At 32.8% G+C, this 230,686-nt stretch carries 227 protein-coding genes, 5 pseudogenes and 1 riboswitch (2 of these 233 only partly in view); of the genes and pseudogenes, 89 read left to right on the forward strand and 143 right to left on the reverse strand.

Annotation, left to right across the window (positions count from 1 at the left end):
- The 3 genes from ACP7BT_RS07075 to ACP7BT_RS07085 form a co-directional block, all read right to left on the reverse strand.
- Nucleotides 1-955, reverse strand: the 5' end (the start) of a protein-coding gene (locus ACP7BT_RS07075) for an efflux RND transporter permease subunit (RefSeq protein ID WP_041079117.1). Its footprint begins 2,219 nt before the window's first position; the window shows 955 of its 3,174 coding nt (coding positions 1-955); its start codon is at nt 953-955; the stop codon falls past the left edge of the window.
- Between the two features lie 237 nt (nt 956-1,192).
- Nucleotides 1,193-2,440 carry a lipid II:glycine glycyltransferase FemX gene (locus ACP7BT_RS07080; protein WP_041079119.1) on the reverse strand — a complete coding sequence of 416 codons (1,248 nt, stop codon included), beginning with the start codon at nt 2,438-2,440 and terminating at the stop codon, nt 1,193-1,195.
- Nucleotides 2,441-2,808: 368 nt separating this feature from the next.
- Nucleotides 2,809-3,570 carry a VOC family protein gene (locus ACP7BT_RS07085; protein WP_002482599.1) on the reverse strand — a complete coding sequence of 254 codons (762 nt, stop codon included), beginning with the start codon at nt 3,568-3,570 and terminating at the stop codon, nt 2,809-2,811.
- 395 nt (nt 3,571-3,965) lie between these two features.
- Here ACP7BT_RS07085 and ACP7BT_RS07090 point away from each other — a divergent pair, with 395 nt between their 5' ends.
- Nucleotides 3,966-4,397, forward strand: coding sequence for a MarR family winged helix-turn-helix transcriptional regulator (locus ACP7BT_RS07090; RefSeq protein WP_037537915.1), 432 nt, complete (start codon nt 3,966-3,968; stop codon nt 4,395-4,397).
- A 4-nt stretch (nt 4,398-4,401) separates the two neighbouring features.
- Entirely contained in the window at nt 4,402-5,613 is a 1,212-nt protein-coding gene (locus ACP7BT_RS07095; protein ID WP_041079121.1) for an MFS transporter, read from the forward strand.
- Between the two features lie 223 nt (nt 5,614-5,836).
- Here the strand turns inward: ACP7BT_RS07095 and ACP7BT_RS07100 are convergent, their stop codons facing one another.
- From ACP7BT_RS07100 to glp, 7 genes are all read right to left on the reverse strand, one after another.
- A complete protein-coding gene (locus ACP7BT_RS07100) occupies nt 5,837-6,187 on the reverse strand; it encodes a transcriptional regulator, SarA/Rot family (RefSeq protein ID WP_002482596.1) in 351 nt (116 codons plus the stop codon).
- 401 nt (nt 6,188-6,588) lie between these two features.
- The gene (gene moaA, locus ACP7BT_RS07105) at nt 6,589-7,611 is read right to left on the reverse strand and encodes a GTP 3',8-cyclase MoaA (RefSeq protein WP_011302584.1); all 1,023 of its coding nucleotides are present in this window, start codon (nt 7,609-7,611) and stop codon (nt 6,589-6,591) included.
- Between the two features lie 14 nt (nt 7,612-7,625).
- The gene (mobA, locus tag ACP7BT_RS07110) at nt 7,626-8,234 is read right to left on the reverse strand and encodes a molybdenum cofactor guanylyltransferase MobA (RefSeq protein ID WP_041079126.1); all 609 of its coding nucleotides are present in this window, start codon (nt 8,232-8,234) and stop codon (nt 7,626-7,628) included.
- 6 nt (nt 8,235-8,240) lie between these two features.
- Nucleotides 8,241-8,474 (reverse strand): molybdopterin converting factor subunit 1, encoded by a 234-nt coding sequence (gene moaD / locus ACP7BT_RS07115; protein WP_002482593.1) that lies wholly within the window; start codon nt 8,472-8,474, stop codon nt 8,241-8,243.
- Between the two features lie 5 nt (nt 8,475-8,479).
- Nucleotides 8,480-8,926 (reverse strand): molybdenum cofactor biosynthesis protein MoaE, encoded by a 447-nt coding sequence (locus ACP7BT_RS07120; RefSeq protein ID WP_041079128.1) that lies wholly within the window; start codon nt 8,924-8,926, stop codon nt 8,480-8,482.
- Nucleotides 8,927-9,418, reverse strand: a complete 492-nt coding sequence (gene mobB, locus ACP7BT_RS07125; RefSeq protein WP_037537907.1) for a molybdopterin-guanine dinucleotide biosynthesis protein B — start codon at nt 9,416-9,418, stop codon at nt 8,927-8,929.
- The gene (gene glp, locus ACP7BT_RS07130) at nt 9,415-10,674 is read right to left on the reverse strand and encodes a molybdopterin molybdotransferase MoeA (RefSeq protein WP_002482590.1); all 1,260 of its coding nucleotides are present in this window, start codon (nt 10,672-10,674) and stop codon (nt 9,415-9,417) included. The genes mobB and glp overlap by 4 nt, the downstream gene beginning before the upstream one ends.
- 64 nt (nt 10,675-10,738) lie before the next feature.
- On the opposite strand from glp, the gene moaC reads away from it, so the two are divergent.
- Nucleotides 10,739-11,227, forward strand: a complete 489-nt coding sequence (gene moaC / locus ACP7BT_RS07135) for a cyclic pyranopterin monophosphate synthase MoaC (protein ID WP_037537903.1) — start codon at nt 10,739-10,741, stop codon at nt 11,225-11,227.
- 137 nt (nt 11,228-11,364) lie between these two features.
- Here moaC and ACP7BT_RS07140 read toward each other — a convergent pair whose 3' ends face one another.
- Both ACP7BT_RS07140 and ACP7BT_RS07145 read right to left on the reverse strand, forming a co-directional pair.
- Nucleotides 11,365-11,865: a MogA/MoaB family molybdenum cofactor biosynthesis protein gene (locus tag ACP7BT_RS07140; RefSeq protein WP_037537900.1), complete on the reverse strand. Its 501-nt coding sequence runs from the start codon at nt 11,863-11,865 to the stop codon at nt 11,365-11,367.
- 14 nt (nt 11,866-11,879) lie between these two features.
- Entirely contained in the window at nt 11,880-12,884 is a 1,005-nt protein-coding gene (locus ACP7BT_RS07145; protein WP_037537897.1) for a ThiF family adenylyltransferase, read from the reverse strand.
- Nucleotides 12,885-13,120: 236 nt separating this feature from the next.
- On the opposite strand from ACP7BT_RS07145, the gene cudC reads away from it, so the two are divergent.
- A complete protein-coding gene (gene cudC, locus ACP7BT_RS07150) occupies nt 13,121-13,687 on the forward strand; it encodes a choline uptake/conversion transcriptional regulator CudC (protein ID WP_002482586.1) in 567 nt (188 codons plus the stop codon).
- Nucleotides 13,688-13,774: 87 nt separating this feature from the next.
- Here cudC and ACP7BT_RS07155 read toward each other — a convergent pair whose 3' ends face one another.
- The 8 genes from ACP7BT_RS07155 to ACP7BT_RS07190 form a co-directional block, all read right to left on the reverse strand.
- A complete protein-coding gene (locus tag ACP7BT_RS07155) occupies nt 13,775-14,608 on the reverse strand; it encodes an MBL fold metallo-hydrolase (protein WP_037537892.1) in 834 nt (277 codons plus the stop codon).
- A gap of 165 nt (nt 14,609-14,773) precedes the next feature.
- On the reverse strand, nt 14,774-15,379 hold the full coding sequence (locus ACP7BT_RS07160; protein WP_002482584.1) for an ATP-binding cassette domain-containing protein: 606 nt from the start codon (nt 15,377-15,379) through the stop codon (nt 14,774-14,776).
- Nucleotides 15,380-16,051: a molybdate ABC transporter permease subunit gene (gene modB, locus ACP7BT_RS07165; RefSeq protein ID WP_041079132.1), complete on the reverse strand. Its 672-nt coding sequence runs from the start codon at nt 16,049-16,051 to the stop codon at nt 15,380-15,382.
- Nucleotides 16,052-16,063: 12 nt separating this feature from the next.
- Nucleotides 16,064-16,846, reverse strand: a complete 783-nt coding sequence (modA, locus tag ACP7BT_RS07170) for a molybdate ABC transporter substrate-binding protein (RefSeq protein ID WP_041079500.1) — start codon at nt 16,844-16,846, stop codon at nt 16,064-16,066.
- Between the two features lie 198 nt (nt 16,847-17,044).
- Complete coding sequence (gene galT, locus ACP7BT_RS07175) at nt 17,045-18,535, reverse strand: UDP-glucose--hexose-1-phosphate uridylyltransferase (protein ID WP_002482581.1); 1,491 nt, start codon at nt 18,533-18,535, stop codon at nt 17,045-17,047.
- Nucleotides 18,536-18,538: 3 nt separating this feature from the next.
- Entirely contained in the window at nt 18,539-19,540 is a 1,002-nt protein-coding gene (galE, locus tag ACP7BT_RS07180; RefSeq protein ID WP_011302570.1) for a UDP-glucose 4-epimerase GalE, read from the reverse strand.
- A 35-nt stretch (nt 19,541-19,575) separates the two neighbouring features.
- Nucleotides 19,576-20,736 (reverse strand): galactokinase, encoded by a 1,161-nt coding sequence (locus ACP7BT_RS07185; RefSeq protein ID WP_011302569.1) that lies wholly within the window; start codon nt 20,734-20,736, stop codon nt 19,576-19,578.
- A gap of 104 nt (nt 20,737-20,840) precedes the next feature.
- Complete coding sequence (locus ACP7BT_RS07190) at nt 20,841-21,845, reverse strand: LacI family DNA-binding transcriptional regulator (protein ID WP_002482578.1); 1,005 nt, start codon at nt 21,843-21,845, stop codon at nt 20,841-20,843.
- 206 nt (nt 21,846-22,051) lie between these two features.
- Here ACP7BT_RS07190 and fdhD point away from each other — a divergent pair, with 206 nt between their 5' ends.
- On the forward strand, nt 22,052-22,849 hold the full coding sequence (fdhD, locus tag ACP7BT_RS07195; protein WP_002482577.1) for a formate dehydrogenase accessory sulfurtransferase FdhD: 798 nt from the start codon (nt 22,052-22,054) through the stop codon (nt 22,847-22,849).
- Nucleotides 22,850-22,917: 68 nt separating this feature from the next.
- Here fdhD and ACP7BT_RS07200 read toward each other — a convergent pair whose 3' ends face one another.
- From ACP7BT_RS07200 to ACP7BT_RS07215, 4 genes and pseudogenes are all read right to left on the reverse strand, one after another.
- The gene (locus tag ACP7BT_RS07200) at nt 22,918-23,655 is read right to left on the reverse strand and encodes a GNAT family N-acetyltransferase (protein WP_002482576.1); all 738 of its coding nucleotides are present in this window, start codon (nt 23,653-23,655) and stop codon (nt 22,918-22,920) included.
- A gap of 36 nt (nt 23,656-23,691) precedes the next feature.
- Nucleotides 23,692-24,240 (reverse strand): biotin transporter BioY, encoded by a 549-nt coding sequence (locus ACP7BT_RS07205; protein WP_011302565.1) that lies wholly within the window; start codon nt 24,238-24,240, stop codon nt 23,692-23,694.
- A gap of 397 nt (nt 24,241-24,637) precedes the next feature.
- Nucleotides 24,638-25,552 (reverse strand): annotated as a pseudogene (locus ACP7BT_RS07210) (ABC transporter substrate-binding protein).
- Between the two features lie 183 nt (nt 25,553-25,735).
- Nucleotides 25,736-26,887: an acyl-CoA dehydrogenase family protein gene (locus ACP7BT_RS07215; RefSeq protein WP_037537889.1), complete on the reverse strand. Its 1,152-nt coding sequence runs from the start codon at nt 26,885-26,887 to the stop codon at nt 25,736-25,738.
- 151 nt (nt 26,888-27,038) lie between these two features.
- On the opposite strand from ACP7BT_RS07215, the gene ACP7BT_RS07220 reads away from it, so the two are divergent.
- The 4 genes from ACP7BT_RS07220 to ACP7BT_RS07235 are packed head-to-tail and all read left to right on the forward strand — an operon-like array spanning nt 27,039 to nt 30,034.
- Entirely contained in the window at nt 27,039-27,785 is a 747-nt protein-coding gene (locus ACP7BT_RS07220; RefSeq protein WP_041079136.1) for an amino acid ABC transporter ATP-binding protein, read from the forward strand.
- A gap of 26 nt (nt 27,786-27,811) precedes the next feature.
- Nucleotides 27,812-28,639 carry an amino acid ABC transporter substrate-binding protein gene (locus ACP7BT_RS07225; protein ID WP_370874424.1) on the forward strand — a complete coding sequence of 276 codons (828 nt, stop codon included), beginning with the start codon at nt 27,812-27,814 and terminating at the stop codon, nt 28,637-28,639.
- Nucleotides 28,639-29,322 carry an amino acid ABC transporter permease gene (locus ACP7BT_RS07230; RefSeq protein ID WP_037537886.1) on the forward strand — a complete coding sequence of 228 codons (684 nt, stop codon included), beginning with the start codon at nt 28,639-28,641 and terminating at the stop codon, nt 29,320-29,322. The genes ACP7BT_RS07225 and ACP7BT_RS07230 overlap by 1 nt, the downstream gene beginning before the upstream one ends.
- A 13-nt stretch (nt 29,323-29,335) precedes the next feature.
- A complete protein-coding gene (locus ACP7BT_RS07235; protein ID WP_002482569.1) occupies nt 29,336-30,034 on the forward strand; it encodes an amino acid ABC transporter permease in 699 nt (232 codons plus the stop codon).
- 351 nt (nt 30,035-30,385) lie between these two features.
- On the opposite strand, the pseudogene ACP7BT_RS07240 reads toward ACP7BT_RS07235, so the two are convergent.
- The 4 genes and pseudogenes from ACP7BT_RS07240 to ACP7BT_RS07255 all read right to left on the reverse strand — a co-directional run.
- Nucleotides 30,386-31,395 (reverse strand): annotated as a pseudogene (locus tag ACP7BT_RS07240) (PTS sugar transporter subunit IIC); the annotation flags it as partial.
- A gap of 186 nt (nt 31,396-31,581) precedes the next feature.
- A complete protein-coding gene (locus ACP7BT_RS07245; protein ID WP_002482566.1) occupies nt 31,582-31,929 on the reverse strand; it encodes a transcriptional regulator, SarA/Rot family in 348 nt (115 codons plus the stop codon).
- Between the two features lie 768 nt (nt 31,930-32,697).
- Nucleotides 32,698-33,057: a hypothetical protein gene (locus ACP7BT_RS07250; RefSeq protein WP_002482565.1), complete on the reverse strand. Its 360-nt coding sequence runs from the start codon at nt 33,055-33,057 to the stop codon at nt 32,698-32,700.
- Between the two features lie 14 nt (nt 33,058-33,071).
- Nucleotides 33,072-34,124, reverse strand: coding sequence for an LLM class flavin-dependent oxidoreductase (locus ACP7BT_RS07255; protein WP_002482564.1), 1,053 nt, complete (start codon nt 34,122-34,124; stop codon nt 33,072-33,074).
- A gap of 514 nt (nt 34,125-34,638) precedes the next feature.
- On the opposite strand from ACP7BT_RS07255, the gene ACP7BT_RS07260 reads away from it, so the two are divergent.
- Nucleotides 34,639-35,364, forward strand: coding sequence for a CHAP domain-containing protein (locus ACP7BT_RS07260; protein ID WP_002482563.1), 726 nt, complete (start codon nt 34,639-34,641; stop codon nt 35,362-35,364).
- An 816-nt stretch (nt 35,365-36,180) separates the two neighbouring features.
- On the opposite strand, the gene nhaC is transcribed toward ACP7BT_RS07260, so the two are convergent.
- A complete protein-coding gene (nhaC, locus tag ACP7BT_RS07265; RefSeq protein WP_041079138.1) occupies nt 36,181-37,578 on the reverse strand; it encodes a Na+/H+ antiporter NhaC in 1,398 nt (465 codons plus the stop codon).
- 28 nt (nt 37,579-37,606) lie between these two features.
- Entirely contained in the window at nt 37,607-38,677 is a 1,071-nt protein-coding gene (locus ACP7BT_RS07270; protein ID WP_037537878.1) for an NAD/NADP-dependent octopine/nopaline dehydrogenase family protein, read from the reverse strand.
- Between the two features lie 284 nt (nt 38,678-38,961).
- Here ACP7BT_RS07270 and ACP7BT_RS07275 point away from each other — a divergent pair, with 284 nt between their 5' ends.
- From ACP7BT_RS07275 to ACP7BT_RS07295, 5 genes are all read left to right on the forward strand, one after another.
- The gene (locus tag ACP7BT_RS07275) at nt 38,962-39,333 is read left to right on the forward strand and encodes a DUF4870 domain-containing protein (protein WP_002482560.1); all 372 of its coding nucleotides are present in this window, start codon (nt 38,962-38,964) and stop codon (nt 39,331-39,333) included.
- Between the two features lie 331 nt (nt 39,334-39,664).
- The gene (locus tag ACP7BT_RS07280; protein ID WP_002482559.1) at nt 39,665-40,132 is read left to right on the forward strand and encodes a CHAP domain-containing protein; all 468 of its coding nucleotides are present in this window, start codon (nt 39,665-39,667) and stop codon (nt 40,130-40,132) included.
- Nucleotides 40,133-40,356: 224 nt separating this feature from the next.
- Entirely contained in the window at nt 40,357-40,677 is a 321-nt protein-coding gene (locus ACP7BT_RS07285; protein ID WP_011302551.1) for a DMT family transporter, read from the forward strand.
- On the forward strand, nt 40,677-40,991 hold the full coding sequence (locus tag ACP7BT_RS07290; RefSeq protein ID WP_002482557.1) for a DMT family transporter: 315 nt from the start codon (nt 40,677-40,679) through the stop codon (nt 40,989-40,991). Before ACP7BT_RS07285 ends, ACP7BT_RS07290 begins: the two co-directional genes overlap by 1 nt.
- Before the next feature lie 260 nt (nt 40,992-41,251).
- Nucleotides 41,252-42,208 (forward strand): 2-hydroxyacid dehydrogenase family protein, encoded by a 957-nt coding sequence (locus ACP7BT_RS07295; protein ID WP_002482556.1) that lies wholly within the window; start codon nt 41,252-41,254, stop codon nt 42,206-42,208.
- Nucleotides 42,209-42,268: 60 nt separating this feature from the next.
- On the opposite strand, the gene ACP7BT_RS07300 is transcribed toward ACP7BT_RS07295, so the two are convergent.
- The 7 genes from ACP7BT_RS07300 to ACP7BT_RS07330 form a co-directional block, all read right to left on the reverse strand.
- Complete coding sequence (locus ACP7BT_RS07300; protein ID WP_037537876.1) at nt 42,269-43,393, reverse strand: FAD-dependent monooxygenase; 1,125 nt, start codon at nt 43,391-43,393, stop codon at nt 42,269-42,271.
- Between the two features lie 77 nt (nt 43,394-43,470).
- On the reverse strand, nt 43,471-44,247 hold the full coding sequence (locus ACP7BT_RS07305) for an N-acetylglucosaminidase (protein ID WP_037537874.1): 777 nt from the start codon (nt 44,245-44,247) through the stop codon (nt 43,471-43,473).
- Between the two features lie 26 nt (nt 44,248-44,273).
- Nucleotides 44,274-44,507: a hypothetical protein gene (locus ACP7BT_RS07310; RefSeq protein ID WP_011302547.1), complete on the reverse strand. Its 234-nt coding sequence runs from the start codon at nt 44,505-44,507 to the stop codon at nt 44,274-44,276.
- 239 nt (nt 44,508-44,746) lie between these two features.
- Nucleotides 44,747-45,214 (reverse strand): DUF1641 domain-containing protein, encoded by a 468-nt coding sequence (locus ACP7BT_RS07315; protein ID WP_002482553.1) that lies wholly within the window; start codon nt 45,212-45,214, stop codon nt 44,747-44,749.
- Nucleotides 45,214-48,168, reverse strand: a complete 2,955-nt coding sequence (gene fdhF, locus ACP7BT_RS07320; RefSeq protein ID WP_041079142.1) for a formate dehydrogenase subunit alpha — start codon at nt 48,166-48,168, stop codon at nt 45,214-45,216. Before fdhF ends, ACP7BT_RS07315 begins: the two co-directional genes overlap by 1 nt.
- Before the next feature lie 320 nt (nt 48,169-48,488).
- Complete coding sequence (locus ACP7BT_RS07325; RefSeq protein ID WP_037537872.1) at nt 48,489-49,442, reverse strand: LCP family protein; 954 nt, start codon at nt 49,440-49,442, stop codon at nt 48,489-48,491.
- A gap of 140 nt (nt 49,443-49,582) precedes the next feature.
- On the reverse strand, nt 49,583-50,374 hold the full coding sequence (locus ACP7BT_RS07330) for an inositol monophosphatase family protein (protein WP_002482550.1): 792 nt from the start codon (nt 50,372-50,374) through the stop codon (nt 49,583-49,585).
- Between the two features lie 451 nt (nt 50,375-50,825).
- On the opposite strand from ACP7BT_RS07330, the gene ACP7BT_RS07335 reads away from it, so the two are divergent.
- From ACP7BT_RS07335 to ACP7BT_RS07360, 6 genes are all read left to right on the forward strand, one after another.
- On the forward strand, nt 50,826-51,518 hold the full coding sequence (locus tag ACP7BT_RS07335; protein ID WP_002482549.1) for a helix-turn-helix transcriptional regulator: 693 nt from the start codon (nt 50,826-50,828) through the stop codon (nt 51,516-51,518).
- A gap of 216 nt (nt 51,519-51,734) precedes the next feature.
- Nucleotides 51,735-52,064, forward strand: a complete 330-nt coding sequence (locus tag ACP7BT_RS07340) for a hypothetical protein (RefSeq protein WP_011302542.1) — start codon at nt 51,735-51,737, stop codon at nt 52,062-52,064.
- A 97-nt stretch (nt 52,065-52,161) separates the two neighbouring features.
- Nucleotides 52,162-53,211 (forward strand): MupG family TIM beta-alpha barrel fold protein, encoded by a 1,050-nt coding sequence (locus ACP7BT_RS07345; protein WP_041079144.1) that lies wholly within the window; start codon nt 52,162-52,164, stop codon nt 53,209-53,211.
- A gap of 5 nt (nt 53,212-53,216) precedes the next feature.
- Complete coding sequence (murQ, locus tag ACP7BT_RS07350) at nt 53,217-54,104, forward strand: N-acetylmuramic acid 6-phosphate etherase (protein WP_037537869.1); 888 nt, start codon at nt 53,217-53,219, stop codon at nt 54,102-54,104.
- A gap of 72 nt (nt 54,105-54,176) precedes the next feature.
- A complete protein-coding gene (locus ACP7BT_RS07355; RefSeq protein WP_002482546.1) occupies nt 54,177-55,616 on the forward strand; it encodes a PTS transporter subunit EIIC in 1,440 nt (479 codons plus the stop codon).
- Nucleotide 55,617: 1 nt separating this feature from the next.
- Nucleotides 55,618-56,493 carry a MurR/RpiR family transcriptional regulator gene (locus ACP7BT_RS07360; protein ID WP_041079145.1) on the forward strand — a complete coding sequence of 292 codons (876 nt, stop codon included), beginning with the start codon at nt 55,618-55,620 and terminating at the stop codon, nt 56,491-56,493.
- A 95-nt stretch (nt 56,494-56,588) separates the two neighbouring features.
- Here ACP7BT_RS07360 and ACP7BT_RS07365 read toward each other — a convergent pair whose 3' ends face one another.
- Nucleotides 56,589-58,022, reverse strand: a complete 1,434-nt coding sequence (locus tag ACP7BT_RS07365; protein WP_041079146.1) for an alkaline phosphatase — start codon at nt 58,020-58,022, stop codon at nt 56,589-56,591.
- Between the two features lie 257 nt (nt 58,023-58,279).
- Nucleotides 58,280-59,668 carry an amino acid permease gene (locus ACP7BT_RS07370; protein WP_037537857.1) on the reverse strand — a complete coding sequence of 463 codons (1,389 nt, stop codon included), beginning with the start codon at nt 59,666-59,668 and terminating at the stop codon, nt 58,280-58,282.
- A 431-nt stretch (nt 59,669-60,099) separates the two neighbouring features.
- Here ACP7BT_RS07370 and ACP7BT_RS07375 point away from each other — a divergent pair, with 431 nt between their 5' ends.
- From ACP7BT_RS07375 to ACP7BT_RS07385, 3 genes are read left to right on the forward strand one after another with little or no spacing between them, the layout of a single operon-like run.
- On the forward strand, nt 60,100-60,945 hold the full coding sequence (locus tag ACP7BT_RS07375; RefSeq protein WP_002482542.1) for a formate/nitrite transporter family protein: 846 nt from the start codon (nt 60,100-60,102) through the stop codon (nt 60,943-60,945).
- A gap of 56 nt (nt 60,946-61,001) precedes the next feature.
- Nucleotides 61,002-61,361 (forward strand): hypothetical protein, encoded by a 360-nt coding sequence (locus tag ACP7BT_RS07380; protein ID WP_002482541.1) that lies wholly within the window; start codon nt 61,002-61,004, stop codon nt 61,359-61,361.
- Nucleotides 61,358-61,543 carry a hypothetical protein gene (locus ACP7BT_RS07385; protein ID WP_002482540.1) on the forward strand — a complete coding sequence of 62 codons (186 nt, stop codon included), beginning with the start codon at nt 61,358-61,360 and terminating at the stop codon, nt 61,541-61,543. The genes ACP7BT_RS07380 and ACP7BT_RS07385 overlap by 4 nt, the downstream gene beginning before the upstream one ends.
- Before the next feature lie 47 nt (nt 61,544-61,590).
- Here the strand turns inward: ACP7BT_RS07385 and ACP7BT_RS07390 are convergent, their stop codons facing one another.
- The 3 genes from ACP7BT_RS07390 to ACP7BT_RS07400 form a co-directional block, all read right to left on the reverse strand.
- Nucleotides 61,591-61,782: a hypothetical protein gene (locus ACP7BT_RS07390; protein WP_002482539.1), complete on the reverse strand. Its 192-nt coding sequence runs from the start codon at nt 61,780-61,782 to the stop codon at nt 61,591-61,593.
- 4 nt (nt 61,783-61,786) lie between these two features.
- Complete coding sequence (locus ACP7BT_RS07395; protein ID WP_002482538.1) at nt 61,787-62,431, reverse strand: HAD-IA family hydrolase; 645 nt, start codon at nt 62,429-62,431, stop codon at nt 61,787-61,789.
- Between the two features lie 186 nt (nt 62,432-62,617).
- Nucleotides 62,618-63,532, reverse strand: a complete 915-nt coding sequence (locus ACP7BT_RS07400) for a bile acid:sodium symporter family protein (RefSeq protein WP_037537856.1) — start codon at nt 63,530-63,532, stop codon at nt 62,618-62,620.
- A 258-nt stretch (nt 63,533-63,790) separates the two neighbouring features.
- Here ACP7BT_RS07400 and ACP7BT_RS07405 point away from each other — a divergent pair, with 258 nt between their 5' ends.
- Nucleotides 63,791-64,321: a hypothetical protein gene (locus ACP7BT_RS07405; protein ID WP_002482536.1), complete on the forward strand. Its 531-nt coding sequence runs from the start codon at nt 63,791-63,793 to the stop codon at nt 64,319-64,321.
- Between the two features lie 334 nt (nt 64,322-64,655).
- On the opposite strand, the gene ACP7BT_RS07410 is transcribed toward ACP7BT_RS07405, so the two are convergent.
- Complete coding sequence (locus ACP7BT_RS07410) at nt 64,656-66,242, reverse strand: alpha-glucoside-specific PTS transporter subunit IIBC (RefSeq protein ID WP_041079148.1); 1,587 nt, start codon at nt 66,240-66,242, stop codon at nt 64,656-64,658.
- A 215-nt stretch (nt 66,243-66,457) separates the two neighbouring features.
- Here ACP7BT_RS07410 and ACP7BT_RS07415 point away from each other — a divergent pair, with 215 nt between their 5' ends.
- Nucleotides 66,458-67,225: a MurR/RpiR family transcriptional regulator gene (locus ACP7BT_RS07415; RefSeq protein WP_002482534.1), complete on the forward strand. Its 768-nt coding sequence runs from the start codon at nt 66,458-66,460 to the stop codon at nt 67,223-67,225.
- 90 nt (nt 67,226-67,315) lie between these two features.
- Here the strand turns inward: ACP7BT_RS07415 and ACP7BT_RS07420 are convergent, their stop codons facing one another.
- The 8 genes from ACP7BT_RS07420 to hutU all read right to left on the reverse strand — a co-directional run bounded on the left by ACP7BT_RS07420 (nt 67,316) and on the right by hutU (nt 76,922).
- Complete coding sequence (locus tag ACP7BT_RS07420; protein WP_037537852.1) at nt 67,316-67,822, reverse strand: SRPBCC family protein; 507 nt, start codon at nt 67,820-67,822, stop codon at nt 67,316-67,318.
- 363 nt (nt 67,823-68,185) lie between these two features.
- Complete coding sequence (locus ACP7BT_RS07425) at nt 68,186-69,478, reverse strand: Na+/H+ antiporter NhaC family protein (protein WP_041079151.1); 1,293 nt, start codon at nt 69,476-69,478, stop codon at nt 68,186-68,188.
- Nucleotides 69,479-69,593: 115 nt separating this feature from the next.
- A riboswitch (SAM riboswitch) is annotated at nt 69,594-69,694 on the reverse strand.
- A gap of 130 nt (nt 69,695-69,824) precedes the next feature.
- Nucleotides 69,825-70,436: a flavin reductase family protein gene (locus ACP7BT_RS07430; RefSeq protein ID WP_041079152.1), complete on the reverse strand. Its 612-nt coding sequence runs from the start codon at nt 70,434-70,436 to the stop codon at nt 69,825-69,827.
- Nucleotides 70,437-70,639: 203 nt separating this feature from the next.
- Nucleotides 70,640-71,521, reverse strand: a complete 882-nt coding sequence (locus ACP7BT_RS07435; protein WP_002482530.1) for an SDR family oxidoreductase — start codon at nt 71,519-71,521, stop codon at nt 70,640-70,642.
- An 80-nt stretch (nt 71,522-71,601) separates the two neighbouring features.
- On the reverse strand, nt 71,602-72,726 hold the full coding sequence (locus tag ACP7BT_RS07440; RefSeq protein ID WP_002482529.1) for an amidohydrolase: 1,125 nt from the start codon (nt 72,724-72,726) through the stop codon (nt 71,602-71,604).
- Complete coding sequence (locus ACP7BT_RS07445) at nt 72,726-73,904, reverse strand: SulP family inorganic anion transporter (RefSeq protein WP_002482528.1); 1,179 nt, start codon at nt 73,902-73,904, stop codon at nt 72,726-72,728. Before ACP7BT_RS07445 ends, ACP7BT_RS07440 begins: the two co-directional genes overlap by 1 nt.
- Before the next feature lie 118 nt (nt 73,905-74,022).
- Nucleotides 74,023-75,261: an imidazolonepropionase gene (gene hutI, locus ACP7BT_RS07450; RefSeq protein ID WP_041079154.1), complete on the reverse strand. Its 1,239-nt coding sequence runs from the start codon at nt 75,259-75,261 to the stop codon at nt 74,023-74,025.
- A complete protein-coding gene (gene hutU, locus ACP7BT_RS07455; RefSeq protein ID WP_041079156.1) occupies nt 75,261-76,922 on the reverse strand; it encodes a urocanate hydratase in 1,662 nt (553 codons plus the stop codon). The genes hutI and hutU overlap by 1 nt, the downstream gene beginning before the upstream one ends.
- Nucleotides 76,923-77,148: 226 nt before the next feature.
- Between hutU and ACP7BT_RS07460 the strand changes: the two genes are divergently transcribed.
- Complete coding sequence (locus ACP7BT_RS07460) at nt 77,149-78,024, forward strand: LysR family transcriptional regulator (RefSeq protein ID WP_011302519.1); 876 nt, start codon at nt 77,149-77,151, stop codon at nt 78,022-78,024.
- Here the strand turns inward: ACP7BT_RS07460 and hutG are convergent.
- The gene (gene hutG / locus ACP7BT_RS07465; RefSeq protein ID WP_041079158.1) at nt 78,014-78,943 is read right to left on the reverse strand and encodes a formimidoylglutamase; all 930 of its coding nucleotides are present in this window, start codon (nt 78,941-78,943) and stop codon (nt 78,014-78,016) included. The two genes, ACP7BT_RS07460 and hutG, sit on opposite strands and share 11 nt — an antisense overlap.
- A 254-nt stretch (nt 78,944-79,197) precedes the next feature.
- Here hutG and ACP7BT_RS07470 point away from each other — a divergent pair, with 254 nt between their 5' ends.
- Nucleotides 79,198-80,421 (forward strand): CPBP family glutamic-type intramembrane protease, encoded by a 1,224-nt coding sequence (locus ACP7BT_RS07470; RefSeq protein ID WP_002482523.1) that lies wholly within the window; start codon nt 79,198-79,200, stop codon nt 80,419-80,421.
- Nucleotides 80,422-80,796: 375 nt separating this feature from the next.
- Here the strand turns inward: ACP7BT_RS07470 and ACP7BT_RS07475 are convergent, their stop codons facing one another.
- Nucleotides 80,797-81,498 (reverse strand): ribose 5-phosphate isomerase A, encoded by a 702-nt coding sequence (locus ACP7BT_RS07475; protein ID WP_002482522.1) that lies wholly within the window; start codon nt 81,496-81,498, stop codon nt 80,797-80,799.
- Nucleotides 81,499-81,657: 159 nt separating this feature from the next.
- On the opposite strand from ACP7BT_RS07475, the gene ACP7BT_RS07480 reads away from it, so the two are divergent.
- Nucleotides 81,658-82,314, forward strand: coding sequence for an MOSC domain-containing protein (locus tag ACP7BT_RS07480; protein ID WP_002482521.1), 657 nt, complete (start codon nt 81,658-81,660; stop codon nt 82,312-82,314).
- A gap of 129 nt (nt 82,315-82,443) precedes the next feature.
- Here the strand turns inward: ACP7BT_RS07480 and ACP7BT_RS07485 are convergent, their stop codons facing one another.
- The 3 genes from ACP7BT_RS07485 to ACP7BT_RS07495 all read right to left on the reverse strand — a co-directional run bounded on the left by ACP7BT_RS07485 (nt 82,444) and on the right by ACP7BT_RS07495 (nt 86,191).
- Nucleotides 82,444-83,460 (reverse strand): aldose epimerase family protein, encoded by a 1,017-nt coding sequence (locus ACP7BT_RS07485; protein ID WP_041079160.1) that lies wholly within the window; start codon nt 83,458-83,460, stop codon nt 82,444-82,446.
- A 600-nt stretch (nt 83,461-84,060) separates the two neighbouring features.
- The gene (locus tag ACP7BT_RS07490) at nt 84,061-85,299 is read right to left on the reverse strand and encodes an ABC transporter permease (RefSeq protein WP_041079161.1); all 1,239 of its coding nucleotides are present in this window, start codon (nt 85,297-85,299) and stop codon (nt 84,061-84,063) included.
- Nucleotides 85,292-86,191, reverse strand: coding sequence for an ABC transporter ATP-binding protein (locus tag ACP7BT_RS07495; RefSeq protein WP_426303756.1), 900 nt, complete (start codon nt 86,189-86,191; stop codon nt 85,292-85,294). Before ACP7BT_RS07495 ends, ACP7BT_RS07490 begins: the two co-directional genes overlap by 8 nt.
- A gap of 229 nt (nt 86,192-86,420) precedes the next feature.
- Here ACP7BT_RS07495 and ACP7BT_RS07500 point away from each other — a divergent pair, with 229 nt between their 5' ends.
- Nucleotides 86,421-88,037: a ribulokinase gene (locus ACP7BT_RS07500; protein ID WP_041079163.1), complete on the forward strand. Its 1,617-nt coding sequence runs from the start codon at nt 86,421-86,423 to the stop codon at nt 88,035-88,037.
- A 57-nt stretch (nt 88,038-88,094) separates the two neighbouring features.
- On the opposite strand, the gene ACP7BT_RS07505 is transcribed toward ACP7BT_RS07500, so the two are convergent.
- Nucleotides 88,095-88,697 carry a DUF805 domain-containing protein gene (locus tag ACP7BT_RS07505; RefSeq protein WP_235304894.1) on the reverse strand — a complete coding sequence of 201 codons (603 nt, stop codon included), beginning with the start codon at nt 88,695-88,697 and terminating at the stop codon, nt 88,095-88,097.
- Nucleotides 88,698-88,996: 299 nt separating this feature from the next.
- Here ACP7BT_RS07505 and ACP7BT_RS07510 point away from each other — a divergent pair, with 299 nt between their 5' ends.
- Entirely contained in the window at nt 88,997-89,608 is a 612-nt protein-coding gene (locus ACP7BT_RS07510) for a DNA-3-methyladenine glycosylase (RefSeq protein ID WP_002482515.1), read from the forward strand.
- A 115-nt stretch (nt 89,609-89,723) separates the two neighbouring features.
- On the opposite strand, the gene ACP7BT_RS07515 is transcribed toward ACP7BT_RS07510, so the two are convergent.
- From ACP7BT_RS07515 to ACP7BT_RS07540, 6 genes and pseudogenes are all read right to left on the reverse strand, one after another.
- Nucleotides 89,724-91,049: a Na+/H+ antiporter NhaC family protein gene (locus ACP7BT_RS07515; protein WP_037537845.1), complete on the reverse strand. Its 1,326-nt coding sequence runs from the start codon at nt 91,047-91,049 to the stop codon at nt 89,724-89,726.
- A 103-nt stretch (nt 91,050-91,152) separates the two neighbouring features.
- A complete protein-coding gene (locus tag ACP7BT_RS07520) occupies nt 91,153-91,611 on the reverse strand; it encodes a DUF4097 family beta strand repeat-containing protein (protein WP_241092742.1) in 459 nt (152 codons plus the stop codon).
- A gap of 65 nt (nt 91,612-91,676) precedes the next feature.
- Nucleotides 91,677-91,952, reverse strand: a complete 276-nt coding sequence (locus ACP7BT_RS07525; protein ID WP_228481071.1) for a hypothetical protein — start codon at nt 91,950-91,952, stop codon at nt 91,677-91,679.
- Nucleotides 91,949-92,278, reverse strand: a complete 330-nt coding sequence (locus tag ACP7BT_RS07530) for an HAAS domain-containing protein (protein ID WP_011302507.1) — start codon at nt 92,276-92,278, stop codon at nt 91,949-91,951. The genes ACP7BT_RS07525 and ACP7BT_RS07530 overlap by 4 nt, the downstream gene beginning before the upstream one ends.
- A 96-nt stretch (nt 92,279-92,374) precedes the next feature.
- The gene (locus ACP7BT_RS07535; RefSeq protein ID WP_002482511.1) at nt 92,375-92,509 is read right to left on the reverse strand and encodes an HAAS signaling domain-containing protein; all 135 of its coding nucleotides are present in this window, start codon (nt 92,507-92,509) and stop codon (nt 92,375-92,377) included.
- Nucleotides 92,502-92,824 (reverse strand): annotated as a pseudogene (locus ACP7BT_RS07540) (PadR family transcriptional regulator). The gene ACP7BT_RS07535 and the pseudogene ACP7BT_RS07540 overlap by 8 nt, the downstream one beginning before the upstream one ends.
- 279 nt (nt 92,825-93,103) lie before the next feature.
- On the opposite strand from ACP7BT_RS07540, the gene gltS reads away from it, so the two are divergent.
- Nucleotides 93,104-94,312, forward strand: a complete 1,209-nt coding sequence (gene gltS, locus ACP7BT_RS07545) for a sodium/glutamate symporter (RefSeq protein WP_041079166.1) — start codon at nt 93,104-93,106, stop codon at nt 94,310-94,312.
- A gap of 406 nt (nt 94,313-94,718) precedes the next feature.
- On the opposite strand, the gene fni is transcribed toward gltS, so the two are convergent.
- Complete coding sequence (gene fni, locus ACP7BT_RS07550) at nt 94,719-95,762, reverse strand: type 2 isopentenyl-diphosphate Delta-isomerase (RefSeq protein ID WP_041079167.1); 1,044 nt, start codon at nt 95,760-95,762, stop codon at nt 94,719-94,721.
- 66 nt (nt 95,763-95,828) lie between these two features.
- Complete coding sequence (corA, locus tag ACP7BT_RS07555; RefSeq protein WP_041079168.1) at nt 95,829-96,776, reverse strand: magnesium/cobalt transporter CorA; 948 nt, start codon at nt 96,774-96,776, stop codon at nt 95,829-95,831.
- Between the two features lie 137 nt (nt 96,777-96,913).
- Between corA and ACP7BT_RS07560 the strand changes: the two genes are divergently transcribed.
- Nucleotides 96,914-97,390 carry a thioesterase family protein gene (locus tag ACP7BT_RS07560; RefSeq protein ID WP_002482506.1) on the forward strand — a complete coding sequence of 159 codons (477 nt, stop codon included), beginning with the start codon at nt 96,914-96,916 and terminating at the stop codon, nt 97,388-97,390.
- An 8-nt stretch (nt 97,391-97,398) separates the two neighbouring features.
- Entirely contained in the window at nt 97,399-97,809 is a 411-nt protein-coding gene (locus ACP7BT_RS07565) for a hypothetical protein (RefSeq protein WP_041079172.1), read from the forward strand.
- Nucleotides 97,810-97,973: 164 nt separating this feature from the next.
- Here the strand turns inward: ACP7BT_RS07565 and ACP7BT_RS07570 are convergent, their stop codons facing one another.
- A complete protein-coding gene (locus ACP7BT_RS07570; RefSeq protein ID WP_041079174.1) occupies nt 97,974-98,876 on the reverse strand; it encodes an alpha/beta hydrolase fold domain-containing protein in 903 nt (300 codons plus the stop codon).
- A 250-nt stretch (nt 98,877-99,126) separates the two neighbouring features.
- On the opposite strand from ACP7BT_RS07570, the gene ACP7BT_RS07575 reads away from it, so the two are divergent.
- Nucleotides 99,127-99,762 carry a hypothetical protein gene (locus tag ACP7BT_RS07575; protein ID WP_002482503.1) on the forward strand — a complete coding sequence of 212 codons (636 nt, stop codon included), beginning with the start codon at nt 99,127-99,129 and terminating at the stop codon, nt 99,760-99,762.
- 96 nt (nt 99,763-99,858) lie between these two features.
- Here ACP7BT_RS07575 and ACP7BT_RS07580 read toward each other — a convergent pair whose 3' ends face one another.
- Both ACP7BT_RS07580 and ACP7BT_RS07585 read right to left on the reverse strand, forming a co-directional pair.
- Nucleotides 99,859-101,754: a DHA2 family efflux MFS transporter permease subunit gene (locus ACP7BT_RS07580; protein WP_041079176.1), complete on the reverse strand. Its 1,896-nt coding sequence runs from the start codon at nt 101,752-101,754 to the stop codon at nt 99,859-99,861.
- A gap of 12 nt (nt 101,755-101,766) precedes the next feature.
- Nucleotides 101,767-102,414: an HlyD family secretion protein gene (locus ACP7BT_RS07585; RefSeq protein WP_011302500.1), complete on the reverse strand. Its 648-nt coding sequence runs from the start codon at nt 102,412-102,414 to the stop codon at nt 101,767-101,769.
- 129 nt (nt 102,415-102,543) lie between these two features.
- Between ACP7BT_RS07585 and ACP7BT_RS07590 the strand changes: the two genes are divergently transcribed.
- Nucleotides 102,544-103,092: a TetR/AcrR family transcriptional regulator gene (locus ACP7BT_RS07590; RefSeq protein WP_041079178.1), complete on the forward strand. Its 549-nt coding sequence runs from the start codon at nt 102,544-102,546 to the stop codon at nt 103,090-103,092.
- A gap of 84 nt (nt 103,093-103,176) precedes the next feature.
- On the opposite strand, the gene ACP7BT_RS07595 is transcribed toward ACP7BT_RS07590, so the two are convergent.
- The 3 genes from ACP7BT_RS07595 to ACP7BT_RS07605 form a co-directional block, all read right to left on the reverse strand.
- Nucleotides 103,177-104,400 (reverse strand): multidrug effflux MFS transporter, encoded by a 1,224-nt coding sequence (locus ACP7BT_RS07595; RefSeq protein ID WP_041079179.1) that lies wholly within the window; start codon nt 104,398-104,400, stop codon nt 103,177-103,179.
- A gap of 210 nt (nt 104,401-104,610) precedes the next feature.
- A complete protein-coding gene (locus ACP7BT_RS07600) occupies nt 104,611-105,996 on the reverse strand; it encodes a TcaA NTF2-like domain-containing protein (RefSeq protein WP_011302497.1) in 1,386 nt (461 codons plus the stop codon).
- 277 nt (nt 105,997-106,273) lie between these two features.
- Nucleotides 106,274-106,738 (reverse strand): MarR family winged helix-turn-helix transcriptional regulator, encoded by a 465-nt coding sequence (locus tag ACP7BT_RS07605; protein WP_041079181.1) that lies wholly within the window; start codon nt 106,736-106,738, stop codon nt 106,274-106,276.
- 225 nt (nt 106,739-106,963) lie between these two features.
- On the opposite strand from ACP7BT_RS07605, the gene ACP7BT_RS07610 reads away from it, so the two are divergent.
- Nucleotides 106,964-107,935, forward strand: a complete 972-nt coding sequence (locus ACP7BT_RS07610) for a YdcF family protein (protein ID WP_041079183.1) — start codon at nt 106,964-106,966, stop codon at nt 107,933-107,935.
- Nucleotides 107,936-108,121: 186 nt separating this feature from the next.
- Here ACP7BT_RS07610 and ACP7BT_RS07615 read toward each other — a convergent pair whose 3' ends face one another.
- Nucleotides 108,122-108,790, reverse strand: a complete 669-nt coding sequence (locus tag ACP7BT_RS07615) for an ABC transporter ATP-binding protein (protein WP_041079184.1) — start codon at nt 108,788-108,790, stop codon at nt 108,122-108,124.
- Nucleotides 108,790-109,842: an ABC transporter permease gene (locus tag ACP7BT_RS07620; RefSeq protein ID WP_041079185.1), complete on the reverse strand. Its 1,053-nt coding sequence runs from the start codon at nt 109,840-109,842 to the stop codon at nt 108,790-108,792. The genes ACP7BT_RS07615 and ACP7BT_RS07620 overlap by 1 nt, the downstream gene beginning before the upstream one ends.
- A gap of 154 nt (nt 109,843-109,996) precedes the next feature.
- On the opposite strand from ACP7BT_RS07620, the gene ACP7BT_RS07625 reads away from it, so the two are divergent.
- Both ACP7BT_RS07625 and ACP7BT_RS07630 read left to right on the forward strand, forming a co-directional pair.
- Complete coding sequence (locus tag ACP7BT_RS07625; protein ID WP_041079187.1) at nt 109,997-110,671, forward strand: response regulator transcription factor; 675 nt, start codon at nt 109,997-109,999, stop codon at nt 110,669-110,671.
- On the forward strand, nt 110,664-112,046 hold the full coding sequence (locus tag ACP7BT_RS07630) for a HAMP domain-containing sensor histidine kinase (protein ID WP_041079189.1): 1,383 nt from the start codon (nt 110,664-110,666) through the stop codon (nt 112,044-112,046). Before ACP7BT_RS07625 ends, ACP7BT_RS07630 begins: the two co-directional genes overlap by 8 nt.
- Before the next feature lie 164 nt (nt 112,047-112,210).
- Here the strand turns inward: ACP7BT_RS07630 and mqo are convergent, their stop codons facing one another.
- Nucleotides 112,211-113,689, reverse strand: coding sequence for a malate dehydrogenase (quinone) (mqo, locus tag ACP7BT_RS07635; RefSeq protein ID WP_002482490.1), 1,479 nt, complete (start codon nt 113,687-113,689; stop codon nt 112,211-112,213).
- Nucleotides 113,690-114,081: 392 nt separating this feature from the next.
- Here mqo and ACP7BT_RS07640 point away from each other — a divergent pair, with 392 nt between their 5' ends.
- Entirely contained in the window at nt 114,082-115,230 is a 1,149-nt protein-coding gene (locus tag ACP7BT_RS07640; RefSeq protein WP_037537812.1) for a glycosyltransferase family 4 protein, read from the forward strand.
- A gap of 148 nt (nt 115,231-115,378) precedes the next feature.
- Here the strand turns inward: ACP7BT_RS07640 and ACP7BT_RS07645 are convergent, their stop codons facing one another.
- Entirely contained in the window at nt 115,379-116,980 is a 1,602-nt protein-coding gene (locus tag ACP7BT_RS07645; protein ID WP_011302489.1) for an L-lactate permease, read from the reverse strand.
- A 297-nt stretch (nt 116,981-117,277) separates the two neighbouring features.
- Between ACP7BT_RS07645 and ACP7BT_RS07650 the strand changes: the two genes are divergently transcribed.
- On the forward strand, nt 117,278-118,966 hold the full coding sequence (locus tag ACP7BT_RS07650) for a CDP-glycerol glycerophosphotransferase family protein (protein WP_041079193.1): 1,689 nt from the start codon (nt 117,278-117,280) through the stop codon (nt 118,964-118,966).
- A gap of 91 nt (nt 118,967-119,057) precedes the next feature.
- Here the strand turns inward: ACP7BT_RS07650 and ACP7BT_RS07655 are convergent, their stop codons facing one another.
- A complete protein-coding gene (locus ACP7BT_RS07655; RefSeq protein ID WP_041079194.1) occupies nt 119,058-119,882 on the reverse strand; it encodes a hypothetical protein in 825 nt (274 codons plus the stop codon).
- A 251-nt stretch (nt 119,883-120,133) separates the two neighbouring features.
- Nucleotides 120,134-120,652 (reverse strand): GNAT family N-acetyltransferase, encoded by a 519-nt coding sequence (locus tag ACP7BT_RS07660; protein ID WP_037537810.1) that lies wholly within the window; start codon nt 120,650-120,652, stop codon nt 120,134-120,136.
- A 272-nt stretch (nt 120,653-120,924) separates the two neighbouring features.
- On the opposite strand from ACP7BT_RS07660, the gene ACP7BT_RS07665 reads away from it, so the two are divergent.
- Both ACP7BT_RS07665 and ACP7BT_RS07670 read left to right on the forward strand, forming a co-directional pair.
- A complete protein-coding gene (locus ACP7BT_RS07665) occupies nt 120,925-121,914 on the forward strand; it encodes an acryloyl-CoA reductase (RefSeq protein ID WP_041079196.1) in 990 nt (329 codons plus the stop codon).
- Between the two features lie 217 nt (nt 121,915-122,131).
- Nucleotides 122,132-123,496 (forward strand): sugar porter family MFS transporter, encoded by a 1,365-nt coding sequence (locus ACP7BT_RS07670; protein ID WP_002482483.1) that lies wholly within the window; start codon nt 122,132-122,134, stop codon nt 123,494-123,496.
- 70 nt (nt 123,497-123,566) lie between these two features.
- On the opposite strand, the gene ACP7BT_RS07675 is transcribed toward ACP7BT_RS07670, so the two are convergent.
- Both ACP7BT_RS07675 and ACP7BT_RS07680 read right to left on the reverse strand, forming a co-directional pair.
- Nucleotides 123,567-123,968 (reverse strand): GNAT family N-acetyltransferase, encoded by a 402-nt coding sequence (locus ACP7BT_RS07675; protein WP_037537807.1) that lies wholly within the window; start codon nt 123,966-123,968, stop codon nt 123,567-123,569.
- Nucleotides 123,969-124,118: 150 nt separating this feature from the next.
- On the reverse strand, nt 124,119-125,150 hold the full coding sequence (locus tag ACP7BT_RS07680) for an NAD(P)/FAD-dependent oxidoreductase (protein WP_002482481.1): 1,032 nt from the start codon (nt 125,148-125,150) through the stop codon (nt 124,119-124,121).
- 147 nt (nt 125,151-125,297) lie between these two features.
- Here ACP7BT_RS07680 and ACP7BT_RS07685 point away from each other — a divergent pair, with 147 nt between their 5' ends.
- Entirely contained in the window at nt 125,298-125,717 is a 420-nt protein-coding gene (locus tag ACP7BT_RS07685; protein ID WP_228482852.1) for an ABC transporter substrate-binding protein, read from the forward strand.
- A complete protein-coding gene (locus ACP7BT_RS07690) occupies nt 125,636-126,184 on the forward strand; it encodes an ABC transporter substrate-binding protein (RefSeq protein WP_235304903.1) in 549 nt (182 codons plus the stop codon). Before ACP7BT_RS07685 ends, ACP7BT_RS07690 begins: the two co-directional genes overlap by 82 nt.
- Before the next feature lie 105 nt (nt 126,185-126,289).
- On the opposite strand, the gene ACP7BT_RS07695 is transcribed toward ACP7BT_RS07690, so the two are convergent.
- The 5 genes from ACP7BT_RS07695 to ACP7BT_RS07715 all read right to left on the reverse strand — a co-directional run bounded on the left by ACP7BT_RS07695 (nt 126,290) and on the right by ACP7BT_RS07715 (nt 130,159).
- The gene (locus ACP7BT_RS07695; protein WP_002482478.1) at nt 126,290-126,703 is read right to left on the reverse strand and encodes a DUF2871 domain-containing protein; all 414 of its coding nucleotides are present in this window, start codon (nt 126,701-126,703) and stop codon (nt 126,290-126,292) included.
- A gap of 209 nt (nt 126,704-126,912) precedes the next feature.
- Nucleotides 126,913-127,359, reverse strand: a complete 447-nt coding sequence (gene rpiB / locus ACP7BT_RS07700) for a ribose 5-phosphate isomerase B (protein ID WP_002482477.1) — start codon at nt 127,357-127,359, stop codon at nt 126,913-126,915.
- A gap of 30 nt (nt 127,360-127,389) precedes the next feature.
- Nucleotides 127,390-128,022 (reverse strand): dihydroxyacetone kinase subunit DhaL, encoded by a 633-nt coding sequence (dhaL, locus tag ACP7BT_RS07705; protein ID WP_041079200.1) that lies wholly within the window; start codon nt 128,020-128,022, stop codon nt 127,390-127,392.
- A gap of 12 nt (nt 128,023-128,034) precedes the next feature.
- Nucleotides 128,035-129,033, reverse strand: coding sequence for a dihydroxyacetone kinase subunit DhaK (locus tag ACP7BT_RS07710; RefSeq protein ID WP_041079201.1), 999 nt, complete (start codon nt 129,031-129,033; stop codon nt 128,035-128,037).
- A 43-nt stretch (nt 129,034-129,076) separates the two neighbouring features.
- A complete protein-coding gene (locus ACP7BT_RS07715) occupies nt 129,077-130,159 on the reverse strand; it encodes an MDR/zinc-dependent alcohol dehydrogenase-like family protein (protein WP_037537804.1) in 1,083 nt (360 codons plus the stop codon).
- 175 nt (nt 130,160-130,334) lie between these two features.
- On the opposite strand from ACP7BT_RS07715, the gene ACP7BT_RS07720 reads away from it, so the two are divergent.
- Nucleotides 130,335-131,099: a DeoR/GlpR family DNA-binding transcription regulator gene (locus tag ACP7BT_RS07720; RefSeq protein ID WP_041079204.1), complete on the forward strand. Its 765-nt coding sequence runs from the start codon at nt 130,335-130,337 to the stop codon at nt 131,097-131,099.
- Between the two features lie 178 nt (nt 131,100-131,277).
- On the opposite strand, the gene ACP7BT_RS07725 is transcribed toward ACP7BT_RS07720, so the two are convergent.
- From ACP7BT_RS07725 to ACP7BT_RS07750, 6 genes are all read right to left on the reverse strand, one after another.
- A complete protein-coding gene (locus ACP7BT_RS07725) occupies nt 131,278-132,762 on the reverse strand; it encodes a Na+/H+ antiporter NhaC family protein (RefSeq protein ID WP_041079205.1) in 1,485 nt (494 codons plus the stop codon).
- An 84-nt stretch (nt 132,763-132,846) separates the two neighbouring features.
- A complete protein-coding gene (locus ACP7BT_RS07730; RefSeq protein ID WP_002482471.1) occupies nt 132,847-134,175 on the reverse strand; it encodes an LLM class flavin-dependent oxidoreductase in 1,329 nt (442 codons plus the stop codon).
- Entirely contained in the window at nt 134,172-135,188 is a 1,017-nt protein-coding gene (locus tag ACP7BT_RS07735; protein WP_002482470.1) for an LLM class flavin-dependent oxidoreductase, read from the reverse strand. Before ACP7BT_RS07735 ends, ACP7BT_RS07730 begins: the two co-directional genes overlap by 4 nt.
- 249 nt (nt 135,189-135,437) lie before the next feature.
- A complete protein-coding gene (locus tag ACP7BT_RS07740; protein WP_002482469.1) occupies nt 135,438-136,217 on the reverse strand; it encodes an SDR family NAD(P)-dependent oxidoreductase in 780 nt (259 codons plus the stop codon).
- A gap of 161 nt (nt 136,218-136,378) precedes the next feature.
- A complete protein-coding gene (locus tag ACP7BT_RS07745; RefSeq protein ID WP_041079207.1) occupies nt 136,379-138,043 on the reverse strand; it encodes a Na/Pi cotransporter family protein in 1,665 nt (554 codons plus the stop codon).
- A 399-nt stretch (nt 138,044-138,442) separates the two neighbouring features.
- The gene (locus tag ACP7BT_RS07750; RefSeq protein WP_041079209.1) at nt 138,443-139,732 is read right to left on the reverse strand and encodes a YhgE/Pip domain-containing protein; all 1,290 of its coding nucleotides are present in this window, start codon (nt 139,730-139,732) and stop codon (nt 138,443-138,445) included.
- A 158-nt stretch (nt 139,733-139,890) separates the two neighbouring features.
- Between ACP7BT_RS07750 and ACP7BT_RS07755 the strand changes: the two genes are divergently transcribed.
- Complete coding sequence (locus ACP7BT_RS07755) at nt 139,891-140,496, forward strand: TetR/AcrR family transcriptional regulator C-terminal domain-containing protein (protein WP_041079210.1); 606 nt, start codon at nt 139,891-139,893, stop codon at nt 140,494-140,496.
- Between the two features lie 76 nt (nt 140,497-140,572).
- Complete coding sequence (locus ACP7BT_RS07760; RefSeq protein ID WP_041079211.1) at nt 140,573-141,511, forward strand: magnesium transporter CorA family protein; 939 nt, start codon at nt 140,573-140,575, stop codon at nt 141,509-141,511.
- A gap of 260 nt (nt 141,512-141,771) precedes the next feature.
- On the opposite strand, the gene ACP7BT_RS07765 is transcribed toward ACP7BT_RS07760, so the two are convergent.
- The 9 genes and pseudogenes from ACP7BT_RS07765 to ACP7BT_RS07805 all read right to left on the reverse strand — a co-directional run bounded on the left by ACP7BT_RS07765 (nt 141,772) and on the right by ACP7BT_RS07805 (nt 147,458).
- A complete protein-coding gene (locus tag ACP7BT_RS07765) occupies nt 141,772-142,332 on the reverse strand; it encodes a recombinase family protein (RefSeq protein WP_041079213.1) in 561 nt (186 codons plus the stop codon).
- 19 nt (nt 142,333-142,351) lie between these two features.
- Complete coding sequence (locus ACP7BT_RS07770; RefSeq protein ID WP_031588352.1) at nt 142,352-143,188, reverse strand: AAA family ATPase; 837 nt, start codon at nt 143,186-143,188, stop codon at nt 142,352-142,354.
- Nucleotides 143,181-144,395, reverse strand: a complete 1,215-nt coding sequence (locus ACP7BT_RS07775; RefSeq protein ID WP_426303757.1) for a Mu transposase C-terminal domain-containing protein — start codon at nt 144,393-144,395, stop codon at nt 143,181-143,183. Before ACP7BT_RS07775 ends, ACP7BT_RS07770 begins: the two co-directional genes overlap by 8 nt.
- Nucleotides 144,361-144,651, reverse strand: coding sequence for a helix-turn-helix domain-containing protein (locus ACP7BT_RS07780; protein WP_235304900.1), 291 nt, complete (start codon nt 144,649-144,651; stop codon nt 144,361-144,363). Before ACP7BT_RS07780 ends, ACP7BT_RS07775 begins: the two co-directional genes overlap by 35 nt.
- Before the next feature lie 39 nt (nt 144,652-144,690).
- Entirely contained in the window at nt 144,691-144,834 is a 144-nt protein-coding gene (locus ACP7BT_RS07785) for a hypothetical protein (protein WP_088401729.1), read from the reverse strand.
- A 24-nt stretch (nt 144,835-144,858) separates the two neighbouring features.
- Nucleotides 144,859-145,911 (reverse strand): annotated as a pseudogene (locus tag ACP7BT_RS07790) (methyltransferase domain-containing protein).
- A gap of 19 nt (nt 145,912-145,930) precedes the next feature.
- Nucleotides 145,931-146,815 carry a permease gene (locus tag ACP7BT_RS07795; protein ID WP_041079216.1) on the reverse strand — a complete coding sequence of 295 codons (885 nt, stop codon included), beginning with the start codon at nt 146,813-146,815 and terminating at the stop codon, nt 145,931-145,933.
- Nucleotides 146,816-146,904: 89 nt separating this feature from the next.
- Nucleotides 146,905-147,225, reverse strand: coding sequence for an ArsR/SmtB family transcription factor (locus ACP7BT_RS07800; RefSeq protein WP_031588348.1), 321 nt, complete (start codon nt 147,223-147,225; stop codon nt 146,905-146,907).
- 32 nt (nt 147,226-147,257) lie between these two features.
- A complete protein-coding gene (locus ACP7BT_RS07805) occupies nt 147,258-147,458 on the reverse strand; it encodes a hypothetical protein (RefSeq protein WP_031588347.1) in 201 nt (66 codons plus the stop codon).
- Between the two features lie 196 nt (nt 147,459-147,654).
- Between ACP7BT_RS07805 and ACP7BT_RS07810 the strand changes: the two genes are divergently transcribed.
- The 6 genes from ACP7BT_RS07810 (at nt 147,655) to chrA (ending at nt 152,563) form a co-directional block, all read left to right on the forward strand.
- The gene (locus tag ACP7BT_RS07810; RefSeq protein WP_031588332.1) at nt 147,655-148,254 is read left to right on the forward strand and encodes a recombinase family protein; all 600 of its coding nucleotides are present in this window, start codon (nt 147,655-147,657) and stop codon (nt 148,252-148,254) included.
- Nucleotides 148,255-148,314: 60 nt separating this feature from the next.
- Nucleotides 148,315-148,629 (forward strand): As(III)-sensing metalloregulatory transcriptional repressor ArsR, encoded by a 315-nt coding sequence (arsR, locus tag ACP7BT_RS07815; RefSeq protein ID WP_000120603.1) that lies wholly within the window; start codon nt 148,315-148,317, stop codon nt 148,627-148,629.
- On the forward strand, nt 148,626-149,918 hold the full coding sequence (gene arsB / locus ACP7BT_RS07820) for an arsenite efflux transporter membrane subunit ArsB (protein ID WP_162835587.1): 1,293 nt from the start codon (nt 148,626-148,628) through the stop codon (nt 149,916-149,918). Before arsR ends, arsB begins: the two co-directional genes overlap by 4 nt.
- Before the next feature lie 17 nt (nt 149,919-149,935).
- Nucleotides 149,936-150,331: an arsenate reductase (thioredoxin) gene (gene arsC, locus ACP7BT_RS07825; protein WP_003756625.1), complete on the forward strand. Its 396-nt coding sequence runs from the start codon at nt 149,936-149,938 to the stop codon at nt 150,329-150,331.
- Between the two features lie 755 nt (nt 150,332-151,086).
- Complete coding sequence (locus tag ACP7BT_RS07830) at nt 151,087-151,389, forward strand: PadR family transcriptional regulator (RefSeq protein WP_041079224.1); 303 nt, start codon at nt 151,087-151,089, stop codon at nt 151,387-151,389.
- Between the two features lie 10 nt (nt 151,390-151,399).
- Nucleotides 151,400-152,563 carry a chromate efflux transporter gene (gene chrA, locus ACP7BT_RS07835; protein ID WP_041079225.1) on the forward strand — a complete coding sequence of 388 codons (1,164 nt, stop codon included), beginning with the start codon at nt 151,400-151,402 and terminating at the stop codon, nt 152,561-152,563.
- Nucleotides 152,564-152,777: 214 nt separating this feature from the next.
- Here chrA and ACP7BT_RS07840 read toward each other — a convergent pair whose 3' ends face one another.
- Nucleotides 152,778-154,220, reverse strand: a complete 1,443-nt coding sequence (locus tag ACP7BT_RS07840) for a sucrose-specific PTS transporter subunit IIBC (RefSeq protein WP_041079226.1) — start codon at nt 154,218-154,220, stop codon at nt 152,778-152,780.
- 126 nt (nt 154,221-154,346) lie between these two features.
- The gene (locus ACP7BT_RS07845) at nt 154,347-154,922 is read right to left on the reverse strand and encodes a peptidoglycan recognition protein family protein (RefSeq protein WP_002482463.1); all 576 of its coding nucleotides are present in this window, start codon (nt 154,920-154,922) and stop codon (nt 154,347-154,349) included.
- Nucleotides 154,923-155,158: 236 nt separating this feature from the next.
- Here ACP7BT_RS07845 and rsp point away from each other — a divergent pair, with 236 nt between their 5' ends.
- Both rsp and ACP7BT_RS07855 read left to right on the forward strand, forming a co-directional pair.
- On the forward strand, nt 155,159-157,264 hold the full coding sequence (gene rsp, locus ACP7BT_RS07850; RefSeq protein WP_041079228.1) for an AraC family transcriptional regulator Rsp: 2,106 nt from the start codon (nt 155,159-155,161) through the stop codon (nt 157,262-157,264).
- Between the two features lie 157 nt (nt 157,265-157,421).
- Nucleotides 157,422-157,769, forward strand: coding sequence for a DUF4889 domain-containing protein (locus ACP7BT_RS07855; protein ID WP_011302465.1), 348 nt, complete (start codon nt 157,422-157,424; stop codon nt 157,767-157,769).
- A gap of 181 nt (nt 157,770-157,950) precedes the next feature.
- Here ACP7BT_RS07855 and ACP7BT_RS07860 read toward each other — a convergent pair whose 3' ends face one another.
- Nucleotides 157,951-159,225 (reverse strand): cation:dicarboxylate symporter family transporter, encoded by a 1,275-nt coding sequence (locus ACP7BT_RS07860; RefSeq protein ID WP_037537794.1) that lies wholly within the window; start codon nt 159,223-159,225, stop codon nt 157,951-157,953.
- A gap of 484 nt (nt 159,226-159,709) precedes the next feature.
- A complete protein-coding gene (locus ACP7BT_RS07865; RefSeq protein ID WP_011302462.1) occupies nt 159,710-160,066 on the reverse strand; it encodes a DUF3139 domain-containing protein in 357 nt (118 codons plus the stop codon).
- A gap of 378 nt (nt 160,067-160,444) precedes the next feature.
- Here ACP7BT_RS07865 and ACP7BT_RS07870 point away from each other — a divergent pair, with 378 nt between their 5' ends.
- The 3 genes from ACP7BT_RS07870 to ACP7BT_RS07880 all read left to right on the forward strand — a co-directional run bounded on the left by ACP7BT_RS07870 (nt 160,445) and on the right by ACP7BT_RS07880 (nt 161,972).
- Nucleotides 160,445-160,885 carry a MarR family winged helix-turn-helix transcriptional regulator gene (locus tag ACP7BT_RS07870; protein WP_037537787.1) on the forward strand — a complete coding sequence of 147 codons (441 nt, stop codon included), beginning with the start codon at nt 160,445-160,447 and terminating at the stop codon, nt 160,883-160,885.
- Between the two features lie 247 nt (nt 160,886-161,132).
- Nucleotides 161,133-161,501, forward strand: coding sequence for an Hsp20 family protein (locus ACP7BT_RS07875; protein ID WP_002482457.1), 369 nt, complete (start codon nt 161,133-161,135; stop codon nt 161,499-161,501).
- Between the two features lie 36 nt (nt 161,502-161,537).
- Nucleotides 161,538-161,972 carry an Hsp20/alpha crystallin family protein gene (locus ACP7BT_RS07880; RefSeq protein ID WP_041079231.1) on the forward strand — a complete coding sequence of 145 codons (435 nt, stop codon included), beginning with the start codon at nt 161,538-161,540 and terminating at the stop codon, nt 161,970-161,972.
- A 213-nt stretch (nt 161,973-162,185) separates the two neighbouring features.
- Here the strand turns inward: ACP7BT_RS07880 and ACP7BT_RS07885 are convergent, their stop codons facing one another.
- The 4 genes from ACP7BT_RS07885 to ACP7BT_RS07900 form a co-directional block, all read right to left on the reverse strand.
- The gene (locus ACP7BT_RS07885) at nt 162,186-163,265 is read right to left on the reverse strand and encodes an esterase/lipase family protein (RefSeq protein WP_002482455.1); all 1,080 of its coding nucleotides are present in this window, start codon (nt 163,263-163,265) and stop codon (nt 162,186-162,188) included.
- Between the two features lie 557 nt (nt 163,266-163,822).
- Nucleotides 163,823-164,497: a YSIRK-type signal peptide-containing protein gene (locus tag ACP7BT_RS07890; protein ID WP_052034684.1), complete on the reverse strand. Its 675-nt coding sequence runs from the start codon at nt 164,495-164,497 to the stop codon at nt 163,823-163,825.
- A gap of 365 nt (nt 164,498-164,862) precedes the next feature.
- Complete coding sequence (locus ACP7BT_RS07895; protein WP_002482453.1) at nt 164,863-165,402, reverse strand: GNAT family N-acetyltransferase; 540 nt, start codon at nt 165,400-165,402, stop codon at nt 164,863-164,865.
- A gap of 328 nt (nt 165,403-165,730) precedes the next feature.
- Nucleotides 165,731-166,555 carry a formate/nitrite transporter family protein gene (locus tag ACP7BT_RS07900; protein ID WP_002482452.1) on the reverse strand — a complete coding sequence of 275 codons (825 nt, stop codon included), beginning with the start codon at nt 166,553-166,555 and terminating at the stop codon, nt 165,731-165,733.
- Between the two features lie 194 nt (nt 166,556-166,749).
- Between ACP7BT_RS07900 and ACP7BT_RS07905 the strand changes: the two genes are divergently transcribed.
- Both ACP7BT_RS07905 and ACP7BT_RS07910 read left to right on the forward strand, forming a co-directional pair.
- Nucleotides 166,750-167,151, forward strand: a complete 402-nt coding sequence (locus ACP7BT_RS07905) for an Rrf2 family transcriptional regulator (protein ID WP_037537757.1) — start codon at nt 166,750-166,752, stop codon at nt 167,149-167,151.
- A 22-nt stretch (nt 167,152-167,173) separates the two neighbouring features.
- Nucleotides 167,174-167,374, forward strand: a pseudogene (locus tag ACP7BT_RS07910) (family 1 glycosylhydrolase); the annotation flags it as partial.
- Between the two features lie 306 nt (nt 167,375-167,680).
- Here the strand turns inward: ACP7BT_RS07910 and ACP7BT_RS07915 are convergent.
- From ACP7BT_RS07915 to ACP7BT_RS07925, 3 genes are all read right to left on the reverse strand, one after another.
- The gene (locus tag ACP7BT_RS07915) at nt 167,681-167,857 is read right to left on the reverse strand and encodes a hypothetical protein (RefSeq protein ID WP_037537755.1); all 177 of its coding nucleotides are present in this window, start codon (nt 167,855-167,857) and stop codon (nt 167,681-167,683) included.
- 86 nt (nt 167,858-167,943) lie between these two features.
- Nucleotides 167,944-168,417: an SRPBCC family protein gene (locus ACP7BT_RS07920; protein WP_002482449.1), complete on the reverse strand. Its 474-nt coding sequence runs from the start codon at nt 168,415-168,417 to the stop codon at nt 167,944-167,946.
- Nucleotides 168,418-169,011 (reverse strand): DNA-binding protein, encoded by a 594-nt coding sequence (locus ACP7BT_RS07925; RefSeq protein ID WP_002482448.1) that lies wholly within the window; start codon nt 169,009-169,011, stop codon nt 168,418-168,420. It abuts the gene before it with no gap.
- A gap of 142 nt (nt 169,012-169,153) precedes the next feature.
- Here ACP7BT_RS07925 and ACP7BT_RS07930 point away from each other — a divergent pair, with 142 nt between their 5' ends.
- The 3 genes from ACP7BT_RS07930 to ACP7BT_RS07940 are packed head-to-tail and all read left to right on the forward strand — an operon-like array spanning nt 169,154 to nt 170,255.
- Nucleotides 169,154-169,492: a PadR family transcriptional regulator gene (locus ACP7BT_RS07930; protein ID WP_041079233.1), complete on the forward strand. Its 339-nt coding sequence runs from the start codon at nt 169,154-169,156 to the stop codon at nt 169,490-169,492.
- Nucleotides 169,482-169,778: a hypothetical protein gene (locus ACP7BT_RS07935; protein WP_228160965.1), complete on the forward strand. Its 297-nt coding sequence runs from the start codon at nt 169,482-169,484 to the stop codon at nt 169,776-169,778. The genes ACP7BT_RS07930 and ACP7BT_RS07935 overlap by 11 nt, the downstream gene beginning before the upstream one ends.
- A gap of 15 nt (nt 169,779-169,793) precedes the next feature.
- Nucleotides 169,794-170,255 (forward strand): hypothetical protein, encoded by a 462-nt coding sequence (locus ACP7BT_RS07940; protein ID WP_228482850.1) that lies wholly within the window; start codon nt 169,794-169,796, stop codon nt 170,253-170,255.
- 317 nt (nt 170,256-170,572) lie between these two features.
- Here ACP7BT_RS07940 and ACP7BT_RS07945 read toward each other — a convergent pair whose 3' ends face one another.
- The 4 genes from ACP7BT_RS07945 to ACP7BT_RS07960 form a co-directional block, all read right to left on the reverse strand.
- On the reverse strand, nt 170,573-171,088 hold the full coding sequence (locus ACP7BT_RS07945) for a YceI family protein (protein WP_002482445.1): 516 nt from the start codon (nt 171,086-171,088) through the stop codon (nt 170,573-170,575).
- A gap of 178 nt (nt 171,089-171,266) precedes the next feature.
- Complete coding sequence (gene adcA, locus ACP7BT_RS07950) at nt 171,267-172,799, reverse strand: zinc ABC transporter substrate-binding lipoprotein AdcA (protein ID WP_426303758.1); 1,533 nt, start codon at nt 172,797-172,799, stop codon at nt 171,267-171,269.
- Between the two features lie 184 nt (nt 172,800-172,983).
- Complete coding sequence (locus tag ACP7BT_RS07955) at nt 172,984-173,589, reverse strand: DsbA family protein (RefSeq protein ID WP_002482443.1); 606 nt, start codon at nt 173,587-173,589, stop codon at nt 172,984-172,986.
- Between the two features lie 27 nt (nt 173,590-173,616).
- A complete protein-coding gene (locus tag ACP7BT_RS07960) occupies nt 173,617-173,985 on the reverse strand; it encodes a cystatin-like fold lipoprotein (RefSeq protein ID WP_037537751.1) in 369 nt (122 codons plus the stop codon).
- Nucleotides 173,986-174,262: 277 nt separating this feature from the next.
- Between ACP7BT_RS07960 and ACP7BT_RS07965 the strand changes: the two genes are divergently transcribed.
- On the forward strand, nt 174,263-175,495 hold the full coding sequence (locus ACP7BT_RS07965; protein ID WP_041079235.1) for an aminoacyltransferase: 1,233 nt from the start codon (nt 174,263-174,265) through the stop codon (nt 175,493-175,495).
- Between the two features lie 104 nt (nt 175,496-175,599).
- Here ACP7BT_RS07965 and ACP7BT_RS07970 read toward each other — a convergent pair whose 3' ends face one another.
- Together ACP7BT_RS07970 and ACP7BT_RS07975 are read right to left on the reverse strand one after the other, a co-directional pair.
- Nucleotides 175,600-175,932 (reverse strand): ASCH domain-containing protein, encoded by a 333-nt coding sequence (locus ACP7BT_RS07970; protein WP_080588838.1) that lies wholly within the window; start codon nt 175,930-175,932, stop codon nt 175,600-175,602.
- Between the two features lie 163 nt (nt 175,933-176,095).
- Nucleotides 176,096-177,559 (reverse strand): MDR family MFS transporter, encoded by a 1,464-nt coding sequence (locus ACP7BT_RS07975; protein WP_037537746.1) that lies wholly within the window; start codon nt 177,557-177,559, stop codon nt 176,096-176,098.
- A gap of 219 nt (nt 177,560-177,778) precedes the next feature.
- Here ACP7BT_RS07975 and ACP7BT_RS07980 point away from each other — a divergent pair, with 219 nt between their 5' ends.
- Nucleotides 177,779-177,883, forward strand: a complete 105-nt coding sequence (locus ACP7BT_RS07980; RefSeq protein WP_011302442.1) for a putative metal homeostasis protein — start codon at nt 177,779-177,781, stop codon at nt 177,881-177,883.
- Between the two features lie 255 nt (nt 177,884-178,138).
- Here the strand turns inward: ACP7BT_RS07980 and ACP7BT_RS07985 are convergent, their stop codons facing one another.
- Nucleotides 178,139-178,825, reverse strand: coding sequence for a 2,3-diphosphoglycerate-dependent phosphoglycerate mutase (locus tag ACP7BT_RS07985; protein ID WP_041079237.1), 687 nt, complete (start codon nt 178,823-178,825; stop codon nt 178,139-178,141).
- A gap of 377 nt (nt 178,826-179,202) precedes the next feature.
- Here ACP7BT_RS07985 and ACP7BT_RS07990 point away from each other — a divergent pair, with 377 nt between their 5' ends.
- Nucleotides 179,203-179,571: a hypothetical protein gene (locus tag ACP7BT_RS07990; protein ID WP_002482437.1), complete on the forward strand. Its 369-nt coding sequence runs from the start codon at nt 179,203-179,205 to the stop codon at nt 179,569-179,571.
- Between the two features lie 286 nt (nt 179,572-179,857).
- Here the strand turns inward: ACP7BT_RS07990 and ACP7BT_RS07995 are convergent, their stop codons facing one another.
- A complete protein-coding gene (locus ACP7BT_RS07995; RefSeq protein ID WP_041079238.1) occupies nt 179,858-180,727 on the reverse strand; it encodes a cation diffusion facilitator family transporter in 870 nt (289 codons plus the stop codon).
- A gap of 259 nt (nt 180,728-180,986) precedes the next feature.
- Complete coding sequence (locus ACP7BT_RS08000; RefSeq protein ID WP_037537739.1) at nt 180,987-181,370, reverse strand: GtrA family protein; 384 nt, start codon at nt 181,368-181,370, stop codon at nt 180,987-180,989.
- Nucleotides 181,371-181,643: 273 nt separating this feature from the next.
- On the opposite strand from ACP7BT_RS08000, the gene ACP7BT_RS08005 reads away from it, so the two are divergent.
- Complete coding sequence (locus tag ACP7BT_RS08005; RefSeq protein ID WP_002482435.1) at nt 181,644-182,849, forward strand: multidrug effflux MFS transporter; 1,206 nt, start codon at nt 181,644-181,646, stop codon at nt 182,847-182,849.
- A gap of 322 nt (nt 182,850-183,171) precedes the next feature.
- Here the strand turns inward: ACP7BT_RS08005 and ACP7BT_RS08010 are convergent, their stop codons facing one another.
- Nucleotides 183,172-183,534 (reverse strand): GyrI-like domain-containing protein, encoded by a 363-nt coding sequence (locus ACP7BT_RS08010; RefSeq protein WP_228160962.1) that lies wholly within the window; start codon nt 183,532-183,534, stop codon nt 183,172-183,174.
- A gap of 280 nt (nt 183,535-183,814) precedes the next feature.
- On the opposite strand from ACP7BT_RS08010, the gene ACP7BT_RS08015 reads away from it, so the two are divergent.
- Complete coding sequence (locus ACP7BT_RS08015; RefSeq protein ID WP_041079240.1) at nt 183,815-184,423, forward strand: C39 family peptidase; 609 nt, start codon at nt 183,815-183,817, stop codon at nt 184,421-184,423.
- A gap of 135 nt (nt 184,424-184,558) precedes the next feature.
- On the opposite strand, the gene ACP7BT_RS08020 is transcribed toward ACP7BT_RS08015, so the two are convergent.
- Nucleotides 184,559-185,368, reverse strand: a complete 810-nt coding sequence (locus ACP7BT_RS08020; protein WP_041079241.1) for a metallophosphoesterase — start codon at nt 185,366-185,368, stop codon at nt 184,559-184,561.
- Nucleotides 185,369-185,553: 185 nt separating this feature from the next.
- Between ACP7BT_RS08020 and ACP7BT_RS08025 the strand changes: the two genes are divergently transcribed.
- The 3 genes from ACP7BT_RS08025 to ACP7BT_RS08035 all read left to right on the forward strand — a co-directional run bounded on the left by ACP7BT_RS08025 (nt 185,554) and on the right by ACP7BT_RS08035 (nt 189,333).
- The gene (locus ACP7BT_RS08025) at nt 185,554-187,575 is read left to right on the forward strand and encodes a cation:proton antiporter (protein WP_041079242.1); all 2,022 of its coding nucleotides are present in this window, start codon (nt 185,554-185,556) and stop codon (nt 187,573-187,575) included.
- A gap of 310 nt (nt 187,576-187,885) precedes the next feature.
- A complete protein-coding gene (yidC, locus tag ACP7BT_RS08030) occupies nt 187,886-188,722 on the forward strand; it encodes a membrane protein insertase YidC (RefSeq protein ID WP_041079244.1) in 837 nt (278 codons plus the stop codon).
- A gap of 110 nt (nt 188,723-188,832) precedes the next feature.
- Nucleotides 188,833-189,333: a GNAT family N-acetyltransferase gene (locus ACP7BT_RS08035; RefSeq protein ID WP_011302430.1), complete on the forward strand. Its 501-nt coding sequence runs from the start codon at nt 188,833-188,835 to the stop codon at nt 189,331-189,333.
- Between the two features lie 101 nt (nt 189,334-189,434).
- Here the strand turns inward: ACP7BT_RS08035 and pcp are convergent, their stop codons facing one another.
- The 6 genes from pcp to ACP7BT_RS08065 all read right to left on the reverse strand — a co-directional run bounded on the left by pcp (nt 189,435) and on the right by ACP7BT_RS08065 (nt 195,681).
- Entirely contained in the window at nt 189,435-190,076 is a 642-nt protein-coding gene (gene pcp / locus ACP7BT_RS08040) for a pyroglutamyl-peptidase I (protein WP_041079245.1), read from the reverse strand.
- A 30-nt stretch (nt 190,077-190,106) separates the two neighbouring features.
- Nucleotides 190,107-191,033: a DUF979 domain-containing protein gene (locus ACP7BT_RS08045; protein ID WP_041079246.1), complete on the reverse strand. Its 927-nt coding sequence runs from the start codon at nt 191,031-191,033 to the stop codon at nt 190,107-190,109.
- Nucleotides 191,026-191,730 carry a DUF969 domain-containing protein gene (locus ACP7BT_RS08050; RefSeq protein ID WP_041079247.1) on the reverse strand — a complete coding sequence of 235 codons (705 nt, stop codon included), beginning with the start codon at nt 191,728-191,730 and terminating at the stop codon, nt 191,026-191,028. The genes ACP7BT_RS08045 and ACP7BT_RS08050 overlap by 8 nt, the downstream gene beginning before the upstream one ends.
- Nucleotides 191,731-191,896: 166 nt before the next feature.
- Complete coding sequence (locus ACP7BT_RS08055; protein WP_002482424.1) at nt 191,897-192,337, reverse strand: DUF805 domain-containing protein; 441 nt, start codon at nt 192,335-192,337, stop codon at nt 191,897-191,899.
- A 102-nt stretch (nt 192,338-192,439) separates the two neighbouring features.
- Nucleotides 192,440-194,038 (reverse strand): M20/M25/M40 family metallo-hydrolase, encoded by a 1,599-nt coding sequence (locus ACP7BT_RS08060; protein WP_041079249.1) that lies wholly within the window; start codon nt 194,036-194,038, stop codon nt 192,440-192,442.
- A gap of 251 nt (nt 194,039-194,289) precedes the next feature.
- Complete coding sequence (locus tag ACP7BT_RS08065) at nt 194,290-195,681, reverse strand: MFS transporter (RefSeq protein ID WP_041079250.1); 1,392 nt, start codon at nt 195,679-195,681, stop codon at nt 194,290-194,292.
- Nucleotides 195,682-196,103: 422 nt separating this feature from the next.
- Between ACP7BT_RS08065 and ACP7BT_RS08070 the strand changes: the two genes are divergently transcribed.
- The 9 genes from ACP7BT_RS08070 (at nt 196,104) to ACP7BT_RS08110 (ending at nt 204,524) form a co-directional block, all read left to right on the forward strand.
- Nucleotides 196,104-197,879, forward strand: coding sequence for a sensor histidine kinase (locus ACP7BT_RS08070; protein WP_041079251.1), 1,776 nt, complete (start codon nt 196,104-196,106; stop codon nt 197,877-197,879).
- Nucleotides 197,857-198,621, forward strand: coding sequence for a response regulator transcription factor LytR (locus tag ACP7BT_RS08075; protein ID WP_002482420.1), 765 nt, complete (start codon nt 197,857-197,859; stop codon nt 198,619-198,621). The genes ACP7BT_RS08070 and ACP7BT_RS08075 overlap by 23 nt, the downstream gene beginning before the upstream one ends.
- Before the next feature lie 120 nt (nt 198,622-198,741).
- Nucleotides 198,742-199,185 carry an antiholin-like murein hydrolase modulator LrgA gene (lrgA, locus tag ACP7BT_RS08080; protein ID WP_041079252.1) on the forward strand — a complete coding sequence of 148 codons (444 nt, stop codon included), beginning with the start codon at nt 198,742-198,744 and terminating at the stop codon, nt 199,183-199,185.
- Nucleotides 199,182-199,883: an antiholin-like protein LrgB gene (gene lrgB / locus ACP7BT_RS08085; RefSeq protein WP_041079254.1), complete on the forward strand. Its 702-nt coding sequence runs from the start codon at nt 199,182-199,184 to the stop codon at nt 199,881-199,883. The genes lrgA and lrgB overlap by 4 nt, the downstream gene beginning before the upstream one ends.
- 235 nt (nt 199,884-200,118) lie before the next feature.
- Complete coding sequence (locus tag ACP7BT_RS08090; protein ID WP_002482418.1) at nt 200,119-200,631, forward strand: DUF4242 domain-containing protein; 513 nt, start codon at nt 200,119-200,121, stop codon at nt 200,629-200,631.
- Between the two features lie 358 nt (nt 200,632-200,989).
- Entirely contained in the window at nt 200,990-201,730 is a 741-nt protein-coding gene (locus ACP7BT_RS08095) for an ABC transporter ATP-binding protein (RefSeq protein WP_002482417.1), read from the forward strand.
- 12 nt (nt 201,731-201,742) lie between these two features.
- Nucleotides 201,743-202,693: an ABC transporter substrate-binding protein gene (locus tag ACP7BT_RS08100; RefSeq protein ID WP_011302420.1), complete on the forward strand. Its 951-nt coding sequence runs from the start codon at nt 201,743-201,745 to the stop codon at nt 202,691-202,693.
- Between the two features lie 6 nt (nt 202,694-202,699).
- Nucleotides 202,700-203,461 carry an ABC transporter permease gene (locus ACP7BT_RS08105; RefSeq protein ID WP_002482415.1) on the forward strand — a complete coding sequence of 254 codons (762 nt, stop codon included), beginning with the start codon at nt 202,700-202,702 and terminating at the stop codon, nt 203,459-203,461.
- Between the two features lie 13 nt (nt 203,462-203,474).
- A complete protein-coding gene (locus ACP7BT_RS08110; RefSeq protein ID WP_002482414.1) occupies nt 203,475-204,524 on the forward strand; it encodes an acyl-CoA dehydrogenase family protein in 1,050 nt (349 codons plus the stop codon).
- Nucleotides 204,525-204,604: 80 nt separating this feature from the next.
- Here ACP7BT_RS08110 and ACP7BT_RS08115 read toward each other — a convergent pair whose 3' ends face one another.
- From ACP7BT_RS08115 to ACP7BT_RS08160, 10 genes are all read right to left on the reverse strand, one after another.
- The gene (locus ACP7BT_RS08115) at nt 204,605-205,369 is read right to left on the reverse strand and encodes an alpha/beta hydrolase (protein WP_037537721.1); all 765 of its coding nucleotides are present in this window, start codon (nt 205,367-205,369) and stop codon (nt 204,605-204,607) included.
- Nucleotides 205,370-205,387: 18 nt separating this feature from the next.
- On the reverse strand, nt 205,388-206,077 hold the full coding sequence (locus ACP7BT_RS08120; RefSeq protein WP_002482412.1) for an ABC transporter permease: 690 nt from the start codon (nt 206,075-206,077) through the stop codon (nt 205,388-205,390).
- 2 nt (nt 206,078-206,079) lie between these two features.
- On the reverse strand, nt 206,080-207,021 hold the full coding sequence (locus tag ACP7BT_RS08125; RefSeq protein ID WP_041079257.1) for an osmoprotectant ABC transporter substrate-binding protein: 942 nt from the start codon (nt 207,019-207,021) through the stop codon (nt 206,080-206,082).
- Nucleotides 207,022-207,036: 15 nt separating this feature from the next.
- Complete coding sequence (locus ACP7BT_RS08130; RefSeq protein ID WP_002482410.1) at nt 207,037-207,672, reverse strand: ABC transporter permease; 636 nt, start codon at nt 207,670-207,672, stop codon at nt 207,037-207,039.
- Entirely contained in the window at nt 207,672-208,856 is a 1,185-nt protein-coding gene (locus ACP7BT_RS08135; RefSeq protein WP_002482409.1) for a betaine/proline/choline family ABC transporter ATP-binding protein, read from the reverse strand. Before ACP7BT_RS08135 ends, ACP7BT_RS08130 begins: the two co-directional genes overlap by 1 nt.
- 296 nt (nt 208,857-209,152) lie before the next feature.
- On the reverse strand, nt 209,153-209,626 hold the full coding sequence (locus tag ACP7BT_RS08140) for a thioesterase family protein (protein WP_041079261.1): 474 nt from the start codon (nt 209,624-209,626) through the stop codon (nt 209,153-209,155).
- Between the two features lies 1 nt (nt 209,627).
- On the reverse strand, nt 209,628-210,593 hold the full coding sequence (locus tag ACP7BT_RS08145) for a 3-hydroxyacyl-CoA dehydrogenase NAD-binding domain-containing protein (RefSeq protein ID WP_002482407.1): 966 nt from the start codon (nt 210,591-210,593) through the stop codon (nt 209,628-209,630).
- Complete coding sequence (locus ACP7BT_RS08150) at nt 210,593-211,480, reverse strand: 3-keto-5-aminohexanoate cleavage protein (protein WP_041079263.1); 888 nt, start codon at nt 211,478-211,480, stop codon at nt 210,593-210,595. The genes ACP7BT_RS08145 and ACP7BT_RS08150 overlap by 1 nt, the downstream gene beginning before the upstream one ends.
- Nucleotides 211,481-211,662: 182 nt before the next feature.
- The gene (locus tag ACP7BT_RS08155) at nt 211,663-212,223 is read right to left on the reverse strand and encodes a TetR/AcrR family transcriptional regulator (protein WP_041079265.1); all 561 of its coding nucleotides are present in this window, start codon (nt 212,221-212,223) and stop codon (nt 211,663-211,665) included.
- A 236-nt stretch (nt 212,224-212,459) separates the two neighbouring features.
- Nucleotides 212,460-213,053: a YdeI/OmpD-associated family protein gene (locus ACP7BT_RS08160; protein ID WP_041079267.1), complete on the reverse strand. Its 594-nt coding sequence runs from the start codon at nt 213,051-213,053 to the stop codon at nt 212,460-212,462.
- Between the two features lie 188 nt (nt 213,054-213,241).
- Here ACP7BT_RS08160 and ACP7BT_RS08165 point away from each other — a divergent pair, with 188 nt between their 5' ends.
- A complete protein-coding gene (locus ACP7BT_RS08165) occupies nt 213,242-214,600 on the forward strand; it encodes an APC family permease (RefSeq protein ID WP_011302410.1) in 1,359 nt (452 codons plus the stop codon).
- 98 nt (nt 214,601-214,698) lie between these two features.
- Here the strand turns inward: ACP7BT_RS08165 and ACP7BT_RS08170 are convergent, their stop codons facing one another.
- From ACP7BT_RS08170 to ACP7BT_RS08185, 4 genes are all read right to left on the reverse strand, one after another.
- The gene (locus tag ACP7BT_RS08170) at nt 214,699-215,871 is read right to left on the reverse strand and encodes an MFS transporter (protein WP_002482402.1); all 1,173 of its coding nucleotides are present in this window, start codon (nt 215,869-215,871) and stop codon (nt 214,699-214,701) included.
- A gap of 260 nt (nt 215,872-216,131) precedes the next feature.
- Nucleotides 216,132-216,905 (reverse strand): ABC transporter permease, encoded by a 774-nt coding sequence (locus ACP7BT_RS08175; RefSeq protein ID WP_011302408.1) that lies wholly within the window; start codon nt 216,903-216,905, stop codon nt 216,132-216,134.
- Entirely contained in the window at nt 216,902-217,552 is a 651-nt protein-coding gene (locus tag ACP7BT_RS08180) for an ABC transporter ATP-binding protein (protein ID WP_002482400.1), read from the reverse strand. The genes ACP7BT_RS08175 and ACP7BT_RS08180 overlap by 4 nt, the downstream gene beginning before the upstream one ends.
- Nucleotides 217,553-217,640: 88 nt before the next feature.
- Nucleotides 217,641-218,423 (reverse strand): CPBP family intramembrane glutamic endopeptidase, encoded by a 783-nt coding sequence (locus ACP7BT_RS08185; protein ID WP_041079269.1) that lies wholly within the window; start codon nt 218,421-218,423, stop codon nt 217,641-217,643.
- A gap of 197 nt (nt 218,424-218,620) precedes the next feature.
- On the opposite strand from ACP7BT_RS08185, the gene ACP7BT_RS08190 reads away from it, so the two are divergent.
- A complete protein-coding gene (locus ACP7BT_RS08190) occupies nt 218,621-220,204 on the forward strand; it encodes an FMN-binding glutamate synthase family protein (RefSeq protein WP_041079270.1) in 1,584 nt (527 codons plus the stop codon).
- 150 nt (nt 220,205-220,354) lie between these two features.
- On the opposite strand, the gene ACP7BT_RS08195 is transcribed toward ACP7BT_RS08190, so the two are convergent.
- A complete protein-coding gene (locus ACP7BT_RS08195; protein WP_002482397.1) occupies nt 220,355-220,870 on the reverse strand; it encodes a thioredoxin domain-containing protein in 516 nt (171 codons plus the stop codon).
- A 201-nt stretch (nt 220,871-221,071) separates the two neighbouring features.
- Between ACP7BT_RS08195 and ACP7BT_RS08200 the strand changes: the two genes are divergently transcribed.
- Nucleotides 221,072-222,148, forward strand: coding sequence for a M42 family metallopeptidase (locus ACP7BT_RS08200; protein ID WP_041079272.1), 1,077 nt, complete (start codon nt 221,072-221,074; stop codon nt 222,146-222,148).
- A gap of 108 nt (nt 222,149-222,256) precedes the next feature.
- Here ACP7BT_RS08200 and ACP7BT_RS08205 read toward each other — a convergent pair whose 3' ends face one another.
- Nucleotides 222,257-223,075 (reverse strand): SDR family oxidoreductase, encoded by an 819-nt coding sequence (locus ACP7BT_RS08205; RefSeq protein WP_037537770.1) that lies wholly within the window; start codon nt 223,073-223,075, stop codon nt 222,257-222,259.
- 227 nt (nt 223,076-223,302) lie between these two features.
- Here ACP7BT_RS08205 and ACP7BT_RS08210 point away from each other — a divergent pair, with 227 nt between their 5' ends.
- The 5 genes from ACP7BT_RS08210 to ACP7BT_RS08230 all read left to right on the forward strand — a co-directional run.
- Nucleotides 223,303-224,841: an AbgT family transporter gene (locus ACP7BT_RS08210; RefSeq protein WP_041079274.1), complete on the forward strand. Its 1,539-nt coding sequence runs from the start codon at nt 223,303-223,305 to the stop codon at nt 224,839-224,841.
- Nucleotides 224,842-225,053: 212 nt separating this feature from the next.
- Complete coding sequence (gene ppx, locus ACP7BT_RS08215) at nt 225,054-226,580, forward strand: exopolyphosphatase (protein ID WP_002482393.1); 1,527 nt, start codon at nt 225,054-225,056, stop codon at nt 226,578-226,580.
- A gap of 67 nt (nt 226,581-226,647) precedes the next feature.
- Nucleotides 226,648-228,807, forward strand: coding sequence for an RNA degradosome polyphosphate kinase (locus tag ACP7BT_RS08220; protein ID WP_041079276.1), 2,160 nt, complete (start codon nt 226,648-226,650; stop codon nt 228,805-228,807).
- A 334-nt stretch (nt 228,808-229,141) separates the two neighbouring features.
- Nucleotides 229,142-230,443 (forward strand): D-serine ammonia-lyase, encoded by a 1,302-nt coding sequence (locus ACP7BT_RS08225; RefSeq protein ID WP_002482391.1) that lies wholly within the window; start codon nt 229,142-229,144, stop codon nt 230,441-230,443.
- A 168-nt stretch (nt 230,444-230,611) separates the two neighbouring features.
- On the forward strand, nt 230,612-230,686 hold the beginning of the coding sequence (locus tag ACP7BT_RS08230; protein WP_002482390.1) for an ATP phosphoribosyltransferase regulatory subunit. Its footprint extends 741 nt past the window's final position; the window shows 75 of its 816 coding nt (coding positions 1-75); the start codon lies at nt 230,612-230,614; its stop codon lies off the right edge, out of view.

Raw genomic sequence — 230,686 nt, forward strand, 5'->3', positions numbered from 1 at the left:
CTGCATCTTTACCGTTTGTTTTAGATATAGATGCCCGCTCATCGCCTGCAGATACTTGTGCAATTTCTTTTAATTTTACGGATGGTACTTCAGAATCACTTGATTGGCTACTCGATGCTGTAGTTGCAGATTGGGAAGCAGAAGCTTGTTGCTCAGCACCTTGACTTGACGCTCCGTCATCACCTTGAGATTGACTATCTCCTGCTGCTGCAGATAACGGAATGTCTAAATTTTCAAGTGCTTTAACGGATGTAAATTGACCATCAATAACGACAGATTTCTCAGTATCATTAAATTGAAATAGGCCTAGTGGTGTTTCACTTGTAGCACTTTTCAAATACTGTTGAACACGCTCTTTAGTTAACCCACTTGCTTCTAATTTATCTTGGTCAAATTTTATTGATACTTCTCGTGACGTCTGCCCATTAAGTTGCGCATTTTGGACCCCATCAATTGTTTGAAGTTTTGGTAATAACTGATTATTAATTTTTCGTGTTGTATCTTTTAAATCATTATCATTGGTAGTAAATGAATAAGCAACTATTGGAAAAGCATCTATAGAGCTTCTTGTTAACTCCGGCTCTTCAACATTCTCCCCAAATTTTATTTTATCTAACTCTTTTTTGAGGTCGTTCTCTGCTTTATCTAAATTAGTACCTTCATTATATTCAACCGTAACCATTGATGCATTCTGTATAGATTGAGCATTAACATTCTTAACACCTGCCATCGATCTAATTTGATCATCAATCTTATCACTTACATCTTCTTTTACTGTTTCTGGTGTAGCACCTGGCATGGAGGTTTGTACGGTAATCATTGGTGGCTCAACGTCAGGTAATAATTCTAATTTCATTTTGCTACTGGCATAAACACCGCCCAATATAACTAACAAAACCATTAAAAATATTGCAAATTTATTTCCTAATGAAAACTGCAATAATTTTTTTATCATGTGTTTTTCTCCTCTCACATATCCCTTTAACAGTTCTAATTTACCACAAGTATGGTCCTGAAAATATGTAGTTTATTAATTATAGACAATTTGTCCTGTGACATTTAGTTGAACTTTTAAATTTCAACATCACTATACGTATCATTATTCCATGGCAATCATAAAAAATGCGTGCTATAAAGTTGAATCAATGTATTCTAGCTCTATATAGCACGCGTCTATTTATTCTGAAATGCTTTATTTTTTTAATTTTCGAGACAGTTTAATTTTGGCTTTTGTAAGTTTTGGTTTAATATTCTCGATAATTTGATATAAAGGTGCATTTAACACATAGTCGAATTCACCAATTTTTTCACTTAAATATGTGCCCCAAACTTTTTTAAATGTCCATAAACCATAATGGTCTGAATCTTTATCAGGATTATTATCAGTTCCACCAAAGTCGTATGACGTTGCACCATGTTCTCTTGCATATTGCATCATAGCAAATTGCATATGGTGGTTTGGTAAGAAGTTACGATACTCATTTGATGAAGCCCCATATAAGTAGTAAGATTTTTTACCAGCAAACATTAATAAAGCACCTGATAAATAAATGCCTTCTGGATGCGTTGATTCTAAAGTAACCATTTCATCAATGAGTTCTTGAGTTTTGGTTATTTTATTATCAGCATCATTTATTTTATTAAGTGTCTTCTTATCCTGCTTTTTATCTGCAAGTTTTGCTTTTTCAACTTCTAGTTCATGCAATTCTTGTCTTAGATCTTCTAAAACAGGTTTAGGTTCTAACTTCACTAAAAACAACTCAGCATCCCCATCAGGGTGTAATGCATCATATATATTTTCAAAATAACTAATATCTCTAGTTAAAAAACCATCTCTTTCGCCTGTTATTTGCATTAAATTAGCAAATGTTTTCAAACCTTCTCTATTTGAACGTTCAACTGTAGTACCACGTTTTAAAGCTAATCTCACTTTTGAACGATTTCTACGTTCAAAACTTTGAATTAATGCTTCATCCGTTTTTTCTATTGGTGTAATCATAGTCATTCTTGGTTGAATATAATCTTTAGATAAGCCCTCTTTAAACCCTTTATGTTTAAACCCAAGCGCTCTTATATTAGACAAAGCGTCTGCACCTTTATCTACTTCAACATCTGGATCAATTTTAATAGCATATGCTTTTTCTTCTTTGGCAATTTGCATTGCAGCTTCAAGTAAAGTTTCTAATGCCAACTTGTTACTATAATCTGTTACAAATCCTCTTGAAATATAGCACAGTGTATAAGGTAGTTTAGGTACTTTTTTAAATAGTAGTTGTGCTACCCCTACAATTTCATCGTCTTCTCCAACTGCGATACGTCTTGAGTACCATCCAGTTAATGTTTTAGTTTCTGCCCACTGCGTTAATTGTAATAAGTCACCTTGTGGGTGTGCTTTAACAAATGCATCATGTGCTTGATCTGTAATATTCATTTTTTCCATAAAAACTGATGTCTCCTTTATCAATTCAATACTTTGGTATTATACAATGCTTTTAGCAAACTTTCACATAGAATTCACTCATTTGATATACTATAATAAATTTAGAAATGAGGTGTAACTATGCGTAGTATTATTATTGGATTGTTTTTAATTATTAATTTAGTTTTCGTTATTCAAGCTTTTATTGAACCACTGACAATTTCATATTTAAGTCTAAGAATTATTTTAGCAGCATTAACTTTTGTTATATCTATTTACTTACTGTTATTGCGTACTAATAAGTTTTCCACTTATTTAACTATTTTAACACTTATTATTTCATTGATACACATATTCATTATCGCTCATAGTGCTTATATTTACATTTATTAATCTGCCTCAAATATATAACTTAACCCTCTTATAATTAAAGTATATGGAGAAGTCGTTTTACTATCTTTAATTGTTATTGATTTATATCCTGAGTTAGGACCATCACTTATTTTAAATATCAAATCATCATGTTTTAATTTAAGTATTGTGACTTTCTCATCTTCACTAACTATGTCCATATCAAACCAATGTTGCCATTTTTTCACAGTATGTGCGCGTTCGGTACTATGCAAATTAATGGATTTAATCATAAATTCTTTTTGGCGAAGTGCTTCTAATTTTTCATTCCTTTTTTGCTCGTTCTCATCCCACTGTATAAAGAACGGTGGCTTCACTCTATAGTCTGGATCTGCAATATATAATAATTTCCAGGATGTTTTATCACCTTTAATGTTTTCTCTGTGCATTTCAATCGGACCGATAACATCTATACCTTTTTCTTCTAAATCTTCCTTAAGTTGATTGATGTCAGCCGTACTTAAAGCTAATGTCTTCATTCCTTGACTATATTGGTCTTGCACAATTTTAGATGGGAATGATACACGCCCTTCATCCGATTTCACTATTTTTTGCAAAACTTCCGGTTTATAAACATCCAACAATTCTACGTAAGCATTTTCTAAATAAGCTAATCTATTAAATGTACCAAAACGCTCATGTTGTCCACCTTGGTTCAAAGTTAATAAATGACCTGGAAATTTAAAGTTCTCTAACTGATGAATATAATGGATAATATGATCTAATTTCAAATATTGCATTAATTTCTCTCCCCTAAGCTTCCTTTAGCTTCATCATAACAAATTGCATACGACTTTACTTCTCATAACACATCCATACAACTTTCTTTCATATTAAACTCACCAAATGTCGGCGCTTATTGTCACTTTTCCTCAACTATTTATACATTGACTCAATTACAAATGTGAGAAATGACAAATTTTCTGAAATTCCCACCAGCTTGCCCTCATTTCAATCACTATTTCTTCATTTATTATCAATGCATGATTTTTTATGTTCGCTTAAGTCTTTTTAACATCAAACAGGTTATAACTTGATTTTAAAAATAAAATACTATTGCTTTATCCTACAAAAAGGTTTACAATATTGTTTGTTGTTAAATAGGTTAGCCTAGCTAACTATTAAGGAGGATCTTATGGACTCACAAAGTATATTCAATCATCTAACAGCTATTTATAGACCCTACACTAAATTTTTCCAACCGGTATTTGAGGAATTTGATGTTTATCCCGCACAATGGTTGGTATTAAAAGATATTGCTCAAAACGCACCAACGACACTCGTTCAAATTTCAAAGCGTCGAGCAATTGAAAAACCAACTACAAGAAAGATTTTAAAAGTACTTTCTGATAAATCATTACTTACGATTGAACTTGGAGAAGATAAAAGAGAAAAATTATTATCTTTTTCTGAAAAAGGACAGCAACTTTATGGTGCAATCAATACACGTATATGTGATGTACAGGATAAAATTATTGAAAATACTGGTTTATCAGATGATGAACTTAACTATGCAATACAAGTCATTCAAAAGATCCATGAACAAATTATCAATATGGAGGAATAGTCAAATGAATCAATCCACTTCTCTGAAATCACCGATTTGGACAAAAAGTTTTAACATTAACTTTTTTACTAATTTTTTAATTAATCTATGTATGTATCTACTGATTGTTATTATTGCTAGTTATACAAAATCAGAGTACCACGCCTCAGATAGTGTTGCTGGACTAGTTACAGGGCTATTTATTATCGGCTCATTAATAGGTAGATTTACGACTGGTAAATATGTTAATAAAATTGGTCCTAAACGTATATTACTCATTGGTTTAGGCTTTTTATTAGTTACACAATTATTTTATTTTATAGAAGGTTCTTTAGCTTTCTTAATGGTAACTAGACTCTTTAATGGTATTGCTACAGGTATTACTACAACTGCTACAGGAACAATTGCAGCTTATGTCACACCAAATGACAGAAAGAGTGAAGGCATTAGCTTATTCTCCTTAAGTTTGGTCATAGGTGCAGCAATCGGACCATTCTTCGGTTTATTACTAATCAATAGCTTCCCTATTAAATTATTATTCACAATCTGCTTACTCTGTGGCATTATCAGCTTTATTATTTCTTTCTTTGTTAAATTACAATTTGAAGTAGAAAGTAACACAGAGTCTAAAAAGCAAACGACTCAATCTAAAAAATTCAATATTAACAATTATATTGCAAAAGAGGCTGTACCCGTTGCAATTATCATGTTGATTTCCGGTTTAACCTATTCATCAATTCTTACATTTCTTCAATTTTTTGCCCAAGAAATTAATCTTGTAACAATATCAAGTTACTTCTTTATATTCTATGCAATTGCTTCACTTATTACACGCCCAGTTGCTGGTCGATTAATGGATCAAAAAAACGAAAATGTAGTAGCTTATCCAGCATTCATATTCTTAATCATTACTTTCCTTACTTTAAGTATTACAAACAATGGTTGGTTACTCATAATTGCTGGTTTATGCTTAGGTGCTGGTTACGGCAATATTTCATCTTGTATGCAAGCCATTGCGATTAAAGTCTCACCGCCGGCTAAATATGGTATTGCGACTTCTACTTACTTTATTGGTCTTGATTTAGGTTTAGGATTTGGACCTTATGTATTAGGGTTCTTTACATCAGCTGTGAGCTACGCACAACTTTATGCAATAATGGCAATCATCGTTTTAATCACAGCGATCATTTACTACTTTGTACACGGCAGAAAAGTTAAAAATTTAAGTTCATTTTAATTAAAAAATTAGAGTCTGAGACACCGCTTGATGTCTCAGACTCTTTTTAGTTCGACAGTAAATAACTATAAAGTATATTCCCCTACGATATTAAGTTAGTAGATTTTCTGGATCAGTTAAGGTAATCCACTCCTAGCCATTCCTTATCGAATATAAACCCACAGAACTTTTATGGATATTTGATTGTAATCCTATCTGATTGTTTTAATTTATGTATATCACACTATTGTGCTATTTGAATTTTTTCAATTTCATTGATAATATCATCTAATAATTTACTCTGTATATCATTATAATAATAAAAAACTTGTCTTTCATCCGTTTCTGAACGCACTTTAGAAATGAGCTCTTTTTTATAAATTTTTCTAATAATAACGTCAATTTTACTCGTATCCCAAAGCATTTCAAAATGCAAGGTATCTCTTAACTCTTTACCGCTCATTTTCTTTGCTTCATACACTTTATACAATATGACAAATTCTTCTATTGATAAGCGATGTACAGATTTTAACCAATGTTTTAATTGACTTAATGCTCTTTCAGAATTTATAAAATATGATACTTTACTTTCCATAAAAAATGGCCTCCTTATTGACTACTCTCGTTGTGTTCTATGGCTTTATTTAATGAATAAGCTTCAAAAGTATTATATAACACTTTCTTCATTTAATCTATTATTTTTATTGAAACAGATAAATATTATCTTCAATTGAATATAATTTATATAATCTCAAATGAACATCTTAAAAAATTTGTATTACTCAATATCTTTAGACATATATTAACAAATTTTATCTATTTTATATTTTGCGAAATTAAATATCATTAAAGGTTAAGCATCCTATCATTTTGACCTTGAAATTTATTAAAAGGCAATTAAAATTAGGCATCTTTCCATTTTCAATTCAGTCATCTACTGCCTAAATGAAAAAAATCTGAGACATCTATTTTGTCCCAGACTCATTTCATTTTTTATTATCCACCTATATAATTCATGTTTATTTTTTTACGTTTTCTATTTGCAACTGTTTGTTCAGTTCGTTCATCAGAATAGCGGTCATCTCTGATATTCCATAATGCTTTAAATTGTTCGAATAATTCATTATCAGTTGCGCCATTGCGCATAAATGACTTAACATTAAATCCATCTACAGTACTAAATAAACATCCATAAAACTTACCATCTGATGAAAGACGTGCACGTGTACAAGTAGAACAGAATGACTGAGAAACACTTGTTATCAAACCAAATTGTGCTTTATTATCTTTATGCTGATAATATTTTGCAACTTCACCATAATATTTCGGTGCCACTGGCTCAATATCAAAATTCTGCTCTATCATTTCAAGCATTTCGTCTTTTGACACAACTTTACTAAAGTCCCAACCATTATCATTACCAACGTCCATAAATTCAATAAATCGAATTTGTACATCTTTATCTTTAAAGTATTGCACCATAGGTACGATCTGGTCATCATTTACACCTTTTTGTACCACTACATTTACTTTCACTTGAAATCCTATAGCAACTGCATAATCAATTTGTTGTAAAATCGTAGAAGCCTTAATATTTCTATTGTTTATGGCTTGGAACACAGCATCGTCTATTGCATCTAGGCTGACATTGATACGTCTCAAGCCAGCATCGTATAATTTTTGACCGTGTTTTTTTAATAATAAACCATTTGTCGTTAAACCAATATCTTCTACACCTTCTAATTGATTTAACTGGTATATCAATTTATCTAAATCACGTCTTAGTAATGGTTCCCCACCTGTAATTCTTATTTTTTTCACGCCTAATTGCGTGTATACCTGTGCAATACGTACCATTTCATCAAAGGTAAGCAACTCATCTTTAGGTAAGAATACAAAGTCATCACCAAATATTTCTTTCGGCATGCAATAATCACAACGGAAATTGCAACGATCTGTAACTGACAGTCTTAAATCACGAATCGGACGTCCAAGTTTATCAGTTATTTGCTCTACCATAACATTAGGTCCCCTTATCTATTTAATATATCTTGTTGTAAAGAGTCCAAATCTTGTTGATAATTAATATTTTTGTACCAATAATCTGGTGATTCAATTAAATTTACATCTAACCAATCACTTTTCACTTTATTATAAACACTTTTCAAACTATAATCGTTTGAATTTAATGCATCATCAATATATGGCAATGTGTGCGGACTATAAAAAGCAATAGTCGGTATGGGTCTGCCCTTTTCCTTAAACCCAGCGATATCTAATTGGTCTTCTATAAGGTGTTCTACCATGAATTGATATAGTTTACTCACAGCTTTTTGAGAAATCATAGGTGTATCAACCGACACAACAAAGAACAGTTCCTCACTTTCATAATGCTGAATGACTGACTGAATACCTGCCAAAGGACCTTTATCCTTATTTTGATCTTCATCAATAATAATATCAGAATGATCAAATTGAGATGCTAATCTCTCATTTGTACTGATAATAACTTGATTAAACATATTTGTACCCTCTAAAACGTCAATAATACGCTTATAAAATGGTTGCGCATTTATTTGAGCAAAAGCCTTTGGTTCGCCGAATCTTTCTGATTGTCCTCCGGCAAGTATAATTGCTTTCATGTTTTTTTACCCTCCGCTAACTGGTGGAATTAATGCCACTGTATCATCTTGATGTACGATGTCATCACTTTTGACGAATTCTTCATTTACTGCAATTTGAAATTGCTTATCCTTGATTTGAGGATAACGTTCAAATAAATCTTTAGTAAAATCATCTACCGTAATATCATAACTTAAATCAATTGTTTCAGTCTGTTTAGCTAAAATTTCTTTTAATTCTGCAAAGTATAGTATTTTCATAATTACTATTCCCCCTCAACTGCATCATTGTGATTCCCATGCTGATGCCCTTGCCATTGAGCGCCATCTTCCCATATTTCCTTTTTCCATATAGGCACAATTGCTTTGATTCGTTCGATGGCATATTCATTTGCGCGATATGCATCCTTTCGATGTGGCGAGGATACACTGATAAGTACAGCAATATCAGATATATTCAGTGGTCCAATTCTATGAACAATTGCTGTTTTTGTTCCAGGCCATTTCTGTGATATTTCGTCTCCAATTTGAGCGAGCTTCTTCTCAGCCATAGGAATATATGCTTCATATTCTAAGTATTCTGTTTTAACACCTTTCGTCCACTCTCTTACATGACCTGTAAAAACAACTACCGCGCCTTGATTTTCATCCAAGACATAATCTCTATATGGCTCAGTTTGTATCGGGTCACACTTCACTTCGAATTGCTTCATTTAATGCATTCCTTCTATTTTAAAATAATGAAATAGCCATTGATTATAAAGCGTCAATGCATCTGTTTCGGCCAAATTCACATAGTATTTTACATTCGTTAAATGGCTTAGACTTTGACGTTCTTTCTCATCTTGATAAACAACTACTTTATCGAATCGTGCAGATTTAAAGCCTTCTACGAGTATCACGTCACAATCTATTGTAACAGATTCGCTGATAATTTCCTCAAGACTTTGATTTTCTTTTCTTGTTACCGACTGTTGATAAGACTTACCTTGTACAATACTCTGATCAGCGCCTGCATTAAAATGTTTCATATGGTCAACTTGATCATTTTGTAATGTGATATCCGCTTCTTGATTAACTAATTGGTTAAATCCGTGATGTTTAACAGTTGCCACTGTTAACAAATGTGATTTTAAAAATTGGATTGTATGTGACATTAACGTCGTTTTTCCAGCGTTTTTATAACCCACAATTTGTAAAATCATATAAAACATGTCTTTTCGTATGTTTGTGATTCCGTCAATATGACGTTAACCGTATGTCCTTGACTATAGCCTCTCGTTCCACCTGGAAGCATAATCATAGCATTACTATGGGCTATCGCAACTACAGCGCCTGATTTATTAAACCCTGATGGTACTACCGTCATTTCTTTTCCATTCAACGTCGCTGTGGCACGTATAAATCTTGTAAATGGGTTCGCCTTTTTAAAATCTTCCATTAATGTCGCTTGTATTACTTGAGGATATATTGCATTAGCACCCATCATATGAAGTACTGCCGGTTTAACATATAACTCAAAACCAGTATAGCAAGCCGATGGATTCCCAGATAATCCAAATAGATAGGTTTCATTTGCAACTGCTACAGTCGTAACACTACCTGGTCGCATCGCTATTTTATTGAATAGTACTTCTGCATTTAATGCTTCATATATTTGTGGCAGATAATCGAAATCACCCACCGATACGCCACCAGTCGTAATGACAATATCATGTTTAGCCATTGCTTCTTTTACGACTTGAATACTACTGTCCAAATCATCTTCTTGAATTTGATATGCAATAGCACTTAACCCTAATTTTTGCGATAAGGCTGTAATCATAGGACCATTTGAATTCCTAATTTTCCCTGATTCTAAAGCATCATTCACATCCAATAACTCACTACCAGTAGCTATAACACCTACACTTGGCTTTTTATTTACTTTTACTTGTGTATAACCGTAAGTTGCTAATACAGCAATGGCACCGGAATTAATTAATTGTCCCTTTTGCAGTACGATATCTCCTATCTCTGTTTCCTCACCCTTTAAAGAAACATTTTCATTTGGCTCAAAAGGTTTTCTCAAAGTAAAACTATGTCCGTTTTCAACAGTTTGTTCTAACATAACCACTGCATCTGTACCTTCTGGTAGAGCAGCCCCTGTCATAATCCGAACCGCCTCGAAAGCGCCTACCGTTTTATCAGAAACAGATCCTGCACCAATATGATCAATCACATTAAAGCTTACACGTTGTTCACCACTAGCACCTACCGTATCCTTACTGCGAATAGCAAAGCCATCATAGGGAGATTTATTAAACCGTGGAATTTCATATGTCGCAATGATATCTTCGGCTAAAATATGATGGATACTCTCATTTAATGGAACTTCTACTTGTTGCGTATAAATCGATTGATTGACTACACGTTCAATTGCTTCACTTACAGGAATTGGCGTTCTTTTTTCTACTGGCATTTTAAATCTACTCCTTACATAAATTAATTTCGTGATATACTAAGAAACGATTAGGAGGGATATTTTGTCTGAATTTACGCATATAAATCACCAAGGCAATGCTAAAATGGTAGATGTTTCAGAAAAAAACATTTCTAAACGTACTGCAATTGCACATTCAAGTATCACAGTTAACTCGGAAATTTATAAACAAATTGTCGAACATACAAATCAAAAAGGGAATGTTTTAAATACTGCTCAAATTGCGGGGATTATGGCCGCTAAAAATACTGCAGATATTATTCCTATGTGTCACCCATTACCACTAACTGGCATAGATGTAACATTTGATTGGCAAGAAAATGAACAATCATACACACTTAATATACAGACGATTGTCTCTACTACAGGTAAAACTGGCGTTGAAATGGAAGCACTAACAGCTGCTACTGCTGTTGCCCTTACCGTATATGACATGACAAAAGCATTAGATAAAAGTATGGTAATCGGTGAAACCTATCTGTTATCCAAATCAGGTGGGAAATCAGGCGACTATCAGCGCCAAGATAATTAAAGATAATGACTCCTTGAATTACCCAAAGTAAACTGAAGTCATGACCATCATTTTTTAGTAGCAACTATATAAACTGAGCGCGAAGTGTCGCAATTCTGTTAAATAAATCAGAATTCAAGCTACACTTGGCGCTTTTGTTATTTAGTGATTTCATTCACTAGGTGATTTAATTCTGGTTTTATCAACTTGTTCAACGCTAATTTAACAGCGCCTGTTGAACCAGGAATGCTAAAAATCAACTTATCTCCAACTGCGCCTGCAATCGCTCTTGATAAAAGTGCACGTGTTCCAACATCTTCGGTATAACTCAAATATCTAAATAATTCACCAAAACCCTCAATTTCTTTTGTGATTAGTGCTGATACAGCTTCTATTGTAACGTCCCTCTGAGCAATCCCTGTACCACCAGTTGTAATAATGACATCTATATCTTCCTTTAACCATTCTTGTAGTTGTTTTTGAATTAAGTCTTGTTCATCTTTAACAATTCGATAATGCTCAGTAGCAATACTTACATTCAATTCAGAAAGTAGTGATTGAGCCAATTGGCCCCCCCTATCCGTTTCATAATCTCTTGTATCAGAAACGGTTAAAATAGCACATTTTATATCTTTGTCTAATTGCACATTTGTATGCACGATGCCCACCTCATTTATCCAAATAATTGATTTATTAATTTAATTGCTTCTTGTGGTTGCTTCATGCCATGTATCAGCATACGTCCACCTTTAAAACTGACGATACGATAACCTTTATATTGAAATTGAATGATATAAGGGTTACGTTTAAATGCGATTTTGTGTTGATTTAAAAATACACCTAGCATTTCCTGGGAAATATTAGGGTTTTCATATTGCACCGTATCTCTTCCACACAAACTAACATACTGACGTTTGGTTTCATTTAAATGGGGATATGTTGGATTTTGACCACAAGTTGGACAATTTGTTCTATATAATTTACTAAATCCAAAGCTAAAATGTGTACCTTCCCATAAATCACCATAAGTCAATTTAGTATCAGGCGTATGTTCTATCAATAGTTTCAATGCATCGCGTACTTGTAAACTTGTCGTCATCGTTACAGCGGGTTGTATAACACCTACCGTATCACACGTCATATTGATGGTTGGCAATTGTGGTACCATGCAATTAAAGCACGGTGTTGTGCCAGGTATAAATGCAGCTTCTATATAAGTACTTTGCACTACACCACCATAAATCCATGGTATATTCTGTTGATACGCATAGTCATTAATTAATTGCCGCGTTTCAAAATTATCTGTAGCATCTAAAATCAAAGAAATATTTGTAGCATGCGCTTCTAAAAATTGACGATCAACATGTGCGATATGACTGTGTATGACGACATCTTTACGAATTGCTAATAATTTTGTTTCTGCAGCAATGACCTTAGGCAATGCTGCATCTGCATCCGCTTCTGAAAATAATGTTTGCCTTTGAAGATTACTGTATTCAATATAATCTCTATCCACAATCGTAAGTTCACCTATGCCAGAGCGCACTAAACCCTCTGCAAGATGTGTACCTAAAGCACCCATACCAACAATAAGTACATGCTGTCTCTTAATTTTATCCTGTCCGTCTGATCCAATATGTTTAAATAACATTTGTCTTGAATATCGATCCTGTGTCACACGAATAACCCTCTCTTCACATCATTATTTCTATTATAAATCTTGGTCTCCAATGTAACAACGGTTTAAAATTAATATTGTTATAAAGTAGTGTTTCCCCTTATCTTTATTCAGCTCTAATGCGTGTTTTTATTTTATCTTTCATTAATATAGACAAGTATTTTCAACATTCTGAACGTATCCTATTATCTTAACTTCATGGTACAATGAATCAAATATTATTTTGAGGTGAATTCATGGCGCGATCAAAAAACTTTGAACAACTATTAGAAGAAGCGAAAGATATCGTAATTAACTCTATTGGAGAAACAATGGATCTTTACGGTGTCAATCGGAGTGTAGGTAATCTTTATGGCACGATGGTTTTCGAACAAAAAAGCATGACATTAGATGAAATGCGTTATGAGTTACAAATGAGTAAACCAAGTATGAGTGCCGGTGTTAAACGACTACAAGAATTTGATGGTGTAAAGCAACAATTTATTAGAGGTAGCAGAAAACAACACTTTACAGCAGAAAAAGATTTCTTTACGTTTTTCGGTAATTTTTTCTCGCAAAAATGGAATCGTGAAATCAAATTAAATTTAGAAGCAATTCAACGAGCAGAAAAATTACTCTTCCCTATTATTGATTCTGAAGATGCAGAACCAGAATGGATTGAAGATGCCAATAAAATGTTAGAACAAATTGAACATTCCAAAGTCTATTATGCTTGGCTATCTACACTTTCCGAAGCACTACATTCCGGAGAAATTTTTGATTATTTTCCTATTCCAAATCAAACTAGCGCTTCACAAAGCTGATCAATATTTAACTAAAAAAGTATCCTTCTCCATTTCACTTTGTTGTGTCGGCTTTGAAGGGTACTTTATTAATGGTTGTTGCCATATTTATTCTATTGTAATTTGTAAACCATCGTAAGCAATGGTAGTCAACAATCCTTCCTCTTTTAATTGCTGTTCTAATTGTTCAATGTGTGTTTCATTTAAGTTTTCCGTTGCTTCTATGTGTGTAAAGTAAGTGTGTGTTGCATTGATTTCACGCGCGATAGTCACACTTTCTTGAAAAGTAATTTCACCTAACGCTGCTAGCATACCATTTTCGTGAATTCGTTCTTTGGTAACTGGATTAACTTCATTACTACCAAATGGTAAAATCGCAACATCAACGTTCTTCAATTTTTCTATTGGGTGATAACCTTTAATTTCATCCGGGATAATTAAAATGCGTAATGTAGATGTCGTAATATAAAATCCAAATGCAATGTCTTCTGCTAGCTGAATCCACTCTATAGTCGTTTCACCTATCTTTATTTGACCATTGTTAGGAATAATCTCTTTTTCAATTACACCTAAATCACCTAGATAGTTTAAATGATCCCAATGACCAAAATATTTTTTAAAATCATTTACATGTTGCTCTGTAAGGATTATTTTCGAATTTTTGGATTGTGGTACTTTATTTATAAAATCAAAATTTAATGTTTCCCAAATTCTTATACCCATCGTATGATCAGGATGCCAATGCGAATATATGCCATATTTTATATCATAAATTTCTGAACGGCGTAATTGATAAAATATATCCTCAGAAGTATCAATTAATAATTGGAGGTCATGTATATAAATAGCTGGTCCAGTTCTATGTATTGCTTGTGAATGTTGCGAATGGGACTTATAAAGTGACGGAAACCCACCTGCTGTTCCTAAAAATTCTATCTTCATATATACACCCCTTCTAAAATAAAATGATGCTTATTATCATTTGAATTTATCAAAAAATACATTCATATTATAGATATTTGTCTTATACTTTTAAAAAAACCTGTATAGCTATTATCTATGTCATACAGGTTTTTAAGTATTGAAGTTTATATTTGGAAAATGATTTTAGCCAATAGTGATGATTTCATGCGCTAGTGAGGTGGCCTCATAATTTGAATGTGTAACAAAGATAATAGAAATTTGCCACTTTTCAAATATACGTTGCACAAGTTGGATACTTTCATGCTTAGTCGAATCGTCTAGACTTGAAAATGGTTCATCTAACAGAATCAAGTCTGGCTTTGTACTCAGTGTTCTAGCTAAAGCCACGCGTTGTGCTTCTCCACCTGATAAACGCATAGGATATTGATCTTTTAGGTGATCAATATTTAGTTGTTTCATCAATTTATCAATATGATCAGAAGGTTGTGCCATGAAAGTAATATTTTGATAGACATTCATGTTAGGAAAAAGTTGGTAATCTTGGAAAAGATAGCCAATATTTCTTTTTTGAATTTTCACATCAATCGCATGTGCTGAATCTGAAATAATACGTTTATTCACTTGTATAAATGCGTTGTCAGGTTGCCTTAAACCCGCTATCATATTTAATATTGTCGTCTTGCCAATACCGGAGGGCCCTTTAATTGCATATATCTTTGGTTTATCATCATTAATTTGTATGCTTAATGGTGTTGCTTTAAGCTGATGTGTCAGATGTATATGTAACAATTAATCTACCTCCCGATAACGATCTTTATTTAATAAATTAATTGTACCTATAACAGTTATCGCAAATGCTACCAATACAATCACCCATAACCATGCTTGATTTTCCTTACCTTGTTCAACCAAGAAATAAATCTCTAATGGTAATGTATTTGTCTTGTTTGGAATATAGCCAGCCACCATAAGCGTAGCGCCAAATTCACCAATTGCTCTTGCAAAGCTCATCATTACACCAGATAATATTGCACGTTTAGATAGCGGTAGAATTAATTTAAAAAATATTTTACTTTCACTGGCTCCCATTGTCCTAGCTGTATTTAGCATCTTATGATCTATACTGCGGAAACCTTGTACAGTGTGTTGGTACATCAATGGAAAACTGACGATCACAGAGGCAATGACTGCACCAGTCAATGTAAACACTACGGGTAAGTGTAATACATTAACAAAAAATGCCCCAATATAACTTCTTGGTGAAAGCACTATGAGCAAGATGAACCCCATCACAGTCGGTGGTAAAACAATAGGTAAGACTATGATACTTTCTAAGATTCTAGCAATGATACCATGGCGTCTATATAACCATTTTGAAATGACTACGCCAATTAAAGTTACTATGATAGTACTTATAACGGCTACTTTAAGTGATATCCAAAATGGTGTAATATCTGGCATTGCTAAATCCTCCTATGCATCAAATTGATATTTTTTCAAAATATCTTTGGCCTTATCTGTTTTTAAGAAATCTATCCATTCTTTCGCTAACTTTTTATCTGTTGTAGTAGCTGCTTTATAAGTAATTGGTTTTTTCAAATCGGCTGTATTGATTTCTTTCACTTTACTACTACCATTTTGTTGTGATTGAAATAAATCTGTTTTATACACATAACCTAATTGTGCATTACCTTTTTCAACATAGTTTAATACTTGACGCACATCTTTGGCATAAACTAAATTTGGTTTCACTTTATCGAATAAATGATTATCTTTTAAATATTGCTCAGCATATTTACCTGCAGGTACTGATTTTGCTTCACCAATGGCTAACTTATCATCGCCTTGTATATCAGTTACCGAATGATAGTTGCTATCTTTTTCACCAATTAATACTAGTTGGTTTTTAGCATACTCATATGTATTTTGTGCTTTGTCTTTATCAACTAGTCCGTCCACATCTTTTGTATTTGCAGACATAAATACATCTACTGGTGCACCTTTTTCTATTTGTTGTCTTAAAGCACCTGAACCACCATAATTAAAAGAAACGTCTACATCTTTATGATCTTTTTTAAAAGCTTTTTCTAAATCCTTAGTGACATCCGTTAGACTTGCTGCTGCAGAAACATGTAATTCTTGTTTTGCTTTTTCATCGCTTTTCGTTTTACTATTATCCTTATTATCACCATTTGAACATCCTGCTAACACAAGACATAAAACAATAAATGAAATAATTAAATATTTAAATTTAATTTTCAAAATAATCACTCCTATTTTCTTTTATTATATGCTTGTAATCAAGAAAATAAAAGAGCGGAGTGAAGAAATCAATGAGTCCAGTTTGATTTCTTCACTCCGCCTTGAGACAAAAATATTTTCAGTTTATAACATGTCATAAAATATAGCGCGTTTTTAAACATAGCCTAATCAATTCGACATGCGCTGCTTTTATTATAAATGTTTGATAAAGCGTTTAAATGCTTGGCGTCCAGTATCGGTATTTTTAAAAACACCTGCATCTTCTAACACACGTTTAAATTTATAACCGACTTCTTTATCAACGATGTCGTCAACATTTTGTTTATTGATATCATAAGTGCGCTTCATATTTTCAGCCCATTGTTGGTGCATACCTAAATCTAATTGGTTATCACCCACAAGATACGTTTTTACTTGTTGTAATTCCTCTTTTAAGCGCCCTGGTAATATCGCCGTACCCATCACTTCTATTAAACCGATGTTCTCTTTTTTAATATGTTGTACATCCTCATGTGGATGGAATATGCCATCTGGAAATGCTTCGGAAGTTTGATTATCTCTTAAAACGATATCTAATTCATATTGTGATTGTCTATAACGTGCAATCGGTGTTACAGTATGATGTCTTTCACCATCATTACTAAATGCCCTTACATCTATCGTTTCATCTGAGTATTGATTCCACGTATTCATCACATATGTTGCTGCATTAATTAATTCATCGCGATTTTCGCTTTTTAATCGAATCACACTCATTGGCCAATTCAATGTACTCGCTGTTACCGATGAAAATTCATTCATTGTAAACCGCTCTATTTCTGCCGCATTATCCATAGGAAATACATGTTTGCCAGCCTGATAATGATTATGTGATAAAATCGATCCACCAACTAATGGAATGTCTGCATTAGATCCAATAAAATAATGTGGAAATTGTTCAATAAACGCTAACAAATTAACAAATGTTTGTTTATTAATTTCCATAGGCACATGATGTTCAGATAACACAATGCTATGCTCTGGAAAATAAGCATATGGTGAATATTGGAATCCCCACGACTTTCCGTCTAATTTCAATCGTATAATACGATGATTCGTACGAGCTGCTTGTGTAACCGAACCTTGGTAGCCTTCATTTTCAATACATAGTGCACATTTAGGATAATGTTTAGCTGGTTCAGCTTTAGCTTTCGCAATTTGCTTTGCATCTTTTTCAGGTTTAGATAAATTGATTGTAATTTCAATATCACCGTATTCTGTTTCTACTTCATAATTAATATTATTAGCAATAGCATCTTCTTTTACATAATGATTCCGTTTAGTTATTTCATAAAAATAATTAGTAGCTGTTTCCGGTGATTTTTTATAGGCTTCTACAAAATTTCGATTAATAACTGAAGGTCGAGGTGTTATTAAATCTAATATTTGTGCTTCAACGATTTCTTTTTTATATAATGCATCTTCTAGGCAGTTTTCATTAACTGCTTGTTCAATCCAATACTGAGCAATCGCATTTGCAGTGGCATCTTGGTTTAGTGGTGATTCATTATCAACATCAATACCTATTGCATTTAAAATTCGGAGCAGTTGATTTTGAATATAAATGTTATCTTCTTGTTCATAATCACCAAATGCAATTGCCTGTGTGACAAATTGCTGTACTAATTGTTGATTTAATAACATGCCTTATACCTCCGTATCTTCTTGATAACCGTTTGGATGTTGATTATGCCAGCGCCAAGCTGAATCAATAATGTCATGTATATTATCATGTTTTGGTTTCCAACCAAGTATTGATTGTGCTTTATCACTTGATGCAACTAATTTACTAGGGTCTCCAGCTCTTCTAGGTCCAACCTTCGCTTCAATTGGTTTGTTTGTCACCTTTCGAGCCGCTTCTAATATCTCAAATACTGAGTACCCTTGACTACTTCCTAAATTAAATGCGCCAGATTCCCCACCATTTTGTAAATGTTGGTAAGCTAAAATATGTGCATCTATTAAGTCGACAACGTGAAGGTAGTCACGAATACATGAACCATCTTCCGTATCATAGTCATCACCAAATATCGTTAATGCTTCTCTTTGTCCCAATGCAACTTGTAATACAATTGGCACTAAATGCGTCTCTGGACGGTGGTCTTCACCTATAGTGCCCTCTTCTTTTGCACCCGCTACATTAAAGTAACGCAAGGCTGCATAATTAACACCGTAAGCATTGTGACTCCAATGCATCATTTTTTCCATCATTAACTTACTTTCACCATAAGGACTCGTCGGTGTTTTAGAATCTGCTTCAGTAATAGGCACTGTATCTGGTTCTCCATATACTGCTGCAGTTGAGGAAAAGATAATATGTTTTACTTGATGATCATACATGACTTCTAATAACACTTGTAAACCATTCACATTATTGTTGAAATACGCTAACGGTTTCTCAACAGATTCACCTACTAACGAATATGCACAGAAATGGAAGACACCTTCTATTGTTTCAGTTGTAAACACCTGATCTAAAAATGGCTTATCACGTATATCGCCTTCATAAAATCGTGCATCTTTATTTACAGCTGCACGATGACCTGTCCCTAAATTATCTACAACAACGACGTCGTAACCTCTACTTATTAATTGATCCACCGCATGACTACCAATATATCCAGCGCCACCTAATACTAAAACAGACATATTCAAAATCCTTTCTTTTAATCATTTTGTATTGCTTACAAAGCCTTAACGCCATCACTTATACCCACATGATAAAACGAAGGTGCATAACCAATTTTATCAATATATGCTTTTGATACTTCATCTTCTAACTTCTGTATACTATTTTTATCCACTAAAGCAATGGCACATCCTGCAAAACCAGCACCTGTCATTCTTGCGCCTAATACACCCTCTACTTGCTGAGCTGTTTCAGCTAAGGTATCTAATTCAATACCTGTAACTTCGTAGTCTTCTTTTAATGATTTGTGTGATGCATTGAGTAATTGCCCAAATTGTTCAAAGTTATTATCAGCCAATGCTTTATGTGCAAGCTTCGTTCTCTCATTTTCTGAAATCGCGTGTTTGGCACGTCTACATACGACCTCATCAGTAATAAGTGATTGGTACTTCTCAAATTGCGCTAAAGATAATTCACCTAAAGATGTGATTTCTAATTGCTGCTGTAATTGTGAGAGTGCGTTTTCACACTCAGATCTACGTTCATTATATTTACTTTCAGTTAGTGAACGTCTTTTATTTGTATTCATAATTGAGATGACATAATCTCCAAATTTAGCAGGTACATAGTCAAAATCAAGTGTAGCGGTGTCTAATAATATGGCATGCTCTGCTTTACCCATACCAATAATAAATTGGTCCATTATACCTGAATTCACACCCATAAATTTATTTTCAACGACTTGTCCTAATTTAATTAACTGTAAGCGCTCTAAATGCAAATTAAATAATTGTTTAATTAGCCAGCCAGTTAGTAATTCAATAGAAGCTGATGACGATAAACTCGCACCATTCGGTATATTTCCTTCAACTAAAATATTGAATCCTTGATTGATATCATTAAATTCTTCTTTTAAATATTTAACGACACCCTTAGGGTAGTTTGCCCAATCGTGTTGCTCATTAAATTCAAGTTCATCTAATGTAAAAGATACAATACCTGTATCTTCAAAATTATTTGAATATAATTGAATGATACGATCCGTTCTTTTAGATGCTAAACCATATGTCCCCAGTTCTATTGCAGCTGGAAATACATAACCACCGTTATAATCAGTATGTTCCCCAATTAGATTAATTCGTCCCGGTGCAAACGCCCTCACATCTGCTTTTACATCAAATAAAGATTCAAACTTTTTGTGCATTTCCTGTAACATAAGCTTGCCACTCCTTTTTCTAAACCATCTCACATACCTATCGGCCCTTTAGTAAACACAATTAAAGTTTACTTGTTTACTAAATGTTTTGTCAATAAAGTTAACTATACTTTAAATGTGTTTCTTGCTTTGAGTTGCGCTTCTACAACAACATGAATTGCGATTTGCCTTGTGTTATTGATACGTTCTTCTGCCATTCTGACAGCAGTTCTCCCAAATTCATCGACAGGAATATGCACGCTACTAATTGAAGGCACTGCATATTGAATCACTTCTAAATCATTAAAACTAATTAATTTCACTTCTTCAGGGATTGCTTTTTTATTTAGTTGCAATTGTTGTAAAATACCGATTGCAATCATATCGTTGCCAGCAATAAATACTTGAGGAAACGCATGATCACTTTCTAAATAAACTTTCACTGCATCCTCTCCCTGTGTTTTTCCCCATCCATTGAGTAACACTATTTCTTCGACGTCATGTTTTTCACACCATGATTGATATGCTTGGTATCTAACATCTGCTGCGTTAGTAGTTGTTATACCATTCAACTCTCGTATTGTATGGTGCCCACCAATATATGCAATTTTCGTTAGACCTTTATCTAAAATGCGATTAAGCAGTTCTGTCATTGCATCATCCAAATCAGAATACACAGCATCAATAGATTTAGGTGTATTTGGATTATTAATGACCACCATGTTAGCGTTGTGCGTTTTCAATTTGTTCAATGCATCTACAGAAAAATTCCCAATTACAATAATGGCGCCTGCATTTTCAATTTTGTTTAAATCGATATGATCTTGTTGCCCATCAATTCTAATTGTTCGCTTAAGGGATAAGTTTAATCTTTTAACTTCTGCTTCTATCGCTAATCGGATTTCTCTATAATATGGATCCGACATTTCTTTCTCTCGAGAAGCGTATGTAATAATTTGGATACGTTTATTTTTTCTAGTAACTTTTTCGTATTGTAACGCTTGTGCGATTTGATTTATGCGTGTCCGCGTTTCTTTAGCAACGGATAAAGTTGGATCATTGTTTAAAACACGTGAAACAGTACCTGGACTTACTTCAGCTTGACGTGCAATATCCCTAATACTTGCCATTCATGTATCACCTCTATTAGTATTGTTTACCTTAAGTTTACTTCTCACTTTATGTTAAATCAATTGTGACGTAACTAAATCTGATTAATCGTTAAAAGCAACTTATAAACAGAATCGTGTAATGATAATACCTTTATAAACCGAATCATTTTTTTACAACTAAAAATAAGCTAAAATAATAATAGAATATGAAATGAGGTGCTTGTATGCATGAAGATGTTTTGACAAATCAAACAATTGTACGCTTTGAAGATGGTAAACTGATAGAAAAAAAAGATCACTATGTTACTGAATTTCCATTAACTATTATGGTGAATGGTGAAGAATTTGCTACAGTTATTTGTAGTCCAAATCATATGGAAGAACTTACACTTGGTTTTTTAGCTTCTGAAGGTGCTATATTAAGAAGCGATGATTTAAAGTCTATTCAAATAGATGATAGTAAGGGGTTTGCGCACGTTGAGTTAACAAAATCCTTAGGAGAACGCTTCGAGTATTCTACTAAACGCATGATTGCATCCTGTTGTGGTAAAAGTAGAGAATTTTATTTTCAAAATGATGCAGCAGTAGCAAAGACGTCAATGTCAAATATTGAATTAAATCCTCAACAAGTACTGAATATGATGACACGTTTACAAAGCGCTAGTGAAGTATTCAAACAAACAGGTGGTTTACACAATGCAGCCATTAGTGATGGAGATACGTTTTTCGAACATCGTCAAGATATCGGACGCCACAACGCACTGGATAAACTTTATGGTTACTGTATCGAAAGACATATACCAGTACGTAATAAAGTACTTATATTTAGTGGTAGAATCTCTTCTGAAATATTAATTAAAGCCGCTAAAATCGGTGTGGGCGTTATTCTTTCTAAATCCGCGCCAACCACGCTAGCCATAACACTCGCACAAGATTTAAATATTACAGCCATTGGTTTTATTAGAGAAGGAAATTTTAATATTTATAGTCACCCTGAACGCATAAAAATAGCGGAGATGTAATTAGTTGATAAATCAACAAACTACGTCTCCGCTTTACTCCTATTATAATAGTATCGTTTGATATTATTTTAAATATGCTCTTTTAGTATTTGATAACAGTAGCTAATAAAGATATAACCTTGCTTTATATACATATCTTTCGCGCTATCCTCACCATCAGCTATCAATATTATCGTTTTGTCTTTCGCAATCTGTGCTACAAATGATTGCATCACACTGCCTATGCCTTGCCTTTGATATTCATCCAACACGCCAAATCCATCTATTTCCATCGCCGATGCGGACACAATTAAATCTAATATACCTACTGGGACTTCACCCTTATATGCTAATATTCTCAATTTATTTTCTTGTGGAAATTGATTACGAATCATCTGTATACTTTCTTGTGCATATGCTAGCCCATACGGTTCAGCAAACCTACGATAAATAGCTATATAATCTTCAAGTGTTTCATCGTTCACGATTGTAACATCTATTTCTGAGTTTATAGCTTGATGGATATGCTGAGGTTCGATAGCGTAAAGCTCCATAATCCCTAACTCAAATTCTAATGCTTTTATTTCATCCAACCATTGTTGATCTAGGTGCTCATTTTCAGGAAAAGTAAATGCAAGGTGGGAAGATCCTTGTTGTTTATGCATAAATTGTTGGTAAGCCATATCTAATTTCCAAGAATTAAGCGTAGGCATTCGCTTATATATCCATTTGTTTGTATCATATACTAACGGTTCCTCAGGTGTTAAATAAATGGTTTTACTATTATCATCTTGATAAACCGTGCCTTGTTGAAAAATATCATTCATAGAAATGACCAATTTATACACCTTCCCTATATGTTTTTACTTCATTAATTGTTTGAATTGACTATGGTTTAACATTGTATTGCCTATTAAACTCGCAATAATCGCTTTTAATAAATCTCCAGGCATAAAGACGAATGAAAGCATTACTGACTTAGATATTGGTAAATGTGTTATCCACCCCATAATGATAGTGCCTACAATATCCAACAGTAATACACCGAACACAATTGTTGTACCTAATAATACAACAAAATTCATTTTATTAAAATATAAATCTCTCACTAAACCAATCAGGTATGTAATCACTGGATACATAAATAAAAAACCTGCTGAAGGTCCTGCAAATACACCAATACCGCCACGGCCGCCAGATAATAATGGTAGACCTGTTGCTACTAGTAATAGTAAAACAATGACACTTAAAGTCCCATATTTACGTCCAAGAAGTATCGCTGCTAGAAATATACCTATATTTTGTAAAACAATGGGTACTGGCATTACCGGCAATGGTATCGCAGGCACAAAGCCTAGTACCGCTATCATTGCTGTCATCAATGCTGTATATACTAATCTTTTTGTTGTCATAGTTATTCCTCCTCGATGAAGAAATTATATCACGAATGTAAACTTTAAAAAATAAAAAGTTTACATTAGGTTGCATTTTTAGTATTTTAACCATTAAATCATCACAAGCATAAGACCACATAAACTCTTTAATAAAATAAATATATTGCACCCATTTTATAACATGCTGATGTTTAATATCATATTATGAATGAAAAACTACATATTTATACCTTACCCTTAGCATATACATGCAGCGCCTTCCTCTTTGAAACTATAAAAATAGCTATGAAAAAATCTATTGTAAAGATTTCTTCATAGCTAATCTTAGAATGTTTTAAAAATGAGTCTTTCTGTCCTAAAGCACTTATTATTTACTACATACAATCAAATTGATTTAGCGTACTGATAATTTAGTTTAATTGTTTAAAAATTTTTCTTTTAAATCTTTTCTCATAAATTCTAATGTGTATGGATCATTGTACCAATATGTCTCAGCTTGAACTTTAATTACATGATCTTGTTGTACCGCTGGAATATTATTCCATAAGTCTGTTTTTTCATAAGCAGGTGTTGATTTACCTTCACTTGTTGAAACAATATAGTCGCCGGCATAATAAGCAATTTTTTCTTGTTTAACTTCTGCCCATCCTTCTTTTTTAACTAAATCATTTAGTTTATCAGGTATCTTCAGACCAAATGCTTGATATAATACTTCGCCACCACGACCCCAGTTAGGACCATAGCTATATAGTTTTTTATCAAATTCATCAAAGATTGAAACAGTAGCATCTTAGCCTATTTTATCTTTTATTTCTTGTCCATCTTTTTTAGTTTGTGATTTCCATTTATCTTCCCAAGATTTTACTTCATCTTCTTTACCTAATAATTTCCCTAATTCTCTTTGTTGATCTAAATACTTATGTTTACCATAGTCATACACAACTGTAGGTGCAATTTTTTCATATTTTTTAATATTTTTATCTGTTGAATAAACAACGATTAAATCAGGTTTTGTTTTTGCAACCTTTTCTACATCATTTTCCCCAATTTTTTCTACACCTTTAAATTTATCTTTAAGTAATTTGCTGTTATCGACTTGTTCATTTACTGCCACAATCTTACCACCAAGATATTTAATACCACCGGCATATGTAGGCGCCACAACGGCAATACGCTCTGGATTTTTAGGAATATCGATACTTTTTCCACTATCTAATTTATATGATTTTGTTTCTTCCTTTTTGTCGCTATTTGAGTCACTATCTGATTTATTACCACATGCGGCTAAAATAAGCATTAAAGCAAGTAACGGAAACAATAATTTTTTCATAATTCTCCTCCATTGAAAATGATTATCAGTACCAATTGATTATATAATGACTCTAGTAATTTTACAATAGTAAAAAGTCAATTTTTAGCTTTTTAAGTTATTAAAAAAATGCATTCAGACACTATGTCTAAATGCATTTTAATTACAACTATTAAATGAAACTTTCTCAAGTCTTTATACTTTCTAAAATCTATCTAATACACTCTTAGCAATATTAGTATATGCCATATCTTCCATTGGTGGATTGTGTAAACCTGCTCTCATATCTCGATAATAACGTTGTAACGGACGTTCCATTTCAAGGCTCTTAGCACCGACAATACGCATGGCAATATCAATTACTTCGAGTCCTTGATTCATGACTAACACCTTACTAGCAGATGTTTCATTCCATATAGCTTTATCTGAATGGGTATTTGAATATAATGATGCTGTACTCCATAAAAAGTGACGCGCAGATAATAGCAAGGATTCCATTTTGCCAATATTTTGCTGAACGGTTGTTATATCTCCTATCGTACCTTCTATACTATTAGGGCTATAAGTTTTAGCAAAGTCAACAGCATAATCTCGTGCTGCTTGCGCAATGCCTAAATAAGTACTTGGGATATGTAGAATCCAGCCGTTTGGTTTTTTACCACCAGCGCCTCTAATTTCTACAAAATTCTGTTCTGGTATTTGAACATCATTTAATATTAAATCGTGACTTTCTGTAGCTCTCATTCCTACCATATTCCAATTATCTGCAATTTCTACGCCTGGTGTATCCTTTTCTATAAGATAAAATCCTACTTGCTCAATCGTTTCATCATATGCACTCACAATAAAATGCGTGAGCCCCTTACTCATAGAAGTAAATGTTTTAACACCATTTAATATATAGCCATTTTCATTTTTAATTGCATTCGTAGCAGGTCTACCACCTCGTGTAGGACTCCCTGTTTCCGCTTCACTTACAGCTCTATTAACCAGTGCACCTTTTCTGATAGATTCCGCAAATTGATTTAACATGGATTCATCCCACATCTTTTGTTCATATAATTGACCCACAACACTAAGATGCCAGCCAATTGAAAGTGCCGTTGCACCATCAATAGAGCCTAAATAGGTTTGAATAATAACCATATCTTCAACTGAGGCACCTTCGCCACCGTATGCTTTAGGTAAAGTTAATAATGTATAACCTTCATTAACTAACCACTCAATATTTTCATATGGAAACCTAGAATGTTGATCATTATAGACTGCATGTGATCTAAATTTATCTTTTACTGTATTCAATTTTGCTATCCATTTTTCTTGAATATCTGTATGTATTAATGCAGAATCTTCCATTTTTTCCACCTCGTCCATTATATTTCTTTCTATATAAGTATAAGTTTAACACTCGATATGGCTTAAATAAAGGTTTCTACCCCAAATCCTTACTTTACCGATAAGATTTATTATGATAATTTATAATTATTGCTATATTGGGGGGACACATATGATTACAGTTAATCATCTTATACATAAATACAATGAGAATACGATACTGAATGACGTCAGTTTCTCACAGGATAAAGGTACAGTCACAGCTATTATCGGACCCAGTGGTTCTGGTAAAACAACACTCTTACGCACACTAAATGCACTTGCTTTAGCGAAATCAGGGACTATTACTATTGGGGATACAAGCTTTGATGCTTCTAAACATAATAAAAAAGATATATTCAAATTACGTCAAAAATCCGCGATGGTTTTTCAAAATTATAATCTTTTTAAAAATAAAACAATATTAGAAAATATTACTGTCGGTTTAAAATATGGGAAAAATTATAGCCATGCTGAAGCCAATGACATCGCACTGTCTTATTTAAATAGAATTGATTTATTAAAACAAAAAGATAAATATCCAAGTCAATTATCTGGTGGGCAAAGTCAACGTATCGGAATCATTCGTGCACTTGCCTTAAATCCTGATGTACTACTGCTTGATGAACCAACCTCAGCCTTGGATCCAGAATCTATACAAAGCGTACTCTCTCTAATCAAATCGATTGCCCAAGAAGGTATGACAATGGTCTTAGTTACTCACGAAATACAATTTGCAAAAGCAATCGCTGACCAAGTGCTATTTATTGATGATGGACACATTATTCATCGTGGTACACCACATGAAGTATTGGAAAACACTAAGTCAAAAAGAATCCAGCGTTTCTTAAATCATGTTGGCACGGAGCGTGATGTTTAATGCTACGACACAAAAAATATTTCTTCATGATGTTATGCGCTTTATGTTTCTTATTGTCTGCTTGTAATGCTACTCATAATGATGATACTTCATCACACAAAAAGGAAATTAAAGTCGCATTGTCAGCAGAAGTTAATCCACCCTACTTATACACTACGAAAAACAACGAATTTATTGGACTCGATATGGAATATATGAAATTACTTGAAAAAAAATTACCACAATATGATTTCAAATATGAAGTAGGCGAAGAAGAATCCAACTTGGTAGGCATTGGTGCTGGAAAGTTTGATATGGGGATTAACTGGTTCTTCAAAACACCTGAACGTGAAAAACAATTTCTATATCAAGATGAGCCATATAGTTATGCTTTACCTTTGCTCGTTGTTAACCGTGATAACAACGACATACATCATTTAGATGATTTACCAGGGAAAAATATTACACCAATGGCTCCTAGTGGTGGCTTGTATTCTATCTTATCTGAATATAATAAAAATCATACAGATAAGATTCAAGTCAATACGATACAAGAACCTTCGAATGGCGATAATTTAAAAATGGTTAGTCAGCAACGTCGAGACGCCATGCTTTTGAATTGGAACACTTATAAAGCCATACAATCTCAAGTCAAAGAAGATGTAAAAATCGGTGGTATTGTTAAAAAAGAACCATTACACATCGTTTACAATAAAAAGCATCAACAATTACATGATGACATTGACCAGGCTACGATTGAATTGAAGAAAGAAGGCAAACTACAAGCGCTTTCAAAAAAATATTTTGATATTAATGTCTTTGAAGATTTAGATGATATTAATAAGAAAAAATCACAATTGGAGGTGCATCGCTAATGCAATCAGTAAATTGGTTGGATTTATTATATCAAGTCTTGCAACAATTACCTTTGACATTATTGATGATTGTTTTATCGCTCATTTTTGCACTGATACTCGGTTTTATTTTAGCAACCATACGAATACAAAAAATTAAATTATTGTCACCTGTCGTCAAAGTCTATATTTCTTTTATTCGTAGCACACCTTTACTATTACAACTTTTCTTAGTTTATTTTGCTTTACCTCAGTTATTGTTGTTTGTACATATTGATATCAATCATTTCAGTAGATTATTTTTTGTGATTTTAGCTTTCACATTACACACTGGTGCTTATTTATCTGAAATTATTCGCGCAGGTTACCAATCTGTAGACTACCGACAAATTGAAGCAGGTTTATCCATAGGTTTAACATACCCTAGAATATTAAAAGAGATCATCTTACCACAAGCGCTGCGCAATAGTATTCCAAATTTAACAACACAAATCATCGAACTTGTAAAAGATACTTCTTTGGCTTTTACTATCGGAATCATCGACATGATGGGACAAGTCAAATTAATTATTGGTAATAATTATGGTTTAGGTATGTTAGAAGTATATATTGTCATTTCTGTTGTTTATTGGCTCATCGCTTTAATTATCCAAGGCGTATTTACAATCATTGATAAACGTGCCCAAAAACCATACCAAATTTAAGGAGGACAGACCTATGTCATTTATTTTTTATACTATATTTGAAGTACTCAAAGGCGTGCCAAATACAATCATGATTTCACTTGTTGCCATTATCATTGGTCTGTTCATTGGATTAATCTTCGCAATGATTCGCTTAAAACGTATACCTGTATTATCTCAGTTCATTATAATATACAATTCTTTTTTCAGAAGTACACCGCTGATCGTTCAGTTATTCATTGTCTATTATGGTCTACCAGCCTTTATTTTATTCTTAAACGAGCATTTGCAATGGCATATAAATCCTGATATTTTTTCTCCATTAATCATTGCATTTATTGTATTTTCATTACATGCTGTTGCCTACCTTTCAGAATCTATTAAAAGCGGATTGCAATCTGTCGATTATGAACAAATAGAAGCTGCACAATCTGTAGGGCTTACGAGATTTCATATATATAAAGAAATCGTGCTACCTCAAGCATTTGCTTATGCGTTACCTAATATTGAAAATCAATTCATCATGTTAATCAAAGGAACTTCCCTAGCGTTTGCAGTTCAAGTCACTGAAATTATGGCAGTCAGTCACATTATTGCCAATGAAGGATACCGTTTCATAACAGTCTACACTGTTGCTGCAATGTTTTATTGGTTATTAGCAATGATTTTAGAATATATATTTAATAAAATGGAAACAAGCTCATTACGTTATATGCAAACGAATGCGTCATAAAATTTTTATTCCAGAAGTTATATTAAAACGCGCCAGTTGAAATTCGAACATTCAACCGGCGCGTTTTTATTTTATAAGTATACATAACAAATGCTAGATTTTCGTCAATAATTATCTACTACTTGTTACAGATGAATGATTACTAGTTAAATAGGAAGAAACTAGATTTTTTTGTCCTTCAACAATAATCATAGAAGATCAATTTTTTATGAATTATGACAGACCCATAGGGCGTCGTCTCATTTTTCTATAATAATTTCGTGATTTCAATCCCTGTTTTATTATGCTAAGCTTTCTGCACATTGTTTTTTTTAATTTATAATATTGTTTAAGTTTTTTGGGCATTGTACCATTTTGCAATTCGTACTTTGTAATAATTGGATAGTTTTTAAATACGAGTGACCCTAAATAACCACAAATTGCACTGCTTAATGCACACATCAATGCCACTGTAATCACAGTAAGTGCATTGTTAAACCCAAACATTAACATCAGTCCTGCAATTGGCGTAGCTGTTCCAGTTGCTTCATTCACCAAACCAAATGAAGCAATGATTACGCCTGATATTGCGCCACCAACAAAATTTGTAATATAAACAGGTACTGGGTTTGCAGTTACGATATCTGCTTGTGACAAAGGTTCAATTGCAACTGAAATGGTTGTTTTGCGATCACCAAACTTCATTCTTTTGAATAATACAAATTCATGAATGACGAACCAAACACTGCTAATGCTCCGATAGCCATAGGTGTACCAGTTAATCCAAATAAAGCAGTTAATGCCATTGAACTTAATGGTGCAGTAGCTACAACCGTGATAATACTACCTAATACCACACCCATTAGTATTGGACTCGAAGTTGTAGACTCTTTAATGATATTACCGATTTGCATTAAAGAAGCATCTACAACTGGCGTCATACCCGTTGCAATCAATCTTGTAATAGGTGCGATGACAATGATTGCCGCTATTAAATCAAGCCCATCAGGTAACTTTTCTTCCACCCATTTCATACCAAAACTTGCAATATAAGCCGCAACAAAACCTGTTAACAAGTCCATATTGCCACATGAAACTGCAATAACAAATGCATAAACAGGAGACACACCCATAACTAGTGCTACTAACCCTGCTGCTGCAACACCACCAAGCCCACCTGCCGCTTCACCAAGTTGACCTAAAAAAGGTAACCCAATTAAATCACCGCCGACATATTTGTGAAATGCTTCAACTAAAAATGATGCAATGGCAGCATTTGCAAGTGCCCCCATCGCTTTACTACCATTTGGTGCTTTGCTTGTGAATAATGTAAATAAGCATAACACGATGCCCAAGAATATAATCCCTATAAGTAAATTCATAATAACACCTTTCCCGCTTTTATGCATGCGCTTTCATTTAACAAATATAAGTATACCACAGTTAATTTGTTTTCAAAAACATATTATAGTACAATATATAACTAATAATATAAAATTGCATTTTCAAAATATTAGTCTTGTTATGGCTTACGCAAAATTTTTCATTTTATAGGGATTCTATCATGATTATAATGAGCGTTGTAATGCTTCAATCATTTCATTAATGCTTTTACGTTGTTGCTCATTCACATAAACTACAACTGTTCTTTCGTCTATTTCACTTCTTTTTTTACTTAAGAAATTCATTTTTATTAATTTTTGCAAAGCTTTCGTTAAATAATACGGTTGTAGTTCTGAGTGTTTTGCAATATCTTTTGCAGTAATTTCATTATCTTCACAATTATAAATATAATTTAAGATAAATATTTCTTCATAATTTAATTTATACTCTCGTTTACTGAACTTAAAAAATTTTTTCCCCTGTTGATACGTAGATATAAGCTCATTTAATGATTTAAATGTTTGTGAATTCATACAACCACTCCTTATGTTTTTTCTTGATGTTAATATCTGTTTTAGTGATGCTTAACAATATTAATACATTAATTTTATCCCATTTTCTAAAACGAATTCAATATGACCAACTATGTGAAATATTAAAATTTCATACTATTTTTTTAATATTTACTTTTCATTTTCAAATTTTATTAAGCTATTCATTCTTTTTATTACTAAAAAAAGAATGTGTTATCCATTGTAAATATCAAATCTTCTAACTTACAAAATGCATAGTGTTTTTGTATGAAAATTTTTCAATAAAAAAAGGCTATTTACTTTTCGTTAAAAACGCAAATAGCCATTAGCATATAGAGAAAAACACTAAATAAATTTGTAGTGAATTTGCCTATTTTTATATTTTTCTTTATATGCATGTGTCATCAATAAACGATCTAAAAAATTTTTCTGTAATACTCAATATGCTTAACTCAAATTATAATTTATTAGCGACATACTAATGATGCGCTAAATGACTGAATTGCTTTTTAATTTATCAAACATCCTATTTTTCATATCCTATCGACAGCAATTTAAATTGACTCTAGTGAGAAAAGCATTAGCCGAAGACTGTTGGCTAAGACCGTACCTTCGGAAAATGGCCATAAAAAAACTGCCAACAAGGTCGGAGACTTTGTTGGCAGTCTTAGGTTATTTATCTTTCATTAAAAAAGTAAGTAACTTCTAGTATCTAGATATACCAATGTATGGTTACATCCTTCACTTTATAGTCAAAAATGAAGCAACTTATTTTTTCTTACAGTCAAATGTGTCTAAGAAGCTTAATGCTGCTAATCCAGTTAAATCTAAAGCATGTTTAGCGCCTGCTTTACCATGACCTGCTTCAAAGTGTTTATATGCTGCTACACCTAATACTGCGATTGTTAGCAATGAACCAAGACGTGATAATCTTTTACTTGCAAAACTTAATACGAAGAATACTGCACTTAACGCTTCAACAGCACCTGCTAATGGTACTGCATTTGCTGGTAAGTTGAATACTTCAACAAACGTATCTTTCATAGATTGGTCACCTTTTATTTTAGGTTTTGCCGCATCATATAATTCTTTAGCTAATTTTAAATTTGTTAAATAACGTAATATCATTACAAAATCTCCTTTTATTTGTTTTCAAAATATTTATCTACAATAGGTTTTACACGTTCAGCCAATAATTTAATCGTATTGATTGTTCTTTCATGAGGAATAGATCCCACTGGGGTATGCAACATAAAACGTGTAATGCCTAATGCTTCAACTGTTTCAATGATTTTATTTGCTACAGTTTCTGGACTGCCAACATACAATGCACCTTGTGATCCAGCCTCACGTTCAAAACTATTTTCATCATACATTGGCCAACCACGTTCTTTTGCCAATATATCATGACTTGCCTTTACTGATGGGAAGAATTCACGTTTAGCTTGTTCATCGGTTTCAGCAATATAACCCCATGAATGTGTTGCAATAGGTAAAGCTTTAATATCATGTCCATAAGATTCTGCTATAGATTTATACATATCTATATTTCTTTTGAACCTTTTTGGATCACCACCAATTATAGCATAAGTTATTGGTAAACCTAACGCTCCTGCTTTTAATGAAGATTCTGGTGTACCACCTGTTGCTATTGTAATTGGTAGGGGTCGATGTTCTGCCCTTGGATAAACACCTAGATTTTCTATAGACGGTCGGATTTGTCCTTCCCAATTAACAATTTCATTACGATTAATGTGCATTAATAAATCAATCTTCTCATTAAAGAGCTTTTCATAATCTTTCAAATTATAACCAAATAATGGAAAAGACTCTATAAATGAACCTCTACCTACCATTATTTCAGCACGTCCATTAGAAACTGCATCTAATGTAGAAAAACGTTCATATACACGTACTGGGTCATCCGATGACAATACAGTTACAGCACTACTCAGTTTAATATGATGTGTATTTGTTGCAGCAGCTGCTAACACAGTAACTGGATCTGATACAGCGTAATCTGGTCTATGATGCTCTCCTAAGCCATAAACATCAAGTCCATATTGATCAGCGGTTTCAACTTCTTCTATTATGTTACGAATTCTTTGCGCATTTGATATACCAGGTTGAGTACCTACTTCTGTGTGCAAATCCATATTATCTGCAAAAGAAGTTAAACCTAATTCTATTTTCATTCATTCACCTCTCAAATTAGTATAATTTTTATACTCAATATCATAATCTCTTCTCCATTAAGTGTCAATATCATTGCTCAAACAAAATTAAAACATTTATTTAGGTACAAATTACATTTAACTTAATATAATTAGTAAATCATAAAATGGTCGCAAAGTAATTTTTTGTTATTTTAAATATATAAATAGTCTCATATTCTCCCATTTGTAATTTTCTGTTATTTTACAGCTTTGTAATATAATAAAGTGCTATTTTACACTTTATTATACTAAAACATGATACCACCGGTCTTTAGTCCTATGTCACACCTCGATTTATTTGTTACATAAAGGGGTTAATTATTAGAACTAAATTACAAAATGATAACAACGCACACAAATCACTTATTTTTTGGTAAAGTAATTCTTGTCGTTGAAACAGCGAATAAAAATTATAAAAATTGTCGTTTAGAGACTGGGATAAAATTAAAACTAAATTTTAAATTATTTACTATTCTTAGGAGGATATTTAACAATGAAAAAAATCGCTACAGCTACTATCGCTACTGCAGGAATCGCTACTTTTGCTTTTGCACAACATGATGCAGATGCAGCAGAAAACAACAATAGTGGGTACAACCCAAATGACCCAAGTTCATATAGCTATTCTTATACTATAGATCAACAAGGTCAATACCACTACACTTGGCAAGGTAACTGGAACCCAAGCAACAGTGACCAAGGTCACACTAGCAACGGTTACAGCAATGCTAACTCAACTAACAATAATGCAACTCAATCATATACAACTAATAACCAAGGTACTGGTGGTAAAGGTGCAGTTTCTCACTCTACTTCAAACAGCAATGTTAAAGTAAGTACAACTAGCGCGCCATCAAATTCAAATGGTTCAAACTCAATTTCTAATACTTCAGGTTCTTCAAACAACTTATACACAGCTGGACAATGTACATATTATGTATATGACAAAGTTGGCGGTAAAATTGGTTCAACTTGGGGTAACGCTAACAACTGGGCAAGCGCAGCTGCTGCTTCAGGTTACACAGTAAACAACTCACCTGCTTCAGGTTCAATCTTACAATCAACTGCTGGTGGATATGGCCACGTAGCATACGTTGAAAATGTAAACAGCGACGGTTCAATCAACGTTTCTGAAATGAACTATGGCCAAGGTGCTGGAGTTGTTACTTCACGTACAATCTCTGCAAGCGAAGCTTCAGGTTACAACTACATTCACTAATTTTAGTGTCATCAAAAAGACAATCCATATGGATTGTCTTTTTTTGTTATCCATTAAACCTTGAACTTTAATTGTTTTTTATCTCAACCACATTCAACAGTACTTTTTTAATATAAAGTGAACAGAAATCAAATCTTCTAATAAAGATTTCGTAGTCCTACCTGCCCCTCAAGAATGACTAGGATTGAAAAAGAGTCTAAAACATCTATTTATGTCCCAGACTCTCGTTTTCATTATATTTTATTCAAGTCTTTATGTTGACGCAGTTGCCATCATATTTATAATAAATTAAAACTATATTTTCTATAATCATCAATCCATATTAACTAAATTTGAAATTAGGATTTCTAAACTAGAAACTTAAATATATGGTCGCGTTAATAAATCGCTTCTATAATGTAATATCGCTACAATATACAGAACAAAACCGATTATAAAATAGATAATAGAAGGATATTTAAAATCTTTATCTACATTAGTAGGATTAACGATGCCCTTTGTATATAAGTAATATCGCTACAATGATTACTATGTACAATTCGGACTCATCTCATCCTTATTTATGTATAGCCTAATTATATATTTTTAAACCTCTTATTTAAGATTCATATAAATAATTGTTCATGTTTTATTAAAAGCTGTCTTTTTATACCCTTCATTAATTTTTAATTAAATAACTTTATTTAAAAGTTATTACTTTCATACAGCAAGTATCATATGGCTACTTATTTATAATAAAAAAACAGCTCGATGACTCACAATATGACATCGAACTGCTTTAAATCATTGCATTTTAATTACCATACTCATATTACATTATTCATTTGGCTGTGCTTTTTTAATTCCTATTCCACTAAATCCATAGAATATCGCAAATACGATACATAGATAACATGGTACTGTCCATATAAAGAATTGATCAACTGTAACACCTAATTGTTGGGTATAATAAATACCTGATGTTCCCCATGGAATTAAAGGTATAATCATTGTACCTGAGTCCTCTAATGTTCTAGATAAATTAGATCTATCAAGTCCCATTTTATTATACATTTCCATCATTAATACACCGACCATGATAATCACTACAGATGCTACGCCTGCAGCAAGTACCATCATAAGTCCACCTAAAACAGTTGCAAGCACTAATTGGCCGACTGTATTAATATTTTTAGATATTTTTTGTAAAATGACATCTAAACAACCTGCCCTTTCGACAATACCAGCAAATGCATAACCACAAAATATGGTAACGATAATTTCGGTCATACTCATAATGCCGCCTTGTTCTATTAAACTCACTGCACTATTCGTTAAATCCCCACTATTCACTGACACCATTTCTTTATTAAACCCATCAAATGTTGCTTTGAAACCGTCGACAATTTTAAATCCATTGTTAAAAGCACCAACAATGATGGCACTTAATGCTGAAATGAGCATCGCTGGTACAGTTGACATTTTCATCAGCAAACAAATAATGATTACAATTAATGGAATCCATACAAAGAAATTAATATTGTATATTTGTGACAACTCTTTTAACAATGCGTTAACTTGAGCTTTGTTCGTATTACCTCCAAATTGTCTTCCAGCAAAGAACCATACGACAAGACCTATAATAGAAGCTGGTACAGTTGTCCAAATCATGGCTCTTATATGAGAAAAGATATTCACTTTCGTAACTAAAGCTGCCAGATTGGTTGTATCAGATAAAGGCGACATTTTGTCACCGAATACTGCGCCAGCAATAATTGCACCAGCTGCCATACCGGGTGTGATATGTAATTGTGTTGCGATGGCCATCAATGCAATACCCGCAGTAGAGGCAGAACCCCATGCTGTTCCAGTCGCAACTGAAGTAACAGCGCAAATAATAAATGCTGAAACTAAAAAGTAGTTAGGATTTAAAAACTCTAGACCATAATAAATTAATGCCGGAACAGTGCCAGAATACATCCATGTACCAACAATAATACCCACTGCTAAGATAATGAATAATGCTGGCATTGCAGTAGATAAACGCTTCGTTATTCCTTCTTCTAAATCCTGCCATTTTAATCCTACTCTTCTAGCTATTAAAGCAGCATAAGCAGATGAAAGTATCAATAGTGGTTGTATCGGTATATCAAATACTACAAAACCTGTAATAACGATAATAATCATTACTAGTATCGTTGAAATTGATTCCAAAAATGTTGGTTGTCTTTTCATACACAAGTCCCCTTTGTCATATGATTCATTATTCAAACCCTAGTTTATCTTTACCTAATTCATCGATTGTTAGACCTTCTTCAAAAAAGTCACGCTCTAATATTGTTGATGCAAGCACAATGATCGCATCAATATTAGGTGTTGCAACGTCAATTTCACGCCCTAGGCTAGACCACAATACTAATCCAAATGCAATGTCTTCAGTTAAATAACGATTTTTCACATGATTTGGGCCTTTAATCTGTGAAAATACAGGACTCGTATTAAATAACCTATTCAATGGTTCGTCTTCATCTTGTCTTTCTAGATAACCTCTTTCAATACGTGCCTCTTTTGCAGTAGATAATTCAAAACCTAGCTTACGCCCTAAAGTTAGTCTTTCTAATTCAACTGCATGTAATAATCTAACCGTATGCTTCGTAATACCTTCTTCATATAAAGCAAAACTATCCGCATAATCGATGCGACCAATATTTAATAAAGTTGGTCCCGGATGTACCTCTGGGTTACCATTCTCTAAATTTGTTTTCCATAAACTTTCTTCTTTGACGATATTTGGATATAATTTTTCAATTTTATCGAAACACTCACTCAAATACTCTTTATCATAGGTTGAAAAATGTACTTTTCTAACATTTAGTGATAAATCTACACGTGCTTCTTCAAAATTAACTCGCGTACCATAAGTTAATGTATTTACTTCTGCAAAATGAGGTAACACGTCTATATGCATATCTTCAAGTACATTCATAAATCGAATAGACCCCATAGAAGCTGCAATATTAAAGAAAATAAGTTGTTCTTTTTTAACAAAAGGTGCCATTGTTTGTGCATAGTGTTCAATGAATGAAGATGGAATCACAATTTGGATCACTTCAGCATCCTGAAGGACATATTCCATATCATCACTAATATCCGTAAATTCAACAAAGCTCTCTTCACCTTCATTATTAAAAGTGAATCCACCCTGTTCAAATGCTTTATCAAATTTATTGATTGATTGGTTTCTACAATATAGCTTAACTTCATGTCCCTTACTAATCATATCTAATGCAGCCGTCACTGCACCATTACCTGAACCCACGATAGCTATTTTCATAATTTACCTTCTTTCTTTTTATTTTTGAATACTGTCCATTTTAGTCATTACTTACAACTATAGCCTATAAGGAAATTTAATAAACACTGGTTTACAATTTAAATTTCCGGTTATAGTTAAATAAGGATGCGATAAATCACATTATCTTATTTTAACAAGTATACACATTGCGTTACAGTCATATTTAAAATTAAATGAAAAACTCAAGCGATATACTATTATTTTTCAAAATTTGATATAGTTAATCTATCTATAAGTCTTAGGATAAAGGAGGTTTAACTAATATGGCAGAAACAGATTATAATCAACAAACTTATACAAATGTAAACCAAGAGCCTAATTCAGATGCTAGATTAATGGCAACATTAATTTATGTATTAAGTTTCTTTACTTCTTTAATCGCACCATTAATTATTTGGTTAATTAAACGCGAGGATTCACCGTTTGTCGATAGAGCAGGTAAAAATTATTTCAACTTCTTACTTTCATACGTTATTTGGTCAATAATTGGAACTATCACGATGTTGATATTAATAGGCTTTGTATTACTACCAATTATTGTAATACTGAACTTTATTTTTACAATTGTAGCTGCAGTAAAAGCGTATAATGGAGAAGATTATTTACCGCCACTATCTATAAGATTCTTTAAATAATCTAAACACAATTTTGTGATTCTTTACAGCTACTGTAATAATGATAGCTTTTTGAAATACAAAAAATTTGTAAAAACCTTATATTAACGCGTTTTATTTCGTATTACGACTTGATACGATTCTGTAACCTTACATCTCGTTTATTACAACGATATGTGAGGTTTTTTTAATTGTTTTACAAAAGCGTAACAATCCACACAAAGCTTGATTCATCTGTTAGAGTATTACTTGTCGTTGAAAGCAAAACGCAAAATTAATCAACATTCAAATTCAACACAAATGAATTGAATCACATATAACTATTTATAATCTTTGGGAGGATTTTTTAATTATGAAAAAATTAGTAACAGCAACAACTTTAACAGCAGGTATTGGCGCAGCAATCGTAGGTTTAGATCACGGAAATGAAGCAGACGCAGCAGAACAAACACAACCAACTAACCAAAGCACAACACAATCTACTTCAGGTTCAAGTGCTAACTTATATACAGCTGGTCAATGTACTTGGTACGTATACGATAAAGTAGGCGGAAACATTGGTTCAACTTGGGGCAATGCGAACAACTGGGCTTCAGCAGCATCTTCAGCAGGTTACACTGTAAACAACTCACCTGAAGCTGGTTCAATTTTACAATCTACTGCTGGTGGTTATGGTCACGTAGCATACGTTGAAAATGTAAATAGCGACGGTTCTGTAGAAGTTTCAGAAATGAACTACAACGGTGGACCATTCTCAGTTAGTGAACGTACTATTTCTGCTGGTGAAGCAAGTTCTTACAACTATATCCACTTAAACTAAGTCTTTAAATGATTTTAAAATATAATATTGAATGATGTAAGAGCCCGGGACATTTTGTTTCGGGCTCTTATTTTAGTATTGCGGATAAATGCGTCAATTCAAGAAATATATTTTTCTAATAATATGATTGTAATACAATTCTGCTTTCACATCTTATAACATTGAACTCTATCCAAATATTTGAGAAAATATAATAATTTAGTGATTATAAGGAGGCACATCAAATGCAGTGGTTCAAAGTGATCTTAGCTGGACTCATTGAAATTGTATGGGTGACTGGTTTAAATACTGCCGACTCATTACTTAGTTGGACAGGAACGTTTATTGTAATTATTATCAGTTTCTTTCTTGTTATATCTGCTTGTAAATACTTACCCGTTGGTACCGTATACGCTGTATTCGTTGGTATCGGTGCAGTAGGTACAGTACTTGTAGACATGATCTTTTTTGGTGATCCATTCGATTTAGTAAAAATCAGCTTAATTATCATATTAATTATTGGCATCATAGGGTTGAAATTAACTACAGAGGAGGCTGATGGCTAATGGCATGGATTATTTTATTAATCGCCGGACTATTAGAAGTTGTTGGCGTAGTTATATTAAATGAAATTTCACGCACCAAAAAGAAATGGCTTGTCATTCTATTAGCAGTTGCATTTATCTGTAGTTTCAGTACTTTGAAGCTTGCTATGAATGATATACCTATGGGCACCGCTTATGCTATTTGGAGCGGCATTGGTACTGGTGGCGGTACTTTGGTAGGGATGTTTTTATATAATGAGTCAAAAAACGCAAAAAGAATCTTCTTTATTGCTTTAATCATCCTATCTATTGTCGGTTTAAAAATCGTTAGTTAAATCTTTCAACAACCGTGGTATAGCACTATTCTCAGTCCTGTACAATTTGACAGTTTTTAACTATTTAGAGTGGTAAGTTAAGGTCTAATTATATTTTAGTCCTAACTGACACTCTTTTTTATTTATTAAAATGTACTTTAACACCCCTATTATTAAGCGATTTTTTCTATTTAAAGTCGACTTTTTTATAATTCACAATATTATTATTTGTTTGCACAATAGAATTTTACTATACTTGAGTGTAAAGGAAGTGATTATACATGGTAAAAGTTTATATTGCAGGTCCAATACCTGAAGTGGGTCTTAACTTATTGAAAGACCAAGGCTTTGAGGTAGATATGTATGAAGGAACAGGTATCATTGATAAAGAAACACTTAAACAAGGTGTTAAAGATGCTGACGCATTAATTAGCTTGCTGTCTACTTCTGTAGACAAAGAAGTGATTGATGCAGCTAACAACCTAAAAATCATCACAAATTATGGTGCGGGTTTCAATAATGTTGATATTGATTATGCACGACAACAAAATATCGATGTTACCAATACACCTAAAGCATCTACCAATTCTACAGCCGAGTTAACTTTTGCACTTGTACTCGCAGTGGCAAGAAGAATTCCAGAAGGCGACAAGTTATGTCGAACAACTGGTTTTGATGGATGGGCGCCACTATTTTTCCGCGGTAGAGAAGTTTCTGGAAAAACAATTGGTATCATCGGTCTAGGTGAAATAGGTAGTGCTGTTGCTAGACGTGCCAAAGCTTTCGACATGAACATTTTATATACTGGACCACATCAAAAAGTTGATAAAGAGCGAGAGATTGGTGCTAAATATGTTGATTTAGAAACATTATTAAAAAATGCAGACTTTGTTACAATTAATGCTGCTTATAATCCAAGCCTTCATCACCAAATTGACAAAGCGCAATTTGAAATGATGAAACCAACGAGTTACCTAATTAATGCTTCAAGAGGACCTATTGTTCACGAAAAAGCTTTAGTACAAGCATTGAAAGATAAAGAAATTGAAGGTGCCGCTTTAGATGTCTTCGAATTCGAACCGGAGATTAATGATGAACTTAAAACATTAGATAATGTCGTTATCACTCCGCACATAGGTAATGCTACATTTGAATCACGTGATATGATGTCTAAAATCGTAGCTAATGATACAATTAGTAAATTGAACAATGACCAACCTAAATTTATTGTGAACTAAAATACTTCAATCACAAAAAACCCCGAAACAACAGTCAAACTGTGTTTCGGGGTTTTATTTTTATTTGTTTTTCGATTTGTATATAAACTTAGTTTGCGCTGCAACAAGACGATTAGGCATGATTTTAGCTATGCTATTTCTTAATGAAATAACGATTTTATTGCTTCTTTGAGCTAATTTGCCAATTTTTCTAGATCGCTTAATGACTTTTTTGGTATGCTCCACACGGATTTTATCGTATCTTTGTAATGCTGCTTCAAATGGATAAGCTTGTAAACAATTAGCTAGTACGATAGCATCTTCCATTGCTTGACCAGCGCCTTGTCCCATATTTGGCGTTGTTGCATGTGCCGCATCGCCTAATAAAATCACGCGCTGATAGACGAAAGTTTTTAGTGGTTGTAAATCATAAATATCATGTAATAGAATATCTGTTTCACTTTGTTTATCTAACACTTTTCTAACTTCATTTGGAAAATGATTAAATCTAGCTTGTAAATGTGGCTTACCATAGGATTGCATTGTCGCATCATTTTCTTTCGCATTGATTGAAATAAACCAATAAGCTTGATTATTTATTAACGGTACGACACCTACTCTACCTTTTGCAGACCAATACTCTTTTGCAACATTATCAGACTTAATATCGATATCTTCTACAAGACCTCTAAACACCGTATATCCTTGATACTGTGTTTTACTATTAGGTGCTACAGTATGTCTTATGTTCGAATGAAGTCCATCAGCACCAATACATAAATCAAATGCTTCTGCTTCTTGTGCTTCAAAATGCATCACAACTTTTAAAGCATTATTATCAACATGCGTAACATGGTGATTAGTATAAATAGCAGATTCAGGAACGTATGATTTAATTACATCAATTAAACTTTGACGCGTCATTGTTAAATTCACTGTGTTTTTCTTCAATTTTGCTTTACTTAACACATTATCTTTATCATCTAATATTTCCATAACATTGATAACTTGACCTATGTTTTTAATACCTTTTGCTAAATCATGTTTCCCAAGTTTGTCAATGACATTACCACCGATACCAATGCCTGCACCGACTTCTGTAATAGTGCTATTTTTTTCAAAAACTTTAACTTCGTGTCCTTGTTCACACAATAATGCTGCAGCTGTTAATCCACCGATTCCAGCACCCACTATAGCTATTTTCATCTTTTAATTCACTCCAAATTTCCCAATTTCTTCATTATTAATATGACTCTCTTTCAAATGTTTTGTTATATCTTCATTTATAGATAGTAGTCTTTATTAATATGATCTTTTTTTATACCTAGTTGATGATAATAATGTTTCATAAACGTAGCAATGTTCTCATCCCATTCAATATCACTTGCATATTGATGTTCTCCTGGTGACTTAGGATTCCAGCGCATTTGGTACAAGGAGAGTTGATTATTTTCAAAGTAGTTACCTCTCACAAAGCGCGCACCACCCATAATTGCCTTTTCAGGTGATGTCCATTTTTGTTTTTTTGCAAAACTGCTACCTGTATGAACTGCATTCTCATCAAAAGCACCAATGCCGTAAAAATTAAAATATGTTTTACCATCATCTTCAATGCCCTTAGCAAGCTCTGATTTGCCATTTCCTGTCTCAACAAGTGCATGACTTACAAGGTACAAGACATTCACTTCATATTTATCTTGAGCATCTAAAAATGCTTGCCCTTTATTTTTTAAAATACCTTTATCTTTTAAAATACTATTGAGTTCTTCTTCAGACATGGACACTTTTTCAGAAATATCCATATGATTTAAGTTATCTTTGTCACTATTTACATCCATTGCTTTTTCTACATCTTTTTTAGACGCTTCAACAAATCGCCCATTTTTCTCTGTCATATTTAATGTACCAGCACCTACTTGTTTTTCAACCGCTTCATCAAAAGTATGTGTTTTTTCGTCATCAAATAAACGGGTTTCATTAACAATAAATAAGATTGCAAAAACAACTAATATTAAAATTATAATAAACATAGGTATTTTACCCTTTATGTTGTCATTCATTTCGTGAAAAACTCCTCATCTTGCACTTATTTTGTTAATGTAACATAAGCAAATATAATAGCAATTAAAACTATTACAAATGAAATATTGATTATAATTTTCATCGCTGTTCGCTCTCTAAATAATGTATTAAATATGGTTAAGCTTATTGCAAGAGACGCAACAAACATGGTTATTGCCATTGCTATATTTAAAGTGATCAAAAATACTATACCAATCACTAATAATACATTTGAAATAATAGCTAAGATTTTTACCATTTTCGGGCTGATAAGACTTCCACTCCTTGCTATAAATAATTGATTAAAAATTAATACCGACATTAGAAATTGTATCACATTTAGCTTTGTTTCAATATGTCATTTTATAAAACAAAAAAAAGGAACGTGCTAGAAACCAAAATGATTATTTGATCTCTTATGCACATTCCTCATTATTGAACTTATAAATTGTAACGCTCATTAAATATCTAATGAATTATGCTTTACAAGGCCCATGGTTAATCTCTAGACATACCTCTTAACATATTTAACATATACGTTAAACTACGGTTCATTTCATCGTCTTTCAAGATACCCATCAATCCAGTAATTGACGTTTTTTGATTTGGATTTGCCTTATTAGCAACACTTAATCCTTTGTTTACTTTATTTAACATTGTTGTTAAATCATCCACATTTAAATCACCAAGTAAAAATACAAGTGATGCCATGTTTGAAATTAAACCAGTGTATTGCTCTTTATTTAATTCTACAGCGAATTTATTGGCAATCACACCTCTACTCTTAACCGCACCAGACATTGCATCTAATAGCTTAGCATCGTCTAGTGTACTAATGATATTGATTGCTTTTAAAATACTATCCTTATTAGCAACAATTGCATCTGTCACTTCAGTTAAACTTTCTTCCTTGAGTTCTGCTTCTGATTTTTGCATGCGTTTAATCTGTGTGATTCTCTCAGCCATTATCTATCCACCTGACTTCCTGGGAAAGTATAATCTTCACGCTTCCATTTATCTTGAACACGAACACTATATTGCGGTTGACGTTGCTTATTAACACGGAAGTTCGTAGGATTCAATGGTGATTTACCTCTACGTGTCTTCACTTCCATACGACAACTTGTACGTTTATATGATGGTGTATCTGTATCTTTATCAACATCACTATTAGTTAATAGATTAATCGCACCATGATCACCATGTGCCATTGCATTGTTATTTAACGGAATATAAATTTCTTTGCCTTTTACTCTATCTGTGACATGTGCTACAAGCTCAACTTCACCCGTTTCAGAAATCAATTTAATTTTTGCACCTTCATGGATACCTCTATCCTCTGCAAGCTCTGGTGAGACTTCAACGAAAGCATTAGGTACTTTATATTCAAGTCCAGGTACTTTATAAGTCATATTACCTTCATGGAAATGTTCTAATAATCTACCATTATTTACATGCAAATCATATTCTTCATTCACTTTAAAGAAATTATCAAATGTTAATGGATAGAAATTAGCTTTCTTATCTTCAAAATTAAACCCTTCAAGATAAAGTATTGGCTCATCCGTACCATCTTCAGCTACTGGCCATTGTAAACTATTGTATCCTTCTAATCTATCATAATTCACACCAGAATAAAGTGGTGTTAGACGTGCAATCTCGTCCATGATTTGACTTGGATGTGTATAATTCCAATCATATCCCATTGCCTTAGCAACTGCTTGTATAATTTGCCAATCTGGTTTTGAATCACCTTTTTGTTCTAGTGCTTGGAACAAACGTTGGATACGGCGTTCCGTATTCGTAAAAGTACCTGTTTTTTCTAATGATGGGCTTGCTGGTAATACGACATCTGCATAAGTAGCAGTGAATGTAAAGAACTCATCTTGTACAACTAGGAAACCAACTTTCTCTAAAGCAGCTTGTACAAAGTTAATATTAGAATCAACAATACCCGTATCTTCACCATATAAATATAATGAATCAATTTCGCCATTGTGGATACCTTCCATCATTTGATGGTTATCTTTTCCTACTTGTTTTGGTAATGTTTCACCATATTCACGTTCGAATTTAGCTCTAATTTCATCATCAGTCACTTTTTGATAGCCAGGGAATTGGTCTGGCATGCTTCCCATATCACTACATCCTTGTACGTTATTATGTCCACGTAAAGGATACGCACCTGAACCTGGTTTTCTGTAGTTACCTGTCGCTAATAACAAGTTAGAAATCGCAGTCGATGTATCACTACCGATATCTTGTTGTGTAACACCCATAGCCCATGCTATAGAGACAGATTTAGCATCTGCAACTTGATGTGCAAAATCAATTAACGCATCTTTAGAGATACCTGTTGTTTCTTCCGCAAATTCCATTGTGTATGGCGCTAATGATTTGTAATATTCATCAAAATGATTTACCCATTCATTAATGAATGCTTTGTCATGTAAATCTTCATCGATAATATATTTTGTCACTGCTGATAACCATACTAAGTCTGTACCTGGTTTTGGTTGATAGAAATTATCAGCACGTTCCGCCATTTCATGCTTACGAATATCAAATACATTTAATGTATTATTATAAAGTTTATGACCACGTTTAATTCGTGACGCGATAACTGGATGTGCTTCAGCTGTATTTGTACCTATCAAGACGACCATATCAGCTATTTCAAGATCTTCAATTGAACCAGAGTCACCACCATGACCGACTGTTCTAAATAAACCTTTAGTAGCAGGCGCTTGGCAATAACGTGAACAGTTATCCACATTATTCGTACCAATGACTTGTCTAGCTAATTTTTGCATTAAATATGACTCTTCGTTCGTTGCTTTGGATGATGAAATAAATGCTAAACCATCTGAACCATGAGTTCCTTTTACTTTATTAAAGTTTTCAGCTACTACTGCGAGTGCTTCTTCCCATTCCACTTCTTCAAACTGACCATTTTTACGCACTAATGGCTTTGTTAAACGTTCATCAGAATCAACATAATCCCAACCAAATTTACCTTTAACACAAGAAGAGATTTTATTTGCTGGTGATTCATGTTGTGGTTGCACTTTTAATACTTCACGATCTTTTGTCCAAACATCGAAAGAACAACCTACACCGCAATATGTACATACAGTTTTAGTTTTTTCGATGCGTTCCTCACGCATTGCCGCTTCTGAATCTGAAACAGCAAATAATGGACCGTATCCTGGTTCTGCTTTTTTCGTTAAATCAATCATTGCCGCTAATGAACCAGGTTCTAGGTCAGTCATATAACCTGCATTACCTTCCATATTAACTTCCAACATCGCGTTACATGGACAAACTGTTGCACATTGTCCACATCCCACGCAAGAAGAATCATTTATAGAAGTATCGTTATCCCATATAACGCGCGGTTGTTGACGTTCCCAGTCAATTGTTAAAGTTTCATTTACTTGTACGTCTTGACATACTTCCACACAACGTCCACACAGGATACATTGATTTGGATCATAACGGTAGAATGGGCCATAATCTTTTTCGTATGGCTTCTCTTTATATTCATATGTTTGATGTTCAAGACCCCATTGGTCCATCGTATTATGAATTTCACAATCACCATTGTTGTAATCACACACCGTACAATAAAGCATATGTTTTTCTAAAATGCGATCTAATGCTTCTTTTTGGCTGGCTTGTACTTTGTCATTTTGCGTATTAACAATCATTGGTCTATCAATTGTGGTACTACAAGCACGTTCCATTTTACCGTCGATTTCTACAGTACAGGTATCACATGTTTGGATAGGACCTAATGATTCGTTGTAACATATTGAAGGCACAAATGTATCTTGTGATTTAATAAACTGTAGTAAATTGGTTCCAGGTTCAACAAGATAATCTTTGCCGTCTAACGAGACAATCAAATGTTCTTGCATAGTCTTCACCCCTATTATATATTTTCGCCCATGTATTTAACTTCATAAGATGTTTTGTAACATTACATCTAAAAGCCCCACACTTTTTAAAATAATGTTAATACTATTGTATAGGTATTTTTCTCAATTGTTAAGGTATTTCATTATATTCTTTATTTTTTTATTAAATAGCACAATGTTTAACAGCGCTATGCATCAGATTCTATTCAATCTACAATCTCATTGATTATTAAAATAGCTTTTTTGTACTCAATTAAAAACGCGTGAAAAACCACTCTGATTTTTAAATCAGATTTGATTTCTCACGCGCTATTCTTATATTAAATACCTAAATTATCTTTTATGTTTGTCTCAATTTCATTTAATGAATTTTCACTAGGTACAAAGTAATATAGTCCGTCATCTTGAATGCCACCTTGGCCTTCTAATTGATGTCTATTTACATTGTCATTTGCATCTTTATAATTACTTCTTACTTTATTTAATTCACCGACTGATAAATCTGTCTTCACATTATCTTCAACATGATTCATTAAAGAATTAAAATGCGTAATAGAACTCACACTTGTAAGTTTATTGGCAAGGCCTTGAATAACGAGTTGTTGACGTTCTTGACGTCCAAAATCGCCACCAGCTCCATCTTCTTTACGACTTCTGATAAACGCCATGGCTTCTTTACCATCCATTTTAGACCGTTCACCTTCAGTAAATTGATAACCGTCATAAGAGAAAGTTGCGTTACTTGTTACTGTAATACCACCAACAGTGTCAATCATATCTTGCATACCATCCATATCAATTGTTGCGTAATGGTCAATCGGTACATTTAATAATTTTTCTAGAGACTTCACTGCCATGTCAGGCCCACCATATGCATATGCGTGGTTAATTTTTTCAGTTGTCCCTTTACCAACAATATCTGCTTGTGTATCTCTAGGTATACTAACGATTTCAGTTGTTTTCTTTTCTGGATTAACGGATAGTACCATAATCGTGTCACTACGTTGTCCACCGCCGTTAGCATTTCTTTCGGCATTAGAATCTACGCCAAATAATGCAATAGTAAATGGATCTCCATCATCCAAATTCACATTTTTATCTCTTAATGATGATTTATCTCTATCAAGAGGGTTATGGATAGATCCTCCAACAGAAAATATTTTATAGCCAAGATATATGACTGCAATTAATGCTAGCATCACTAATATGCCTATAAACCACAAGAAAACTTTTGTCGGTAAGCCCATTTTTTTATTTTTTTCAGAACGATTCACTCTTATCATTCTCCATTTCTATGTCAATTTTCTACTCTATTTAATAATACATTATATAGTAATATAATAAATAAGACATAGTTCTTTAGACCTATTATTTATTTAATAAATAATAAAACTAAAACATTTTTTGTGATTTCCTAATTTTTATATCCATTACCTGAATTAAGTACATCTAACATATGTGTATGACAAGCTTTATTACTAATAATAAACGGACCTGCTGTTGAAAAATCTAACTTTGTATTATCCAATGTGGTCATTTTCAAGCCAAGTTCACTTGCAAATAAAAATTGTGCTGCTATGTCCCATGGCTTCGGATTCGTGTTGACATGTGCACCAAACTGACCTTTAATTACACGTATTGAATCTAGTCCACATGAGCCAATACAACGGTATCCAAATGATGCCTCGTTCAAATCTTGAATCGTTTCATCATTAATTACTAATGGATTATAAGAAATAATCGCATCTTTTAACTCGATATCTTCTGGCGATGATAATGGCTCGCTATTTACATAAGCTCCGAATCCTTTGACTGCTTTATAAAGTTTGCCATGTGGATAATCATAAATATATGACAGCATAGGCTCACCTTCTACAAAATACCCTAAGATAATACAATAATCTTCTTGTTGCTTAACTAAGTTGGTTGTACCATCGATTGGATCCATAATCCAAACATGACCTTCTTTAGCATTGATTTCACTATTAGACTTCTCTTCTGCAAATAACTGATGACTAGGATAATGTTCTTTTAAAAATGACTCGAACTTTTGTTGAATGGATTTATCTACATTGGTCACTAAATCAAACCTGTTTTTTTTAGTACTTGTAACCATATCATTGATTAACTTTGGAATAATGTCATCTAACGTATTAAACCAAGCATGAATTGAATCATCTATTTTAATAAGTTGTTCTTTTTCCATATGAGATACACCTCTTCATTTAAATAATATAAACCGAACCTATATACGCTATATAATTGTTTTATTTTATCACAGAATCCGCATTGAAATACATGTTATTTGGCTACGATTAAAATACAGTTAATCAAAATACCATTTATATACTCAATAATTACAAAATAAAACCGACTAGCGTCGCTAGCCGGTTAAATAGAAAGGAAAGTAAGTAATAAATATTGAAGATGTTTGATTAGTAACTCGAACAAATAGATGTTAACAAAACTATATGTAATAGCCTACCCCTTTGCCATCTATTCGCTACCCCTTTGTTACTAATTATATACTAACATAACCTCCTCATAAATGTAAGCGTTTTCTTTAAATTTCTCGAAAAAATTTTTCTAAATGTCGTCATTGTCACTTTTGTGATATAATAAATGTAATATGTAATCATTTGGGAGGTAACTTTCTAATGAATAAACGCGAAAGACAAAATAAACTTGTTCTAGCTATTCAAGAGAATAGACAGATTACTGCTTCAGAATTAGCGACGGATTTAAATGTATCTAAAAGGACGATTTTAAGAGACATTCAAGATTTAGAAGATCAAGGTGTTAAGATTTTGGCAAAACATGGTAAGTTGGGTGGTTACCAATTGCAAGAAACACCAAATAGTTATGAAATTGAGCTAACTGAAAACCAATTATCTGCTTTATTCCTAGTTTTGAATGAAAGTCAATCTTATTCAACACTGCCTTATAAAGAAGAAATAAATGCAATTATTAAAAAATGCTTAAATTTACCTTATACAAAAATGAGACGTTATTTAAAAAAATTAGATCGTTATATTAAATTTGATCATAGTGAACATCTCAATTTACCCCATATATTCTCAGAGGTACTCATCTACTGTACAGAAAGAAATGTGATGGCCGTGGAATATAATAATCGTACTGATATTGTAACTGAAAATGTTATTTTCATTGGATTACTTTGTGATGAAGGACTTTGGAAGGCTGTCATTTTTGAAATTGGACTTGGTAAAACAAATGAAATACCGATTGTTGATATTCATGATATTTCGTATTCTTTTGGCAAAACAATCAAAACACAAGATATTACCGTCAATAATTATCAACAATTTTTAAATCCAACTGAGTCCTAATGTTCAGTTGGATTTTCTTTATCCATATATTTAATAAAATATAATTATCTATACCTCCACTACTCAGTTAATTCTGTACTCTACTTCTTCTAATTAACCTACTTTTAGACACTACTAAAAACTTCATCTATAATTCTGCCATCGCATTGTAAAATTTTAAAAACCCTTCGCTTATTTATTGTTTATTATGCCACAATTTAACGAAAGGATGATTCTATGTATCACCTAGAATTTCACAACTTAGAAAAACGTATAACCAAGTTACTCAATTTAATCGAGATATATAAATTTGCTTATGTTACCAATCATAAAAAGAAACTTCAATATAAACAGGATGTTCATGATTTTATAGAGCAAGAATATACTGAATTTAAACAAGATGCTTTGTATCAATTATCCCTTTTTCATTATAATTACTTTACTTTTTTAAGCAATCAAATGGAACAACCGCTCGACGAATTAACGATCGGCAATACCACGAAACATATCGAACTTATCCAACAACGTTTAATGCATATCCATCAAGTACTTTCCTATTATTTGTAATAAAATTTCATTTTAAATAAAAATAGAAATTCAAATTGTAATACTTTTTCATATGTTGTACAATGAAACCGATTACAGCATTAAAGGAGTGGTAAAAATGCATGGTTTTTCTATTTATCTTGGTCAATCCATCGATAAATCATATATAAGACGCATGGTTGATTTAGGATACACGACTATTTTCACTTCAGTTCAAATTCCTGAAGACAATGAGAATACTAAATATCGCTATTTGGGAGAACTTTTAGACTATCTATCAAACGATCAGCTGACTTATATGATTGATATCAATCCTTCATTGCTGAATCAATCTTTCTATCAATTCTTGAAGCAATATCAGCAGGCGCATTTTATTATTCGCGTAGATCATAGTACTTCTATTGATATTGTTAATGAAATTATTGAAAATGGATTCCAATGTTGTCTCAATGCCAGTATTGTATCCGAACAATTGTTGCAACAGTTATATACTCAGTTAAATGATTTTAGTTATATATGCTATTGTCATAACTATTATCCTCGTCCAGATACTGGATTAACGACAGATTTTGTTAACGCTCAAAATAAATTAATTTTGAAATTTAATCCTAATGCCAATATCTATGGCTTTATAGTTGGAACTACAAAACGTGGCCCACTTTATAGAGGATTACCAACACTCGAATGCTCGAGATATATGCACCCCCTTAAAAGTGCTCAACTATTACTAGATCAATCAGTAAACCATATCATGGTTGGCGATACACAAATAACACAACGATACGCTCATAAACTCATATCACTTTTAACACAAAGACATTTCACTTTATCTATCACATTAAAAGACTTACAAGTTGAATCCATATTATCAAAACGACATAGCGTCCGTATCGATAACCCAGCAAATGTACTGCGCTCACAAGAAGCACGTCATTATTGTCAATCAGATATAAAACCTCAATTTAATCATATCCGAAAAACAGGCGCTATTACCGTAGACAACCAACTCAATGGTCGCTATCAAGGAGAACTGCAAATTATCAAGACAGATTTACAACCTCACGAACATATCAATGTTGTTGGTCAAATTATTGACGATGATATACCGCTCATTGATTGCTTACGTCCTAATGATACCTTTGAATTTATTATACAAACAAGGAGCTGAAATTTATGAATAATTCTATGACTGAAGCAAGAAATGAAGCAACCATGCATTTAGATGAAATGTCCATTATACAAGCCTTAGAAACTATGAATGCTGAAGATCAAAAAGTACCCCAACAAATTCATGATATATTACCAAAATTAGCAGAAGTAATTAAAGTTACAACGGAACAATTTAAACAAGGTGGTCGCATCATTTATATCGGGGCTGGAACCAGTGGTCGTTTAGGTGTCCTCGATGCAGCAGAATGTGTACCGACTTTTAATACTTCAACTAATGAAGTTATTGGACTCATAGCTGGTGGACAACGTGCAATGACAGTAGCAGTTGAAGGTGCAGAAGATAGTGAGTCGCTTGCGCGTGAAGACTTAAAACATATACATCTAAATGAAAAAGATGTTGTTATTGGTATTGCAGCTAGCGGCAGCACGCCCTATGTTATGGGCGGACTCAAATGTGCTACAGAGATTGGAGCACACACAGTCGCTATATCTTGTAACACAAACACCAAAATAAGTGACCTAGCACAATATCCAATCGAAGTGAATGTAGGACCAGAAGTGTTAACTGGCTCAACAAGATTGAAATCTGGAACAGCGCAAAAGTTAATATTGAATATGATTTCCACAATTACAATGGTAGGTGTTGGTAAAGTTTACGATAACCTCATGGTAGATGTAAAAGCAACAAACCAAAAGTTAATAGATCGTTCCATACGGATTATTCAAGACATATGTGACATTTCATATGATCAAGCGCAATCACTTTATGAATCCGCTGATCAAAACTTAAAAGTAGCCGTCGTCATGCATCTCTGCGATATTAATAAATCTGAAGCCGTTACTCGACTTAACGATAATAATCATATCATTAAAAAAGCAATACAGAATTAATTCACCACGATATCACTAAGCAAATTTATTCAAGAATGATTACCTGTATTCAATATAAGAGGAGGTTATATTATGACAAAAGAGCAAATATTAGCAGAACATATCATTGACGCGGTTGGTGGCATCGATAATATGGATAATATCATTAATTGTATGACTCGCGTTAGAATTAAAGTACTCGATGAAGATAAAATTGATTACGAACAACTAAAATCAATTAAAGGTGTTATGGGCGTAGTTAAAGATGACCGTGTACAAGTCGTTGTAGGGCCAGGAACGGTTAATAAAGTGGCATCTCACATGTCCGAATTAAGCGGTGCCCCTTTAGGAGAAACAATCAAACATAAATCGAAAGACTACCGTGCAAATGCCGAAGCACAAGCCCAAGCAAATAAATCTGAATTCCAAAGTAAACAAAAACGTGGTAAATTCAATAAATTATTAAAGACCATAGCTAATATTTTCATACCTTTAATTCCTGCATTTATTGGTGCGGGTTTAATTGGTGGTATCGCCGCTGTATTAAGTAACTTATTAGCAGCAGGACAAATTTCTGGCGAGTGGGTAACTCAACTTGTTACGGTATTTAACGTTATCAAAGATGGTATGTTAGCTTACCTCGCTATCTTCACTGGCATCAATGCTGCAAAAGAATTTGGTGCTACACCTGGTTTAGGTGGCGTCATCGGTGGTACAACATTATTGACGGGATTAACAGACAAAAATATGATTACTAATATTTTTACTGGTGAACCCCTTCAACCTGGCCAAGGTGGTATTATTGGCGTAATCTTTGCAGTTTGGTTACTCAGTATTATAGAGAAACGTCTACATAAAATCGTCCCTAATTCAATCGACATTATTGTTACGCCTACAATCACTTTATTTATCATTGGTTTGTTAACAATCTTTATATTTATGCCTTTAGCTGGGTTCGTTTCTGACGGACTTGTTACTGTGATTAACGGCATCATCGATATTGGCGGCGTCTTTAGCGGCTTTATTATCGGTGCATTCTTCCTACCATTAGTTATGTTAGGATTACATCATATGTTTACGCCTATTCACATTGAAATGATTAATCAAACAGGTGCTACTTATTTACTTCCTATTGCAGCAATGGCAGGTGCTGGACAAGTTGGTGCAGCGCTTGCACTTTGGGTAAGATGTCGTAAAAATACAACCTTAAGAGACACACTGAAAGGTGCTTTGCCAGTAGGATTTTTAGGCATTGGAGAGCCATTAATTTATGGTGTGACATTACCACTAGGCAAGCCATTCATTACTGCTTGTATTGGTGGCGGTATTGGCGGTGCAGTCATAGGTGGTATTGGTCACATAGGCGCAACTGCAATTGGACCAAGTGGTATTTCTTTATTACCTTTGATTTCAGATCATATGTATTTAGGTTACATTGCAGGACTACTCGCAGCATATGCAGGTGGTTTCATATTCACCTATTTCTTTGGTACAACGAAAGCTATGCGAGAATCTGATACACTAGGTGATTAAAATGACCAACGTACTTTATAAAATTGATAGCAATTATAATCAATTAACTAAAAGCGAGAAAAAAATCGCTGACTTCATACTAAATACACCGCATAAAATGATAAATATGTCTGTCCAAGATTTATCAAATGAAATTGATACAAGTACAGCATCCATTGTTAGATTTAGTAAGAAAATAACTGGAAAAGGATTTCAAGAGCTTAAAATCGCTATATCTCGTTATTTACCTAATAATGCAATTAACAATAATCATCTAGAACTTGTAGATAATGAATCTGTAGATACACTTAAAAACAAAATGTTATCTCGTGTCACTGATACGATGAATTATGTATCTAATCATATTGATGACCAAATGATAGATTACATATGTGATACGATGAAGCGTGCACGTACAATCTTTCTATTTGGCTATGGTGCCTCTCTCGTGATAGTGACTGACCTTTTCCAAAAATTATCGCGCATAGGACTTAATGTTCGTCTACTTCAAGAGACGCATTTATTCATGTCGACGCTAGCTACCCATGATGAACGTGACTGTATTATTTTTGTTACGAATCAAGGTAGTCATAGCGAAATGCAATCCATGGCAAAAGTCGCTAAAGATTATACGATACCTATTATTACAATTTCTAGTTCAAATGATAATCCAGTTGCTAAAATATCAGATTACACCATTATTTATGGTCAAACAGATGAAAATGAATTGCGCATGGCTGCCACGACATCTCTATTCGCACAATTGTTTACTGTTGATATTTTATATTATCGCTATATTGCCTTAAATTACCAAAGTGCACTGGATTCAATTACACAATCTAAAATGGCTTTAGATAATTATCGTAAGCATTTATCTACCATTCGGTTTAAACACTAATTACTTTTTACAAATAAAACACTTTCCCTAATGATCACATTGTATTGTGAACTTAGAGAAAGTGTTTTATTTGTTTTCTTAGTTATGAAATTGAATTAAGATGATTGATCATTTTTGAAAAAATCAAAGATGTTTTTGGCATTATCTGTATTATCAATGTTACCTTGGAATCGGTCACTACCTGCACCAAATGCATAAGTATTTACATCTTCACCAGTATGACCATACGTTGTCCATCCAGTGTTAGACTTATCGTTAATTGGTTTTTGTACTGCATCTTGTAGTTTTTGTAATTGATCTTTATATTTTTCGTCATCTTCATCAAGATCTTTTAATTTTTTAGCTTCTTCATTAATTTTATCAATTTGATTTTGTTTTACATCAAATCCATAACCCTCTTTAATGACTTTCGCAGCGTCTTTACCACTAGCAATTTGCTTTGTCATATAAGAACCTGAATGTTTCATTGAGTGAATGGCATCTGGATTCCAAACGTAGTCTTTACCCTTAGCAATGGATAAACCACCTGTTGAATGGTCAGCAGTCGCAACGACTAGCGTATCTGGATTTGCTTTAGCGTATTGTGTTGCATAGTCAAATGCTTTTTCAAAACCTTGCATTTCAGACATTACGCCAGTAACATCATTAGGATGACCAGATTTATCAATTGAAGCACCCTCTACCATTAAGAAGAATCCTTTATCATTTTGTTTCAATTTATTAACAGCAGTATCTGTCATATCAACAAGTTTTGGATTTTGTTTTGATGCATCAATTTGTAAAGGCATATCATTATCTGCAAATAAACCTAGTATTTGCTTGCTATTAGAGTTTTGCATTTGCGATTTATTCTTCACAATATCATAACCATCTTTTTTGAATTTATCTGTGAGGTTACCATTCTCTTTTCCGAAATATTCAGCACCGCCACCAAGTAGCACGTCCACTTTGTGTTGGCCATTTATTTTAGCATTATAAAATTGTTGCGCAATTTCGTCTTTTTTATCACGATCATCAACATGTGCCGCATAAGCTGCTGGTGTAGCATCCGTAAGTTCAGCAGTAGACACAAGTCCAGTTGACTTACCATTTTCTTTAGCTTGTTCTAAAACAGTTTTAACATCCTTTTTATTTTCATCAACACCAATTGCACCATTAAATGTTTTATGACCAGAACTAAAAGCAGTTGCCCCTGCAGCTGAATCCGTTACATTTTCTTTTGGATCATCTGAATTTGTACGTTGGTTGCCTGCTAAATAATGATCAAATGCTGTTTTATCCATTTCTTTTGTTTCAGGATTATCTGCAAAATAACGGTATGCAGAGTTATATGAAGGTCCCATACCATCGCCCACAAGGAAAATCACACTTTTAGGATTTTTAGTATTTCCCATATATGAAACTTCATCATTTTGATTTGAATCTTGTCCTCCGCTTGATGCATAAGTTGGTTGTGCACTCCCCAATGCTGTACTAGCCACAATTGCACTTGCTACAGAAATAGTTGCTAACCTATTGAAGATTTTCATAAATTAATAACTCCTTTAATATGTATTATCGTGCTACACATTCAGTTTAAAACACTAGTTTTGAGTGAACATTTTAATATAGTTAATTTTCTGTAAATTAACTATATTATGAATATAAATAGCTTATTAATAAATATGAAACCTTTTATGTTGAAATTATTTTAATAAAAAAACAAACAGAGCCTGAGACATCTATTTTTGTCTCAGACTCGTTATACTTCAATAAGCATTCAAGCTATTTCTGATATTTACTTTACTTATATCAGTTTGTCTTTACTCAATTTATGATAGCCTTTTAAGAAAAAGAATAATGTCATAAATAATAAGAATATAATACCAATTACAACTGAAACGACGGTTTCTTTATTAAACAACATACCGATCAATACCATTATAAAGAATGCCATCGTAATATAGTTTGTTATAGCACCACCAGGCATCTTGAACGGGTGACCATCTAATTCGTCAGGATGATTTTTTCTAAATCTTAAATGACTAATTAAAATCATAAACCACGGTACCATACCAGGTAAGATTGACGCACTATATACGTAAACAAAAATACTGTCTGCACCTTTAATGAATAAAGGTAAGATAACATTTAATAATGCACCAATTAAAATACCCATTGCAATGGCAAGTACAGTCCAAATTGGAACACCATTTTTCATAACTTTACCAAAGAATTTAGGTAACATGCCTTTTTGAGATAAGTTCAATGTCATACGACTAGCACTGAATATACCTGAGTTACAACCTGACATTGCTGCAGTCAATACAACAAAGTTAATTAAACCAGCTGCAAAGGTAATACCTACTTTCGCAAATGTTGCTACAAAAGGACTACCTATGTTTCCTAATTCATCCCATGGATAAACAGTAACAATCACAAAAATTGCACCAATATAGAAAATTAATATACGCCAGATAACACCATTAACCGCACTTTTAATATTTTTCTGCGGATCTTTCGTCTCACCAGCTGTAATACCAATTAATTCCACACCTTGATATGAACCAATAACAATTGATAGCGCAAAGAAGAATCCAATCCAACCATTAGGCATGAAACCACCATGTGACCATAAATTAGATAAGCCGATCGCTTCTCCACCATTACCAAGTCCAAAGAAAATTAATCCAAAGCCAGCAACAATCATTAATATAATTGTTACAACTTTAATCATTGCAAACCAGAATTCAAATTCACCGAACGCCTTAACAGATACAAGGTTTGCACCTGCTAATAGTGCAACCACAATAACACCAGGAATCCACTGTGGTAAATCTGGGAACCAGTAGTTCATATATTCTCCAACGGCAATGACCTCACTCATTCCTACAACAACCCATTGGAATATATTACTCCAAGCTGTTAAGTACCCTGCCACTGGATGTATGTAATCACTTGCAAAGTTAGCAAAAGAACCAGAAGTTGGATGTAAGTAAACCATTTCTCCCATTGCTCTCATTACTAAGAATAAAAAGATACCTGCAATTAAATATGCGAATATCACAGAAGGACCTGTCCATTTTATAGTGCTGGTTGCCCCCATAAACAATCCAACACCGATTGTTCCGCCAAGAGCGATCATACGCATTTGACGAGCACCTAATCCCCTTTGTAATTCATTATTTTCTTCCATCATTCAAACCCCATCTCTTTCAAATATAAGTAAATTTCATTTCACTTATTATGTCGCTATTATACTATAAATTCAAAAAATTTAAACAATTATTTTGAATTATGTAAGGGCTTACATTTACCGTCATTAATTGTATGCGATTTTAGTAAAAAAAGCAAAGTCTTTTTTTATTATTTTATTACTTCAATCCTACATTTTTTAAATATAGGTTTTAAACACCTATATAAATAGGTTTTAAAGAAAGCACCATATCACTATCCATCAGTACTTTGCGCATGATATTCAATGATTGAGGTTCATAAGGAAAATTCATTTTATTCAAACATCGCTTAAATACTTTATAGCTTATCAAAATATATTTTGTGAAAATATTCACAATTTAATCACTTCGTAGTATACTATGCTTAATTAAAGAAAGTGAGGATAATAAAGTGAACGAAAAAAATGTTAAATGGGATAAAGTCTTTTACGGTAAATCTTGGATAAATCATGTAGTAGATACAATAAGAACAAAGGATATACTTCAAAGTTTTTATTTCAAACGTTATTTACTTCGCGCCATCATGGCTGGATTTATATTAGGTGTCATCACAGTATTTGTATTACTTATTAAAGCTTCTCTTGATACACATGTTCCCACAGGTGTTATCAATTTAGTGGCTGCTGTCGCATTTAGTTTTGCGCTTGTTTTAATACTATTTACAAATTCAGAGCTACTGACAAGCAACTTTATGTATTTTACTGTTGGTTTATATTATCGCGTTATCAGTCCAACTCGTATTTTAAAAATCTTCATGCTTTGCTTCATTGGGAATGCCTTAGGTGGCCTAGTTTTCTTTCTTATATTAAAAGGCTCTGATGTTATGACAGTTGATATGTTTACGCAATTAGAGGCAACCATTGAACATAAAACATTATCTTCAAGTTTGATAGCGATATTAATTAAAGGTATTTTTGCAAATTTCTTCATTAATATTTCTTTAGTCATTGCGATGCAAATAGATGATATTTTAGCTAAAATGTTTGTCATGATGTTTGGTGTGTCAATTTTTGCATTTATGGGTTATGAACATGTCGTATACAACACTGTCCTTTTCGCAGGCGGTCTCATTTATCATAGTAACGTATTAGCTTTAACTCCTGCAGTTATCAATCTGATTGGTGCAGGTATTGGGAATTATATCGGGGGTGGTTTAATTATAGGTTTATTCTATGCATATTTAAATGATCACCATCAATATGATCACGAAGTATCAACTAAACCAGTGAAACATTAACTTAAATACGTTGTATGGTATACTCTTTATTAGATTTGATTACAAAGGAGTTTTATATGAATCAACACTTACTGAAACGTACAATTACGATTTCCATCATTTTTGGTGTGTTATTTTTCGTATTAAATTATTTTAGTGGTTCCGATAGTTCCATTGGGCAACTCATATTAAAAAGTATACTTGTCATCGTTGTCTTTGGCATTTTATATTTTGTGCTTTTCTCTATAGTAAATTCACCTGAAAGAAAATATAAATTTGGAATAACCATTCCAATCGCATTACTTATTGCAATACTCATTAGTGCGATATTCTCCGCTCTGAAAGTAGGTATTGTCATTGGCTTAATTCTCGGGATTATTGCTGGTTATGTATGGGAATTTATTGCAAAAAATAAAAATGGTGGTGACAAATCATGAGTATTATCTTAGGCGTTGTTGTTATGATTTTGTTAATCGTAAGTTTGATACCCAACCTTAAAGCTGTTAAAAAATCAAAAGAAACAGGTGAAAAGAATCCTCGTTTTGCCATTATGGTGGGAATCGATGCGATTCTACTTATTCTTGTTATCGTAACACTTCTATTTAAATTTTTATCATAGAAACATAAAAAGGCTGCCGTGTTTTAACACGACAGCCTTTTTTAATATCAAAATTGATTTTGTAAGACAAAATAATAAAGCGCTGCTGCGCCTAATAAATAAACTAAAGTACCCACCATAAACGAACGGAAATGAATATGAAACGGTATCTTTTTATTAAAAATAGGTCCTAGTACTAAATTACCAATCGCTAATACGATAGGTCCACCTAAGAAAAACAATATCAAATAACCATTCATAGTATTAACCCCTATTATTTTCAAAACATAATTTTATAATCTCTTCTGCAGATAAATCTTTTCCTATATAAGCAACCTCATTAAAATCTTGTAATTCTGTCATCTCGTTTGTATTAACAATGACATCTAATCCTGCGGTAACAGCAGCCGTGGCACCATTAACAGAGTCTTCTAACGCAAGACAATTCGTAGGATTGTAATTTAGTTTTTGCACTGCTGTTAAATATGGATCTGGATTCGGTTTAATTGCTGCAACATCCTCACGTCCTACAATAATATCTATATAAGCATCTAAACCTAAGTTTTTAAATGTTGGCAGAATATCTTCTCGATAACTACTTGTTGCGATTGCCATTGATATATGGCGTTGTTTACAATAATCCATTAACTTTTGTACAGATTCAATAATCGGTAAATCCACACTTGTTTCATGATGCTCTTCATAAATTTTATTTTTATTGTCAATACCAAGTACTTCCTCTAAATAATTATGTAATGCGGTTGCAGCACCACCAATTGATTGTCGATAATAGTCTAAGCTAATTTCATTTTGCTTATGCTGTTTTAAATGTTTATTGATGATTTCAAATAGATGTTTTTCTGTATCAATCATCGTACCATCAAAATCAAATACCACTGCTTTATACATGAATATGCCTCCAATAATTGCTTCACAATTCAATAATTTAATCGTTTCTATTTAGTACTAGCTTATCATAATTTCAAGTGTAATTAATCTTCTTTATCTTATCAATTTCACACCAAAAAAAGTGGGTACCTAAATTCACTACTTAAAGTCGTAGTGTCATTTGTGTACCCACTGTTGATTAAGATTTTAACGTTTATTCCAGTATTTTGCTAAAATTGGACCTGTAATATTATGTACTAAACTAAATACTGCACCCGGAACAGCTGCTAGCGGACTAAAATGCACAGTCGCTAACGATACTGCCAGACCAGAATTTTGCATCCCAACTTCAATAGATACTGCTTTCTTGTCTGCTTTCTCTAGTTTAAATATACGTGCTAGCGTATAACCAAGTGTATAACCTACTATATTATGCAAGATAACAACAGCAAAGATTAATAAACCAGTTTCAAGAATCTGTGATTTACTCCCTCCAACGACTGATGCTAAAATTAATGAAATAGCAACTACAGATACAATTGGCAATGCCGTAGCAGATTTGGCCGCAAAATTCTTGAATACCTTTTGTAATATAAAACCAATCAATATCGGTATCAATATAACTTGAATGACTGACCAAAACATACTCATGAATGAAACTTGTAGCCATTCATGCGCAAATAAATATATTAATGCTGGTGTCATAATTGGCGCAAGTAAAGTTGAAACACTTGTGATGGCAACTGATAGCGCAACATTCGCATTAGCTAAGTAACTCATAACGTTACTTGATGTCCCTCCTGGACAACAGCCTACTAATATAACACCAATTGCAACTTCTGGTGGTAAATGAAATAATTTTGCTATTAAAAATGCCGTTAATGGCATAATCGTATATTGTAAAATGACGCCAATAATAACTGAACGTGGCGACTGAAATACAATTTTAAAGTCTTTGGGATTAATTGTTAACCCCATCCCCAACATCACAATACCCAATAAATATGGTACCCATCCGCTCAATGTAGCTAACTGTGCTGGAAAAATAAATCCAATAATTGCAGCAATTAACATCCATACTAAGAATGTGTTGGTGGCAAATCTACTAACTTTTGATAACATCCTAAACACTTCCCTCTATGTATTAACAAAGAAAAATGTATCATACTTTAAGCCCTTAAACAACTGAATTTTCTAAATATTCTAATTTTTAAAATACTAGTGTTTAAATTTTTTTCAACTTCATTCTATAGACCTAGTGCTTACTGTAAAAAAGAGTGGTACAATCTAATAGAAATATAAATATGTAAAAATTTAAGTGTAATAGAATATTATGATTAATAACGATAAAACACTTTATATAGATATTGGGGGTATAATATGTTTTTAGATAAAACTGAAACGTTTGTGTTAAATATTGAAGGTCTTGGTAAGCGCGTGACGAGAAAGCACTTAACAAAACTTTTAAAACAAATTCACTTTTGTAATTCTTTTAAATTCACTATTTTCAAGAAAAATAATTTATATGCTTTAGAGATAAATTTACCGAAACAACAGCTACCATATTTGATTAGCTTTTTAAGTTTTCATAATTATGCCATCTATCAAATACTAGAAAGTGCACATTCAGATGAACTGTTAGCATTAGATCACTTATTATTATCATCGAAACGTTTTGAATTAGTCGTAGATGGTCTACACGATGCATTTATAAAAGATAAAGTCATCGACATCATGAATTTAATCAATCAAACTGACTATATCTCTTATACCTTCAATAGAAACAAGATAAATGTTTCATGTTCACCTTCTATATTTGCAAAATTAATATATTTAGTTGCAACGCATAATATAGATGTACTCGGAGCAGTATACCAACCAAGACTGATGCATAAAGTAAGAATTTCATAAACTTCACATAAATTTGGAATAAGGATGACATATCGTTTTTTCTAAAATAGCATTGACATGAAATAATTCCAATATAACTAAGTAGAGTCTGAGACAAAAATAGATGTCTCAGACCCTTTTTCATTTAGGCAGTAGATGACTGAAGTGAAAATGTAAAGAGCCTCAGGCATAAATAGATGTCTCAGGTTCTTTTTAATTTAGGCAGTAGATGACTGAAGTGAAAATGCGCTTATATCAAGCTATTTTCAATCCTAGTCATCCTTGCCGGGGTGGGACCACGAAAGCTCTATTAGAAAATATGATTTCTGTCCCACTCCCTAAAATCCACTATACTTTACTGCGATTCATTGACTATATTTTCAAAAGCCTCTCTTACTTGTGGCACAGACATACCCACAACGACTTGTACGTTCTTACCACTCTTAACTAATCCATGCGACATTTGGTTATGCGTAAAATACCCACTATCTTCTACTTTCTCTGGATCATTAACAGTCAATCTCAAACGTGTCGTACAATTAGTAACATCTTTAATATTTTCCTTACCACCTAAGCCCTCTAAATAATAAATTGCTTTATCTTCATACTCATTTCCAGTAGATGCAGTTGTTTTTGTTTCTCCTTTTTTATCTTTATAATCATGTTTACTATACAATTTCACATCTTCTTCATCTTTTTTACGACCAGGAAGTGGAATATTGAATTTTAAAATTAAAAATCTAAATAAGAAGTAATATATTGCTGTAAATATAAGACCAATAATTATTTGGAATACGTATGTTAGCCAATGGTTTTGTGCTAAAGGAATCCAGTTTGTTGCGAAGAAGTCTAAAAGTCCCCCGCCAAAATTACCGACAAGACCAAATCCATACATTAATGTATCCATTGTAGCAGCTAATAATGCATGTAATACAAATAAATAAGGTGCAATAAATAAGAATGTAAATTCTAATGGTTCCGTAATACCTACAACGACTGCAGTTAATGTTGCTGGTATAAGTAATGCTGCAATTTTCTTTTTATTTTCTTTAGGTGTCGTAGAGTACATTGCTAAAGCAATACCAATAGCACCAAATACTTTACCATTACCTTGTAGCATAAAGCCATAAGGAAATTGTTCTTTTAATGGTTTCGTACTCTTAGCAAACTCATTGACATGTTCGAACCATTCGGCTTTCAAACCGTGATTAACCACTACTGGGCCGACTTCAATTGGTGCATAAATGAAATGATGTAGGCCAGTTGGAATAAGCACTCTCTCTAAGAAATGGTACAACCATACACCAATATAACCTGAACCTATGATAAATCCTTGTAATGATGAAATGCCTCCTTGTACAGTTGGCCAAATAATACAAGTAATTAATGCAACTGGCAACATAACAAAGAATGAAATCGTAACAACAAATGTCAATCCTTGGAATACACCTAACATTTCAGGAAGACGTTTACTGTAATAGCGATTATGTATCCAAGTTATGATACTGGAGATGATAATACCGCCTAATATGTTTGTATCGAGCGTTTCAATACCAGCAATCGCTTTAAGGCCTGTTACATTTTCAACACCTTTTTCCAAATTTGCGCCAAATGTATGTGGCCATTGCGTAAGTATTGCATTGATAAATGTATTAAACATTAAGTAACCCATTAATGCAGCTAAGGCAGCGTGTCCTGGTGCTTTCTTAGCTAATGATAAAGGTAAACCTACTACAAAGACGATTTCCATGTGATTAAATATCGTCCAACCACCTGATTCAATCACAGACCAAATCTTAAACCAATTCGTTCCTTCTTCTGCAATACTCCCCATAATTGATGGATTTTTAAATAGTGTTGCAAACCCAAGTACAATACCGAAGAAAGCAAACATTAATACAGGTACGATCATTGCACTGCCAAACCTTTTAATTGCGTTCATAACTATGTTCCCTCATTTCCTATCAGTTCAATTTTCAAAAATTTAAAACATCTATACTTTATTATTATATTCAATCGTATTCATTGCTTATGCTTAATATTAAAGGAAACGCTTACATAAAAACAATAGTTTGACGTCATTTGGAATAATTTTGTATAATCAGATTATATTTTCAAAAGTCGAAAATATTTTCATGAAGTGTGAGGTGATTACCATTGTTTTTAGATGAACGCGTCAATAATAACTTTAATAAATTAAACGAAAATGATTTACATATAGCACATTTTATTAATACACATATTAATCAATGTAAAACGATGAAAATACAAGAATTAGCTGCGAATACCCATGCATCCAATGCGACGATCCATCGTTTTACACGTAAGCTTGGGTTTGACGGATACAGTGATTTTAAATCTTATTTAAAATTTGAAACAGAACAATCACATCAGCTACCTTCCGACTCTATTGAAGGATTTAAACAAGAAATTGAAAATACGTTCACTTATTTAGAGCGCATTGATTATGAACTGATTACCGATAAAATTAACCAAGCCGAAACGGTCTATCTATACGGTACAGGTTTAGCTCAGATGAATGTTGCTCAAGAAGCACAACGGATTTTATTAACAATTCATAAGAATATTATTGTCCTACATGATGTTCATGAATTTAAAATGGTCTTAAATAAAGCAACACCGAAAGATATCTTTTTTATCATTTCGCTTTCCGGAGAAACAACGCAACTTTCAGATATCACTAATTTACTGCAACTGCGTCAAAAATACTTTTTCTCAGTAACTACATTGAAAGATAACACGCTAGCACAAAAAGCAAATTATAATATCTATGTTTCGAGTAATACGTTTTATCTCGTAGATGGTATAGATTACTCTAGCTTTATCAGTTATCATATCTTTTTCGAAACATTGCTACGGAAATATAATGAACGCCAAGAAAAAGGCGAACTCAACACACACTAAAAAAAGGACTTACAAGCAATCAATTCATTTAGCATGCTTGTAAGTCCTTTTTTTATTTGTATTAAAATGATATTTTGTCGTTTTTTATAATTATAATTCCGCTTCAAATGTTTCTAATGCAATTTGTAGTTTATCAAATAACATTTCAAAACCATGTGCAGTAGAATCATGGTATTCTTTTTTCTTTTGCTTATATTCTAATGTTGTAAGTCTACGTTCTCTAGGAACATACGCAATATAATTGAAAATCATTTGTGTGATGCCAGGTGCTCTTTCGAATATTTCAACTTCTATCGTATCTTCAGAATCACTTAGCTCTGGCATACCTATGGTCATTACAATATATTCAAAAGGCGTTAACGTACGATATGATCCTTGAATTTTATTTTCTTTGCCTTTTCTTACATCAATAATCGTATAGTTTCCATTTTGTTCAGCATCTACTTGTATTGATTTATTTGTTCTTTCTGTTGTCATAAACCATTGTTTAAGAAAACGTTCATCTGTCCACGCTTGATATAACAATTCTGGTTCAACTTTAAATAATCGTTCAAGACGTATCTCAACATTTTCATTCTCTACATTATATTTAGCCACGATGGATTGTTCACCTACTTTCACTCTTATTTCTATTCTAACGCATTATACAAGACTTCTAAACTATAATCATACGAAATATGAGTGGTTTGTATGATTTTATCAAACTTTCAACAACTTTATTTTATCGTTAATAGTCAGTAAACGTCAAAATTTTGCATTCTTAAATCTTTAACAATTAGGATTAAACTTAATAAAGCATCGTGTACTACGCCGTTAGTCTATACTTAAAAAAGAGAGTCAGAAATCAAATAATACATAAGATTCCCCACTCTCTCAATTTATATTAAACTTAACAATTTTGCATGACGACTGTTAATCATCCATACATATGAAATATTCACTTCACATGATTGTTAGGGTTTATTTCTTGTCCAATCTCGGCAATCTAAAGGCGATAGCAATCAGACCACAAATCCCTAATATCATCGGATAAATCGCATACGGTACCAATTCAAACGGTGATATAGATGCCACACCTGCTGCTGCAATAAGCTGTGGACTATACGGTAATAGTCCTTGGAAACAGCTTGCAAACATATCTAGAATACTTGCTGATTTACGCGGATCTACACCATATTCATCTGAAATGTCTTTAGCTAATGACCCTGCCATTAATATAGAAATCGTATTATTAGCAGTTGAAATATCGGCCACACTCACTAAGCCAGCAATTCCTAGTTCTGCGCCACGCTTAGATTTCACTCTATTACGCACAAAATTAAGTAACCATGTAATACCACCATTGTGTTGTATCAATGCCACTAGACCACCAATTAATAGTGCAATAATGGCAATATCCTCCATGCCAATAATCCCTTTAGAAATAGAGCTTAATAACCCAATCCAATCAAAGGTACCATAAAATAAACCTATAATTGCCGAAAGTATAATACCGCCAATAAGTACAATAATAACGTTGACGCCGAATAATGCGAGTATGAGTACAAATAAATAAGGTACTACTTTTATAAGATCATAATCGTAGCTCTTAGATGCATCAATTTGTGCTCCATTTGTTAAAAACCAAAGTACAATGACAGTAAATATGGCACCAGGTAACACGATTTTGATATTCACCTTAAACTTATCACTCATTTTTGTTTTTTGAGTTCTTACCGCAGCTATCGTTGTATCTGAAATCATTGATAAATTATCACCAAACATCGCCCCACCTACGACCGTCGCCATAGTGATGGCTGCAGAGACATCCGTTGCTTGGCTTAGTCCAAAGCCAACAGGCGCTATAGCTGCTACAGTGCCCACGGATGTACCCATAGAAAGTGACACGAACATACATATCACGAATAAACCTACAATGATTAAATTCTCAGGAATCAAAGATAGTCCCAAATTCACTGTAGATTTTACGCCACCCATATCTTCAGTTGTTTGCGAAAACGCTCCTGCTAATAAGAAAATGAGCATCATTAGTATAATATTGGAATGTCCTGCACCCTTAGTAAAAATTTCAACTTTCTTTTGAAATGATTCTTTTCTATTTAATACAAGTCCCACAATTGTCGCTACTAGTATCGCAACATTTAGGGGCATTGTAGTGAAATCGCCGGTAATGATACCAACACCTAAAAACATACCCACAAAAATAATTAAAGGTATCAGTGCCCATGCATTACCTTTCTTTGTCTCCTCCATACAAAACCAACTTTCCTTTAAGTTCAAACAGAACATCAATTTTTCTACCATTAAATAAACTTACTCAAATAAAAAACTCTTTCCAATTGAAGAAAGAGTAAACTTTGTACATTTATTCTTATCTTCTAGCATAAATGATGCTACTGGAATTGGCACACGCATAATCATGTTGCCGAAGTATCCACAGGCCAGTCCCTCCACTTCTCTTGATAAGTTATTTAATTTATTTTTCACAGTACAATATTAAATTAGTTTCGTCAATTACTGTTTTAAATTCTTGCTTAAACTTTAACAAATCTTAACAATTAGCTGATGAGCTAATGACTTCAGTCTTATCATTTATAAATTACTCTGTTGGTCGATTAATCGTAAATGATTGTCCTAATGCAGCATAATCATTTCCAGCTAAACGTGCCACAGGCGCTAATGCTTGTGCATCTATTTTACTATCATCAAAGTAAACTGCCTCATCAATGTGATACATCACAACCTCACCAATGATTAAATCTGATCCTTCTTGAGCATCGCCTAATGTAACGATTTGATTTAGTTTGCATTCCATTCGAATTTTGGCTTGTTCCACACCTGGTACAGGCACGACTTCTGATTTCACACATGTCAACTGCGTTCTTTCTAATTCATTTAGTGTTCTGTCTATAGGTGCAGCCGTTTTATTTATTTGTTCTACAGTCATTTCATCTGTAATATGAACTACAAATGAGCCTGTTTCTTCAATATTTAACGATGTATCTTTGCGCTTTCCTTGTGAACGTGCAGTAGAAATCATAATCATAGGAGGTGCGCTGCATACAACATTAAAAAAACTGAACGGTGCAGCATTTAAATTCCCATCTTTATCCTGTGTTGTCACAAATGCAACTGGTCTTGGAATAACACTACCACTTAGTAATTTATAATTCTGTTGTTTCGTTAATGTGTTTGCGTTATATTGTTTCATCCACATTTATACTCCTTTTAAAAATAATAAAAAAGCGAGACAGAAACCAAACATTGAATTTGATTTCTCAATCTCGCCCATATAACGTCGGCTATATGACTCATTGTAATATTCGCTTATCAAGCTAGAAGTCACAGGGTTTAGATGATACAACTTTAATGTGATTGAATCATCTCCACATTAGCTGTGACGTTTCATATAACCTAGTCTAACTGAGTACCACCTGTCACACCATATACTTGACCTGTTGTATAACTGGATTCTTCAGCTGCCAAGTGTACATATGTGCCTGATAATTCTACAGGTTGACCTGCTCTGCCCAAGACTTCCTTTTGTCCAAAGCTCGGAATTTTAGATTGCGGTTGACCACCAGAAATTTGTAATGGTGACCAAAATGGTCCTGGCGCAACACAATTCACACGAATGCCTTTCGCACCGAGTTCTTCGGATAGACTTTTCGTTAATGAAATAATCGCAGCTTTTGAAGCAGCATAATCATGTAAAATTGGGCTTGGATTGTAACCTTGAACTGAAGAGGTCAGCGTAATGGTTGCACCAGCTTGTAAATAATCTACTGCTTTTTGAACTGTCCAAAATATTGGATAAACATTCGTCTCAAATGTTTCTGAAAACGAAGCTGTGTCAAAACCTTTTATGCTTTCTCTATATTGTTGATGACCGGCGACAATGGTTACATTGTCTAACCCGCCAAGTTCGTTGTAAGCTGTTTCAACTAAATCGTAATTAAATTGTTCATCTCTAATGTCACCTGGAATTAAGACAGCTTTTCTTCCTGCTGCTTCAATGACTTGTTGTACTTCTTCTGCATCTTGTTGTTCTGCTGGAAGATAATTAATTGCTACATCAGCGCCTTCCTTAGCGTAAGCAATAGCTGCTGCTCTGCCTATAGCTGAGTCTCCACCAGTAACTAACATTTTATAATCATTTAAACGACCATAACCAGTATAGGATGTTTCACCACAATCAGGCTTTGGATCTAACTTACTTTGTAAACCTGGAACTGGTTGTTCTTGTTTTGGAAAATCTTTATTTGAAAATTTAGTTCTTGGATCTTGACCTGCCATTAAGAACACTCCTTAAATTATGAACTAGTTATTAAATACCCAACATTTCTATTGTCTAATCATAATTTAAGTATATTGCCTTAATTTTCATTCAATAATTTTTGTACAAAAGTAACAAAATAGTCAGGTACTTTTTCTAAAATACGTTCATCTGGGTCATATTTTGGATGGTGCAAATCATATTCACTATTAGAACCAATAAAGACAAATACACTTGGATACTTATTAGAAAAACCAGAAAAATCTTCGCCAATCGTCAACGGTTTATCCATAACACTGACATTGTATCCAACTTCTTTGGCAATTGCTATTGCATCATTTGTTAATTGCTCATCATTAACCACAGCACCAGGCAAGCGGTGATAAGACGTTTCAATGTCTACGCCAAATACTTCAGCAAGTCCGCTTCCAATGGCTCTTAATCTTTCTTCAATCAGTACACGTTTATCTTCATCAAAACTTCTCACAGTACCTTGCACATAGGCTTCGTCTGCAATAACATTCCATGTATTCCCACATGATACTTCTCCAATTGTAACAACTGCATTATCAAATGCTGATAAATTTCTACTCACAATAGACTGAACACTATTAATCAACTGTCCCAATACAATCATTGGGTCGTTACCTTGTTCTGGTTTAGCAGCATGCGCACCTTTACCTTTAATTTTAAATTCGAAACGGTCTACAGAAGATGTGATAACCCCCGATTTAACCGCAAATTCTCCAATATCTAACGTTGGATAATTATGATAACCTAACACGGCTTTCGCACCGTCAATTGCACCTGTATTAGCAACTTTCACTGCGCCATAGCCCAATTCTTCTGCAGCTTGAAAAATAATGCGCACGCGTCCGTTGAGTTGATTTTCTATTTCTTTTAATCTCACTGCGACCCCTAGCACACTAGCCATATGAATATCATGTCCACATGCATGCATCGCACCTTCATTGGTCGAAGTGAATTCATGTTTCACTTGCTCATCTATTGGTAGTGCATCAATATCTGTTCTAACTGCAACGAATTGATCACCTTGTCCAACCTCTGCAACTAGTCCTGTTTCTAATGGTAAATCTAAAACTTTAATATCATATGATGCTAAGATGCGTTTGATACGTTTTGTTGTTTCATATTCTGCATCTGATAGCTCTGGATATTGATGAAATGTTCTTCTCCAATTTATGTAGTCTTCGTATTGTGGCATTATATGTCACGTCCTTTCCTTTTATTAAACCCTTGAATCAAATAGTATAGTAAACTAACAAGCACAACCCCGGCCGCTAGGTTATTCGTACTTAAAATAATCAACATTGTAAGTACAACGATCGCCCCATGCTTTATTGGAGATACCTTAACAAATGAAATCGTTCTCCTATCAAATGTATTAAGGGAAATCGTTATTAATACAGTTGCTAGCACTGCCATTGGTATTTGACCGATAATATCTCCAAAAACGAATAAGCTAATGAGTAAAAAAGCACCCGTGATCAATGTTGATACCCTCGATGTAGCTCCCATCGTTGCATTAAATCGCGATTGACCCACAAGTGCGCTACCACCATAGCCACCAAATAAAGCGACAATTGTATTAGCAATACCTTGCCCTATCGTTTCTTTATTTTTATCACTTTTAGTGGTAGTAACTGCATCCATCATCCGCGCTGTTAATGTCGTTTGTACAACAGCAACAATTGCCATTGTCACTCCATACATGCTTGAAATACCAACGATATGCATATCATACATTGCATCTGGAAATGACAGCATCGGTACATGAATATGCAATGATGCTAAATGGTGTACATAGACAATATCTGGTTTAAGCCACCATGCACATATCGTTAAAATAATAATCGCAATCAATGGTGCCGGCATAAATCTGATATATCTTTGTGCTAACCAAATAATTAAAAAAGATGCCACCGCTATGACATAGGTCGCGTTTGAAATATTTAGTATATTTTTTAGTTGCGATGTAAATAACAATACACCTAATGCATTCATAAAACCTATAACAACACCTGTGGGAATATAATCTAATAATTTATTGATTCGGCAAATACCCATCAAAATTTGTATTATTCCCATAATTAACGTAGCCAATATTACAGCGGGCATACCGTGGCTAGACATAAGCGGTGCGACAACTAAAGAAACACCACTACTTGGTGCTGACACCATTAATGTTCGATTGCCGGTCAAACTTATAACTAACATCATAAGTCCAGTACTTAGCATACCTATGGTTGGACTTACACCTGCAATAAAGGAAAAAGCAATTGCACCGGGTAGTAACGCGAGTGCCAACAAAATACCTGCAAGCATATTGGTGACTAATGCCCCGTGCCACTGATTAAAATAACTTATGTGACGCACATTCATTGTCACCTCCAAATTGCTTTAACCATATGGTATCATAATTGTCGAAATATTTAATCAACTCTGCCTAAAATAATACAAAAAAAGCCAAGTCAATTTGACTCAGCTTTAACTATTCAAATTATTGTTCTAATTTGATACGATTATCAATCAACACTTTACCATCTTTAATGACTTTTTCAGCGTGGTTAATACCATAGTGATATGGAATATATTCATGGTTAGGCGCATCCCAAATAACAATATTAGCTTTATCTCCTTGATTAATGGTACCAGCATCAATGTCAATGGCTTTAGCCGCATTAACAGTCACTGCGTTCCAAATTTCATTTGGAGATAATTTCAATTTCAAGGCAGCAATCGACATCACAAGTTGTAAGTTGTTTGTGACACAACTACCTGGGTTAAAATCTGTCGCAATCGCGATTGCGCCATCATTGTCTAACATACCTCGCGCATCTGCATAAGATTCCTTGCCTAAATAGAAAGTCGTACCAGGCAATAACACCGCGACAGTGTCACTATTTTTTAGTTTTTCTTTACCTTCTGTACTTGATGCTACAAGATGATCTGCAGAGATTGCATTTTCGTCGATAGCTAACTCTAAACCACCCAATGGATCAATTTCATCTGCATGGATTTTCACATCAAAACCTAATGCTTTTGCCGCTTCCATATATTTTTTCGATTCTTCAACCGTAAACACACCAGTTTCACAGAATATATCTGCAAAATCAGCATACGGCTTAACTTCTGGTAACAAATCAATCATCTCTTGAAGAAAAGCTTGATTAGACTCAGCATCTTTAGGTACGGCATGCGGACCAAGGAATGTGTGTTTCATGTCTAAGTTATATTTTTCAGCCAAACGATTAGATACACGTAATTGTTTTAGTTCATTTTCTTTATCTAGACCATAGCCACTTTTACTCTCAACAGCTAAAACGCCATGTTCCATCATCGTCAACAAATTCTTTTCTGCCTTTTTAAATAATGCTTCTTCAGTAGCTTTACGTGTAGCTTCAACTGTAGATAAAATGCCGCCACCTTGTTCAAGAATTTCTAAATAAGAAACACCTTGTCTTTTAAGTGACATTTCATGTTCACGTGAACCACCATGAACAAGATGTGTATGTGCTTCAACCAAAGCTGGTGAAACCACTTTATCTGTTACATCAATTGTTTCAGTTGCTTCATAGGCATCTGAGTGCTCTCCTGCGTAGACAATTTTGCCGTTTTTAACGACAACCGTTCCATTTTCAATAATGTTAAGTTCGTCTAACTCTTTTCCTTTTAATGGACGTTCAGTAGATTTTGGTAAAATTAGTTCTTTAATGTTTTGAATAATTAAATCGTTCATTATTTGTCTCCTTTACCTGTAATCATTGGGATTTTGATACCTTTTTCTTTTGCAACTTTAATCGCAGATTCATATCCAGCATCCGCATGTCTCACAACACCCATACCCGGATCTGTCGTTAATACACGTCCTAATCTTCTATCAGCACGTTCTGATCCATCTGCTACAACAACCATACCTGCATGTAAAGAGTAACCCATACCAACGCCGCCGCCATGGTGGAATGAAATCCATGAACCGCCTGCTGCTGTATTAATTAATGCGTTTAAGATTGGCCAATCACCAACAGCATCAGAACCATCTTTCATACCTTCAGTTTCACGGTTTGGACTAGCGACAGAACCAGAATCAAGATGATCACGACCAATGACAATTGGTGCAGAAATTTCACCATCTCTTACTAATTTATTCAATGCTAAGCCCATTTTCGCACGCTCTTCATAACCTAACCACGCAATACGTGACGGTAAACCTTGGAAGGCGATTTTTTCTTGCGCTAAATCTAACCAACGAATTAATTTTTCATTATCTGGGAAAATCTTTCTCATTTCTTCATCTGCACGCTCAATATCTTTCGGATCTCCACTCAATGCTGCAAAACGGAATGGGCCTTTACCTTCACAGAACAATGGACGAATATAAGCAGGCACAAATCCAGGGAAATCAAATGCATTTTCTAATCCATCATTAAATGCAACCTGTCTGATATTATTACCATAATCAAATGCAACAGCACCATTTTTCTGAAATTCAAGCATGAGTTCTACATGTTTTCTCATAGAAGTTTGTGCTTCTTTAACATATTGTTTTGGATCTTTTTGGCGTATTGCTTTCGCTTCTTCTAACGAATACGCTTGAGGTACATAACCATTTAGCGGATCATGTGCACTTGTTTGGTCTGTCACAATATCAATTTTAAAACCTTTATCTAAGATTGCTTTATGTGTGTCAACCGCATTACCGACTAAACCAATTGATAATGGTTCACCCTTTTCACGAGCTTCATCAGCCAAACGTAACGCTTCGTATAATTCGTGTGTTTTAACGTCACAATAACGCGTCTCAATACGTTTATCAATGCGTGTTTCATCGACGTCTACGCCGATAACAACGCCACCGTTCATTGTAACGGCTAGTGGTTGCGCACCACCCATACCACCTAGACCAGCTGTCAAAGTGACCGTGCCATTTAATTTGCCATTAAAATGTTGATTCGCAATTTCTCCAAATGTTTCATAAGTACCTTGAACAATACCTTGTGAACCAATATATATCCAACTACCAGCTGTCATTTGACCATACATCATTAAACCTTTTTTATCTAATTCATTGAAATGATCCCAATTTGCCCATTCTGGAACTAATACTGAATTAGATATTAATACACGTGGCGCTTCTTCATGTGTTTTAAATACAGCAACGGGTTTACCAGACTGAACTAACATTGTTTCATCAGCTTCTAATGAACGTAATGTATCTTCAATGGCTTCAAATGCTTCCCAATTACGTGCAGCTTTACCTATACCTCCATAAACAACTAAGTCTTCAGGGCGTTCAGCTACTTCCGGGTCAAGGTTGTTATATAACATTCTCAGTACTGCTTCTTGTTCCCAACCTTTACATTCAATGTCTAACCCTCTTTTTGCTTCTATTTTTCTCATGAAAAATCACTCCTTGTTTTTAATAAACTTATCCTTTGTTTAACAATAACTAAAAAATCCATAGTACAAATGGTATGGTAATAAGCAATGTAAGCACGATACTTACACAAAAGCACACCTTTCTCTATATGGGCCAGTATAATATGTTATTATATAGACTACCAATATAAATAAACTAATTATTGATAGCTTTAAACTATAAATAACTAATTAAAGGAGCTTTCCTATGAAAATTATACAATTAGAATACTTTGTTGCTGTTGTTAAATATAATAGTTTTACTAAAGCCGCTAACTTTTTACATATTAGTCAACCTTCTCTGACGACAACAATTAAAAAAATGGAAGCTGATCTAGGTTATGATCTATTTATGCGTACGACTAAAGATATTAAAATTACTGAAAAAGGCATTCATTTTTACAATTACGCACGACAACTGATACATCAATATCATCAAACTATCGAAAAAATGTACGATCTCAATATGGGACATGTACCTAAAATTAAAATATCTATTTTAGAATCGACAAACCAATGGCTTTCTCAAGTATTATCGACACATGCTAAACAATTTCCAGATCAAACTTACCTTGTATCTGAAATTCATGATCAAAATAAAATTTTTGAATTGCTCGTTAACTTTGAGAATCATGTTGCTTTCACTAACGAACAAATGAAGCATGATGATATTGAATCTATACCGCTCTATGAGGAGTCCTATGTGTTGATCACTCCTAAAAATGCTTTTCCACATTCACATACTACTTCTATTGCATCCTTGCCATTAATATTGCCAACCAAAGGATCCCAAGTTCGCAAACATCTAGATGACTACTTTAACCGTATGAACTTGCATCCTAATATCATTATTGAAGCGGATCGATTTGAAGCTGCCACGAACTTTGTGCATAGAGGTTTGGGATATGCTGTGATACCTAGAGTTTATTATCAATCATTTAATGCTAAGGATTTAGATGTCTTAGATATTCAACCTAAGTTAGGTCGTTCTATATATATTAACTACCTAAAAAAAAGAAAGCACTCATCACGTGTGCTTTCTTTCATCGAACAATGTGTTAACTATTGGAATTTTAAAGAATAAAATGATATAAGAAATTAGCTGATAATTTTGCAGTTCTGTTATCTACATCATACTTAGGATTTGTTTCAGCAATGCTAATTGTTGGGACTTTTTCATTCGGAATGATGCGTTTAGCTAATTCAAGTACGATGTGTGGTGATAATCCAAGCACACCATTAGCACTCACACCTGGTGCAAACGCGCTGTCAATAACATCCATACATATTGTAAACATGATGACATCATGATCATGTACAAAACGTTCCACCTTATCTTTGATTGGAGGAGAAATTTGGTGAAGCAATTCTTCTGAATAAACATAACCGATGCCTTTAGTTTCTGCATAGTCAAATAGTGCTCGAGTATTGCCACCCTGTTGTATACCTAATACAAGATAATCTGTGTTTTCATCTTCTTCTAGTATTTGTCTAAAACTCGTGCCAGATGTTGAACCTGATTCTTCTCGTGTATCAAAGTGTGCATCAATATTAATGACACCAATAGAAGCGTCAGGATATGCCTCTCTCGTGCCTAGATATTGTGCATATGCAATATCGTGACCACCACCAAGTAAGAATGTTTGATTATGTTTTTTTATAGATTTGGCAACGTAATGCGCAAATTCTTGTTGCGTTTCTTCTAATCTATCATGATTGTGTTCAACGTTGCCATAGTCATATACATTACATTGTCTAATAACTGGTAAATTGGCAAACGTTTTTTTAATTGCATTCGGGCCTTCTTTTGCACCAATACGCCCTTTATTCAATTCAACACCTTTATCTACCGCGTACCCTAGTATACCTACACCATGACGTGATTCATTTTTATCATCTTCAATATTGCGAAAATTTATAGTTTGAAAGTGCCTAAATTGTGATTCATCTGTTTCACTATCAATTCTTCCAGTCCAAAGATCACGTTGTGCTAATTTATACATAATTCTCCTCCTTTAAATACTTACGGTCATTTAAAAGTGTACGCTTACATTTTCCTCAATTCAATTTATAATAATATTTACCCAATTCGCATCATTATAAATTCAAAAATTCGTAATAAATATTTCAATTTCATGTTAGATTAACTCAAACTATTACATTTCAATGATAAATTGGGAATTTAATTTATTTCTATCTCATAAATATGTATAATTAGGTACAAATGATTTTTTGAACCCTATTGGAGGTTACATAAATGAATACAAAACGTATACCAGGTTTTCAATGGGCAATGATGATTTTTATCTTCTTTATTGTTGCTTATGCATTACCTATTATACTTAAAGATTTACAGAGTTCCGTTCCATTTAAAGATTTCGTCTTTGATATGAGTACACTTGCACCATTCATAGCAGCTTTTATCTGTATTGCTATATTTTCACACAGAGGTACTCAATTAGCTAGTTTAAAATTGACTATTAGCTTAAAAGTGATTGAGCGTGCAATTTTAGCGCTTATTTTACCATTAATTATTTTTATTATAGCTATGGTATGCTTTAATATTTTTTCTGATAGTTTTGTTCTTTTACAAACAAAAGATTTATCTGTTTCAATTTCATCTATTATTATAGGACAAATTGTCATGGCTTTTTTAGTAGAACTCGGTTTCCGTTCTTATCTACAACATATTGTTGAAACTAAGATGAACACGTTCTTCGCGTCTATTATTGTTGGTTTTATGTATGCAATATGGAATGTAAACATCGCCTTTAGTTTTGACTTTGCAATATATAGTTTCCTATATTCATTTGCTTTTTCAATGATTATTGGGGAATTAATACGTGCAACGAAAGGCCGTACAATATACATTGCAACTTTATTCCATTTCGCAATGTCATTTGGACTTGTATTCTTATTTAATGAAGAATTAGGCGAAGTATTTGCTATGAAAGTCATCGCCTTATCAACTGCAGCCGTTGCTATACTTTATATTTTAATTAGTTTAATTATTCGTACAATCCTTTATTTCTTTACAAAACGTAATTTAGACGAAGTAGAGGAAAATAATTATCTTGATCACGTTAATGATACTGATGAAGATCAGACAGATGCTGGTGATGAATATAACGCGTCAGAAACAGACGAAACGCATCATTCAGCGAATGTAAATGCCGCTACAGCTGAGACGTCTTCAGAAGTTCAAGATGAACAAGATGTAACTGATCGTCAGCATGAATCAAGTGCATCAGACCAAGCTAATCAATACAATTCGACAGAAGATACTGCACATGAGGACGACAGTCGAGCGAATATAATCTCAGAGAATACACCAAGTCCATCATCAAATGATTCAACGAAAGTGGACACTACACACTCAGATTCACGTGCGAATAGTGCAGTAGAAGCATCTACTGAGAAGGCACATCCAGAATCAGACCAAGATGAATTGAAAGCAAGTTCTCGCTATTCTTCAAATTGACAGTCATCTGTCGTATCTGATGCACGTACATCAATCGATGAAGAAAGTGATGAATCGTCAAGTCATTTAAGTTCAGAAAGTAACGATGTAACGCAACAAGATGATCAAGCTTTAGATACAGCTGATTCATCTAATAATGATTACGAACGCTCACCTTTTGATTTGAAAAGTAAACGTGGACACCGTCGCTAATCATACTCACCATAAAATGATTCAACTGATTTTATGAATTTTAAAAACCAATGCTAAGCTATGTTTCATGACTGATAGCTTTAGTATTGGTTTTTTGTTTTATTACTGTAGCATGTAGCGATATGATATTTTCAAACGATACAAAAAGACATTGTGCTCCAATGAATAAGCACAATGCCTTTTTTAATCTATCAATGATGCTTTATTTTTAATCTTTACTCCATTCGTTGTACCAATAATGGCTTGGTCTGCAACATTTAAAAAATAACCTGTTTCTAGTACACCGATAAGGTGAATCAAAAATTCATGCATATCTGCTGCGTTGATACCTTCATTTAATACAACATCTAAGATATAATTACCGTTATCTGTAATAAATGGCACATCATCAACCATGCGACGTGTTACTTTTAAATCATCGTATGCTTTAATTCGTTTAGCTACAAGTAACCAATTAAATTTGTCCACTTCAACAGGCAACTTAAACGTTTGTCCAAGATAGTCTACACATTTACTATCGTCAGCTAAGACAACAAATCTTTCGGCCATGGCATCTATTACTTTTTCTCTAAATAGCGCGCCACCACCGCCTTTAATTAAGTTTAAGTCGTTATCAATTTCATCTGCGCCATCTATTGCAATATCGATATGATCCACATCATTCACATCAATGATATGGATACCTAACTCTTTGGCTATAAATGCCGTTTTATTAGAGGTACAGACACCTGTGATTTTTATTTGTTCTTGTTCCAGTTTCTCTGCTATTTTTGGGACAAGCAATTCAATCGTTGATCCAGAGCCAATACCAACAATCATACCATCTTTAATCTGGTCTAATGCATCATTAAATGTTCTCATTTTTAACTGTTTCTTATCCATCATGCTTCCCCTTTTATACTGTACTTTTATCTTTATTGTACATGAGATTTATTAAAATACCTAGACAGAAAACTGATTTTCAAAATGAATTTATACATATACTTGCATAATTAACACATTGTTTTAAAATAATAATCAATCTATTGTTGGAGGTACAAAAATATGATTTATAAATTAGAAGCCATTTCTACTGGCAAAATACAAGATTTACCATATAGTACCAAAAGACCTATGCGTTCTGCATTAAATAAAGAAAAATATTCAGGAAAAATGTGGCTTACACATACTGGATTTGCTGAAGATGAACAAGAATATAAAGGACATGGCGGGCCAAATAAAGCCGTTTGCCTGTACAGTAAGAAAAATTACGAACTTTGGAAACATGACCTACCAGCGTTACCACCCTATGCGATGTTTGGTGAAAATTTAACAGCAACTGATTTAGATGAAGCGCATGTCTATTTTGGTGATCAATTCCAGCTTGGTGAAGCTATTTTAGAAGTTTCAGAAATCAGAGAACCTTGTTGGAAAATACAAGAAAAGTATAAAATCCCTGATTTGATTAAGAGAATGTCATCTTCTTGTAAAACTGGCTTCTATTTTCGTGTGTTACAAGAAGGCTACGTACACGACTCCAATCATTTAAAACTTATCAAATCTGCGGATGCATCAACACGTCTTTCTGTGTATGAGCTCAATGACATCTATTACAATGATAATAAAAATATTAATCGCTTAACCTATGTTTTAAAAAATCCATATTTAACAAGCGACAGGATTAGCAAATTTGAACGCTTCTTAAAACGTGCTCAAAAATAATAGCGTTTGCTGTAATTAAATTAAAATGAAAGGCGGGTATCTCATTTAAGATACCCGCCTTTCATATAGTCTATACTTAATAACTAACCACTCTCCCAAATGGTGTCATAAGTATTGATTCGTTCATTTTTATAATTGCTTTTCAGAAATTTTATATGACGTTTTAGAGTAAAAAGGCTCGTTAGCTTTTAAAATGGATGGTGCTTGATTGCCTAATAAATTAATATCGTTTGGAATACATTGCGTTTCTAATGTAAAACCTGAGTGAGCTTTATAAATATTGAAATCACTTTTCCAACCAGTTGTATCATTAAATGTGTAAATGACAATGTTTGGCATGTCTGTGTTTACTTTTAATATAAAATGTTTATTTTCCACAGTCATTTCATTACCACCAATATCAAATGGATGATCAATACCACCAAAGCGTTGCATTTGTTCTTTAACAATTGCGTCTTCACTATCAAAAATATCTTTGAACTGGATATTTTGTTCTTGGAAGGTATTTACCAAACTTAAAGGTTCCATACTTTTCACGATATTGTCTTCCCCTAATAAATACATATCCAATTTTGAACTTGAAATGCTGTGATTATCAATCACATTGTTGTCTCTGTTCAAGTTAAAATATACATGATTCATCGGATTAAACAATGTTTTTTCAGTTGATTTCGCTTTATATTCTATCGTCCACTTATGGTCGACATTATAAGTGTGAATCACTTCTAAATCAATATCACCTGGAAAGTGATCATCTGCACTTTGAATTGTAGTAGTAAAAATAACTTTCACTTGTCCGACTTGTTCTTCAATTTTATAATCAAAGAAACGTCTGTCTATACCATTGGGTCCACCATGAATATTATGTACACCATTATTGGCATCTAACTCATATTTTTTACCATCTAACTCAAATGTTGCATTTGCAATTCTTCCGCCATATCGACCTACGGTTGCACCAAAATTATAAGGATTCGATTCATAAAACTCATCTGCTTCAACGACATTACCCAGTACAATATTATTATCGTCGTATTTCCACGATACAATTCTCGCACCATAATTTGTAAAAACAATTTTTGTTTCTTCATTATCAATTTTAATCAAATCGATACCATTGCTTTGACTTTCTACTTTTGCAAACATCATTAATGACTCCCTTTCAAACCTACACTTTAATAATAGGTTTTTCCATGAATAAAATTCAATCATAAATGTCGCCTTCGTTATACTTGATTCAAGGGGTTTTAAATAAGTGTGAAGGCAATTATCTAATATAGATTTCGTTTACGAATATAAGATAATCATAATTTCATCATTAAAACACTGAATTGGTGCACACAAATGATCTCTAAAACATATATTTATGGTCCCTCAATCATAAAATATGCTTAGATGTTTAATTAAAAATAATTATGTAACATTTGAATACATTCAATCATTTTTTATATCTTCATATTACTCACTTATATTGTAACAATTTATTCAAATATTTATCTATACTAATCATAAATTCTATCAAACTATATAGAAAATTGTTATACATTTTTCTATTTTTACCTAATTCCCAACAAATTCATCATCTTCCAATCAATAATTATATGAATTAATAACAAAAAAACGAGCTGAGACGTCTATCATGCCTCAGCCCATTTCACAATCTAGTCATGTTATCTAGAGATCACGCAACGACATTTGCTTAGAAAAAAATAATTTTCTATCTCACTCTATTAGGTATTCATGCGTTTAACTTCTTTTAAAAATACGTTTCATTGCATTCATAAAGCCTTTATCAAAACTCAAAATCGTATTTTTGTAACTTCTTACAGCAATCCATAATAAAATAAAAATGGTAATAATGGATAAAATAACACTCACAACAATCTCCCAAACTGCAACATCAGGTGACGCTGAACGTACAAACATTACGAACGGAGACAATAGCGGGATAAAACTAGTGATTTTTGTAAGCATTGTATCTGGATTCATCACACTGAATAACGAGATATAAAATGCAATCATACTGAATAGTGTCATCGGCATCAACGCTTGGTTGATATCTTCAATACGTGCCGTAATGGATCCCAAAATAGCTGCTAATATAATATATGAAAGGATACCAATAATTAGTGAAACGATACCTACAATAGATATTTGCATCGTTAACTCGTTTGGTTCAATTTTAAATCCTTTCAACATATCACTTATATCAAATACGAAGAAACATATTAAGCCTGCCGCTACAAATATGATAATCTGTGTAAATGCCACAGCAATCACACCGGAAATCTTAGCTAAAATATGTGTGACTGGACTCACACTCGTAATAATCATTTCGATAACGCGTGACGTTTTTTCTGTAGCAATTTCCATCGCTACTTGACTTGCATAATTAAAGACAATAAAGAATATCAACATCAGTCCTGCGTATACCATTATTGTGTTAAAGCCTTTTTGCGCTTCACTTAAATTTGAATTGCTTGCTTTATCAGCAATGACTTCTGACGTAACTTTACTTTGTGATTGCAATTGTTTCAGTTCCCCTTGGGACAAATTCAAGTTCGCTGCGACGAGTTGTGTTTGAATTGTTGATAAAGAAGCTTTTAATTTTTGTTTTTGTTGTTCTGAAACTGTATCTTTACTTAAAATTTTTCCAGAAAGTTTATTATCATCTGTCATTTTGATAATGTATGCTTTATCTAATTTTTCGTTTTGAACTTGCGTTTTAGCTTGCTTCTCTGAAACTTTTTTAAATGTAGCCCCCTCGTCCAGTTGATCACCTTGACTTTTTATTACTTTATAAATTTCATTGTCAGATGAAACAACGCCGACTTTATCAGGACCATCATCAAACAAATCAATAATCTTATTCATATTAGCTGCTAAGAGCATTAAGACAATAACCAATCCAGTAAAAATCATAAATGATTTCGTCTTGACTTTGTTCTTGTACGTCAGTGAAAATGTTACTAAAAATTTATCCATTAACGTCACCTACTTTGTCTATAAATATTTCATTTAGTGAAGGTTCTACTACCTGGAATCGTTTCACAAAGCCATATTGCTTCACTATGTCATAAATTTGTTCTGCGACGGATTCTGTCTCTATCATTGCTTTAATCTCTCTCTTATTTCTGTCTACCTCTAGGACCCCATCTACTTTATCAATTTCTGGCATTTCGTGATCTGTTTCAATGACTACACGTTTGTTGCCATGATTCGTTTTCACTTCATCAATTGGCCCCGATACAACAAGCTCCCCCTTATTTAAAATACATACGTTATCGCATAGTTCCTCAACATGTTCCATTCTATGAGAGCTATATATAATTGTCGTACCTGCATTGTTTAAGTCTTGAACCGCCGACTTTAGCAATTCAACATTCACTGGATCCAAACCACTAAATGGTTCATCAAGAATAAGCAACTCAGGATCATGTAGCATACTTGCTAGTAATTGAATTTTCTGTTGATTCCCTTTAGAAAGTGATTCGATTTTCTTTTCTCTATTTTCTGTAATATCAAATAGTTTTAACCAGTAATCAATTGCTTTTGTAATATCTTTAGATGCCATGCCTTTTAATGTAGCTAAATAACGTAATTCGTCTTCTACTTTCATCTTAGGATGTAAGCCACGTTCTTCTGGTAAATAACCAATACGATTATATAACGAGCGATCGATTACTTTATCATTATATGTGATGCTTCCCTTTGTAATGGGTGTCAATCCTAATATCATTCTAAATGTGGTTGTTTTCCCAGCGCCATTTCTTCCTAAAAATCCTAGCATCTTTCCTTTTTCTAAGGAAAGTGACATATCGTTTACAGCAGTAAAATTTTTATACTTTTTTGTTACATGGTCAATTATTAATGACATACCATTTCGCCACCCTTCTTATATAAATCCTCTATTCTGATGATACCATTTGTCTTTTGAAATATACATTTTTAAATAAATCACACATATTTATATTAATAAGACTGTATTTCTCAATAATCCAATATCACAATGATCTTAACTTTACATTATAATATGTAAGCACTATCATAAAGATAAATGAAGTCTCTAGGCTTTTTCCACAAACTGATTAGGGGGCAATGCAATCATGACATATAGTATCGGCATCGACTATGGTACTGCTTCAGGGCGCGTATTTTTAGTAGATACAACAAATGGTGAAATTATTTCTACATATATAAAAGAATATCCACATGGCACCATTTCAGAATCATTAAATGGTGCCGAATTACCGCACAATTATTTTTTACAACATGCAGCAGACTACACTTCTATATTGGAGGAAGGCGTTCAGTACGTCTTAAAAGATAGTCAAGTCGATCCTAAGTCCATCATCGGCATTGGTATAGATTTCACCAGTTGTACCATCGTGTTCTTAGATGATGACTTCAAACCTTTACATTTACATCCAGATTTAGAAGATCAACCGCATGCTTATGTGAAACTGTGGAAGCATCATGGCGCTCAAGATGAAGCAACCTACATGAAACAAGTAAGTGATAAGGTAAACCCATCCTGGTTAAATTTTTATGGTCATAACGTAAACAGTGAATGGATGATTCCTAAAATATTAGAAGTTAAAAACAAAGCACCAGAAGTTTTAGAACGTAGTGCCTATATCATGGAAGCTGGAGATTATTTAGTCAGTTTATTAACTGATAAAAATATTCGCTCTAATTGTGGCATTGGATTTAAAGGCTTTTATAACGAAACAGATGGCTTTAATTATTCCTTTTTTGAAGCTATCGATCAGAAATTACCAGAAATTGTTAAAACAAAATGCGAAGCACCCGTAGTCAATATCGGTGAAAGCGCTGGTAGTTTGAGCCCATATTATCAAAATCTATGGGGCCTTACAGAACAAGTACAAATTTCTCCGTATATCATTGATGCGCACTCCGGTGTACTCGGTGTCGGCGCAATTGAACAAGGTGAATTCACGCCTGTTATCGGTACAAGTACATGCCATCTGATGCTCGATCCAAAACAAGAACCCATACCTGCAATTACTGGTTCAGTTAAAGATGCTATCATTCCAGGTCTTTATGCATATGAAGCTGGACAAGCTGCTGTTGGTGATTTATTTAATTATTCTGCCAGCCTCGCACCAAAATCTTATGTAGACCAAGCTGAAAAACAAGGCCTTTCTATCCTTGAATACTTAGAGAAACTGGCTGCTGATATATCAATAGATAAACAGCATGTAACCGTACTCGATTGGCATAATGGTAACCGTAGTATCTTAAGTGATAGTAAGCTAACAGGTAGTATCTTTGGTTTAACACTGCAAACACCATTTGAAATGATACACAAAGCTTATTTAGAGTCTACAGCGTTCGGAACAAAAATGATTATGCAACAATTTGAAAACAACCACATTCCCGTAGAAACAGTATATGCTGCCGGTGGTATTCCTATAAAAAGTGAACTTTTAGTTGATATTTATGCTAATGTGCTAAATAAAGAAGTGGTCGTTATTGATTCAAGTAACGCTACAGCGCTTGGTGCAGCTATGTTGGGTGCAAATGTTGGTGGCGCTTATCCAACCTTAAAAGAAACTGTCAAACATATGAAGCAACCTGTTTATTATCGTAAACAACCAGAAGCTAAAAAAGTTAAACAGTATGCGCTTTTATTTGATCGTTATAAAGCCTTGCATGATTTGCTTGGTAAAGAATATCCACAATTATCTTACATTAATTAAATTATAAAGAGGGCTGTTTCAATTATATGAAACAACCCTCTTTATAATTTATGGCATTTAATATTTAAAATTATCGTCTTTTTTAGTAGCGTTCTCATCACTAGTGTTAACTTCTTCACTGAAAGCATTCTCTTCACTATTCACGTGTTTCACATTTGTGTCTTCGTGTATAGGTGCGTCTTGATTTGCATATGTGTTAGTAGATGATTGAATATGATTGCCATATTTATGACTAGCACCATATTTATTCATTTTTCTTTCACTATCAAGACAACAAATCACTAGCATGTAGATGCCAAGTGCTATATAGACAAGGAAAATAATAGCAAAAAATATGATATATACGGGATTATTATATTCAGGATCTTGAATATTCACTACAAATAGCACCGGATAACTTATAACAATAACACCTAGATATATTAATGGCATGAGCATGGTTCTTCCCGTATCATGAAATCTTCTGATTAATAGTGCCCATCCTGGAATTAATGTTGCCAAACTGTATATTAATGCGTAACAAATCGATAAGAATAATAATATAACTCCTATAGCAACCAATTCTTCAGAACTTGATGATGCGCCTGATACAGTCATTATTAAACCGATGATATACAAAATCAATGCTGGCATCATAAAGATGATGTTCCATAATGCCATGAACCAGTACTCGCTACGACGTAAACGCCCTTTGAAATTAACATAGTTTTTCTAAAATAATTTGAGTGCCTGACCAAATCCAATGCTTCGTTCCATACTTTCCCATCATTTCATATTCATTTTGTTTTCAATAAGTTTTGTCATATACTAGACTTTAACCAAAAGCATATGCTAATTCCTATTAATCTTATAATAATTAGTGTAACAAATAATCATGTACATAGTAACACAATTTTACAAATATTTTAAAAACATCTAAAAAAAATTAATTTCATATAATTAAAAGTGGAGGGCATCTAATGGATTTTTTACAACGCGATACCGTAACAATTGCTAAAGACTTACTCGGCGTAAGAATCATCTACCACGATGAACTACAAACCTTTACAGGTTATATTGTAGAAACAGAGGCATATATAGGAACAAAAGATCGTGCTGCCCATGGTTATAACGGAAAGAGAACACCTAAAGTTGAATCATTGTATAAACAAGGCGGCACTATTTATGCCCATGTCATGCATACACATCTACTCATTAATTTCGTTACCCAATTGGAAGGCCAACCTGAAGGGGTATTAATTAGGGCAATAGAACCCGAAGAAGGTATAGAGTTAATGGCTATTAATCGAGGAAAGAACGGTTTCGAACTGACTAACGGCCCAGGTAAATGGACTAAGGCGTTTAACATACCTAGACATTTAGACGGATCCAAATTGAATGAAGGTCGGCTAAAAATTGATACAAAAAATCGTAAGTATCCTAAAGAAATTGAAGCAAGTGGCCGTATTGGCATACCTAACAAAGGGGAATGGACACACAAGCCATTAAGATTCACTGTAAAAGGAAACCCATATATTTCACGAATGAAGAAATCAGACATGCGACAACCAGAATATACTTGGCGCATATAAAAAAATAAAGGACATTCAGAATACGTTTTTAAAACGCATATTGAATGTCCTTTACTTATATAGTTCTTTTCCAAAACATAAAGTAAGTGTCTAATGAGAAACAGATATATTTATGCTATTTTTGCTTTTTATCTCGATCCAATAGTCCAAATTGAATTGTAATGATTGTACAAATTACAAAAATCACAGGATAAAATGAATATTTTAAAACTTCTAAGTAAGATACATCACCGTATTGTTCTACCATTAACATCCCTGAGTCATGTGGTAATACCATTAATGCACAACACGCGAAAATATCTAGTAAACTTGCCATACGTTTTGGTGGTACTTTATACTCGTCACCGATTTCTTTTGCAATTGGCGCAGAAATAATAATAGCCAATGTATTGTGTGATAAAGCTGCTGAAAGCACCCCAGACATTAAACTGATAACATACTCAGCACTCTTGCGCCCTTTTGCTTTTGCCTTCATAGCTGTAATAATCCAATCTATACCACCGTAGTAACGAATTAATGCCACAAGACCTGATACTAAGAAAGCAACGAGGAAAATAGTGAACATACTTTCCATACCATCACCTATTGCTTTTGTAAATTGAAATACGCCCATTTGACCTTGCACCATGCCAAGTACGCCAGCCATAACGATACCAATAATTAATACAAGTATTACATCAAGACCAGCAATCGCTGCTATCAAGACGAAAATATAAGGCAAAATATTGATAAAATTAAAACTTAAATCTCCTTCTACTTTACCTGTTCCTCCTACAACAGCATAAAAAATAGCTGTAATAATAGCTGCCGGTAAAGCAATTAAGACATTCATCTTAAATTTATCTTTCATTTTCGCACCGACACCATTTGTTGCTGCGATCGTCGTATCAGATATAATAGATAAATTATCTCCAAAATATGCACCTGCGATCACCGCTGCACCCGCCGCTGCAACACTTAAATCTGCAGCTTGTGCGACTGCAACACCAACAGGAATGAATGCTGCCTGTGCACCAGTTGAAGTCCCTAATGTTAAGGCCGCAAAACCACTCATGATAAATATGCCGGGGATGAGTAAACTTGGTGGAATAACAGACAGACCCATATTAACCATCGCAGCCTTGCCACCCATTTCTGAAGTCACAGTAGAAAATGCACCCGCGAGTAGTAAGATTAATCCTAAATTTACTATGCCTGAATTACCAGCATGTTCAGTAAAAATTTGTACTTTTTTTGTGAATGCTGTTTTCCTATCATAGCAAGTCCACGCAATCACAATACCTATCATGATTGCCACATGTCTCGGTAACTGATCGAACGCATCCTCTTTACCCATTATCGTGAAAGTAATCCCTACGCCAATATATAAAATTAAGAATATTAGCAACGGCAATAAGGCTAACGCCCCATATTGTTTTTCACTTCGTAACGACTGTTCCATATATATACTCCTTATAACCTAGTATTTTCATACGATATATAGTAAATCAAAAAAGGAACAATGTCATTGAATTGACATTATCCCTTTAAAATAAGCATATTATTTATTTAATTAACGCATCACCCGTATCTGTCTTAATCATGATCACATGATGGTCGTTACCGACTTTTTTATTTTCAAATTGTTTGTCTTCAATATTTAAATTACCAGTATCACTACTATACTCAATTTGACTGTTTTTAGGTTTATCCTTACCATATATTAACTCTACATTACCAGTATCTGTTTTAATTTGCATAGGTTTATCCGCTGGTGTATCTTTCATTAAAATATCACCGGTATCCGTTTTGAAATCACCGTGTTGAAATTGCGTTTTGTTCAGTTTAATGTCTGATGTATCACCAGACGCAACCAATTGATTGAACTTACTATCATTGATGGTCAAATTCATTACATCTGTATTCAACTGTGCTTTATCCGCATTGATATCATTTAAAGTTGTACTACCATCATCTGAATGTACCTTTAAATTTCCTAAATCTTGAGGAACATATATAGTCATATCATTATATCGCATGTCTAAAAACGAAATATCCACATTTGATTGTCCTTTGTGGTCACTTACCGTTAAGTTGCCTTTTTAACTTTTGCATGAATCTTGATTTTTTCATTAGAACCTTTTGATAATACCTTAAACGTTTTACCTTCTTTTATTTTCACATTACTATGTTTTAAATCTAAATCTAATCCTTTAATACTTTTATTATTATAAGTTTCATTAAAATTCGTTGTAATTTGATTTGCTTTTTTATGTTCAATTTTAAATTGTTGAACTGCACCTACTGCACAAATCACTGTTATGACTAAACCAATAACAAATATCCATATCAATGATTTTTTCATCTCGTAGCACTTCCTTTCACTACATGGATATTCCATTTTAGATATTTAACACAAAGTACATAAAATCCTTTTGTAATAAGATAAGTAATGACGAATAGTATGAGTCCTAAACCAAACATCGTGCCTGTCACAAAAACATCTAATAAGACAACTGCTTCAAACCCTTCTATAGCACCTTTAATTATAATACCTATCGGTGAGAGTATGAGAGATATCGTCGTAATGATTAATGAAATAACCACACTTAATAATATGATAAAAGGAATCGTTATGACGAAAAAGTTTAATATACTTAAACCCATAACAGCTAATGTAGCATGACCCACATCCCCTAATTTATTACTTTTTTCAGCCTTGACTATCGCAGCATTTGCATTTAATTCTTTCGCTAATTGTCTCGGATTGCCTAATTCATCAGCGATTTATTCTTCGGTTTTTCCTTCTTGTAATCCACTATAAAAATGCGTGTCATATTCATTAATAATATCCTGTCGTTCTGTATCATCTAAATTTTTCAAATGTTTATTTAACTGTTTAAGGTATGCTACTCTATTCATTTGATTCACTCTCCCTTATAAATTGATTAACAGCACCTGAAAAAGCTTGCCATTCATCTAACAGCAGATTTAATCGTTGTTCACCTTGGTTAGTGATTTGATAGTATTTTCTTGCTGGACCTTCCGTCGATGGTTATAATAAGTTGCTAGTTCTCCACTTTTCACTAATCTTCTGAGCAATGGATACACGGTGCCCTCAGCTATCGTCATATATCTTGAAATATTTTGTACAAGCGAATAACCGTACTGATCATCTCGTTTAATGATTAATAAGACAATTAGTTCGAGCGCACCTTTTTTAAATTGACTGTTCATTGAAGCCCTCCTCATCGGAAAACCAGTACTATGTATAGTACAGTAGTTTACGCTAAAAATATAACACACTACTGTACATTGCAAGGTACTGATCTATGTTTTTTCTCCTTTACTATATAGGTTGTTTAAATTGGCAACTATTGTTTTATTATAGGTCAAACTATCATTCTAGTTTTAAAGAATGTATAATGATGCTTGTATATTTTTGTAAACGTTTACTTAATATGAAATCATATTTAAATAATTACATAAAGTTAATGAAATAAAGGGGGTCTATTAATGCTAGAGTTAGATGCAATTACCACTTTAGCACTTGCAAGTATTTTATACTTACTTGGTGTATACATCGTCAATCATGTAAATATTTTGAAAAGATTATGTATACCAGCGCCGGTAATCGGAGGACTATTATTTGCAATTGTTGTCGCAATTTTGAAGTCAGCAAGTTTGTTAACAATCAAATTAGATTCAGAATTTATACAGAATTTCTTTATGCTCGCATTTTTCACAACGATTGGCTTAGGCGCTTCGCTTAAACTACTAAAATTGGGTGGTAAAATACTTATATTTTACTTTATCTTCTGTGGCATATTAGCAATTTGTCAGAATTTAATAAGTGTTTCGTTAGCAAAAGTACTCAATATTTCGCCATTACTTGGCTTAACTGCGGGTTCTATGTCAATGGAAGGCGGTCATGGCAATGCAGCTGCATATGGACAAACGTTACAAGGCATAGGTGTCGATTCAGCATTAACGGCAGCATTAGCCGCAGCAACACTGGGTCTTGTCGCAGGTGGGTTAATTGGTGGCCCTGTAGTGAAATTTTTAATTAATAAATATAACTTAAAGCCTGAACAAGCAGAAGAAACTACGCAAGATTATTCTGAAAGTGATAGAAACGAATACTTACACAATCGAATGGCGCCTACTACCGTATTTTTACTACAATTTACAATTGTAGCTATTTGTATGGCCATTGGATCCTATTTAGGAAACACATTTACCGATTTAACAGGTATCAATATCCCTATTTATGTTGGTGCAATGTTTGTCGCTGTCATAATCAGAAATATCTCAGAATACAATAATCTAAAAATAATTGATATGAAAATCGTTGATCGTATCAGTGATGTATCACTTAGTCTATTCTTATCCATTGCTTTAATGAGTATTCAACTTACTGAAATATATCAATTAGCAATACCGTTAATCATCATCGTACTAGTTCAAGTTTTATTTATTATTCTGTTCTCAGTCATCGTATTATTCCGTGGCTTAGGCAAGAATTACGATGCTGCAGTTATGGTAGGCGGTTTTATTGGTCATGGTTTAGGTGCAACTCCAAATGCTATGGCAAACTTAGATGTTATCACTAAAAAATATGGCGCATCTCCTAAAGCATATCTCGTAGTACCAATTGTCGGTGCATTCTTAATTGACCTACTTGGTGTACCAATAGTGACTATATTTATCAATGCCTTTAAATAGATAACTTACAAATAAATTTTAGTAGCACTTATTAAGCTTTTTTGAAATATTTTTAGAAATGACAATTATTTTGTATTGAGCGCTTTTATTATTTGCTTTATTTAATACAATAAATACCAATCATGTTTATTTTATATACTATTACATTGATAGTGATTTATGCCGAAATTGTGAGTATAGTACTTGTTGAAGATTATATGCTAAGACAGTATCCGTGAAAATTATGGGTAAAAAAACTGCCAACAAAATCAAAGATTTTGTCGACAGTTTGTATCAAGTAATTTAAGTGTTTGTATAAGTACTTGTCATTTATACACCAATCCCTTATCACACATTTAAGCAAGCCGAGCATTTTTGCCGTGGCTTGCTTAATTTCGTTTTATTCTATTATTTTGAACTTTTCAAATTATCTGATGTCTAAACCTCTTTGTTCAATCCATGACTGTAATTTAGGACTAAATACCATTTGCGTTTGTTTTAAATCTTTTATTGTTTTGACATCAAGCATGGTCATAATCTTCTTCATATGATCTGTAAATTGTTCAGTATAATTAAGTGTTTCAGTAATACCATAGTTTTCAACTTGATTTAAAAATGGGCGTGACATCCCGACTGCGCTTGCACCCAATGCCAAACATTTAACTGCATCTAAAGGTGTTCTTACACCACCACTGGCTAAAATATCCATATCTTGTTGATATGAAGCACTTTCCAACAGTGATTCAACTGTTGTTTGTCCCCATAATCCTAAATAATCCATATCTTTGTATGTGCGTCTTTCATTCTCAATATCCACGAAATTTGTGCCACCTCTACCGCTAACATCGACGTAACGTACACCGATTTCATTGAGGCTCTTAATAGTTTCCTTACTCATACCAAATCCTACTTCTTTTACAATCACTGGCACGTCTACGCGTGAAACGATTTGTGCTAAGTTTTCCATCCAAGTAGAAAACGTTCTATTACCTTCTGGCATTACAAGTTCTTGTGGAGCGTTCACATGAACCTGCAGTGCTTGAGCATCGAGTAATTTTACAGATTCAACCGCTTTATCTACAGGGACATCTGCACCAACATTACTGAAAATAATACCATCCGGATTCGTATCTCTGACAATACTGAAAGATGATGCCATTTTACTATTTCTTAATGCAGCATGTGTAGAACCAACTGCCATAGCGATACCAGTTTCACGTGCTATTACAGCCAATTTTTCATTGATTTGCTTCGTCCATTCACTACCACCAGTCATAGCATTGATATATAAAGGTTGATCTAGTGTGAAGTCTTTTAACTGACTTGTTAAATCAATATCATCGACATCGACATTAGGAATTGAATGATGTACAAATCGTATTTCGTCAAAATCAGAAATCGTGGCATCTCCTTGTGCCATCGCAATTTCTACATGTTCATTTTTTCTTTGTTCTCTTTTATTATCGCTCATCTTTTGCTCCTACTTTCAATCATTTTATAATGCTTTGATATATTAAATAATGTCTTAAATTACATACTAAAACCATTTTTCTTTTTTAAAATAATAAATACATCCTGCACTAATCGCCAACATAATACCTAATACAATATAGTAACCATAATGCCACTTTAACTCAGGCATATTGATAAAGTTCATGCCATATATACCTGTAATTAACGTTAATGGTAAGAATATCACAGATACTAGGGTCAGTATTTGCATCACACTATTCATTTTAAATGAGGTATAGGACGAATAATTATCTCTTATTTCAGTTGTCACTTCTTGTGCAGTTTTTAAAATACTTTGTTGTTTAATAATATGATCCTCTATATGTTGAATATACATATGATTTTTACTATCTACAAGTAATAGCTTACTTTCTTTAATATTATCTATTAATTCGTTCATAGGGTATATAATGCGTTTCAATTTAATAATGTCACCACGAATTTTAAATACATCTTCCATGATACCTTTAATAGATTGACTGTTTAAATTTTGGTCTTCGAATTCAAACACTCTATCTTCGATGTCATAAATGTGTTTAAAATAATCATCTACCAATTTATCTAAAATATACAGTGCCACATCAGACGTATCTAAATCTTTATTAAATTGATGTTTAATCATTTGTTCTACATCTTCTAATATTGAAAATGGTTTGTGATGGTATGTAATCAAAATATTATCTTTGATAAACAAATTTAACGCTTTATCCCTATTAAAAGGGGTATCCATACTATGAAAGACGAGATATTGATATGTTTCATAGGCCTTATATTTTGCTCTCGGTGTCCCTTTTATCGTATCTTCAATTTCAAGTTTATTAAATTTAAATTGTGATTGTAATACTTCGTTTTCAGTTTCCGTTGGGTCATTAAAATCATACCAAATCAGCGTAGCTTCTTTTGGTATTTCATTATAGTGAGCTACCTGAACGAAAGGTTGTTCAGAAGTTTGATATTTAATCGTTATACTCATTATTCCCCTCCCGAAATCGTTTCCTTTATTTTACCATGAAATAGTATGTGTGTATGTTTTAGATTTATTTCGTTAAGCATACTTTAAAACATGTTAAACTTTAATTATATATTTTCAAACTTTGAGGAGTTGTATTCATGAAAAATCCTTTCACAGTGATTCAGCAAGTGAACGAAGATATGATTGATCACAATGGTCACATGCATGATGCTCATTATAATATGGTCTTTAGCGATGCCATTAACCAATTCAATTATCAACACGGATTATCCTTGGAGGAGCGTGAAGCCTTAAACTATACACTATTTACAGTTGAAGAACACACGGCCTACCTTTCTGAATTAAAGAAAAACGAACGCTATCACATTACCATCTATTTATATGATTATAATGAAAAAAGCGTCCATTTCTTTTCCATAATGACAAATGAACATGGTTCAAAAGTTGCTACGAATGAAGCACTCATGTTAGGTATTAATCGTGCAACTAATAAAACTGCACCTTTCCCAGAACAATTTGCACAAGCAATTATCAATTATTATGATAATCAACAATTAATTGAATGGCCAAAACAATTAGGCCATCGTATTCGGATTTCAAGAAAAGGAGTTTAGATATTACTATGACAAATCATATACATTCAGCAGTAGCATCAAAATTGTATGATTTATTCGATGATACTAAATATGAATTAAGCGAATTAAATCAAAGTAAGCAACTTGTATTAAACGGACCAGACAATAAATTAATTAAACGTGGTTTAGATATCAGTTATTTACAAGGTCAGAAGAAAGCGATTGATGCCATAGATTCAATATTAAAAAATGATTCTGACGATGCAGCTTTCAAGCTTAATTTTACGGAATTTAGCACTCAAGTCATCAAATCATTCGAATCATCTGCAGCTAAGTTTAAAAGCCTTGCGCTACCCACCGAAGACTATGATGTAGTACTTGCACATCATTATTCATTAATGGGTCAAAAATTAATTATCGACACAGTTCACACAACGATATTAAACCAAACATTTTAATGACATGTGCAACAAACCTAATGTAGCGTAAAGCTATAAAACTATAATCACAACCTAATCACAGGTCGTTGTATGACAACCATATATGCATTTTATTAATGATTATAAAAAAACAAGCTTTGACATCCATGTTTCAGCTTGTTTTAAAATATTTAGTTATCTGTTCATTCATCTTTTAACGTTTCTACGATTTGCTTAACCACTTTATGAGACTCTCTTATAGGTAATAAGGGGAAAGCATGAATCATTCTTTTATATTCATAAAAATGTATTTCTTGTGATTTATCTGCTAAAATATGTGCAAATCTTTGCATGTCTGGGAGGTAAATTTCGTATGCACCGCCAAACATATATATCGGTGGCAAATCTGTCAGTTCTCCATAAATTGGTGACACACGTGCATCGTCTAATGGCAGATTATGAGACCATATGTTTAAAATGCGTTGTACGCCATCTTTATTAACGATGACATCTTTTTTATCTAGTGATTCCGTGATACCTTCATTATCCAATTGGGCATCTAGTAACGGTGAAAACAAATATAATTTACTTGGTAAAGGGTGTTTTTTTTTCTTCAGTTGTTGCACAAAACTTAGTGCTAAAGCAGCACCAGTGCCATCTCCCATAATGACAATAGCATCACTATCCACTTCAGTTAGCAATTTATTGTACATCTCAAATATAGCATTATAAGTATCTTCTATATGAAACTCAGGTGTCTTTGGATAGATTGGCATGACAACTTCACTTAATGTACTTAATGAAAGCTTATCCATAAATCTCCAATGAAAAGCAGATGGCTGCAATGTATTATAACCACCGTGTATATAGAGTATTTTTCTTTCGTGGCTATGTCTAAAACGAAATCTAAAGACTTGCATATCCCCTAGCATTTGTTTATCTAAATCAGATTTAACATTCAATGTTTCAGGTTGTTTATGTTTTTTTTCATTAATTTTCTCGCGATTATTTAAAAATTGCTCAAAAGCTTCATCTGAACTAAAAATAATAGATCTATGAGGTAAGAGGTACTTATTCACAAATTTAGTTGTCAGTCTTGATTTCATTTATAATCCATCCAATCTAAGTTTATTCTCCAAGTATTTAGAATATTTCATTTTACTTACTAATCAAAATTCATAGTATGGTAAAATTAATACAATGACATAAAAATACAGTTATAATATAATTTGAGTTCCCTAATAATCGAATCTATCAATAACTAGTTATCACAGTTATTGCATATTATAACAAAATAGAAACAAAAGTCATAAAATATTTAGATGTAGCATTCTACAGTAATGAAAGGAGTATCCTATGGCAGAACAGAACCATCAATTTAAAGATTTTGAACATACCCTAACAAGTGAACCCATGCAACGTGGGATGCGTTTTGAAAAAAAGAAAAAGTCTTGGGTAAGTATGCTTATCCAGATTATTGTCCTTATTTTAATGGCCATAACGGGTTATAGCATGTTTAAGGAACCTATTTTTAATTTAGTCTTCGCGCAAGAGACAATCAATTTTCATAAACTCACTAATTTCCAAACTACTATAAATGATATTTCTAACTTAAATATTAATGTCGCCTCAATCGATAATTTACAAACGAGTATCGATCGATTAATCCTAGTATTTTACGTGTTCTTTATCGCCTGTATTTTAAGTTTAGTCTTAACTTTCTTTACTTTACTATTTAACAGAACCGTATTAAAAGTAGTAAATATGTTTGTCATCGCGATTATGTTAGTCATTACATTTGGTTTTTCTTATCTAATTAAAAATATTGCTTCTAGAATTTCAGACTCAATGAATCAATATTATATTTCAGTTAAACCTACCCAAATCTTAACTGAAGCTGATGCAATTCATAATGCTTTTACATTGTTAGGATGTAGTATCGCGCTCGTATTAATTAGCATGTTTTTCAGAAATCGTATAGTGCGTAAATAAGCTTATCGTCATCTATTTAAAAACATACTGTAAAAGAAAAAGCCGCTTCCAACATTTAAGTTGGAGGCGGCTTTTATGTTAATCAAAAAATATGATTTAATTTTCTTTAGACATATAGTGATCTTTACCTTTTAAGAATAAACTTAAAATAAATGCAAGTGCACTTAGCGCTGTTGCAATTAAGAATGCACTATTGACACCATTGATAGAAGCTAGTTTTTGAACAAATTCTAGCACTTGTGAAGTTGCCATTTGTTCGCCGCCTAACGCTTGCGCCATTTCTTGTAAACGATCTTTAATAAATGGGTTCGTTTTATCTAAATCTTGTGCGTAACCTGCAGCATATTGCGTTGTTTGTGTAGACATCACTGTCACTAATAACGCCGTACCAATTGAACCTGCAAGTTGTCTTAATGTATTTGATAAGGCATTACCATGTGCAATTAATCTCTGTGGTAATGCATTCATACCAGCTGTCATAATTGGCATCATAATAAAACTCATACCAAAAGAACGAATAATATAAATAAGCATTAAATGACCATAAGTCGTATTCATATTTAATTTCGTTAATTCCCAAGTAGCATAAGTCATGATTGCAGTACCTACTAATGCCAATGGTTTGATACCAATTGTGTCTAATAATTTACCAGCAATTGGACCCATAACACCCATAATCAAGGCACCAGGTAGTAATAACAGACCTGATTGAATTGGGGTAAAGCCTCTTAAGTTTTGCAAGTAAAGTGGTAAAAGAATCATACCACCAAATAAACTCATTGTAACGATCATATTGATGACTGTTGTTAACGTAAATCCTGAGTATTTTAATACTTCCATACTTAACATAGGCACCCGCATTGTAAGTTCTCTGATGACAAATGCAATAATAAAGATAACACCTAATATTAAGGAAATGACTACGATAGGTGAACTCCAACTATTGTTACCTGCTTCACTGAATCCGTAAAGTAACGCACCGAAACCAATCGTACTAAAGATAATTCCTGGTACATCGGCTTTTGGATTTGTTGTTACTTGATATACTCTAAACCAAATATAAGCAATGGCTAAAGATACCAAACCAATGATGAACATACCATAGAACATAACATTCCAATGATAATTTTCAACAATATAACCAGATAATGTTGGACCAATCGCTGGTGCTAAAATCATAGCGATACCAAGCGTACCCATCGCTGCCCCACGTCTTTCAGGTGGGAAAATTGTCATAAATACATTTGTACCTAACGGCATTAATATACCGGCACCAATAGCTTGTAATACACGACCTACCATCATGATTGTAAATGATTCAGACAGTCCACAGACTAAAGAACCAATCGTAAATAATGTCATCGCAACTAAGAATAGCTTACGATACGAATATTTATTAAATAAGTAGGCGCTGACTGGAATTAAGATACCATTTACTAGCATAAATCCTGTCATTAGCCATTGACCCGTATTAGCTGAAATATTGAAATCTGTGTTTATCTTCGGTAACGCTACATTAAGTAAAGTTTGGTTTAATATAGCTATAAACATACCAAAGATCATCGCAATTAATACTTTACCTTGGGTCGTACCTTTACCAAACATAAATGTACTATGCTTTTCTTTTAATTTTTCATTTACTTTAGCTTCTTCTGAATTAGGATTGATCGCTTCATGATCTGAATCATCTTGTTGTTCTACTTCTGTATCATTGATATCAGTAGAAAATGTGTTTAATTCATCATTCTCATCTTTATTTTCACGAACATCTTCGTTCGTTGCTTTTGACTCCTTGGATGATTCCTGAGAATCTTCCGTATCGTTCACTTTAAATTTAGATTGATAATTTTCATTAGAAACATGACTTTCATGCTTTGTTTGTTCCACTTGTTGATTTACTTTATTATGTTTTCTTTTAGTTAGAAAAACATTAAGTAACCCAACTAAAATGAGCGCTATGACTACGTAAATTATAATGAAGGTCATTGTCATTTAAAGACCCCCTTAATTTTTATGAATTTTAACTTCAGCGTTCATTCCTGGAACAACATTTTTAGATGGTTTTGAATCGAGTGAAATTTTCACAGGTACAACTTGAGATACTTTTGTATAATTACCATCAGTGTTTGATGAAGGCATCATTGAGAAACTTGAAGCTGTAGCTTTACCAACTTCTTCTACTTTACCTTTAAGTTCAGCGTCTTCGCCGTCAAGTTTTACATTTACATCTTTGCCTTCTTCAACATCTGCAATATCTTTTTCATCAACATTTGCAGTAATGTAAGAATCATCTAAATTATAAGCATAAGCAATTGGAGTCCCTGCTTGCGCCATTGAACCTTCCATACCATCTGTTTTTACGATTGTACCATCTTGTGGCATTTTAACGTCCATGTTTTGTGATTGGCCATCTTCACCTTTAGCTGCAATTTCTGCAACTTTATCACCTTTATTTAATTTTTCATTGTTTTTTACATCGAATGATTTGATTTCACCTGATGCTGGTGCAGATATTTTAATTTGTTCTCCATCTACTTTCGCATTATCAGTACTTACAAATCCTGTAGCTTGATTATAAAAATGGAAACCGACTACTCCTATAATCACAAGAACTACAATGGTAACGATGTTGATTAATACCATTTTTTTCATTACTCTTTCCTCCTATTTGCTTTTAAAATTCACTTTATATATTATAGATACATAACATTTAAAAAAACACCGACACTTCTATAAAATGTGTCGGGTAAGTTATTGTATGCAATTTTTGAAGGAGATATAATGAAACAGAAAGCTAAAGAAAAAATTATTCGAAATATGATTACTTTGCTAGAAGAACATCCTTTTGAAGACATTACTATTAAAATGATCTGTGCTTATAGTGGCATTAATCGAACGACCTTCTACGATTACTTTGTAGATAAGTATGATCTTTTATCTACGATTCAAACATATCATCTTCAAAAATATAAAAAATTATTAAATGCACTATACTTCAGTTTCGATAAAAATGAAATTAATCATTTTAAACTCTATCAATTTTTCAAAGTCATATTAACTTATATTAAACGTCACTATGGATTTTTCCATGCCATATTTGTCTCACACCCTAATCGAGATTTGTTTACGGATTATGTAAAAATCACTAAAGAGACGTATACGAATATGCTTGTCGATTACACGACAGTATTGAAGAAAAAACAATTTGTCACATATGCTATTGGCGGACAAATTGGTATTATATACTTTTGGATACGTGAAGAGTGTATCGAAACACCTAATGAACTGGCACAAATTTTACTAGCAAACGCTATAAAACTTAGACGCTAATATCATATGAGTTATTGCGCATAAGCATAACATTTTAAAATAATTAAAGCGGTCGAGACATGAGACGTGTCTCGACCGCTTTAATTATTCAATACTATTTTTAGATGGTATATACTTAAACACAAAATAATTGATACATTGCAAAATAATGAGCAAAATACCAGCTATCATAATAATGGTAATATATGGTATATAACTGTCTTCACCCATCATGCCGACTAAAGGCGAAACAAGTCCACCTAATAAGGATTGAACTAATCCTAATAAACTAGATGCACTGCCGTTACCACCAGTGCGTTCATCCATTGCAATTGAAAAGCCTAATGTCGCCACACCAGTAACTGGTGCTACGAGAATAACAAAACCAATAAATAACAACCACATTGATAAATGCATGACTAGCGTCATCGATACGACTGCTACACCAATAATTTGTATTATGGTTAAAATTCTTAACAAAGTTAGTCGATCTATATAATCAACCATTTTACCAGTCAATTGGCTAGAAATAATCAAACTGATACCTATGACTGCAAACATAATACTAAATTGTTGCGCCGACATTTGATAAATACTTTGCGTAATAAATGGCGAAGCAGATATGTAACTAAACAACATAATAAATGTTACACCTTGAATCAACATTGGTAATACAAATCTGGGCGTAATTAATAATTGCTTGAAATTTTTAAATATACTACCAAGATGTGGACTGTCTCGTTCTTCTAATTCCAAAGATTCTGGTACTTTAAATAGTGAGCCAATGACCATTGAAACACCGAACAACGTTAAAATAACAAAGACCATACGCCAAGTAGCGAACGATAATATAACGCCACCTAGAGCAGGTGCTATGACCGGCGCCACACCATTTACTAGCATAAGTAAAGCTAAGAATTTTGTTAATTGCTTTCCACTATATAAATCACTAGATATCGCGCGTGATATAACTGCACCTGCACCGCCACAGAAACCTTGAACAAATCTTAGAGCAATCATGAGCCAAATATTATCGACGAAAATAATACCTATACTTGCCAATGTAAATAATGACATGGCTACAACAAGTGGCGTTTTTCTACCTATCGCATCAGAGATTGGACCAACAAATAAATTACCTAAAGCGAGACCAATCATAAATAGAGATAATGTTAATTGTGAATTTGAAGTTGTTGTACTAAAATCTGATTGTATTTGAGGTAAGCCAGGCAAGAACATATCAATAGATAAAGCGCCGATTGCTGTTAAAGCCCCTAAAATAATGACAAACAGTAATGATTGTTTGTGCTGCGTTTGTTTATTAGTCATTTAAGTTCTCCTAAAAATAATTCTATTCTTATCATTTTATACATATTAACACCATTATAGCTTTAACCTTACCACTTTTAAATACTTGCTTGTATATTCATTTCTCTATACAAAAAGAACGAGGTTAAAAGCACCTCGTTCTTCCTCATTCCAATTATTTAATATTATATGGTCTTACAATAATATAGACCAATTAAATACCTTTATTAATTACTCTGAATATTTAACTACTTTTAAATTATCTGCATCTCCATCACCTTGTAATTGATAGTCAACTTCTCCATATTGACCATTCTCTTTCAAAGCTTGTCCAGTTACATAAAATGTATTACCTTGTTTAATGATTTCTGTTATTTGTGGTTGTTGTATAAAGAATAAACGGTTTGAATTCACATCACTTTTAGTCGACTTATAGTTATCTGTGTTTTTCTTCAAATAAGATGATACTAAAGAAAAATCACTTTGACTATGTGCACTATTCATCGCTGTAGTGAAATTACCGAAAAAATTAGTCACCTTATTTCTAAAGCTATTCTCTTCTTTTTCTTTTTTATCTACATAGGATTGTATTTCATCATCATCAAAATTTAATGTTACTTTTGTTTTATCTTTTAGATTATCTGTTTTCACTGTCGTTTCAGCTGACTTAAATGTTTTCTTCTTAGCTTCGCCTTCAGCAGAAACAGTAATATCATTTGTTTTTGGATATGGACCAATCTCTTTTGCTTTAGCATAATCGTAAGTTTTATCGTTGATTTTTACTTTTACAGTGTCTTTATCTATTTCTGATGCGCCACTTAATTCAACTTGAATATATGCCTCGTTAAAATCTTCGCTGACATCTATCGTTTCATTATTACTATTATTAAAATTAAACTTTAACTGACCATCAAATTGGCCATTAGCCGTTTCTTTTTTAGTTTCTAGTAAGTAATCACCTGGAATAAATTTACCTATTGCTGTCGTTTTATTTTTTTCAGCAGTGACTGTTTTTTGTTTATCATCAGATTTAAATTTATATGTCGCATCATATTTAGGTTTGACGATAGCTTCTTTAGTAGGAGCCGTAAAACTCATGTTATCAAAAATTAAATAACGTCTTCCATTTTTACTAACTCTCAATACATTTTCTCCATTTTTAGCAGTGACAAAATCCGCTTCTTTGGTCTCGCTCTCATTTAACTTCTTGATTTTTTGATTCACATCTTTTACAAAGTTGTCCATCCCAACCTCATTTTTTATATATTTAATATAAGCGGTTGCTTCTGTCTCATCCACACTATTGTTTTGTGTACTTAGGATTGTGGAAAGCTTTTGTGTATCATTATTATCGACTGCATTTATAAGCAACTCTGATTGTGCTTCAGGCGAATTGAAGTTTTTTAATAAGAAGAAAATAATAATAAGTAAGATAATGATAAAGAATGCAATTCCCCAGGGGATAATTTTACGTGCTTTTATATTTGCGCTTTTTTTATTATCTTTTAATGAACGCGTGAGTTGTTCTGAGTGATTGTCAGTGACTTCATAACCACAATGGCCACACTTACTTTGTTTATCTCTCATATTCCCCCCACATTTAGGACATTTTCGCATTCTATCACCTCTTTATCTCTAAATTCATACATCATCACATTATTTTAACACACATTAAAATGAAACCATATGTAAGCTTGCTGTTGCTACTTTAATTAATCCAATATGCAAACATAAATTGCCTATTTTATTCTACTTACCTTATTATATGTAACGCATGCTAAAAATGATATACATCGTTAGTCCAATAACACGATTAAAGTAGCATTGACACAATAACGTCAATAATCAATATTTAAGATTGCTTTTTACTCATCGTATGTTACGTCAACTAAATTTATGCGTGGTTTTTTAAATTAAAATTCTTTAGTCGACGATCAATAATCTCGAGCACATATCTCGCCTGTTCGATTTCTTCATCTGACAAATCATGCAACATGTCACTTACGATATCGTTGATGATAGATTTACTTTCTCGATTAAATTGCTTACCTTTTTCCGTTAACTTAATATATTTTAAACGCTGATCTGTATGTGCTTCGGCTTTATCCCATTCTACAACTTCAGCTTGTATCAATTTTTTTATTCTTCGACTTACTGCTGCTTTATTAACCCCTTGTTTCTCTGTAATTGCTGTCAAAGTCATTGCTTTTTCATTTTCTAACATCAAAATCACGTTAGCTTGTTCTTTTGAAATTTTATATTCTTCTCTCAATGCTTTCAGTAACTTCGCCATCAATGTATTCACATCATCAATGAACTCTCCCATAAACTCAATATGATTACCTAAATTTTTTACCATACCTGCCACCTCAATGTTCCATTAAAAATCATTTAATTTTTGTTTTTTTATATTATGTTAATGATATCAATATTTTATTATGTATAAAAGTTAAAACTCGCAACTTATACTTATATTAATTCATATTTTTACTTGGTTACCTTAGTATTAATAATTAAATTTGCTTATTTCGAAAGATTACACTACATTTAATATACTATAAAAATCGGAAGTGAGGCATTGGGTATGTTAACTTTGGCTTTATGTATTATGATATTATTTACATATTTGTGTATGTTTTTTAACTTCAAATATTCGGCACATCTTTCAATATATATTTCCCAGGTAATATTAGGTTATGTTGTCATTATTATACATATTGGTGAGCATACGCTACCTATAGATATTCTTGTTGTCATGTCCTTAGGCGCTCTATTATTACACATCAAACATAAGCATTTAATGCAAAATCGCATGAGTGCCCTTTTCTTAAAACGTCTCTATTATGTGGCTTTTAAACTCGTTGTTTTCACGCTTGCATGCTTTTACATTAGTTTGATTCCTATTGGTATTAACGTTATCTTTCTATGGATTTCAGCTATATCTTTTAGCGGGCTTTTCACTTTTATTTGCTACATGATGTGTTCGTCGAACTTTTTAAATCTGAATATTAAACCTGACTTCAATGTCATACTTGTCCTAGGTGCTGGTATATTTACAGAAAATGTAACGCCTATGTTAGCTAGCCGTTTGGATCGTGCTTTAACTTTATATATACAACAACCAAATGCTAAGTTTATTGTGAGCGGCGGACAAGGTCCCGATGAACCCATCTCCGAAGCGCTAGCCATGAAGCGCTATTTAATACATCATGGTGTTGAATCAAATCGTATTATGTTAGAAGATCAATCCACAAGTACGTCAGAGAATATCCAATTCTCTAAATCACTCATTGAGAGCCACTTCGAATGTGTCCCTAAAATTGTCTGTGTCACAAGTCAATTTCATATTATGCGTGCTTTACGCTTTGGACAAAAATTCAATTTAAAATTAACTGGAGTTGGAAGTCATACACCTTATCATTTTTTTGAAATTGCATTAATTCGTGATTTCTTAGCATTAATGTATCAATATAAATTATTATTAACGGTTTATTTTGCAGCTTTGTTTTTCATATGCATAATCGCATATTGGTTTATTCCAAGTATCCCTTTATAACATATTTTAAATATGAACACTGTATCGCTACGCGTCATTGAGTGAATAAAAAATCTGAGACATCACTAAGTGTCTCAGATTTTTATTTATACTATTTGCGGATGTAATAAATTAAATACTTTAAGTATACATTCCGTTTTATCTTAACGCCCTATTGCATTGCATCTAAAATAACACATCTATCATTTAGGCATTGGGAATAACGCCATCATCTAATTCAATGACTTTGTCAGCATATTCAAATAAACGTTTATCATGAGTAATCATGATGCCAATCATTTTTTTACTTTTAATTTGATTTTTGATCATTTCAATAACTTCCGTCGCACGTTCCGCATCTAAACTTGCAGTCGGTTCATCAGCTAAGATAATTTTAGGATGATTCATTAGTGCTCTCACAATTGCCACACGTTGTTTCTCCCCACCAGACAGCATATGAGGAAAGGCAGTCAAGCGATGGTTTAGTCCTATTTGTTTTAGTAAAGTTTCTGCCCTTTGATTAGCTTCTTTCATAGTCATTCCTGCCTCTTTACCAATCGTTGCCAATTGTGCTTTTACTTTTAAATATGGTACTAAGTGAGACGATTGAAAGATAAAGCCAATCTCATTTAACCTTAATTCTGAAGCCTTTCTATCTCTAGTAAATAAAGGTTGATTATTATACAAAATATCTCCACTACTTTGTGAAAGTAAACCACCTAAAATAGTTAATAATGTCGTTTTACCAGATCCAGATGCACCATTAAGAATAACAAATTCGCCTTCATTCACATTGAAATTGATACCTTTTAATACAGGAGTTTCTGATTGGCCATTACCAAATGATTTTTTAATATCTTTAACTTGTAAACTCATTATTCTCCACCTCCAATTGCTTCGATAGGATCTACTTTAAATAATTTGATAAATGATAATATTGCTCCAATTATAGCAACAATAATAAATACACCTACAACTAACAGTAGATTTGATGTTGTGACATGGAATGGCATAGATACTGGCATTAAGAATGACAATCCCGTAATAATAGCAACTGATATAATCACGCCTATCATCGTCGTAATTAATATTTGAATAATTAATGCACTTAATAAGTGTTTTGTTTTCATACCAATCGCTTTTAATATTCCAATTTCTGGTATTTTTTGAATTGTCATAACATAGAAGAATGCACTAAGTACAATCGCTGAAATAACAAACAAACTTACAATCATCATATTTAATGGCGCTTGTTCTGCTTGATAACTTGGAATTTCACTTGTTATGTCATTTTCTGTAAATACTTTCACGCCAGAAATATCATTCACTTTCCCTTGCTCTGATTTTGATAAATCTTTAACTGGATAAATAGTGCTAGCTTGTTTATTTAATGTGTTAAATCCATTATCACTCATCATCACAACTGAACTATGTGAATACATCGTATCATTGAGTACACCTGATACTTTTAATACTTTACCATCTTTAAGTTTAATTTTATCTCCTACGTTAATGCCATCAGCAGTAAGTTTATTATTAATTGCCACTTCATTGTCTTTAGTAGGATAATGCCCTGCTTTTAATTCAGGCTTTTCGTTTTTAACCGTATTGATCATTAAGACGTCTTCTTCATTTTTATCAATCTTTAATGTTTGAGGTGCCATTTTTAATGGTTCTTGACCTGTAATATCTTCAATTTTATTTTGTTGTTCTGGTTTAATAATCGACTTCTCAATTTGTGGTTGCTTATTATCTTGTAAAACATACTTTTCGGATTTCATGTTGTCTAACATTGAGATATTTTCTCTTGCTAATCCTTGAGCTAATCCACTTATAAATAACACCATAATACCTAACAATAATATGATGAGCATGATTAAAATATAGCGAAACTTATAATATTTGATTTCTTGCCATGCTAATTTCATTATTTCCAACTCCTTCTTTAAAACTTATATTTGGAGTTTATGCTATCAATGTGAACTCAATATGAACGCATCTAAATTATTTCATTATTATAAATTGTATCGTCGAAGTGTTACATTTATAATAATCATAATACTTAATAAGGAGACCTTGCGTATGACAACCTGTCTAATTGTCGATGATGACCCAAAAATATTAGAATATGTTTCGAAATATATTGAACGAGAGCATTTCGAAACAATTGTCCAATCTAGTGCAGAAAATGCTTTATCTTATCTTGAAACACATCAAGTTGATATTGCAATTGTAGATGTGATGATGGGAAAAATGAGTGGATTTGAATTATGTAAAATACTTAAAGAAGATTTCGATATTCCGGTCATTATGTTAACTGCACGAGATGCTTTAAGTGATAAAGAACAAGCTTATTTAACAGGTACAGACGATTATGTTACAAAACCTTTTGAAGGTAAGGAATTGATGTTCAGAATTAAAGCGGTACTTAAACGTTATAATGTTAATATAAATAACGAAGTTTCAATCGGTAATCTGACATTAAACCAATCCTATTTAGAAATTCAATCTTCATCAAAATCAATGAATTTACCTAATAAAGAATTTCAGTTACTTTTTTTACTTGCTTCTAATCCAAGGCAAGTCTTTAATCGTGATGCATTAATTGAAAAAATATGGGGCTTTGATTATGAAGGTGATGAACGTACAGTGGATGTTCATATTAAGCGTTTGAGAAAACGACTTGAAAAAATAGATGCTTCTGTAACGATTCATACTGTAAGAGGATTGGGCTATAAGGTGGATGATCATGTTTAAATCACTCTATACACGAATAGCCATTTACACTATCACTGTTATGATATTCTCTGCAGTTGCTAGTTTTCTCTGTACTAATATTATTTATCATAACTACTTAAAAGAAAATAACGACGCTAAAATCATGCGCACATTAAAGGATTCAATTCAATATCAAAAAGAATCAAGGATTGAAGCATCTGCACCCTTTTTCAAACACTTGGGAGAGATGAATTATCAAGTGATGACAATTTCTGAAGATGGCCATCGTACATATTATGGCACTGAATTCAGAAAAGATAATATTAGCAAAAAAACAGCTGAATCTGTATTACATGGTAAGGATTATCATGGTATTAAAAATTTACCCTATAACCCTATTATCACTGGTTTTTTTGAGAATACAACGAAAAATACCGTTGGTATAGCTTATCAATCTAAAGAACATACATATGCTGTTTTTATGCGTCCTGACATTGGCAAAACATTTAGTGAATTTAGAATATTTCTTGCGATTCTAATCACATTATTACTACTTTTCTCAATTATATTGGTTATTTCATCTACTTATGCGATTATCAAACCGATACAACAGTTGAAACGTGCTACAGAACGATTGATGCATGGTAACTTTGATGAGGTCATTCATGTAACACGTAAAGATGAATTTGGTACATTACAATATCGTTTTGATAAAATGCGCCTATCTCTCAAACAATTAGACGATATGAGACAACATTTTGTTCAAAATGTATCGCATGAAATTAAAACACCGCTAACTCATATTCATCATCTACTTGATTTATTAAAGTTTGCTAAAACGGATGATGCACGTGAGCAATATATTGAAGAAATATATGAAGTCACAACACAACTTAGTGAATTAACAAAAGCATTGTTACTGTTATCAGAGATAGATAATGGCGCGCATTTAGACTTTGATGATGATATTCAATTAAATCAGTTGATTAAAAAAATAATTAGACATGAGCAATTTTCTGCCAATGAAAAAGATTTAATTTTAATGTCAGACTTAGAAACAATTAGTATGAATGGTAACGAACGTTTATTACATCAAGCCTTTCAAAATTTGATTACCAATGCGATAAAATACTCAACAACGGGTGGCATGGTTGACGTCACACTTTCACAAAACTTAGAGACAATTACATGTACAATTACAGATGACGGCCAAGGCATGTCAGCCGAAACACAAGCTCGTATATTTGAACGATTCTACAAGTCAAGTAATCATGATAATAGTAATGGCCTCGGTTTAGCGATAGCAAAAGCAATATTTGAACTGCACCATGGCACAATAACGGTAGATAGTGAAAAAAATGCTGGAACGACCTTTACAATCACATTCAAAAAGGTGCCTAAGACAATAAGTTAATTCGATAAAACGATGCCCTACATTTACAACCCATACAATGAATTAGGCCGAGACACATTTTGATGTCTCGGCCTAATTTAATATGAATAAAAGATATACAATGCACAATTTCTACTTCATTAGTTCATGGCTTATTTATTTGTCATCCTTAATCACCAATAACTCTAGTTAATTTTAAGATATTTCGTAATCTCTTTGTTTAATTGCGTATAAAGTGCTTCATTCTCAGATAATTTCATACCGAAAGAAGGAACCATTTCTTTAATTTTTTCTTCCCAACCTTCAAATTCATCTTTATAGCAACGTTTCAATAAATCTAACATAATATCTACCGCCGTAGAAGCGCCAGGTGAAGCACCAAGTAATGCAGATAATGAGCCATCTTCAGAAGTGATGACTTCTGTACCGAATTGTAAGGTACCTTTACCTTGATCAGTATCTTTGATTACTTGTACTCTTTGTCCTGCAACAACAACTTCCCAATCCTCACTCTTTGCGTTCGGTACAAATTGACGTAAATCTTCCATACGTTCTTCGTTGGATAAGGTAAGTTGTGAAATAAGATATTTCGTTAAATTCATCTCTTTAATTCCCGCAGAAAGCATGGTAATTATGTTATTAGGTTTAACAGACTTGATTAAATCCATATTTGAACCTGTTTTTAAAAACTTCGGTGAAAAACCAGCAAAAGGTCCAAATAAAATTGTGCGTTTACCATCTATATAGCGTGTATCTAAATGTGGTACAGACATTGGCGGCGCGCCGACTGGTGCCTTACCGTATACTTTAGCTAAATGTTTTTTGGTAATCGCTTCATCTCTACACACTAAGAAGAGCCCACTAACTGGGAATCCTCCTATATGTTTAGATTCTTTGATGCCTGTTTTTTGTAATAATGGTAAACTTGCGCCACCTGCACCGATAAATACAAAGTCGCTTTCTACAATTTCTATAGTGTTTGTATCAAGATTTTTAACTTTCACTTCCCAAACACCGTCTTTACGCTGTTTAATGTCTTCAACTTCGTGTTTATAATTTAATGCTACATCTTTATCTTCTAAATTTTCAAATAATTTTTTAGTCAATGCACTGAAGTTAACATCTGTACCTGTTTTATCATAACTAATCGCCATGGGGATATTAGACGTACGTCCTTCCATAATTAAAGGCGTCCATTCAGTTATCTTATCTTTATCGTCCGTGATTTCCATATTACTAAATAAAATGTTTTTATTTAGTCTTTCTACACGTCTTTTCAAAAAGTCTACATTTTTAATCCCTTGAACAAAGCTCATGTGAGGCACTGGTTTAATAAATGCTTCTGGATAATCGAGTTGCCCTTGTTTCACTAGATAGCTCCAAAACTGTTTGGAAACTTGAAATTGTTCATTGATTTTAACCGCTTTTTTGATATCAATTGTGCCGTCTTTATTTTCGCTCGTATAGTTCAATTCACATAATGCAGAGTGCCCTGTGCCCGCATTATTCCATGCATTCGAACTTTCTTCAGCAGGTGTTGATAACCTTTCATACATCTTAATTTCTTTCTCAGGAGCGATTTCTTTTAAAATCGTCCCTAGTGTTGCGCTCATGATACCGCCACCAATTAAGATGACATCTGTTTTGCTATGTTGTGTACTCATAACAAATACAGTCCCCCTTTTATATGTGTTTAATAGAAACGTTATCTTTACTTTTATAATACGTTCACTAATTTAGTAAAGCGTTTTCTATAACTTAAAAATAAAAAATTCGTCTTATTGCCATTTATGTATTTAACGCAATAACACAATTACTTCATACCTCTCTAATTATATACGTAATTATCGCATGAAAAAAGGGGTTTCAGTAATTTTACACAAATTTTGTTAATAAGTGTTAACTAGAATATATCATATTTTGATGATTATACTTATTAAAACGAGGTATACTTTATTTATCACAACGTTTTATAAACAAAGAAAATAAAGAAATCCACCACACATTTCGTGATATAATGGATTTCAATTTAAGTAAAGTACGCTTGGAGGTTTTTATGAAATCAATCACTTTTTTTATGCATAATATTTATGCGATGGGTGGAACGGTAAAATCGATTTCCCAAATCGCTAATGTTCTAGCTGAAAAAGGACATCACGTGGAAATTATTTCCGTTTTTAAAGGAGACACATCACCTTATTTTGATATCAATCCATCCATTAAAGTTAAGCCCTTAGTTAACTACCAATTACATCCCTTTAATTTTAAAGATATCTTATTTAATCGTATTACTAAATGGACATCCTTATCGAAACCCAAGTATATTTCCCAACACGAACCTGGTCTTAATCAATTTTCACATTATATAGAAAAGAAAATGATTAAAGCAATTAAACACGTTAATACCGATGTCCTAATTGGGACACGCGCAAGTTTTAATATACTTATTGCTCAACATGCGCCTATGAAATGTGAAAAAATTGGTATGGAGCACATGAATTTTGATGCGCATCCAGAAGCATATCAACAAGAAATCATTAATGCCTATAAAAATCTAGACAAATTAACAACATTAACTGAAACTGATAAAGTAAAATATCAAGATTACATACACATCCCTACTTTTGTAATCCCAAATATTATCAATGAAACACGCTTACAAGAACAAAAAGTTAAAAATATTAGTGCCGCCGGACGTTTAGAATACGAAAAAGGCTTTGATTTATTGATTGACAGTATTAATCTAATTCAAGAAAATATGAGGCAATTTGGATATCAGGTCCACATATATGGTGATGGTAAAGAACGAGACAACTTATCCAAGTTGATCCGTAAAAATAACTTAGAGGATATTGTTTTTCTTCAAGGCGCAACACATCAATTAAATGAAAAATTAGCTAAAAGCGAACTGACAGTTATTCCATCCCGCAATGAAGGGTTTGGCATGGTTATATTAGAAGCAATGAATCAAGGCAGTGTCGTAGTAAGCTTTGACGGAAATGCTGGTCCTGAATCAATTATTCAAAATAATGTAAATGGCTATTTAATTGAACATGGCAATGTAGACGCTTTAGCAAACAAACTACGCCGTCTCATTAACCAAGAATTTAAGGATCAAGTTATTATCGAAAATGGTTATCAAACGGTTGAGACTTATGGGCCAAATGCAATCTATCTTTCTTTTAGACATATGCTTGATACTTAGACATTAGATAAACCGACAATCATAGGATTTTCACCTTACACAATGCAAAAACGCCTACAAAGTAGACATACATATGACTACTTTGTAGGCGTTTGTTTTATAATAAGCTATTAAAAATAAATCCATTTGAAATTAATATCTGTTTTTTCTATATAAATATATTTAATAAGAAAGTCCAAATACATACGAAAACCAGTAAAGCCACACTATAACGAAGTGTCATTTTAAGTAATTCTGATTCTTTACCTACTTGTTGTACAGAGGCTGTTGCAATAGCGATTGATTGAGGTGAAATTAATTTTGCTGCAACACCACCCACGGTATTTGCAGAAACAAGTAACGCACCACTTGCACCAATATTGCTTGCTACCGCGGCTTGAATTGGCGCAAATAAAGTATTGTTATTCGTAACTGAACCAGTTAAGAATACACCAATCCAACCTAAAATTGGTGATAATAATGGGAAAATACTACCTGTTTTCGCAATTCCCTCACCTACTGCATTACTCAAACCTGCATAAGTCATTAATTTAGAAATAACTAAAATAAAACAAATCGTAATGATTGGTAACCATAACTCTTTAAATGCGTTCTTGAATAAACGCACACCATCTTTAAAATGTACTTTATTGGACATCAAAATTGTAATAACAATAACGATTAAAATAGCTGTTCCTGTTTGACCTATGATGTTTAACGGTAATGTGATCGCCTTATTAGCGATTTCACTATATGTACCTGGTAGTGCAATGTTGAACACGAATGATTCTAGCGCACCACCTGGAACAAACAACGCTTTAAAGAAAGATGCACTCCAAATCATTACAACTACTGTTAAAATGACGAATGGACTCCATGCATAAATAATCTCTTTAGGTTGATGTTTGCTGATTTTTGGAGGTTCTTCATCTTTATTAATTCTAAAGATATGTTTTGGCTGGAATTTTTTAGAAAATATTGCAAGTGCCATCATTGCACCTAATGGTGGTATGATATCTGCTAATTCTGGGCCTATAAACACCGTAATGATTGCTTGTAAAACAGTGAAAGTAATCGCAACTACAAGTATCGCTGGTAGTGTTTCTTTAATACCTTTAAATCCGTCTATAATCCATATTAATAAAAATGGAATAAGCATATTCATAAGCACAAGTGTTAAAGCAGACATAGAAGAAACTGCCATACCTGTCACACTATCGTGTAAACCTAATGTGTCTATAACTGTAACTGGTAAACCAATGGCACCAAAAGCACCTGCTGAAGCGTTTGCAATCAAACACAACATGGCAGCTTGCAATGGCGCAAATCCTAATTGTGTAAGTAATAAAGCACAAATAGCGATAGGTACACCAAATCCAGCAGCACCTTCTAAAAATCCATTAAATGCGAATCCAATTAATAGCAATTGAATACGTTGGTCCTGAGAAATGCTCGATATACTATCTTGAATCGTATCGAATTGACCAGTTTCATTCGTAATCTTATAAAGTAAAACTGCCATTACAACGATATAACCAATGGGTATAATCCCTTGGAAAAATCCTTCTACAACAGCACCTGATGCAATATTTACAGGTAGTTTAAAGAAGACGATAGCAATAATAACTGTAACAACAACAGTTGTGATTGATGCATAAATGCCTTTCATTTTAAAAATAGTTAAACATAAAAGAAATAAAACAATCGGCACTGCTGCAACAATTGATGATAACAGGACGTTATCAAAGGGGTTAAACGTATCTACAAACATTTTGACTCACTTCTACTTTCTACATATATTTATGATTGTGTATAAAAACGATTCCTTATTGTGATTTTTTTCACAATTAAATTATAGCATTTTTTCTACCAAATTCAATAAAAATTTAAAATATTATTTTTAAATGCTACAACTCATACCCTATAATTACATTTAATTTACATTGCTGTAAAGAATAAATTTAAATATAGTGAGTTTTGCTCGGGGTTTTTTATTCACGGATATCTTTTGTCTCACGTACGCAACATGGTAAAATAAGATTATTAACTATTAAGTAGAGGGATATTCATGATAAAACAAATTGAAATTACTGCAGTTCATGATTTAGAATCTGAGCTGGAGAAAGCTAGACACGAAGACTGTACACACTTTGTCTTAATAAATGACAGCATAGACATATATCAACCCATGCTTGAGGCTGTATCATTAAAACCGTGTACGATTGTAGCGGACTATACAGTGAAAAATCAATATATCAACGATTGCACATACTTCGGTAAATCAGACATTACATTTAATGATTGGATAGAAAATATTAATCATTTTCCAAATGTGATATATCATATAGAAACAACACAATCTATCTTAAATAATTACGATATTAATAATATATTCGATTTGGCTTTGATATCTTTAATGCAAGATGATGTCATAACAGATAGTCATGTCGTTTTTAACTTTAATTCTGAATTTATAACAAGTAAGCGCATTTGGCATGATATTAAAAATCTAACGCCATTAAATACTACAAAATTCAATTTAAACAAATTAGCTTATACGCATAATCACCCGTTGCCCTTTAAAAACAACGAAATATTGGCTCCTGATCAAATGCGTTTTACTGACAAATGTTTAAATCGCACGCATTTTAAATTACCACATTGGTTATTTAAAATGATTCAAAATCACTTTGTAAAGAAACACCAAAATATGAGCTATATATATGAAAAAGATAAATCAAACATTAAAGACCATATTGTATTCTTAGGTTTTGATTATGGTTTCAGAGGTAATTCTCGCTATTTGTTCAATCACTTTGCAAAACATTTTTCTAAGTTACCCATATATTTCATTACGAATGATGTAAATGGACCCAATTTTATAAAACCAGATGACCCTAAAACCAAGTCTCTCATAGAAAGTGCCCAGGTTGTTATTTTGGAAAGCTATATTCCAGACAATTTAAAACCAAATGGTACCATTATCCAACTATGGCATGGCACACCTATAAAAAAATTGTTTTTAGACAGTATGGAACCGACGCAAAATCTTAACATTTACAATTATCGAGCACGTAAATATAATAAATGGTTACAGCAAGATTATTTTATCAGTGACTGTGCCCCAATTATTGAACACTTTAAATCTGCTTTTCCACAACAACAAACTCATATTTTAAATTGTGGCTATCCAAGAGTTAGATATTTAATGGACAAACAATCTGATAAACATTATATTTCTTTCATCAAACAAGAACTTAAATTGGATCCTGACAAAGAAACACTATTATATGTTCCAACTTGGCACTCACATTTTGATGAAGTTGATTTATTGCCTATAAGTGACGGGTTACTTAACAAATATAATGTGATATTCAAAGGACATATTGAAGATCAATCAGATTATATGCCTGAAAATGCAATCATTGCACCTACGCATATTGAAGTTCAAGATTTATTGTTAGTATCTGATATTGTATTGACTGATTATTCATCGATTATATTTGATGCCCTATCGATAGATAAAGTTGTATGTCAATATACACCAGATCATGAAAAATATGTAACAGAACGTGGTGTATATGATGACGTGATGCACGCATTATCAACTGTACGTTATAGTGATTCAAAAGCATTGTTAAATGATTTAATCAGTCATCAAATGAAAGATGTTCATCATACTGAATTTATTAATAAAGATAATCATGCCTTTGAAACAATTTCTCACATCATTCATAAATGTATTAAATCTAAGTAATTGAGACTATGTCATAACTAAATAACAAACAAAAAAGTGAGCCAGACTTCATTAAAAGACTGGCTCACTTTTTCTAAACCTAAATTCAATATTATTGTTGATAAGCAGGGTCCACTACTCTAACAGTACCTTGTTGATCAACTGTAGCTATTGTATATGTTCCAGGTTGCGCTTGATTTTGGAAACTGAAGATATAGCTATAATTTCCTTCGCTACCTTCAATTGCATAATCATTATATGGATTAGATTGTCCATTTAAACCATTCACTTCAGTTGTAGCATTATCTAAAGCATTTTGGAAATTCGGTAAGTTTTGTAATGCAGCTTGTGAATCAGGTGTACCAGATGTAATATTTTGTGCTACTGGCACTGCATTTTGACCTTGATACGGCGCTACGTATTGCGATGTGTTGGCACTAGAAGCACCATTATTTGCATCTGCACTTGCATTATCATTTGAATTACTACCATTAGTATCATTCATAGTACCATTCTCGTTGCCATTACTTTCTGAAGATGTGGCATTGTTAGCATTGTCATTGTTTCCTGATGAATTATCTCCATCAGCATTTGAACTTGAGCCATCACTATTTGCGTTATTGTCATTGTTACTTGATGAACTATCTGAAACTGACGCATTATCCGAGCTGTTTTCATCATCTGCATTATTGCGATCACTTGAACTACTGTCATCAGATTTACTATCTGAATTTTTGTCTGAATCTGAATTGTTATCTTTGTCTTTATCAGAATCATTGTTCTTTTTGTCATCGTTCTTAGAATCTTTGGACTTATCCTCAGAAGATTGATTGTCTTTTGAACTATCATCCTTTTTACTGCTGTCATCATCACTACCATTTGAACAAGCAACTAGTGCTAATGATAATGTCAAAAACCCTGCTAATAATTTTTTCATATATGAAAACCTCCTTGAATTTATAATACTCATGACCCAAAGGTTACTTAGTATGTATCACGCTACCATTTAGGGTTGATGAGAATTATTATGTTATTCACTATAAATTCAAAAATGAACATCTTTCATCAAAATTCTTTCAAAAGAAAATATAAATTTAACAAAATCAAAAGAATTTTTAAGTTTATATTGATAGATTACACATCTTCGACAATTTAAATCGTTACACATGTCAAATTAACATACCTAGGTCAGATGTCTCTCTCCATTATCAAGTCGGTATCTACAACATTCCCTGTATAAAATTGATGTTCACCTGTCACCGACAATCCTTGCTTTTTATAAAAATTAAAAGCCTGTGCATTATGTTCCCACACGCCTAACCATATTTTCTTTTTATTTAATTCACGCGCTTTCGCAGTGGCAAACTCAATTACTTGTTTGCCCCGCCCACCACCTTGGGCATGTGGTAAAAAGTAGATACGTTGAATCTCAAGATACGCATCCCCCTTTGGTTCAGTTTGTGCTTCATTAATGTTTAATTTAAAATATCCAACAATGTCGCGATTTTCCTTATAGAAATAAGTGAATGAATTGTCATCTTTTAACTCTTGTAGTAATTGATCTTCTGCATAAGCCTCATCAAAGTATGCGTCGAAATCTTCATCTGTATATTCACCATGCTCAAACGTCGTCCTAAACGTAGTGATACTTAATTCTCTTAATACTTTAACTTCATCTAGTTTAACCATTTCTATAGATTGATCCATTCCGCTTTCACCCCACATTATATTTTATTGTCATTATACTAAAGTCGAAGACAGGTTACTATTTTAAAAAGCACCTGACTCAGTTCTAACTTATTCACTTTGTATAGAATAAATCTACGAATTTTATGTAATTTAAAAGTTTTTTTAAATTAAAACGCTTTCTTATAAATACTCTAGGTTTGGCTTATTGTGTAATATTCAATTACATGATAAAGTAGGTCTTGTTTTTTAATTGTTCGTAATTTTTATACATAAGGGAGTGCCATTCAGTAATGACTAACACATTCAAAGCCTTTGTAGTCGATGAACAAGACGGCAAAGTCGTGAATCAATATAAAGATATTTCAGTAGATGATCTACCAGAAGGCGATGTACTTATTAAAGTAAAATATTCTGGAATCAATTATAAAGATGCGCTTGCTACAGTAGAAAATTCAAGAATTGTTTCTTCTTATCCAATGATTCCAGGTATTGATTTAGCTGGTGTTGTAGAACATTCAGATACACATGCTTTCGAAAAAGGCGATGAAGTCATCGTTACGGGTTATGACTTAGGGACTAGCCATTTTGGTGGTTTTAGTGAATATGCACGTGTTAAAGAAGAATGGATTGTACCATTACCAAAGGATTTAACATTAGAAGAAGCAATGATTTATGGTACAGCTGGATATACAGCTGGATTAGCTATTGAAAAGTTAGAACATAACGGCCTTTCTATCGAAAAGAAAGATATACTCGTACGTGGTGCTACCGGAGGTGTTGGTACATTAGCGATTATGATGTTAGATTCAATTGGATTTGATGTTATTGCTAGTACTGGCAAAAAAGGTGCAGAGGACAAACTAAAAGCGCTTGGTGCTAAAGAAGTTATTTCCCGCATTGCTAATAGCGATCAAAAAGCACTTGGCAAACGAACTTGGCAAGGTGTCATTGACCCAGTTGGCGGAGAGAGTTTATCACAAATCGTGAAACAATTGGATTACAATGGTATGGTTGCTGTTATTGGTATGACAGCAGGTGCAAAATTTGATAGCTCAGTATTTCCATTTATCTTGAGAGGCGTAAGTATTATAGGTATTGATTCAGTTTATACTGAAATGAGACAACGCAAACATATCTGGCGCCGTTTAGCTAAAGATTTAAAACCAGATAACTTACATGATATTAAAAAAGTAATCCACTTTAATGATATTGAAGATAATATTAAACAAGTACTTGAAGATAATAATTCAGGTAGAATCGTCATTGATTTTAATGCTTAATGCTTAATCCTTAACATAAACCTTAATTTTCTTTTAAAAAGGAAATTAAGGTTTATTTTTTTATTGATTTAAAAGCGTCCCTTTTTTATTCGTATATGAATAAAATGATATCTAATATAAATAGATATGAATAAATAAAAATCTTATATTTTAATATTTACAACCAAAATATGAAAGCGTATACTTATTGATATCGAAACTTATCAGGAGGGTTTTTATGGAAATTAAAGTAGATAAAAAACTCATCTTTTTCCTTGGTGCATTGGGAGGTTTACTCTATGGTTACGACATGGGAGTAATATCGGGTGCTCTATTATTTATAAAAGATGATATACCATTGAATAGTGTTACAGAAGGATTGGTTGTTGCATCTATGCTTGTCGGTGCCATCTTTGGTTCTGGTGCAAGTGGGCCATTATCTGACAGACTTGGCCGTAGACGTGTGGTATTTGTGATAGCTATTGTTTATATTGTTGGTGCACTTATCTTAGCATTAGCACCTTCAATGCCCGTATTAGTTATAGGTCGTTTAGTTATCGGATTGGCTGTTGGTGGCTCTACTGCCATTGTTCCAGTTTATTTATCTGAAATGGCACCTACGGAACAACGTGGTTCTTTAAGTTCTTTAAACCAATTAATGATTACGATTGGTATCTTATCTTCATATTTAATCAACTATGCTTTCACACCTATCGAAGGTTGGAGATGGATGTTAGGTCTTGCAGTTGTACCGTCACTTATTTTATTAATTGGTGTCGCATTTATGCCTGAAAGTCCTAGATGGTTACTTGAACATAGAAGTGAAAAAGCAGCACGTGATGTTATGAAATTAACATTTAAAGACAGCGAAATCGATAAAGAAATCGCAGATATGAAAGAAATTAATAGTATCTCTGAAAGTACATGGAATGTTTTAAAATCACCATGGTTACGTCCAACACTGATTATTGGTTGTATATTTGCTTTGCTACAACAGATTATCGGTATTAACGCCATTATATATTATGCACCTTCTATCTTTAGTAAAGCAGGATTAGGCGATGCTACTTCTATTTTAGGTACTGTTGGTATTGGTACTGTGAACGTTATCATTACGATTGTTGCAATTATGATTATTGATAAAATTGATCGTAAACGCTTATTAGTCATTGGTAATATTGGCATGGTTGCTTCATTACTTATTATGGCCGTATTAATTTGGACAATTGGTATTCAATCTTCTGCTTGGATTATCGTGGCTTGTTTAACGTTATTCATTATATTCTTTGGTTTTACTTGGGGACCTGTATTATGGGTAATGTTACCAGAGTTATTCCCTATGCGTGCACGTGGTGCCGCAACGGGTGCCGCAGCATTAGTATTGTCAATCGGAAGTTTATTAGTTGCTCAATTCTTCCCAATATTGACTGAAGTCTTACCTGTAGAACAAGTATTTTTAATTTTTGCAGTGATCGGGATTTGTGCACTAATATTTGTCATCAAATACTTACCTGAAACACGTGGTCGTAGTTTAGAAGAAATTGAAGCTGATTTACGTTCTAGAACAAATGCCACAGATGCAAATATTCATGAATCAAAATAATTTATAAACTGACACACATAAGGGTGAATCGCCATAATGCGACTCACCCTTTTTTATTGCCATACTATGCTTAAAATTTGATATACATACCACAAGAATGAGGTTCTGTAGTGATAAATCCATATTGTGCGTAAAATTGATCTGCTGGATAATCAGCCATTAAACTAACATAAGTACCTTCTTCAGCTTCATTTTCTACATATGACATGATATGCGACATAATCGTTTTACCATAACCTTGTCCTTGAAACTCAGGGTTTACAGCAATATCAATAATTTGAAATGCTGTACCACCATCACCGATGACACGTCCCATACCTATCAAGTCTGTTCCATGATATATGGTCACATTAAAACATGCATTGCTAATGCCCTTTTCCGCAGCTTTTTGTGATTTCTCACTTAACCCTGCTACTTTTCGCAAATTTCTATAATCAACTACACTAGGTGCTTCATGCTTTATCTCTATCATCGTGCCACATCTCCTATAACTTATGTTTTCTATATTATGATATAGTCTGTAATAATTCTCAAACTATCCTTCATATAAATAATGCTTTTTGTATAAAAAAATCGACAACGGTTTTTCCGCTGTCGTTTAAAAAGCATCATGTGCTGTAAGCTATAAATATTTTTTCATAACTACCTTATTAGATTCTTTGAAAATCTCATTATGGCTAGAAACATAGCCTTCTGCTTTTGCTTTTGGTTCTATATAAAGTTTAGCTAGGTTAGCTGCATTCGCAGCGTCACTAAATGCACTTGCAATTAAATGTGCTTTAGCTTCATGATAAATAATGTCACCACATGCATATAGACCATCGATGCTTGTAGCAGTATTACCAAAGCCCTTAATGCTATATTCATTAAACATATCTACTTTAGCAGAAGATTGTTCAAGTAATGTATTCTCTCTATCAAAGCCATGACTAATGATGACATCATCAAATGATTTTACAGTATGTTCCCCAGTTTCAATATTCTCTAAGATGACTTGCTCAATCTGCGTTTGCGTTTCATCACCAATTAATTGATGTATATGTGTATTCGGTAATTTTTTAACGTTTAATTGTTCCAATTTTTCTTTCATGACTTCATAACCTTTAATATCAGCTTTTCTATATATTAGCGTTACACTTTTAGCATAGCCACTTAAATCATTTGCCCAATCCAATGCTGAATTGCCAGCTCCTGAAATCAATACATGTTTGTCTTTGAATTTTTTTAATGACTGAACGACGTAATGTAAATTTGTCAATTTGTATCTCTCTGCATCCTTAATATCGAGTTGCTTCGGATTAATGATGCCGCCACCAATCGCAATAATAACTGATTTACTAGAAAATACATTACCTTTATCAGTTTCAACTTCAAAGTGTTGTTGTTCTATTTTCCTGATATCAATCACACGTTCTTCTAAATTTACTTCTGGTTCAAAATGCAAACCTTGCTTAACTGTATCTTGAATTACTTCAAAACAAGGTTTTGGAGCTAATCCACCAATATCCCAAATAATCTTTTCTGGATATACATGCATTTTACCACCAAGTTTATCCTGGATATCTATAATACGCACACGCATACCCCTTAAGCCTGAATAGAAACTAGCAAATAATCCTGCAGGACCTCCGCCAATTATAATAACATCATCCATAAAGCATCCTCCCAAAATTCAGCTTGTGTCTTTCCTACATTATGCTATAATTGATAACGATTATCAATGAAAACCTTTTAATTTTCAAAATTCTTAAAATTTACGAGCTGTTAATCTGTGAAGAAATTGTTATTAATTTTAATTTGTTTGACATTATTTGTAGGCGCTTGCAGCACACAAGATTCAAGTAAAAAGAACGATAGTGAAAATAAATCCACTGAAAAATCTTTTAAGGATGATACAGGTAAAGAAGTTAAAATTCCTAAAAACCCTAAAAGAATTGCTGTTTTACACCCAACTTATATCGGCGCATTGGTAAAATTTGGCCATAAGCCGATTGCCGTACCAGAATTTGTAGAGAAAAACAAAGTATTAAATGATGTTACAAAAGGCATTAAGCGTATTGATAATACCAGTGTTGAACAAGTTACTAATCAAAAACCGGACCTTATCGTAACGACAATACAAGATAAAAATATTAAAAAATTACAGAAAATTGCTCCAACCGTAGTTTTGATTCAGAAAAATCTACTTATAAAGACCATGCAAAAAAACTTGCCGCTTTAGTCAATGAAGAGTCGAAAGCTAAACAATGGATTAAAGACTGGGATAAACAAATGGCCGACGATAAAAAAGAATTGTCACCATTAATTAAAGGCAAGACTGTGTCAGTATTGCAACAAACTCCAAAAGGTACTATGGCATTTAGTGATCATTTAGGTAGAGGCACAGAAATCTTATATGATGGTTATGGTATGAAGCAACCTAAAGCGCTAGAAAACGCAACTCAAGACAAATTTGCCACACCTATTAATCCTGAAAATTTCAAAGATTATATAGGCGATTTTGCAGTTATTGCGACAAATGGTGATCAACCTGCACCGTTCGAAAATACTAATTATTGGAATAATCTACCAGCAGTTAAAGATAATCAGGTGATTAAATTTGATGGTACAGAAACACAGTATAATGACCCTATTTCTTTAGAAAAACAACGTGATATTTTTTATAAAGCATTAAAATCAAAAAAATAATATAGTACCATCTCGTTTCATTTTTACTAATACTGTAGATAAAAATTATTTATAAAAAAGCAAAAGCTGCCAACAATGGTTTACGCATTGTTAGCAGCTTTTTAATTAATCCCTTGGGTCTTTCACTATTGCATTTCTTAATAAGAAGAATAATAGTATAAAGCCAGCAGTTAAAATCGTATGACCTATACCTGCATATCCCGCAAAAGATTCAGGCACAGTCATTCCAATGACTTGGTATGTACCTTTGGTAAACATCATACCTATTGTCGTTAATACGCCAATATTATAAACAATAAAGAACCAATTAAATAAATAATAACTACTTAGTTTAAATACTTTTACAACAGGCAATAAAATCAAATGCATAAACATCCCTAATATAAGGGTATGAGTATGTACTACAACGAGTTGTGTATCACCAGTGAAATGATGTGCAAGCGTCAATTCACGATAATAGAAACCACTGAGTAAGCCTAAAACTGTATAAATTAAAAAAGCATATAATACTCTACGCATAGATAATCCTCCTCAAGCATATTATATGACAATTATCTTAAAATTACAGTGACAATTCTTCAAACATATAGAAATACTACGACGTCTTTGCTTTACCTTATATATAACCACGTCTTGTTTATCACATAACTACAAATTAAAAACTAAGCATCCTATTTTTAGCGCTAGTATAGGATGCTTAGCCTTTATATTATTAATCCAGTTATGTTTTACTTATTTTCACTTTCTTCCACTTTATCGATCTTATCAACTTTGCGCTGTGAACCACCTTCCCAACTCACATTAAGATAAGCTTCAACATTTTTTTTAGCAACTTCAACACCTATAATTTGTGCCCCCATAGTTAAAATCTGTGCATTATTGCTTAATTGTGCACGTTCTGCAGAATAATAATCGTGTGCTAATGCTGCACGTATGCCTTTTATTTTGTTTGCAGTAATTGCTACACCAATACCCGTACCACAAATCAAAATACCGCGTTCGTTTTCACCTTGTTGAATGCTTTTTCCAACTTCAGCCGCTACATCAGGGTAGTCCGTTTCAGCACATTGATGACAACCAAAATCTTCAACTACATGTCCTAAATGCTCAACATGCGCTTTGACCGCTTCTTTTAAATCATATCCATTATGGTCTGCACCAATTGCTATTTTCATTAAAATTCCTCCTTAAATTTTCTTCATACCTTATATAAATGGTTTAAATGTATCTAGCATCAAATAGGCAGACATTGCGCCAGGATCTACATGTCCTTGGGAACGATATCCTAAACGTTTTGATCTTCCTTTATTCGATACAATATCTTTAGTACTTTCCATACCATGTTTTGCTTCACCTAACGCTACTTGAAATGCATCAGCAAACGATTCACCTGATTGTTGTGCATGTTCTAATGATTTGTAAAAAGGTTCAAGTGTATCTATCATCGTTTTATCACCTATTTTAGCTTTACCTCTATCCTGGATTCCTTTACAAAAAGCAATCCAATATTGATAGAGACCTTCATCATCTAAAGATGTCTCATTTTTAACAGCAACGGCACCTTTTAAATAGCCTGAAGCGTACAATGGTCCGACAGATGAACCGACAGCATCTAAGAAACGCTTACCAACTGCTACACTAATTTTTGAAATATCATCTTGGTCTGCCAATTCATTTTGAATTGTTTCTTTAACAGCTTGATAACCGATATCCATCGTTACGCCATGGTCACCGTCACCAATTTTTCTATCCAATTCGCAAAGTTCATCTTTTTTATTTTCAAAAAGTTCGGTTAAAGCTAAAATATACACTTTAAATGATTCATTTGTTAATGTCATAATGCGCTCCTCCTAAATGACTTTGAAATTTGGACAATCTATAGGATGATCTATACAGCGCTTCAATGTATCATCAACTTTCATCAATGTAATTGAAAAGCCACCCATTTCCATTGAAGTAATGAAATTCCCTATAAATGTTCGGTATGTGTTGATATGATTATCTTTTAAAATTGCATCTACTTCTTTATTGATAATATAAAGTTCCATTTGTGAAGTGGCGCCCAAACCATTGATTAAAACAACAACATCATCTTCAGCGTGATAGATGTCTTCTTTTAAAATATTTTGCATAATAACTTGAACCGTTTCTTTAGCTGTGCGAATTGTTGTTTTTTCAATACCAGGTTCACCGTGATGACCTAAACCGATTTCCATCTCATTATCTTTTAAATCAAAGCTTGGTTTACCTGTTTGCGGCAAATAACATGGACTCAAACCAATACCCATTGAACGCGTTTGATCGTTTGCCAATTGCGCAATACGTCTAACTTCTTCTAAATCATAACCAAAGTCTGCAGCCGCACCAGCCGCTTTATAAAGTAATAATTCTCCTGCAATCCCCCTGCGATCATCTATATCTTTGGAAGAAGCGACGTCATCATTACCAATCACTGCCTTAGTCACAATATCATCTTCAATTTCCGTCATTTCACTCGCCATTTCAAAATTCATTAAATCTCCTGCGTAGTTTCCATAGATATAAAGTACGCCATGGTCACGATTTATTTCTCTTGTAACTGCCTGTATAGGTATTGGCGAAGGTGAAGCAAAAATATTTCCAACGGCTACACCATCTGCCATACCTTTACCAACATATCCTAAGAACGCTGGTTCATGACCCGAACCGCCACCTATCAATATGCTAACTTTTCTTTTGTCATTTCTCTTTTTGCCTATTAAAGCTCTCTTATGGAGTTCAGAACGTCTAATATATTCTGGATAAGCAATTAGATAACCAGACATTAGTTCCTCAATCACATTATCTGGGTTATTAATCATTTTTTTCATTTTAAAACGCTCCTTTTACGACGTTGTGTTTGACAATATTAATTTATGGTACTAGAACCACTTTTAGCGATTGATCTCCTTTTTTCATCAATTCAAATCCTTCTTCAAAATTTTTTAAAGGTAGTTGATGTGTGACAACGCCATCTGTAGGGAAGTCGTCTTTTTGAATACCATCTATAACCAATGGATAACAATAAGGTCCTAAGTGACTACCCATTAAATCTAATTCTTTACGGTCAGAGATAATACTCCAATCCACCGTGACTGGATCTCCAAAAACAGAAAATTCTACAAAACGACCTAATTTTCTAATTGCACTTAAACCTTGTTCTACAGACTTAGGATGGCCAGTTGCTTCAATATACGTATCACAACCATATCCTTCCGTCATATCTTTAATTTCTTTTACTACATCCACTTTTGATGGGTTCATAACAATATCAGCACCAAATGCTTTAGCTAATTCTAATCGATCATCTTTCATATCTAAGACGACTAATGTTTCCGCACCCGCTTTTTTAGCTGCGCCAACCATACCTAAACCTAGTGTACCGGCACCAGATAAGACAACAAAGTCACCTAATTTAATATTGGCACGTTGAACGGCATGCAAGCTACATGCATATGGTTCAATTAAAATGGCTTTTTCAATAGGCATATCTTCTGGTACTTTGTAATTAATAGCCTCTTTAGTAAATTTCATATATTCCGCCATACCACCGTTAACATTGCTTTGGAATCCATAAAGATCATGTTTTTCACACATCCAATATTCGCCGCGGTTACAGAATCTACAATTCCAACAAGGTACGATTTGTTCTGAAATCACACGATCTCCAATTTCAAAATCTGTAACATCTTCTCCTTTTTCTACAATGCGTGCTATAAATTCATGTCCCGGAATCATAGGTGCTTTAATGTATGAAGGTTGCTTTTCATCACCCCAAAAACTTGGTGCACCGCCATAAGCCTTTATATCACCAGCACATATACCACATGCTTCAACTTTCACAACAATTTCTTTAGGATGTTCTATCGTTGGCGTTTCAACTGTTTCATATTTATATTCTCCAGGCGCGTATGCGACTACTGCGTTCATTGTTTCAGGATAATTTTTCTTACTCATCATTAACAGCTCCCTTATCATTTTTAGAAAACGCTTTCATCTATATGTGTAATTCTAATATACTTTTTCATTTATCACAAATATTTTTTCATTTATTTTCGTTTTGTTTTCTTTTTATTTTCTTATATCGAATTTATGTTAATATAAAAGTGATACTAAAAAGGATGTGAAGCACATGAAAATGTATGCAGATGAACGCAGAGAACATATATATTCGTATATTAAATCTCATAAACGCGCAACAGTAAAACAACTATCTGATTACTTAAGTGTTACTGAAGCAACAGTAAGAAGTGATTTACGGAGACTAGAAAGTGAAAATAAATTAACACGTACACATGGTGGCGCTAAAGTCACAGAAAATGTAGGCTCTAAATTTAACTTTTCTTATCGTTTAACACAAAAACACGGTGAAAAATATAAAATAAGTAAGTCCGCCTTAAAAAAAATCAAACCGCAACAATGTATTATGATTGATGCAAGTTCGACTACTTATGAACTCGCCAAATTACTTGCAGAAACTACGATGGAACTGACAATTATTACAAATGGTCTAGAAAATGCCGTACTATTAAAAGAAAATCCACATTTAACCGTTCTCGTAGTTGGTGGTTTTGTTTCACAAGATTCAAACGCGATAACTGGGAATATCGATTCTCAAATTCTAGAAATGTACCACATTGACTATTTCTTTTTATCTGCAAATGGTTTTACGTTAGAAAATGGATTAACTGATTTTTCATTACCTGAAGTACAATTAAAAAAACAAATGGTACAAGAAAGTGAAAACGTCATCGCTCTCATTGATAAAAGTAAATTTGGTGTTTCTTCAACACTTTCCTTTGCGAAAATATCTGATATTAATGAAGTCATTACGGATGAAAAGCCAGAACATAAATGGCTTAAACATGTTCCGTTTTCAGTAACCGTTGCACAATAACAATAATGAAGTTTCACTGAATCGCACATGCATATGGTATATTTTTAATTTCAACATCTTACAAACGTGATCACTAAATAATTCGCGACATATAAAACGCCCTACAAAGTAGACATGCATAAATGCAAACTTTGTAGGGCGCTTTTCATTTCTATAATCCATATGATTCAATTTTCAGTTATACGCCACCTGACCAACCAACAGCTGTAAATATATAAAGTACGATGGAACCAACTACTAGCCATACGATGAATAGTGGTATCATAAATTTGAACCATGAGCCAAAGTTTGCTTTAGCAATCGCAATGGCACCTATCGTAGCACCTAAAGTAGGCGTAATTAAGTTTCCTAGCCCACCACCAAAAGATAAAGAAGTTAATAAAATTTGATCATTAACACCTAATGTGTCTGTTACCGGTTGTAATATCGGTACCATGACACTCATAAGACCTGAACCTGATGGAACTAAGAAGTTAAAGACCGTTGCCACTAAAAATACGATTACAGAAACAATACCTGAAGATGCACCATCAAGTTGTGTTGTAAGTGTGTGAACAATCGTGCTAAGAATTTGTCCTTTTTCCAAAATAACACTTATCGTATTCGCCATGATAATAGCAAACGCAACGACCAACATTGGCTTTGCACCTTCTAAAAATCCGTCGACCATTTCGCTAGGCGTTTTGCTTTTTACAATATAAGCCAATACAAAACTTATTCCGAATATAGTAATAAATACACCATTTCCGTACTTTTCTGTCCAGCTAAACAAACCATTTCCTAAAGCTAAGACAATTGGCGTTAAGACAACTAATGCAACGACGATACTGTCTCTCCAATTGACTTGTCTATCCTCGGTAGCCATTTCATGATGCGCTGTTTGAGTTATATCTTGTCGCCATTCACTTGTATTCATCACACTTTTACTGGGATCTTTTATTACTCTTCTTGCATACCAAATAACATACAATAAAGTAACAATTAAGAATACGCCATACATAATTGCTCTTCCACCATAACCCGAATATAATGCAACCTCAGGATATACAATTTGTCCTATCTTTGCCATACCGGATGGAGATACTGAAAAAGCCATGTACAATGGTAAAAAGGTAATCGCTAATGCCATGATTGGATCTAGTTTCAATCGATTCACTAAAATGACACCTAATGTTACAAATACAATCATTTGATCTCCACCAATAAAGAAACCAATAAATGCCATTAATGAAAATAAGCCAATAATAAGTGGCAATGCGCCGGCATGTTCAAAGCGATAAATCATATAATTCGTTAATTTTTTTACAGAATCAAGATATAATATACCTCCCATTGCACCACCGATAAACAGTAATAAGGTTACTGTTTGTGCTGATTGAATACCGCCGTTTAAAATGAGTGTTATAGCATAAATTGGATTCACTGGATTTTGATCAATAGCATGATATGTGCCTTGAATAATTGAACCATCTTTATTAGTATCAAATGCACCTGCAGGAATAATATAGGTCAAGAAACAAGCAAACATCATCATGATTAACATGATTAATAAAACGTGAGGAAATTCGAATTTTTTCTTAGTCTTTACTGCTATATGATCAGAAGTCTGATTTACATTTTGATTACTGCCATTTTGATATGATGTTGTGCTTGATTCTGACATACGGATTCACTCCTTTTATAATAAAAAATAGACACAACTGTATATAACATAGATGTGTCTATCTATATAAGTACGTATATTTAATTATTGCGTTACATGTGACTGACTATATCTATTTTCTTTAAATGGAATACCTATGTGATCACGTAATGTATCACCTTGATACTCCTGAGTATAATAACCTTTTTGTTCTAATATCGGTAAGACATGATTGATAAATTCATCATAAACCGCACCATAAATATGTGGTCCAAATATAAAGCCATCTGCTGCACCATCTTCAAACCATTCAATAATTAAATCGGCAACCTTTTCATATGTGCCCATGAATGGAGAACGGCGGACAGTTTCTTCTAAGGCAACTTCTCGTAAAGTAAGCTGATGTTCCTTAGCGCGAGCTGCGATCGCATCTGCAGTAGCACGGAAACTATTTTGTCCAACTTCGCCAAGCTCTGGGAATGGCGCGTCTAAATCATATTGACTAAAATCATGATGATCATAATATCTTCCTAAATAATCTAACGCCTCATCAATATTAGCTAATGATTTTATTTCCTCAAATCGAGATTCAACTTCATTTTCAGTTTCACCAATAATCGGTGCTAATATAGGGTATACTTTCACTTCATTAGGATTACGTCCAAATGCTTTTGCTTGCGCTTTGATACTATCATAATTGCTTTGAGCGATTTCTTTGGATTCACCTAACGTAAATACTGCATCCGCATATTTAGCTGCGTAAGCCTGACCTTTCGGAGATGCACCAGCTTGGAAAATGACCGGTTGACCTTGTTCAGAACGGCTTGCATTTAGTGGACCTTTGACCTGAAAATACTTACCTTTGTAATCTAAAGTATGCATTTTATCTTTATCAAAATACTCACCTTTTTCCACATCAAAAGTAAATGCATCGTCCTCATATGAATCCCATAAGCCTTGAACTACTTGAATATGCTCTTCGGCAATATCATATCTAATATCGTGTTCCGGATGGTCACCTTTACTATAATTATCTGCACTACCTGCAAGTGGTGATGTAACTACATTCCAACCTGCACGTCCATGGCTAATTCTATCTATTGTTGCTAACTGACGTGCTACTGTAAATGGTTCACTATAAGACGTTGAAATTGTCCCTACTAAACCGATATTTTTTGTAACTGGTGCAAGGGCAGCCAGCAATGTAAGTGGTTCATGTCGATCTAAAAAATGAGGTATCGATTTCTCATGTATATATAACCCATCGGCAACAAATACAAAGCTAAAACCTGCTGCTTCTGCTCTCTTAGCAATTTCCAACTGAAAATCAAAATTTGTACTCGCATCATCAGGCACTTCATTCGATTTCCAAGCATGCATATGACTACCTGGCCCGTTAAGCATAATTCCAAAATCTATTTTTCCTTTAGTCATACTATCCCTTCTTTCTCGTTAATCACATGCTTTGCAGGTGACATTTGTTTAACTGTTTTCATTCGTAATTCATGATTTCGAACCGGTATGTGTAACATAAATTCATCTATCAATCCATCGACATTTAATTGTTGCAATTGTTGTTTTACTTCGCTTGCTGAACCATCTAATACTTCAATTTTTTTAGTTTCAACTTCAAATGTTTCCGTACTTTGTTCTGTAAATGTGTCTAATTGTTGTTTCGTATTGACTGTAATTTTCCGACCGTCTTTGAAATGAAGAGCATAATTTGTGCGCCCTTCTTCTACCAAAGCCTTATCTGATTCACTTTCAGTCACTACTGTAGCTACACCCACGATAACTCTTCCCTCAGGATATTGTGCTTTATATGCTTTAATCGACTGATGTAACACGTCAATATTAGAATTAATAAAAAATGCATATACAAAACCTACTTTTTCGTCAGCAGCAAATTGTGCTGAATTTTCACTTCCTCCAAGTAAGTAAAGTTCTGGTGACGGAATTTCATTATTACGTATAGATGTTTGTAGCTGACTATATGCTTCTTCATCTGTGAAATCATTTTTATTAAAACGATTTAATAAGTGAAATTTTTCGTTAAAAGTTGTTTGCGGAGATTTTAATTCAGATTGTAATGCTTGAGTTGCTAAAGGAAAACCACCCGGCGCTTTTCCTATACCTAAATCCACTCTTCCAGGTGCAATATTGCTAATCAAATGAAATTGCTCAATCACTTTAAACGGACTATAGTGTTGTAACATAACGCCGCCCGATCCCACTCGAATACGTTTCGTTTGATTTAGTAAATGTGTCACTAATATTTCTGGACTCGTTCCAGCGACTTCAGGTATATTGTGATGCTCTGCAACAAAGTATCTTGTGTAATTTTCTGTATCGGCAAGTTGAGCTAATTCAACTGTACGTGCGATACCATCCCTAACAGTTTCATCAGTATCTATTGGACTTTGATCTAAAATACTCATTGATGTCATACATGAACCCTCCCAATCAATTTTCTGAATATTATATTAATAGTAATACTATGCCTGTCTCGCATATTTGTCAAGTATTCCTATCGTTTTAATAAGGATTTAAAATAACAATAATGACAGGTCATTAATTCACGTTCATATCTGATTAATGACCTGTCTTATATAGTTTCATTTATTTATAAATATTGTTGGTTGGTATATTGAATAGACCTTACCAACACTCGCATATATGAATTTAAATAATCTATACTATAACGCTGTATAACCGCCGTCGATTGTAACAACACTTCCAGTCACAAACGATGAAGCATCAGACGCTAAATATAATGCAGCACCTTGTAATTCTTCTGGAACACCTGGTCTACCAAGTGGTGTGAATTTCATCCATGTATCAATCATATCTCCGCCTTGTGCGAAATAATCTTTTGTAAGTTCTGTCTTCATGTATCCTGGTGCAATAGAATTTACACGAATACCATGTTCAGCCCATTCACTTGCTAAACTTTTCGTAAACATAATGACAGCACCTTTCGATGTATTATAGGCAGCTTGAGGTTGTGGCGTATTCACTATAATACCTGACATTGAAGATGTATTAATAATTGATCCTTTTTTCTGTTCTATCATCACTTTACCAACTACTTGTGAGACTAATACCATACTGTTAATATTTACATCCATATTTTTTACCCAACGATCGTATGGCATATCTTCAAATTTAACATGTTCATTAATACCTGCATTATTAAATAAAATATCAATACGGCCAAATGTATCCACGACATCTGTAACCATTTGTTCAACATCCGATATGCTTGTAACGTCTACTTTACATGCGATTGCTTTGTTACCTGTTTCATTTTCAAATTCAGCAGCTGTCTCCTTGGCCAATTCTAAATTTATGTCAGCAATGACTAAGTTTGCGCCCGCTTCGGCTAACCCTTTACCCATAGCTTTACCTAATCCAGAAGCACCACCCGTAACAATTGCCACTTGGTTATCTAATTTAAACTTATCGAAAACACTCATATTGTAACCTCCATTATTTCCTTATGTTATTACTAATTGTAGGATAAAATAATTAATTAAGATAGTGCAAACGCTTACTAAATTTAAAAATAATAAAGTGAGACCGGCATCACAGTTTCTAAAAGTGATTCCAGTCCCACATTCACCTCATTAAACGTAATTTAATGTGACCATTCTAATGCATGTTCCGTCTCTTCATTTGTCTCAATTTCATCGATGTCTATCATTGATTCTGAAATATTTCTCGAATGATAACCGATACGTTCTAATATACCTATCATATCAAGATATAATAAACCACCTTCTGGTGTACACTCACCTGAACTTAGTCTCTTAATATGTTTTTTCCTTAAATCATGCTCTAAACGATAAGACTCATTACTTATTTTCACAATTTCATCTCGTTTGACCCTGTCATAGACATCAAACATATCGATTGTTTTGTCAAAAGATGTCGTTACATGATCATACAATCGATTGATACTCGCTTCTGCTTTTTCAGAAATTTGAACTTGATTCGTTTGTTCTTTTTTCTTATCTAATAAATAAGCTTCAGATAATCCTGCCACTTTCAATATTGTTCGGTTTACATCTTGAAGTACCGTCATTCTTTCCGCATCTTTTTTAGATAATTTCTTTTCAGATATCTTAGTTAAATATTGACGTACATTATCATTCATATTATCTATAGCCGCGTGTTTATGCATGATGTCTCTTTCTTTTTTATCATCATATTCATTTACATTCTTAAGCATAGAAAATGTCATGTGCCCAATATTTTGAATTTCTTCTTGAGCCTCTTGGAGAGCAATGCTCGGTGCTCTATTAATAAGATTTCTGTCTAAATTTCTAGGTTTATATTTTTCATTTAAATCTTCACCTGGAACAATTTTAGTCACTACCCATGCGAGTACAAAAATAAACGGTAATTGTATTAATGTATTGGTAACGTTGAATGTACCATGTGCAAAAGCAATAACCATTTCCGGTTTTAAGTTGAGCAGACTTTGCATCCATTCAATAGCCATTTGATATAGTGGCAGTATAATTAAGAATATAGATGCGCCTATAACATTAAACATGACGTGCACCGCTGCAACACGTTTAGCTGCCAGTGAGCCAGCAAGACTCGCTAATACTGCAGTGATCGTCGTACCTATATTATCACCAAGTAAAACTGGTAATGCGCCATGTAAACTAATCAAGTCATTTGCAAAAAAGCCTTGTAAAATACCGATTGTTGCACTTGAACTCTGAATAACTACAGTCAATATTGTTCCTGCGATAAGGCCATAAATTGGATTAGAAGACATATCCAACATCAATTGTTTAAAACCTTCTAAATCAGCTAAAGGTTTAACTGCGCCACTCATCAGTTCTAAGCCATAAAACAATGCACCAAAACCAAATAGGATCATCCCTATATTTTTCACTTTACGTTTTTGAATAAAGAACATTAAAAATGCACCAATAGCTAAAATAGGAAGCGCATAAGCACCAATGTCTATACCTATAATAAATGCTGTAACCGTCGTACCTATATTGGCACCCATGATTACTCCTATTGCTTGACGCATGGTCATAAACCCTGCACTTACTAGCCCAATTGTAATTACAGTAGTTCCCGAGCTACTTTGAATTAAAATCGTTACAATCATACCGGCAAGTACACCCATGATTGGATTACTTGTAAATGTATTTAAAATGTTTCTAAGACGATCACCCGCAGCTGCCTGTAGACCATCACCCATTTGTTTAATTCCGTATAAAAATATACCTAAACCACCTATAAAAGTAAAAATAATCTCCATTACTGAAGAATCCATCATTACACCTCTTTGAATTATTTGTAAACCATGTTAATTGTATCTAATTTTTGTTAAGTCAATGTTAAACAAATATTAAAATATAAGGTAAGTTAGTCAATAAATTTGTAATCATATTGCAAGGAGATAATAAATTTCCTTAAAAGACTGGCGCAATCGAACTTTACCTTATTGATTATTTTAATTAATATTAAAAATCCTAATCGATTTTTTTAGTATCGACTCAAATTTAAAACTTGCTTATTTTTATTGATGCCGCTTTACGTTTATGACTGTCATCATGTTATCAATTGAAGTGACACATAATGATAAGTGCTTTCTCCAATTTTTTACGTAAACAAAAAAAAGAGCCTGGGTATCAATAGATGTCTCAGACTCAAAAATTTATTATATTTATTTTTATGACGGAATTTCAGTACGTTTACCACTATGTTTTCTTATCATAGCAGCACTAATAGAAGATACAATACCAAAGATGATAAATCCTACAAACATCCACATTGTAGCATTCATTTCTAACGGTTGATTCATATAAAGTAATTCTCTTAAGTACTCACCATAGTGTGTAAATGGATTCCAACTTACAATATAATCTTGATAGAACTTAGGTAGCATTTGTTTAGGGAACATAACTAATTGCATACTAAAGAACATTGCAATAAAGAATATTGGTATAGATTTCATACCTAACCAAGTCATTACACCTAAAATAAGTCCAATAAATCCTAACAGTGCAATTGAGACAAATACGGCTATTTTATTAATGTCAGGGAAATCAAACCCTTGTACGGCGGACATAAAGTAAACATAGCCAAAGCCACCAATAAATGCTGTAAGTACACCCACACCTAATTGACCTAAAGATGCAATTAAACGGTGAGAAATTTTAATATTGTCAGATGTTCTAAAGGCAAAGAATAACAAGATTGATGCCACAATTGAACTGATCCACACTGGCATAAACATTAAGAAAGAAGCATTACCATTACCTTGATGATCTTTCACTTTGTGCACTTGTTTATCAGCTACTTTTACAGGATTTGTCAGTGCTTCAATTTCATTAGCACTCACTTTTACATCTTGCTTTTCTAAAGTATCTAAACTTTGTTGCGTGATTTGTTTATTTAAATTGTCACCAATACCTTTTAGTACATTAGATGAAATTTGAGATGCCTGCATATTTGCACCCTTATTAGTTATCGTTTTAAACTCTGCACGTTTAACTATAATATCTTGAGAAGCACCTGATTTAGCCATTTGACTTTGCATTTGTTTGGCTTGTTCTGGTGGTATTTCACCTGATTTAACTTTATCTTGCATTTCTTGTTTTTTGCTATCCATCACTACTTTTTGAGTTTGACTCATAGCATGTTTTGAAAAATCTTTTTCGAAAATCGCTGCGCCATAATATTTTCGTTCGTCTAGTCCTTTTCGTACGTCTTTTTCATTATCAACCTTTACCCATTTTACTGTATCAGAATCACTATCTAAGAGTTTATCCTCTAAATTTTTCCCGATATTAATATCTTTATTTTGTATAGAAGTACCTTCATCATGATTAACGATTGCTATTGGTAATTCCTTAGGTTTTGGATTATATGCTGGATAAAATGCAATTGAAAAAATTGCAAGTATGATTAGAATTGCTATAGGTGCAATCCATAATAATTTACTTTTAAAAATATTCATATTAACTTACCTCCTTCTTAAACACCTTGTTGATTAATAACTACTTTGTTTATTATAATGAGATTGTTTCAATAAACAATATGCAATGATAGCCATTATGTCCGTTTTTGAACATTTTTACTTAAATTGTCTATTAACGTACAAGGAGTTGACAATATATGATTGAAGATCGACGTGTTCGTAAAACGAAACAAGCAATTAAAAATGCATTCATTCAATTATTAAATAAAAAAGATTTAGAAAAAATCACGATACAAGATATCACAGAATTAGCAGATATTAACCGTGGCACTTTTTATTTACATTATGAAGATAAATATATTTTACTTTCAGATATGGAAGATGAGTATATCAGTGATTTAGCAGATGATATGCTTTTCTACAAAGATATGACAAGAGGGCTCAACATTGAAGCTTTCGCTAAAGTCTTTTCAGAGAAAGTGCTAAAAAATATCATGATTTATATCAATAAAAATATCGAGTTTTATCAAATTATTTTTAAATTAGAGCGAAAGAGTCATATAGAAGAAAAAATATCAGAACTCATGTTTGAGAATATGTCTAAGAATGTTAATGATGACCATAGCATTTCTGGTATACCGTTAGATTACTTTCATAGTTATGTTTTTGGTGCTACGATTTCTTTTATTAAACACTGGGTTCAAGATACAAATAGAAAGGAACCTGACATTGTCGTTGGCTACTTATTTAAAATTATTTTTAATGGTCCATTGCGCTTAATGGCAAACGGACAATTAAAATAATGAATTGTATGCTTGTCAATATCATGTTTCTTCGCTAACATTAAAAAGAATTTCAAAGAAAGGACATCATTGTCTTATGATAACTGCTTACAAGCATTCACAAACCCAAGAAATTGTTCATACTGAATTAGATCAAACCGCTTCATGGATAAATGTTGTTGATCCAAATTGGGAAGAAATAGAAACTTTAATCAATCGTTATGATATTCCTGAAGATTTCATTCGCGATCCACTAGATTCAGAAGAAAGCGCCCGTGTAGATTACGATGACGATACACGCTACTCGCTTATCATACTAGATTTACCTGTTGTTAATGACACAAACTTGAAAGTATTGTCATTTATTACGATTCCTTTAGGTATTATTATCGGTAATAAAAAGATTATTACTGTTTGTAATGTAGAAAATGAATTTCTTGATAATTTTGCACGCCAAAATATTAACTTACATTTTCACAGTCGTTTTGCATTAAATATATTATTGACCATTTCAAATCACTATAACAGAAACTTGAGATTACTTAATAAAACGCGTCTACGTATAGAACGTGACCTAAAAAATAACGTCACAAACAAACAGTTATATAATTTAATGGAAGTAGAAAAAAGTTTAGTCTATTTTTTAGCCGCGCTAAAAGGAAACGAAAGCATAATCAAAAAATTATTTAGGTTGCCAGCCATTAAACGTTTTGATGAAGACGAGGATATATTAGAAGATTTAGTTATAGAAAATAACCAAGCATTAGAAACAACAAGACTTTATACAGATATCTTAGAAAGTATTACAACATCATATGCTTCCTTACTTTCAAATGAAATGAACAATACCATGAAGACGTTAACGCTTTTCACAGTATTTTTAACTTTACCAACATTAGTATTTAGCTTTTTTGGGATGAACGTCCCCTTACCAATCAATGATCACAGTTACATCTCATGGATTATTGTGATCGGCATTTCACTTATCATTGTATCAATTGTCGGCGCATTTTTATGGCGAAAACAAAAGTTATGATTCTTAATTAAAATGTAGTAATTAAATACACAATCCTCATTTTCAAATATGATTTCATATGAATATTTAAGTACTTATATGATCAAAAAGGTTCGTTCATTTTTAGAGTAATAAAGAAAACGGTAGTTTCTATTTTATTTCAATAGAAATTACCGTTTTCTTAGTTTATGTTGTCAGTTTTGGAGTTATATGGCACAAATTTTGTGCTTTAAATGGCGCAAAGCAGGTAGACAATTATATAACTGTTTACCTGCTTTCTTTTATAACATTTCTTTAATTATTCTATAAATGGAACTCCTACTTAATCCCGTCATTTGAGCAATTTCTTCACCTGTATATTTATCACTATCATATAGTTGTTTAATATAATACCTTTGGCTTTTTTCAACTTTTTGAGGTCGTCCTCCTTTTCGACCTTTTTCTCTAGCGGCTTTCAAACCATTTGACGTTCTCTCTTGCACTAGAACTTTTTCGGATTCTAGCAACATTTGGAATACTCTAATAAAGTATTGCCCATATTCATTTTGAGTCTTTATATTCAGATTAAGTACTTCTAAATGGAGGTTTTTCGATATTATTTCGTTATCTATGAAGTCCATAAACTGTTTTGGCGTTAATCCCAAAGTTTTTAAGTCATTTATAACTAAAATATCATTCTCTTTTAATTCTTCTAAACAACTTTTAAGTTCTATTTGGTTTTTACTATAAATATTTACTTTCTCAGAAAAAACTAAATCACATCCATTGATTAACAAATGAGTTATCTCAACATCTAAATTTTGGTCAGTATAAGGTACACGTGCATATCCTATTTTTCTCATATACTACAGCCCTTTCAAATTACTCATTTTCTCCTATTAGTAAGCCATCTCTAGCAGTTTCTATCACTTCAACATTTATTTTATTCAATTCGTTAATCTCCATAATTCGTATAATTTGAGAAAATAATCTTTGTACTAATCTAAAATTACCATTCGTAATTTTTATTACCGTATTAATAGATTCATAATCTTCAAAATCCTCATAACTTAAAGGTAAGGAAAGCTCCTCCCACCTATATTCTAAAACGTGTTTTAATTCATCGTTGCTTAATTTTTCAAATTGATGACTAAAACCAATACGGGAATATAATTGAGGATACCTTGACAATCGTTTTTCTATACCTGGCATACCGATTAAAACAACACCAATATCAAGTTGATCATAAATATCTCTAATAATCTCTAGTGTTTTATAATTTAGTCTATCAACTTCATCAATAATAATTAAATCAATTTCATAATTACTTGGTTGTAATCTAACAAGTTCTTCTAATCCGTTAAATTCCTCTTGTCTTTTTAATGATCGATATCCAATTTTCCCTAATGTTAATTCACTAGCCAAGTTTAATAATTCTTTATAAATTCTTGAAGGTCTAACAGGAGGGGCAGTATAAAAAATGGTTTTGCAATTTAGAAATTGATCATCATGTACATTACTTCCTTTATCATCAGCTTTTTGATAATTAGTAATGATTGGGTTTACATAGTCCCAATTTGCATAATATTGTGCAGAAAATGTTTTACCTACACCGGGATTTCCGTAACAAACCCCCATATATTTATACTTAGCGCAATTATCACAAAATTCTTCAAATCGACGGTACTGCTTTGTTTCAACAAAAGTTTTATTAGTCATTTTTATACCTCTTTAGTTTTGACTTTTTAACTTGTTTTGCGTTATTACTTAATTCTTCATTTGATAGTTTGGGACGATTAAGATTTTGAACGAGGTGACGTGTACGAGTAATACTTTTTCCTAACTCTCTTTTTTTATTTGCTCTTAGTCTTTCGATTTCTTTTATACTTATACTTTGGTTTTCTAAATCACTGCAATATGCAATACTTAAAAATTGATTGTTTAAATAGACTCGAATTTCTGAAATATCTTGAGGATCATATCTTATAAAAACTTCTTCTGTTATATAAGCAATGAGGTTAGTAGAAAAATACCTTAGTCCTTTAAAATAGATACCATCTTTGTGTATTTTTCTAGGTTTGCTTGTAGTTAATAATAGTAAATCTAATAATTCTCTAGATTCAGGTAATTGTGGGAGAAAGTCTGGTTGATTCCATTTCTGCATCGGTTTTTCTTTTGTTGTTCCATGTTTACGATAATGATATTCGTTTATTATAAAGTGCTCAAACTTATTATTAAACTCTTCCAAAGTAAGATGTTTTCTTGACTTTTTACTTTTTGTATAACCAGGAAGTAATTGAAGAAACATTAAATTAACTGTTTGAAAAAAACGTTCTATTTTTCCTCTGCCTTTTGGTATACCTATTTTGGAATATATCAGTTCTATTTTGAGGTTAGCTGATACTTGTTGCATATGTTCTGAGGTATAATCTTTGCCATGATCAGTATAGAATTTTTCTGGTATGCCACAAATTGGCCAATTTGAATTTCCTTTTTTCCATATTGCTTGTCTTAGAACAAGTGCTGTTCTTTCAGTGTCTGGTGATCCAAACTCTATTCTGAAACCTGCAATTGCTCTGCTATAATCATCTAAAACAATTGTTAACCAAGGTCTTTCAATTTCATTCTTTTCATTTAATACTTCTATATCCAACATAGTATGATCAGCTTGCCAAATTTCATTGGGACGTTGGCACTCACGTAAAAATATACCATCGTATTTTTCAGCATACTTTTTTGAGTTCATATTTGAATAAGCTTTTAAGTTTTCAGGTATTCGCTTAATAATATTATAAACTTGGTAATAACTAGGTTCAGGAATCCTCTTATTGTTACACCACTGCTTTGTTTTGCGATATATAGAAGCTATAGAAATTCCTCTGTTACTGAAATTACTCGTTCTGAACAAAATTGATAATATCTCCATCTATCTTTATTCGATGTTTATCTTTTCTCGTTTTATCTGTAAGGCCAGCTAATCCATCATTTTTGTATCTATTAATCCAATTATAAAGCGTACGCTTTGGTATTTTTGCTGATTTGCTAACTGTTCTAACTGATTTTAAGTTTTTTAAATAAGGTTCAAGGACACGATATCTTTCCATAGCTTTTTTACGTTCTTCTTCTGTAAAGTCAGCTAAATTTTGAATCATTTCAGCACCTCCATTAAAAAAAGGAAGCATACTGTTATGCTCCCTAATTTAATTGTTAATGATACGCCATTAACAACAGCCTTTATTATTCTGTTGATCTTTACTTGTATTCTCTTTTTTACTCTCTTTATTTTCTTCAATTTCAACGGAACAACAAGCTTGCTCTTTAGGTTTTAATTTAGAAATAGCTTTTTTAAATGCGTTTTTTTCCATTTTAACACCTCCTTTAATTGTTATTTAGCAACCACATGATGTGTCGCAACATTCTTCTATATCAATAGCTTCTTCATTTTCATTGATAAATTCAAAAACATCTTTATAAGGCGACTGTTTTAATATATTAAGTGTTTTTTCACATACAAAAGTTCTTTCTCCACGCTCAAATATATGATCATCATCTTCAATATGTTTAAATGGACCTTTATATATAACAGATTGTCCTTTATCAATACAAGGACCTTCTTTACCTTTATGAGCTATAATCGTCATGCTTCTAAAATCAATACCTTCTATAGTAGTCCATGTACTTTCACGTTTATCTATTTCTACACCGTAAAATCCTACATTTTCGAAAGCTTCAATAAAAGATTTTTCTTCAATAGCGCCTGAATAACAACCACTCCACAAGTCTTCATCTTGTCTCAATTGTTCTGGTACTTCTACGCTAGAAACAATATCTGAGATAACGGCTTTTCCACCATCTTTTAAAACACGATAAATTTCCTTGAAAAGTTCCTCTTTTTCTTCAGTTGAAACTAAGTTTAGAACACAGTTAGATATAACCACGTCTATGCTATTATCTTTTATCATAGTCATTTCGTTTTCTAAGTAATTAATATATTGATTGATAGATTGATAAGTACCTAAATCTCTAGCAGGGTGCTCTTGTAAATATTTATCTAATACTTCTAAATCTAATTTTAAATTTTGAATCTTTCATTTATAAAAACTTACATTGTCATAACCAATTTTTTCAATCATTTGATTTTGATATTTTTTAGCAAGATTTAACATATCATCATTCATATCTACGCCAATAACTTTACCTGTTTCACCGACAATTTGAGAAACTATATAAGGAACTTTTCCTCCGCCAGAACCTAAATCCAAAACGGTATCTCCTTCTTGAATCTTACCTAAAGGATCGCCACAGCCATAATCTTTTTCTATGATTTCATCGGGTATGATTTTTAAGTATTTCGTATCATACTCTACTGGACAACATAAATTTTCTTCATGATTTTTTGCAGCATTTCCATATCTATTAATTACTGACGTTTCTGGATTCATTAATTTATCCCCCTTAAATTTAAATAATCATATTAACAATTAGTCCTGTAGCAATGGCTACAACTAAAATTGCGATAACGAATGATATTACAAATTTTTTCTTGAATAACTTAGATAGCAATACGACTTCTGGAATACTTGCGCCAGCACCACCAATTATTAATGCTACTACTGTTCCTAGCGACATACCTTTTGATACTAATGCTTCGGCTATAGGTAACATTGTTTCTGGTCTGATATACATAGGGATACCGATAACAGAAGCAATAAAGACCGATATAAAACCATCACCACTTGCATACTTAGTTATAAATTCTTCAGGTATGAATCCGTATATAAAGGCGCCAATAAATACACCAATAAATAGATAAGGTAACATTGGGTATAAAAATGCCCACGCATCGTTTAATGCTTGTTTAAAACGAGATCCTGATTTATTAGCAAAAAAGCCATCACCTTTAACATTGACCCCTTTATAACTTTCAGCTAAATTCATTTTTGAAAACACTAAACCTGTTAAAATACTGAAAATTGCTAGTACTACAAAATAAACAACAGCTACTTTCCACCCTAATAATGCCCATAACATAAATATCATTAATGGATTCATTAACGGTGAAGCAATTAAGAAACTCATTGCTGGACCAAAAGGAACTTTGGAATTTAATAGACCTGCAAGTATTGGAATAGTTGAACAAGAGCAAAATGGTGTAACAGCACCAAATATCATACCTAATATATAATTGACGGCTTTATTAGGTTTGCTCAAAAGCTTTTTAATTTTTTCTTCTGAAACAACTTGTTGAATCAGACTTACTATAAAACTCACTACTATAAATAGTAATAATAATTCAAAAAATAACATCAGAAATGTTTTTATGAATTCCATAATTGAATCTACCATTAGTATAACGCCTCCGAATTTATTTAATCAACTTTTCTTGATATAATAATCAAAAAAAATTGATTAATTCTATGTTAAAAAGAAGATACTTAAAGTATCTTACAGCAAGTATCTTCTTTTAAAACCACCTGTATTTGTTGCTCATTAATTTTATAATAATTCCATGTGCCATGCTTTTCAGCAATAAGAATATTTGCATCTACTAATTTTTTTAAATGATAGGAAAGTTTAGATTGTTTTAATGCTAATAATTCTTCTAGATCACAAACACATAAAGATTTTGAATCACTTTGACGTATTGAATGTAGAATTTTAAGTCTGATTTTATCAGCTAGCGCATTAAACATCTGTTCATAAAAGTCTAATTGTTCTTCCTCAGTTCTATTAGGACTGGACTGAATAATTTCCATTAAATAATCACCTCTCTTATATATAGATATTTCTATTTTTGTTTGAGTTCTTGTATTGCTTGATTAAAATGAGTTTTTGTTATTTTACCATACATGTCAGGTTCACCTTTAAAGAACTCATTTTTCATATATGATATAGCTTCTTTTAAAGAAACTTCTCTTGATATCATAATTAGATTTAAGTAGCTAACAAAATAATCAACAGATAATGTACCTGCATGATTTATTCTCATAAAATCGAACTCCTTTATAAAATACTAAAACAATACATCAATTTTTTTTGATGTATTAACTATAAATTATTAATGCAACTTTTGCAAGTTATTAAATTCTGTTATTTAGGGTTTACCCTAATCGAACAATAAAAAATACTTGTAAAATGCTATTTTCGTTTGTATGATTAGGGTGTATGAAAAAGGGGTGCTAAAAATGATAGTTGGTTATGCAAGAGTTTCGACCATTGATCAAAATTTAGATAGGCAAATTGAAAATTTGCAATCTTTTGGTGCTGAGAAAATTTTCACAGAAAAACAATCAGGTAAATCTATAGAAAACAGACCTGTTTTTCAAGAAGTATTAAATTTTTTAAGAATGGGAGATCGTTTAATTGTTGAATCTATTGATAGACTAGGAAGAAATTACGAGGAAATAATTCAAACAGTTAATTACTTAAAAGATAAAGAAGTTCAGCTCATGATAACGAGTTTACCTATGATGAATGAAGTCATTGGAAATCCACTACTAGATAAATTTATGAAAGATTTAATTATTCAAATTTTAGCAATGATTTCAGAACAAGAAAGAAATGAAAGTAAACGTCGACAAGCTCAAGGGATTCAAGTCGCCAAAGAAAAAGGTATATATAAAGGGAGACCTGTTCTGTATTCTCCCAATGCTAAAGACCCACAAAAGCGTTTAGTTTATTACCGAGTTGTTGAATTACTTGAACAGGGTAAATCTATAAGTACTATAGCTAAAGAAGTTGGTATTACACGTCAAACTATATATAGAATAAAAAATAGTAAATAAAATAACATAGACAATAATCTATATAGATGTTAATCTATTTAATGTCTAGGAGGTTTATTCATGTCTTATAAAGAACTATCAACAATATTAAAAATTTTATCAGATCCAAGTAGGTTAGAAATATTAGATTTACTTTCTTGTGGTGAGCTATGCGCTTGTGACTTATTAGAACACTTTCAATTCTCACAACCTACACTAAGTCATCATATGAAGTCATTAGTAGATAATGAATTAGTTACAACACGAAAAGACGGCAATAAACATTGGTATCAACTTAATCATGCTATTTTAGATGATATTATCCAAAACTTGAACATCATTAATACATCTAATCAAAGATGTGTATGTAAAAATGTGAAATCAGGTGACTGTTGATGACTATTTTAGCAATTGTAATTTTTCTTTTAACTTTAACCTTTGTGATTTGGCAACCAAAAGGTTTAGATATTGGTATTACAGCTTTAATTGGAGCTGTTGTTGCCATCATTACAGGAGTCGTAAGTCTTTCTGATGTATTAGAAGTAACAGGTATTGTTTGGAATGCAACTTTAACTTTTGTGGCTGTTATTCTTATTTCATTAATATTAGATGAAATTGGTTTTTTTGAATGGTCTGCGATACATATGGTCAAGGCTTCAAACGGTAATGGCTTAAAAATGTTTGTTTTTATTATGTTACTTGGGGCAATTGTAGCAGCATTTTTCGCAAATGATGGTGCAGCTTTAATCTTAACGCCTATTGTATTAGCGATGGTAAGGAATCTAGGATTTAATCAAAAAGTGATTTTCCCCTTTATTATTGCCAGTGGTTTTATTGCTGATACTACATCACTTCCCTTAATTGTAAGTAACTTAGTTAATATCGTTTCTGCAGATTACTTCGATATTGGATTTATTGAATATTTTAGCCGAATGATCATTCCTAATATATTCTCTCTGATTGCTAGTATTCTCGTTTTATGGTTATATTTCAGAAAATCCATACCTAAAACGTTCGATACAGAAAATCTATCAGATCCTAAAAGTGCAATTAAAGATTCTAAGTTATTTAAGCTTTCATGGATAGTATTAGCAGTACTACTCGTTGGATATCTTGTTAGCGAGTTTATCCAAATTCCTGTATCAATTATTGCTGGTATTATTGCTTTTATCTTTGTAATATTAGCTCGTAAATCTAAAGCAGTTCATACAAAACAAGTGATTAAAGGTGCACCATGGAATATCGTTGTATTCTCTATTGGTATGTATCTTGTTGTGTTTGGACTAAAAAATGTAGGTATTACAACGATCCTTGGGGATGTTTTAACAAACATTTCAAATTATGGGTTATTTAGCAACATCATGGGTATGGGCTTTATAGCTGCTTTCTTATCTTCGATTATGAACAACATGCCAACTGTTTTAATAGATGCAATAGCGATTGGCCAATCCAGTGCTACAGGAATATTAAAAGAAGGCATGGTTTATGCGAATGTCATAGGTTCTGATTTAGGACCTAAAATTACGCCAATTGGTTCTTTAGCAACATTATTGTGGCTACATGTCTTAACACAAAAAGGTGTGAAGATTTCGTGGGGAACATACTTTAAAACTGGAATTATCATCACTATTCCAGTCCTATTTGTAACACTCTTAGGTTTATACCTTACACTAATCATATTTTAAGAAAAGGGGCTTTAATTATGGATAAGAAAACAATTTATTTTATATGTACAGGAAACTCTTGTCGTAGCCAAATGGCTGAAGGTTGGGGAAAGGAAATATTGGGTGAAGGTTGGAATGTCTATTCTGCTGGTATTGAAACACATGGTGTTAATCCTAAAGCAATAGAAGCTATGAAAGAAGTAGATATTGATATATCAAACCATACGTCAGACTTGATTGATAATGATATTTTAAAACAATCAGATTTGGTCGTAACGTTATGTAGTGATGCAGACGATAATTGTCCTATTTTACCACCAAACGTTAAAAAAGAGCATTGGGGTTTTGATGATCCAGCAGGTAAAGAATGGTCAGAATTCCAACGTGTTAGAGACGAGATTAAATTAGCTATAGAAAAGTTTAAATTGAGATAATCATAAACACCTCTTATTTAGTTAATAAGAGGTGTTTTGCCATTTAAAGAACAAAATTTGTGCCATATAACTCCAAAACTGACATATATATAGATATAAAAAGAGAGTGTACAGAAAATGGTTATTTTCTGTACACTCTCTATAATAATGTATAATATTTATTAAAAGATATCTTGTTAATTATGTTAGTTGAATAATTTTAATACCCGAGGAGTGGAATACTTTGGATGAAAAAATAACAGATATACGTATAATAAAATCAAGAGAAAAGATAGAAAGTGCTTTAGTAAGCTTATTGAATACATATAACTTTGATGAAATATCAGTAAAAGATATTTGTAAAAGGTATTAAAGAAAATTCGGCCTTTCTGGTACGTCCAGATTGTTATGTGTCTGTAACTACTGATGTTCAAAATCTGGAACCAATAAAAAATATGATTCATAAGTATAGTATTCGTCACTTAAACTAAATAGTCCAAAATAGAGAGAAGAGAATTGCAATGTTCAAATTGCATTTCTCTTTCTTATTTATTAAGTAAAAATATTCTCATATATCAAGTAAAGTGGCACCAACGTGTTAGAGATGAAATAGGTAATACAATTAAAGATTTTAGTAAAAACATCAAGTAGATACTTGATGTTTTTTACTACTACTTCACTGATTTCAAACTTAATAAATTAATTGACAAGAGTATTTACACATATTAAAATCGAATTGCGATATCGTAATTCGATTTTAAGTAAGGAGAGATATATTGAAAAGTAAAATACAACGAAAACTATTTTTAGGATTTATCTATATCCATATATTACATCATGCAAAAGAAGATAAAATATATGGGGCTTGGATGATTAAAGAATTAGAAGAACATGGTTATAATATGAGTCCTGGTACCCTTTATCCAATATTCCATACACTAGAAAACGAGAACCTTTTAAAAAGTACCACGAAAACTGTAAATGGAAAAAATAGAAAATACTATTCAATAACTCCAGAAGGTGAAAAGTTTTTAGAAGAATCTAGAGAAAAATTAAAAGAGTTAACCAACGAAATATAAGGAGACCTTTATGTATAAATATATAAATATTTTTTTTGTTGCATTAAAACTTGGTTTATTATCATTCGGTGGACCTACTGCCCATTTAGGCTATTTTTATGATGAATATGTAAAAAAAAGAAAATGGCTTGATGAAAAAGAGTATTCTGATTTGGTAGCACTATGCCAGTTTTTACCTGGCCCTGCAAGTAGCCAAGTAGGTATTGGTATAGGAACTATAAGAGCCGGCATCGGAGGAGGTATTATCTCATTTATCGGATTTACGCTCCCATCTGTAATTATACTAATGATTTTTTCAGCGCTATTTACAAATAGTGATGTAAGTTTCACTTGGATGCAAGGTTTAAAACTAGTAGCTGTTGCTATTGTAGGCCAAGCTATTATAGGAATGGGCAAAAAATTAACAAATACCAAAACCACTATTGCATTAGCATTATTTGTTCTTATATTATCGTTAGTAATAAATAATCTTTATATACAAGTCATTGCACTATCAATAACTGGTGTATATGGTCTCATCTTTCTAAAACAAACATCAACAGATAGAACCAAAATAAAAAACAAATCATTTAAGTTACCTAAAAAATTAGGTTTTGTTTCATTATTATTATTCTTTTTACTATTAATTGTATTACCTATCGCTAGTTCTATGACAAATAATCTATGGTTAAAAATGTTTGATAGTTTTTATAGATCAGGTTCTTTAGTTTTTGGAGGAGGACATGTTGTCTTACCTTTATTGAAAAATGAGTTTGTACCATCAGGATTAATATCACCCGATAACTTCATAACGGGTTATGCTGCTGCTCAAGCTGTACCCGGACCGTTATTTACGTTTGCTTCATACATTGGTATGTCTATGGAAGGGATTGGAGGAGCAATTTTGGCTACTATTGCTATTTTCCTACCAGCATTTCTTTTGTTATTTGGAATTTTGCCATTCTGGGATAATATTAAATCTAATATTTATGCTGAAGGATTTTTAAAAGGGATAAGTGCAGGCGTAGTCGGTATTCTTATTGCTGCTTTTTATAACCCAATTTGGACTTCAACGATTAAATCAGAATTAGATTTTGCTTTAGCCAGCTCATTGTTCATATTATTAATGTATTTTAAATTACCTTCTTGGGCTATTGTTTTGATAGGTATTATTTTAGGTGTTTTATTTTATTAATATAAATCAATGAATATAAACAATAATTAAAATACTTATATTCTATACGAGTCTGGGACATAAATCCCAGGCTCCTTTTATAACTTTATAAACTAAACACTATAGACAATATTAATTTATTTAATATTATTTATGCCATTTAAAGAACAAAATTTGTGCCATATAACTCCAAAACTGACAATGTTTTCAACTTGTAATCTATAACAACTTTTAGCTATTTTGAAATGGCTTTATTCCCTTTTCTATAAGATAGCCCATATGTTAATCCAAATGCTACGATAAAGGCGATTAACATGCCTATCCCATAATGTAACCAGCCATTATGTTGGCCACTTATAGAAATAAAACCAGGGATTCCTGCCGTACCTAACGCGATTGCTTTCACTTTAAAGAAAGATATATAGGCTGCTCCTATACCTGAACCTACTATCGCACCAATAAAAGGATATCTAAGTTTTAAGTTAACACCAAACATAGCTGGTTCGGTAATACCTAATAATGCTGATATACCCGCTGCAGATGCGACGCCTTTAAGTTTTTTATTTTCTTTAACAATAAAGAAAGCTGCTAGTGCTGCTGCACCTTGCGCAATATTCGACATTGTCGCAATTGGGAAAATAAATGACCCACCTGTTGAAGCACTATCTGCAATCAACTGTGTTTCAATCGCAATAAAGCTATGATGCATACCAGTAATTACAATAGGCGCATATAATAATCCGAAAATCAGACCGCCAATCGCACCACCAAATTCATACAGCCATGTTAAACCATCTGACAACCAATAGCCTAATGTCCGTGTAATTGGTCCTACAAATGAAAATGTAACAAATGCAGTAACTAATATAGATAATAATGGCGTAAGTAAATTATCTAAGACAGTTGGTACTACTTTACGTAGTGCTTTTTCAATTGTCGCAAGAATATATGCAGCCACTAACATAGGAAGCACTTGCCCCTGATAACCAACTTGGTTAATGTCTAAACCAAAGAGATTCCAGTGAGGGATTGCCTTACCTTCTTCTACAGCTTTCGGATAATCATAGGCATTCATTAAATCGGGATGTACCAATATCATCCCTAAAGCTGCACCAAGAAAGGCGTTGCCTCCAAACCGCTTCGCAGCACTAAAACCTATTAATATAGGTAACAATGTAAATGGTGCATTAGCAAAGACATTGATCATCTCAGCTAGCCCTTTAAACTGGTTATGTACGTCAATTAATGATTGACCATCATAAAAAATACCTGGTGCTGTTAAAATATTATTAATACCCATTAATAGACCACCAGCTACAATTGCCGGTATGATTGGTACAAAAATGTCCGATAACATTTTGACAAATCGCTGAAATGGATTCATATTTTTATTACCTTGTGCTTTCACTTCAGAAGTTGTAGAAGCTTCTTTACCTGTTATGTTTTCTAATTCATTAAACACTTTATTGACAGTACCAGAGCCAATAATAATTTGATATTGACCACCTGTTGAAAACGTTCCCTTAACGACATCCATATCATTCAATACTTTCTCATCAACTAAACTTTCATCCTTAAGAACAAGTCGTAAACGCGTAGCACAATGCGCCATTGCGTCTAGATTGTCTTCTCCTCCTATTGCATTTAATAGTTCTTCCGCAGACTTTTTATAATTCAATTAAATCCCTCCTCATTAAATGGAACCGGTACCAAAAATCTTTATCCTTATTGTAACCGGTTCCAACTAAGAATGCAATATCCTACTTTAATTATTTATTATTACATCTATGGCAACTACAACATATTACCCTACCGTTTTTAATTCTTCATCTGATATATAACTAGCATAGGACTTAATTCTTTCAATAAAATAATCTTGTAATTTTTGTATCGTTTGCTGATTTGTTTCTACGTTACCTAAATGAATTTTCCACGCTCGTGCAGGACATTCAGTGTCAAAAAATTCCTTATGCAATCTCACTGTTTCACGGTTTATAGGTAAATGATATTTGTTCAATATAAGTGCAGCCATTTTGAAACTAGCTTCTTCATTTCTCATAAATGCCTCATCATCTAAAACACCATTTATTTTAGATTGGCAACGTTCTATACCTACATAATGTGAATTAGCAAATGCGTTACCACAGTGCCATTCTATATATTCAGATGGATGAAACCAATAGCACGTATTAGCGTCTACATAGAGACATGCCCAGCCTTTCTCTAATTCATTTCTATTTATTCTGCGCTTCAACCACTCAATGTATGCTTTAGCTGTATAATTTTCAGCATCATCATGAAGTACTACGCCTAATACTTGTAATTTAGGTTCTGTGATCTTTTCTGTTTGTCTATAAAATTCAGAATAAATATGTTCCATTGTGAATCCTCCTTCGTATTTTTGAATTCATTTTAAAAATTAACTCTCTTCATTCGGAAAAATTATCCAACCTTAAAATTAAATTGTGGTAAATTTAATTTTAAGCTTTAAATCACTTTGTAAGATTTAAAATTATTTATATTTAAAGGATTAAAATTTTCAACTTTTTATAATATAATGTATTTTGTTCAATATATTTATAGCATGTTATTTTATTATCAGGAGTTGCTTTTACGATGGATAATACAACTTTATGTATTCATGAGTATTTAAACACCATTACACGCCGTTGTATCAATCAAGTGATCTTATTGTTTTCACTGAGTAATCATTTAGACATAACTTTAAATGGAAGAAAAATCTCAGCTGGAAATAACATTATTATCATTAACCATAGTGATTTATATCAAATATCGAATGCACAACAAGTAGTTGAAATATGCATACCTATTAGACATTTTATAAAATTAGAAAAACACTTTTTCAATTCCAATTATAATTTTAAATTACTAAATTCTGAACCATATTTAAAATATCAAATTTTGACAATGGCGCAACAATTAAACCAATCATTTACTATTGATACTTCTCTAATAACAGAAATTATCACGAAATTAAACAAAGAAGCCAGAGTCGAATATGATACGCCTTATATTCCAACGATAGACACTGAAAATAGTCTATTAAATAAAATTACTGAATTTATTAAAGCTAATATTTCACTACCTCTTTTATCTAAAGACGTGTCCAAATCATTCTATATCTCGGCATCTTATATTTCAATTCTGTTCAAAAAACATCTAGGCATGAGTTTTAAAAATTATATTACGAGCTTGAAAATTGCCCTTTCACTTTCCGAACTTGTTCAGAATAAGCAAACCATTTATCAGGTTTCCGAACAGTTTGGTTTTAATCATTATTCAAACTATACGCAACAATTTAAACATTTTATGCAAATGACACCAAATGAATTCAGAAAAAATGTTCAATCTAATCCTAAAATGATTGTTCAACTTGTTAATGAAGATATTAGCCAGTATCAAAGTGCTATAGATACTTATACCTCAGATAAACCGCAGACCATAAATCAAATCAACATTGAGTTAAATCAATTAACTTTTAATGATGCTATTAAATCACCTACTGTTTTTATACACGTTGATAATTTGATGGATATTGTGCAATCTGACTACAATACAAAGTTTAGCTTTAAAGATTTAACGAATGCCTATATTTTAATAAATAATAGTCGTAATTTAGCATTAGAAAATCTAAGTCTTACAGGTATGATTGACTTTATCGATGCTTTATTTTCAAATTATGTTGGTATTGCCATAAGAATTAAATCCTTAAATCAGTTTGATGTCATCGAGGATAGTATCTTTCAATTTTTAAAATATAAACCTGAGTACGTCAAACAAAATCGTGATTATAATTTCCTATTGTTACTAGATGCGACACATTTATCTCTAACAGATATTAATCGTTTATACATTAAAATCAAAAATTTCAATGTGAAGCTCAATATTAAAGTTGGCATCACAGTTGAAGGTGTCATAGAGCAGACACACTCATTAAAGAATGCGTCAAAATTATTAAATCGGTTTAATTTTGATTTTCATTTCATCGATATTGAGCAAGACAACGTACAAACATTACTTAACAAAAAAAGTACGCATTTCAATAACTCAATGAGTCATTTTGAATACTATAATAAACTCATCGAAGAAACACAAATTGATGCTTCAAAATTTGTTTATACGAAATTATCTAAAAAAGGTTTTTTACTTTATGACGGAAAACATCCCTTACAAATTACAGATTTAATGTGCCATATGCTTATCATGTTAAAAAGCGGTAGTGGCGTCGGCTATGAATTAATACGTAAAGAAAAATATGATATCGCCTTAATGAATAACCATGGTATTTATGAACCATTAATGTACTTATATCAATTTGTTAAACCTTTCATTAGTAAATATACAGCCATTCACCAAAACTATATTATTCTGCATGAAGATCATTCTATTCATCTTTTATTGTTTAACGCACCATATCAAAGATCATCAACACAAGATGTTCAAAAATTCATTTTAAAAGAAAAACATCTACCAGCTAAAACAACGTTGTTCATTCAAACATTGAACAGAGAGCATGGATTTGTTGATTATGCATTACCTTCTTCATTTAATGACACTTATATTGAAAGATCATTATTACGCTATATTGAAGATTCCACAATTCCTAAAGCTGAAATAAGACACTTCTCTCGTTCAGATTCACCATTATACTTCACTTTACATCATGATGAATTGAAATATATACGTATTTTACCATCTTAGAATCACACTAATGTTAAACTTAACTTAATTTACATCCCAATGAATCTGTACAATTATAGATTATTAACATGGTATCTGAATCATTTCATTTTGAATGGCAATGTTATAGAATGTTATTTGTAACAGAAACAAATAGTTTGAAAAGGAGCGTTGCACATTGAAAAATAGTAAAGTATTTGCTATATCGTTAAGTGTAATCATGTTAGTTATAGCTGTTGTATTGATTATAATGATGTTCACAAGTGGACAAAAAGAAACTTATTACGGATATATGAAAGATGCTACGACAGCTGATAAAGTCATAAGTGAAAAAGATCATAAAATTGAGAAGAATGTTAAGTTACCATCAAAGTCTGATTTTTCACCTAAAAAAGGAGACTTTGTTAAATTAGTAAAAGCTGACGGTGACGACACTTATAGTAAGATGGAAGTTGTAGATCATGACGATATTCCACATGGCTTAATGATGAAAATCCATGATATGGGCGGCATGAAGGGTATGTAAATATATTTTCCACATATCAAATTCGATATACTAAAATAGCTATGAAGAAATCTATAGTAGTAGATTTTTTCATAGCTATTTTTACATTTATAGAAATATGTCTCGTTCAAACTAATTATAAAAGCGTGAGAAGTAAAGTCAGTTTAGGAACTAAATGGTTTTCCACAACCGCTTTTTATAATTAAATCGATTTTAAATATGCTTGTCCTTTTTCTTTATCATAAGCATTCTCCCATTTTGCTATAACAATTGTAGACAATGCATTCCCCATGACATTTACGCATGTTCTAACCATATCTAATATACGGTCAACACCTATAATTAACGCAAGTCCTTCTGCTGGTAAGCCCATAGATGTCAATGTTGTTATCAATACAACTATAGAAACCCCTGGTACACCTGCCATACCTTTAGACGCTACCATCAAAGTAACCATCAACATGATTTGCTGCCCTATGGACATATCGATACCATACATTTGTGCTACAAATAATGCTGCAATTGATTGATATAATGCTGATCCATCTAAGTTAAATGTATAGCCGATTGGTACGACAAAAGAGGTAATGTCTTTCGGTGAGCCAAAGCGTTCCATTTTTTGCATTATAATAGGTAGCACTGATTCAGAACTAGAAGTTGAAAAAGCTAAGATTAATTCGTTTTTCAAGATTTTCATTAAAGCAAAAATACTGACACCACATATTTTTGCAACAATGCCTAATATGACTACTACAAAAAATATCATAGCGCCTATAACAACTAATAATAATTTTAACAATGGAATTAGTGCTGATGCACCAAACGTCATAATCGTTGTACAAATAAACGCAAACACACCAATAGGTGCAAGTTTAAGTATCTTGTTTATCATCCAAAAAACAGCTTCTAATGTACCTGATAAAAAGAGTTTTACAGGTTTAGCTTTTTGACCTATTGTCGATAAAGCAATACCAAAAAATACTGCAAAGAATATAATTGGTAACAATTCACCACTTGTCAAAGCTTCAAAAATATTGGTCGGTACAATATTGACAATCGTATCTATAAAATGGTTGCCATATGTAGATTGTTCTGCAGCTTTTGCTGAACTTTCATAATGACTTATATCCCCTTTAGGTAACTTATTTGGATCTAAGCCTGCGCCTGGTTTAAAAATATTAGCAAATATAATGCCTAATCCAATAGCAATTGTTGTTATAATTTCAAAATAAAGAATTGTTTTAAAACCATAACGACCCACTGTTTTAGATTCACCAACATTAGAAATAGATAAAGCTAGTGAACAAAATACTACTGGTATCACTATCATTTTTATTAAATTTAAAAAGATGTCCCCAAATGGTTTAATATAATTAGCAACGTCACTATGACCATAGAGCAATAAACCTACTATGACACCTAATACCAAAGCAATCATAACTTGCATTGGTAAACTTATTTTCTTAAATATTGTCATGATGTTTCTCCCCTTTTATAATATCGACTAATTATACCAAATTAAATCTTTTTTACACATCTATTTTTTCTACATTTTAAAACTTTATACACTTAAAATAACTTAATTCATTTTTAATTATTATTTAAGTTACATAATTAAACCTTTACGACAATCAATACAAAGGCTTTAACAATAACATGTTTTTTTCTTAACTTTAACTCTTTTTAGTATATATAGTAATTATGCGATTGAATTGAAATTTTTCTATTTAATTTTATATTTGAGTAACATAAAAAATCATACTTCTTATATATTTAAAAACCAGAAATTCTAACAAAACAGTATATTTACAAAAAAGACGAATCCATAATAAATGGATTCGTCTTTTTTAAATATTAACTTTTAAGCGTGCTTGATAATCTACAGAAGTAACTCATATAATCATTTGATTTCTGTGTTATTCCTATTTTTAAAGGCTTTCATACTTCAGCTATTTTATGAGCTAATCCTTAGGTTTGTAATCTTGTTTAAATGCATTGTGCTTCGCATCTTTAACATTTTTATTCGTTTCACTATCAAAACCTTGAACTAATATGCCTTTATAAGTACTAATCGGTTGAACAACATAAGTGTATTTTGGATCATCCTTAAACTCTACTTTTTTATAATACAATCCTTTTTTGGCACTATAAAGTGTCTTTTCTGTCTTAATTTTTTCTGTTAAATGCTTTTCGTCCATATAATGGTCAACTAAGTCCAAATTTTTATGACCTTGATACGTTCTCATACCAAAGAAAAATACGATAGCAATAATCAGTGATATGACCAATAGCCCTATGATTTTTAAAAATGTTTTCATCATTAAACTCCTTTTATTAAAACATAACCTTCTATAAACAATGATTAATCATAATTGTTGTAACTTTTTTATACATAAAACGATATGTATATATTAAAATCCATAATGTTATTATTATGACTGATTACAATTCATTAATAAAGTATTAAAGCACTTTTGTAACAAAATCTTCTTAAATTCATTACTCATTATAAGTAAATTACGCCCTGTCATTTGTTAAGAATAAATCCTATCAAATGAGTTGGTTTTCTATATATTGTTTTGCATTATGTATTATATATAAAATATTATAACGAGAGAGTAAAAGAGGCGCACAACTGTTGCTTGACAATAGACAACGTTCATAATAAGGTTAACTTTCATAAGGGGTGATTTATAATGGAGGAAAAAGACAACACGTTAGAACGACAACTATGTTTTCTTTTTTATGTTTCTTCTAAAGAGATAATTAAGAAATATACATCTTATTTAAAAGAATTCGATTTAACATATACAGGCTACATTGTTTTATTGGCAATCGGAGTGGAAGAAAAATTAAATATTAAAACACTAGGTGCACGTGTTTTTCTAGATTCAGGTACACTTACACCATTATTAAAAAAACTAGAGAAAAAAGGTTACGTGACTAGAACACGTGAAATTGATGATGAGCGCAATTTACAAATAGCGCTTACAACAAAAGGTAAAGATATTAAAGAACCACTTTCTAATATATCTAAACAAGTCTTTAGCGAATTTGATATGGAAGTTGATGAAGCGATTGACTTAAAAGAAACATTACAAAATTTTGTTAACAAGCATTTCCAACAAAATATTTAATTTACGATGGATAAGTTAAAGTTAGAAGTACATTTTATAATTATTTTTGACTTTACTTATCTTTTTTTAACTACCACTGTATTTCACTATTTTTGCCATATGTAGTTGTATAAATCTATTTACATATATTTATTTAATGAACGCCCTATTACAAGTGGTGTTTTTTTATGTCTAATGCTTTGACTTTGACTTTCTTTGACTATAGTATTATACTGTAGTTGTAAGGTTAAAGGAGAGGTGATTAGAGATGATACAAAATACCAGTAATCTTCCACAAGATTTATTAGAAAGTTTATTATCAGATCATCATGAATTCAAAGTAAACGTTTATCAGTCAGATAATCAATACACAGTTGAAGCTGAGCTCCCTGGTTATCAAAAAGAACATATTTCAATCAATTATGAAGATAAAACACTAACAATTACTGCAAAACATTCAGATGCACAGCAAGATGAGATGACATATCTTATCAAAGAGCGTAGTACTGATGAACAAAGCAGACAATTTATATTCAAAAACATCGATACAAATGCTATTAAAGCCACAATGGATGATGGCATTTTATCTGTTATGCTACCAATCAAACAAACAAAAACACAAATTTCAATAGACTAAATTTTTATAAAATAATATTTAAAGGAGAGATGTACGATGGCTTTTGATATGAGACCGTTTAACAATTCATTTTTTGAAGGAAATCCTGGAGATTTATTTAAAGATTTTGGACGTCAGTTTTTTGAGCAATTCCCAGATAGTACAAGCATTAAATCAGACGTAAAAGAACTAGATAATGCCTATGTCGTGGAAGCTGAACTCCCTGGTTTTCAAAAAGAAAATATTAGTTTACAGTTTGAAAACAATGTTTTAACTATTGAAGGAAAACAAGTTATTGAAAACAATGAGGAAGATGAAGCAGGTCGTCTAATTCATCAAGAACGTAGTACGAGCAACGTCAAACGTCAATACCCATTTGAAAATGTTGATGAAAATGCTATTAAAGCTTTATATGAGAATGGCATGTTAAATGTAACATTACCTAAAAAAACACAAGAAGAACGTTCTTCATCTAATATTCAAATAGACTAACGATAATGAACGTTTACACGAGTTAATTTTTATAGTAAAAATCATAACGGTAGAGTCACTTTATTGGTGACTCTACCGTTTTTCTTTATGTTGATTTATTGGGTTTCCCCTACCTACACATAGGCTAATAAGTAAGTACATATAAGCATATTAGAAAACCCATCTCCAAAATTTATGGAAATGGGCAATAACTTTATTTAGCTTATTGGTAGTTTAGACAGCTAGATTTCTATTTTCGGATTCCTCTACGCGCATTAAGTGATCAACAATACCGGTATAAAATTGTTCTAATTCTTCACCAGTGCGTTTATAATCTGTAGGATCCATACCAACAAAATCCATATGATCCCAATCCTTTTTAACTGGTAAGACTTGCCAAATACCTTTTTCATTAGCTGAACTAATATCTGTTACATTTTTATAGGCTTGTCCATTTGGATATAAGGCTGAAATAGTAGGTACAATACCATCATTTAATCTCAATTGCTGATTCTTATCTTTACCAATGATCCGACTTGTTAAATCCATTAGTGGATATTGTCTAATATTTGGAACATGTTTGCCAGATAATGTTGCATGTGAAGCTTCCCCAGCATATGACGTATAAACAATATTAGGATTCAGTGAGGTATTTTGATTTAATTGTTCCGAACCTTCGGCTGTTAAGTCAGTTAATGCATTATCCTTTGTATCCCATAAAGGACTATTCTTTATACGTTTTGAGTATTCGATATAACTTTCATTTGGATGCTGTTTGAATCCCCATTGACTAAAACCTAAATCTAAATTTGAAAAACGATTACCGCTGACTTTACCAATATCATTTAGTATTTTTTTCGCAAAGTCACGATTACCTAAATTATCAGATGCGGCCGAACCATTATGAGGTGTTACTAAAGTGGTTATAGAAGATATCATATTATCCTTTTGCTCTTTGAAAAGTGGTGAAATCTCTCCACCATGTTCCTTTTGATAAGCTATTTCTTCGGGACTACCGTAACGTAACATTTGTTCAAGTAGACGAATGGTTTGACCACCCATGCTATGTCCAATCAAATGTATTTTTTGACCAGGTTGCCAATTGGGCATAATGCCTTCATAAGTTCTTCCATATCGGTGATGTCCATATTTTTCAGCATGTGCTTGACCATAATCTACACGACCGCCTTTGATATAATAATAAAGCTCCGTTTCTCTATCATGGTTACTACTGAAAGTACCAACTGTAGCTTCATGTACTTCATACCCTGACTTTTCAAATTGCTCTTTGATATGGAATTTATCCTCACCCAATAATTAGGGTAAAAAACAGGTCTATTTTCACCTACGCCACCAAAGAAACCGTGTACTAAAATCAGCGGGTATTTGTTTTTATATTCACCTTGTTTTGCAGTTTTTGAATCTTTAAGTAACTTATCCGCTTCTACTTCTTCAGCATCAGCACGTTTTCGAGGTGTAGCTGTTTCATTTTCAACTTTATCTTTTGCTTTATAAGGACTATCTTTCGCGTTTGGATCTAAATCTACTTTTTCTGTATCAAATTTTGTTTTTGTTTTTAAATTATTCTTATCACCATTATTTTCTATACGTTGTGGTTCTTGTGTTATTTCATCTTCTGTGAGGCTTTGATGGTCTTGTTGCTCATTTTTTGTGTCTTCTTTTGAATTAATATCAGGCGCAGTTTCTGGTTTAGCTTTATCTTCTGGTGAAGTTGGATTCGCTTTTACGTCTGCTTAATCATCTACTTTTTCATTTTTAACATTTGATGTTTCTGTTGAATCTTCTTGAGTTTCAACTTCCGATGATTGACGTTTTTCTTTTTGTTCATCACTTAAATTAGATGAACTTGCTTAATGGTCTATCTCACTATCATTTTCATCAGCCGTTGATTGTTTATCTGCTGTATTTTCATTTAGTTTACCTGTATCAACTTTATTATCTGATGAATGCTTATCAGATGCATTAGGAGTACCCTGTTCATCATCTTTTGCTTGATTTTGTTCTATTGATGGATTAAATTCTGTTTTTTCTGAATTTTCATCTTCTACTTTATTGCTATCTTCTTTCTTTTCTTGATTATCATTGTTTTGGTTTGATTCAGGAATTTTTTCCGTCTTTATATCTTCGGTCGAATTTTCTTGTTTAATTGGTGGTTGTTGAGATTTAGACTCTACTTTTGTAGACGTATTTGAGCTATCATTGTTAGCTTGTGATTGGTTTGTATTTTGAGGTTCATCTTGTGGTTGTGCTTGAAGATTTTTTGTTTGGTCATCCGTTGATTTGACATCAGTAGCATTACTTGCGTTTTCATTTGTAACTGACGGCGATATTGCACGATTTGACTCGTCTTTCGCTGAAGTTTGTTCATTCTTTAATTCATTACTTGAAGATTCACTTGCAAATGACACATTTCCGCTAGCAATAAAAAATGTAGCCGCTAATACAGATACTGTGCCGATAGAATATTTTCTTATACTGAATCTTTGCCTCGAATTACCATTTTTTTGGATATTGTTTTTCTTCAAAAAATCACCTCTAAATTATTTTTTGTGAAACTACATCCTTTGTTAATAATTTCTGCAAAAATTATAAATAACTGTATATATATAAGACAACTTATTTTATATTGAAGTAAATTAATTTCTATTATTAATACATTTCTTTAATGCATAATTTATTAAAATCTCATTTAAAAAGCAACTTTTGTATAGTTAAATGTAATTGCTAATCATTGGAAAAATTAAGGTTTATTTCTTTATAAAATTAAAAGTAAACCTAAATGCGATTTCGATATCATTTGTTGTGTTTATCAGTTTTATCTTATATAAAATCATCAAAAAAGGAATCCTCTTATTCAACTAATAAAAGGATTCCCTGACTCATATATTTATTAATGGAATGGTGGTTTTCCCAACACATCTTCATCAAATCTTTCTGGTATAAGTACTTTTCTCATGATAACACCTAAATCGCCATCTTCACTTTCATGTTCATTATAAATTTCATATCCACGTTTTTTATAAATATCTAGAAGCCACGGGTGTTTACGGGCTGAGGTACCTAAAGTTACAGCTGGTACTTTAAGTGTATCTCGTAAAAATGTTTCTTCTACATATTTTAACAATTTACTACCTATCCCTTTACCATCATATGAAGGCTTAGTTGCAAACCACCACACAAATGGATATATGGAAATACGTCGTTTACTTTCCCATGGAAAACGCACTGTTATAGTTGAAATGATTTCTTTATCATCTTCTAATACAAATGTAGTATTTTTTGTTAGATTATCTTTTACCAAAGCTAAATCAGCATTGACAGATGGCCAATCAATTCCCAATTCTCTTAATGGTGTAAAAGCCTCATGCATAAGTTGTTGTAGCGCTTCTGCATCTGACTCTGTTGCAATTCTTATATTGTAATCAGACATGTTGTCACTCCTATCATTCCCAAGCTTATTAAGTCATTAAAATAAAATGATTTTCATAAAACTTATTTTTAAATTATATAAATACAATATGTCTTCTTTATAATCGAGTCAATTGATATGTTTTAGAATATAGATCCAATACTTACGTGAAGGCAAAACAATCACACTTTGCTATCATGTTTTCGTGAATCTACGTCAACATTAATTGCTGTTTATAGCGTCACAAGTGTTAAAGCTATTGTGTATACATTATGTATTTGTAAATCAATCAGTTATAGCACTATTGATTAAATTTTAGAGATACTAACTGTTTTCATAGATGCTCATTTTATGATTTACTATGCCAACTATCTCTTCTACCATTCAAATATGCATAAACTAACCCTACGAAAATACCTCCACCGATAAAATTACCAATAAACGCGCAGACAATATTTTTCAATACATGTAACCATGCTACCGCGTCGAAATCATAAAAAACCATACCTGAATACAACCCAGCATTAAACACAACATGCTCGTATCCCATAAATACAAATACAATCACTCCACAAGCGATGAAAAATGCTTTGGATAAACCATCTTTAAATTGAATTGATACATAGATGCCGATATTAATAAAGAAATTACAAAAAATCGCTTTTACTAAAATCGCATACCAACTACTATCAATGGTTTTGCCGTCGACCATACTAGTTAAGCTACTGATCATTTCTGGTGTCATAATAGGTGTAAATTTCATTAATGCAAAAAGTATAAAACCACCGATTATATTAAATAAGAAACAAACCAACATAATACCTAACGCTTTATTCATACCAATGATTTTATAATACCATCCCACTGTCAGATACATAAAATTACTAGTTAATAATTCTGAATTAGTTAACACAATCAACACCAATGCTAAACTAAAAGAAATGGCGCCCATCAGATTCACTAAACCTTCATTCGTTCCTGCAAATTGTGTTTTGATACCTAGCATAAATACTGTAACAATAGCTAATAGAAATCCTGACATAATGGATTTTAGTGCATAGCGTTCTGGAGTTTGGCTAAACATGACTTCTTTCATTTGTACTTGATTATTAATATTTTCAATTGTTTCTTTTGACGTATATGTATCGTTTATAGACTTGCCATTATCAACCATAAATCATTCGCACCCCTTATAAATTTTTAAAAAATCAAATTTTGCTAACAATATTATTATAAGAGTTTATACCTATACTTAATAGTCGTTTTAGAACATTTTATTAAATTAATACATTGCACGTTTAAATAATATATCGTAAACTCTACTTGTAACTAAAATTTACACAAGCACTAGCAAAAGGAGTCTTAATCTTGAACACTCAATTTTCTGTGTCCATACACATTCTTACACTATTAGCCACTGAAAAAGAACCAGTGTCTAGTCAATATATAGCAGATAGCATCAACAGTAATGCCACACTAGTTCGTAAAATATGTCGTTATTTAAGAGAAGGTCATTATATTCAAAGTAGTCAAGGTATCTCGGGATACAGTCTATCTTCTTCCGCAAATGAGATTCACTTAGGCGACCTATACCAGCTTATCTTTTCAGAAACAATGCATTTCGCAAAAATTCATAAAGATACCAATCAACATTGTCATGTAGGTAAAAATATTAGCCATGCGCTAGATGAAATTTATAGTGAAGTTGATACAACCATAATTAATAAACTAAACACGTATACAATCCAATCGGTCATTGATCATTTTTAAAAATGCTTACGTAACTTACTTTTTAATGGGTTATACACCATGGAGAATCATTGATATTATTTCATTTACAACTGGAGAAATGAAAAAACGTTATGGTCTCATTTATGTAGATAGAGATAATGAAGGACATGGTACTTTAGAACGTAAGAAAAAAGCTTCCTTTGATTGGTACCGTAATGTGATTAAAACAAATGGTGAGTTCCTCAATCAATATGATAAATAAAATAGCCTGAGACAAAATAGATGTCTCAGGCTGTTTTCAATTAGGCAGTAGATGACTGAATTAAAATATAAAGACTCACTTGTTTAAAGAAATGATTTTTCCATTCCCATGGAAACGAGACGCTCTAATGCATAAGCCAAAGCCTATATACCACATGAAATTTCTAGAAAGACATATACATGAGCATTAGTTCAGGTGAACCTTTATACAAGTCATCGTTGCCTTGATTGCATAGGTGGGAGTACGAAATCTCTATTAGAAAATTTGATTTCTGCCCCTCCCCTTTTTGGTTAAACAACTATAGTATTATTGTTTAAATTTACTTAAAAAATGTAGACCATAGGCAAAAATACCATATCCAGCTAATGTACGTAAGAACCATTTAAATGTATGACTACTTAAGGTTTTTTCATTTAATAATAGTGTAGGAATTAATGTACTAAATGAATACAAACCAAGTACTTTCATGTAACGTTTATTCAATACACACACCTCTTTTCAATACTATTATATCGAAAAACGCTAAATGATTACTATGCCAATTCCAACATTTTTTTGAAGTTTTACTGTTATAAAGTTTCTAATAATGTCTCTAAGTTATCAAACGTACTATTCATACCTTCTTCGACACCCATATCTAATAATTGTTGTGCCGCTTTAGGGTCGGGTAATACAGCAACTGAAGTAAGCTTTGCTACACCATTATCGTTATCTTCAATATGAATCGTATTGTGCATACCAGCCATTTTTTGATCAATATTACCATCTTTATCTGCAAAATAATCATTATAATCAATCAGCGTGGGTTGTATCACTTCGTTATATTGCGTTACAGTATAGCTCGTACCTTGTGGTGCGCGTATAGCAAAAAAGGCATTCCCACCCGTTTGTACATCAAATTCATACACTTCTGTAGTGGCACCTTGTGGGTGAAACCATTTTTCAAATAAATTTTGGTCTGTATATGCTTTAAAAATTTGTTCTACAGTAGCTTTAAATTCCCTCGTAAATATGATGTTATTTTCTACAATTTTTACACTCATTTATGATTCTCCTTCATTCATTATTATATATGATGTTATTGATTTAACTTTGGCATCTTTACGGTGACTTGTAAATTCAAACATATCAGCAAAATAAATCGTTGTACCATTTTCCAAAATCTGCGTACCATGCAATGCACCAGATTTACCGTGACTTATATTCATTTTCACATCTATGGATACAATAGTTTCTTTGTGGTCTTCAAGCTCTTGATAAAATGCGTCAAATCCAGTTAATTGAAATGCGTCTACTACTTCCCATTTAAAGTCCTCTGCAACGATCGCTTGCAATTTGTCTTTATCCACAAGTGCTGAGCCAATTAAAAAATCTAGCATGACTCTTCTCTTAGGTGCGTTATCACATTTCAAATCACCAGTTAAGTGAAATGGCACATCAAATCCAATATCCTCTTTAAAATTCATGTTATGTTTTTTCAAGTTATCTTCCAATATATCCATTGCTTTCGGTCCTACACCATGTATTGCTAATAATGTCGTTCTATCATATCCAGCAACATCTTCTAATGTTTTTACCCCTATATGGTGTAATGCATTCGTCGCTGGTTTCCCTATTTTAGGTAAATCTATCGTCATTTTATCAACCCCTTCTTTTTAATAACTATACCCAATTTAAAAAGTGATTAATGTTTAAACAACTATCTTTTATTGAAAGATAGTTGACCTTAATCAAAATTTATACTATCTTTTATTATAAGATAGTGAAAAGAGGGATTATATGTCAATATCTGATCAAATGATGAAAGGATTGTTAGATGGAGCTATTTTAGGTTTAATTGCACAAGGCGAAACATATGGCTATGAAATATTAGACAAATTAAAATCACAACAATTTCCAGAAATCAGTGATGGCAGTATTTATCCAGTATTATTACGCTTAAATAAAAAAGGTTATGTTACAAGTGTTTCTAAAAAATCGATGACTGGTGGACCTAAACGTAAATATTACTCAATTACTGATACTGGTAAAAATGAATTAAATCAATTTAAAGCAAATTGGCATTATTTGAATAATGGTATGAATAATTTGATGAGGAGTGTAAACGATGTTAACTAAAAAAGCTGAAGATTTTTTACTAAAGCTGCGTATCGAATTATTATTTCGTGGTAAAAACGAAAAAGATGTTAACGCGATTGAAGAAGAATTACGTGACCATATTACCACTGCTGAAGCACAAAACGAAAATGTCGATGACTTATTGAATACACCTATAAAAAACTATGCCGACACATTTTCAAAGGAACTAAATTTAACACAAGGTATTTATAAATATATATTTTATTTCATTTCTTTCATGATTATTATGGTAGTCATTCCTAGGATGCTTGATAACTCATTTTAACTAACGTTAGCGCTCATGCTTTATATACTATTTATATTTATAGGTTCTTTCGTACTTATATTATTTGTCATTAAAAAATTAATTATGACATGGGGAGATAGTAAAAAGACTTATATTGCTGTTGGTTTTTCATCAGCTATCGTCTTCGGTATTTATATATTAAGTGAGTATTTATTACGACATTATCCAATATTTATTTTTTGGTCACCTAATCAAACTACTAATTTTATTATTGGCATAATACTTTTATTACTAACAATGGCCATTTGCTTGCTATTAAAGAAAAAATATTTTGCTGGTCTTATTTTAATCTTATGTCTGCCTAACATAATAAGCCGGATATTTACTGGCGGCGATTACTCTAATAAAAATTTCTTAATCATTTCATCTATTGTATTAACAATTATCTCTTTATCTTTCATTGCTTATATTGTTGTACAATATTATCGTGACAAAAAATCAACCGACAATAATTAAATATAAAAAGCTACTCGATTAACAATTTGTTTCAAATATAGACCAAGCTACTGCATTAATTTTGTGTTAGTTTGGTCTATTTTTATATCGTTTGCGTAATTCAATGTAATAAACATTACGGCTTTTTAATTTAGATATTCTCATGTTTTTAATGTATTGGCATTTATTTGGACCGACTCCTACGGGAAAAGCACTAGCCGAAGACTACAGGTTATGGCAGTGCCAACGGAAAGCGTGCACAAAAAAACTGCCGACAAAGCCAAAGACTTTGTCGGCAGTCTGAACCTACTCGATAATCTAGTAGTTTTTTATATAGTTTAGTCTTCTAATGCGAATTCTAAACTCACTTGGAATTTCACATCTTTACCAATCATTACGCCACCAGTTTCAAGTGCTTGGTTGAACGTGATACCATATTTTTCGCGGTTAATTGAACCGTTAACAATAAATCCAACCGTTGTTGCACCGTTCATTGGGTTTTTACTTTGGCCTTCATATGATAAGTCAAAAGTTTCTTCATTCGTTTCGCCTTTAATTGTTACATTACCTGTGATTGATTTTTCATCTACTTTAGTAATTTCAAATTTGATTTCTGGATTATTTTCTACATCTAAGAAATCTCCACTACGTAAATGCGCATCACGATCATCTACACGTGTATCAATAGAGCTCGCATTAATTGTAAAATCACCTTTAATTGTACTTAAATCATTAATGTCGCCATCAATATTTGCATCAAACTCTGTAAATCTACCTTTAATATTTGAAATCATTAAATGTTTTACTGAAAATTCTACTACTGAATGTGCTGCATCGAAATTAAATTTTGTCATTATCACTATACCTCCAAAGTATTATAAGTTTTGTTGATACATTTATTATACCAAGTATATAAAATACATCAAACAAAAAGCTTAAATATTTTCTTCTAAATTCATTATTCCCATTTCTGAATAAAGTATTCATTTGAAGATTCAAACAATTGTGAAGGTTTATTGAAAATTATCATTCTTAATGAGCTAACATTTCCTCTTTAATTTCCTCGCTATTTAACGAATTTGGATAATATGTTGGCCAATTATCTAATTCTTTTAAAATCTTATCTTTATTATTGCCCATAAAAATATGGAAATGTGCAGCTTTTTTCGGTGCAATATTATGATCACTGAACTGTACATATTTAGGTAAATGACTATTTTGATCTACTAATTTAAAAGTATATCTCACACCTCTGTTACCTTTTTCATATTTTAAAATATCTTTGCCATCATATACATATTTCCCAGTTTCTTTTTTACCATCTTTTTCAAACGTTATTGTATCGTTTGAAATAGTAATATGACTTATATCTGTTTTATAACCTTTTTCATAATATGACTTATATGCTTTAGCAGACATGGAATCATCATCTTCTGCTTTATGTTCCATAACTTCATCCAAAGTACCATCTTTTAAGTAAGGATAAACTGATTGCCAGTTGCCTTTATAATCACCCAATGTTCTATCTTTAACTTGGCTATCTTTAAAATAACCGTCAGAAATCGCTTTATCATATTTACTCTGTTCCTTATCGTCTTCAGTTTGAATAGAATCACTCAATGCTTTATCCATATTTGTAATATTTTTCTTCATCAATGATTGATAACTCAACTTATGATCTTGTTGCTGCGATTTATTTAAAGATCCCATATTATAAAATTTTAAAGGTTTTGCCTCTGTTTCTTTACGTATTGTGTCTGTCACTTTATTTGATACATTATCTTCATAAAAAATGTATTTAGCTCCAGAATCTTTAATTTCTTTCACAATGTTCGACAATGATTTTTGTGAAGGATCTTCAGCATTCATATTTTGTACACCTTTTTGAACAAAATCATATCTTTCTGCAAGATATCCAATAGATTCATGAGATATAAATATCGTATTACCTTCTTTATTTTCAGTAATAGATTTCAAATCTTTATCTATTGCTATTAAATCTTTATTTAATTTTTCATAGTTTTTTTCATATGTTTTCTTGTGTTTAGGATCCTTCTTAATTAGTTCATCTTTAATCTCTTTAGCAAATGTCTGATCAAATTTAGGATCTAACCAAACATGAGGATCGTATCCGCCATGATGGTGATGTTCATCATGGTCATGTCCTTCTTCCTCATGACTATGTTGGTCCGTAAGCAATTGAGATTTATCTAATTTATCTTCAAGTGCTAATTTTTTATCATCTTTTTTAATTGTACTTGCTACTTTTTTAGCAACTGGATCTAAATTATCACCAGTATATAGAAATAAGTCGGCTTTTGATGCATTAATTATATCTTTTTGTGTAGGTTCGTAATTATGTAAATCTGTTCCAGCTGGGTAGATAGAATTCACCTCTACGTGTTTACCACCTATTTGTTCAGCAAATGACTTCAAAGGGAAAACAGTTGTATTTATTTTTATTTTTTCATTCGATTTTGTATTATCGGACTCTCCTTTTCCACAACCGGCTAGAACTACCATGAATGCCAGAACCATAATACTAATGTATGTAATTTGTTTCAATTTTAAAACCTCCTAAATAGTAATTGTTACGATTTATAATTATATGCTTTCTTCCTCATAAAAACAATACTAAATATAAAATTTTCGTAATTATTACGATTTAATGCCGAGAAAAAACACAGACAAGTAAAATCAAAAATGTGATTATACTTGTCTGTGCTCATTTCAACTTTTAGTTAAATTTCTACTCTTTTTCTAATATTTTTTTGTAATTCTCAAAATCATAAGGATCTTCTACTTTTTGGCCATGGACGAAAACAGTAGGCGCTGTTTCAATATGGTTATCTTTATATTGCTTTTGATCCTTTTTTGCAGCTACCCAAGATTTACTGTTTTCTTGTTTATAGTCGTCTTTGATTTCTTTTTTAAGCGTCGTATTAATTTTAAGTTTATCTATTTGTTGATCAACTATTTGATTTGTAATCCATGCTTTTTCTGAATTAGGTTGTTGTTTAAACATTAATTCTTGAAATTTTAAATATTGTTCTGGTGCTAGCCTTTGTACAGCATGACCTGCTCTTGAACCAATAATAGAATCATCACCTAAAAATGCCATATTAACAAATTGATAGTCCACTTTATCTGTATCAATATAGTGCTTTTTCAATTTTGGCATTACATTTTTTTCGACTTTTTTACAATATGGGCACTTAAAATCTCCATACTCAATAATCTTTATTTTCCCATCAGACGTTGTTTTATCATCTTTATGTGTATCTTCTGGGTTGGTACAAGCAGTTGCTAATACAAGTGTAAGCACTAGCACGATTGATAACCATGCTTTTTTCATTTATTACACCTCAATTTCATTTACTCGTTATTCGTCTAAATCCATATTTTCTTCTTTATAGTCTGGGTCATGTTTCTGTATATAGCCTTTTGAATTAAAATCTTTTTTAAATGTTGTTTTACCATCTTTATATTCATAAGCATAATAATGAATCTCTTCATCATTCTTAATAGGTTTATAGGCAATGATTACAAATTTGCCTTTTTCATATACATATATATTGGCATCTTTTTTGTCAAATTTGCGTTCAATATCACCTTTGTGTTGTTCTGCAAGTTTTTTCTGATAATGTTGTTGTTTATTTACTGCTTTATCTATTTTATCTGCATATTTACCACTACTACACCCAGCAATCATTAATGTAGAGATGACAATTAGCGTTATAATCTTTTTCATACTTTATTTCACTCCTAAAACAATCCTCTTTTTAAATTAAATACTTTGATATACATTATAACCGTAAGTAATATCATACACTGAATTAGCAAAATGTACTATAGTATTTTTAAAGTATATAGCCTACCAATGTGATACACTATTTAATAAAAATATTTTTAATATTACAATCTGTTTTTTTGTAAAACATGGTATTTAATAGTAAATTTGGTATACTACTTATAAGTTGTCCAACTCAATTTCAAAATAAACGTTGCCATTTAAGGAGGCAAAATATATGTTCTTTGTGAATCTTACCCCTGAAGAATTCCAAACATTCACACAAAATCACTTTTCACATTACACACAATCACGTGTTAATTATGAAGCTCAATACAATGCACACTTGTTAGGTGTTAAAGACGACAATGGCGAAGTCATTGCTGCTGGTATGTTTACAGAAGCACGCGCGCTAAAATTCTTTAAATATTTTTATAGTCAACGTGGACCTATCTTAGACTATACCAATTTGTCACTAGTTGATTTTTACTTTAGCGAATTAACAAAATATCTTAAACAACATAATTGCCTATACGTATTACTTGATCCATATATCTTAGAAAACTTGAGAAATGCTGATGGCGAAATCAAGAAATCTTACGATAATCGTATGCTTATAAGCACTTTAGAAAAACTAGGTTATAAACATCAAGGTTATCCTGTAGGTTATTCAAAAACGAGCCAAATACGTTGGCTATCTGTCTTAGATTTAAAAGACAAATCAGAACAACAATTACTTAAAGAAATGGATTACCAAACGCGACGTAATATCAAACGTACTGAAGAAATGGGCGTTAAAGTACGTCAACTTCCTATAGAAGAAACCAATCGCTTTTTCAAACTATTTAAGATGGCTGAAGAAAAACATGGCTTCAGCTTCCGTGACGAACCATACTTTGAACAATTACAAAAAGATTATCAGAGCTTTGCTTCAATACAATTAGCATATATTGATTTAAGCGAATACGTTAACGGCCTTAAACAAAAACTAGACACATTAAATCATCAAATGAAAGACGTGGAAGCTGCATTACAAGAAAGTCCAAATTCTAAAAAACAAAAAACGAAACAAACACAACTTAATCAACAAATTGTCAGTACACAACGCAAAATTGATGATACTAATAAGACAATTACGACGGATGGCCCAGTCTTAGACTTAGCAGCTGCTATCTATATTTATAATGATTATGAAGTATATTATTTATCTAGTGGTTCTAATCCAGACTATAATGCCTTTATGGGTGCTTATAAGCTGCAATGGGAAATGATTAAATTTGCAAAGAATCACAATATCGATCGTTATAATTTTTACGGGATCACTGGTGACTTTAGTGAAGACGCCATTGATTATGGCGTTCAACAGTTCAAAAAAGGCTTCAATGCAGATGTTGAAGAATATATTGGAGATTTTGTTAAGCCAATCAAACCATTACTCTACAAACTAGGAAAACGAATTGGAAAATTATAGCCTCATTGTGTAACTATGAAATAAAAAAAGGTTTAGGACATGTTTTGATGTCCTAAACCTTTTTTCATGTACTAAGTTATGCTTTTACAAAATACATTTCTCTATTATGGAACTAAATGTATTTCAATTGCTAATGCACCCAAATGAAGTTCGTCAGTTTGATTATATATTTGATAGATAGATGCTAATTTTTGAGATAATTGCATCTCATCACTAAAACCTACTTCTTTATTTGAATAATGTTGTAGTAATGCTTGGAACGAATCGTACACTTTAACATTATCCACTTTCACCTTCACTTGTTCACCTGTTGCTAAATTAGTAAATTCTATGAAATCGCCTATTTGCACTGCTTGTCTTTTCTCATCATTCAATCTAACTTCTACAGTTTTTGTACTATTACTTACTAACCGAAATGGTTCTTCATATAAGCCCATCGAATGTTCTATAAAGCCTTTCACCCTTTTCCTATAAATCTTATGATGTAACATTAAAAATACCATAATCCTGTCATTTAAAACACTAAATTCGTCTTGCTCGATAATAATATAAAAACTGTCGGCAACATACACGCTGCAGACAGTTTCGGTCTTTTAATAATTATTTGCTTTGTTGTTGTTCGAGTTCTTGTTGCTCTTGATTTATTTTACGTTTACTTTTAAGCATAAATACACTGATTAAACTGATAATAGAAATGATTACAGCAAACCAAAATGCTGCGTGATAACCGCTTAACAATGCTTCATGTTGTATTTGCATTGCCATTTCTTTTTTACCCATTCCTTTATAATCACTCATATTAGGTGAAAAGTCTTTTGCTACTTGACTCATAATTGTTATTAAACCTGCCGTCCCTATGGAAGCTGATATCTGTTGAACTGTATTAGTCATAGATGAGCCATGCGCATTCATCTCTCGTGACAATTGGTTCATTGTATGCGTCATAAGTGGCATTAAACCAAGTGCTATACCAATCATTCTAATAGCGTAAATTGTCGCTAATATAGCTGATGATGTGTTTTCATCCATAAATATAAAGTATGAACTTGTTACAACGACAATCAGCATACCTATAAATGCAAGTATTTTTGCACCATATTTTTCATATAGGAAACCTGAAGCCACTGACATAATACCCATCACAATTGCACCAGGTAATAATATTAAACCAGACTGTAATGCTGTATCTTTCATAATATTTTGCACAAACATTGGTAATACTGTTTCCGAACCTATCATAGCAATCATCGTAAAGGCCATGATAACAATTCCCACTGCAAATTGACTATTTTTAAATACTGAAAAATCAAGTAACGGGGTTTCTAATCTTGTTTGACGGAAAATGAATAACACGACTAATATTAAGCCGCCAATAACTGTTGTCAGTACAACAGGATCATTCCATCCATCTCGAGATAAAGAACTTGTCCCATAAAGTAAACCACCAAAGCCTAAGACTGACAAGGCTATAGATAATATATCAATAGGCGCTTTCCTGTTGGTACCAACATTTTTCACAAATTTTATCGCACCAAGAAATGTTAGCGCTGCAATCGGCGCAACGACATGAAATAGTGAACGCCAATCAAAATACTCCACTAAATAACCTGAAAGCGTTGGACCAATGGCAGGCGCTAAACCGATAACTAAACCAAAGGTACCCATGTATTTACCACGTTCATGTGGTTCGAAAATATCTAAAATTGTAGTCATCATTAATGGCATCATAATACCTGATCCCATTGCCTGCACAATTCTTGCACATAATAAAACCGTAAAATTAGGACTAAATCCTGCAATGATTGTACCGATAAAGAATATAAAAATTGCAGTTAAGAAAACTTGTCTTGTTGAAAAACGTTGTATAATCATTGCTGATAACGGAACAACAATGCCGTTTGTTAATAAAAAGGCAGTTGTAAGCCATTGTACTTGCGTATAATCTATATCAAAATCTTTCATTATACTCGGTAATGCCGTTGTCAACAGTGTTTCATTTAATAGTCCAAAGAAACCACCAAACAACATCATTAGAATCATAATTATTTTTGTTTTTTGAGTCATTTTTATCTCCTATTTACACATTCGTCTTTAGCACATTTATTTGTCGCATTTATGCATTATACATATAAAATGTTTATCTGACATTAAAATAACTCAAAAAAATGGTAATTTTTACAAATTAGGTTATTAGATAAAAAATTAATCGTAAATCGTAATAATTACTATTTACAAAACGTACTTTTTAATTCATAATCAATTTCTATAAAGGAGGTTTTATGTATGAAATTAGACTTACAAACAGCACGTAGAAATTTAAATAGTCCTAATATCAAAACACGTAAACGCGCACGCAAAATTATTCAACAACATAAGCGTAGTAAATAATTTATCTTCATAGCATGTCGCTATCATTTTAAACATGCCACGTTATTTTTAATATCCAACTATTTTTTCCACAATTAAAAGAGTCTAAGACATTTATTTTTGTCTCAGACTCTTTTAAACATATGCATAATAATTATCTTCCTTTAGATAACCTATTTGATTAGCTATCCTTGGTACCCTATTACTACAAACTCTTATTAAAATTATTTTTTCTGACTGGTTTGCTTTTTAAAGGCTATTTACTATTACTTTCAATTATAAGTAATATTTGTCTATAACTTGTAAGTCATCTGTAAGTTCATATATTAATGGTGCACCTGTTTTAATTTCATATCCAACGATATCTTCATCAGAAACATTCTCTAAATACTTAATCAATGCACGTAATGAATTACCATGCGCTGATACTAACACTGTTTTACCATCTAAAAGTTGTTGAGAAATTTGATCGTTCCAATACGGTATCACTCTTACTAACGTATCTTTTAGGCTTTCAGATTCAGGCATGACACGTCTATCCAAATGTTCATATTTACGGTCATTTAAATAACCTTCTCGTTGTGCTTCATCTTGTTTTGGCGGTGCAACATCATATGAACGTCTCCAAATATGTACTTGATCTTCACCAAACTTTTTACGTGCATCATCTTTATTTAGTCCTTGTAAACCACCATAATGTCTTTCATTTAATCTCCAAGATTTAATTATAGGAATAAATAATTGATTAGATTCATTTAATAAGTGATAAGTTGTTTTAATCGCACGTTCGAGTAGAGATGTATAAACTATATCGATTTCAATGCCTTGTGCTTTTAATTTTTTACCAGATGTTATGGCTTCATTTTCGCCCTGTTCTGATAGATCAACATCTGCCCATCCTGTAAATAGGTTTTCTGCATTCCACACACTTTGTCCATGTCTACATAAAATTAATTTTGGCATAATATTCCTTCTTTCATTAAGTGAAATTAAATTTTTTGCGATATTTACAGTAATATTACAATTCGCATATGCATAACATATCCCATAAATACTTTAATAATCGCATTTATGCTGTCGTCTTTGCTTTGATATATTAAAATTATAACAATTTACAATAGCTTTTGAAATAATTGTAGTCCTTTATTCACAAAAGATACTTTCTTTTTATTTTACTGTAACCTACGTTATAAAATTAGGTGTTATAGTTGTAATCGTTGAAAAAAAGCAAAGCAAATAAGGCAGTAAATTAAATAAATAGTACTTTAAACAAATTAGAACACAAACCTGTTCATTATATTAAAACAGACAGGTACATTCATTAGGAGGATTTTTAAACTATGAAAAAATTATTATTAGCATCTTTCGCATCAATTACAATTGCAGCTACTGGATACGGCGTAACATCAACAGCGGATGCTGCAGAAACACCAGTACAACAATCATCTCAATCTAATAGCGATGTATACAGCCAATTTATCGAAGCTGGTGGAACTAAAGCATTATGGGACAATATTGTAATGCCTGAATCAAGTGGTAATCCTGATGCAGTAAATGAATTAGGATATAGAGGTTTAGGACAAACGAAAGAAGCTTGGGGAACAGGCTCAGTTGAAGAACAAACTAAAGGTATGATTAAATATGCTGAAGACCGTTATGGTTCAATAGATGCAGCAATTGACTTCCGTTTAGCTAACGGTTGGTGGTAAGTATCATGTCACGAGAGTGACTTTAAAATAAATAACTTAGACTAATGAAAACAGCAATTTCTATTGTAATAAAATAGAAATTGCTGTTTTTTTACGATGACATCAAATCATTATTGATTCTAATTAGGCCTGTATTTAAAGCTACTCACGAAAGCAATAAATGCCTTTGTAAGAGCATAAATTTTGATAACATCATTTTTATATACAAAATAACTGATAGTTAAAATATGAATATTTAGATCTCAAACGCTTTTACAGTCAAGTCACATATTGACACGCTCATTTTTCATTGTATGGAAACAGGTTCTGGATGTACATAAACTGAAGAAATACCTTTTTCATGCATGTGATGTTCTACTTTGTCACAAATATGATGTGCTTCTTCCAAAGATAAATCAGATTCCACTACAATAGTGACATCTACAAAGATGCTACTGCCATGATATCGACCTTTAATTGACTGAACATCAATAACCTCTTCTATTTCTAAGACATAATTTTTATATGCTTCTAATTCTTGCTCATTGAATCCATCGCTCAAAGTGAAGATAGATTCTTTAAAAATTCCAAAGCCTGTATATATTATAAGTAGGCCTAAGATTGTCGCTAATATGATATCCACAATTGGAAAGCCAATTTGTGTAAATACTAAGCCAATAGCCGTACCAATACTGACCAAAGCATCAGACAAGTTATCTTTTGCTGCAGAATTTAGAGAACTACTATTTGTACGTTTAGCTAATTTTTGATTAATAAAGAAGACTATGATCATGATGACACCACTGATAACACTGACATAAATCGTGATTGCATTTGGTGTTGCATATGCTCCTGAAAAAATTCGAGGGAAATTTTCTATAACAACTTGAATACCAACAAACATGATAATAAATGAAACAAGCAGTGTGGAAATATTTTCTGATTTTAAATGACCGTATGGATGATTTTTATCCGCAGGTTTTATTGAAATTTTCAATCCTATAATTACAGCTAGCGAAACGATAATATCCGTCATATTATTTAAACTATCCGCTCTTACTGCTGCTGAGTCATATACATAACCAACAAAATACTTTACTATAGACAGAATGATATAAACAATTAAACTAAGATATGCGCCTTTTTGAGCGATTTTTAAATTCTCACTTTGTGTCATGTCTGTTTCCACCTTAATTGATATTGGATAATATATTATGACGCATCAAAACAACATTTACAACATTTTTTATTATAAAATTATTTAATATAATTATTTTAATTATTTATTTAGCCTTTCCTAAAAATCACTATCAAATTGCATAAAAATAAAGGAAATAATCAAGAAATTAATTATTAGAAATTGATTTCTTGGTTGTTTCCTTCAACTAAAAAGATTAAATAAAGTTGGTGTTCCCTTTTATAACAGGAACTTTGTATCACTCGTCTCTTAATATATATTTTGATAAGACAAAGGTAATTGGAATCGTGATAATTAATCCAGCAAACGGTGCAATGACCGATGATATATGAAACCATTGTACAAATACGTATAACAAACCTGTTTGCATTCCCATATTTACAACCTGTGTCAACGGAAATTGTATAAATTTTCGCCATGTAGGTTTTACTTTATAAACAAAATAGCAGTTCAAATAATACGAAATAATAAAGCTGACTACAAACCCACTTACATGACTGACTAAATAATTAATACCTAATAATTTTAATAATATTAAATAGACCACATAATAATTAAACGTATTTATGCCACCTACTATGATGAATTTAATTACTTCATATTGTGTTTTACTTAAGCTCATTCATTTACTCCTTTATAACCAAACATTATCTATCTTGTATCTCAATTGTGCGATTTAAATGATTCGTATTGTGATTCATTGTAAATATGCTACATTAAATTTATTCATAATCTATTGTATTATATAACAATGTTGATATCATGCAACATACATTGCATTTCGACAAGAAATTTTTCCATTGCATTTATCTTTACGTATGGGATAATAGTCTAGTTAAGAAATTATCCGCTTTTTCACACTATACTTTAATCCGATTTTTAAGGAGTATTATATATGGACAAAACTTCAAATCCCCGATTACCCATCATGGTCATCATTATGTTGGGAATCATGACTACCTTTGGTCCTTTAACGATAGATATGTATGTGCCATCGCTTCCAAATGTACAAAATGCTTTTGACACAACGGCTTCACAAGTACAACTCACTCTTTCATTTGCAATGATTGGTCTTGCAGTTGGACAATTTATCTTCGGACCATTATCAGACGCTTATGGTCGCAAAAAAGTAGCATTAATTATTATTTCATTATATGTCATCGCTTCATTAATAGCCGTGTTCACGACTTCGCTGTCTATCTTACTTACACTTCGTCTCATACAAGGGTTAACTGGCGGTGGTGTCATCGTCATTGCTAAAGCATCCATTGGCGATCAACATAAAGGAAAAGCGTTAGCTAAAGGCTTAGCGTCTCTACTTGTTGTTAATGGCATTATCAGTATCATTGCGCCATTAATTGGAGGATATGCACTAACTATCGCAAATTGGAAAGCAATATTTTTAATATTAACCATTATAAGTTTTGCAATTTTGTTATTTGCCTTTTTTAAAATGGAAGAAACAAGAAGTACACATCTCTCAAAACTTAACTTTTCAGCTATTTTTAAAAATTTTGGTTCCTTATTAAAGAAACCAGCTTTCATTATACCTATGTTACTACAAGGGTTAACGTATGTGATGTTATTTAGTTTTTCATCAGCTGCGCCTTTTATCACTCAAAAAATTTATGACATGACGCCACAACAATTCAGTATTTTATTCGCAATTAACGGTATCGGGTTAATTATAGTGAGTCAGTTAACCGCTACATTAGTTGAATATATAAATCGTTATTTGTTATTAATACTACTAACCCTGATTCAAATAGCTGGCGTTATTCTAATTTGCTTTACGCTTATATTCCACTTACCACTTTGGGTATTAGTCATTGCTTTCTTCTTAAATGTTTGTCCTGTTACTGGAATCGGACCTTTAAGTTTTACTTTGGCAATGGAATCTAGAACTGGCGGTAGTGGCAATGCATCAAGTTTACTTGGTTTATTCCAATTTATATTAGGTGGTATAATGTCGCCACTTGTGGGATTAAAAGGAGAATATAGTGTCATGCCTTATATAATCATTCTGATTATAACGACGATTTTCATTGTATTACTCGAAATCTCATTAAAATCATTTACCTTCAAAAACAGTTCTAATTAAAAAATCAAATAATGAGAGGCTGCGACAAACATAGATGTCCAGCCTCTTTTTATATTAGGTAATAGATGACTGAATTGAAAATGCAAAGTCTCACTTATTTAAAGAAACGATTTTTTCATTTTATAGAAACGAGTCATTCTGATGCATCAGCAAACGCATATATTGCCACATAAAAATGCTAGCAAGATTTATGCATGAGCATGAGCGTTAGCTTAGTTATACCTTTAACTAGGTCATCCTTGCATTGATTGCATAGGTAGGACTACGAAAACGCTATTAGAAACTTGGATTTCTGTCCCACTTGTGATTACTTTATATTTTATTAAACAATAGGTAACCATATTTCTGTGACATAGTCATCTTCTCTAATGGCCCCTTCTTTGTATAATTCAAAAAATGGTGCATGTCTTATTTCATAATCCAATTTAGGTAAAATATCTTTGTTAATTTGTTGCATCGCTTTTTTAATTGACTCTGGTACAGGTCCTTTAGCATCAAATACTAAGTATCTGCCACCTTCCAATTCTATGTTTCGCCATTTGTCATCTTTATGTTCACTGGTTACGCCTATCAAATAATGCATCTCTCCACTATCATGGGGCTTGCAAACACCAAGTAAGCCCGGCAATTGATTATTTCCTAGCTCTAGTAATTGATCTTTTTTTCCACTATCATCAAATTCCATCTAAAACATAAAAATATTTTCTTGTGCTTTTTGTCAGTGGCATATATCTTTTTCTCACCAATAACAGATAACGTTGGCAACTCTTCAATTCTATAATTCATTCGCATTCCCCACCCTCTTTTTTGCTATTATAACCAAAACATATATAGAATACCCATGACAAACTATTACTTCGAAATTCAAGCATCTTAATAGGCAATCTTTATGAATAGATATATAATAATAGCAATTAACTTCATTCACACTTTTGTTGAGTAAAATTTACTAGGAGATTTTCATCATGAATTCAAATATTTTATCAGTAAAACCCATCAGTCAATTGTTTCCAATTCCGATGATCATGGGTTGTGAGGGTGTTTCTGCAGCAATGATTTTACAATTTAACCACTTTAACATACCAGCCACTGAAATTATGCGTCACTGGCCGAGACATAGAAATAACCCCTATAAAGGATACGTAGGACATCATTTATGGATAAAACTAGGTTATCATCAGACTATTTTTCCAACTGCTCTCGTTCCACATCTTAGACGCTATTCAAATCATGTCGTTGATAGCACTGGTCAATCCTTAACTGATTTATGTCACATTATAGACCAAGGACAACCCGTTGTTATTTATCATACCGTACTGGGTAAAAGACCTTACCGTCGTACTTATAAATTAGATAACCAACCAACAAAGTTAGTAGCTAATATTCACGTCACCGTTCTCGTTGGTTATGATGCTCAACACTATTATTATATTGATCCCTTGTGGTCCCACTTAGGAAAATCATTTATCTTACCAGCTATAATACCAACCAAATATCAATTGATGAAAATCAAAAAATCAAAATTAGAGCAAAGCTATGATGCGCCTGGCCGCATGAGTTTTCATTTATCATAAAACTGCTAATAAAACGAGCGCCCAATCAAACATAAAATGATAAAATCACTTATGGTTGATCGGGCGCTAGTTCTCTTTTTTTACTAAACGACAATGAAATTAAACTCATTATCCTATTTATAGTTTCTGCATGTTTTAAATCTGAATGATATTTAGCGCATGATCTATTTCACGAGACACATCATCTGAACGCCACTCTCGTTGATATCCAAGACACGGACAAATATAAGTGACACCTTGTTCATCAAAACGATTTCTAAAATGTACATGTCCCATAATACTATAACGAATTGGATACTTTTTATAAATTTCATCAAAATCAGATGTTCCAATAAAAGCATTGAAATAATCAAATAATCGATGTGGCATCGGCACTGCAAACTTTGGATGTGTCACAATATGGGTCATTAAAATAATTTGCTTATCTTTGACTTTTTCTATATCTTTAATGGCTTGATTTGCTGCAATTCTCGATAATTTTCTATCGTCCATGGGCCAATCAATTTTCACCTTATCTTGCCACGTTGCACCATAGTATTTTCTACGTGCAATGCGTTCAAGTGAAAATTCTGGACTTGCATATGAATAATCATACCACCCCGTATTTCCCACTATTGCCCAAGCGTCATTTAAATGGTATGGTTTACCGATTAAACAGGCTTCCATCCCCATATACTCTTCTAAGATTTCAGCTGATGTAGCATTCGTATCAGCAGACCAGAAATCATGATTGCCCGGAATAAATAAAACTTTTATTTGAGCTTGTGCTTCTACTGATTTAATAAAAGCTTGAGTTAACTTGTAATTATTCGAAATATCTCCAGCAATTAATAATAATTCTACTTGATTACGCTGTATTGCCTTGATGAGTTCGTCTTCATAATCCTTTGGCTTTAGAGATTTATGCCTATCAATATGTAAATCCGAAATAACACCAATGTTCATATTTATCACATTCCTCTATTAACTTAACATCACCATTATGACATATTCCGTTAAATAGTATTAAATGATGCGCCTAATCAATCCTTTGAAATACTTATTAAATTTAGTGACATTCTATTTATGACTATCTATGATTTTTATATAATGATAAGATATAATAATCAAAAAAATAACTAGGAGTCTTTATGCTATTACTAGAAGCTTTTCTAATCTTTATTATTGCTGTGATAATCAGTTCAATTATTCACAATAAATTCCCTAAAGTGCCAATGGCATTTGTTCAAATTGCGTTAGGTGTATGTCTTTATGTCCTTCCCATCCCCTTGCATTTTGAATTTGATTCAGAAGTATTTATGATGGCTGTCATCGCACCATTACTATTTGTTGAAGGCACACATGTATCAAGAACTAAGCTGTTAGAATATCGTAAACCTATCATTTTGATGGCTATGGCACTTGTATTTACTACCGTTATTGGCGTCGGCTACTTTATCGCTTGGATTTGGCCGGAACTTCCTATGCCAGCAGCATTTGCAATTGCTGCAATCCTCTGTCCAACGGATGCCGTTGCAGTTCAAGCAATCACTAAAGGTAAAATCCTACCAAAAGGGGCACTATCTATACTTGAAGGTGAGTCTCTGTTAAATGATGCTGCTGGTATTATTTCGTTCAAAATAGCAGTAACTGCTTTAGTAACAGGCGCATTCTCTGCATTTGATGCAATTGAACAATTTATTATTTCTACAATATTAGGGGTTGTAATAGGGATTGTTATCGGCATGTTAATTGTACGTTTGCGTATTTATTTATCAATGAATAAAGGGCTTAAAGATGGTAATACAATGATTTTCATTCAATTACTGACTCCCTTTGCAGTCTATTTCGTCGCTGAAATGTTACACGCATCCGGTATTATCGCAGTAGTCATCGCTGGTTTAATTCATGGATTTGAAAGAGATCGTTTGATACGTGCTCAAACAGAGTTACAAATGAACTACAATCAAATTTGGAGTACATTAAGTTATGTGCTTAATGGCTTTGTTTTCGTAGTGTTAGGTTTCATCGTGCCAAAGGTCGTTTCTGAAATTATTAATAAAGAACCAGAAAATATTAAATTTTTAATTACGACAACGTTACTTATCGCTCTAGCCATTTATGTATTTCGTTTTATTTGGGTGTTCATCTTATTCAAACAATTTTACTATCCAAATAACATTCAATCCTATTTAAATGACAATCAAGAAACACCGCCAAAACGGCTGCATTACGCATTTATCATGACAATGTGTGGTATTCACGGTACGATTTCGCTATCTATGGCACTAACCTTGCCCACTTTACTAGCACAGCAACAAACTTTTACTTATAAAAATGACTTACTATTTATTGCCTCTTTGATGGTAATTATTAGTTTAGTCATGGCACAAATCGTTCTCCCAATAATTACACCGTCTGAACAACGCAAAGCATCAACTTCTATGAGTTATGTTGCTGCCAAAGTCTTTATAGTTCAAAATGTAATTAAACACTTTAAAGTTAAATCTAAAGAAGATGAGTCTATAAACTATAACACTGTTATATCAGAGTATTTTGATGAATTATTCTTTTTACTGCAAATGTCACCAGAAGATAATAATGCTAAGGAAATGAAGCGTCTTGAAGATATTGCCAATGAAGAAGAATCTGAGACGTTGGAACGCTTAGTATCTCAAAACAAAGTAGACCGTCAAACTATTTTAAATTACCGTTCTGCATTAGAAACTTCTAGACAATACAAGGACTCATCTGCACTTCATAAATTCAAAGTGGTATTACAAATGCTCATTTTGAGAATTAGAGCTAAAAAACATGCAGACACATCACAGATAAAACAATTTAAATCTAATTTCCAAGAAGTAAAAAAAATCATGCGTATTGTAAATCACAACGTTGCATTACGCTTAAAGTCTGAACAAACAAGTGACAACGTATTAGAAGTAAATATTGTTTTAAACCAGTATTACAATAGATTATACAGAATTAGAAAAAATCAAAATAAAAACAATCAAACACCCGCTTCTATTACAGAAGCGCACAAACTTGAAGGTTTGTACATGCAAAGAGCATTCTTAGATAAACTTGTACAAAATAATAAATTGGATGCACATATCGCTTCACAAGTTCGTGAAAATATAAATTATAATGAGATTGTTTGGGCATCAAAATAAAGCGATGGAATAGAAATCAATTTTTTTAAACGATTGCTTAATTAGACGCTCGTAGATAGATAGTGTCACAACATTAAAATCATCTCTATATGCTGAATGCGTTCTAGTGTAGGTTGTTAAGTCCTCGGTATCAACTTCATACTTAAGGTACTACTTTAATTTAGTCATAAGGCTATACTAAAGTGGTGCCTTATTTTTATACTTATGGATAAATATAATGCTTCCTATTTTTACTACTTTAAAAATACTTAAAAATCTCATTCAATTGTGTTAAAGTTATATTTATATCAACACTAATTTGGAGGGATGAATGATGCGTATAAAGTGGCTATTCTTATTATCGATCCCCCTTTTCCTAACTGCATGCAATAATTCACAACAAACTCATAATCATGATCAAGGCATTTTCAATATGATATTCGTACAACCTATCGATAAGTTATTACATGCCTTAGGCCATTTGTATGGAGAAAATTATGGTTTAGCAATCATTACCATTGTTTTAATAATACGTGTGCTCTTACTCCCCTTTATGGTATTGCAAGTTAAAAATATGCACATGATGCGTGAAAAAACTGAAGTGGTACAGCCTCAAATTGATACATTGAAAGAAAATGTAAAGCTTGCTAAAACTCAAGAAGAAAAATTAGAATCAAATAAACTTTTGATGGATACATATAAACAATATGATATTAACCCTTTAAAAAATATGCTTGGTTGTTTACCTATATTAATTCAGTTGCCTATCTTATATGGTTTAATTATCACTTTAAAATTCCCGAGTGATGGAGGCATTGACAGCCATCCATATTTTCTTTGGTTTAATTTAACTGAGCCAAATCTATGGATTTCTTTAATTGCAGCAGTGGTTTATTTTTTCCAACCTTTAGTAAATGCCATTCACTACCCAAAAGATCAGCGAAAAACGCACTATGTTTTAATGATACTATCTCCCATATTTATCACTTATATTTCGTTACAATCTGCTTCCGCTTTAGGACTTTATTGGACAGTAGGTGGTTTATTCTTAATCATACAAATGCATTTTGCACATGCATATTATGGCAAAATTGCACGCAATGAAGCTTCATTACTTCAAGATGAATTAAAAGAAAGAAACGAAATCATAAAATCGTTTATACTTTAATACAATGTATCTCTCATTTCTAATTACATGCAATTTTGAATTGAAAAATTTCTTTTTCAAAAATAATGATGCTATAATAATATCAATTTAGTATGTAAGGGAGACATTCTATGGAATTTACAATCAGAGCTTTAACTGAAGAAGATCGACATAGCAAAGCAAATGTCCATTACGAAAGTTGGTTGAGCACTTATAACCATATATCTGTAAATGACTATCTAGAAAATCTTGATAAAGCACAATTTATTAAGAAGTCCTCCTTGCATAACTTACCTACGTTAGTAGCAATTGTTAAAAATGAAATCGTAGGTTTTATCACTTATGGTAAAACAGAATCCATTTCAGAATCAGATGACTGGAGCGAAATTTATGCATTATATCTATTAGAAGCTTATCAGCGTCATATGATTGGTTACGCTTTAACGCAACGTGCATTAGAATTATCCTATCCTGATAATGTGACGCTATGGGTAGTTGAAGAAAACACAAATGCCATTCATTTCTATGAACAAATAGGCTTTAAAGCAACTGAGCATAAAAAGCCAACATACTTTGGTAAAACCTATAATGAAGTCCGCATGGATTATACACGTACAGAACATGATCATTAAAAAAGCGGCGCAAAATCATTGCTTGATCTACTTTTCCAATAAACAAATAATGAGACCGGGGCATCTATACATGTCTCGGTCTCATTATTTGTTTATTTTATTTAGTGTGTTTCACCTAAAGCGACTTTTATATCTACTCCTGATTCAACAATTGCTTCTAAAGCAGCATATAAACCAATTCGAATCGTTTCTAATGACATAGACGGCTTTTCTGGTTTATCAGTAACTTGTTCAGGAACAAATGGTACATGAATAAAGCCAAATTTTATTTTTGGAAACGCTGTTGCCTGTAAATAACCTAGCTGATATAAAATATGATTACAAACAAAAGTGCCAGCAGTATTAGATAACCTTGATGGAATACCTTGTGCTTTAATCGCTTCTGTTATTCGTTTGACTGGCAAATTAGAAAAGTATGCTGCATTTCCATCAACTTGTATCACTTCATCAATCGGTTGATTACCTTCATTATCGGCAATGCGTGCATCATCCACATTAATCCCAACACGCTCAGGTGTTAATTCATATCTCCCACCAGCTTGTCCTATAGCCAAAACGATATCATATTCGTAACGCTTCATTTGAGATAGAATGACATCTTTACTTTTGTGAAAAACAGTAGGTATTTCTAACTTATCTATCTTATGTGCGCCAATTTCATCAGGTAATAATTTCACAGCTTCTAATGCTGGGTTAACACGTTCTCCACCAAATGGATCGAAACCAGTTATTAAAATTCTCATATAAATGTTCCCTTCTTAACCTTATTTTTTCTAAAACGCCCATACATACATTAAAGCGATATGTACCATAATCATTATTATTGCAATGGGTCCTTGCGCTTTAATCACACCAAACTCTTCTTTCATTTCTAGCAAAGCTACGGGTAACGTATTAAAATTAGCTGCCATTGGCGTTAATAATGTGCCACAAAATCCTCCTGTCATTGCTAATGCGCCTGCAATAACTGGATCACCACCTTGTGTAATAACAAATGGTATACCAATACTTGCAGTTATCACAGTAAATGCTGCAAATGCGTTCCCCATAAGCATGGTAAATAACACCATGCCTAAGACATAGGCTGTTGCACCAATTAAATGATTACCTTCTGGTAGTATTGTCGAAATGCCTTTAGATATCACATCACCCACACCACTAACCGTAAACAGCACACCTAAAGCTGCAAGAAATTGTGGTAGTATGCCCACCGTGCCAATTTGTTGTGTTAATCGATCGCTATCATAGAAAATATATTTCACTTTAGGTTTAATCACCATATATGCTGCAATTAGTCCCAATATAGAGGAAATGCCCAAACCAATTGCGCCACCCAATGGCGTCCAGTTTGAGACAGCAATAGCAGCAATCGCTAATATAAGTGCCGGTATAAATAATTTATTACCATATTTTTGTGCACCCATATCCCCTTCTTTTTCTGTAACATCAACGATATTTTTAATGGTCACTTGTTTAAATAAAGTCAATGCGCCCATCATTAATATGAATATGCCGTTAAAGACATTAGGTATATAAGGGCCAGCGATAAATGTAATTGCTAATAAAATCCAAAATAATGCCGTACCATACTTTTTATGATGCTTAGAAGATTTAAGTATTCGAAAAGCAGTATAAAGTAATTGGAGACCTATTAATATGTAAAAAATTTCTAAAATATGATTTAAAATACTTTCACTCATCCTTATTCACCCGCTTTGTACCATATTTCTTATCTAAATATTTATCAAATCGTATATTATTTATCCATACAATTAAAAATACGATAATGGATATCGGTACAGACGCTAATACAAGTTGAACTGCGTCCACTTTAATACCTAAGGATTGAAAAGTACCAACCATCAATAATATACCAGCTGCACCAACAAATAAATTTTGACCAAAGAAATTACCATAGTTTTCCATTGCCGATGCCTGAGCTTTTATTTTCTCAATATCTTTGGCATCAATTTCTGTTTCATTTAAATTATAACGCGTCCTTAGTGCGCCCTGTACCATTGGATTTATCAATGGACGTACGAACTGTGGATGACCACCTATACGAATTGATGCTACTCCAGCAAGTTCCCTAATAATTAAATAAATCGTCAGTAATCGACCACTGGTCACTTGCTTAAACTTGCCAATCATATTAGAGGCTTGTTTCTTCAGTCCAAATCTTTCAATAAGTCCGACCATCGGCAACGTCAATATAAATAATGTAACTAAACGATTATCTACAAACGCTTTTCCTAATGTATCTAATATGGCATATAAATCTAAGCCTGAAACAAGTCCTGTAACGACAGCTGCAATTAAAATAACTGCAATGGTATCTATTTTAAGTAAAAACCCTAAAATGATAATTATAATACCTATTAATTTTAGCCATTCCATAAAATCCCTCCTTCAGTTATATTATAGTTTTCTTTTGTCTAAAAACAATGAATTTTCTGATTTTTTTAATGAAAAAACGTGCTTTTCACAAGTTTTTATTAATAAAAAAACATGGAGATAGGAATCACATTTCATCATTATGATTTCCATCTCCATGCTTTATATTTTATAACCATTTTAATTGTGCATCTTCTACATTTTTCGAAGGTAGTAGTGTTTCTATCACTAATATAATAGTACAAATTATTGAAACAATGTTTAAGAAGACTGCTATACTGTCAACTTGGATAATATCAAAGATAATATTAACCACCACAGATAGAATAATTAATATGATCGCTGTTGTCCGCTTTCGACCAGCATCATAAAATCTACGCAAGGTCACTGCAGCCATCGGGACAATGTTCGCTAATCCAAACAACCCTATTAAAGCTGACAATACTGCTGCTACAATGAATATACCGACAATAAAACTAAACGCACCAATCAACGCAATGATAAAAATACTGATAATATGTACCAATACTGGCGTCCAAAATTCTAAACGATTCGATTTACCTTTAAAATCTATATATCTTTTCCAATAATCTTTATACGCCTCTATCATAGCATTACCTCTCTAATTTAATTATATGGTTCCTCATTTCTATATAATCTTAATATATCGTAATACCCACATCACACTCAACCCATAGATGATAATCGGAAATTAAATATATGATTTTATGAGTTTCTCTAACACAAATGGTAATTCTTCAAAAGCACTTTTTTTATGCAATCGTTCACTCACTTTATGCGCATCTTTGCCAATAGGACCACAAAGTAATGTCGGCGCACTGATTTCTTTAATCGCCTCAAATGGAATCGTATACGTTGCATTAAAATTCGGTGTGTTCTTTTCGTAAGTTATCATTTGAGACATATCTCCAGCAAAATTTAAATAACTACTATCACTGATACCGTTAAAATAATGTATACGTTTACTCTGACGTTGAAATTTTTCTTCAAACGTCTCTTTAACTAATGCGATGGTTTCCTCAATTTTTTGATCGTATGAAACATTTACAGCAGGATAATATGGTGTCGCAAAAAATGTCACAACTGCAGGTGCGATATTGCGACAAATTTGCATTAAGCGGTCTGTCACACGAATGCTCTGCATATGAAGCCCCGGCGTTTCTTTGATAACCTGTTGTATTTCTTTATCGATGCGTGATTCGCCATATTGTTTAATCGCATATTGTTTTAACTGATCAAAGGTGAGGACGTTGATTTTTGTTTCAAATTCAATGTCTTCGTTCTCTAATATTTTTAACCAATCACTTTCACAACGCTCTGTCGCACGAATGACCGTATCTATAAATTGTCTATATAAATCCGCTGGCTTTTGCTTAAATAGAAACATGTTATATAACCCCATTGTCCTAAATGGCGTTTGAACATCATACGTTTGTTTAATGTCTTTCGTCATAAGCGAAACAGGCAATGGTGTCGTTTCATTTTCAAATTCTTCTTTAAATAAATGGTTATACTCAATTGCTTGATTCATATAACTCATCATAAAATTAGAACTCAGACCATCTAATGGGTTACCTACATGTGTTTCTTTTCCGTAGCACAATACCCCAGGCATAATTTTACCTATAGAGCCAGAATAGATATAATGTTGTTCATCTGCACTTGCTTGTTGAAACGTTGGCTCACTATTCAAATGTAGTTGAATGTCTAATTGAAATGTTTGTTTTATTGAAGCTATCGTTTCCACTGCTTTTCTCATACCTGATGAATTTACTTCTTCATCTGGCACAGTTACTAAGATCAAATTGATATCCCATACTTCTATACTTGCTAATTCGATTAATGATAAATGCAACATTAACCCAGCCTTCATATCCATCACGCCCCGACCAAAGAGGTAGGTGTCATTTTTTAAATCTTCAATAGCATCTGTACTTAAATAACTGCTGTATTGTGTGAAATCATATTTTAGTTTATCTGGGTCAAACGCATCTTCACGAAATGAGCCATAATCATCTACATCTACTGTATCGAAATGACTAATTAACACAATCGTTTTAGTTGTCGTGGGCGCCTTATAAAAGACTACAACGGCCTCTTTATTATCTTCTGTAGTCTCAAGTAAAATTTGTGACTGATTTTTTTCAAAATAAGGAATCTGTAATAATAATTGCTTTATAAAACTCGGAAATGTTAATTCACCTTCCGTATTCGTCACAGTTTGATGATTTACTAAACGTTTTAATAAAATCAATCTGTCTTCATATGTTTGCCATAATAATTTAGTCAATTGATCACCTCTATATGTAAGCGTTTACTAGATTATAAACCGTTTTGAATTTCATAATCAATGCATTTAGTATTAAAATTTTTCAATACACTTATTTAACTATTAATTCATAAATTTCCTTGATAATAAAAATAGAGCGGAACAGCAATCAAATCTTCTAGAAATGATTTCTCTGTCCCGCTCTAATAACAATGATGTTCTATGAAAGATAAGCTTCCAGGATCAATTCATATCCCAGTTTGCATTCTATTTTAATTATTGAATTGATGTTTAGGCACGAGTAATAGAACAACTAAAAATGCAATAATAGCTAATGCTGCATTAAATAACAAACCATACATGGCACCTACATGTATATTCGCAGTGGTTGTCATAACCGTAAAAATTGTTCCTGACAACGCAACACCAAACGAATTACCTAAAGAGGACGCCATTTTATAGACACCAGAAGCGACACCTACTTTGTCATCAGGCGCTGTCGTAACAGCAGTGTCTGTAGATGGCGTTGCATACATACCTAATCCGATACCATAAATTAAGTAACCAAGTATACACATAACGATATACATCGGTGTAGGTAGGAATGTGAGTGAAATTAAAATAATACCAACAGCATTTAACCCTGCACCGATTAACATTGGACGTTTAGGTCCAATGTGTTGAAGTATTTTTTCTCCGACTCTAATCATTACAAGTACAGCCACAAGATAAGTAATCGTCATTGCGCCAGATTGGAATGATGTAAAATGAAGGCCTGATTGAAAATAAGTATTCGCTACAATTAAAGTACCGGCAACGGCATTTAATAAAAAGTTCGATACTGTTGCACCCGTGTAACCTTTATTTTTAAATATCCTAAAATCAATCAGCGGATTGTGTATTCTTGTTTCATAAAATAAGAATCCAATAACTGCAACAATAAAAATGAACATCAATGACAAAATGAGTGGTGAAAATAAACCATAATTTGAAGCTTGTGTAATAATCAAATTGACACTCAACATTGCAATAATTAAAATAATAAGTCCAATCGTATCAAATTTGGCGCGTTTCGTTTCTTTTGTTTGAACCGCCTTTGTTTCTGGCGCATGCTTCATTAAATACATCGCTGCGAGTGCCACAATAATAGAGATAATAAAAATTGATCTCCAACCTACAAAGGTAGACACCATGCCACCGAATAATGAACAAATACCTGTACCGCCCCATGAACCAATAGACCAATAGCTCAGGGCGCGTTGACGTCGGCTTCCTATGTAATACTCGTTAATGATTGCTAACGTTGATGGCATAATACACGCAGCAGATAAGCCTTGTATGGCTCTACCAACTACTAACAATGGTATAAATCCAGGAATAATAATCAGTAATGAACCGACAATACTTAAAATCAATCCTATATATGTCATTTTAACTCTACCATATCGGTCAGCTAGCCCACCAGCACCGACAACAAACAGCCCACACAATAATGCTGTGATACTAACTGCCACGTTAATTGTGCCATAATTTGTATCAAACGATGACTGAAGATCTGGTACGATATTTACAAGAGATTGTGCAAATAACCAGAATGTAATAACTCCTAAAAATATACCTACAAGAAGCCTATTATCTCCTTCAAATGATTGTGATGACTCCATATTCTTTTTTCCTCCTATGTCCCCAAAAAAGCATTGCATCACTTCAAAAAAGATATACACGTTTTTAAACTCAAATTAAACATATTCTAAAAAAGTCTATATCTATTTCAAAATGAATCTTTTAAAATGAAATTAAGCTTTATTTATTTGTGAAAACATCAGACAATTATTTATTATATAATTTTTTCGTTTTCACAAAATATTTAAAAACCCAATATTAACAAAATAACACTTAGCTATAGATATTGCTAAAAAACAGCGTTAAATGTGTATTTGTAAACTTAAAGAGTAATGTTCTCTTTAAAATTCATCGAATTATACTAAAATTTTATCGCTTAAAATGATAATTACTTTTCTGCAATAACATATAGCTAAAAAATTTCTGTATACTATATTAAGACAAACTATGATAAGGGTGCATTATGTTAAATTTATTTATACTACTTCTTGAACGTGTGGGCTTAATCATACTTATTGCCTATATACTAATGAACATCAACCATTTTAAAACAATGATGAATGAGCGCGAGAAACGACGTTCACAATGGCAATTAATTATTATTTTTGGTTGCTTCTCTATGATTTCAAACTTCACTGGTATACAAATCCGAGGCGATGAAATAATTAATGGAACTGTTTATAACCATCTAGACTCTGATGCTTCTTTAGCAAATACACGTGTTTTGACTATTGGCGTATCAGGACTTATCGGTGGTCCATTTGTAGCATTAGCAGTTGCCGTCATTTCAGGTATGTATCGTGTTTACATTGGTGGTGCTGATGCATATATTTACTTGATTTCATCTATTTTCATCGCTTTAATTTCTGGCTATTTTGGCTATAAAGCGATGCGTGCTAACCGTTATCCTACGATAGTCAAAGGTGCGTGCATTGGTGGTACAACAGAAATAATTCAAATGCTTTGTATTCTTTTATTTTCTGATAATACTGAACATGCATGGACATTAGTAAAACTCATCGCTATCCCTATGATTTCGATTAATTCCATCGGTACAGCAATATTTTTATCTATTATTTTATCTACTATTAAACAAGAGGAAGAAACGCGTGCGATACAAACACATGATGTGTTACAGCTTGCTAACCAGACATTGCCTTATTTCCGCTCTGGTTTGAATGAGCAATCAGCGAAAAAAGCAGCAGAGATTATACTTAATTTAATGCGCGTATCTGCGGTAGCAATTACCAACCGTAAAGATATTTTGACTCATGTTGGCGCAGCGAGCGACCATCATGTTGCCCAAAAAGCAATTATTACTAATTTATCTAAACGAGCCATTCAATCTGGCACTTTAAAAGAAGCATATTCTAGTGAAGAAATCGGTTGTAACCACCCAGGATGCCCTTTAGAAGCAGCAATCGTAGTACCTCTACGCGTCAAGAATGATGTTGTCGGGACATTAAAATTATATTTTACAAATAAATATGATGTTAACTATTCAGATAAACAATTAGCAACTGGACTTGCTGAAATATTTTCCAGTCAACTTGAATTAGGTCAAGCCGAAACACAAAGTGCCTTAATACGTGATGCTGAAATTAAATCACTTCAAGCACAAGTTAATCCACATTTTTTCTTTAATGCAATTAATACCATTTCTGCATTAGTACGTATTGATAGTGAAAAAGCACGTGAATTACTTTTACAACTCAGTCAATTTTTCAGATCTAATTTACAAGGTGCGCGTAATAACACGATTTCTTTAGAAAAAGAATTACAACAAGTAGAATCCTATTTATCTCTAGAACAAGCTAGATATCCGGACCGCTTCAATGTGTCGTTTGACATAGATCGTACTTGTTACGGCGCACTTGTACCGCCTTTTGCTATACAGATACTTGTTGAGAATGCCATTAAGCATGCTTTTAAAAATAGGAAATACAATAACGAAATTATCGTAAAAGCACACAAAGCTCAAACAGGTTTAGTCATTTCCGTATCAGATAATGGTCATGGTATCCCTTATGAAAAACTTGATAAAATTGGTAAAACCAGTGTCCATTCAGAATCTGGTTCAGGCAGCGCGTTAGAAAATTTAAATCGCAGATTAGATGGATTGTTTGGTTATGAAGCAAGTCTTCAAATTCATTCCGATCACCAAGGCACACAAGTGAGTTGTACGATTCCGTACCATAATTTAGAGGAGGAAAAAATTGAGAGCAATCATTGTAGATGACGAACCCTTAGCACGTAATGAACTTCACTATTTGCTAAATCAAATAAACCATTTTGAAAAAATTGATGAAGCAGAAAATGTTTCTGAGACATTAGAACTATTACTTTATGATGATTATGATGTTATTTTTCTTGATATTAATTTAATGGACGAAAGTGGTCTTGATCTTGCCAACAAAATAAAGAAAATGAAACATGCGCCTTTTATCATCTTTGCCACAGCGCATGATACTTTTGCTGTAAAGGCTTTTGAATTGGATGCCATCGATTATATCCTTAAACCTTTTGAGCAACAACGTATTGCACAAGCAGTTCACAAAGTAGAACAAGCTTTGGGGCAAACTACCGAACATCATAGTGATAGTTATACAACAGCTTCTATGGATACTCAAAACAACGAAAAAACAAAAACAAGTAAAGTGCTCCCTATTGAGGTAAATGAACGCATTCATATTATTAACTTAGATGATATTATTGCAGTTTCGGTCAACAATGGTATTACTACAATTAATACAACACTCGACGATTTCGAAACTTCAGAGCCTTTGAGTCATTATGAAAAGAAAATTGAAACGCAAAATTTCATGCGTATCCATCGTGCAACATTAATTAATAAATCCCATATTCAAACCATTGAACATTGGTTCAATTATACGTATCAACTTACCATGACAAATCAATTAAAGTTTCAAGTTAGCCGCTCCTATATGAAAACTTTCAAACAAATGATGGGGCTTAATTGATAGTCACATTTCAATTTATGCATTTCAGCTCTAACGTGTCGTAAGTCACATCAAAAACGCCCTATCGTAATCGCTTTCATTTTATAATTAACTCAAGATCATTTTGGGAGGCAATTTTAAATGGGAGTAGAAAAAGAACAAAGCAAAAGGCACAATAAAATCTCTAAAACATATAATTTTTTCCATCAAGCGCTTGTTATAGCGATTATTATGTTTATTTCAAACATCATCGAAAGTTTCATGCCGGTGCCAATGCCAGCTTCAGTAATAGGACTTGTCCTATTATTTATTGCTTTATGTACTGGTATTGTAAAACTTGGCCAAGTAGAAACTGTTGGAACCACATTAACGAATAACATTGGTTTCTTATTCGTACCAGCAGGTGTTTCAGTCATTAATTCATTAGGCGTATTAAGCACAAGTCCAATCCTAATTATATTATTAATTATCATTTCAACATTGCTCTTGTTGTTATGTACAGGATTTTTATCTCAGTTGCTTATTACGAAATCCTTTATTCCGAAAAATTCAAAACAAAAAAAATTGGCGGAGGATAAATTATGATTGAACATTTAGCGATTAATACACCTTATTTTGGTATTCTACTATCACTTATACCTTTTATCATCGCAACTTTTTTATTTAAAAAGACAAATGGCTTTTTCTTGTTCACACCATTGTTTGTCAGCATGGTCGTCGGCATTGCCTTTTTAAAATTAACTGGTATTGATTACGCAAATTATAAAATCGGTGGCGATATCATTAATTTCTTCTTAGAACCAGCAACAATATGTTTCGCTATACCTTTATATAAACGTCGCGATGTCTTGAAAAAATATTGGAAACAAATCCTAGGGGGCATCACATTAGGTACAACTGCTGCACTTGTTTGTATCTATCTTATCGCCGAAGCATTCCAATTTTCTAATGGCATCATAGCATCTATGTTACCTCAAGGTGCGACAACTGCCATTGCATTACCCGTATCTGCAGATATCGGCGGCATCAAAGAGTTGACATCACTAGCAGTTATTTTAAATGGTGTGATGATATATGCTTTAGGATCTAAATTAATTAAGTTATTTAATATAACAAATCCTATTGCACGTGGTTTAGCACTTGGTACAAGTGGCCATTCGTTAGGTGTTTCTTCTGCACAAGAATTTGGTGAAACTGAAGCATCTATGGCATCTATTTCTCTAGTTATTGTTGGTGTGATTGTTGTAATCGTAGCTCCAATATTAGCAACATTACTATTATAATTTAATAACCCGCACACGTATAAAGTTAAATGACGTGTGCGGGTTTATTTTTTAAAAACTTAAATCTATACACGTATATTTTATTACCTTACTGCACCCATTACAATTTAACCGCTAACTATATACTATTTTTATAATTTATCAGAAAATTTAAATTACCTATTTTCATATCCTTGTAATCTGATAAGGTTTATTGTATTATACACCTACTATTAATATTTGGAGGTTAAGATTTATGACATTATTTTTACTAGAAGCAAACGATTTGGCTTTTGCCTCAAATAAAAAAGAATTAGAAGATAAAGCTGCTCAATTAACAACTGGTGATGTACCTACTTTAATTGAAGTTCAAGCTACTGAAGACTTAACACATGGTTACTTTATTGTAGAAGCAAATAATGATACTGAAGCAAAACAATTTCTAGAAGATGCTTCAATTAATATAAATTTAGTTAAAGAAGTGCGTCTAGTTGGTAAAGAACTGGATGAAGTTAAAAAAGGCGATCCTAAAATTGACTACCTTGTAACTTGGAATATCCCAGAAGGTATTACAATGGATCAATATTTAGCACGTAAGAAGAAAAATTCAGTTCACTACGAAGAAGTACCGGAAGTACAATTCCAACGTACGTATGTTTGTGAAGACATGACAAAATGTATTTGTATGTACGATGCGCCAGATGAAGACGCTGTACGCCGTGCTCGTAAAGCTGTAGATACACCAATCGATGACATCGAAAAAATATAAAGAACTACTTTCTCAATAGAATTGAGATTAGTAGTTCTTATGCATTAGCTTTAGCTAATGTAATCCTTATATATTTCTCAATAGAATTGAGATTAGTAGTTCTTAGGGAGAGGGACAGAAATCATTTGTTTTAATAAAGATTTCGTAGTCCCACCCCGGCAAGGATGACTAGGGTTGAATAAGCTTAATATAAGCGCAATTCAATCCAGTCATCTACTGCCTTTTTACAAAGTGATTAATCACTAGATTTTCTAAAAAGTAAATTCATAAACAACCACTAAAGGGCTATGTACTTGCATAGCCCTTTAGTGTAAACGCAATTCTTATTAAAACGATAAGAATAATTGAGGTGTCTACCGTGATTCATATTAATCGAGTTCATCATCAATTTGGAGAGAATACTGTCATTAACGATTTCGAACTAAATATAGATAAAGGAGAAATCATTACTTTTATTGGGAAAAGTGGATGTGGCAAATCAACTTTATTAAATATTATTGGAGGTTTCTTAACACCCTCATCTGGTTCTGTTAATATCAATGGTCAAATTAAACAAACGCCATCTCCAGATTGTTTGATGATATTCCAACATCATAATCTTTTTCCATGGAAAAATATCTATGACAATATACGCATTGGTTTAAATAAGCGTATGAGTAATGAAGAAATTAACCATCATTTAAAAAGTGTCGATTTAAATAATAAAGGCTCAGCATTCCCTGAATCATTATCTGGTGGGATGAAACAACGTGTTGCACTTTGTAGAGCACAAGTACATCAACCGAAAGTTATTTTAATGGATGAACCACTTGGTGCTTTAGATGCATTTACCCGTTATAAACTACAAGATCAATTGATTCAATTAAAGCATCAAACTGACGCTACTATTATTCTTGTCACACATGATATAGATGAAGCATTATATCTTTCTGACAATATTATTTTACTTGGAGAGGGTTGTGAAATTATCGATCAATATAAGATTAAGCAATCACATCCTCGTAATCGCAATGATAGCCATTTATTAAATATCCGTAATACTATCATGGAAAAGTTTGCCTTAAATCATTATATGGCAGAACCGGAATATTATTTATAAGGAGGCAGCATATTGAAAAAATTATTAATCCTTTCTCTAATATTCCTAGTATTACTTTCTGCTTGTACACAAAGTAATAGTCAAAAACAATCCGATAAAAAAGAAACTATAAAAATTGGTTATTTACCTATTACACATTCAGCAAACTTGATGATGACCCAACAAATACAGCAACAAACCAAAAACGCGAACTACAACTTAGAACTAGTAAGATTTAATAATTGGCCTGACCTGATGGACGCTTTAAATAGTGGCAAAATCGATGGTGCATCTACCTTAATCGAACTTGCGATGAAATCTAAAGAGAAAGGTTCAAATATTAAAGCAGTTGCTCTAGGCCATCACGAAGGTAATGTCATTATGGGACAAAATAATGAAACAATTTCAGACTTCCATAATCACGAAGATTATAGCTTTGCGATACCACATCGGTATTCGACACATTACCTACTATTAGAAGAAATGCGAAAACAACTTCATTTAGACTCTGATACCTTTAGTTATCATGAAATGGCGCCTGCAGAAATGCCCGCAGCTTTAAGTGAAAATCGTATTTCAGGATACTCAGTAGCTGAACCTTTTGGTGCCTTAGGAGAAAAACTAGGCAAAGGACATACGCTAAAACATGGTAGCGATGTGATACCTGATGCATATTGCTGTGCACTTGTGCTCAGAGAGGATTTAATCAATCAACACCATCATACAGCACAAGCTTTTATGACTGATTATAAAAAAGCTGGTTATAAAATGAACAATAAAAAGCAAAGCGTAGAAGTCATGAGTAAACATTTTAAACAAGATAAAAAAGTTTTAAAACAATCAGCAGATTGGACTTCTTATGGAGATTTAACAATTGAAAAAGAAGGCTATAATAAAATCACTCATTTAGTCAAAGAACATAAATTATTTAACACACCTGACTATAAAGATTTTGTTGATCCAACATTATACAAGGAGGGCTAGTACGCATTGACACATGCATTAACTAAAAAATTCACTTTACCTATTATTAGTTTCATCATTTTCTTATTTATATGGCAATGCGTAATTTGGATAGGAAATTATCAACCTATCCTCTTACCTGGTCCTTTACTTGTTGCTAAGAGCATTTGGCAGTTCATCATTTCCGGGGAAATATTTTCTCATTTGTTTATTAGTTTATTTCGTTTCATAGTCGGATTTGTTCTTGCCATTTTAATCGGTGTTCCTATCGGATTTTTATTAGGTCGTGTAAATGCACTATTCCATGCCATCGAACCACTTTTACAATTAATTAGACCTATATCACCTATCGCTTGGTCACCTTTCGTTGTACTTTGGTTTGGTATCGGTAGCTTACCAGCTATGGCAATTATTTTTATCGCTGCTTTCTTTCCGATTGTTTTTAACACAATTAAAGGCATTAGACATATTGAACCTCAATATTTAAAAATCGCTTCCAATCTTAACTTAACAGGTTGGCAATTATATAAAAATATCTTATTCCCTGGTGCCTTCAAACATATTATGGGTGGTATTCATATGGCTGTAGGTACGAGTTGGATATTTTTAGTTTCTGGTGAAATGATTGGTGCCCAGTCTGGATTAGGCTTTTTGATAGTAGATGCAAGAAATATGTTGAACTTAGAAGATGTATTAGCCGCAATATTTTTTATTGGTTTGTTCGGCTTCATTATAGATAGATTTATTAGTTATTTAGAAAAATTAATTCTAAAACGATTCGGAGAATAAAGGAGACGTTATTATGAGTTTACAAACACTTATCGAATATGAATTAGATCCATATTTAATTGAAATAGATGAAGGTACACACTATCCTAAACAATTTATTCAAACTTTATTTAAAGAAGGTTATTTTAAAGAAAATGATTTGAAAAATAATTTAGAAATTATTGAAGAAGTATCCAAATCTTGTCTAACTACAGGATTTTGCTTATGGTGCCAACTCGCATTCTCAACATACTTAGAAAATGCTGACCAAGCGCATTTAAATCATGATTTACAACAATCATTATTAAATGGTGATATATTAGGCGCAACTGGTTTATCAAATCCTATGAAATCATTTAATGATTTAGAGTCTTTCAATTTATCTCACCATTATCAAGAGGGAAAATTTTACGTAAACGGTAGACTTCCAGCAGTAAGCAATATCGGTTCTGATCACTACTTTGGGGCCATTTCAAAGTCTGAAACTGATGATGAATTAGTAATGTTTATTGTACATGCCAATCAAGATGGTATTACACTTGATGAGAAGTCGAATTTCTTAGGTGTCAATGGTTCAGCAACATTTGCGATAACGATGGATGATGTACTGATTCCTGACACGCAAATCATCACGCATGACGCAAAATCATTTGCCTCAGATATTCGACCAAAATTTGTAACACTACAAGTGCCTATTGCCCTAGGTTCCGTTCGTGCTTCACTTGATTTAATTCATAAATTCTCTGACGCACAAAATGGCATCAATAAATATTTAGAATACGACATTTCAGATTTTGAATCACGCTATAAACAGATCAAGCAAGACTTTTATAACCTTGTTGCAAAAAATGATTTGGATAATCAATTTGGCGAACTTATTCGACTTAAAAAAGAAGCTGGATATTTACTATTAGAAGTTAATCAGGCGTCTATGGTCAATGGTGGTTCAAGAGCATACTCTCCTAAAGCACCACAAGCACGTAAGTTGAAAGAAGGATTTTTCTTTGCAGCATTGACACCTACCTTAAGACATTTAGGTAAATTAGAAGAAGAATTTAAATCATCTAATTATACTGTAAATTAGTTTAAATTTTCTAATATACGTAAAAAAGCATCCCTCTATGGGGATGCTTTTTTTGACTCATATCATTCCGATTTGATTTTCTATATTCCTTCTATGAACCACTTGATTGCACGTTGTATCGCTTTATCCCAATATGCGTAATCATGTTCACCAGGTCCATCTTCAAATATGTTTGGTATTTGGCGTTTATTTAAATATTGTACAAACTGCTGATTGTCTCGGTATAAATCATCTTCTGTACCACACATGATAAGCAATTCGGGAATTTCTTTTTGTTTCTTAATCGCTTCATCCACTAAATAATACGGATCTAAGTTTGTATTTGCTACTTGTGCATTTGGACCAGCAATTGCAGATCCAGAATAATCATACCAATCATAATCAATCAAACCTTGTGCGTTAAATGCAGCAGATAAAGGACAAGCTTTCGCAAAACGATGACCTTCTAACAGCGCATATTTGATTGTGCCATAGCCACCCATCGAATGTCCCGCAATAAAATTGTCCTCTTTGCTAGTCGAGAGTGGTAATATTTGATGCGCATAATCCAATACTTCAAGTATATAATCATAATATTTATGACCATACACCATATTACTATAACCACTATGATCTGCATTCGGCATGATTACTGCTAATTGATGCTCATTTGCATACCGTTCAATACTCGTATAACGCATATACGACGTTTCGTCACTTGAAAGTCCGTGTAAAAGCAATAACGTTTTCAACGCTTTCGGTTGTGCATTTGAATCAAAATAAGTAGCGTCTTCAGGTAAAATCACTATAAAAGGATGATGCATACCAATCGTCGTCGAATTATAGTTTATTGATAATATTGCCAAAGTCAGTCACAACCTTTATTAATTAATACTTTGTGGTTCGTGTTTTTTCTTCTTATGCGTTTTATTAGATGGATCTAAACGTTTTTCCAAAAATCTTAAGAAGATATCAATTAAAATTGCAATTAAAGCAATTGGAATTGCACCAGCTAAAATAAATGTTGTTCCGTCTGTTGCATTTGTACCTCGAATAACAATGTCACCTAAAGTTGGCGCACCTATGAATGAGCCGACTGCAACAACCCCGATGGCTACAACAAGCGCAATTCTCAGTCCACCAAGAATGACTGATAAAGATAATGGTAATTCAATCATACGCAAGACTTGATTGCGCGTCATTCCCATACCTTTACCGGCATCTTTAATATTTTCATCGACACCAACAATACCAGTAAATGTATTTTTTATAATTGGTAATAGTGCGTATAAGAATACCGTTACCACTACAGTTGTAGGACCTAGTCCCATCACTAACATTAATATTGCTAACATCGCAATAACAGGTACAGTTTGAATGATGTTTGCAATGGTAATAATTGTCCAAGACAATTTTTTATATCTTGCAATGACGATACCAATAGGAATACCTACAATAGCTGCAAATAGAACACCATAAACAGACATAAGTAAATGCTTAATAAATAAATCCCATAGGTAGCCAAAGTTTACTGAATAATATTCAATTAATTGTTGAAATAAATTACCTTCCATTACTAATGACCACCTTTCTTATCATTTTCAAAATAGTTATGTGCTTTTAAGAATTTTTCAGCGACGACTGCAGGCTCTTGACCTTCACCATCAGCTTGATAATTAAGTTTCTGCATTTCACTCGTTGAAATTTTATTGTGTAATTTTTCTATTGTTGGTTTTAATTCTGGATGCTGTTTTAATAAATTATTTGTCGCCACTGAACTTGCGTCATAAGGTGGGAAGAAATGTTTGTCATCTTTCAATACTTTTAAATCATATGCGGCAATTCGACCATCCGTTGAATACCCGACTGCTACATCTAAATTATTCGAATTCAATGCATCATATACTAATCCGATTTGCATTGGTCGTACTGTATTAAAATCAAAGCCATATGCTTTCGTAAATCCTGGATAACCATCGCCTTCACGGTTTAACCATGAACTATCGACACCTAGTTTCAATTTATCGCTATGCGCTTTTAAATCAGACACAGTTTCTAAATTATATTTTTCAGCAGTTGCTTTAGTTACCATAAATGCATAAGTGTTTGCAAATCCATATGAATCAAAAAATGTTTGATCAAATTTCTTTTGGAAACCATCTTGTGTCGCTTTCATAGCTTTTTTTGGATCTTTAATAGGATTTTCATTTAATGCACCTGTTAAATCCGTACCATTATAACGGGCACCTGATAAGTTTGCATCACCATTTACGAGTGCGTTATGTTGAATGGTACTCGATCCTAAGTTGTTAATTAATGATGGTTTGATTTTTCCTTCTGTATCATGTTCTATTAATAGTCTCAACATATGAGACATAATTTGTGACTCGCTCGTTGCAAGTGCTGTGATTTTGACCTCGTTGTCTGAGCTATTTCCACCTAAACCGGGTAAACTACATCCAGATAACACCGTCAGACACAGTACAAGCGCGATACAATACTGTTTTATCTTTTTCATAATGTCCTCCTTAAATTATCTGGATACTTTTAATCCTTTGGGTACTGCCCATTTTTCTACTAATGATAATAGTACATCCACTATTAATGCTAATGCTGTAACTAATACAGCTGCACTCACAATCATTAATGGGTCATATAAGTTCAATCCATTAAATACAAAGTCACCTAAGCCACCTGCACCTACATAACTTGCAAGTGTTGCCCAACTAATGACATAAACAGATGATAATCGAATACCACCCAAGATTAATGGTAAAGCTAATGGTAATTCAACGTCTTTCATTAATTGAAAGCGTGTCATCCCCATACTGATTGCTGCTTCTTTAAGATTACTATCAATATTCTTAACACCTAATACTGTGTTATTTAATATTGGTAGTAGTACATAGATAAATAATGCGACAATGGCCGGTAATTTTCCAACACCAAAGATTGGTATCATTACAGCTAATACTGCTAATGTTGGTATCGTTTGTAATACACCAGCAATTGTGAGAACAATGTTTGAAGTTCTTTTCATTTTGGATAGTATAATACCTAATGGTACTGCGACTACGATTGCAATTAACAAAGCGATCATTGAGATATAAAAGTGTTCGACTGTTTTGGAAATCAGTTGCCCACCATATTGCTCTATGAATTGTTTCATTACTTATCAGCTCCTACATTATCGGGCTCAACAATTGCGTCTTGTGTAGCATCATCGTCTTCATCCGTTTCTCCCCAGATACTGTCATACACGATATCTACTAAGTTTGCTCTCGTAACCAATCCAATTAACGTTTCTTCATCACTATCCACTACAGGTACGTTTCTTACATTTCTTTTCAATATTGTACGAACTGAATCTTGTAATTTACTATCTATTCTTACACGATAGATATCGCGTTGCATTGTATCAATCAGTTCTTTATTTCCACGTAACCCTTGATTGATATCTTCAATATCTAAATATCCAAGTAATCTACGATTGTTACCCACAACAAAGATGGTATCAACACGACGATCTCTCATAATCTTAACTGCTTCATTTAATGAGCTATCCGCATGAACTGTTACAGGTTTAATCATCGCATCTTTAACTGTACGCATGTTAGGTCTATCTTGAATCAATCTATTTTGACCAATAAAGTCTCGTACGAAATCGTTTTCAGGATGTCTTAAAATATTGTCTGGCGTATCAAATTGTATGACACGTCCCTCAGACATAATGCAAATTTTATCTGCCAGTTTAATAGCTTCATCCATATCATGTGTAACGAAAATGAAGGTCTTACCTAACTTTTGTTGTAGTTCTTTAACCAAGTCTTGCAACGTATCTCTCGTAATTGGATCTAACGCGCCGAATGGTTCATCCATTAAAATGATATCTTGTTCTGCTGCTAACGCACGCACAACACCGATACGTTGCTGTTGTCCTCCTGAGAGCTGCGATGGATATCTATCTAAAAATTCTTCTGGTAAATCCACTAATTTTATCAGTTCTTTAGCTTTTTTCTCTTTCTTTTCTTGAGACCATTTTAAAAGTTTAGGTACTAATACGATATTTTCTCTAATCGTCATATGTGGCATCAATCCAATTTGTTGTATCACATACCCAATTTTTCTACGTAGCTCAACTGGGTTCATTTTGCGAACATCTTTGCCATTTATAGCTATTTGCCCTTCAGTTGCTTCAATCATTCTATTGATCATTCTTAAAGCAGTTGTTTTACCACTACCACTTGTCCCTATAAATGCAATAAATTCACCGGCTTCAATCTCAAGTGAAATATTATCTACAGCTTTCTTTCCTCCACCATAGACTTTAGATAAGTTTTTAATACTTAACATGAGTCAATTCCTTTCTATGTACATATTCAATTTCAAATATTTCATAATAAATATAGGACTATCTGTGGATGTTATACAAATACTAAAAAATAAGTAAAAACATGAGCACACATAGCCCTACTTTATTCGTGTGTAAACAATCAAAACAGAATAATCAATTTAGCTTTGATTTTATCATCCTATATATAACAAGATACATTAATAAATAACATTAAACAATTTATAACCAAATATTTGGTTATATAAAATATTTTTAACACCTTTTTATTCAATCGTTTCAAACTCATTCAAAAATTTTATTTACGTTTTATACCAATAAGATGTCCAAGTTCTTTGGGTTGTTTTTTTATTGAAGCATGTTGTGCATAATCATCAATTGCTTTTTGTATATCAGTAGGAAAAGCATCAGGCTTATGCAATTTAGTATTCATTCCCATTAACATAACCTCATAAGTTGCACACTTATCATTTGCTTCATCACTTAATGTCATAAACACATGTAATCTTTTGGTGTCGTAATCAAATAACTCAACTGTAGCAGTAATCGCTTCATTTACTTTAATTTCTTTTAAATACATAACGTGGTTTTCTAAAGTAAAGACAGTGTAGTCCAACGTTTCAATTGTTTGCACATCTAACCCTAAAAATGCGAGCCATGCATCCATTGTATCACTAAATACACGATTATATTCTGCGTCATTCATATGCCCATTATGGTCGACCCAAGCTTCATTTACATGCGTCTTGTATTCATATAATTTGTTTGTCATTTTATTTCACCGATTGTTGTGTTTTCTTTTTCATAGAAGGTGTATCTTCTGGCCAATATGACTCAGCAAGCTGTTTTACTTTTACTAAGAATTCATTACGTTTTTGGTCAAGTTCCGCCATTGTTTGTCCTTGAGAAGATGATTCACAGCCATTGACCACTTCGTCATACAGGCCCTGTGTTAATTCTGGTGCTACTAATTTAGTCCATGGTTTTTTTAAAGCTGGACCAAATTGTTTCAGCATGTGACGCATACCGCCTTCACCACCGGCCAAATGGAAAGTCATGAATGGACCATATTGTGCATAGCGCAAACCTGCAGCATGTGTAAATGCTTTATCAACTTCTTCCGTTGTCGCTATACCATCATTAACAATGTGCAATGCCTCTCTCCATAGTGCTTCCATTAATCTATCTGCTACATGTCCTTCAATCTCATGTCTAACATGAAGTACATCCATACCAATGCTTTCGTAAATTTCTTCAGCTTTTAATGTTGTTGCTTCCGTTGTTGCTTTACCAGGAACGATTTCAACGAGCGGTAAAATATAAACTGGATGAAATGGGTGGGCTACAATCAATCTCTCAGGATGTTGTAAATTTTGTTGCAATTCTGATGGCATAATACCAGAAGTACTCGAACCAATCGTTGCATCCGTTTTCGCATAAAAATCAATTTCTGTCAGCACTTGATCTTTTAAAGATTCAATTTCTGGAACATTTTCTTGTATATGATCTGCATCTTTAACCGCTTCTTCCAAATAAGGTGTAAATGTTAAATTATCGATTGCAGCGCCTTCTGCTAAACCTAATTGTTCTGCATATGGCCAATTTTGTTTCACTTGTTTTAACATTCTTTCATATGCGCCTTCACTTGGGTCTGTAGCAATGACTTCATGCCCATGAGCTAACATTCTAGTAATCCATCCACTTCCGATAACGCCTGTACCTACAACTGCAAACTTCATTATGCTCCTCCTTGTGGATCTCTTAATTGATATTTTTTACGTGCTTCTGCCGGGGTCATTGGTTCTATATCTAATCCGTTCAATATTTCGACAGCTTTTTCAACTAATTGCTCATTTGTTGCCTTAACACCTTTGGCTAAATATAAATTGTCTTCTAATCCAACACGAACGTTGCCGCCACGCTTTGCTGCTTCTTCAACCGTTGGAAATTGCATTCTTCCAATACCAAATGCTGACCAGTGGGCATGCTCCGGTATACGCGTTTTAAAGTATTCTATCGTTTCTGGATCATTTTCAGCTCCCCAAGGTATACCTAAACAAAATTGGAACATTGGTTCACCATCAATTAATCCTTCACTGATTAATTGCTTAGCGAATGAAATATGACCACTGTCAAAGCACTCTAATTCAGGCTTAACACCAGCCTCTTTTACAAGTTGAGCTTGTTTTCTTAACCAATCAGTTGGACTTATATAAACTGTATCTCCCATGTTGACACTACCACAATCTAAAGTACACATTTCAGGTAGTAAGCTGCCTATCGGTTCATGTCTTTCTTCTGGTGTTTGTATATCAGATCCTTCTGCAGCGAGATATGGATCTTCAAGGTTTGGAATAAAATCTCCGCCACCACCTGACGTAATATTTATAATAATATCTTCATCTGCAACTCTAATAAGTCGTACGGCTTCTTTGAAAAATTCAACATCGTGGCTAATACCACCTGTCTCTGGATCTCTCGCATGAATATGTGCAACTGTCGCGCCTGCTCTTGCACATTTTATTGCTGATTTAGCAATCTCTTGAGGTGTTACAGGAACACACTTATTCTTTGCTGTAGTATCTCCAGCACCTGTTAAAGCTGCTGTTAGCATCACTTTTTTCATTGATTATAAACCTCCACAGAGTTATTTAACACATCGCTAAGTGTACCAACCAGACGGTTTAGTTTCAAGTTTTATAAATATAAAAAATAAGGATAAACAACATTCAAAAGTTGATTATCCTTATACCATCAGTGGTTTACATGAATTAAACATTTTATTATTTTTTTATTAATTTAGAACATTTAGCCATTGCTTTCTTGATTTTTATTGGGGTGCGTATATTCGGTTAATCTATTCAAAACTTGTTCTCTCATGTTTTCATCAAGTCCATCTAGTCCAAATATTTCTGAAAGCCACAAACCATCCACTGCCAGACGAATAATTGTAGCGTCTACTTTGTCTAATCCATCATTTTCAATATTAGTTTGCCACTCTTTATAAGTGTCCTGTAAAGGTAATAACAAATTGCTATTAATACCTTGTGCAGCAAGCATTCCTGAGGTAATCGATCTATTTTCTGAACGATGAGATCTCGTCGCTTCAATAAACGCCCGTGCCCATTTCCCTTGGTCTTGTTTATCTGCATGTACATGTCCATTCACATTTTCTCTATATAATTCATCGGCATGATCAACAAGACCTTGAATTAATGCAAACTTGTTTTTAAAGTGATACAATAGCCCACCTTTACTGACACCTGCTTTTTTGGCAACGGCATCTAGCGTTAAATATTCACTACCTTGCTCATCTACAATTGCTGCAGCAGCTTGTAGTAATTGTATCCTCTTGGAAACTCTCGGCATTCATACACCTTCTTTCTCAAAATACGTTTCAAAATATGACTTAACCGTAGTTTTATATTCGAGCAAACTATATACGATATATGATAAAGTTGCAACTTCATTTTTGGATGCTGAACTAAAATGTGTGCTATTTTATCATAACTCAAGCGTTAACCTTCATAAGGCAATCCGCTTTGTATTTTTGCAACGTCGTTCACATGATAACTTCTTTTACTTATACAAATGCTTTTAAGTATTTAATCATTCATGCCTTTGCCATCCAATATATAATCAATATATTTTTCTACTCGATTTTCACGTGTTGCCGCTCTCTTTGCCTGACCAATATGATACATATATTGCCTTTGTCTACCAGGCGTTAAGTTACTGAATGCTTCTTTTAATTCTGGCATTGCATCTAATTTTGCTTGTAATTCTTCAGGCATATCATAGTCTTCAGTTTTTTTCATAGGTACTTTCTCACCTGATTTTTCTATTCTAATCGCTTCTTCAACATACCATTTAATCTCGTCTCTACGTTGATTAACTTCATCTAAACTTTCGAAACGTAATTGTCTTGCTGCTTTTACATTTTTAGTTTGTTGTATAAGTGATTGATAAGGATCTTCCATAATAGCACCTTTTTCAAAAAGTAATGCGCAATAATGCTTAAAGTCTTGTATGATAACGACATTTTTATCATCTAACATGTAGCAAGGATGCATCCATTTATAATCTTCAGTTAATTCCGTTTCATTTATAATTTCACGTAAAATTTTAAATTCCTCTTGCCATTGTTTCAATCTATCAATAAATGCATTTACTTTAATATTTTCTTTTTCATTAGTCATAAAAAATTACACCTCTTAATAATTTTTTTATTAACTTTATTCTACTATGAAAACCTTTGATTTATCTATAATTAGCTTTGTCAAAAACTTAACTCTTGTTTTCCGATAAGTTTACTATGAATTAAGGGATAATTATGTTATAATTTTTTTATTATTTTTAAAAATACATATAATTTAGAGGTGATTGAATGCAACAAGCAACAAACTTAAAAAAAGTATTAGGCTTTACGGATGTAATGGGTATTGCTATAGGTCAAATTATCGGTGCTGGCGTCATGTCGCTAACAGGCATTGGCATACAAATGACCGGAAGTGGTATCACACCCGCATTTATCTTATCCGCAATCATTACATTACTAACGATGTTCCCAATTGCCATATTAGGATCCACATTACCTACGACTGGTGGTATGTATCAGTATACAAGTCGTTTATTGTCCCCTAAAATCGGGATATTTTGGTTATTATTATTCATCTTTTTACAGGTTACATTATCTTTATATGCTTTATCATTCGCACAATACTTAGAAGGACTCTTACCAGGTATTCCTGTTAGACTTGTTGCTTTTGCCTTACTTACCATTTTATTTATTGTTAATATCATTGGTATTAAGTCAGCATCTATCATTGGTAATTTAATGGTTGTCATTCTAATTATTGCTTTGTCTTGTTTTATCATTTTCGGTCTTCCACATGTGGATTTTGGTGTTTTTAATATGCATGCCATGCTTCCGGATGGATTCACAGGATTCTTTACTGCCGTTGGGCTTGTTTCGTTTGCAACTGGTGGCGCGCAAGTTGTTGCTGAATTAGGTGGAGAAATGAAAAATCCAAAAAGAGATATTCCAATAGTCATTATCATTGCAACTATATTTGTAGGTTTGTTATACGCTTTTATCGCTTCTATTGCTGTAGGGGTACTCCCAATTCCAGAGGTTGCTGGCAGACCATTAACGAGTGTTGCGCAAGAAGTCTTGCCGACCCCAGTATTCATCTTCTTCATGGTTGGGGGCGCAATGTTCGCATTAGCGACTACACTCAATTCAACGTTTACTTGGGTAACTAAAAGTTTATTAGTTGCAATACACGATGGTTATTTACCTAAACGTTTAGGTAGTGTGAACAAACGATTTGGTACACCTCATTGGCTTTTATTACTTTTCTACATTATTGGTGCATTACCTATTATTACAGGTATGTCACTAAATGTTGTAGCACAGTTAGGTACTGGGATTTCATTAATTGTTTTTGCTTTTCCAGCTTTAGCTTCTACGCAACTACCCAAAAAATATCCAGATGCTTATAAGCAATCGCCGTTTAAAGTACCCTATCCAATACTTGTAACGATGGCAATCATTGCTATTATTGTGCTATTGTATCAATCTTATTTATTAATTTCTGATTTAAAAATAGGTTATATTATTGGTACATTAATTTATATTTTACTTTCCGCTATTATTGCGCAAGTTTCTAATAAGAAAAATAAAATTGCACTTAGCGATATTCATTTTAATACAGCCCAATCAATAGAAAAATCAACTTTATAAATTAAAAAAAGGACTTACATCTTCTCTTCTACATTGAGAATGTAAGTCCGCTTTTATATACAAAGCACTGTTCATTTTATAAGTGTAATTGATTTACCTTAGGCTCTATTAAATTTAGTCATTTGCTTTAGACTAATGATTAAAATAAAAGCTACGAATGCGATGGCTGCAGTGAAGTACGTAGTTGCTAAAACATCTATTTTAGAAACAACTAGACCACCGACAATACCACCAATGCCGATACCCGCATTTAAACTAGACATATTCCAACTCATCACTTGGCTTGTATCACCTTCAACATGTTCTATAATACCACTTTGAACAGCTGGATTTGTACTCCATTGCATGATATTCCATATGAAGATAATCATTAATAATACGCCTGTCACTGATAAGAATAAATTCAACAGTAACATCATCGTGATAAATATAATAGTGGCAATCGTTAGCCAACGTTTACTCGTCAATTTATCTGAAAGGAACCCACCCATCGATGTTCCAATAACACCTGCAACACCATTGATTAATAATACAATCGATACGAAGGATAAGTCATGACCACTTGATAACATAAGTGGATTAATATAAATAAATGTCACAGAATTTGCAACTAGCAATAAGAATGTGATAGCTAAAAACTTAGCGACTTCTCCTGGTCTAAGTATTTTAGAATAATTACTTTCACGCTGCTTAGTACTAGACTCTGTATTTACCGTTTGATATTGAGGTTGTGGTACATAGAAATACATCAATATACCTACTAACACACTTACAAAGACAATAAATAAGAATGTATATCTCCATCCAACTAAGTCACCGATAATTGTCCCAATTGGTACACCAAGTACATTTGCGCCACTAAAGCCTGAATAAACAATACCTATCATTTTCCCTCGATGTTGTGGCGCAGTTAATAAAGCTGTTAGCGCTAATATTTTAACCACGATAAGTGCTGCTGCTGCAGATGATATGATGCGTCCAAATACTAAAATAGAAAAATTAGGTGCAAAAGCAATGATCATATTTCCGACAATAAAAACAAGCAATGCATATAATAATACAGGTCTTGGAGAAAACCGATTCGTTAATTTCACTAATATAGGTCCTGCAATGGCAAATGTGATGGCATAAAGCGTCACTAACTGTCCAATAATCGCTTCCGAAACATGCAAGTCAATGCTCATCAAATTCATAATCCCTGCAACCATCATTTCAACCATACCTACGATAAAGATACTCAAAATAAAGGTGGCAATTCTCATAATCGACATCTTTTCACTCCTCCCTTAAATTAAGATGTAAATTTTTACATAACTATTACATTATAAACCATACGTCAACACGTTTGAACACTTCTGAATTTGCTCTCACAGCAAATATCCAACCATACAAAAAAAGAACCTGAGACATCAATAGATATCTCAGGTTCGTGTTTATATTGAAACATAACAATAAAGCTCTGCTCAATTCTTTTTAAAATTTTTATTAAAATGCTGAACAGTGCTTTTTATACTCGCCGTCTATCCAATATTTATGCGTCTTCTTGGTTTAAATGTCTACTTATCAGTTGATCGCGGTGATTAAAGAATTGTTTATAACTTAAATAAGTCGCAATAAGCGCAGACATAATCGTCGCAGTTGTGTGAATAAAGACAACCATTAATTGAAATTTAACAGCTTGTAACGGCTCTACGCCTCCAATAATTAAGCCGGTCATCATACCTGGTATCGAAACAATACCATACGTTTTAACGGAATCAATTGTTGGTACAATCGCCGTTTTCACACTATTACGTATCGTTTCTTTAGAAGATAATTTGGGATTCGCACCAAGTGCTAACTTAGATTCAATTTGGCTCATTTCTTTCACAAATTCTCTATCTAAATTTTGATAGGCTAAATTTATAGCAATTAAACCATTACTACCTAGCATACCTGCAATCGGTATCACTTCATTAGGCTTAAACTCTATCGCCCCTGTTAAAACGACACCAACTAGAGGTAACGCTACACCAACAAAAATGGCAACAAACGAAATCCAAAATACATGATGCATTACTGGAGATGCTCTACTAATTGTATTCCACGAAGCATTAATAATAATGACTAGTACAAATACGATTAATAGCCATGTTTGATTCACACCAAATATAAAATGCAATAGAAAGCCGAGAATAATTAATTGAATAATTGCTCTAACCGTCGCAATTAATAAATCTTTAATAATATGTAATTTTTCTTTGTAAGAAACAATAATCGGAAAAAGTAAGAGGAGACCCGTTAATGCTAGTGCAGTTGTACTCATGATAAACGCTCCTCCTTATCGATTTTGCCATCCACAATTCTAATTTTCTTTTTAAAATGTCTATTACTTTGATCATTACTATGTGTAATCCATAAAATAGCAACGCCTTCATCAGCCAATTTAAAGATTAAGGATTCTATTTTTTCACTATTATGCACATCCAAAGCACTTGTCGCTTCATCTAGAAGCAATACCTTTGGTGTGTACATGAGTTGTCTCGCTATCGTAATACGTTGTCTTTCACCACCGGATAAATGTTCAACACGTGTATTAAAATTATAATGACCTAAACCTACTGTTTTCAATAAACGTTTAGCTTGTTTACGATCGAATTTATCTTGTCTAACTTCTGCTGGAAAAGCTAGATTTTCTCCGATAGTTCTATCAAATAAATCACTTTCTTGTAATAGATAACTTACATTCATACGTAGTTGTTCTGGGTTTATTTGTTCGTAAGGCTTATCATTTAAATATAGTTCTCCTTTTGTTGGGCTAATCAAATTACTAATCAAACGCAACAATGTACTTTTACCACTTCCGGAAGGCCCTACAATTGCTATCGTATCGCCTGCCTCAATTTTTAAATTTATATCATTGATAATATCCCGGTTATCTATCTTATATGTTATGTTTTTTAGTTCTAACATAGAAGCCCACCTTTTTTAATTTCTCGCATTACTATTCCCTAACTTTTCAATTTTAATAGCTTGTTTCATCAATAAGCTCAAAAATCATTTATTTTAAAATAACGATAGCTATAAATGATATGAGATTATTTAATGCATGTAATGTTATTGAAACGGCCAAATTCATTCCGCTCTTCACATATACAAAGGCTAAACCAGCCCCAATGATGAGATAACTACCGATTTCAAATAGTGATGTTGCACCTAACACATGCACACTTGCAAATAATATCGTTGAGAGTATCGAGGCAACAGTATATGTTATCTTTTTGCCTAACTCATGAATAATTAAATGTCTAAATAATAGTTCTTCGATGATTGGTGTGAGTATGACAATATCTATAAATAGAAATGGTAACATCCAATTATTTTCAAACATTTTTTCTAAAAGCATTTGATTTTGAGTTTCTGTATATTGCAATCCTTTAGGTAAAAATTCCATCATCCAATCATATAAACTATTTAATCCAAGTGTGACAATATAAGTCGCCACGATGATAAACAGATATTTAGGGATTGCAAGAATGCGTTGGTTGGAAATCGGTATTAAACGATCTTTTAAATGCATTGCATAAAAACTAACTAATATAACGATTTCGGCAAGCAAGCCACCCATAATTAGTATGTTTTCATCAGTTACAAAAGTTTCATTTTTAAAATTAAATACTGAATAGACAATATATATAGCAGCAAATAACAAGAGTGGCATGATGTTATTCGCTAATAAATAAATTGGAATAAGCCAAAAATCTCTTTTTACAATTTTTTTGTTATCCCAAACACTTATATCTTGCTGATTATTATTTTTTAATTCGGTTGATTTCTCAGTCATATGACACCTTCCTAATTCGTACATATACTAAATATATCATGTCTACTTATAGTGTATATACAAATTATTAAATTTTTTATCAACTTCCTTTCTAAAATATTATAATCTCAAATAACTTACTTATTCAACTCACTATATTATTGTAATATGTTCATTTTGTTGTACTATATAATTAACATAAGGGGGGGCTGATTTTTATGACTATATTAACTACCTTGCAATTTATCGTTAATATTATAATTGTATTCTTTTTATTTAGTGTTCTGGTAATGGGGGCAGTGTTACTTTTTAAAGATAAACGACAAAAGCAACATAGTGTGCTACGCAATTATCCACTACTTGCACGCATACGTTATTTTGGAGAAAAAATTGGGCCTGAATTACGTCAGTATCTATTTTTGGCTGATACCAAAGGTAAACCATTTACAAGAAATGATTTTACAAATATTGTCGTTGCGGGTAAATATAATTCTAGAATGACAAGTTTTGGAACACAACATGATTATGAAGATGGTTTTTATATACAAAACACGATGTTTCCTTTACAAACAGCTGAGTTACATATCGACCAATCACCTATGATTTCTTCTTTTATTTATAAAATTGATAACGAACGCTTGTTTAACCGTGATGAACATAGAACAAAAGTTGAAATAGATCCTTACTATTTATCAGATGAAGACCAAATTATATTAGGTGCTCAACTTAAGCATCCATTTAAAATAAAACGTTTAGTAGGTCAATCAGGTATGAGTTATGGCGCTTTAGGTAGCCGTGCTATCACTGCCCTTTCAAAAGGGCTGGGTCAAGCTGGTACATGGATGAACACGGGCGAAGGTGGTTTATCGGAACATCATCTATCTGGAAACGTTGATATTATATTTCAAATTGGACCAGGCTTATTTGGTGTTCGTGATAAAGCAGGAAAGTTTGACCAACAAGCCTTTATCGATTTATCCCATAATCAACATATTAAAGCATTTGAAATCAAATTAGCACAAGGCGCCAAAACACGTGGTGGCCACATGCAAGGCAACAAAGTCACAGAAGAAATCGCTTCTATAAGAAAAGTAGAACCTTGGGTGACAATAAACTCACCTAACCGTTTTGAGCATATCGACAGTCCAGATGCCTTATTGAATTGGGTCCATGAATTACAACAAACCGGACAAAAACCTGTTGGCTTTAAAATGGTCATTAGCAAAGTATCTGAAGTAGAAAACCTTGTTCGTACAATGGTTGAAAATCAGCAATATCCTAATTTCATTACCATCGACGGAGGAGAAGGCGGTACTGGTGCAACATTCCAAGAATTAGAAGATGGTGTCGGCTTACCTCTATTTACAGCGCTTCCTATTTTAACAGCATTATTGGAAAAATATGGTATTAGAGATCAAATTAAAGTTTTTGCATCAGGCAAATTGATAACGCCAGATAAGATAGCTATCGCATTAGGACTTGGCGCAGACTTGGTAAACATCGCCCGTGGCATGATGATTAGTGTTGGGTGTATTATGAGTCAACAATGTCATATGAATACTTGTCCAGTAGGTGTGGCAACGACTGATCCTAAACGTGAAAAAGGATTAATCATCGATGAGAAAAAATATCGTGTCACTAATTTTATTACAAGTTTACATGAAGGCTTATTTAATATTTCTGCAGCTATAGGCGTAGATTCCCCTACAAAAATTACAAAAGAACATATTATCATTAAAAATAAAGATGGTGGTATCCAATCTATACAGGACTATAAATTAAAATTAATTGAACACGCTTAACTGATTAAGTTCGCTAAAGTTAAAGTAAATAATAAGCATTGAACTACTCAATACTTTTGCAATTCACATGATTTAATCCAAGCTAAGCCAAAAAAAATCTCAAGCGTTAAAGTAATCACTTTAACGCTTGAGATTTTTTTATTTTATAGATTACTTTAATTTAGAAATAGCTTCATTTAACAATGACTCAATTTTATCTTGTTCATCTTTTAAGGGGTTAAATTCAAATTTTTTGTCATTAATAAATACAGTGGGTATCCCTTTAATACCGCGTTCAAAAGTTTCTTCATTGATTGCTAAAGAGCGTTCATCTGCATCTTTTTGAGGTGTTAAATTAAATTCATTTGTCATTTTATCTTCAACTGTGGCAAAACTTACTTTCCATTGATCTTGTGTATCGTATAATTGGCGAATAATTGCTAATGTTTCTTCAGGATTGTCATAATTTAAATGAATGTTTGCAACTGTTCCTTTTAATAATGCTTGTTTTGTTTTATCAAAATGTTTAACGACATGTTGCACTTCACCTGACTCAATATAAGGTGTGAGTGCATGATCTGCTGCTTTAAAATAGTTCTTGCAGAACGGACATGCAAAATTGATAAACGACTCAATTGTTATTGGCGCATTTTTCGAACCAAATGTTAGATGTTTAACTTCTGTCATAATTAATCCCTCCACTTTATCTATAATACTATTGAAACATGACACATTACATATTGCACTCATTTAGTCTTAGTATTTTAGTAAGGATTAACAATCATTATTGTTTCTTATGATTTGAATTTGTATTCAATCAAAAAACTATATTATTAAATTCTAAATGGTAAAATATAGATACACATTAATTTTTAAGGGGGAATTCTTATGAATGATTCAGTAAAATTACTAAAATCACTAACGGATGTCGATGGCATTGCTGGACACGAAATGGCAGTCAAAGCATTAATGAACGATTATTTAACACCCGTAAGCGATGAAATTATCGAAGACAATCTTGGTGGTATTTTTGGTAAAAAATCAGCTACTAATGGAGATAAAACATTAATGGTTGCAGGTCATCTAGACGAAGTTGGTTTTATCGTTACTAGAATTGATAACAATGGTTTCTTAAAATTCACACCCATTGGCGGTTGGTGGAACCAGGTCATGCTTTCGCAAAAGGTAACGATTACAACAGATGAAGGTAAAAAAATCAGAGGTATCATCGGTTCAAAACCCCCTCACGTATTATCACCAGAGGAACGTAAAAAAACAATTGATATGAAAGAAATGTTTATTGATATTGGTGTTAAGAGTAAAAAAGAGGCAGAACAATTTGGCATCGAAATCGGTAATATGGTGACGCCATACAGTGAATTCGAAACATTGGCTAATCAAAAATACTTAACTGCTAAAGCATTTGATAACCGCTATGGCTGTGCACTTGCCATAGATGTATTACAAAATTTAAAGAATGAAGCGATAGATATCAACTTGATGGCTGGCGCAAATGTACAAGAAGAAGTCGGTCTGCGTGGCGCCAAAGTTGCTGCCAATAAAATCAAACCTGATTTGGCAATTGCCATTGATGTTGCCATTGCTTATGATACGCCAGGTATGTCAGGTCAAGTCAGTGATACGGCTATTGGTAATGGGCCGGTTGTGATTATTATGGACGCATCCAACATTGGTCATGTTGGTTTCACAAAACATATTAAAGACGTAGCTAAAAAACATAATATTACTGTTCAATTAGATACCACTGCTGGTGGCGGTACTGATGCCGGCAGCATTCATGTCGCTAATGAAGGCACACCAACCGTCTCTATCGGGGTTGCATTGCGTTACATGCATTCTAATGTGTCCGTTTTACACACAGATGATTATAAAAATTCGGTAGCGCTTGTAACTGAGATTGTAAAATCATTAAATAATGATGTTGTCGATCAAATTATCTGGTAATATTCGCTAACCTAATTATAAATTAAAATCCACACAGAGACTGAGTTTAATCAGTTACTGTGTGGATTTTACTACATTTCACATTCGTTCATAAAAACAGCTACCAAATTATTTCGTTGTATTTTTCCAACTATCATCACTTAACATTTCTCCTGGCCATGTATACGCCATAACACCACCATCTATTGTGATAGACTCACCCGTTATAAATGAACTGTCATCAGACGCAAGGAAGGCTACAAGTTTGCCAACTTCTTCAGGTGTTCCTAATCTACCTAATGGTGTAACCCATTTTTGATTATCTCTAAATGCTTTACCCGCTTCATCTTCAGCCGTACCTGTTAATTTATCTACAAGTGGTGTTTCAATCGTACCTGGTGAAATAGCATTTGCTCTAATATTTTCACGACCATATTCAATCGCAGTCGAACGCGTGAAATTAATGACCCCACCTTTGGCTGCATTATAACCTGAACGATTTAAATCTGCAGCTAATCCAGAAAATGATGCCGTATTGATAATCGAACCGCCCTCATCCATCATAAGCGGTAGTAAAAATTTAGTCATTAAAAATGTACCTCTTAAATCAACACCTAATATCTTATCGAATACTTCAACTGGATATTCATGAATACGCCCCGCCGCATTATCAACACCAGCGTTATTAAAGAGCACGTCTATTTTTCCATACTTTTCTTTAATTGCTTGAGCAAAGCGTTCAACTGCGTGCGCATCGGACACATCGACGATATAACCTGAAGCTGTATTGCCTGCATTATTGATTTCTTTGACAGTGTCATGCACTTTTTCTGAAATATCCACTGCCAATACATGCGCACCTTCATTCGCTAATACTTTTGCTGAGGCAGCACCAATACCTGTACTTGCACCTGTCAAAATAGCGATTTTGTTATTTAATCTTCCCATCATTCATCACTTCTCCTATCTAAAAAATGTATTTCCAGTTCTGTAAAAAACGTTTCTTTATATAATTACCTTTTCTAGAAAATTGAAACTTGATTACGCTTTTTGATACTTTTTTACATGCATATGTGTAAATTTTTTCTTAAGCACATATTTATTTTCAGAATATTTGTTCAATTAAAAAGATTATTCTGATATACTTACGCTAACTTAATTAGGAGGTAGTACATATGACTTCAAATACAAAGCATAAACCGACACTCGTAGATAGATTTTTAAATATTGTAGAAAAAGTTGGTAATAAACTACCTGATCCTAGTATTTTATTTTTCTTGATGTGCTTAGGACTTGCTATTATCACATGGATTGTTTCACTATTTCACATCACCGTAAAACACCCTGGTACAGGAGATACAATTGCTATTAAGAGTATTTTAAGTAAAGACGGTCTAATGATGATATTAAATGATGCTGTGAAGAATTTTTCTGAATTCCCAGCTCTAGGTCTCGTATTAGCTGTTATGCTTGGTGTAGGTGTGGCTGAAAAAACAGGTTATTTTGACAAATTAATGGTTCAAGTTGTACATAAAGCACCTAAAAAATTTATCGTTCCAGTCATCATACTTATTGGAATCTTAGGTAATGCAGCTGGTGATGCTGCACCTATCGTTTTACCCCCGTTAACTGCCATGGTATTTATTAAATTGGGATATCACCCTATTGCAGGATTAGCGATGGCATACGCATCAGCCATTGGTGGGTTTTCAGCAAATATCATGATCGGTATGTCAGATGCCTTATTATATGCATTTACTGAACCTGCGACTAAAATTGTTTCTGACAATGTTCATGTCAATGTGGCCATGAATTGGTATTTTATTGCTGCAAGTGTACTTGTTTTACTCCCCGCCGTTTATTGGGTAACTATGCGCTTTGTTATTCCAAGATTAGGTTCATACGACGACTCAAATTCTGATATTCAAGTTGATGATGAAAATACTGGACTGACAACAGAAGAAAATCGCGCTGTATTTTGGGCAAATATAAGTTTTTTCATCATGATTGCGTTACTTATTATTTTAGCTATACCTCAAGGCAGTTTTTTAAGAAATGCTAAAACAGGTAGCTTACTTAACGATGCCCCTATTATTAATGGCGTTGGGCTAATTATCCTTGTTTTATTCTTAGTACCTGGTTTAGTTTATGGTTTAATGATGAAGGAATTTAAAAACTCTAAAGATTTAGGTAAAATGTTAGCTGATTCTATGTCGTCGATGGGTTCATTTATCGTCATCGTATTTTTTGCAGCACAACTACTAGCATTTTTAGAATGGAGTAATTTAGGCGTTATCGTTGCTGTTAAGGGAGCCGCCTTATTACAAGGTCAAAATGGCATCATACTTATCTTAGGCATTATTTTGTTAAGCGCAATCATCAATTTATTGATTGGTAGCGCTTCTGCCAAATGGGGCATTTTAGCACCTATTTTTATACCTATGCTCATGCTTGTAGGTTTCCATCCTGCTTTCACACAAATGCTTTATCGCATCGGAGATTCAATAAGTAATCCGATTACACCGATGATGCCCTACCTACCACTGTTATTATCATATGCACAAAAATATGATAATAACATGAAGTTAGGCTCATTATTATCGAGTCTAATGCCTTATACAATTGTGTTAAGTATCGTATGGCCTTTATTTATGATTATCTGGTATTTATTAGGTTGGCCATTAGGTCCAGGCGGTCCTTTACAGGTTAAATAAACGATTATAACCAAGCATACAAGTAGCGATGTTACTGTATGCTTGGTTTTTTTCATCATTACCATTCAAACAATTGACTTATTTGTATTTACATTGGACAATATGAAAATTTTTAATCACAAATTTTATTTTTTAATGTAATATATAGGAAAGAACAGGGTAAACAAAATAGAGCATATGATAGAACCTCATTTTTTACATAGGAGGCAAACATGGAACGTATAGGATTAATTGATATCGGTTCAAATACAATCAGGTTAGTTATTTTCGAATTTGATAAAAAAACAGGTCTAAACGAATTATTGAACATTAAAACACCAGCAAGGCTAAGCCAATATTTAACAAAAGATTTGGCGATGAACAACGAAGGTATTGAAGTATTAACTAAGACATTAAGCAGTTTTAAAACTGTAGCAGATAAGTTTGAAGTAACTGAATTACATCCCATTGCTACAGCGGCAATTAGACAATCAACAAACAGAGACAAAATTATTGAAAACATCAAAAAAGAACTGAATATAAAAATCAAGTTAATACCTGAAGAAGAAGAAGCATTTTATGGTTTTTATGCCATTACTCATACCACAGACATCCAAGATGGTGTTTCTGTCGACATCGGTGGTGGTTCTACAGAAGTGACACTTTTTAAAGACAAAAAGTTAATAGAAGCACACAGTTTTCCATTTGGTGTCGTCACTTTACAGCGTAAATTCTTTGACGGTAAAGATCATAATGATAAATCTTCAATCAAAGATATGGAGAAATTTTTATCTAAACAATTTGATCAACTCGCTTGGTTAAAAGACCAAGAAGTCGCTTTAGTTGGGATAGGCGGTTCAGCTCGTAATGTTGCACGCATCCATCAATCTGAACATTCATACCCTATTGGCGGTGTCCATAATTATACAATGACGGACGATAATATCGATGAGGTATATTCTATACTTAAAAAAAGTTCTCGTGATGAATTGAAAGACATCGATGGTTTAAGTAGAGATCGTGTAGATATTATACTGCCTGCTGTCTCCGTCTTTAAAGTACTGTTTAATAAAATAGAAGCTTCGCAGTTTACATTTTCTCGTAAAGGTTTACGCGAAGGCTATGCCATGAATATTATTAGTGAGCGTTATCCAACAGAATTTAAAAAAGAAAACATTAGAAAAGATGCCCTTTTCCACTTAGCTAATGAATATGGCATAGAGGAATCGAGCGCAAATCAACGTGTTAAATTGGCACAGTCTTTATTAAAACAACTTATCAATTTAGATAAAATTGAGGTATCAGATGACGAAAAAACATTATTTGCCGAGGGTGCTTACCTGTATTACTTAGGTAGATTTATTGATTCAGATTCTAGTTCACCGCACACATATTATATTATTGCTAACTCTATGATTGATGGTTTCAAACATGAGGACCGCGTTAAATTAGCATTGCTTGCAAGTTTTAAAAATAAATCACTGTTAAAATTCTTTAGTCATGAGACGGAATGGCTACGTGGTAAAGAATTGGATAATGTTCAATCACTTGGTGGCATTATAAAATTTGTTAATGCGCTCAACATCTCTCATACAAGTGCTGTTGAGTCGATAGATTTAAAAGAAAAAGATGGCGAGTATACATTATACGTTTACTATAATGGTGCACCAATTGCTGAAGAATATCAGTCACTTCGTCAAAAAAAACATATTGAGAAAATTTTAAAAGAAAATCTTTCTATTATCTTTACAAAATCTTAAAATTCATATGATACGGTATACGTAGCAAAATATGTATTTTAGACTACAACGAGGTGTATAAAGCGTTATGCATAGAAATTTGGGAGATAAAGACTTAAATTTACCGCAATATTATAATAATAGAGAGCTTAGTTGGTTAGATTTTAACTACCGTGTATTACAAGAAGCACAAGATAAGAACAACCCACTATTAGAACAACTTAACTTTATCTCTATATTTAGTTCGAATTTAGATGAATTCTTTATGGTTCGCGTAGCGGGCTTACAAGATCAAGTCAAAATGGGATACGATAAACCTGAAAACAAAGCACAATTAACACCTAAGCAACAACTCGATCAAATTAAGCTAAAGAACAAGGAAATTGTTGATTTACAATACAAGCGTTATAACGAATTAATTGATGACTTAAAACAATATCAAGTAGAAATCATAAAACCAGAACAACTACCTGACGATTTATTGCCTCAACTTGAATCAGAATTTAAGTATGGCATCTTGCCAACACTAACGCCCTTAGGGATTGATGCCTATCATCCTTTCCCTAAATTAAATAATAAAAGCTTGAATATTTTTGTAGATATCGATACAGAAGATGATATTAATTCTGCTATCGTTCAAATACCTTCACTTATTTCTCGATTTTATTCATTTAACAAAGGTGATAAACAATATATCATTTTGATTGAAGATATTATCACCTACTTCATTAACGACTTATTTTCAGGATATACGGTCTTGAACACATTTACGTTTAGAATCACACGTAATGCTGACTTAACTATTCATGAAGATGGCGCAGAAGATTTATTAATAGAAATTGAGCGCTTCTTAAAAGAGCGTAAACGTGGTACTGCTGTACGTTTAGAAGTAGATGGCCGACAAGCGACACATGAGGATATTGTGTGGATTATCAACCAACTAGATGTGCACGATAATGAAGTCTATTTTGTAGATGGGCCTCTCGATTTAACCATGTTGACTGATTTAGTTGACCACCTATCCAATAAGCTGAAATATTTGAAATATAATAAATATGTCCCACAAATACCTCAATCTCTAGGAAATCACAATATTTTTGATTTATCTTTAAAAAGAGATATTTTCTTCCACCACCCATATGAATCATTTGAACCTATTGTTGATTTTATACGGGAAGCAGCTGAAGATCCAAATACTATTGCAATAAAACAAACACTCTATCGTGTAAGTAAGGATTCTCCTATTATTAATAGTTTGAAAAATGCAGCTGAAAATGGCAAACAAGTCACTGTGCTTGTCGAATTAAAAGCACGTTTTGATGAGGAAAACAACGTACATTGGGCAAGAATGTTGGAAGATGCAGGTTGTCATGTTATTTATGGTATGACACATTTGAAAACACATAGTAAAATTACACTCGTTGTTAAGCGAATGAATAATAAATTAACTTCATTCATTCATTTAGGTACTGGTAACTATAATGATAAAACAGCGAATATTTATACCGATATGGGACTGATCACAACGAATGCTGAAATTGCTGAAGATGCGATTAATTTCTTCAATTATTTAAGTGGCTATTCAGTAAAACCTGAATATAACAAATTGATTGTCGCACCTTTCGATATTCGTGATGTCTTTTTAGCTAGAATAGATAACGAAATCAAATCACATCGTGAAAATGGTAACGGTAAGATTATCATGAAAATGAACTCATTAACGGATAAAGATATCATTCTTAAATTGTTTGAAGCATCCTGTGCAGGAGTAAAAGTTCAATTGATCATTCGTGGTATTTGTTGTCTCAAGCCAGGTGTTCCAGGAATCAGTGAAAACATTGAAGTCGTAAGTATCGTTGGTAGATTCCTAGAACATTCACGCATCTATCATTTCCATAATAATGGCGACGACATCATATATCTTTCTTCCGCCGATGCAATGACTAGAAATATGATTAAACGTGTAGAAATTTTATTCCCAGTTGAAGATAAAGATATTGCGAAACGTTTATTAGATTATATGAACTTACAACTCTCAGATAACCAAAAAGGACGTTACCAAGATGAATTAGGTCAATATCATTATATTGAAAATAATTTATCACCTTTAAATTCTCAAGCATTTCTAATGAAAGAAGCTATGGATTATGGCCAACAATTAAAAGAGGATAATACACGCCCACAAGTTATGTCTGTTAACGAGCGTAAAGGCTGGTTTACTAAAATACGTAAGCAATTCAGAAAGTAATTTGTTAGTAAGATAGCTTAGACAAAGCAGTCATTTTAACTAGTCCACAAAGAGTCAGGAACATTCAAAGTTGTTCCTGACTCTTTTTTGTTTATATTTCATCAATCATTTTTCTAACTTACAATTAAAATAAGCAATCACGCTAATTTGTAAAAATATTATCGTTCACTCTGTGTAAACCCATTTTTAAATCGAGTCAATGGTTCTAACTACAATAACCAATATCATCATATTATATCGGCGAATCAGGCGATTTCATCTATTTCTTGTTATAATTAATGTAGCGTGAAATTTATATTTCGTACTGTTATTAAAATGATACGGAGGTATTAATATGAACGATTTAGCAACACTTAAAAAAGATTTCCCTCTCATAGATAGTATGCAAAATTATAAGCCTATTTTTTGGGAAAACACAAATTTTCGTAAACCAGCGTCATTAGCGTTTACTTTAAAAGATATGGAAGACGCTGCGCAACGACTTGAACGATTTAGTAGTTACATAAGCACTGTATTCCCAGAAACGGAAAATAATCATGGCCTTATTGAATCACCTTTAAAACACATACCTTTTATGCAAAATACTTTGACAAACTTAGAGTCCTTACCCACTGAAGGTAAGCTATGGCTAAAATGTGATAGTCACCTCGCTATATCTGGATCAATTAAGGCGCGCGGTGGTATCTATGAAGTACTTAAATTAGCTGAAACGATAGGGATGCAAGATGGCGATTTAAAAGAGACAGATGATTATCGTGTACTGGCTGAGCAAAAATATCAAGGTCTGTTTAGTAAATATAATGTTGCCGTTGGTTCAACCGGTAATTTAGGATTAAGTATCGGTATTATGAGTGCAAAACTGGGCTTTAAAGTGACGGTTCATATGTCTACAGATGCACGTCAGTGGAAGAAAGATCTTTTGAGGTCACGTGGTGTGGAAGTCATAGAACATCAGTCAGATTATCAGTACGCTGTAGCAGAAGGAAGAAAACATGCTGAAAACGATCCTACCTGTCATTTTGTGGATGACGAAGGTTCATCTGACTTGTTTTTAGGATATACAGTCGCTGCATTAAGATTAAAAGCACAATTAGCTGCTGAAAATATACAAATAGATGCTGAACACCCTCTATTTGTATACATACCTTGTGGTGTCGGTGGTGGCCCAGGAGGAGTGACGTTCGGTCTAAAACAAGTCTTTGGAGAACATGTTTATTGTATTTTTACTGAACCAACACATGCCCCTTGTATGTTATTAGGTATGATGACGCAATTACACGATAAAATTTCAGTTAAGGATATTGGCATTGATGGAAGCACAGATGCGGATGGTTTAGCAGTTGCACGTCCATCTCGCTTAGTCGGGCAAATTATGAATACGTTACTCTATGGTATACAGACTGTATCTGATAGCGAAATGTATCGTTATCTATATCTTTTAAGTGAAAAAGAAGATATCTTTATTGAGCCCTCTGCCGCGTCAGGGTTTGCTGGCATTAAATCAGCAATAACATTAGCCAAACAACAGGGCGTCCAAATGAATCAAGCAAATCATATTGTATGGGCAACTGGTGGTAATATGGTGCCTAAAGAAGAAATGCTAAAATATGTTAATCATGGTAAATCTTGCTTATAAGTATTAATCCCTTGCACTTTTTTAAATGCAAGGGCATTTTTATACCGCTTAACCAAAAACATTTTCAGAATATTTATTGAATTCTAAAAATAAATGTGTTAAAGTATTCTTTATTAATTTACTTTAGTTCGGTAGAGAAACAAAGTATATGCAAAGGATGGTTTTAATATGGATGCAGCAACAATCATTAATAACAAAGAAAAAGAACTTAACTTTTTAAAGCATTTTCAACAAGCTGACTTT

Source organism: Staphylococcus sp. Y174-1 (genome assembly GCF_049897865.1).
In the GTDB taxonomy this organism is placed as follows: domain Bacteria; phylum Bacillota; class Bacilli; order Staphylococcales; family Staphylococcaceae; genus Staphylococcus; species Staphylococcus saprophyticus.

Excerpts from the sequence above, each read along its gene's own strand:
- ACP7BT_RS07080 (WP_041079119.1), bottom strand. The coding sequence starts at position 2,440 with ATGGAAAAAATGAATATTACAGATCAAGCACATGATGCATTTGTTAAA.
- ACP7BT_RS07085 (WP_002482599.1), bottom strand. The coding sequence starts at position 3,570 with ATGCAATATTTGAAATTAGATCATATTATCCATTATATTCATCAGTTA.
- ACP7BT_RS07090 (WP_037537915.1), top strand. The coding sequence starts at position 3,966 with ATGGACTCACAAAGTATATTCAATCATCTAACAGCTATTTATAGACCC.
- ACP7BT_RS07095 (WP_041079121.1), top strand. The coding sequence starts at position 4,402 with ATGAATCAATCCACTTCTCTGAAATCACCGATTTGGACAAAAAGTTTT.
- ACP7BT_RS07100 (WP_002482596.1), bottom strand. The coding sequence starts at position 6,187 with ATGGAAAGTAAAGTATCATATTTTATAAATTCTGAAAGAGCATTAAGT.
- moaA (WP_011302584.1), bottom strand. The coding sequence starts at position 7,611 with ATGGTAGAGCAAATAACTGATAAACTTGGACGTCCGATTCGTGATTTA.
- mobA (WP_041079126.1), bottom strand. The coding sequence starts at position 8,234 with ATGAAAGCAATTATACTTGCCGGAGGACAATCAGAAAGATTCGGCGAA.
- moaD (WP_002482593.1), bottom strand. The coding sequence starts at position 8,474 with ATGAAAATACTATACTTTGCAGAATTAAAAGAAATTTTAGCTAAACAG.
- ACP7BT_RS07120 (WP_041079128.1), bottom strand. The coding sequence starts at position 8,926 with ATGAAGCAATTCGAAGTGAAGTGTGACCCGATACAAACTGAGCCATAT.
- mobB (WP_037537907.1), bottom strand. The coding sequence starts at position 9,418 with ATGATTTTACAAATTGTGGGTTATAAAAACGCTGGAAAAACGACGTTA.
- glp (WP_002482590.1), bottom strand. The coding sequence starts at position 10,674 with ATGCCAGTAGAAAAAAGAACGCCAATTCCTGTAAGTGAAGCAATTGAA.
- cudC (WP_002482586.1), top strand. The coding sequence starts at position 13,121 with ATGGCGCGATCAAAAAACTTTGAACAACTATTAGAAGAAGCGAAAGAT.
- ACP7BT_RS07155 (WP_037537892.1), bottom strand. The coding sequence starts at position 14,608 with ATGAAGATAGAATTTTTAGGAACAGCAGGTGGGTTTCCGTCACTTTAT.
- modB (WP_041079132.1), bottom strand. The coding sequence starts at position 16,051 with ATGCCAGATATTACACCATTTTGGATATCACTTAAAGTAGCCGTTATA.
- galT (WP_002482581.1), bottom strand. The coding sequence starts at position 18,535 with ATGTTATTAAATCAACAATTAGTACAGCAATTTGTCACACAGGCAATT.
- galE (WP_011302570.1), bottom strand. The coding sequence starts at position 19,540 with ATGTCTGTTTTAGTATTAGGTGGCGCTGGATATATTGGTAGTCATGCG.
- ACP7BT_RS07185 (WP_011302569.1), bottom strand. The coding sequence starts at position 20,736 with ATGTTACAGGAAATGCACAAAAAGTTTGAATCTTTATTTGATGTAAAA.
- ACP7BT_RS07190 (WP_002482578.1), bottom strand. The coding sequence starts at position 21,845 with ATGGCAAGTATTAGGGATATTGCACGTCAAGCTGAAGTAAGTCCAGGT.
- fdhD (WP_002482577.1), top strand. The coding sequence starts at position 22,052 with ATGCATGAAGATGTTTTGACAAATCAAACAATTGTACGCTTTGAAGAT.
- ACP7BT_RS07200 (WP_002482576.1), bottom strand. The coding sequence starts at position 23,655 with ATGAATGATATTTTTCAACAAGGCACGGTTTATCAAGATGATAATAGT.
- ACP7BT_RS07205 (WP_011302565.1), bottom strand. The coding sequence starts at position 24,240 with ATGACAACAAAAAGATTAGTATATACAGCATTGATGACAGCAATGATA.
- ACP7BT_RS07215 (WP_037537889.1), bottom strand. The coding sequence starts at position 26,887 with ATGGAAGATTCTGCATTAATACATACAGATATTCAAGAAAAATGGATA.
- ACP7BT_RS07220 (WP_041079136.1), top strand. The coding sequence starts at position 27,039 with ATGATTACAGTTAATCATCTTATACATAAATACAATGAGAATACGATA.
- ACP7BT_RS07225 (WP_370874424.1), top strand. The coding sequence starts at position 27,812 with ATGATGTTATGCGCTTTATGTTTCTTATTGTCTGCTTGTAATGCTACT.
- ACP7BT_RS07230 (WP_037537886.1), top strand. The coding sequence starts at position 28,639 with ATGCAATCAGTAAATTGGTTGGATTTATTATATCAAGTCTTGCAACAA.
- ACP7BT_RS07235 (WP_002482569.1), top strand. The coding sequence starts at position 29,336 with ATGTCATTTATTTTTTATACTATATTTGAAGTACTCAAAGGCGTGCCA.
- ACP7BT_RS07245 (WP_002482566.1), bottom strand. The coding sequence starts at position 31,929 with ATGAATTCACAAACATTTAAATCATTAAATGAGCTTATATCTACGTAT.
- ACP7BT_RS07250 (WP_002482565.1), bottom strand. The coding sequence starts at position 33,057 with ATGATATTACGTTATTTAACAAATTTAAAATTAGCTAAAGAATTATAT.
- ACP7BT_RS07255 (WP_002482564.1), bottom strand. The coding sequence starts at position 34,124 with ATGAAAATAGAATTAGGTTTAACTTCTTTTGCAGATAATATGGATTTG.
- ACP7BT_RS07260 (WP_002482563.1), top strand. The coding sequence starts at position 34,639 with ATGAAAAAAATCGCTACAGCTACTATCGCTACTGCAGGAATCGCTACT.
- nhaC (WP_041079138.1), bottom strand. The coding sequence starts at position 37,578 with ATGAAAAGACAACCAACATTTTTGGAATCAATTTCAACGATACTAGTA.
- ACP7BT_RS07270 (WP_037537878.1), bottom strand. The coding sequence starts at position 38,677 with ATGAAAATAGCTATCGTGGGTTCAGGTAATGGTGCAGTGACGGCTGCA.
- ACP7BT_RS07275 (WP_002482560.1), top strand. The coding sequence starts at position 38,962 with ATGGCAGAAACAGATTATAATCAACAAACTTATACAAATGTAAACCAA.
- ACP7BT_RS07280 (WP_002482559.1), top strand. The coding sequence starts at position 39,665 with ATGAAAAAATTAGTAACAGCAACAACTTTAACAGCAGGTATTGGCGCA.
- ACP7BT_RS07285 (WP_011302551.1), top strand. The coding sequence starts at position 40,357 with ATGCAGTGGTTCAAAGTGATCTTAGCTGGACTCATTGAAATTGTATGG.
- ACP7BT_RS07290 (WP_002482557.1), top strand. The coding sequence starts at position 40,677 with ATGGCATGGATTATTTTATTAATCGCCGGACTATTAGAAGTTGTTGGC.
- ACP7BT_RS07295 (WP_002482556.1), top strand. The coding sequence starts at position 41,252 with ATGGTAAAAGTTTATATTGCAGGTCCAATACCTGAAGTGGGTCTTAAC.
- ACP7BT_RS07300 (WP_037537876.1), bottom strand. The coding sequence starts at position 43,393 with ATGAAAATAGCTATAGTGGGTGCTGGAATCGGTGGATTAACAGCTGCA.
- ACP7BT_RS07305 (WP_037537874.1), bottom strand. The coding sequence starts at position 44,247 with ATGAATGACAACATAAAGGGTAAAATACCTATGTTTATTATAATTTTA.
- ACP7BT_RS07310 (WP_011302547.1), bottom strand. The coding sequence starts at position 44,507 with ATGGTAAAAATCTTAGCTATTATTTCAAATGTATTATTAGTGATTGGT.
- ACP7BT_RS07315 (WP_002482553.1), bottom strand. The coding sequence starts at position 45,214 with ATGGCTGAGAGAATCACACAGATTAAACGCATGCAAAAATCAGAAGCA.
- fdhF (WP_041079142.1), bottom strand. The coding sequence starts at position 48,168 with ATGCAAGAACATTTGATTGTCTCGTTAGACGGCAAAGATTATCTTGTT.
- ACP7BT_RS07330 (WP_002482550.1), bottom strand. The coding sequence starts at position 50,374 with ATGGAAAAAGAACAACTTATTAAAATAGATGATTCAATTCATGCTTGG.
- ACP7BT_RS07335 (WP_002482549.1), top strand. The coding sequence starts at position 50,826 with ATGAATAAACGCGAAAGACAAAATAAACTTGTTCTAGCTATTCAAGAG.
- ACP7BT_RS07340 (WP_011302542.1), top strand. The coding sequence starts at position 51,735 with ATGTATCACCTAGAATTTCACAACTTAGAAAAACGTATAACCAAGTTA.
- ACP7BT_RS07345 (WP_041079144.1), top strand. The coding sequence starts at position 52,162 with ATGCATGGTTTTTCTATTTATCTTGGTCAATCCATCGATAAATCATAT.
- murQ (WP_037537869.1), top strand. The coding sequence starts at position 53,217 with ATGAATAATTCTATGACTGAAGCAAGAAATGAAGCAACCATGCATTTA.
- ACP7BT_RS07355 (WP_002482546.1), top strand. The coding sequence starts at position 54,177 with ATGACAAAAGAGCAAATATTAGCAGAACATATCATTGACGCGGTTGGT.
- ACP7BT_RS07360 (WP_041079145.1), top strand. The coding sequence starts at position 55,618 with ATGACCAACGTACTTTATAAAATTGATAGCAATTATAATCAATTAACT.
- ACP7BT_RS07365 (WP_041079146.1), bottom strand. The coding sequence starts at position 58,022 with ATGAAAATCTTCAATAGGTTAGCAACTATTTCTGTAGCAAGTGCAATT.
- ACP7BT_RS07370 (WP_037537857.1), bottom strand. The coding sequence starts at position 59,668 with ATGGAAGAAAATAATGAATTACAAAGGGGATTAGGTGCTCGTCAAATG.
- ACP7BT_RS07380 (WP_002482541.1), top strand. The coding sequence starts at position 61,002 with ATGAATCAACACTTACTGAAACGTACAATTACGATTTCCATCATTTTT.
- ACP7BT_RS07385 (WP_002482540.1), top strand. The coding sequence starts at position 61,358 with ATGAGTATTATCTTAGGCGTTGTTGTTATGATTTTGTTAATCGTAAGT.
- ACP7BT_RS07390 (WP_002482539.1), bottom strand. The coding sequence starts at position 61,782 with ATGAATGGTTATTTGATATTGTTTTTCTTAGGTGGACCTATCGTATTA.
- ACP7BT_RS07395 (WP_002482538.1), bottom strand. The coding sequence starts at position 62,431 with ATGTATAAAGCAGTGGTATTTGATTTTGATGGTACGATGATTGATACA.
- ACP7BT_RS07400 (WP_037537856.1), bottom strand. The coding sequence starts at position 63,532 with ATGTTATCAAAAGTTAGTAGATTTGCCACCAACACATTCTTAGTATGG.
- ACP7BT_RS07405 (WP_002482536.1), top strand. The coding sequence starts at position 63,791 with ATGTTTTTAGATAAAACTGAAACGTTTGTGTTAAATATTGAAGGTCTT.
- ACP7BT_RS07410 (WP_041079148.1), bottom strand. The coding sequence starts at position 66,242 with ATGAACGCAATTAAAAGGTTTGGCAGTGCAATGATCGTACCTGTATTA.
- ACP7BT_RS07425 (WP_041079151.1), bottom strand. The coding sequence starts at position 69,478 with ATGGAGGAGACAAAGAAAGGTAATGCATGGGCACTGATACCTTTAATT.
- ACP7BT_RS07430 (WP_041079152.1), bottom strand. The coding sequence starts at position 70,436 with ATGAAACAATATAACGCAAACACATTAACGAAACAACAGAATTATAAA.
- ACP7BT_RS07435 (WP_002482530.1), bottom strand. The coding sequence starts at position 71,521 with ATGGCAGGTCAAGATCCAAGAACTAAATTTTCAAATAAAGATTTTCCA.
- ACP7BT_RS07440 (WP_002482529.1), bottom strand. The coding sequence starts at position 72,726 with ATGCCACAATACGAAGACTACATAAATTGGAGAAGAACATTTCATCAA.
- ACP7BT_RS07445 (WP_002482528.1), bottom strand. The coding sequence starts at position 73,904 with ATGAATGTGCGTCACATAAGTTATTTTAATCAGTGGCACGGGGCATTA.
- hutI (WP_041079154.1), bottom strand. The coding sequence starts at position 75,261 with ATGAACGATTTAATTATTCAAAACATTAAAGAACTAATTTTACCAAAA.
- hutU (WP_041079156.1), bottom strand. The coding sequence starts at position 76,922 with ATGAGAAAAATAGAAGCAAAAAGAGGGTTAGACATTGAATGTAAAGGT.
- ACP7BT_RS07460 (WP_011302519.1), top strand. The coding sequence starts at position 77,149 with ATGAAAATTATACAATTAGAATACTTTGTTGCTGTTGTTAAATATAAT.
- hutG (WP_041079158.1), bottom strand. The coding sequence starts at position 78,943 with ATGTATAAATTAGCACAACGTGATCTTTGGACTGGAAGAATTGATAGT.
- ACP7BT_RS07470 (WP_002482523.1), top strand. The coding sequence starts at position 79,198 with ATGAATACAAAACGTATACCAGGTTTTCAATGGGCAATGATGATTTTT.
- ACP7BT_RS07475 (WP_002482522.1), bottom strand. The coding sequence starts at position 81,498 with ATGATGGATAAGAAACAGTTAAAAATGAGAACATTTAATGATGCATTA.
- ACP7BT_RS07480 (WP_002482521.1), top strand. The coding sequence starts at position 81,658 with ATGATTTATAAATTAGAAGCCATTTCTACTGGCAAAATACAAGATTTA.
- ACP7BT_RS07485 (WP_041079160.1), bottom strand. The coding sequence starts at position 83,460 with ATGTTTGCAAAAGTAGAAAGTCAAAGCAATGGTATCGATTTGATTAAA.
- ACP7BT_RS07490 (WP_041079161.1), bottom strand. The coding sequence starts at position 85,299 with ATGGATAAATTTTTAGTAACATTTTCACTGACGTACAAGAACAAAGTC.
- ACP7BT_RS07495 (WP_426303756.1), bottom strand. The coding sequence starts at position 86,191 with ATGTCATTAATAATTGACCATGTAACAAAAAAGTATAAAAATTTTACT.
- ACP7BT_RS07500 (WP_041079163.1), top strand. The coding sequence starts at position 86,421 with ATGACATATAGTATCGGCATCGACTATGGTACTGCTTCAGGGCGCGTA.
- ACP7BT_RS07505 (WP_235304894.1), bottom strand. The coding sequence starts at position 88,697 with ATGGCATTATGGAACATCATCTTTATGATGCCAGCATTGATTTTGTAT.
- ACP7BT_RS07510 (WP_002482515.1), top strand. The coding sequence starts at position 88,997 with ATGGATTTTTTACAACGCGATACCGTAACAATTGCTAAAGACTTACTC.
- ACP7BT_RS07515 (WP_037537845.1), bottom strand. The coding sequence starts at position 91,049 with ATGGAACAGTCGTTACGAAGTGAAAAACAATATGGGGCGTTAGCCTTA.
- ACP7BT_RS07520 (WP_241092742.1), bottom strand. The coding sequence starts at position 91,611 with ATGACTATATATGTTCCTCAAGATTTAGGAAATTTAAAGGTACATTCA.
- ACP7BT_RS07525 (WP_228481071.1), bottom strand. The coding sequence starts at position 91,952 with ATGAAAAAATCATTGATATGGATATTTGTTATTGGTTTAGTCATAACA.
- ACP7BT_RS07535 (WP_002482511.1), bottom strand. The coding sequence starts at position 92,509 with ATGAATAGAGTAGCATACCTTAAACAGTTAAATAAACATTTGAAAAAT.
- gltS (WP_041079166.1), top strand. The coding sequence starts at position 93,104 with ATGCTAGAGTTAGATGCAATTACCACTTTAGCACTTGCAAGTATTTTA.
- fni (WP_041079167.1), bottom strand. The coding sequence starts at position 95,762 with ATGAGCGATAATAAAAGAGAACAAAGAAAAAATGAACATGTAGAAATT.
- corA (WP_041079168.1), bottom strand. The coding sequence starts at position 96,776 with ATGAGTATAACGATTAAATATCAAACTTCTGAACAACCTTTCGTTCAG.
- ACP7BT_RS07560 (WP_002482506.1), top strand. The coding sequence starts at position 96,914 with ATGAAAAATCCTTTCACAGTGATTCAGCAAGTGAACGAAGATATGATT.
- ACP7BT_RS07565 (WP_041079172.1), top strand. The coding sequence starts at position 97,399 with ATGACAAATCATATACATTCAGCAGTAGCATCAAAATTGTATGATTTA.
- ACP7BT_RS07570 (WP_041079174.1), bottom strand. The coding sequence starts at position 98,876 with ATGAAATCAAGACTGACAACTAAATTTGTGAATAAGTACCTCTTACCT.
- ACP7BT_RS07575 (WP_002482503.1), top strand. The coding sequence starts at position 99,127 with ATGGCAGAACAGAACCATCAATTTAAAGATTTTGAACATACCCTAACA.
- ACP7BT_RS07580 (WP_041079176.1), bottom strand. The coding sequence starts at position 101,754 with ATGACAATGACCTTCATTATAATTTACGTAGTCATAGCGCTCATTTTA.
- ACP7BT_RS07585 (WP_011302500.1), bottom strand. The coding sequence starts at position 102,414 with ATGAAAAAAATGGTATTAATCAACATCGTTACCATTGTAGTTCTTGTG.
- ACP7BT_RS07590 (WP_041079178.1), top strand. The coding sequence starts at position 102,544 with ATGAAACAGAAAGCTAAAGAAAAAATTATTCGAAATATGATTACTTTG.
- ACP7BT_RS07595 (WP_041079179.1), bottom strand. The coding sequence starts at position 104,400 with ATGACTAATAAACAAACGCAGCACAAACAATCATTACTGTTTGTCATT.
- ACP7BT_RS07600 (WP_011302497.1), bottom strand. The coding sequence starts at position 105,996 with ATGCGAAAATGTCCTAAATGTGGGGGGAATATGAGAGATAAACAAAGT.
- ACP7BT_RS07605 (WP_041079181.1), bottom strand. The coding sequence starts at position 106,738 with ATGGTAAAAAATTTAGGTAATCATATTGAGTTTATGGGAGAGTTCATT.
- ACP7BT_RS07610 (WP_041079183.1), top strand. The coding sequence starts at position 106,964 with ATGTTAACTTTGGCTTTATGTATTATGATATTATTTACATATTTGTGT.
- ACP7BT_RS07615 (WP_041079184.1), bottom strand. The coding sequence starts at position 108,790 with ATGAGTTTACAAGTTAAAGATATTAAAAAATCATTTGGTAATGGCCAA.
- ACP7BT_RS07620 (WP_041079185.1), bottom strand. The coding sequence starts at position 109,842 with ATGAAATTAGCATGGCAAGAAATCAAATATTATAAGTTTCGCTATATT.
- ACP7BT_RS07625 (WP_041079187.1), top strand. The coding sequence starts at position 109,997 with ATGACAACCTGTCTAATTGTCGATGATGACCCAAAAATATTAGAATAT.
- ACP7BT_RS07630 (WP_041079189.1), top strand. The coding sequence starts at position 110,664 with ATGTTTAAATCACTCTATACACGAATAGCCATTTACACTATCACTGTT.
- mqo (WP_002482490.1), bottom strand. The coding sequence starts at position 113,689 with ATGAGTACACAACATAGCAAAACAGATGTCATCTTAATTGGTGGCGGT.
- ACP7BT_RS07640 (WP_037537812.1), top strand. The coding sequence starts at position 114,082 with ATGAAATCAATCACTTTTTTTATGCATAATATTTATGCGATGGGTGGA.
- ACP7BT_RS07645 (WP_011302489.1), bottom strand. The coding sequence starts at position 116,980 with ATGTTTGTAGATACGTTTAACCCCTTTGATAACGTCCTGTTATCATCA.
- ACP7BT_RS07650 (WP_041079193.1), top strand. The coding sequence starts at position 117,278 with ATGATAAAACAAATTGAAATTACTGCAGTTCATGATTTAGAATCTGAG.
- ACP7BT_RS07655 (WP_041079194.1), bottom strand. The coding sequence starts at position 119,882 with ATGAAAAAATTATTAGCAGGGTTTTTGACATTATCATTAGCACTAGTT.
- ACP7BT_RS07660 (WP_037537810.1), bottom strand. The coding sequence starts at position 120,652 with ATGGATCAATCTATAGAAATGGTTAAACTAGATGAAGTTAAAGTATTA.
- ACP7BT_RS07665 (WP_041079196.1), top strand. The coding sequence starts at position 120,925 with ATGACTAACACATTCAAAGCCTTTGTAGTCGATGAACAAGACGGCAAA.
- ACP7BT_RS07670 (WP_002482483.1), top strand. The coding sequence starts at position 122,132 with ATGGAAATTAAAGTAGATAAAAAACTCATCTTTTTCCTTGGTGCATTG.
- ACP7BT_RS07675 (WP_037537807.1), bottom strand. The coding sequence starts at position 123,968 with ATGATAGAGATAAAGCATGAAGCACCTAGTGTAGTTGATTATAGAAAT.
- ACP7BT_RS07680 (WP_002482481.1), bottom strand. The coding sequence starts at position 125,150 with ATGGATGATGTTATTATAATTGGCGGAGGTCCTGCAGGATTATTTGCT.
- ACP7BT_RS07695 (WP_002482478.1), bottom strand. The coding sequence starts at position 126,703 with ATGCGTAGAGTATTATATGCTTTTTTAATTTATACAGTTTTAGGCTTA.
- rpiB (WP_002482477.1), bottom strand. The coding sequence starts at position 127,359 with ATGAAAATAGCAATTGGTGCAGACCATAATGGATATGATTTAAAAGAA.
- dhaL (WP_041079200.1), bottom strand. The coding sequence starts at position 128,022 with ATGACATTAACAAATGAATCATTTAAAGTGTATATTTTAGCTTTAACC.
- ACP7BT_RS07710 (WP_041079201.1), bottom strand. The coding sequence starts at position 129,033 with ATGAAAAAAATGATTAATAACCCAGATAATGTGATTGAGGAACTAATG.
- ACP7BT_RS07715 (WP_037537804.1), bottom strand. The coding sequence starts at position 130,159 with ATGAGTAAGAAAAATTATCCTGAAACAATGAACGCAGTAGTCGCATAC.
- ACP7BT_RS07720 (WP_041079204.1), top strand. The coding sequence starts at position 130,335 with ATGAAAATGTATGCAGATGAACGCAGAGAACATATATATTCGTATATT.
- ACP7BT_RS07725 (WP_041079205.1), bottom strand. The coding sequence starts at position 132,762 with ATGTCAGAATCAAGCACAACATCATATCAAAATGGCAGTAATCAAAAT.
- ACP7BT_RS07730 (WP_002482471.1), bottom strand. The coding sequence starts at position 134,175 with ATGACTAAAGGAAAAATAGATTTTGGAATTATGCTTAACGGGCCAGGT.
- ACP7BT_RS07735 (WP_002482470.1), bottom strand. The coding sequence starts at position 135,188 with ATGACATCAATGAGTATTTTAGATCAAAGTCCAATAGATACTGATGAA.
- ACP7BT_RS07740 (WP_002482469.1), bottom strand. The coding sequence starts at position 136,217 with ATGAGTGTTTTCGATAAGTTTAAATTAGATAACCAAGTGGCAATTGTT.
- ACP7BT_RS07745 (WP_041079207.1), bottom strand. The coding sequence starts at position 138,043 with ATGGATTCTTCAGTAATGGAGATTATTTTTACTTTTATAGGTGGTTTA.
- ACP7BT_RS07750 (WP_041079209.1), bottom strand. The coding sequence starts at position 139,732 with ATGAATATTTTTAAAAGTAAATTATTATGGATTGCACCTATAGCAATT.
- ACP7BT_RS07755 (WP_041079210.1), top strand. The coding sequence starts at position 139,891 with ATGATTGAAGATCGACGTGTTCGTAAAACGAAACAAGCAATTAAAAAT.
- ACP7BT_RS07760 (WP_041079211.1), top strand. The coding sequence starts at position 140,573 with ATGATAACTGCTTACAAGCATTCACAAACCCAAGAAATTGTTCATACT.
- ACP7BT_RS07765 (WP_041079213.1), bottom strand. The coding sequence starts at position 142,332 with ATGAGAAAAATAGGATATGCACGTGTACCTTATACTGACCAAAATTTA.
- ACP7BT_RS07770 (WP_031588352.1), bottom strand. The coding sequence starts at position 143,188 with ATGACTAATAAAACTTTTGTTGAAACAAAGCAGTACCGTCGATTTGAA.
- ACP7BT_RS07775 (WP_426303757.1), bottom strand. The coding sequence starts at position 144,395 with ATGGAGATATTATCAATTTTGTTCAGAACGAGTAATTTCAGTAACAGA.
- ACP7BT_RS07780 (WP_235304900.1), bottom strand. The coding sequence starts at position 144,651 with ATGCTTCCTTTTTTTAATGGAGGTGCTGAAATGATTCAAAATTTAGCT.
- ACP7BT_RS07785 (WP_088401729.1), bottom strand. The coding sequence starts at position 144,834 with ATGGAAAAAAACGCATTTAAAAAAGCTATTTCTAAATTAAAACCTAAA.
- ACP7BT_RS07795 (WP_041079216.1), bottom strand. The coding sequence starts at position 146,815 with ATGGTAGATTCAATTATGGAATTCATAAAAACATTTCTGATGTTATTT.
- ACP7BT_RS07800 (WP_031588348.1), bottom strand. The coding sequence starts at position 147,225 with ATGGAAATTATTCAGTCCAGTCCTAATAGAACTGAGGAAGAACAATTA.
- ACP7BT_RS07805 (WP_031588347.1), bottom strand. The coding sequence starts at position 147,458 with ATGAGAATAAATCATGCAGGTACATTATCTGTTGATTATTTTGTTAGC.
- ACP7BT_RS07810 (WP_031588332.1), top strand. The coding sequence starts at position 147,655 with ATGATAGTTGGTTATGCAAGAGTTTCGACCATTGATCAAAATTTAGAT.
- arsR (WP_000120603.1), top strand. The coding sequence starts at position 148,315 with ATGTCTTATAAAGAACTATCAACAATATTAAAAATTTTATCAGATCCA.
- arsC (WP_003756625.1), top strand. The coding sequence starts at position 149,936 with ATGGATAAGAAAACAATTTATTTTATATGTACAGGAAACTCTTGTCGT.
- chrA (WP_041079225.1), top strand. The coding sequence starts at position 151,400 with ATGTATAAATATATAAATATTTTTTTTGTTGCATTAAAACTTGGTTTA.
- ACP7BT_RS07845 (WP_002482463.1), bottom strand. The coding sequence starts at position 154,922 with ATGGAACATATTTATTCTGAATTTTATAGACAAACAGAAAAGATCACA.
- rsp (WP_041079228.1), top strand. The coding sequence starts at position 155,159 with ATGGATAATACAACTTTATGTATTCATGAGTATTTAAACACCATTACA.
- ACP7BT_RS07860 (WP_037537794.1), bottom strand. The coding sequence starts at position 159,225 with ATGACAATATTTAAGAAAATAAGTTTACCAATGCAAGTTATGATTGCT.
- ACP7BT_RS07865 (WP_011302462.1), bottom strand. The coding sequence starts at position 160,066 with ATGAAAACATTTTTAAAAATCATAGGGCTATTGGTCATATCACTGATT.
- ACP7BT_RS07870 (WP_037537787.1), top strand. The coding sequence starts at position 160,445 with ATGGAGGAAAAAGACAACACGTTAGAACGACAACTATGTTTTCTTTTT.
- ACP7BT_RS07875 (WP_002482457.1), top strand. The coding sequence starts at position 161,133 with ATGATACAAAATACCAGTAATCTTCCACAAGATTTATTAGAAAGTTTA.
- ACP7BT_RS07880 (WP_041079231.1), top strand. The coding sequence starts at position 161,538 with ATGGCTTTTGATATGAGACCGTTTAACAATTCATTTTTTGAAGGAAAT.
- ACP7BT_RS07895 (WP_002482453.1), bottom strand. The coding sequence starts at position 165,402 with ATGTCTGATTACAATATAAGAATTGCAACAGAGTCAGATGCAGAAGCG.
- ACP7BT_RS07900 (WP_002482452.1), bottom strand. The coding sequence starts at position 166,555 with ATGGTTGATAATGGCAAGTCTATAAACGATACATATACGTCAAAAGAA.
- ACP7BT_RS07920 (WP_002482449.1), bottom strand. The coding sequence starts at position 168,417 with ATGAGTGTAAAAATTGTAGAAAATAACATCATATTTACGAGGGAATTT.
- ACP7BT_RS07925 (WP_002482448.1), bottom strand. The coding sequence starts at position 169,011 with ATGACGATAGATTTACCTAAAATAGGGAAACCAGCGACGAATGCATTA.
- ACP7BT_RS07930 (WP_041079233.1), top strand. The coding sequence starts at position 169,154 with ATGTCAATATCTGATCAAATGATGAAAGGATTGTTAGATGGAGCTATT.
- ACP7BT_RS07935 (WP_228160965.1), top strand. The coding sequence starts at position 169,482 with ATGTTAACTAAAAAAGCTGAAGATTTTTTACTAAAGCTGCGTATCGAA.
- ACP7BT_RS07940 (WP_228482850.1), top strand. The coding sequence starts at position 169,794 with ATGCTTTATATACTATTTATATTTATAGGTTCTTTCGTACTTATATTA.
- ACP7BT_RS07945 (WP_002482445.1), bottom strand. The coding sequence starts at position 171,088 with ATGACAAAATTTAATTTCGATGCAGCACATTCAGTAGTAGAATTTTCA.
- ACP7BT_RS07955 (WP_002482443.1), bottom strand. The coding sequence starts at position 173,589 with ATGAAAAAAGCATGGTTATCAATCGTGCTAGTGCTTACACTTGTATTA.
- ACP7BT_RS07960 (WP_037537751.1), bottom strand. The coding sequence starts at position 173,985 with ATGAAAAAGATTATAACGCTAATTGTCATCTCTACATTAATGATTGCT.
- ACP7BT_RS07965 (WP_041079235.1), top strand. The coding sequence starts at position 174,263 with ATGTTCTTTGTGAATCTTACCCCTGAAGAATTCCAAACATTCACACAA.
- ACP7BT_RS07970 (WP_080588838.1), bottom strand. The coding sequence starts at position 175,932 with ATGGGCTTATATGAAGAACCATTTCGGTTAGTAAGTAATAGTACAAAA.
- ACP7BT_RS07975 (WP_037537746.1), bottom strand. The coding sequence starts at position 177,559 with ATGACTCAAAAAACAAAAATAATTATGATTCTAATGATGTTGTTTGGT.
- ACP7BT_RS07980 (WP_011302442.1), top strand. The coding sequence starts at position 177,779 with ATGAAATTAGACTTACAAACAGCACGTAGAAATTTAAATAGTCCTAAT.
- ACP7BT_RS07985 (WP_041079237.1), bottom strand. The coding sequence starts at position 178,825 with ATGCCAAAATTAATTTTATGTAGACATGGACAAAGTGTGTGGAATGCA.
- ACP7BT_RS07990 (WP_002482437.1), top strand. The coding sequence starts at position 179,203 with ATGAAAAAATTATTATTAGCATCTTTCGCATCAATTACAATTGCAGCT.
- ACP7BT_RS07995 (WP_041079238.1), bottom strand. The coding sequence starts at position 180,727 with ATGACACAAAGTGAGAATTTAAAAATCGCTCAAAAAGGCGCATATCTT.
- ACP7BT_RS08000 (WP_037537739.1), bottom strand. The coding sequence starts at position 181,370 with ATGAGCTTAAGTAAAACACAATATGAAGTAATTAAATTCATCATAGTA.
- ACP7BT_RS08005 (WP_002482435.1), top strand. The coding sequence starts at position 181,644 with ATGGACAAAACTTCAAATCCCCGATTACCCATCATGGTCATCATTATG.
- ACP7BT_RS08010 (WP_228160962.1), bottom strand. The coding sequence starts at position 183,534 with ATGGAATTTGATGATAGTGGAAAAAAAGATCAATTACTAGAGCTAGGA.
- ACP7BT_RS08015 (WP_041079240.1), top strand. The coding sequence starts at position 183,815 with ATGAATTCAAATATTTTATCAGTAAAACCCATCAGTCAATTGTTTCCA.
- ACP7BT_RS08020 (WP_041079241.1), bottom strand. The coding sequence starts at position 185,368 with ATGAACATTGGTGTTATTTCGGATTTACATATTGATAGGCATAAATCT.
- ACP7BT_RS08025 (WP_041079242.1), top strand. The coding sequence starts at position 185,554 with ATGCTATTACTAGAAGCTTTTCTAATCTTTATTATTGCTGTGATAATC.
- yidC (WP_041079244.1), top strand. The coding sequence starts at position 187,886 with ATGATGCGTATAAAGTGGCTATTCTTATTATCGATCCCCCTTTTCCTA.
- ACP7BT_RS08035 (WP_011302430.1), top strand. The coding sequence starts at position 188,833 with ATGGAATTTACAATCAGAGCTTTAACTGAAGAAGATCGACATAGCAAA.
- pcp (WP_041079245.1), bottom strand. The coding sequence starts at position 190,076 with ATGAGAATTTTAATAACTGGTTTCGATCCATTTGGTGGAGAACGTGTT.
- ACP7BT_RS08045 (WP_041079246.1), bottom strand. The coding sequence starts at position 191,033 with ATGAGTGAAAGTATTTTAAATCATATTTTAGAAATTTTTTACATATTA.
- ACP7BT_RS08050 (WP_041079247.1), bottom strand. The coding sequence starts at position 191,730 with ATGGAATGGCTAAAATTAATAGGTATTATAATTATCATTTTAGGGTTT.
- ACP7BT_RS08055 (WP_002482424.1), bottom strand. The coding sequence starts at position 192,337 with ATGATAGAGGCGTATAAAGATTATTGGAAAAGATATATAGATTTTAAA.
- ACP7BT_RS08065 (WP_041079250.1), bottom strand. The coding sequence starts at position 195,681 with ATGGAGTCATCACAATCATTTGAAGGAGATAATAGGCTTCTTGTAGGT.
- ACP7BT_RS08070 (WP_041079251.1), top strand. The coding sequence starts at position 196,104 with ATGTTAAATTTATTTATACTACTTCTTGAACGTGTGGGCTTAATCATA.
- lrgA (WP_041079252.1), top strand. The coding sequence starts at position 198,742 with ATGGGAGTAGAAAAAGAACAAAGCAAAAGGCACAATAAAATCTCTAAA.
- lrgB (WP_041079254.1), top strand. The coding sequence starts at position 199,182 with ATGATTGAACATTTAGCGATTAATACACCTTATTTTGGTATTCTACTA.
- ACP7BT_RS08090 (WP_002482418.1), top strand. The coding sequence starts at position 200,119 with ATGACATTATTTTTACTAGAAGCAAACGATTTGGCTTTTGCCTCAAAT.
- ACP7BT_RS08110 (WP_002482414.1), top strand. The coding sequence starts at position 203,475 with ATGAGTTTACAAACACTTATCGAATATGAATTAGATCCATATTTAATT.
- ACP7BT_RS08120 (WP_002482412.1), bottom strand. The coding sequence starts at position 206,077 with ATGGAAGGTAATTTATTTCAACAATTAATTGAATATTATTCAGTAAAC.
- ACP7BT_RS08125 (WP_041079257.1), bottom strand. The coding sequence starts at position 207,021 with ATGAAAAAGATAAAACAGTATTGTATCGCGCTTGTACTGTGTCTGACG.
- ACP7BT_RS08130 (WP_002482410.1), bottom strand. The coding sequence starts at position 207,672 with ATGAAACAATTCATAGAGCAATATGGTGGGCAACTGATTTCCAAAACA.
- ACP7BT_RS08135 (WP_002482409.1), bottom strand. The coding sequence starts at position 208,856 with ATGTTAAGTATTAAAAACTTATCTAAAGTCTATGGTGGAGGAAAGAAA.
- ACP7BT_RS08140 (WP_041079261.1), bottom strand. The coding sequence starts at position 209,626 with ATGACAAACAAATTATATGAATACAAGACGCATGTAAATGAAGCTTGG.
- ACP7BT_RS08145 (WP_002482407.1), bottom strand. The coding sequence starts at position 210,593 with ATGAAGTTTGCAGTTGTAGGTACAGGCGTTATCGGAAGTGGATGGATT.
- ACP7BT_RS08150 (WP_041079263.1), bottom strand. The coding sequence starts at position 211,480 with ATGAAAAAAGTGATGCTAACAGCAGCTTTAACAGGTGCTGGAGATACT.
- ACP7BT_RS08155 (WP_041079265.1), bottom strand. The coding sequence starts at position 212,223 with ATGCCGAGAGTTTCCAAGAGGATACAATTACTACAAGCTGCTGCAGCA.
- ACP7BT_RS08160 (WP_041079267.1), bottom strand. The coding sequence starts at position 213,053 with ATGACTAATGAAAAAGAAAATATTAAAGTAAATGCATTTATTGATAGA.
- ACP7BT_RS08165 (WP_011302410.1), top strand. The coding sequence starts at position 213,242 with ATGCAACAAGCAACAAACTTAAAAAAAGTATTAGGCTTTACGGATGTA.
- ACP7BT_RS08170 (WP_002482402.1), bottom strand. The coding sequence starts at position 215,871 with ATGTCGATTATGAGAATTGCCACCTTTATTTTGAGTATCTTTATCGTA.
- ACP7BT_RS08175 (WP_011302408.1), bottom strand. The coding sequence starts at position 216,905 with ATGAGTACAACTGCACTAGCATTAACGGGTCTCCTCTTACTTTTTCCG.
- ACP7BT_RS08180 (WP_002482400.1), bottom strand. The coding sequence starts at position 217,552 with ATGTTAGAACTAAAAAACATAACATATAAGATAGATAACCGGGATATT.
- ACP7BT_RS08185 (WP_041079269.1), bottom strand. The coding sequence starts at position 218,423 with ATGACTGAGAAATCAACCGAATTAAAAAATAATAATCAGCAAGATATA.
- ACP7BT_RS08190 (WP_041079270.1), top strand. The coding sequence starts at position 218,621 with ATGACTATATTAACTACCTTGCAATTTATCGTTAATATTATAATTGTA.
- ACP7BT_RS08195 (WP_002482397.1), bottom strand. The coding sequence starts at position 220,870 with ATGACAGAAGTTAAACATCTAACATTTGGTTCGAAAAATGCGCCAATA.
- ACP7BT_RS08200 (WP_041079272.1), top strand. The coding sequence starts at position 221,072 with ATGAATGATTCAGTAAAATTACTAAAATCACTAACGGATGTCGATGGC.
- ACP7BT_RS08205 (WP_037537770.1), bottom strand. The coding sequence starts at position 223,075 with ATGGGAAGATTAAATAACAAAATCGCTATTTTGACAGGTGCAAGTACA.
- ACP7BT_RS08210 (WP_041079274.1), top strand. The coding sequence starts at position 223,303 with ATGACTTCAAATACAAAGCATAAACCGACACTCGTAGATAGATTTTTA.
- ppx (WP_002482393.1), top strand. The coding sequence starts at position 225,054 with ATGGAACGTATAGGATTAATTGATATCGGTTCAAATACAATCAGGTTA.
- ACP7BT_RS08220 (WP_041079276.1), top strand. The coding sequence starts at position 226,648 with ATGCATAGAAATTTGGGAGATAAAGACTTAAATTTACCGCAATATTAT.
- ACP7BT_RS08225 (WP_002482391.1), top strand. The coding sequence starts at position 229,142 with ATGAACGATTTAGCAACACTTAAAAAAGATTTCCCTCTCATAGATAGT.